The 230,686-nt window shown below is 73.2% G+C and carries 201 protein-coding genes, 1 tRNA gene, 1 other RNA gene, 4 pseudogenes and 1 riboswitch (2 of these 208 running past the window's edge); of the genes and pseudogenes, 107 read left to right on the top strand and 100 right to left on the bottom strand.

The features are described from left to right. Together ACN261_RS01560 and ACN261_RS01555 are read left to right on the top strand one after the other, a co-directional pair. Positions 1–424 carry the final stretch of a sensor histidine kinase gene (locus ACN261_RS01560; RefSeq protein ID WP_425848006.1) on the top strand. 731 nt of this gene lie to the left of the window's left edge, so the window shows 424 of its 1,155 coding nt (coding positions 732–1,155); the start codon falls outside the window, past its left edge; it ends in the stop codon at positions 422–424. Beyond that, positions 421–1,044 carry a response regulator transcription factor gene (locus ACN261_RS01555; RefSeq protein ID WP_088647048.1) on the top strand — a complete coding sequence of 208 codons (624 nt, stop codon included), beginning with the start codon at positions 421–423 and terminating at the stop codon, positions 1,042–1,044. Before ACN261_RS01560 ends, ACN261_RS01555 begins: the two co-directional genes overlap by 4 nt. A gap of 54 nt (positions 1,045–1,098) precedes the next feature. Here the strand turns inward: ACN261_RS01555 and ACN261_RS01550 are convergent, their stop codons facing one another. Next, positions 1,099–1,986, bottom strand: coding sequence for a L,D-transpeptidase (locus ACN261_RS01550; RefSeq protein WP_421483641.1), 888 nt, complete (start codon positions 1,984–1,986; stop codon positions 1,099–1,101). A 245-nt stretch (positions 1,987–2,231) separates the two neighbouring features. On the opposite strand from ACN261_RS01550, the gene ACN261_RS01545 reads away from it, so the two are divergent. The 4 genes from ACN261_RS01545 to ACN261_RS01530 are packed head-to-tail and all read left to right on the top strand — an operon-like array spanning position 2,232 to position 7,044. Continuing rightward, entirely contained in the window at positions 2,232–4,082 is a 1,851-nt protein-coding gene (locus ACN261_RS01545; RefSeq protein ID WP_421483640.1) for a hypothetical protein, read from the top strand. Continuing rightward, on the top strand, positions 4,079–5,545 hold the full coding sequence (locus ACN261_RS01540) for an NADH-ubiquinone oxidoreductase-F iron-sulfur binding region domain-containing protein (protein ID WP_421483639.1): 1,467 nt from the start codon (positions 4,079–4,081) through the stop codon (positions 5,543–5,545). The genes ACN261_RS01545 and ACN261_RS01540 overlap by 4 nt, the downstream gene beginning before the upstream one ends. 21 nt (positions 5,546–5,566) lie before the next feature. Continuing rightward, the gene (locus ACN261_RS01535; RefSeq protein WP_421483638.1) at positions 5,567–6,190 is read left to right on the top strand and encodes a TlpA family protein disulfide reductase; all 624 of its coding nucleotides are present in this window, start codon (positions 5,567–5,569) and stop codon (positions 6,188–6,190) included. Continuing rightward, positions 6,190–7,044, top strand: a complete 855-nt coding sequence (locus ACN261_RS01530; RefSeq protein WP_421483637.1) for a cytochrome c biogenesis CcdA family protein — start codon at positions 6,190–6,192, stop codon at positions 7,042–7,044. Before ACN261_RS01535 ends, ACN261_RS01530 begins: the two co-directional genes overlap by 1 nt. A 77-nt stretch (positions 7,045–7,121) precedes the next feature. Here ACN261_RS01530 and serS read toward each other — a convergent pair whose 3' ends face one another. The 5 genes from serS to ACN261_RS01505 form a co-directional block, all read right to left on the bottom strand. Then, complete coding sequence (gene serS, locus ACN261_RS01525; RefSeq protein ID WP_421483636.1) at positions 7,122–8,408, bottom strand: serine--tRNA ligase; 1,287 nt, start codon at positions 8,406–8,408, stop codon at positions 7,122–7,124. A 516-nt stretch (positions 8,409–8,924) separates the two neighbouring features. After that, a complete protein-coding gene (locus ACN261_RS01520) occupies positions 8,925–10,010 on the bottom strand; it encodes a MerR family transcriptional regulator (RefSeq protein WP_421483635.1) in 1,086 nt (361 codons plus the stop codon). 72 nt (positions 10,011–10,082) lie between these two features. Further along, positions 10,083–11,258, bottom strand: a complete 1,176-nt coding sequence (locus ACN261_RS01515) for a saccharopine dehydrogenase family protein (RefSeq protein WP_425848001.1) — start codon at positions 11,256–11,258, stop codon at positions 10,083–10,085. Positions 11,259–11,316: 58 nt separating this feature from the next. Continuing rightward, the gene (locus ACN261_RS01510) at positions 11,317–12,489 is read right to left on the bottom strand and encodes an alcohol dehydrogenase catalytic domain-containing protein (protein WP_425847999.1); all 1,173 of its coding nucleotides are present in this window, start codon (positions 12,487–12,489) and stop codon (positions 11,317–11,319) included. Beyond that, on the bottom strand, positions 12,486–12,872 hold the full coding sequence (locus ACN261_RS01505) for a hypothetical protein (RefSeq protein ID WP_421483632.1): 387 nt from the start codon (positions 12,870–12,872) through the stop codon (positions 12,486–12,488). The genes ACN261_RS01510 and ACN261_RS01505 overlap by 4 nt, the downstream gene beginning before the upstream one ends. Positions 12,873–13,034: 162 nt before the next feature. Here ACN261_RS01505 and ACN261_RS01500 point away from each other — a divergent pair, with 162 nt between their 5' ends. Next, on the top strand, positions 13,035–16,247 hold the full coding sequence (locus ACN261_RS01500; protein ID WP_425847997.1) for a LuxR C-terminal-related transcriptional regulator: 3,213 nt from the start codon (positions 13,035–13,037) through the stop codon (positions 16,245–16,247). Positions 16,248–16,571: 324 nt separating this feature from the next. Here ACN261_RS01500 and ACN261_RS01495 read toward each other — a convergent pair whose 3' ends face one another. Further along, positions 16,572–17,117: a DsbA family protein gene (locus ACN261_RS01495; protein WP_421483630.1), complete on the bottom strand. Its 546-nt coding sequence runs from the start codon at positions 17,115–17,117 to the stop codon at positions 16,572–16,574. Further along, positions 17,114–17,611, bottom strand: coding sequence for a redoxin domain-containing protein (locus ACN261_RS01490; protein WP_421483629.1), 498 nt, complete (start codon positions 17,609–17,611; stop codon positions 17,114–17,116). Before ACN261_RS01490 ends, ACN261_RS01495 begins: the two co-directional genes overlap by 4 nt. 188 nt (positions 17,612–17,799) lie before the next feature. Between ACN261_RS01490 and ACN261_RS01485 the strand changes: the two genes are divergently transcribed. Both ACN261_RS01485 and ACN261_RS01480 read left to right on the top strand, forming a co-directional pair. Beyond that, positions 17,800–19,833: a hypothetical protein gene (locus ACN261_RS01485; RefSeq protein ID WP_425847993.1), complete on the top strand. Its 2,034-nt coding sequence runs from the start codon at positions 17,800–17,802 to the stop codon at positions 19,831–19,833. A 177-nt stretch (positions 19,834–20,010) separates the two neighbouring features. Beyond that, on the top strand, positions 20,011–22,776 hold the full coding sequence (locus ACN261_RS01480; protein WP_425847991.1) for a cellulose binding domain-containing protein: 2,766 nt from the start codon (positions 20,011–20,013) through the stop codon (positions 22,774–22,776). A 221-nt stretch (positions 22,777–22,997) separates the two neighbouring features. Here ACN261_RS01480 and ACN261_RS01475 read toward each other — a convergent pair whose 3' ends face one another. Further along, the gene (locus ACN261_RS01475; protein WP_088647175.1) at positions 22,998–23,396 is read right to left on the bottom strand and encodes a hypothetical protein; all 399 of its coding nucleotides are present in this window, start codon (positions 23,394–23,396) and stop codon (positions 22,998–23,000) included. 157 nt (positions 23,397–23,553) lie between these two features. Next, a complete protein-coding gene (locus tag ACN261_RS01470; protein WP_421483626.1) occupies positions 23,554–23,697 on the bottom strand; it encodes a hypothetical protein in 144 nt (47 codons plus the stop codon). A 355-nt stretch (positions 23,698–24,052) separates the two neighbouring features. Between ACN261_RS01470 and ACN261_RS01465 the strand changes: the two genes are divergently transcribed. Next, on the top strand, positions 24,053–24,415 hold the full coding sequence (locus tag ACN261_RS01465; protein ID WP_067309377.1) for an STAS domain-containing protein: 363 nt from the start codon (positions 24,053–24,055) through the stop codon (positions 24,413–24,415). Between the two features lie 98 nt (positions 24,416–24,513). Next, positions 24,514–24,981 (top strand): SRPBCC family protein, encoded by a 468-nt coding sequence (locus tag ACN261_RS01460; protein ID WP_421483625.1) that lies wholly within the window; start codon positions 24,514–24,516, stop codon positions 24,979–24,981. Between the two features lie 107 nt (positions 24,982–25,088). On the opposite strand, the gene ACN261_RS01455 is transcribed toward ACN261_RS01460, so the two are convergent. From ACN261_RS01455 to ACN261_RS01440, 4 genes are all read right to left on the bottom strand, one after another. Next, positions 25,089–26,147 carry a coiled-coil domain-containing protein gene (locus ACN261_RS01455; protein ID WP_425847987.1) on the bottom strand — a complete coding sequence of 353 codons (1,059 nt, stop codon included), beginning with the start codon at positions 26,145–26,147 and terminating at the stop codon, positions 25,089–25,091. A 4-nt stretch (positions 26,148–26,151) separates the two neighbouring features. Then, positions 26,152–26,283: riboswitch (cyclic di-AMP (ydaO/yuaA leader) on the bottom strand. A gap of 165 nt (positions 26,284–26,448) precedes the next feature. Continuing rightward, entirely contained in the window at positions 26,449–27,363 is a 915-nt protein-coding gene (locus ACN261_RS01450; RefSeq protein ID WP_421483623.1) for a cation diffusion facilitator family transporter, read from the bottom strand. A gap of 162 nt (positions 27,364–27,525) precedes the next feature. Beyond that, the gene (locus tag ACN261_RS01445; RefSeq protein ID WP_425847984.1) at positions 27,526–29,643 is read right to left on the bottom strand and encodes a HelD family protein; all 2,118 of its coding nucleotides are present in this window, start codon (positions 29,641–29,643) and stop codon (positions 27,526–27,528) included. Between the two features lie 167 nt (positions 29,644–29,810). Next, the gene (locus ACN261_RS01440; protein WP_425847982.1) at positions 29,811–30,815 is read right to left on the bottom strand and encodes an alpha/beta fold hydrolase; all 1,005 of its coding nucleotides are present in this window, start codon (positions 30,813–30,815) and stop codon (positions 29,811–29,813) included. Positions 30,816–30,960: 145 nt separating this feature from the next. Here ACN261_RS01440 and ACN261_RS01435 point away from each other — a divergent pair, with 145 nt between their 5' ends. After that, entirely contained in the window at positions 30,961–31,629 is a 669-nt protein-coding gene (locus ACN261_RS01435; protein ID WP_425847980.1) for a carbonic anhydrase, read from the top strand. Positions 31,630–31,733: 104 nt separating this feature from the next. Here ACN261_RS01435 and ACN261_RS01430 read toward each other — a convergent pair whose 3' ends face one another. After that, positions 31,734–32,063, bottom strand: coding sequence for a hypothetical protein (locus ACN261_RS01430; protein ID WP_088647745.1), 330 nt, complete (start codon positions 32,061–32,063; stop codon positions 31,734–31,736). 354 nt (positions 32,064–32,417) lie between these two features. Here ACN261_RS01430 and ACN261_RS01425 point away from each other — a divergent pair, with 354 nt between their 5' ends. Together ACN261_RS01425 and ACN261_RS01420 are read left to right on the top strand one after the other, a co-directional pair. Further along, positions 32,418–32,906 carry a DUF3145 domain-containing protein gene (locus ACN261_RS01425; protein ID WP_088647746.1) on the top strand — a complete coding sequence of 163 codons (489 nt, stop codon included), beginning with the start codon at positions 32,418–32,420 and terminating at the stop codon, positions 32,904–32,906. Between the two features lie 518 nt (positions 32,907–33,424). Then, positions 33,425–35,149, top strand: coding sequence for a glycoside hydrolase family 3 protein (locus tag ACN261_RS01420; protein ID WP_425853548.1), 1,725 nt, complete (start codon positions 33,425–33,427; stop codon positions 35,147–35,149). A gap of 69 nt (positions 35,150–35,218) precedes the next feature. Here ACN261_RS01420 and ACN261_RS01415 read toward each other — a convergent pair whose 3' ends face one another. Next, positions 35,219–37,912, bottom strand: a complete 2,694-nt coding sequence (locus ACN261_RS01415) for a sugar-binding protein (RefSeq protein WP_425847977.1) — start codon at positions 37,910–37,912, stop codon at positions 35,219–35,221. A 416-nt stretch (positions 37,913–38,328) separates the two neighbouring features. On the opposite strand from ACN261_RS01415, the gene ACN261_RS01410 reads away from it, so the two are divergent. The 8 genes from ACN261_RS01410 (at position 38,329) to ACN261_RS01375 (ending at position 48,137) form a co-directional block, all read left to right on the top strand. Continuing rightward, positions 38,329–39,492, top strand: a complete 1,164-nt coding sequence (locus ACN261_RS01410; protein ID WP_421483618.1) for an ROK family protein — start codon at positions 38,329–38,331, stop codon at positions 39,490–39,492. A 48-nt stretch (positions 39,493–39,540) separates the two neighbouring features. After that, positions 39,541–40,584, top strand: a complete 1,044-nt coding sequence (locus ACN261_RS01405; protein ID WP_088644864.1) for an extracellular solute-binding protein — start codon at positions 39,541–39,543, stop codon at positions 40,582–40,584. Positions 40,585–40,677: 93 nt separating this feature from the next. Next, a complete protein-coding gene (locus ACN261_RS01400) occupies positions 40,678–41,751 on the top strand; it encodes an ABC transporter ATP-binding protein (protein WP_421483617.1) in 1,074 nt (357 codons plus the stop codon). Between the two features lie 114 nt (positions 41,752–41,865). Continuing rightward, the gene (locus ACN261_RS01395; protein ID WP_425847974.1) at positions 41,866–43,647 is read left to right on the top strand and encodes an ABC transporter permease; all 1,782 of its coding nucleotides are present in this window, start codon (positions 41,866–41,868) and stop codon (positions 43,645–43,647) included. Next, positions 43,644–44,651 (top strand): creatininase family protein, encoded by a 1,008-nt coding sequence (locus tag ACN261_RS01390; protein ID WP_425847971.1) that lies wholly within the window; start codon positions 43,644–43,646, stop codon positions 44,649–44,651. The genes ACN261_RS01395 and ACN261_RS01390 overlap by 4 nt, the downstream gene beginning before the upstream one ends. Next, positions 44,648–45,658 carry an amidohydrolase family protein gene (locus tag ACN261_RS01385; RefSeq protein WP_425847969.1) on the top strand — a complete coding sequence of 337 codons (1,011 nt, stop codon included), beginning with the start codon at positions 44,648–44,650 and terminating at the stop codon, positions 45,656–45,658. Before ACN261_RS01390 ends, ACN261_RS01385 begins: the two co-directional genes overlap by 4 nt. Positions 45,659–45,667: 9 nt before the next feature. Beyond that, positions 45,668–47,119 carry an argininosuccinate lyase gene (locus tag ACN261_RS01380; protein WP_425847966.1) on the top strand — a complete coding sequence of 484 codons (1,452 nt, stop codon included), beginning with the start codon at positions 45,668–45,670 and terminating at the stop codon, positions 47,117–47,119. A 64-nt stretch (positions 47,120–47,183) separates the two neighbouring features. Further along, positions 47,184–48,137, top strand: a complete 954-nt coding sequence (locus tag ACN261_RS01375) for an ROK family protein (RefSeq protein WP_425847963.1) — start codon at positions 47,184–47,186, stop codon at positions 48,135–48,137. Positions 48,138–48,227: 90 nt separating this feature from the next. Here the strand turns inward: ACN261_RS01375 and ACN261_RS01370 are convergent, their stop codons facing one another. The 9 genes from ACN261_RS01370 to ACN261_RS01330 form a co-directional block, all read right to left on the bottom strand. Continuing rightward, positions 48,228–48,854, bottom strand: a complete 627-nt coding sequence (locus ACN261_RS01370; protein WP_425847961.1) for a lipoprotein — start codon at positions 48,852–48,854, stop codon at positions 48,228–48,230. A gap of 201 nt (positions 48,855–49,055) precedes the next feature. Further along, positions 49,056–50,282 carry a beta-ketoacyl-ACP synthase II gene (gene fabF, locus ACN261_RS01365; RefSeq protein ID WP_204926395.1) on the bottom strand — a complete coding sequence of 409 codons (1,227 nt, stop codon included), beginning with the start codon at positions 50,280–50,282 and terminating at the stop codon, positions 49,056–49,058. 1 nt (position 50,283) lies between these two features. Continuing rightward, positions 50,284–50,523, bottom strand: coding sequence for an acyl carrier protein (locus ACN261_RS01360; RefSeq protein WP_067313076.1), 240 nt, complete (start codon positions 50,521–50,523; stop codon positions 50,284–50,286). A 76-nt stretch (positions 50,524–50,599) separates the two neighbouring features. Further along, entirely contained in the window at positions 50,600–51,544 is a 945-nt protein-coding gene (locus ACN261_RS01355) for a beta-ketoacyl-ACP synthase III (protein ID WP_204926396.1), read from the bottom strand. Next, positions 51,541–52,710, bottom strand: a complete 1,170-nt coding sequence (locus ACN261_RS01350) for an acyltransferase domain-containing protein (RefSeq protein ID WP_425847959.1) — start codon at positions 52,708–52,710, stop codon at positions 51,541–51,543. Before ACN261_RS01350 ends, ACN261_RS01355 begins: the two co-directional genes overlap by 4 nt. A gap of 135 nt (positions 52,711–52,845) precedes the next feature. Continuing rightward, positions 52,846–54,189, bottom strand: coding sequence for a PucR family transcriptional regulator (locus tag ACN261_RS01345; RefSeq protein WP_421486890.1), 1,344 nt, complete (start codon positions 54,187–54,189; stop codon positions 52,846–52,848). Then, the gene (locus ACN261_RS01340) at positions 54,159–55,238 is read right to left on the bottom strand and encodes a cellulose binding domain-containing protein (RefSeq protein WP_425847957.1); all 1,080 of its coding nucleotides are present in this window, start codon (positions 55,236–55,238) and stop codon (positions 54,159–54,161) included. The genes ACN261_RS01345 and ACN261_RS01340 overlap by 31 nt, the downstream gene beginning before the upstream one ends. A gap of 133 nt (positions 55,239–55,371) precedes the next feature. Further along, a complete protein-coding gene (locus tag ACN261_RS01335; RefSeq protein ID WP_421483608.1) occupies positions 55,372–56,037 on the bottom strand; it encodes a response regulator in 666 nt (221 codons plus the stop codon). Continuing rightward, complete coding sequence (locus tag ACN261_RS01330; protein WP_425847954.1) at positions 56,034–57,218, bottom strand: sensor histidine kinase; 1,185 nt, start codon at positions 57,216–57,218, stop codon at positions 56,034–56,036. Before ACN261_RS01330 ends, ACN261_RS01335 begins: the two co-directional genes overlap by 4 nt. A 188-nt stretch (positions 57,219–57,406) precedes the next feature. On the opposite strand from ACN261_RS01330, the gene ACN261_RS01325 reads away from it, so the two are divergent. From ACN261_RS01325 to ACN261_RS01315, 3 genes are all read left to right on the top strand, one after another. Further along, on the top strand, positions 57,407–57,946 hold the full coding sequence (locus ACN261_RS01325; RefSeq protein WP_425847952.1) for a hypothetical protein: 540 nt from the start codon (positions 57,407–57,409) through the stop codon (positions 57,944–57,946). Between the two features lie 102 nt (positions 57,947–58,048). Next, positions 58,049–58,405, top strand: coding sequence for a hypothetical protein (locus ACN261_RS01320; RefSeq protein ID WP_421483605.1), 357 nt, complete (start codon positions 58,049–58,051; stop codon positions 58,403–58,405). Between the two features lie 36 nt (positions 58,406–58,441). Further along, entirely contained in the window at positions 58,442–59,407 is a 966-nt protein-coding gene (locus tag ACN261_RS01315) for an NADP-dependent oxidoreductase (RefSeq protein WP_425847950.1), read from the top strand. An 85-nt stretch (positions 59,408–59,492) separates the two neighbouring features. On the opposite strand, the gene ACN261_RS01310 is transcribed toward ACN261_RS01315, so the two are convergent. Next, positions 59,493–60,161: a hypothetical protein gene (locus ACN261_RS01310; RefSeq protein ID WP_421483603.1), complete on the bottom strand. Its 669-nt coding sequence runs from the start codon at positions 60,159–60,161 to the stop codon at positions 59,493–59,495. A gap of 224 nt (positions 60,162–60,385) precedes the next feature. Here ACN261_RS01310 and ACN261_RS01305 point away from each other — a divergent pair, with 224 nt between their 5' ends. Next, the gene (locus tag ACN261_RS01305; protein ID WP_421483602.1) at positions 60,386–60,991 is read left to right on the top strand and encodes a copper resistance CopC family protein; all 606 of its coding nucleotides are present in this window, start codon (positions 60,386–60,388) and stop codon (positions 60,989–60,991) included. 63 nt (positions 60,992–61,054) lie between these two features. On the opposite strand, the gene gltX is transcribed toward ACN261_RS01305, so the two are convergent. The 3 genes from gltX to ACN261_RS01290 form a co-directional block, all read right to left on the bottom strand. After that, positions 61,055–62,464: a glutamate--tRNA ligase gene (gene gltX / locus ACN261_RS01300; protein WP_421483601.1), complete on the bottom strand. Its 1,410-nt coding sequence runs from the start codon at positions 62,462–62,464 to the stop codon at positions 61,055–61,057. A gap of 133 nt (positions 62,465–62,597) precedes the next feature. Then, positions 62,598–63,875 (bottom strand): MFS transporter, encoded by a 1,278-nt coding sequence (locus ACN261_RS01295; protein ID WP_421483600.1) that lies wholly within the window; start codon positions 63,873–63,875, stop codon positions 62,598–62,600. Continuing rightward, a complete protein-coding gene (locus ACN261_RS01290; RefSeq protein WP_421483599.1) occupies positions 63,872–65,197 on the bottom strand; it encodes a GH1 family beta-glucosidase in 1,326 nt (441 codons plus the stop codon). The genes ACN261_RS01295 and ACN261_RS01290 overlap by 4 nt, the downstream gene beginning before the upstream one ends. 183 nt (positions 65,198–65,380) lie before the next feature. On the opposite strand from ACN261_RS01290, the gene ACN261_RS01285 reads away from it, so the two are divergent. Then, positions 65,381–65,827 carry an SRPBCC family protein gene (locus ACN261_RS01285; RefSeq protein ID WP_425847946.1) on the top strand — a complete coding sequence of 149 codons (447 nt, stop codon included), beginning with the start codon at positions 65,381–65,383 and terminating at the stop codon, positions 65,825–65,827. Between the two features lie 63 nt (positions 65,828–65,890). Here the strand turns inward: ACN261_RS01285 and aceE are convergent, their stop codons facing one another. Then, positions 65,891–68,629, bottom strand: a complete 2,739-nt coding sequence (gene aceE / locus ACN261_RS01280; RefSeq protein ID WP_421483598.1) for a pyruvate dehydrogenase (acetyl-transferring), homodimeric type — start codon at positions 68,627–68,629, stop codon at positions 65,891–65,893. Between the two features lie 254 nt (positions 68,630–68,883). Here aceE and ACN261_RS01275 point away from each other — a divergent pair, with 254 nt between their 5' ends. After that, complete coding sequence (locus tag ACN261_RS01275) at positions 68,884–69,288, top strand: YjbQ family protein (protein ID WP_168222548.1); 405 nt, start codon at positions 68,884–68,886, stop codon at positions 69,286–69,288. A 74-nt stretch (positions 69,289–69,362) separates the two neighbouring features. On the opposite strand, the gene ACN261_RS01270 is transcribed toward ACN261_RS01275, so the two are convergent. Next, positions 69,363–71,021, bottom strand: a complete 1,659-nt coding sequence (locus ACN261_RS01270) for an alkaline phosphatase D family protein (protein WP_425847943.1) — start codon at positions 71,019–71,021, stop codon at positions 69,363–69,365. 266 nt (positions 71,022–71,287) lie between these two features. Between ACN261_RS01270 and ACN261_RS01265 the strand changes: the two are divergent. The 6 genes and pseudogenes from ACN261_RS01265 to ACN261_RS01240 form a co-directional block, all read left to right on the top strand. Next, a pseudogene (locus ACN261_RS01265) lies at positions 71,288–71,833 on the top strand (transketolase); the annotation flags it as partial. 180 nt (positions 71,834–72,013) lie between these two features. Next, complete coding sequence (locus tag ACN261_RS01260) at positions 72,014–74,470, top strand: thiamine pyrophosphate-dependent enzyme (protein ID WP_425853546.1); 2,457 nt, start codon at positions 72,014–72,016, stop codon at positions 74,468–74,470. Between the two features lie 113 nt (positions 74,471–74,583). After that, entirely contained in the window at positions 74,584–75,021 is a 438-nt protein-coding gene (locus ACN261_RS01255; protein WP_067315614.1) for a DUF3052 domain-containing protein, read from the top strand. A gap of 93 nt (positions 75,022–75,114) precedes the next feature. Next, the gene (locus ACN261_RS01250; protein ID WP_204926412.1) at positions 75,115–75,582 is read left to right on the top strand and encodes a peroxiredoxin; all 468 of its coding nucleotides are present in this window, start codon (positions 75,115–75,117) and stop codon (positions 75,580–75,582) included. Between the two features lie 83 nt (positions 75,583–75,665). Continuing rightward, positions 75,666–75,737: transfer RNA gene (locus tag ACN261_RS01245), tRNA-Val, on the top strand. A gap of 161 nt (positions 75,738–75,898) precedes the next feature. Further along, positions 75,899–76,687 carry an alpha/beta fold hydrolase gene (locus tag ACN261_RS01240; RefSeq protein WP_425847940.1) on the top strand — a complete coding sequence of 263 codons (789 nt, stop codon included), beginning with the start codon at positions 75,899–75,901 and terminating at the stop codon, positions 76,685–76,687. A gap of 190 nt (positions 76,688–76,877) precedes the next feature. Here ACN261_RS01240 and ACN261_RS01235 read toward each other — a convergent pair whose 3' ends face one another. After that, positions 76,878–77,825, bottom strand: coding sequence for an aminoglycoside phosphotransferase family protein (locus tag ACN261_RS01235; RefSeq protein WP_421483595.1), 948 nt, complete (start codon positions 77,823–77,825; stop codon positions 76,878–76,880). A gap of 699 nt (positions 77,826–78,524) precedes the next feature. On the opposite strand from ACN261_RS01235, the gene ACN261_RS01230 reads away from it, so the two are divergent. Next, a complete protein-coding gene (locus ACN261_RS01230) occupies positions 78,525–79,673 on the top strand; it encodes a polysaccharide pyruvyl transferase family protein (protein ID WP_363794581.1) in 1,149 nt (382 codons plus the stop codon). 235 nt (positions 79,674–79,908) lie between these two features. Here ACN261_RS01230 and ACN261_RS01225 read toward each other — a convergent pair whose 3' ends face one another. Together ACN261_RS01225 and ACN261_RS01220 are read right to left on the bottom strand one after the other, a co-directional pair. Further along, positions 79,909–80,106 carry a hypothetical protein gene (locus tag ACN261_RS01225; RefSeq protein ID WP_088644837.1) on the bottom strand — a complete coding sequence of 66 codons (198 nt, stop codon included), beginning with the start codon at positions 80,104–80,106 and terminating at the stop codon, positions 79,909–79,911. Between the two features lie 83 nt (positions 80,107–80,189). Then, entirely contained in the window at positions 80,190–81,413 is a 1,224-nt protein-coding gene (locus ACN261_RS01220; RefSeq protein ID WP_425847936.1) for an IS110 family transposase, read from the bottom strand. A gap of 254 nt (positions 81,414–81,667) precedes the next feature. On the opposite strand from ACN261_RS01220, the gene ACN261_RS01215 reads away from it, so the two are divergent. The 3 genes from ACN261_RS01215 (at position 81,668) to ACN261_RS01205 (ending at position 86,735) form a co-directional block, all read left to right on the top strand. Next, positions 81,668–82,189 (top strand): DinB family protein, encoded by a 522-nt coding sequence (locus tag ACN261_RS01215; RefSeq protein WP_421483593.1) that lies wholly within the window; start codon positions 81,668–81,670, stop codon positions 82,187–82,189. 77 nt (positions 82,190–82,266) lie between these two features. Continuing rightward, complete coding sequence (locus ACN261_RS01210) at positions 82,267–85,716, top strand: SNF2-related protein (protein WP_425847934.1); 3,450 nt, start codon at positions 82,267–82,269, stop codon at positions 85,714–85,716. Beyond that, positions 85,713–86,735: an SWIM zinc finger family protein gene (locus tag ACN261_RS01205; RefSeq protein WP_425847932.1), complete on the top strand. Its 1,023-nt coding sequence runs from the start codon at positions 85,713–85,715 to the stop codon at positions 86,733–86,735. The genes ACN261_RS01210 and ACN261_RS01205 overlap by 4 nt, the downstream gene beginning before the upstream one ends. 103 nt (positions 86,736–86,838) lie before the next feature. Here the strand turns inward: ACN261_RS01205 and ACN261_RS01200 are convergent, their stop codons facing one another. Continuing rightward, positions 86,839–87,096: a DUF3040 domain-containing protein gene (locus tag ACN261_RS01200; RefSeq protein ID WP_425847929.1), complete on the bottom strand. Its 258-nt coding sequence runs from the start codon at positions 87,094–87,096 to the stop codon at positions 86,839–86,841. Positions 87,097–87,593: 497 nt separating this feature from the next. Here ACN261_RS01200 and ACN261_RS01195 point away from each other — a divergent pair, with 497 nt between their 5' ends. The 5 genes from ACN261_RS01195 to ACN261_RS01175 are packed head-to-tail and all read left to right on the top strand — an operon-like array spanning position 87,594 to position 93,775. Then, positions 87,594–89,570, top strand: coding sequence for a DUF1800 domain-containing protein (locus ACN261_RS01195; protein WP_425847926.1), 1,977 nt, complete (start codon positions 87,594–87,596; stop codon positions 89,568–89,570). A gap of 20 nt (positions 89,571–89,590) precedes the next feature. Beyond that, positions 89,591–90,982: a DUF1501 domain-containing protein gene (locus ACN261_RS01190; RefSeq protein WP_425847923.1), complete on the top strand. Its 1,392-nt coding sequence runs from the start codon at positions 89,591–89,593 to the stop codon at positions 90,980–90,982. Further along, positions 90,979–92,400 carry a ferredoxin reductase family protein gene (locus ACN261_RS01185; protein WP_425847921.1) on the top strand — a complete coding sequence of 474 codons (1,422 nt, stop codon included), beginning with the start codon at positions 90,979–90,981 and terminating at the stop codon, positions 92,398–92,400. The genes ACN261_RS01190 and ACN261_RS01185 overlap by 4 nt, the downstream gene beginning before the upstream one ends. A gap of 13 nt (positions 92,401–92,413) precedes the next feature. Further along, complete coding sequence (locus tag ACN261_RS01180; protein WP_421483586.1) at positions 92,414–93,004, top strand: FMN-binding protein; 591 nt, start codon at positions 92,414–92,416, stop codon at positions 93,002–93,004. Positions 93,005–93,052: 48 nt separating this feature from the next. After that, positions 93,053–93,775 carry an FAD:protein FMN transferase gene (locus ACN261_RS01175; protein ID WP_421486888.1) on the top strand — a complete coding sequence of 241 codons (723 nt, stop codon included), beginning with the start codon at positions 93,053–93,055 and terminating at the stop codon, positions 93,773–93,775. Positions 93,776–93,816: 41 nt separating this feature from the next. Here ACN261_RS01175 and ACN261_RS01170 read toward each other — a convergent pair whose 3' ends face one another. Together ACN261_RS01170 and ACN261_RS01165 are read right to left on the bottom strand one after the other, a co-directional pair. Beyond that, positions 93,817–93,972: a hypothetical protein gene (locus tag ACN261_RS01170; RefSeq protein WP_421483585.1), complete on the bottom strand. Its 156-nt coding sequence runs from the start codon at positions 93,970–93,972 to the stop codon at positions 93,817–93,819. Positions 93,973–94,116: 144 nt separating this feature from the next. Then, positions 94,117–94,788, bottom strand: a complete 672-nt coding sequence (locus tag ACN261_RS01165; RefSeq protein WP_421483584.1) for a bifunctional DNA primase/polymerase — start codon at positions 94,786–94,788, stop codon at positions 94,117–94,119. Positions 94,789–95,038: 250 nt separating this feature from the next. Between ACN261_RS01165 and ACN261_RS01160 the strand changes: the two genes are divergently transcribed. From ACN261_RS01160 to mctP, 7 genes are all read left to right on the top strand, one after another. Further along, complete coding sequence (locus ACN261_RS01160) at positions 95,039–96,265, top strand: helix-turn-helix domain-containing protein (RefSeq protein ID WP_421483583.1); 1,227 nt, start codon at positions 95,039–95,041, stop codon at positions 96,263–96,265. A gap of 16 nt (positions 96,266–96,281) precedes the next feature. Then, complete coding sequence (locus ACN261_RS01155) at positions 96,282–96,863, top strand: flavoprotein (RefSeq protein WP_425847917.1); 582 nt, start codon at positions 96,282–96,284, stop codon at positions 96,861–96,863. Positions 96,864–96,917: 54 nt separating this feature from the next. Further along, entirely contained in the window at positions 96,918–97,784 is an 867-nt protein-coding gene (locus tag ACN261_RS01150) for a Nif3-like dinuclear metal center hexameric protein (protein ID WP_425847914.1), read from the top strand. After that, positions 97,781–98,518, top strand: a complete 738-nt coding sequence (locus ACN261_RS01145; protein WP_363651418.1) for a zinc ribbon domain-containing protein — start codon at positions 97,781–97,783, stop codon at positions 98,516–98,518. The genes ACN261_RS01150 and ACN261_RS01145 overlap by 4 nt, the downstream gene beginning before the upstream one ends. Positions 98,519–98,522: 4 nt before the next feature. Next, on the top strand, positions 98,523–99,734 hold the full coding sequence (locus tag ACN261_RS01140) for a bifunctional RNase H/acid phosphatase (RefSeq protein WP_421483580.1): 1,212 nt from the start codon (positions 98,523–98,525) through the stop codon (positions 99,732–99,734). A gap of 199 nt (positions 99,735–99,933) precedes the next feature. Next, positions 99,934–100,176, top strand: coding sequence for a DUF3311 domain-containing protein (locus tag ACN261_RS01135; protein ID WP_421483579.1), 243 nt, complete (start codon positions 99,934–99,936; stop codon positions 100,174–100,176). Positions 100,177–100,354: 178 nt separating this feature from the next. Beyond that, a complete protein-coding gene (gene mctP, locus ACN261_RS01130) occupies positions 100,355–102,010 on the top strand; it encodes a monocarboxylate uptake permease MctP (RefSeq protein WP_425847909.1) in 1,656 nt (551 codons plus the stop codon). A gap of 287 nt (positions 102,011–102,297) precedes the next feature. On the opposite strand, the gene ACN261_RS01125 is transcribed toward mctP, so the two are convergent. Next, positions 102,298–102,777, bottom strand: coding sequence for a MarR family winged helix-turn-helix transcriptional regulator (locus ACN261_RS01125; RefSeq protein ID WP_425847907.1), 480 nt, complete (start codon positions 102,775–102,777; stop codon positions 102,298–102,300). Positions 102,778–102,846: 69 nt separating this feature from the next. On the opposite strand from ACN261_RS01125, the gene ACN261_RS01120 reads away from it, so the two are divergent. Then, the gene (locus ACN261_RS01120) at positions 102,847–104,070 is read left to right on the top strand and encodes an MFS transporter (RefSeq protein ID WP_421483576.1); all 1,224 of its coding nucleotides are present in this window, start codon (positions 102,847–102,849) and stop codon (positions 104,068–104,070) included. Positions 104,071–104,086: 16 nt separating this feature from the next. On the opposite strand, the gene ACN261_RS01115 is transcribed toward ACN261_RS01120, so the two are convergent. Further along, entirely contained in the window at positions 104,087–104,848 is a 762-nt protein-coding gene (locus ACN261_RS01115) for a sulfite exporter TauE/SafE family protein (protein ID WP_421483575.1), read from the bottom strand. Between the two features lie 196 nt (positions 104,849–105,044). On the opposite strand from ACN261_RS01115, the gene ACN261_RS01110 reads away from it, so the two are divergent. From ACN261_RS01110 to ACN261_RS01100, 3 genes are all read left to right on the top strand, one after another. Next, the gene (locus tag ACN261_RS01110; RefSeq protein WP_425847904.1) at positions 105,045–105,866 is read left to right on the top strand and encodes a hypothetical protein; all 822 of its coding nucleotides are present in this window, start codon (positions 105,045–105,047) and stop codon (positions 105,864–105,866) included. A 53-nt stretch (positions 105,867–105,919) separates the two neighbouring features. Beyond that, positions 105,920–106,338, top strand: an RNA gene (gene rnpB, locus ACN261_RS01105) — RNase P RNA component class A. 716 nt (positions 106,339–107,054) lie between these two features. Further along, on the top strand, positions 107,055–110,129 hold the full coding sequence (locus tag ACN261_RS01100; protein ID WP_425847901.1) for an N-6 DNA methylase: 3,075 nt from the start codon (positions 107,055–107,057) through the stop codon (positions 110,127–110,129). A gap of 68 nt (positions 110,130–110,197) precedes the next feature. Here the strand turns inward: ACN261_RS01100 and ACN261_RS01095 are convergent, their stop codons facing one another. Together ACN261_RS01095 and ACN261_RS01090 are read right to left on the bottom strand one after the other, a co-directional pair. Continuing rightward, on the bottom strand, positions 110,198–110,656 hold the full coding sequence (locus tag ACN261_RS01095) for a GntR family transcriptional regulator (protein ID WP_425847900.1): 459 nt from the start codon (positions 110,654–110,656) through the stop codon (positions 110,198–110,200). A 338-nt stretch (positions 110,657–110,994) separates the two neighbouring features. Continuing rightward, complete coding sequence (locus ACN261_RS01090) at positions 110,995–111,129, bottom strand: hypothetical protein (RefSeq protein ID WP_425847898.1); 135 nt, start codon at positions 111,127–111,129, stop codon at positions 110,995–110,997. Between the two features lie 81 nt (positions 111,130–111,210). Here ACN261_RS01090 and ACN261_RS01085 point away from each other — a divergent pair, with 81 nt between their 5' ends. From ACN261_RS01085 to ACN261_RS01025, 13 genes are all read left to right on the top strand, one after another. After that, positions 111,211–111,543, top strand: a complete 333-nt coding sequence (locus tag ACN261_RS01085) for a hypothetical protein (RefSeq protein WP_425847896.1) — start codon at positions 111,211–111,213, stop codon at positions 111,541–111,543. Between the two features lie 139 nt (positions 111,544–111,682). Beyond that, entirely contained in the window at positions 111,683–111,880 is a 198-nt protein-coding gene (locus ACN261_RS01080; RefSeq protein ID WP_231932552.1) for a precorrin-4 C11-methyltransferase, read from the top strand. A 149-nt stretch (positions 111,881–112,029) separates the two neighbouring features. Next, positions 112,030–112,851: a GntR family transcriptional regulator gene (locus ACN261_RS01075; protein ID WP_281895306.1), complete on the top strand. Its 822-nt coding sequence runs from the start codon at positions 112,030–112,032 to the stop codon at positions 112,849–112,851. Next, a complete protein-coding gene (locus ACN261_RS01070; RefSeq protein ID WP_425847893.1) occupies positions 112,839–113,615 on the top strand; it encodes a glycosyltransferase family 2 protein in 777 nt (258 codons plus the stop codon). Before ACN261_RS01075 ends, ACN261_RS01070 begins: the two co-directional genes overlap by 13 nt. 983 nt (positions 113,616–114,598) lie before the next feature. Beyond that, entirely contained in the window at positions 114,599–114,994 is a 396-nt protein-coding gene (locus tag ACN261_RS01065; RefSeq protein WP_104113758.1) for a transcriptional regulator, read from the top strand. A gap of 306 nt (positions 114,995–115,300) precedes the next feature. Next, entirely contained in the window at positions 115,301–116,890 is a 1,590-nt protein-coding gene (locus ACN261_RS01060) for an FtsK/SpoIIIE domain-containing protein (RefSeq protein ID WP_425853545.1), read from the top strand. Next, positions 116,887–117,138 (top strand): hypothetical protein, encoded by a 252-nt coding sequence (locus ACN261_RS01055; protein ID WP_208565251.1) that lies wholly within the window; start codon positions 116,887–116,889, stop codon positions 117,136–117,138. The genes ACN261_RS01060 and ACN261_RS01055 overlap by 4 nt, the downstream gene beginning before the upstream one ends. A gap of 5 nt (positions 117,139–117,143) precedes the next feature. Continuing rightward, entirely contained in the window at positions 117,144–117,335 is a 192-nt protein-coding gene (locus ACN261_RS01050) for a hypothetical protein (protein WP_145921118.1), read from the top strand. Next, entirely contained in the window at positions 117,332–117,910 is a 579-nt protein-coding gene (locus tag ACN261_RS01045; protein WP_425847888.1) for a DUF2637 domain-containing protein, read from the top strand. Before ACN261_RS01050 ends, ACN261_RS01045 begins: the two co-directional genes overlap by 4 nt. Beyond that, positions 117,907–119,661 (top strand): replication initiator, encoded by a 1,755-nt coding sequence (locus tag ACN261_RS01040; RefSeq protein ID WP_425847885.1) that lies wholly within the window; start codon positions 117,907–117,909, stop codon positions 119,659–119,661. Before ACN261_RS01045 ends, ACN261_RS01040 begins: the two co-directional genes overlap by 4 nt. Beyond that, positions 119,658–119,843: a helix-turn-helix transcriptional regulator gene (locus ACN261_RS01035; RefSeq protein WP_364310734.1), complete on the top strand. Its 186-nt coding sequence runs from the start codon at positions 119,658–119,660 to the stop codon at positions 119,841–119,843. The genes ACN261_RS01040 and ACN261_RS01035 overlap by 4 nt, the downstream gene beginning before the upstream one ends. Beyond that, positions 119,843–121,036 (top strand): tyrosine-type recombinase/integrase, encoded by a 1,194-nt coding sequence (locus ACN261_RS01030; RefSeq protein WP_425847882.1) that lies wholly within the window; start codon positions 119,843–119,845, stop codon positions 121,034–121,036. The genes ACN261_RS01035 and ACN261_RS01030 overlap by 1 nt, the downstream gene beginning before the upstream one ends. Positions 121,037–121,169: 133 nt before the next feature. Beyond that, complete coding sequence (locus ACN261_RS01025) at positions 121,170–122,225, top strand: hypothetical protein (RefSeq protein WP_425847880.1); 1,056 nt, start codon at positions 121,170–121,172, stop codon at positions 122,223–122,225. Positions 122,226–122,566: 341 nt separating this feature from the next. Here the strand turns inward: ACN261_RS01025 and ACN261_RS01020 are convergent, their stop codons facing one another. The 7 genes from ACN261_RS01020 to ACN261_RS00990 form a co-directional block, all read right to left on the bottom strand. Continuing rightward, the gene (locus tag ACN261_RS01020) at positions 122,567–122,938 is read right to left on the bottom strand and encodes a hypothetical protein (RefSeq protein ID WP_421483573.1); all 372 of its coding nucleotides are present in this window, start codon (positions 122,936–122,938) and stop codon (positions 122,567–122,569) included. 800 nt (positions 122,939–123,738) lie between these two features. Then, positions 123,739–124,077 carry a hypothetical protein gene (locus ACN261_RS01015; protein ID WP_425847878.1) on the bottom strand — a complete coding sequence of 113 codons (339 nt, stop codon included), beginning with the start codon at positions 124,075–124,077 and terminating at the stop codon, positions 123,739–123,741. A 267-nt stretch (positions 124,078–124,344) separates the two neighbouring features. Then, entirely contained in the window at positions 124,345–124,845 is a 501-nt protein-coding gene (locus ACN261_RS01010) for a hypothetical protein (RefSeq protein WP_425847877.1), read from the bottom strand. Between the two features lie 203 nt (positions 124,846–125,048). Then, complete coding sequence (locus ACN261_RS01005; protein ID WP_425847875.1) at positions 125,049–126,599, bottom strand: hypothetical protein; 1,551 nt, start codon at positions 126,597–126,599, stop codon at positions 125,049–125,051. A 309-nt stretch (positions 126,600–126,908) separates the two neighbouring features. Beyond that, positions 126,909–127,415, bottom strand: coding sequence for a roadblock/LC7 domain-containing protein (locus ACN261_RS01000; RefSeq protein WP_425847873.1), 507 nt, complete (start codon positions 127,413–127,415; stop codon positions 126,909–126,911). Further along, positions 127,412–127,783, bottom strand: a complete 372-nt coding sequence (locus ACN261_RS00995) for a hypothetical protein (RefSeq protein WP_088644871.1) — start codon at positions 127,781–127,783, stop codon at positions 127,412–127,414. Before ACN261_RS00995 ends, ACN261_RS01000 begins: the two co-directional genes overlap by 4 nt. A gap of 406 nt (positions 127,784–128,189) precedes the next feature. Then, entirely contained in the window at positions 128,190–129,773 is a 1,584-nt protein-coding gene (locus ACN261_RS00990; RefSeq protein ID WP_425847870.1) for a hypothetical protein, read from the bottom strand. A gap of 73 nt (positions 129,774–129,846) precedes the next feature. Between ACN261_RS00990 and ACN261_RS00985 the strand changes: the two genes are divergently transcribed. Both ACN261_RS00985 and npdG read left to right on the top strand, forming a co-directional pair. Further along, positions 129,847–131,277, top strand: a complete 1,431-nt coding sequence (locus tag ACN261_RS00985) for an RNB domain-containing ribonuclease (RefSeq protein WP_425847867.1) — start codon at positions 129,847–129,849, stop codon at positions 131,275–131,277. Positions 131,278–131,389: 112 nt separating this feature from the next. Next, a complete protein-coding gene (gene npdG, locus ACN261_RS00980) occupies positions 131,390–132,088 on the top strand; it encodes an NADPH-dependent F420 reductase (RefSeq protein ID WP_421483566.1) in 699 nt (232 codons plus the stop codon). A gap of 97 nt (positions 132,089–132,185) precedes the next feature. Here the strand turns inward: npdG and ACN261_RS00975 are convergent, their stop codons facing one another. From ACN261_RS00975 to ACN261_RS00965, 3 genes are all read right to left on the bottom strand, one after another. Beyond that, positions 132,186–132,698, bottom strand: a complete 513-nt coding sequence (locus ACN261_RS00975) for a hypothetical protein (protein ID WP_425847865.1) — start codon at positions 132,696–132,698, stop codon at positions 132,186–132,188. A 113-nt stretch (positions 132,699–132,811) separates the two neighbouring features. Next, complete coding sequence (gene panB / locus ACN261_RS00970) at positions 132,812–133,657, bottom strand: 3-methyl-2-oxobutanoate hydroxymethyltransferase (protein ID WP_421483564.1); 846 nt, start codon at positions 133,655–133,657, stop codon at positions 132,812–132,814. Positions 133,658–133,901: 244 nt separating this feature from the next. After that, positions 133,902–135,662: an NAD+ synthase gene (locus ACN261_RS00965; protein ID WP_421483563.1), complete on the bottom strand. Its 1,761-nt coding sequence runs from the start codon at positions 135,660–135,662 to the stop codon at positions 133,902–133,904. 245 nt (positions 135,663–135,907) lie between these two features. Here ACN261_RS00965 and glnA (ACN261_RS00960) point away from each other — a divergent pair, with 245 nt between their 5' ends. From glnA (ACN261_RS00960) to ACN261_RS00945, 4 genes are all read left to right on the top strand, one after another. Continuing rightward, positions 135,908–137,257 carry a type I glutamate--ammonia ligase gene (gene glnA / locus ACN261_RS00960; protein WP_088644813.1) on the top strand — a complete coding sequence of 450 codons (1,350 nt, stop codon included), beginning with the start codon at positions 135,908–135,910 and terminating at the stop codon, positions 137,255–137,257. A 168-nt stretch (positions 137,258–137,425) separates the two neighbouring features. Further along, positions 137,426–137,851: a DUF350 domain-containing protein gene (locus ACN261_RS00955; RefSeq protein ID WP_421483562.1), complete on the top strand. Its 426-nt coding sequence runs from the start codon at positions 137,426–137,428 to the stop codon at positions 137,849–137,851. A 70-nt stretch (positions 137,852–137,921) separates the two neighbouring features. Further along, positions 137,922–138,614, top strand: coding sequence for a helix-turn-helix transcriptional regulator (locus ACN261_RS00950; protein ID WP_421483561.1), 693 nt, complete (start codon positions 137,922–137,924; stop codon positions 138,612–138,614). Positions 138,615–138,809: 195 nt separating this feature from the next. Continuing rightward, positions 138,810–139,184 (top strand): VOC family protein, encoded by a 375-nt coding sequence (locus ACN261_RS00945; protein WP_425847862.1) that lies wholly within the window; start codon positions 138,810–138,812, stop codon positions 139,182–139,184. 139 nt (positions 139,185–139,323) lie between these two features. On the opposite strand, the gene ACN261_RS00940 is transcribed toward ACN261_RS00945, so the two are convergent. Continuing rightward, on the bottom strand, positions 139,324–139,800 hold the full coding sequence (locus tag ACN261_RS00940) for a hypothetical protein (protein WP_425847859.1): 477 nt from the start codon (positions 139,798–139,800) through the stop codon (positions 139,324–139,326). Between the two features lie 252 nt (positions 139,801–140,052). Continuing rightward, positions 140,053–140,988 (bottom strand): S66 peptidase family protein, encoded by a 936-nt coding sequence (locus ACN261_RS00935; protein WP_425847856.1) that lies wholly within the window; start codon positions 140,986–140,988, stop codon positions 140,053–140,055. A 79-nt stretch (positions 140,989–141,067) separates the two neighbouring features. On the opposite strand from ACN261_RS00935, the gene ACN261_RS00930 reads away from it, so the two are divergent. Both ACN261_RS00930 and ACN261_RS00925 read left to right on the top strand, forming a co-directional pair. Next, entirely contained in the window at positions 141,068–141,832 is a 765-nt protein-coding gene (locus tag ACN261_RS00930) for a type 1 glutamine amidotransferase (RefSeq protein ID WP_421483557.1), read from the top strand. Between the two features lies 1 nt (position 141,833). Then, a complete protein-coding gene (locus ACN261_RS00925; protein WP_425847854.1) occupies positions 141,834–144,854 on the top strand; it encodes a bifunctional [glutamine synthetase] adenylyltransferase/[glutamine synthetase]-adenylyl-L-tyrosine phosphorylase in 3,021 nt (1,006 codons plus the stop codon). Positions 144,855–144,989: 135 nt separating this feature from the next. Here ACN261_RS00925 and ACN261_RS00920 read toward each other — a convergent pair whose 3' ends face one another. The 3 genes and pseudogenes from ACN261_RS00920 to ACN261_RS00910 all read right to left on the bottom strand — a co-directional run. Next, on the bottom strand, positions 144,990–145,379 hold the full coding sequence (locus tag ACN261_RS00920; RefSeq protein WP_204926465.1) for a peptidase inhibitor family I36 protein: 390 nt from the start codon (positions 145,377–145,379) through the stop codon (positions 144,990–144,992). A 314-nt stretch (positions 145,380–145,693) separates the two neighbouring features. Then, positions 145,694–146,374 carry a class I SAM-dependent methyltransferase gene (locus ACN261_RS00915; protein WP_425853544.1) on the bottom strand — a complete coding sequence of 227 codons (681 nt, stop codon included), beginning with the start codon at positions 146,372–146,374 and terminating at the stop codon, positions 145,694–145,696. Positions 146,375–146,527: 153 nt separating this feature from the next. Continuing rightward, positions 146,528–147,574: pseudogene (locus ACN261_RS00910) on the bottom strand (NAD(P)/FAD-dependent oxidoreductase); the annotation flags it as partial. Positions 147,575–147,797: 223 nt separating this feature from the next. Between ACN261_RS00910 and ACN261_RS00905 the strand changes: the two are divergent. Next, entirely contained in the window at positions 147,798–148,430 is a 633-nt protein-coding gene (locus ACN261_RS00905) for a helix-turn-helix domain-containing protein (RefSeq protein ID WP_421483554.1), read from the top strand. Between the two features lie 186 nt (positions 148,431–148,616). Here the strand turns inward: ACN261_RS00905 and ACN261_RS00900 are convergent. After that, positions 148,617–149,798: pseudogene (locus ACN261_RS00900) on the bottom strand (hypothetical protein); the annotation flags it as partial. A 144-nt stretch (positions 149,799–149,942) separates the two neighbouring features. Further along, positions 149,943–150,377 (bottom strand): annotated as a pseudogene (locus tag ACN261_RS00895) (hypothetical protein); the annotation flags it as partial. Positions 150,378–150,412: 35 nt separating this feature from the next. Between ACN261_RS00895 and mptB (ACN261_RS00890) the strand changes: the two are divergent. Next, the gene (gene mptB / locus ACN261_RS00890) at positions 150,413–151,855 is read left to right on the top strand and encodes a polyprenol phosphomannose-dependent alpha 1,6 mannosyltransferase MptB (protein ID WP_425847850.1); all 1,443 of its coding nucleotides are present in this window, start codon (positions 150,413–150,415) and stop codon (positions 151,853–151,855) included. 13 nt (positions 151,856–151,868) lie between these two features. Next, a complete protein-coding gene (gene mptB / locus ACN261_RS00885) occupies positions 151,869–153,365 on the top strand; it encodes a polyprenol phosphomannose-dependent alpha 1,6 mannosyltransferase MptB (RefSeq protein ID WP_421483552.1) in 1,497 nt (498 codons plus the stop codon). 16 nt (positions 153,366–153,381) lie between these two features. Here mptB (ACN261_RS00885) and glnA (ACN261_RS00880) read toward each other — a convergent pair whose 3' ends face one another. Continuing rightward, positions 153,382–154,806: a type I glutamate--ammonia ligase gene (glnA, locus tag ACN261_RS00880; RefSeq protein WP_088644628.1), complete on the bottom strand. Its 1,425-nt coding sequence runs from the start codon at positions 154,804–154,806 to the stop codon at positions 153,382–153,384. Between the two features lie 320 nt (positions 154,807–155,126). Between glnA (ACN261_RS00880) and ACN261_RS00875 the strand changes: the two genes are divergently transcribed. Next, positions 155,127–155,537, top strand: a complete 411-nt coding sequence (locus ACN261_RS00875; RefSeq protein WP_425847847.1) for an RDD family protein — start codon at positions 155,127–155,129, stop codon at positions 155,535–155,537. Between the two features lie 100 nt (positions 155,538–155,637). Here the strand turns inward: ACN261_RS00875 and ACN261_RS00870 are convergent, their stop codons facing one another. From ACN261_RS00870 to lipA, 3 genes are all read right to left on the bottom strand, one after another. Continuing rightward, a complete protein-coding gene (locus ACN261_RS00870; RefSeq protein ID WP_421483550.1) occupies positions 155,638–156,327 on the bottom strand; it encodes a DUF4191 domain-containing protein in 690 nt (229 codons plus the stop codon). A 77-nt stretch (positions 156,328–156,404) separates the two neighbouring features. Further along, positions 156,405–157,928 (bottom strand): NAD(P)/FAD-dependent oxidoreductase, encoded by a 1,524-nt coding sequence (locus ACN261_RS00865; RefSeq protein ID WP_425847844.1) that lies wholly within the window; start codon positions 157,926–157,928, stop codon positions 156,405–156,407. A gap of 215 nt (positions 157,929–158,143) precedes the next feature. Next, the gene (gene lipA / locus ACN261_RS00860) at positions 158,144–159,193 is read right to left on the bottom strand and encodes a lipoyl synthase (protein WP_425847843.1); all 1,050 of its coding nucleotides are present in this window, start codon (positions 159,191–159,193) and stop codon (positions 158,144–158,146) included. A 358-nt stretch (positions 159,194–159,551) separates the two neighbouring features. On the opposite strand from lipA, the gene aspS reads away from it, so the two are divergent. Beyond that, positions 159,552–160,838 carry an aspartate--tRNA(Asn) ligase gene (gene aspS / locus ACN261_RS00855; protein ID WP_425847840.1) on the top strand — a complete coding sequence of 429 codons (1,287 nt, stop codon included), beginning with the start codon at positions 159,552–159,554 and terminating at the stop codon, positions 160,836–160,838. A 265-nt stretch (positions 160,839–161,103) separates the two neighbouring features. Here the strand turns inward: aspS and lipB are convergent, their stop codons facing one another. The 4 genes from lipB to ACN261_RS00835 form a co-directional block, all read right to left on the bottom strand. Beyond that, positions 161,104–161,742, bottom strand: coding sequence for a lipoyl(octanoyl) transferase LipB (gene lipB / locus ACN261_RS00850; RefSeq protein WP_421483545.1), 639 nt, complete (start codon positions 161,740–161,742; stop codon positions 161,104–161,106). A gap of 87 nt (positions 161,743–161,829) precedes the next feature. Next, a complete protein-coding gene (locus ACN261_RS00845) occupies positions 161,830–163,653 on the bottom strand; it encodes a DUF2079 domain-containing protein (protein ID WP_425847837.1) in 1,824 nt (607 codons plus the stop codon). Between the two features lie 64 nt (positions 163,654–163,717). Further along, positions 163,718–164,617, bottom strand: coding sequence for a TIGR01777 family oxidoreductase (locus ACN261_RS00840; RefSeq protein WP_425847834.1), 900 nt, complete (start codon positions 164,615–164,617; stop codon positions 163,718–163,720). Positions 164,618–164,891: 274 nt separating this feature from the next. Further along, complete coding sequence (locus ACN261_RS00835; protein WP_425847831.1) at positions 164,892–165,905, bottom strand: aldo/keto reductase; 1,014 nt, start codon at positions 165,903–165,905, stop codon at positions 164,892–164,894. Between the two features lie 55 nt (positions 165,906–165,960). On the opposite strand from ACN261_RS00835, the gene ACN261_RS00830 reads away from it, so the two are divergent. Next, positions 165,961–166,332 carry a MerR family transcriptional regulator gene (locus tag ACN261_RS00830; protein ID WP_421483541.1) on the top strand — a complete coding sequence of 124 codons (372 nt, stop codon included), beginning with the start codon at positions 165,961–165,963 and terminating at the stop codon, positions 166,330–166,332. A 7-nt stretch (positions 166,333–166,339) separates the two neighbouring features. Here ACN261_RS00830 and ACN261_RS00825 read toward each other — a convergent pair whose 3' ends face one another. From ACN261_RS00825 to ACN261_RS00815, 3 genes are all read right to left on the bottom strand, one after another. Next, the gene (locus tag ACN261_RS00825) at positions 166,340–167,296 is read right to left on the bottom strand and encodes an LLM class flavin-dependent oxidoreductase (protein ID WP_425847828.1); all 957 of its coding nucleotides are present in this window, start codon (positions 167,294–167,296) and stop codon (positions 166,340–166,342) included. A gap of 146 nt (positions 167,297–167,442) precedes the next feature. Continuing rightward, positions 167,443–167,961: a hemerythrin domain-containing protein gene (locus ACN261_RS00820; protein WP_425847825.1), complete on the bottom strand. Its 519-nt coding sequence runs from the start codon at positions 167,959–167,961 to the stop codon at positions 167,443–167,445. 122 nt (positions 167,962–168,083) lie between these two features. Next, positions 168,084–168,761 carry a TetR/AcrR family transcriptional regulator gene (locus ACN261_RS00815; RefSeq protein ID WP_425847823.1) on the bottom strand — a complete coding sequence of 226 codons (678 nt, stop codon included), beginning with the start codon at positions 168,759–168,761 and terminating at the stop codon, positions 168,084–168,086. A 225-nt stretch (positions 168,762–168,986) separates the two neighbouring features. On the opposite strand from ACN261_RS00815, the gene ACN261_RS00810 reads away from it, so the two are divergent. Beyond that, positions 168,987–169,931 (top strand): SDR family NAD(P)-dependent oxidoreductase, encoded by a 945-nt coding sequence (locus tag ACN261_RS00810; RefSeq protein ID WP_421483537.1) that lies wholly within the window; start codon positions 168,987–168,989, stop codon positions 169,929–169,931. Between the two features lie 103 nt (positions 169,932–170,034). On the opposite strand, the gene sucB is transcribed toward ACN261_RS00810, so the two are convergent. Both sucB and lpdA read right to left on the bottom strand, forming a co-directional pair. Continuing rightward, positions 170,035–171,873 carry a 2-oxoglutarate dehydrogenase, E2 component, dihydrolipoamide succinyltransferase gene (gene sucB, locus ACN261_RS00805; RefSeq protein WP_425847820.1) on the bottom strand — a complete coding sequence of 613 codons (1,839 nt, stop codon included), beginning with the start codon at positions 171,871–171,873 and terminating at the stop codon, positions 170,035–170,037. A gap of 71 nt (positions 171,874–171,944) precedes the next feature. After that, entirely contained in the window at positions 171,945–173,372 is a 1,428-nt protein-coding gene (lpdA, locus tag ACN261_RS00800; RefSeq protein ID WP_421483535.1) for a dihydrolipoyl dehydrogenase, read from the bottom strand. Between the two features lie 142 nt (positions 173,373–173,514). Between lpdA and ACN261_RS00795 the strand changes: the two genes are divergently transcribed. After that, a complete protein-coding gene (locus ACN261_RS00795; protein WP_421483534.1) occupies positions 173,515–173,844 on the top strand; it encodes a hypothetical protein in 330 nt (109 codons plus the stop codon). A gap of 73 nt (positions 173,845–173,917) precedes the next feature. On the opposite strand, the gene ACN261_RS00790 is transcribed toward ACN261_RS00795, so the two are convergent. Then, positions 173,918–175,489, bottom strand: coding sequence for a leucyl aminopeptidase (locus ACN261_RS00790; protein WP_421483533.1), 1,572 nt, complete (start codon positions 175,487–175,489; stop codon positions 173,918–173,920). 161 nt (positions 175,490–175,650) lie between these two features. On the opposite strand from ACN261_RS00790, the gene gcvT reads away from it, so the two are divergent. Beyond that, positions 175,651–176,781 (top strand): glycine cleavage system aminomethyltransferase GcvT, encoded by a 1,131-nt coding sequence (gcvT, locus tag ACN261_RS00785; protein ID WP_421483532.1) that lies wholly within the window; start codon positions 175,651–175,653, stop codon positions 176,779–176,781. A gap of 152 nt (positions 176,782–176,933) precedes the next feature. Here gcvT and ACN261_RS00780 read toward each other — a convergent pair whose 3' ends face one another. From ACN261_RS00780 to ACN261_RS00770, 3 genes are all read right to left on the bottom strand, one after another. Continuing rightward, positions 176,934–178,229: a DUF2314 domain-containing protein gene (locus tag ACN261_RS00780; protein ID WP_421483531.1), complete on the bottom strand. Its 1,296-nt coding sequence runs from the start codon at positions 178,227–178,229 to the stop codon at positions 176,934–176,936. Positions 178,230–178,294: 65 nt separating this feature from the next. Beyond that, positions 178,295–179,068: an adenosylcobinamide-GDP ribazoletransferase gene (cobS, locus tag ACN261_RS00775; RefSeq protein WP_421483530.1), complete on the bottom strand. Its 774-nt coding sequence runs from the start codon at positions 179,066–179,068 to the stop codon at positions 178,295–178,297. Further along, the gene (locus ACN261_RS00770; protein ID WP_421483529.1) at positions 179,058–181,052 is read right to left on the bottom strand and encodes a bifunctional adenosylcobinamide kinase/adenosylcobinamide-phosphate guanylyltransferase; all 1,995 of its coding nucleotides are present in this window, start codon (positions 181,050–181,052) and stop codon (positions 179,058–179,060) included. The genes cobS and ACN261_RS00770 overlap by 11 nt, the downstream gene beginning before the upstream one ends. A 168-nt stretch (positions 181,053–181,220) precedes the next feature. On the opposite strand from ACN261_RS00770, the gene ACN261_RS00765 reads away from it, so the two are divergent. Beyond that, positions 181,221–181,421 carry a hypothetical protein gene (locus ACN261_RS00765; protein ID WP_088644650.1) on the top strand — a complete coding sequence of 67 codons (201 nt, stop codon included), beginning with the start codon at positions 181,221–181,223 and terminating at the stop codon, positions 181,419–181,421. Then, complete coding sequence (locus ACN261_RS00760; protein WP_357932328.1) at positions 181,421–182,218, top strand: site-2 protease family protein; 798 nt, start codon at positions 181,421–181,423, stop codon at positions 182,216–182,218. The genes ACN261_RS00765 and ACN261_RS00760 overlap by 1 nt, the downstream gene beginning before the upstream one ends. Before the next feature lie 48 nt (positions 182,219–182,266). Here the strand turns inward: ACN261_RS00760 and ACN261_RS00755 are convergent, their stop codons facing one another. After that, on the bottom strand, positions 182,267–183,265 hold the full coding sequence (locus ACN261_RS00755; RefSeq protein ID WP_421483528.1) for an aldo/keto reductase family protein: 999 nt from the start codon (positions 183,263–183,265) through the stop codon (positions 182,267–182,269). A 51-nt stretch (positions 183,266–183,316) separates the two neighbouring features. Continuing rightward, positions 183,317–188,047 carry a WG repeat-containing protein gene (locus ACN261_RS00750; protein ID WP_425847813.1) on the bottom strand — a complete coding sequence of 1,577 codons (4,731 nt, stop codon included), beginning with the start codon at positions 188,045–188,047 and terminating at the stop codon, positions 183,317–183,319. Positions 188,048–188,208: 161 nt separating this feature from the next. On the opposite strand from ACN261_RS00750, the gene ACN261_RS00745 reads away from it, so the two are divergent. The 3 genes from ACN261_RS00745 to ACN261_RS00735 are packed head-to-tail and all read left to right on the top strand — an operon-like array spanning position 188,209 to position 190,875. Then, positions 188,209–189,057: an ABC transporter permease gene (locus ACN261_RS00745; protein WP_425847811.1), complete on the top strand. Its 849-nt coding sequence runs from the start codon at positions 188,209–188,211 to the stop codon at positions 189,055–189,057. Between the two features lie 13 nt (positions 189,058–189,070). Further along, positions 189,071–189,898 (top strand): ABC transporter permease, encoded by an 828-nt coding sequence (locus ACN261_RS00740; protein WP_425847809.1) that lies wholly within the window; start codon positions 189,071–189,073, stop codon positions 189,896–189,898. Continuing rightward, complete coding sequence (locus ACN261_RS00735; protein ID WP_425847806.1) at positions 189,895–190,875, top strand: ABC transporter ATP-binding protein; 981 nt, start codon at positions 189,895–189,897, stop codon at positions 190,873–190,875. The genes ACN261_RS00740 and ACN261_RS00735 overlap by 4 nt, the downstream gene beginning before the upstream one ends. Positions 190,876–190,882: 7 nt before the next feature. Here ACN261_RS00735 and ACN261_RS00730 read toward each other — a convergent pair whose 3' ends face one another. The 3 genes from ACN261_RS00730 to nadA all read right to left on the bottom strand — a co-directional run bounded on the left by ACN261_RS00730 (position 190,883) and on the right by nadA (position 194,402). Next, entirely contained in the window at positions 190,883–191,506 is a 624-nt protein-coding gene (locus tag ACN261_RS00730) for a DUF3043 domain-containing protein (RefSeq protein WP_204927851.1), read from the bottom strand. Positions 191,507–191,607: 101 nt separating this feature from the next. Beyond that, positions 191,608–192,963, bottom strand: coding sequence for a UDP-N-acetylglucosamine 1-carboxyvinyltransferase (gene murA, locus ACN261_RS00725; RefSeq protein ID WP_421483523.1), 1,356 nt, complete (start codon positions 192,961–192,963; stop codon positions 191,608–191,610). A 239-nt stretch (positions 192,964–193,202) separates the two neighbouring features. Further along, the gene (gene nadA, locus ACN261_RS00720) at positions 193,203–194,402 is read right to left on the bottom strand and encodes a quinolinate synthase NadA (RefSeq protein ID WP_204927849.1); all 1,200 of its coding nucleotides are present in this window, start codon (positions 194,400–194,402) and stop codon (positions 193,203–193,205) included. Between the two features lie 95 nt (positions 194,403–194,497). Here nadA and ACN261_RS00715 point away from each other — a divergent pair, with 95 nt between their 5' ends. From ACN261_RS00715 to ACN261_RS00700, 4 genes are all read left to right on the top strand, one after another. Next, entirely contained in the window at positions 194,498–195,634 is a 1,137-nt protein-coding gene (locus tag ACN261_RS00715; protein ID WP_421483522.1) for a glycerate kinase, read from the top strand. A 190-nt stretch (positions 195,635–195,824) separates the two neighbouring features. Beyond that, positions 195,825–196,193, top strand: coding sequence for an iron-sulfur cluster insertion protein ErpA (gene erpA / locus ACN261_RS00710; RefSeq protein WP_204959360.1), 369 nt, complete (start codon positions 195,825–195,827; stop codon positions 196,191–196,193). Positions 196,194–196,299: 106 nt separating this feature from the next. Next, on the top strand, positions 196,300–197,277 hold the full coding sequence (locus tag ACN261_RS00705) for a carbohydrate kinase family protein (protein WP_421483521.1): 978 nt from the start codon (positions 196,300–196,302) through the stop codon (positions 197,275–197,277). After that, positions 197,274–197,774, top strand: a complete 501-nt coding sequence (locus ACN261_RS00700) for an AAA family ATPase (RefSeq protein ID WP_425847801.1) — start codon at positions 197,274–197,276, stop codon at positions 197,772–197,774. Before ACN261_RS00705 ends, ACN261_RS00700 begins: the two co-directional genes overlap by 4 nt. 164 nt (positions 197,775–197,938) lie before the next feature. Here the strand turns inward: ACN261_RS00700 and ACN261_RS00695 are convergent, their stop codons facing one another. Together ACN261_RS00695 and ACN261_RS00690 are read right to left on the bottom strand one after the other, a co-directional pair. Next, positions 197,939–198,148 carry a DUF397 domain-containing protein gene (locus ACN261_RS00695; RefSeq protein ID WP_363651516.1) on the bottom strand — a complete coding sequence of 70 codons (210 nt, stop codon included), beginning with the start codon at positions 198,146–198,148 and terminating at the stop codon, positions 197,939–197,941. Between the two features lie 18 nt (positions 198,149–198,166). After that, on the bottom strand, positions 198,167–199,015 hold the full coding sequence (locus ACN261_RS00690) for a helix-turn-helix domain-containing protein (RefSeq protein ID WP_421483519.1): 849 nt from the start codon (positions 199,013–199,015) through the stop codon (positions 198,167–198,169). Between the two features lie 103 nt (positions 199,016–199,118). Between ACN261_RS00690 and ACN261_RS00685 the strand changes: the two genes are divergently transcribed. Beyond that, a complete protein-coding gene (locus ACN261_RS00685) occupies positions 199,119–199,451 on the top strand; it encodes a hypothetical protein (protein WP_421483518.1) in 333 nt (110 codons plus the stop codon). Positions 199,452–199,549: 98 nt separating this feature from the next. Here ACN261_RS00685 and ACN261_RS00680 read toward each other — a convergent pair whose 3' ends face one another. Both ACN261_RS00680 and ACN261_RS00675 read right to left on the bottom strand, forming a co-directional pair. Next, positions 199,550–199,765, bottom strand: a complete 216-nt coding sequence (locus tag ACN261_RS00680) for a sulfurtransferase TusA family protein (RefSeq protein WP_364311364.1) — start codon at positions 199,763–199,765, stop codon at positions 199,550–199,552. Between the two features lie 143 nt (positions 199,766–199,908). Continuing rightward, complete coding sequence (locus tag ACN261_RS00675; RefSeq protein ID WP_425847798.1) at positions 199,909–201,060, bottom strand: cysteine desulfurase family protein; 1,152 nt, start codon at positions 201,058–201,060, stop codon at positions 199,909–199,911. Between the two features lie 171 nt (positions 201,061–201,231). Here ACN261_RS00675 and coxB point away from each other — a divergent pair, with 171 nt between their 5' ends. Together coxB and ACN261_RS00665 are read left to right on the top strand one after the other, a co-directional pair. Beyond that, on the top strand, positions 201,232–202,203 hold the full coding sequence (coxB, locus tag ACN261_RS00670) for an aa3-type cytochrome oxidase subunit II (RefSeq protein WP_088644664.1): 972 nt from the start codon (positions 201,232–201,234) through the stop codon (positions 202,201–202,203). A gap of 10 nt (positions 202,204–202,213) precedes the next feature. Next, positions 202,214–202,642: a cytochrome c oxidase subunit 4 gene (locus tag ACN261_RS00665; RefSeq protein WP_421483516.1), complete on the top strand. Its 429-nt coding sequence runs from the start codon at positions 202,214–202,216 to the stop codon at positions 202,640–202,642. 147 nt (positions 202,643–202,789) lie between these two features. On the opposite strand, the gene ACN261_RS00660 is transcribed toward ACN261_RS00665, so the two are convergent. From ACN261_RS00660 to ACN261_RS00640, 5 genes are all read right to left on the bottom strand, one after another. Next, positions 202,790–203,200, bottom strand: a complete 411-nt coding sequence (locus ACN261_RS00660) for a VOC family protein (RefSeq protein WP_425847796.1) — start codon at positions 203,198–203,200, stop codon at positions 202,790–202,792. 72 nt (positions 203,201–203,272) lie between these two features. Next, complete coding sequence (locus ACN261_RS00655) at positions 203,273–203,479, bottom strand: hypothetical protein (RefSeq protein ID WP_421483514.1); 207 nt, start codon at positions 203,477–203,479, stop codon at positions 203,273–203,275. A 255-nt stretch (positions 203,480–203,734) separates the two neighbouring features. Further along, positions 203,735–204,781, bottom strand: coding sequence for an anthranilate phosphoribosyltransferase (gene trpD, locus ACN261_RS00650; protein ID WP_425847793.1), 1,047 nt, complete (start codon positions 204,779–204,781; stop codon positions 203,735–203,737). Between the two features lie 87 nt (positions 204,782–204,868). Beyond that, positions 204,869–205,264, bottom strand: coding sequence for a hypothetical protein (locus tag ACN261_RS00645; protein WP_088644669.1), 396 nt, complete (start codon positions 205,262–205,264; stop codon positions 204,869–204,871). 176 nt (positions 205,265–205,440) lie between these two features. Continuing rightward, positions 205,441–206,490 carry a cytochrome c oxidase assembly protein gene (locus ACN261_RS00640; protein WP_421483512.1) on the bottom strand — a complete coding sequence of 350 codons (1,050 nt, stop codon included), beginning with the start codon at positions 206,488–206,490 and terminating at the stop codon, positions 205,441–205,443. Between the two features lie 108 nt (positions 206,491–206,598). Between ACN261_RS00640 and ACN261_RS00635 the strand changes: the two genes are divergently transcribed. The 5 genes from ACN261_RS00635 (at position 206,599) to ACN261_RS00615 (ending at position 211,738) form a co-directional block, all read left to right on the top strand. Next, positions 206,599–207,198: an aa3-type cytochrome oxidase subunit III gene (locus ACN261_RS00635; protein ID WP_088644671.1), complete on the top strand. Its 600-nt coding sequence runs from the start codon at positions 206,599–206,601 to the stop codon at positions 207,196–207,198. A gap of 72 nt (positions 207,199–207,270) precedes the next feature. Next, on the top strand, positions 207,271–208,104 hold the full coding sequence (locus ACN261_RS00630; protein ID WP_088644672.1) for a cytochrome bc1 complex diheme cytochrome c subunit: 834 nt from the start codon (positions 207,271–207,273) through the stop codon (positions 208,102–208,104). 67 nt (positions 208,105–208,171) lie between these two features. Further along, entirely contained in the window at positions 208,172–209,257 is a 1,086-nt protein-coding gene (locus ACN261_RS00625) for a cytochrome bc1 complex Rieske iron-sulfur subunit (RefSeq protein ID WP_421483511.1), read from the top strand. Further along, positions 209,254–210,879 carry a cytochrome bc1 complex cytochrome b subunit gene (locus tag ACN261_RS00620; protein ID WP_421483510.1) on the top strand — a complete coding sequence of 542 codons (1,626 nt, stop codon included), beginning with the start codon at positions 209,254–209,256 and terminating at the stop codon, positions 210,877–210,879. The genes ACN261_RS00625 and ACN261_RS00620 overlap by 4 nt, the downstream gene beginning before the upstream one ends. Before the next feature lie 181 nt (positions 210,880–211,060). Further along, positions 211,061–211,738, top strand: coding sequence for a DUF4142 domain-containing protein (locus ACN261_RS00615; RefSeq protein ID WP_425847787.1), 678 nt, complete (start codon positions 211,061–211,063; stop codon positions 211,736–211,738). A gap of 69 nt (positions 211,739–211,807) precedes the next feature. Here ACN261_RS00615 and ACN261_RS00610 read toward each other — a convergent pair whose 3' ends face one another. The 6 genes from ACN261_RS00610 to ACN261_RS00585 form a co-directional block, all read right to left on the bottom strand. Then, on the bottom strand, positions 211,808–212,095 hold the full coding sequence (locus tag ACN261_RS00610) for an Lrp/AsnC family transcriptional regulator (RefSeq protein ID WP_088644676.1): 288 nt from the start codon (positions 212,093–212,095) through the stop codon (positions 211,808–211,810). Between the two features lie 77 nt (positions 212,096–212,172). After that, positions 212,173–212,787, bottom strand: coding sequence for a hypothetical protein (locus ACN261_RS00605; protein ID WP_421483508.1), 615 nt, complete (start codon positions 212,785–212,787; stop codon positions 212,173–212,175). Positions 212,788–212,810: 23 nt separating this feature from the next. Next, a complete protein-coding gene (locus tag ACN261_RS00600; RefSeq protein ID WP_421483507.1) occupies positions 212,811–213,671 on the bottom strand; it encodes a sugar phosphate nucleotidyltransferase in 861 nt (286 codons plus the stop codon). Further along, on the bottom strand, positions 213,668–214,189 hold the full coding sequence (locus ACN261_RS00595) for an NUDIX hydrolase (protein WP_421483505.1): 522 nt from the start codon (positions 214,187–214,189) through the stop codon (positions 213,668–213,670). The genes ACN261_RS00600 and ACN261_RS00595 overlap by 4 nt, the downstream gene beginning before the upstream one ends. Before the next feature lie 67 nt (positions 214,190–214,256). Then, entirely contained in the window at positions 214,257–216,044 is a 1,788-nt protein-coding gene (locus tag ACN261_RS00590) for a RelA/SpoT family protein (protein ID WP_425853543.1), read from the bottom strand. Between the two features lie 128 nt (positions 216,045–216,172). Further along, positions 216,173–217,930 carry a DEDD exonuclease domain-containing protein gene (locus ACN261_RS00585; protein ID WP_425847783.1) on the bottom strand — a complete coding sequence of 586 codons (1,758 nt, stop codon included), beginning with the start codon at positions 217,928–217,930 and terminating at the stop codon, positions 216,173–216,175. A gap of 127 nt (positions 217,931–218,057) precedes the next feature. Between ACN261_RS00585 and ACN261_RS00580 the strand changes: the two genes are divergently transcribed. The 4 genes from ACN261_RS00580 to ACN261_RS00565 all read left to right on the top strand — a co-directional run bounded on the left by ACN261_RS00580 (position 218,058) and on the right by ACN261_RS00565 (position 222,441). Beyond that, the gene (locus tag ACN261_RS00580) at positions 218,058–219,569 is read left to right on the top strand and encodes an NYN domain-containing protein (protein ID WP_425847781.1); all 1,512 of its coding nucleotides are present in this window, start codon (positions 218,058–218,060) and stop codon (positions 219,567–219,569) included. 119 nt (positions 219,570–219,688) lie between these two features. Beyond that, positions 219,689–219,898: a hypothetical protein gene (locus ACN261_RS00575; protein WP_363651542.1), complete on the top strand. Its 210-nt coding sequence runs from the start codon at positions 219,689–219,691 to the stop codon at positions 219,896–219,898. A gap of 147 nt (positions 219,899–220,045) precedes the next feature. Then, positions 220,046–221,305 carry a M48 family metallopeptidase gene (locus ACN261_RS00570; RefSeq protein WP_421483502.1) on the top strand — a complete coding sequence of 420 codons (1,260 nt, stop codon included), beginning with the start codon at positions 220,046–220,048 and terminating at the stop codon, positions 221,303–221,305. Further along, a complete protein-coding gene (locus tag ACN261_RS00565; protein WP_425847778.1) occupies positions 221,302–222,441 on the top strand; it encodes a glycosyltransferase family 4 protein in 1,140 nt (379 codons plus the stop codon). Before ACN261_RS00570 ends, ACN261_RS00565 begins: the two co-directional genes overlap by 4 nt. Before the next feature lie 84 nt (positions 222,442–222,525). Here the strand turns inward: ACN261_RS00565 and ACN261_RS00560 are convergent, their stop codons facing one another. From ACN261_RS00560 to ACN261_RS00540, 5 genes are all read right to left on the bottom strand, one after another. After that, the gene (locus ACN261_RS00560) at positions 222,526–224,286 is read right to left on the bottom strand and encodes a putative bifunctional diguanylate cyclase/phosphodiesterase (protein WP_421483500.1); all 1,761 of its coding nucleotides are present in this window, start codon (positions 224,284–224,286) and stop codon (positions 222,526–222,528) included. Beyond that, positions 224,279–225,088 (bottom strand): SAM-dependent methyltransferase, encoded by an 810-nt coding sequence (locus tag ACN261_RS00555; protein WP_204927823.1) that lies wholly within the window; start codon positions 225,086–225,088, stop codon positions 224,279–224,281. Before ACN261_RS00555 ends, ACN261_RS00560 begins: the two co-directional genes overlap by 8 nt. Positions 225,089–225,293: 205 nt before the next feature. After that, positions 225,294–225,962, bottom strand: coding sequence for a response regulator transcription factor (locus ACN261_RS00550; RefSeq protein ID WP_007072219.1), 669 nt, complete (start codon positions 225,960–225,962; stop codon positions 225,294–225,296). Positions 225,963–225,969: 7 nt separating this feature from the next. Further along, positions 225,970–227,661, bottom strand: a complete 1,692-nt coding sequence (locus ACN261_RS00545) for a GAF domain-containing sensor histidine kinase (RefSeq protein ID WP_425847774.1) — start codon at positions 227,659–227,661, stop codon at positions 225,970–225,972. Positions 227,662–227,675: 14 nt separating this feature from the next. Continuing rightward, entirely contained in the window at positions 227,676–229,475 is a 1,800-nt protein-coding gene (locus tag ACN261_RS00540) for an AMP-dependent synthetase/ligase (protein ID WP_425847771.1), read from the bottom strand. Positions 229,476–229,631: 156 nt separating this feature from the next. Here ACN261_RS00540 and ACN261_RS00535 point away from each other — a divergent pair, with 156 nt between their 5' ends. Beyond that, complete coding sequence (locus ACN261_RS00535; RefSeq protein ID WP_204927820.1) at positions 229,632–230,084, top strand: SRPBCC family protein; 453 nt, start codon at positions 229,632–229,634, stop codon at positions 230,082–230,084. Positions 230,085–230,121: 37 nt separating this feature from the next. Further along, positions 230,122–230,686 carry the 5' portion of a hypothetical protein gene (locus ACN261_RS00530; protein ID WP_421483497.1) on the top strand. It continues 110 nt past the right edge of the window, so the window shows 565 of its 675 coding nt (coding positions 1–565); it begins with the start codon at positions 230,122–230,124; its stop codon lies off the right edge, out of view.

Below are 230,686 nucleotides of genomic sequence, written 5' to 3'. Positions count from 1 at the left end.
CGTACGGCGTACCGTCGGGGCGTACCGGGAGATCAGCCTGAGCGGCGAGCTGGCCGGCGCCCGGACGGCGCTGGCGGCGGCGGGCATCGACGGTGACCTGCCCGACGACCTGCCGGCGCTGCCGGCGGCGCGGGAGGAACTGTTCGGCTGGGCGGTCCGGGAGGGAGTGACCAACGTGGTGCGGCACAGCGGCGCGCGGCGGTGCGTGATCCGGGTGCACCCGGACCGGGTGGAGATCGCCGACGACGGGTGCGGCCCGGCCGGCGACGGTGGGGCCGGCCCGCAGCCGGCCGGCGACGGCGGGCACGGGCTGCTCGGCCTGCGGGAACGCGTCCGACGGCTCGACGGCACCGTGACGGTCGGCCGGCGGCCGGACGGCACCGGGTTCCTGCTGCGGGTCACCGTGCCGGTGGAGCAGCGGTGAGCGACCCGATCCGGCTGCTGCTCGCCGACGACCAGGCGCTGGTCCGGGGTGCGCTCGCCGCGCTGCTGTCGCTGGAACCGGATCTCGACGTGGTGGCCGAGGTGGGTCGGGGCGACGAGGTGGTGGACGCGGCCCGCCGTACCGGCCCGGACGTGGCGCTGCTCGACGTGGAGATGCCGGGGCTGGACGGGATCGCCGCGACCGCCGCGCTGCGGGCCGCGCTGCCCGGCTGCCGGGTGCTGGTGGTGACCACCTTCGGCCGGCCCGGCTACCTGCGACGGGCGATGGAGGCCGGGGCGGGCGGCTTCGTGGTCAAGGACACCCCGGCCCGGCAACTCGCCGACGCGGTCCGCCGGGTGCACGCCGGGCTGCGGGTGGTCGACCCGGCGCTGGCGGCGGAGACCCTCGCGGCGGGGACGAGCCCGTTGACCGAACGGGAGACGGCGGTGCTGCGGGCGGCCCGGGGCGGTGGCACGGTGGCCGACCTGGCGGCGGCGCTGCACCTGTCCGAGGGGACGGTCCGCAACCACCTGTCGGCGGCGATCGGCAAGACCGGCGCCCGCAACCGGGCCACCGCCGTCCGGCTCGCCGAACAGAACGGCTGGCTGCTCGGCGACTGAACCGGCGTCGCGGTGCCGGGCGGTCGCGGTGGTGGCGGTGCGGGGCGACCGGGCTCAGGACGTGGTCAGGGCGTCGACGACGACGAGTTCGGTGCCGGGGCGTACCTCGTCGAGGAGGGTCCGCTGGGCGCTGCGGGTCAGCCGGATGCAGCCGTTGGTGACGTCCTCGCCGAGGGTGTCGTCGTCCTGCCAGCTGTGCAGGCCGATGTGCGCGCCCCGCAGCCCGGTGGGTACCGCCTCCGGGTCGTCGGGGACGGCGCCGAGGGCGAAGACGTCCACCCCGCCGTAGACCGGTTCGGGGGGTGGCGTGGTGCCGAGGATGAAGGTGCGGCCGAGGGGGGTCTCCTGGCCGGGCTGGCCGAGGCTGACCGGCCAGGTGTGCACCGGCCGGCCGTGCCGGTACCAGGTGAGCTGGTGGGTGCGCCGCTGCACCACGATCTGGTCGCGCAGGACGACCGGACTCCAGCCCCCGTCGGGCAGCCAGGCCAGTCGACGGCTCGCCGAGGGCAGCAGGACCGCCGTCCAGCCGGTACGCCGCTGCACCACCGGCATGGTCAGCTCCACCCCGCTGATGGTGGGGGCGAGCAGGGCGCGGGGGCGTCCGCCCGGTGCGTCGTACGCGGCGATGTTCCGGGTCGGGGTGACGCCCTCGGTCAACGGGGTGACGTCGAGCGGCTGCGGGTCGGCCGGGAAACCGGCGGGGGCCGGGTCGTAGTCGATCACGGGTAGGCCGGGCGGGGCCGGCGCGGCGGGCGGCACGGTCTCGTCCTCGTGCGGGACGGCCACGGTCGGTGGCGGGGCCGCCGCCCGGCGGGTCGGGGCGGGTGCGTCGGAGCGCAGCGCCACCCCGACGAGCAGGGCCGTCACCAGCAGGGCCGGTACGCCGACGACGGCGACGAGCGGCCCCCGGCCCCACCGATCGATCATCCGGTCAAAAGCCACGAAACCACTCTAAGGGGCAGGTAGCTCCACCCGGTGCGAATCGTCCCGACGGGCCCCCGATCCCCGGCCGTCCACGCGCCGGGACGTCGTACGCCGAGCCTTACACGCGTCCCGGACCGGGGTGGTTCGACGATCCGCCGAGAATTTTCGGCGGCGGCACTGATCCGTACGCGCCGGAGGTCCGTACTGGAGGTGGGAGCAGGGTCGGCCGGTGGTGGCGCCGCCGTTAGACGATCGAGGAGCAGATGGCCCGGGCACAGCAGAACGAGAAGGCGGCGACCGTCCGGACCTCCACCAGCAGCCGTGGTGTCCGGACAGTGTCGAAGGGCACGATGGCGCTGATGGTGGCGTCCGCGCTGGGGCTGCTGTGGGCCGGGGTCGAGATGACCGGCAACGGCGCGGCGATGTACGCGTACGGCTTCTTCTTCACCGAGTTCTTCGCCGGGGTGGTCGCCCTGGTGTCGCTCAGCCTCACCGTGATGATGGGCCTGCTCGCCACCGACCGGCTGGTCCTCATGATCCGGCACCGGGTGCTCCTGCAGTCCGCGCACCGGGCCACCGGCATCCTCGGCGTCGTCGGCCTGGTCTTCCACGTCATCACCAAGATCGCCATCGGTCGGGCCGGACCCACCGACGCCGTGGTGCCGTTCATCGGTGGCAGCGGGCTCTACGTCGGGCTCGGCACGGTGGCCGCCTTCCTCATGGTGAGCGTGCTGTGGACCGGCATCGTCCGGGTCCGCTTCGCCGGGGTCGGGCCCAAGTGGTTCTGGCGCAGCCTGCACTCCCTGGCGTACCTGTCCTGGCCGTTCGCCCTGTTCCACGGCCTCAACGCCGGACGCGCCGCCAAGTCCTGGGTGGTGCTGAGCTACCTGGCCTGCGTCCTGCTGGTGGTGGTGGCGCTGATGGTGCGGCTGTCGGTCTACCTCGGCAAGCGCAGCCGCGAACAGCAGCAGGCCGCCGCGCTGAACAAGGCCATGACCGGCAAGGGCGTCGACGAGGGCAAGGGCCGGACGCTGCTCACCGGGCTCGGCCGCAAGAAGGAGGAGGAGAAGGAGACCCGGAGCAGTTGGGCCGAGGCCGCCCTCGCCCCGTCCTGGAACGCGCCGACCGGCAGCGCCCGGCGTCGGGACCCCGAGCGGTTCACCGTCCCGGTCGTCCCCGAACCGGGCACCCTGCGTGAACCCGTCCGGGGCGGCCGGGGTCGTACCAGCCAGGAGACCGCGCCGGCACCCCGCCGCGAGCGCGACCTGGAACCGGCCGCGCGCCGCCGGACCGTCGAGCGGGACGACCGCGACGAGCGGCCCCGCCGCCGCGACGAGGACGTCGCCCCGGTGTCCGGTGGTCGCCGGTCCCGGTACGAGGAGGACGTGGCCCCCGTCTCCGGTGGTCGCCGGTCCCGCTACGAGGAGGACGTCGCGCCGGTGTCGGGCGGTCGGCGTGCCCGGTACGAGGAGGACGTGGCCCCCGTCTCCGGTGGTCGCCGGTCCCGCTACGACGAGGACGTCGCGCCGGTCTCCGGCAGTCGCCGCCGCGACCGCGACGAGGACGTCGCCCCCGTCTCCGGTGGCCGGCGTACCCGCTACGAGGAGGACGTGGCCCCGGTGTCGGGTGGTCGGCGTGCCCGGTACGAGGAGGACGTGGCCCCGGTGTCGGGCGGTCGCCGGTCCCGGTACGAGGAGGACATCGCCCCCGTCTCCACCGGTCGCCGGGTCCGGCGCGACGACGACGTGGCCGCCCGCTACTCGGCCCCGCCCCGGCGGCGCACCGAGGAGCCGGAGGAGCCGTGGGACAGCCCGCGCCGCTGGGAGGACGCCAGCCGGCCCGTCTCGGCCGAGCCCATCTCCGCCGCCCCGCGCAGCGGCTCCGGCCGGCACAGCGTCGAGGCCGACGTGCCGGAGGAGCCGGACTACTGGCGTCCGCCGGCCCGCTACGTCGCCGACGACATCCCCGTCGACGACACCCCGACCCTGGTCGACCTGGCCTCCCGGCGGGCCCGCAAGGCCACCGGCGACAGCCGCAGCCGGCGCAAGGGCAAGGCCAACGCGGACGCCGTCGACGGGGCGTACTGGGCCGGGCTGCGCGGTGAGGCCAAGTGATGCGCACGAAGGTCCCACCGGTCGCCTGCATCGGCGAGCCCCGGCTCACCGCCGGCTTCGCCGAGTTCGGCCGGCTCGACCTGATGGCCCACGAGATGGAACACGGGCCGATCGGCCCGATGGAACCGGCCAACCTGCTCCGGCTGGCCGAGGCCATCCAGCTCAAGGGCAAGGGCGGGGCGGGTTTCCCGTTCTACCGCAAGTTCAAGGCGGTGCTGGAGTCCTGCGAGCGGCAGGACCTGCCCGCCGTGGTGGTGGTCAACGCCACCGAGGGGGAACCGGCGAGCTGGAAGGACAAGGTGCTGCTCACCCGGGCCCCGCACCTCATCCTCGACGGCGCCGCCCTGGCCGCGTACGCGCTGGACGCCGAGGAGATCGTGCTCTGCGTCGCCGACGACCTGATCGGCCGGGACTCGCTCACCGACGCCCTCGCCGAACGCCGGATGCCGGTGCCCACCACCATCGTCACCGTGCCGCACCGGTTCATCTCCGGCGAGGGCGGTGCGCTGGTCAACGGGATCAACGGACTGCCGCACATCCCGCCGGGCACCAAGAAACGGTCCAGCGACTCGGGCGTCCGCAACCTGCCCACCCTGCTGTCCAACGCCGAGACGTACGCCCAGGTGGCGATCGCCGCCCGGCTCGGCCCGTACGAGTACGCCGCGCTCGGCACCGACGACGAGCCCGGCACCGTGCTGCTCACCGTCACCGGCCAGGCCAAGCGCGCCGCCGTGGTGGAGTGCGCCGCCGGCACCCCGCTGCGGGACATCCTCGACCTGTGCGAGGTGCCGGAGGGGCCGGGCATCCTCATGGGCGGCTACCACGGCCGCTGGATCACCTGGGAGGCGGCACAGCGGGCCGAGATCACCCGCAAGAGCCTCACCAGCGTCGGCGGCACCCTCGGCGCCGGCATCATCATCCCGCTCGGCCGGGACACCTGCCCGCTGGGCGAGGCCGCCCAGGTGGTCCGCTACCTGGCCGGGGAGTCCGCCGGCCAGTGCGGGCCGTGCAAGCGCGGCCTGCCCGACCTGGCCCGCGCCGTCGACCTGGCGGTCTCCGGCAGCGCGCCGGTGGAGGTGGTCCGGGCCGCCGCCGGTGACGTGAAGGGCCGGGGCGCGTGCAGCCACCCCGACGGCACCTCCCGCTTCGCCCTCTCCGCGATGGAGGTGTTCGCCGACGACCTGCGGCAACACACCACCGGTGAGGGGTGCGGCAAGCGGGTCAAGGGCGTGATGGGGCTGCCCGGAGCGCCCGACGCCAACCCCCGCAAGCTCACCCTGGACTGGTCCCGCTGTGACGGGCACGGGCTGTGCGCCCACGTCGTACCGGACTTCATCCGGCTCGACGGCAACGGTTACCCCGCCTTCCCGTCCACCCCTGTGCCGACCTGGCTGAAGGAAGGTGCGATGAAGGCGGTCAAGGTCTGTCCCGAACTCGCGCTGCGGCTGGTCGAGGCCGAGTAGCACCACCGAGAGGAGCACCGGATGCGGTCGTCGTCGTCACCCAGCAACGGGCCGGAGGGTCGACCGGCCGCCCGACTCGCCCTCGCCGCCACCCTGGCCGGCACCCTGCTGGCCGCCTCGGCCTGCGCCGTCGGGCCGACGTCGACGCAGCCGGCCGCCGAGGTGGCCGTCCCGGTCGCCGCACCGTCGTCCGTAGCGCCGTCGTCCGCCGCGCCCGCCCCGACCGGCGCACCCGCCGTGGTGCCCGACGCGCTGCGCTTCACCGCCAGGACCCTCGACGGTACGGCGTTCTCCGCCGCCGGGCTGGCCGGCCGCCCGGTGGTGCTGTGGTTCTGGGCACCCTGGTGCGCCACCTGCGCCAGCCAGGCGTGGACGGTCGCCGAGATCGCCCCGAAGTACCGGGACACCGTGCCGATCGTCGGGGTCGCCGGCCTCGGCGAGCAGAAGGCGATGCGCAGCTTCGTCACCGAGTTCGAACTCGGCGGCACCACCCAGATCGACGACCGGGCCGGCGCGCTGTGGCGGCGCTTCGAGATCGTCGAACAGAGCACCTTCCTGATCATCGACCGGGAGGGGAAGGTCGTCCACCAGGGCTTCCTCGACGGCGAGGACCTCACCCGCCGGGTCGCCGCCCTGGCCGGCTGATGACCGGCCCGCTGCTGCTCGCGCTGACCGCCGGGATGCTCGGCGCGGTCAACCCGTGCGGCTTCGCGATGCTGCCGGCGTACCTGTCGCTGCTGGTCGCCGGGCCGGCGGACGGTCGGGGCGCGGTCGGCCGGGCACTCACCGCTGCGGCCGGCCTGACCTGCGGGTACGTCGTGGTGTTCGGGGCCTTCGGGCTGGCCGTCGCACCGTTGGCGGACTGGCTGCGCCCCCGGCTGCCCTGGCTGACCGTGGCCCTCGGGCTGGGCCTGCTGGCGCTCGGGTTGTGGCTGCTCGCCGGTCGCCGGCTGCCCACCCCGCGCCCGTCGGCCCGCGCCCCCCGGCTGACCCGTTCGCTGCCGTCCATGGCGCTGTTCGGCATGGCGTACGCGCTGGCGTCGCTGAGCTGCTCCATCGCCCCGTTCCTGGCGATCGTGGTGACCAGCCTCCAGGCCGGCTCGACCCTGCGCGGGCTGGCGCTGTTCGTCGCGTACGCGATCGGGATGGGCCTGGTGGTGGCGGTGGCGGCGCTCGGCGTGGCGCTGCTGCGCGGCCGGGTGGTGCGTGGGCTGCGCGGCGTCGGCGCGTGGGTGCCCCGGCTCAGCGGCCTGGTGCTGCTCGTCGCCGGCGGCTACGTCGCCTGGTACGGCTGGTACGAGGTCCGCCTCGCCCAGGGTCGCCACGACGCCTTCGGTGACCCGGTGGTGGTCGGCGCGGCCCGGATCCAACGGATGCTGGTGACGGCGCTGGACACGGCCGGCCCGGCGGTGCTCGCCGGGCTGCTCATCGTGCTGCTGGGGGTGGCGGCGCTGCTGCACCGCAGCCGCACCCGGGCCGGTGACACCGAACGGGTGTGACCGTGAGGCCGGTCGTCGCCGGGTGGTGGGTGCGGTGAGGGGCGGGAGCCCGCAGGCCCCGCCCCTCACCGGACGTCTCAGCGCAGCGGGGTGAGCCGGTCGGTGCCGAGCCGGTCGCGGAGCACCTCGGGCACCAGCACCGAACCGTCGGGCTGCTGGAACTGCTCCAGGATGGCCGGGAAGAGCCGGCTGGTGGCCAGCGCCGAACCGTTGAGCGTGTGCACGAAGCGGGTCTGCTTGCCGCCCGGCTCGCGGTACCGGATGGCGGCCCGGCGGGCCTGGTAGTCACCGGCCCAGGAGACCGACGACACCTCCTTGTACTTGCCGGTGCTCGGCATCCACACCTCGATGTCGAGGGTCTTCTTCATCGAGGCGCTGGCGTCACCGGCGGACAACAGGCTGCGCTGGTAGTGCAGGCCCAGCTTCTCGACCAGGCTCTCCGCGTGGGCGAGCATCTCCTCCAGCGCCGCGTCGGCCTGCTCGGGCAGGGTGAACTGGAAGATCTCCACCTTGTTGAACTGGTGCCCGCGTACGGTGCCGCGCTCGTCGGAGTGCGAACCGGCCGCCTCCCGCCGGTAGCAGGGGGTGTACGCGAACGCCTTCAGCGGCAGCTTCGACGTCTCCAGGATCTCGTCCTGGTAGGCGCCGAGGATCGCCGTCTCCGAGGTGGGCAGCAGGAACTGCCCGCGCGGGGCGGACTCCCGGTCCAGGTGGTAGACGTCGTCGTAGAACTTGGGGAACTGGCCGGCGGCGAAACCGGCGGTGTCGAGCAGCAGGTGCGGCGGGAGCAGGAACTCGTAGCCGGCCCGCACGTGCTCGTCGATGAACCAGTTGATCAGCGCCCACTCCAGCCGGGCACCCAGGCCGGTGTACATCCAGAAGCCCGAACCGCCGAGCTTGACGCCCCGCTCGTGGTCGACCAAGCCGAGCGCCCGGCTCAGCTCCACGTGGTCGCGGATCTTCTCGATGGCCGGTGGCGCACCGAAGGTCTTCACCACCCGGTTGGCCTCCTTGCCGCCGGGCACCACGTCGTCGGCGGGCAGGTTGGGCAGCTCGCTCATCGTGCCGCGCAGCCGGGACTGCACCTCGTCGAGCTGGGACTCCAGCTCGGCGAGCTGCTTACGCTCGACCTCCGGCGCGACGGACTCCGGCGTGGTGCCGGCCCGCTTCGCCTGCGCGTACGCCCGGGCCTCGGCCTTGCGGCGCTGCCGCTCGGCGTCGATCTCCGTGATCAGTGCGCGGCGTTCCTGGTCGAGTCGCTGGATGTCGTCCAGGACCCGGTTGACCTCGGCGGGATCCAGTCGCTTCGCGAGCGCGGTGGCCACCGCCTCGCGATCCTTCCGGATCAACTCCATGTCGAGCATGCTGCTCCGTACGCTCCGTCCAGGCGGTCAGGGTGGGACCCTCCGATGCTACCGTCGCGCCCGCCGGCCCCCGGGCCCCGGTCTGAGCCTGCGAACGCGCCGCCGCACCCCGGGCCCGGCCCGGCCGAGTGCTGCCACCTCTGTCGTTACCCAAGGTGATGGGGCTGGTTCAACTCCTGTTCTCACTCTCGGTGACCGGTATCGGGGCCGTTTTCCTGCCCTGAGCGGGGTCGCCCTCGTGCTGGCGCTTATGAGCAGGGAAAACTTCTCAGGGAGCGGCGCCCCCTGGATAACCTCCTTCGCACGCTTTGCTCTGCTGCTCTCGACGCGACGGTCACCTGCCGTGGTTGTCGCGGTCATGGCAGCAGAGCAAAGCGTGCGAAACACTAATGGCGGGGAGCAGGAGTGGTCACCATGTGTGACCGCACGGCGAGCAGCATTGCCCGGCGCGCCCGCACGGGAGGCAGCGCACCCGAGCGGTCAGAACAGGCGTCCACCGTCCCGAAAGGCCGGAGGTCAGAGCCGGATCGGCATCAGGATCGAGAAGGTGTCCTCGTCGTCGGGCCGGCGCACGGCCAGCGGGGCGATCGGTCCGTCGAGTTCCAGCACCAGCTGCGGGCCACCGGCGGCGTCCAGCGCGTCGAGCAGGAAGTCCCCGTTCACCCCGACCAGCAGGTCGGCCGGGTCCGGCCCGGCCAGTTCGGCGGCGTCGACCAGGCGCAGCCCGTCGCGGTCGTCGACCCCCAGCACCGTCACCGGCAGCGTCACCCCCTCGTGCTCCCGGGTCACCGTGGGGGCGGCCGACCGTAGCGCGCTGCGCAGGGTCGCCACGTCGACCGGAACCCGCCGGGCCGTGGCGTCCGCCGGGCGGCGCAGCAGCCGCCGGTAGTCGGTGAACTCGTACGGCAGCACCGCCGAGCGCGCCTCGACCCCGGCGACGGCGACCGTGACCTCCCCGTCGGCGACGGTCAGCCGCACCTGTCCACCGGTGTCCAGCAGCGCCCGGAACTCGTCGACGGCCGCCGCCGGCAGCAGCGCCCGCACCGGCGGGCCGTCCACCCGGCCGTCGGCGCGGGCCAGCGCCATCCGGTACCGGTCGGTCGCCACCAGCCGTACGCCGTCGGACTCGACGTCCAGCAGCACCCCACCGAGCACCGGCAGGTCGGGGTCGGTGCCGACGGCGAACCGGACGGCGTCGACGGCGGCGGCCAGGGCGGCGGGGGACAGGGTGATTCGGGTGGTCATCCAAGACTCCTCGGGATCGATCAGGGCACGGACCCGGGAGAGTTCGCGGCGGGCGTCGGCGAGACCGTCCTCCAACCGGCGCAGGTGCGCGTCGAGCAGCCGCCCGACCCGCACCGGATCGTCGCGCAGCCGCAGCGCGGCGGTGATCCCGGCCAGCGGCATGCCGACCCGGCGCAGGCCGGCCACCAGCCGGGCCGGCGTCACCTGCGCGGCGGTGTACCAGCGGTACCCGTTCACCGGGTCGACGAGCGTCGGGGTCAGCACCCCGCACCTGTCGTAGAACCGCAGCGCGCTGACCGTCAGGCCACTGGCCCGGGCCAGCTCGCCGATGCTCAGCAGCTCGCTCTCCACGCCCATGATGCTGTCGCCTCAACCAGGTCGAGGGTCAAGCCCGCACCGGCCACCGACCCCGCGACCCGGCGGTCGTCCTCACTGCGGAAGCACCCGGAACGTGATCCCCGCCCGGGCCAACCGGTCCAGCAGCGCGTCACCCATCGCCGCCACCGGGGTGAGCTGCCCGGACGCGGCGGGCAACTCGTCGTACGCCAGGCAGAGGGCCGACTCGGCGAGCATCTTGGCGGTCTCGTCGTACCCGGGATCGCCGCCGGCCACCTCGGTGCGGACGGTCCGGCCGCCGCCCTCGCCGACGAACCGCACCCGGAACCACGACCGGGCCCGCTGCTGCGCGCTCGGCCCCTGCCCGGAGGCGACCCGGCCGAGCAGCCAGCGTCGGGTCGGCGGCAGCTTCACCAGCCCGACCAGCCCGGCCATCCCCACCCCGGCCAGCAGCACCGTCGGCAACCGCTTGACGGCGGCGAAGTGCCGGTAACGGAAGTCCGGGCCGTACTCCGGGCGGGCGGCGGCGGACCGGCGCACCACCTGCGGGTCGATGGTGGGCAGCGGCACCGCCCACATGCCGACCGCCGCCGACCGGCCCAGCTTCCCGGCCACCGCCCGGACCCGGCGTCCGTCCGGTCGGGGCTCGACCGACCGCCGGGCCCGCGCCGCCCGCTGCGCCTGCGCGGTACGCGAGAACGCGGTGAGCGCCGAATGATACGTCCCGGCGGAGAACCTCCCCCCGGCCCGGACGAACCCGTCGACGCTGACCGGCCCGTCCGCCGCCAACTGCCGGACGGTGTACCAGACGCCCAGGTCGTGCGGGACCGAGTCGAAACCGCAGGCGTGCACCAGCCGGGCCCCGGTGCGCACCGCCTCGGCGTGGTGCCGCACGTACATCAGGTCCACGAACTCCGGCTCGCCGGTGATGTCGAGATAGTCGGTGCCGGCGGCGGCACACGCGGCGACCAGCGGTTCCCCGTGGTGCACGTACGGCCCGACGGTGGTGGCGAGCACCCGGGTGCCCGCCACCACCGGACGCAGCGACCCGGCGTCGGTGACGTCGGCGGTCAACAGCGGCAGGGTGGCCAGGGCCGGGTCGATGGCGGCGAGCCGGTCGCGTACGGCCGACAGCTTCGCCGGGTTGCGGCCGGCCAGCGCCCAGCGCAGCCCCGCCGGGGCGTGCCGGGCCAGGTACTCGGCGGTCAGCCCGCCGGTGAACCCGGTCGCGCCGAACAGGACGAGGTCGTACGGGCGGTCGGGGCGCATCCGCCGAGTGTGCCACCCGGGCCCGACCCGCACCGGCTGGGCGGGCCACCCGGCGGGCTCAGCCGTGCGGGGTGAACACCGCCCGGACACAGCCGTCGGCGCGGTCCCGGAACAGCGCGTACCCGGTCGGGCCCCCGTCCAGGTCGAACCGGTGCGTCGCCAGGTGCTCGGTCCGCAGCTCGTCGCGGGCCATCCGGTCCAGCAGCATCGGAATCCACCGTTGGCCGTGCTGCCGGGCGCTGCGCACGGTGAGCCCCTTGTGCATCACCGCGCCCAGCGGGAAGGCGTCCACGAACCCGCCGAAGGTGCCCGAGACGAAGACGGTGCCGCCCTTACGGCAGGCGTGCACCGCCTCCCGCACCGCCAACGGGTCCTCGACCGGGCCGCCCCGGCCGGTGAACCGGTCGGCCAGCGACGGTGGACGGCCACCGCCGTCGGCCGTCCCGACCGCCTCCACGCACACGTCGGGACCCCGCCCCCCGCTGCGTTCCCGCAGCTCGGCGGGGACGTCGGTGTGCTCGTAGTGCAGCGTCTCGGCACCGGTGTGCCGTTCGGCCATCCGCAGCCGCTCCGGATACCTGTCGATCACGATTACCCGGTCCGCGCCGAGCACCGTCGCCGCCTGCGCGGTGAGCTGACCCACCGCACCCGCCCCCCACACCGCCACCACGTCACCGGGGCGGACCGCACCCAGCTCGGCGCCCATCCACCCGGCGGGAGCGGCGTCCGAGGCGAAGACCGCCCGGTCGTCGCTGACCGGGTCGGGCACGGTGAACGCCCCCACGTCGGCGTACGGCACCCGGACGTACTCGGCGTGGCTGCCGGCGAACCCGCCCGCCGTACGGGGATGGCCGTAGCAGCCGCCCGTGGGTTGCCCCCAGGCCGCCTCGGTGACCGCCGTGCCGGTCGCGCCGTTGTCGCAGCAGGAGTACAACCCCTGCCGGCAGTACCAGCACCTCCCGCAGGCCACGGCGGCGCAGACCACCACCCGGTCGCCGACGCGGTGCCGGCGTACCGCCGGGCCGACCTCGGCCACCTCGCCCAGGAACTCGTGCCCGAGCACGTCACCGGCGGCCAGGCCCGGTACCCGACCGGCGAGCAACGGCAGGTCGGTCCCGCAGGTGGCGCTGCGCCGTACCCGCACGATCATGTCGTGGGCGTTGCGCAACTCCGGGTCGGGCACCTGGCGCACCGCGAGCCGGTCGACGCCCTCCCAGCACAGCGCCCTCATCCGGGCACCACCGGCCGGTCGGGGGCGGCCCGCTCGACGGCCGGCCGGTCGGCGCGCAGCACCTCACCGGTCTCGACGAGCTGCCGTACCGCGCGCAACACCTGCCGCAGGTAGCCGTCGGGGTCGTCGCCGACCAGGTGGGCGGCCATCCCGGGCAGGGCGGCGAGCCCGCCGAGCGGCCGGACGGCCAGTTCGGTGCCGCGTCCGCCGGGGGCCGGCCGCAGCTCCAGCTCCACGGCACCGGCCAGCGGCCGCAGCGGCTCCGGCCACCGCCCGTCGGGCAGCAGTTCCGCCGCCGGGACGCCGACCGTCACCACCTGCCAACGCCCCGACCCGACCGCCGTGGCGGCGAGGATGACCGCGCCCCGGGTCAGCCGTCCCATCCGTACCACCCGCCTCTCCTGCCGGGACCGGACCACGCCGTCCGGTGCGCCCATCGTCGGCGCGTCCCGGGTGAACCGGGCTCGTCCCGAAGGGGTGAACCGGGCCGTGCCGGGTAACCGCCGCCGACCGGGGAGGAACGCGCCGAGTGGGGGTGGGGTGCAATGCCGCAGCAGCCCGTACGGGCGGTCGACCCGACACCCCACCCCGGCGACGCCGCGAGTACCCCGGCGTCCGTCGAGCCGCCGCTGCTGGCCTCCCGGCTCGCCCCGCCCGCCCCGCCCGAGCCGATGCTGCTGCGGCCCCGGCTGCTGGCCCGTCTCGACGACGGGGTCGCCGGCATCCTCACCGTGGTCCGCGCGCCCGCCGGCTGGGGGAAGACGACACTGCTCACCGCCGGGGCGCGGGCCGCGGCGTCGACCGGGGACCCGGTGGCCTGGGTGCAGGTCGAGGCCGGCGACAGCGGACAGCGCCTGTGGGCGTACCTCACCCGGGCCCTGTGCGGTGCGCTGCGGGCCGGACCGGACGAGCCGACGCACGCCCCGGCCGGTCCGTGGCGGCCCGACGGGCTGGAGGCGCTGGCCGCCGCACTGGCCGCCCGGGAACGCCCCGTCCGGCTGGTCCTCGACGACCTGCACCGGGTGACCGATCCGGACGTCCTCACCGGGCTGGAGTTCCTGCTCCGGCACGCCGACGGGCGGCTGCGCCTCGTCGCCGCCGGCCGGACCGGCCTGCCGCCGGCCCTGCACCGGCTGCGGTTGGCCGGGGAACCGACCGAGATCGGCCCCGACGACCTGGCCTTCACCACCGACGAGGTGGCCGACCTGCTGGTGGCACACGGGGTGCCGGTGCCGGCGGCGGCGGTCGACCGGCTCCGGGAACACACCGGCGGCTGGCCGGCGGGTCTGCGCTTCGCCGCGCTGGCCGCCCGGGGCCAGGCCGATCCGCAACGCTGGGTACGACGGTTCGGCGGCGACCACCCGGACGTCGCCGCCTACCTGCGCGCCGAGGTGCTCACCCCGTTGCCGGGGCCGGCCCGGGAGGTGCTGCGCCGGTGCGCCGTCGGCGGGGCGGTCCGCGCCGACCTGGCCGACGCGTTGACCGGACGTCCCGACGCCGGTCAGCTCCTGGCCGGACTGGCCCGCGACGGCGGTTTCCTGCACCGCGACGACAGCGACCCACCCTGGTACCGGCCACACCCCATGCTCGCCGACCTGCTGCGCGAGGAACTCGCCGGCCTCGACGGGCGGGAACGCGACGAACTGCACCGGCGGGCCGCCGACTGGCACGCCGACCACGGCCGGCCGGCCGACGCGCTGCACCACGCCCTGACCGCCGCGCAGTGGGACCGCGCCACCGAACTGCTGCTGGCCCACTGGCCGGAGTTGGTCCCGTACGAGCGGGAGCCGCCGCCCCTGCCGCCGCCCCCGCCGCCGCCCGCCGGGGCGGTGCGCCGTGACCCGGAGCTGGCGCTGGCCGCCGGCACCGAGCGGGCGTACGCCGGGGACGTGGCGGCGGCGACCGCCCGGCTGCGGGACGCGGTGCAGGCCGCCCACACGCTGCCGGTGCCGCGCCGGGACCGGTTCCGGCGGCTCGCCGTGGCGTTGGAACTCACCCTGGCCCGGCTGGCCGGCGACCCCGCGACGGTACGCGCTGCCGCCGCCCGCCTGCTCGCCACCGCCCCGGCCCCGCCTGCGGATTCGGCGCTGTCTGCCGGTGCCGGGCTGCCTGCGGATGCGGGGCTGCCTGCGGGTGCCGGGCTGTCTGCCGGTTCGGCGGTGCCGACCGGCTCGGCGGTGCCCGCCGGTCCTGGGTCAGTCGCCCAGGTTCCTGCTGAACCGCCGGCCGGCACCGCTGCGTTCGACGCGCCGGCCGGTGTCGACCCGGCAGCCGGCGATGGTGCGGTGACCGGCGACGACCCCGTGACCGGCGACGATCCCCGGACCGGGAGGGACGACGCCGATGTCCGGGCGGTGGCCGGCACCGCGCTCGGCCTGGCCGACCTGGCCGAGGGGGAACTGGGACGGGCCGGAGAGTCATTCCGGGCTGCGCTGGCGGCGGCCCGGCGGGCCGGCCGCCCCCGGACCGTGCTGGTCGGCGCGAGCCGGGCCGCCCTGCTGCTCGCCCTCGCCGGTGAGCTGACGCCGGCCGAGGAGACCGCGCGGGTGGCCCTGGCCATGCCGGCCTGCCAGGGATGGTCGGGCCGGGACGACTGCGGTCACGCACACCTGGCGCTGGCACTGGTGGCGGTGCACCGGGACCAGCCCGCCGAGGCGACCGCCGAGCTGGCGGCGGCGGGTGCGGTCACCGGGACGGCCCTGGCCGGGGCGGTGGCGGCGCTGTGCCGGGCCGCCCTGCTCCGCGACGCGGGCGAGCCGGCGGCGGCGATGACGGCGGTGCTGAACGCCCGCGACGAGCTGACCGTCGGCAGGTCGACGTCCCCAGGCGACCCGACGTCCCCAGGTGACCCGACGTCCCCCGGCGACCCGACGTCGCCCGGTGGTGCGGATGCGCCGGGAGCGTCTGGAGTCTTCGGCAATGCGGTGGTGGCCGGCAGTGCTGTGGGGTTGCGCGGTGCGGTGGGGTGCGACGGTGCGACGGTGGCTGGCGGTGCGGTGGGCTTCGGCGGTGCGAGGGTGGCCGGTGGTGCCGGGGAGGTGGCCGACCGGTTGCTGGCCCTGGAAGCGGACCTGCGGGGCGAGCAGGGTGACGTGGACACGGCCCGGCGGTTGCTCGGTGAGCGGGCCCTCGGGCCGGAACCGGTGCCGGTGCTGGCATTGGCGCTGGCCCGGGTGGAGTTGCGGGCCGGTGACCTACGGGCCGCCCGACACGCCCTGCCCGGCTGGGACGCCCCGGGCGCGGCCGACTGGCCGTTGCCGGTACGGCTCGCCGCCGGGGTCCTGGACGCGCTGCTGACCCGACGGGCCGGTGACGAGCGCCGGGCCGGGCGGCTGCTGGAACGGGTGCTGGACCTGGCCGGGCGGCACGGCTACCGACGGGTCTTCACCCGGGCTGAGCCGGAGGTTCGGGAACTGCTCGCGGCCCACCTGGACTCCGGTACGGCGTACTGGCCGCAGGTCAGCGACCTGGTGCGGGACGCCGCGCCGCCGCCCGGCCGGGGGGCGTACGGCACCCGGGGCGGACCGGCCGACTCCCGGCAGGGCGACCCGGAGCGACCCCTGGACGAGCCGCTCACCGAGCGGGAGCTGACCATCCTGCGCTACCTGCAGAGCATCCTGTCCAACGTGGAGATCGCCAGCGAACTGTCCCTGTCGGTCAACACCGTCAAGACCCACGTCCGCAACATCTACCGCAAGCTCGACGCCACCCGCCGCCGCGAAGCCGTCCGCCGAGCCCGCGACCTCCACCTCCTCTGACACCCCCCGCCGTCACCCACCCCACCCCGGCTCGCCCCGCCCCACCCTCGCCCCGCCCCCCTCGCCCCGCCCACCCTCGCCCCCGCCCCGCCCCGGTCTGCCCCCCGCCCCGGTGATCAAGAGGTTTGCGTCAAAGTTGATCTTCAATTTGACTCGAACCTCTTGATCAACTGACGCAAACCTCTTGATCACCGGGGCGGCGCCGGGCGGGGCCGGGCCGGGTGGGGCGGCGTCGGGCGGGGCCGGGTGGGGCGGGGTCGGGTGGGGCGGCGTCGGGCGGGGCAGCGCCGGGCGGGGTGGGGCAGTGCGGCCGGGCGGCCGGGGTCAGGTGGTGGCGGCGTCCACGGTGGCGAGGAGGGTGGGGAGGTCGAGTGGGCCGTCGTGGCGGTCGTCGCCCACGAAGAGCGTGGGGGTGCCGTTGACGCCGCTGCGGATGCCGCCGGTGAAGTCGTGCCGTACCCGGTCGGCGTGCACGTGCCGGTCGACCTCGGCGTCGATCTCGTCCGGCGGGAGCCCCACCTGCGCCATGCCGAGCGACAGGTGCACCGGGTCCAGTTGGTCCTGGTGCTCGTAGAGCCAGTCGTGCATCTCCCAGAACCGGTCCCGGTGGGCGGCCGCCTCGGCCACCTCGGCGGCCCGCTCGGCGTACGGGTGCAGGTTGGTGATCGGGAAGTGCCGGTAGACCAGCCGGACGGTGTCCCGCCGCTGTCGCAGCACCTCGGCCAGGTTCGGGTACGCCGCCCCACAGTACGGGCACTGGAAGTCGCCGTACTGCACGAGGGTGACCGGGGCGTCGAACGGCCCACGGATATGGTCGGTATCGGTCACCGGCGTCCGGAGCCGGGCGGTGACCTGCAACGGGGTGCTCATCGGGTCGTCACCTGCCGTCCGGTGCCGAGCTGCTCCAACGCGTCGAGGACGCCGTCGGCACCCGGGTTGACCTCGGCGGGGGACAGGTAGCTCCAGACCACCGTCCCGGCCGGGTCGAGCACCACCAGGGCCCGGCCGGCCTGCCCCTGCGGGGTGTACGCCCCGTAGCCCCGGGCCACCTCGCCCTTGGGTTCGAAGTCGGACAGCAGCGGGAACCGGACGCCCCTCGCCTCGGCGAACGCCCGGTGCGACCAGAGGCTGTCCACCGAGACGCCCAGCACCATCGCGTCGTACCGCTCGAACTCCGGCATCGCGGCCTGGTAGAGCGCCATCTGGTCGCCGCAGACCGGGGACCAGTCGGCGGGGTAGAAGGCGAGCACCACCGGCCGGCCCCGGAACTGCGCGGGTCCGGTCCGTCGCCCGTCCGGGGTGGCCGGCAGGGTGAATTCGGGGGCCGGCGTCCCGGGTCGGATCAGCCCGTCGGATCCAGTCATGTCGCCCACCGTCCCCCCGGGTCGGGTGAGGGCGGCTCACCCGGGCCGGGTGGTCCTGTCCCGCCCGCGCCGCCAGATCGGATTCGGACCGTCGGAGGGGAGCCGGTGGCGAAATTCGGGCGTTCACGGTGTCGACAACCGGATCGGACTCGGGCAGTCTGACGGACGGCGAAGGACGGGGTGGAGAGATGGACGTCGATCAGATGCGGGTCTTCGGTCGCCGGCTGGCGGGCGTGTCGTGGCGGGTGGCCCGGCACGAGTGGACCCTGGCGGCGCTCGGCGCGCTGCTGCTGGCCGTGGTGCTGACCTGGCCGACCCTGCGCGATCCGGCGAGCACCATCCCGCAGGACACCGGCGACCCGACGTTGCAGGCGTGGCAGGTGGCCTGGGGCGGGCACGCCCTGCTGACCAACCCGTTGCAGGTCTGGCACTCCAACACGTTCTATCCCGAGCCGTACACCTACGCCTACTCGGACACCCTGCTCGGGTACGCCCCGTTCGGCATGATCGGGGACGGTCCGGTGGCCGCCGTGATCCGCTACAACCTGCTCTACCTGCTGACCCACGCCCTCGCCCTGTTCGGGGCGTACGCGCTGGCCCGGCAGGTGGGGGCCGGCCGGGCCGGTTCGGCGGTGGCCGGGGTGGCCTTCGCGTACGCCCCGTGGAAGCTCGCCCAGGCCGGGCACCTGCACGTGCTCAGCATCGGCGGGATCGCCCTGGCGCTTGCCATGCTGGCCCGGGGGCACGGCTGGTCGCTGCGGCACGGTCACCGCCCCGACCGGGTCCGTCCGGGGTGGGTGGTCGCCGGGTGGGCGGTCGCCGCCTGGCAGGTCACCCTCGGCTTCGGCATCGGCCTGCCCTTCGCGTACGTGCTGGGGCTGCTCTGCCTCGGCGCGGTGGTCACGTACGGCGTGGTGTGGCTGCGGCGGCGGACCCGGCCGGTGGTGCCGCGCCGCCTGCTCCTGGCCGACCTGGCCGGCGGGATCGGGTTCGCCGGGGTGACCCTGGCGATGGCCGCGCCGTACTTCGAGGTGGTGGCCCGCAACCCGTCCGGCCGGCGGACGGTGGCCCAGATCGAGATGTTCTCCCCGCCGTGGCGGGGGTTCGTCACCGCGCCGCCGGAGTCCTGGTTGTGGGGGGAGCGGCACGAGGCCGCCCGCGCCACGCTCGGTTTCCCGGGCGAGATGACCCTGCTGCCCGGGGTGGTGCTGCTGTCGCTGGCGGTGGCGGGGCTGTTCTTCTCCGTGTGGCGGCTGCGGCACCGGTTGATGCTGGCCGGCGCGGCGCTGGTCAGCGTGGCGCTCGCGGCGGGCACCACGTTCGGTGGCGACGGCAACCCCGGGTACGTGACGCTCGTCGAGCACGCCCCGGGCTGGGACGGGGTGCGCACCCCGGGCCGGCTGGTGCTGTGGACGACCCTGCTGCTCGGCCTGCTCGCCGCCGGGGCGTTGACGGTGCGCGAGCCGGCGCGGGAGGCCGCCCCCGGCGCGGAGCCGACCCCGGACGCGGAACCCGGGTCGGGGCCGGTCGGGGACCAGTCGCCGGGGCCGGACGCGGAACCCGGGACGGTGCCGGTAGGGGAGCAGCCGGCGGGGCCGGACACGGAGCACGGGGCGGGGCCGGCAGTGCCGGCGCTGCGACCGGCGGGAGCGCCCGTGCTGGTGGAGGCGTCCGTACCGGCGCAGGCGGCTGCGGGACCACGGCCGGCGCTGCGGTCGGCGGCGTGGTCCGGGTCGGCGGCCGAGCAGGCGGCCCCCCGGGAGCCGGCCCCGAAGCGGGTCGGCCGGCAGTGGCGGCTGGCCCGGTTGGCGCTGCTGGTGCCGCTGCTGCTGGTCGGCGTGGAGGGGATCAACCGCACCCCGCACGTGCCCGCGCCGGAGCAGCCGGCCGTGCTGCGCGGGCTGACCGGCCCGGCGCTGGTGCTGCCCAGCGACGGCATCCGGGAACTGCACGTGATGCTCTGGTCGACCGACGGCTTCCCCAAGGTGGTCAACGGGCTCGCCTCGTTCACCCCGCAGTCCCAGGAGCGGATCAGGGCGGCGAGCATGACCTTCCCGGACGCCACCTCGGTGGCGTACCTGCGGCAGGTCGGGGTGCGCACGGTGGTGCTGCTGCCCGGCTGGGCGGCCGGCACGCCGTGGGCGGACGTGGCCGCCCGACCGGTGGACGGGCTGGGCATCAGTCGGGAAATGGTCGGCGAGGACGTCATCTACCGGCTCTGATGGCCGAGTTAGTTGGGAGCGCTTCCTAATTCGGCGGCGTACCGGTTACTGTTGGGTTCTTCTTCGGCAGCGGGAGCCAAGCGTGCCGGCGGGGAGCCAGGGCAGCTCTTCGCACCCGTCGACGTCCCCCTACGGGGCCGTCGCACCCTGACCCTGGCATCCCGAGAGGAACCGCAGATGCGGAGAAGTCTCGTCGGCGCGGTCACCACCGTGCTGGCCGCCGCGACAGCCGTCGTGGCCGTACAGTTCACCGTCGCACCCTCCACACCGGCCGCCGCGGCGGCGGCCGAGCCGTACAGCTGGAAGAACGTCCGGATCGACGGCGGTGGCTTCGTCCCCGGCATCATCTTCAACCAGACCGAGAAGAACCTGATCTACGCGCGCACCGACATCGGCGGCGCGTACCGCTGGGAGCAGGCCAGCCAGTCCTGGACGCCGCTGCTCGACTGGGTCGGCGCGGACAAGTGGGGCTACAACGGCGTGGTCAGCCTGGCCACCGACCCGGTGCAGACCAACCGGGTGTACGCGGCCGTCGGCATGTACACCAACGACTGGGACCCGAACAACGGCGCGATCCTGCGCTCGTCGGACAAGGGTGCCACCTGGCAGGCCACCGCGCTGCCGTTCAAGAACGGCGGCAACATGCCCGGCCGGGGCATGGGGGAGCGGCTCGCCGTCGACCCCAACAAGAACAGCATCCTCTACTACGGTGCCGAGGGCGGCAACGGCCTGTGGCGCAGCACCGACTACGGGGTCACCTGGGCCAAGGTGGCGAACTTCCCCAACGTCGGCAACTACCGGGCCGACCCCAACGACACCACCGGCTACCAGAGCCAGAACCAGGGCCTGACCTGGGTCACCTTCGACAAGGGCACCGGTACGGCGGGCAACGCCACGCAGACCATCTACGTCGGCGTGGCGGACAAGGCGAACCCGGTGTACCGCTCGACGAACGGCGGCACGAGCTGGGAGCGGATCGCCGGGCAGCCCACCGGCTACCTGGCACACAAGGGCGTGGTCGACCCGGTCGGCGGCTTCCTCTACATCGCCACCAGCGACACCGGCGGCCCGTACGACGGGGGCAAGGGTGACGTGTGGAAGTTCAACCGGGCCACCGGCGCGTGGACGCAGATCAGCCCGATCCCGTCGTCCAGCAGCGACGCCTACTTCGGCTACTCGGGATTGACCATCGACCGGCAGAAGCCGAACACCCTGATGGTCGCCACCCAGATCTCCTGGTGGCCGGACGCGATCTTCTGGCGCAGCACCGACGGCGGCGCGACCTGGAGCCGGATCTGGGAGTTCGGCAGCTACCCGGAGCGCACCAAGAAGTTCAAGATGGACATCAGCTCGGTGCCGTGGCTGACCTTCGGGGCCAACCCGGCCCCGCCGGAGGAGACCCCGAAGCTGGGCTGGATGAACGAGTCGGTGGAGATCGACCCGTTCGACTCGAACCGCTTCATGTACGGCACCGGCGCGACCATCTACGGCAGCACCGACCTCACCAAGTGGGACACCGGCGGCCAGCTCACCATCAAGCCGATGGTCAAGGGCCTGGAGGAGACCGCCGTGCAGGACCTGATCAGCCCGCCCACCGGGGCGCCGCTGATCAGCGGGCTCGGTGACATCGGCGGGTTCCGGCACACCGACCTCGACGCGGTGCCGCCGATGCTGTTCACCCAGCCGGTCTTCACCACCACCACGAGCCTCGACTACGCCGAGGCGAACCCGGCGACGATGGTCCGGGCCGGCAACTTCACCGACGCCGACCGCCCCAACGACAGCCACATCGCGTTCTCCACCGACGGCGGGGCGAACTGGTTCCAGGGCAGCGAGCCGGGCGGGGTCAACAACGGCGGCACGGTCGCCGCCGCCGCCGACGGCAGCCAGTTCGTCTGGGCTCCCGGTGACGCCGGGCAGCAGGTGATCCGTTCGGTCGGCTTCGGCAACTCGTGGACCGCCGCCACCGGCATCCCGGCCAACGCCGTGGTCGAGTCCGACCGGGTCAACAAGAACAAGTTCTACGGCTTCAGCGCCGGCAAGTTCTACGTCAGCACCAACGGTGGGGCCAGCTTCACCGCCTCCGCCGCCACCGGCCTGCCGGCCACCGGGAACGTCAAGTTCAAGGCGGTCCCCGGCAAGGAGGGCGACATCTGGCTGGCCGGTGAGGGCGGGCTGTGGCGCTCCACCGACTCCGGGGCCAGCTTCACCAAGCTGGCCGGGGTGTCGGCGGCGGTGAACGTCGGCTTCGGCAAGGCCGCCCCCGGGCAGACGTACCCGGCGGTGTTCACCTTCGGCACCGTCGACGGCAAGAGCGGCGTCTACCGCTCCGACAACTCCGGCGCGGCCTGGGTGCGGATCAACGACGACCAGCACCAGTACGGCAACGCGGGCGAGGCGCTGACCGGTGACCCCCGGGTCTACGGCCGGGTCTACCTGGGCACCAACGGCCGGGGCATCCTGGTCGCCGACCGGCTCGGCGGCACTCCCACCCCGACGCCGACCACCCCCGGCCCGACCACGCCGCCGCCGACCACCCCGCCCCCCACGACGCCTCCGCCGACCACCCCGCCCCCCACCACCCCGCCCCCCACGACGCCGCCGCCGACCACGCCGCCGCCGACGACTCCGCCGCCCACCGGTGGGTGCGCGGCGACGTACAAGGTGACCGGGTCGTGGCCGGGTGGCTTCCAGGGTGAGGTGACCGTGCGTAACACCGGCGTCAACGGGATCTCCGGCTGGACGGTGAACTGGACGTTCGCCAACGGTCAGACGGTCAACTCGCTCTGGGGTGGCACCTTCACCCAGACCGGGGCGAACGTCTCGGTGCGCGACGCCGGGTGGAACGGTGCGCTCGGGGGTGGCGCGAGCACCAGCATCGGCTTCACCGCCAACGTCACCGGCACCAACGCCGTTCCGGCGGTGACCTGCACCAGCCGCTGACAACTATCAACTATCCGACACTCGCCGGCTCCGCTCCCCGATCGGGGAGCGGAGCCGGCGGCACGTCCGGGCTGAGAGTGATCGACTCGGTGGTGGCGACGTTGCGGCATCAACCTGGGGTCTTTATCGCAACATTGCCCCAACGGGGGTGGATCGAAGACGGCGCAGGCCCCGGTCGACGCCGAGGAGCGTGACCGGGGCCTGCGCGTGCCGTGGAGCGGTCAGTCGTCCAGCCCGACGGGGGAGTTCGGCCGGTCCACGTCGACGAACTCGATGTCGTCGACGGCCCGGTCACCCCGGCTGCCGGCGGCCCGCGCGGCGGTGCCGGCGGCCCAGCCGATCGCCGCGCCGACCAGCGCCGCGCCGATCAGCAGGGTCCAGGGCAGGGCCGGCCGCCGGCCGGCGAGCGCGTCGAAGGCGAGCGTCGCCCGCCGACGGGCCTCGTCGGCGGTCGAGCCGACCAGGTCGCCGGCGTCGGCCAGCCCCGAGTCCCGGACCGACCGGGCGGCGTCCCGGACGCTGTCCCCGGCCGAGTCCACCGCCGAGAGCAGGTGGTGCCAGGCCTGGTCGGCGATCCGCTCGGGCTTGCTGCGGCGCTCCAGAAGGTTGCTGCCGATCATCGTGTTACCTCCTCGAATGCCGAAGTCTGCGGCCAGTTCGGATGTCGTCTCCGTGCCGCGGGACGGTCCTCGCCCCGGCCGGTCACCCGGCCGGTGTCCGAGCAGTGCCCCGCCCGCCCGGGTCGCAAACCCGGTACGCCCCGGTGACCCTCGCCGCTCAGCGCACCGAGACCACGGAGGTGGCGCGGGCGAAATCGTCCCCGTCGTCGTCATCGTCGTCGTCCCCGCCGCCGAAGCCGCAGGCCAGGACGAGAGCGAGTAGCGCGCCGACCCCGGCCAGGCCGAGCAGTCTCCTGAGCATCGATCCGTCTCCTCGATCGTGGTGACCCATCTCTCGCCCACGGTAGGCACCCGGCACAACCTGCACCGGGGGAGCCGGCGGGCCGCGAAGGGGAGCCGGCGGGGCTCGCCCGGCGTACCGCATCCGGGTGTCGGTGGACCGGGGCGGCTACTCTGGGACGGTTGGAACGGCCGAGCTGTGCCGTTCGTCTGAGGTGAACAGGACCAGCAACGGTGCGGAGAGGGACGGTCCGGTCCGTCCGGATCCGCGAATTGCTCATCCCGAGGGGTGGCGACCGAGGCCATCGGAGGAATACTCTCGGTCGCGGCCCGCGTACTGATGAGGCGCCCGGGGACGGGCGAGTGGAGGTGCTCGCGTGAGCCTGTCGATCGTGAAGTCGGTCCTGCCGGCCGGTGTCATCGAAATCGCCCCCCGTGGTGAGATCGACGTCGACACCGCCTACGAGGTACGTGAGGCGATCGCCGAGGTGCTGGCCAAGGGCCGGCCCGCGCGGATCGAGCTGAACATGCGACTCGTCACCTTCATCGACTCCGTCGGGATCAGCGCCATGGTCGCCGGCTTCCAGACCGCCGAGGTCAGCGGCGTCAAACTGATCGTCACCGAGCCGAGCCGGTTCGTGCACCGACAGCTCTGGGTCACCGGCCTGCTCGGGCTCTTCGGCGCCCCGGAGCCGTACTTCGCCGGTGCCGCCACCCCGGAGGTCCTGCCCGGCGCCTGACCGGGCCACCTGTCGGTGTCGACGCCACTGACCAGGGACGTTGCCAGTCCGTCTCCGGTACGGCACGATCGTGCGACCGACGACGGTCAGGAGGCCCGGTGGTCCGGCGGGAGAGCTTCAGCTACACGGTGCAGGCGCACTGCTCACCGGCCGACGCGATGGCGCTGCTGAGCGACCTGTCCCGGCAGGAGGAGTTGCATCCCCTGATCGTCCGGGTGCGCCGGCTGCCCGCCCGGCCGGGTGCCCTGGCCAGCTACGCGATCACCGACCGGCTGGAGCTGGGCCCGCTGCGGTTCCCCGTCACCTACCAGGCCGACGTGCTGCTGGCCGGCGACGACGAGATCGTGACGGTGGCCCGCCAGCAGCCCGGCACCACCGTGCGTAACCACACGCGGTTGCGGATGGAGGGTGACCTGCTGCGGATCGACGTGGAGATCACCCTCGCCGCGCCGGCCCCGCTGTTCGGCTACGCCTTCCGGCAGGCCCGCGCCGCCCACCTGGGGTTGGCCAGCCGACTCGGCGCGGTCCTGGACGGCCGGGCCGGCGACCCGCCACCCGCCGGCTGACCACCGCCGGCACCTGGGCCGCCCGGCCCGGTCGGCACCCGACCCGCCTGTTGCGGCCGGGCCGTGGTCCGGTGGTCCGCCCGCGTCGGACGGACCACCGGGTCGGCTCAGATCATCGACAGGTGTACGTGGTTGGTGTGGTCGCTGGACGGGTCCCCGTTGCCCCCGCTGTACGCCTTCCACCCGCTGCTCGGCAGCCAGATCCGCTTGAACCAGATCACGTAGAGCACACCGAGCCGGTCGGCGTTGCGGATGAAGTACGCGGCGAGGTTGTTGCCGTACGTCCGGTCGCCGCCACTGGCCACCCCGCCGAAGCCGCCCTTCTGGGCGGCGAAGTCGCACGCCCGGCCCTTGGGGTGCTCGCCGGAGCCGCTGGGTCGGTAGCAGGAGACGTACCTGGTGAAACCGGCGGCCTTGGCCTGGTTGAGGGCGTTGAGCGTGCGCGGGGTGATACAGCCGTTGGCCGGCGTCGGGTCGTTGACGCTGCACGACTCGGACGGCCAGGAGCCGTCGGAGTTGCGGGGCGCCCCCTTGGCGTTGCTGGTGGACGTGCCGTCGGAGCTGCCGGAGTCGCGGGAGGTGGAGGTCGGCTTGTCGGCGGCGGCCACCGCCAACGCCCGCTCGGCCTGCTCCCTGCGCTTGCCCATGGTGGCGACCTGCTTGCGCTGTTCGGTGATCTCCCGGGTGACCGCCGCCCGGGTCCGGGTGGCCTGGTCCCGGGTCTCGATCATCGTGCGCAGTTCCTGGTCCTCCCGGGTGGCGACCGTCTCCAGCGCCGCCGCGCGGTCCAGGAAACCGCTCGGGGTGTTGCTGTTGAGCAGGGCGGACATCGGCCCGAGCCGGCCGGTGCGGTAGGCCGCTCCGGCGATCTCGCCGACCTTGGCGGTCTGCGTGACCAGTTGCCCCTCGATGGTCTTGAGCTGCGCGTCGAGTTCCTGCTGGCGCTTGGTGGAGCGCTCCAGGGCGGCCTTGGCCTCCAGCCAGCCCTTGCTGGCCGCGTCGAGCTGGTCGCGCAGCGCCGGGGTGCCGCCCTCGTCGTCGTCGCCGGGGGCGGCGAGCCGGGTGGTGGGCGCGGCGGCGGCCGGGGTGAACGGCGCGGCCGACACGCCCAGGGCCAGGGCCGTGACGACTGCGGCCAGCAGCCGTGTGGTGGTGCGTACGTGCATGCGGATGTCCTTCCGTCAGCCGCCGACCGGGTTAGCTGACGGGTTCGGGACGGAAGATCCCTACCGCTTGCGCGGATGCACCCCAGGAACGTGGTTCCCCGGTTCGCCCGGGCGGGCGATTAGGCGGCGGCCTCTGCCTGGCGGAGACCGGGGCCGAGCCTACCGGTACGCGTGTGACGCCTGCCTACCTCGTGACTGAGGGTACGAGAGTGAATACTCTCAAATGGTTCAAACGACGCAAATTTCCGTGATCTCTGTGCGGGAGTACCCGGCGGGGCTGACTGTCCGGCCCAGGGTGGGGTCACCAGTGGGCGGGGCCGCACGCGCCGGGGCTCGCTCCGGGCTCGACCTGGAGGGTGGCGTGCTCGATGTGGAAATCCTCCCGCAGGGCGCCCCGGGCGGCCGCCAGCACCGTGCCGACCTCGGCGTCACCGGCCAGGGTGAGGTGGGCCGAGGCGACGTCCATGCCGGAGGTGAGCGTCCAGACGTGCAGGTCGTGCACCTCGGCGACCCCGGGCACGGCGGTCAGCCGGTCGTGCACGGCGGTCACCGGCAGGTGCTCCGGAGCGGCCTGGACCAGGATGCGCACCGCCGCCCGGCCGAGCCGCCAGGTGCGGGGCAGGATGAACACGCCGATCGCCACGGCGACCAGCGGGTCGGCCCACCACCAGCCGGTGCCGGCGATCAGCAGCGCCGCCACGATCACTCCGACCGAGCCGAGCAGGTCACCGAGCACCTCCAGGTACGCCCCGCGCAGGTTGATGCTCTCCTTGGCACCCTCCCGCAGCAGGCCGAACGCGACGATGTTGGCGAGCAGGCCGAGCACCGCCACCACCAGCATCGGGCCGGCCAGCACCTCGGGTGGCTCGCCGAACCGACGGACCGCCTCGATCAGCACGTAGACCGCCACCCCGCTGAGCAGGACGGCGTTGGCCAGGGCGGCGAGCACCTCCAGCCGGTAGAGGCCGAAGGTGCGCTGCGGGTCCCGGGCGGCCCGCCGGGTGGCGGTGATCGCGGCCAGCGCCATCCCGATGCCGAGCACGTCGGTGAACATGTGCCCCGCGTCGGAGAGCAGGGCCAGCGAACCGGTGCCGAAGGCGGCCACCGCCTCGACCACCATGAGCACGGCGAGCAGCCCGAACGCCGCCCAGAGCCGGCCCCGGTGCCGGTGCGCGGCGTTGCTCACCGTCGCGCTGTGGTCATGACCTGCGCCCACGTCCACACCTTCCGTCGCCGTCGGGACCACCGTCGCCGTCGGGACCACCGTCGCCGTCGGGACCACCGTCGCCGTCGCGGACCCGCTCCAATCTATGCTCACATCGCTATGTGTGCAAGTGACGGTCGGACGTCCGGCCAGGTGGGCCGGGGTGCCGGTCGGTCAGCCGGTCGGTTCGACGGTGGTGAGGCGCTGGGTCGCCCGGGACAACGCCACGTAGAGCGTCCGTACCCCGGAGCCCGGATCGGCCCGGATCTCGCCGGGGCAGACCAGTACCACCCCGTCGTACTCCATGCCCTTGGCCTGGAGGCTGGTCACCACCTGCAGGCGCGCCCCGCCCCGGTCGCCCAACCAGCCGGCGACCTCGTCCCGGCGGGGCACCGGGGTGATCACGCCGACCGTCCCCGCCACCTCGGCCAGCAACGCGTCCACCGCGTCGGCCGTCGTCCGGGCCAGCTCCGCCGCCGGCACGTGCAGCGCCACCGGGTCCACCCCGGTGGAGCGCACCGCGCTCGGCAACTCCAGGTCCGGATAGAGCCGGCGGATCTCCGCCGCCGCCACCGCGAAGATCTCCGCCGAGTTGCGGTAGTTGGTGGACAGCGTGAACCGGTGCCGCCGCCGTCGGCCCAGCGCCTGGTCCCGGGCCCGGTCCAGCTCCGCCTGGTCACCCGTCCAGGCGGTCTGCGCCGGATCACCCACCACCGTCCAGGAGGCGAGCCGACCGCGCCGGCCGATCATCCGCCACTGCATCGGCGAGACGTCCTGCGACTCGTCGACCACCACGTGCGCGTAGTCCCGGTAGTCCTCGGGCCGCTCCCGGGCCGCCGCCCGCGCGGCACGCTGCCGCTCCCCGAAGGTGCTCAGCTCCCGGACGCCGCCGGCGAGCTGGAACGGGTCCCGCCGGGCCTTCTTCGGGCGGACCGGCTGACCCAGCAGCGCGTCCAGCTCGTCGAGGAGGGCGATGTCGGCCACCGTCAGCCCCTCGGTGTCCAGCGACCGGTACGCCTGCACCAGCAACCCGACCTCCGCCCGGGACAGGACGCCGGCCGCGTACCGGCGCAGCCGCTCCGGCCGGGCCAACCAGCCCAGCACGTGCCGGGGATGCAGCCGGGGCCACCACGCCTTGAGGAACTCCCGGAACTCCGGCCGCTCGATGATCTCGTCCTCGAAGGCGGGCTGCTCGGGCAGGCCGGCGACGGCCGACCGCCGGGCCTGTGCGTACAACGCGGCGAGCACCCCGTCGAAGCCGACCCGGCGGACCTCGTTGCGGCGGGCCCCCCGGTGCAGCGCCCGGTCCCGGATGCCGTCCAGCTCGCGCCGCTCCAGGCGCAGCAACGCACCCCGGTAGAGCAGCCGCAACTCCTGCGGGCCGTCCGGCACCGCGTCCCGGGCCGCCCGCTCCAGCACCCGACGCATCCGCAGCGAACCCTTCACCGCCGCCACCTCGGGCCCGTCCGTGCGGGTCGCCGACAGGCCGGGGAACAGCGAACCCAGCGAGTGCAGGGTGGCGGTCTCCTCGCCCAGCGACGGCAGCACCGAGGCGATGTACTCCACGAAGACCGCCGACGGGCCGACCACCAGGATGCCGCCGCCGGCGTACCGGCTGCGGTCGGCGTAGAGCAGGTACGCCGCCCGGTGCAGGGCCACCGCCGTCTTCCCGGTGCCCGGCCCGCCGGAGACGATGGTGACCCCCGAACCGGGGGAGCGGATCGCCTCGTCCTGCTCCCGCTGGATGGTGGCGATGATGTCCCGCATCCCCCGGCCGGTCGCCCGGGACAGGGTCGCCAGCAGCGCCCCGTCACCCACCACCGGCATGTCCGGCGGGGCGGCCTCCGGGTCGAGCAGGTCGTCCTCGATCCGGGTGACCTTCTCGTCCGACGAGCTGATCGTGCGCCGCCGCACCACCCCCAGCGGCTCCGCCGGGGTGGCCCGGTAGAAGGCGGCGGCGGCCGGGGCCCGCCAGTCGACCACCAGCGTCTCGGCGTCCTCGCCCCGCACGCCGAGCCGGCCGACGTGCAGCACCTGACGGTCGCGCAGGTCGAGCCGGCCGAAGACCAGCCCCTCGTGTTCGGCGTCGAGCAGGTGCCGGCGCTGGGCGGCGTGGAAGACCATCGCGTCGCGCTCCACCAGCGCGCCGAAGGTACCGACCCCGGCCAGCCGGTAGCCGTCCCGCTCGGCGCGGGCGGCCGAGCGGCGCAGTTCGGCGAGCCGGGCGTACACCCGGTCGAGATGCCGTTGCTCGGCGGCGATCTCCTGCTCCAGGGTGGTCTGGTCGGTCAACGTACCGGCTCCTGTGCGACGGCGACGCCGGACGCGGGTGCACGCCAGGCGGAATGAGGGTACGGGCAGCCGCCCACCCACCGGCGGGCCGATACCCGTACCGCGACCTCCACCACCACCGCGCGGCCCGCCCGGGGCGCGGCGGCGCGGGGCGACGGCGGATCGGCTCAGCGCGTCGTCCGCCCGGCGGACGCGGGGTCGCCCGGGACGTCGGCGCCCGCCCGGCCGGACGGGGCGTCGACGGGACGACGGGGCCCCGGTGGCGTAGCCCCGGCGGCGGACAGCACCCGGTCGAGCACCCCGGCGACGGCGGCGTTCACCTCGTCCGGACGCTCCATCATCAGCATGTGCCCGGCACCGGGGCAGACGGTCAGCTCGGTGGCCGGCAGCGCCGCCGCGATCGATTCCGCACACGGCGGCGGGGTCAGCCGGTCCCGGTCCCCGACCAGCGCCGCCGCCGGCAGGTGCGCCAACGCGGCGAGCGTCGCCAGCCGGTGCTGGGCGCCGATCGAGGCGCGGAAACCCCCGATCGACCGCAGCGAGGCGCGGGCCACCGCCGAGGTGACCAGCCGGATGTCGGCGCCGGAGCAGCGGTCGCCGAAGAGCATCCACCTGATGCTCGGGGCCAGGGCGCGCAGCAGCGGAGGGGGTGGCCGCCAGGAGCCGCACCGGGCCAGTACCCCGGCCCCGGTGGTCTCGGCGAGCCGGATCAGCCGGGCGATCCGCGGCGACAGGCCGTACACCGTGTGGGTGTGGCCTTCGGCGGTGGTGGAGACGAAAACCAGCCCGGCCGTACGGGCGGCGAAGTGGGACGGGTGCCGGTGGGCGTACTCCATCACGCTCATCCCGCCCATCGAGTGCCCGACGAGCAGCACCGGCCCGGCCGGGGCGACCTCGTCCAGCACCGCCGCGAGGTCGTCGCCGAGCTGGGCCAGGGTCGCCGTGCGCAGCGCCATGCAGCTGGACCGGCCGTGCCCCCGGGCGTCGTAGGTGACCACCCGGACCCGGTCGCCGAAGCGGCTGCGCAGGTCGGCGAGCTGCCGGTGCCAGGCCCGACCGTCGAGCGTCCAGCCGTGCAGCAGGACCACGGTCACCTCGGCCTCGACCGGCCCGGTCACCTCGACATGCAGGCGTACCCCGTCGGGCAGCCGCAACTCCCGTTGCTCCGGCATCGCCACCTCCCAGGCACCCGGGACACATTCACCGGCGTAACCCGGCGGTAACACCGGCTACCCGACATCAGACCACGCCAACCGTGTCGGTGAGAAGATTCCCGACCCGCCCGCACGGGGCCGGCCGGGCGGTCAGTCTGGAGCCATGCCGAGACCGCCCACCGGGGCCGCCCGGACCCCCGACGGGCCGCCCGTCGACGCCGGGCCGCCCCGGGCCGCGCGTACCCCCCGGGCGGCGCTGGCCGAGCTGCTCACCGGCAACCGGCGATTCGTCAGCGGCCGACCGGTCCACGGGCACGACGTGACCGCCGCCGCGGCCGTGGCCTCCGGCGACCAGCAGCCGTACGCGGTGCTGCTCGGCTGCATCGACTCACGGGTGCCGCTGGAGGCGATCTTCGACCAGACCTTCGGGTCGATCTGCGTGATCCGGACCGGGGGACACGTGCTCGACCGGGCCGTGCGGGGCTCGATCGAGTACGTGGTGGCGCAGCTCGGGGTGACCCTGGTGATGGTGCTGGGGCACGAACGGTGCGGCGCGGTCGCCGCGACGGTGGACAGCGTGCGGAGGGGCCGGCGTCCGGACGGTGACCTGGGCTACCTGGTCGAGCGGATCACCCCGGCCGTGACCGAGGCGGGGCCGCACGACCCGGGCGTGCACCCGCTGGCCGTACGCCGGCACGTCCGCCGTACGGTGCGGGCGCTGCGCACCGACGACATGCTGGCGGGCCCGGTCGCGGCGGGTGGGGTGGACGTCGTCGGCGCCCTGTACGACCTGGACACCGGCGAGGTCACCCTGCTCGACGACGGAGCCTGACCCGCCGGAGCAGACGTGGTGAGCGCAGACGTGGCGGGCGCGGACACGGAACCGCCCGCCGGGGTGACCCGACGGGCGGTTCCGGTCGTGCTGGGGGAGGGGGCTCAGCCCTCGAAGACGCCGGCCTCGACGAGACGCTTCTCGGTCTTGTCCCACCCGTGGTCGGGGTGGGTGGCGGCGAGGTTGCTGATCTCGGCGCGGATCTTGGCGGCGTGACCGGCGGTGGCCAGCGTCCGGATCTCCTCGACGAAGGCGTCGGAGTCGGTACGCAGGTGCGCGGTCTTGCCGTTGGTCAGGTTCCGCACGTAGGCGTGCTTGCCGCCGTTGAGCGGGATGAGGTACTTGAACTCGCCCAGCACGCTGAGGGCGCCACCCTGGCCAGCCTGGCCGGCCCGGACTGACGCGCGCGCGGTCTTCGAGGTGTTGCTCGCCACGGAGATGCTCCTTGCAAGACGTACGGGAGGACGGGGAACGTCCGGGGGCTGTAGCGGGTGACGGCCGGTGGTCGTCTGACGCTCGGTGGTCGTCGGACGCCCGGGTGGGTCGTCGGCCCGCGAAGTGGTGCGACGGCACAGAACCGCCCAGAGAAATATACACGACCACGGTGCCTGGCAGCTCACCGTGCCCGTCGGAGTGCACAACCCCGGTCACCGGTCCGGGTATTTCCCGCCGGCGAATTTTCCGATTCCCTGGCGCACCATCCGTCACAGCAGTCATCATGTGTGGCAACAGCCACTCGGGTGTCGAGGTCGTAGGGGAAGACGCACCTCGCCCTCCGGGAGGTCACCGTGCCAACGCGTGGCGTCGTATACGTCCACTCGACCCCGCTCGCCGTGTGCTCGCACGTCGAGTGGGCGATCGCGCGCGTCCTCGCCGCGCCGGTCAACCTGCACTGGACGGCTCAGCCCGTCGATCCCGGCGCCCGCCGGGCCGAGTGCGGATGGACCGGTCGGCCGGGGACGGGTGCCGAGCTGGCTGCTGCCCTGAGGCAGTGGCCCATGATCCGTTTCGAGGTGACCGAGGAACCCAGCACCGGCGCGGACGGCGAACGCTTCATGCACGTGCCCGGCCGGGGCCTGTTCCGGGCCGCGGTGGGCGCGGCCGGCGACATCCAGCTCGGCGAGGACCGGCTGCGCAGCATCATGGCGTCGGTACGCCCGGAGGCCCTGGCGCACGCCCTGGACAAGGCGATGGGCACCGCCTGGGACGCCGAGCTGGAGCCCTACCGCTACGCCGGGGACGGCGCGCCGGTGACCCTGCTGACCCGGGTCGGCTGACCGCAGCCTGCCCGCGCGCCCTCGCATGTGCCGATGCTGTCGGCGTGGCTGTCCGGGTGTCGGCACCGCCCGCCGCGGCCACCGACACCGCCGAGACCTGCCGGCCCGTCTCCGTGCGATGCCTGCCGCCCACCGGTCTCGTCCGCGGGCACCCGTGCCGACCACCCCCGGGTCGGCTGCTCCCGGAGCCACGTCCCGGGGAGAGCTGTATGCCTGTCCGTCATAAGTATGACGGACAGGCATACAGCTCTCGGAGAAGTCGTTCTCACCCGAGGCGCACACTTGCCCGGACCGGCCGACGGCCGTGCCCGTTTTGGCTGGGTTGTCGCGTCGGGCGGCCAGCCAGGGGTAGCCGCCCGACGGGTGGTGGCGCCTGGTGAATCCGCTCACCCGGATCGGCCGCGTCCCGCCCGGGACACGCCCGGGAGCCGGACACCGGGCCGGGGACGGGTACGCCGCACCCACCGTCTGACCTGGCCGGGTTGCCGCTGATCTCCGGCGCGGGTTGGATGGGCCGGGTGCCGATCTCCCCGCGACGTGCCGGCGTCGCCGTCACCGCCCTGACCGCGCTGCTCGCCTCCGGATGTGCGGGGGAGGGGCAGGCTCCCGCGCCGGTCCGCCCCGAAGCCACCCCGACGGCCACCGCGACCGTCGCCGCGTCCGCCGCCGCCGACGACCCGGCCGGCCGGGCCGCCGCGCTGGTCGGCACGCTCGGCGACGAGGACCTGGTGGGCCAGGTGCTGATGCCGTACGCGTACGGCAGTTCGGCGACGACGGTGACCCCCGGCTCGGCCGCCGGCAACCAGGCCCTCGCCGGGGTCGACACCCCCGCCGAGATGATCGCGAAGTACCGGCTCGGTGGGCTGATCCTGGTCGGGTTCAGCGCCGACGACCCCACCTCCGGCAACCAGTCCACCACCAACGTCGACAATCCGGCCCAGGTGAAGAAGCTGACCGCCGGGCTGCGCGAGGCCGCCGGGAAGTTGGCCGCCGGCCCGGCACCCTTCCTGGTCGGCACCGACCAGGAGTACGGGGTGGTCACCCGGATCACCGACGGGGTGACCACGCTGCCCAGCGCGCTGGCCGCCGGGGCGGCCGACGACCCGGCCCGGACCGAGGCCGCCTGGAAGGCCGCCGGCACCGAACTGGCCGCGATGGGGGTGAACCTGGACTTCGCCCCGGTCGCCGACGTCCTCGCCACCCGCAGCACGGTGATCGGCTCGCGGTCCTTCGGCGCGGACCCGAAGCGGGCCGCCGCACAGGTCGCGGGCGCGGTCCAGGGGTTGCAGAGCGCCGGGGTGGCGGCCAGCGTCAAGCACTTCCCCGGGCACGGGCTCAGCGCCGCCGACTCGCACCAGGAGGTCCCGGTGGTCGGCCAGCCCCGGGCCGAGCTGGACGCCACCGCCTTCCCGCCGTTCCGGGCCGGCATCGACGCCGGGGCGATGGCGGTGATGTCGGCGCACCTCGACGTCACCGCCGTGGACCCGGGCACCCCGGCCACCTTCTCCCGCAAGCTGCTCACCGACGTGCTGCGGGGCGAGCTGGGCTTCCAGGGGGTGGTGATCACCGACGGGATGAACATGCCGCCGGCCAAGCGCTACCCGCCGGGCGAGGCGGCGGTGAAGGCCCTGCTCGCCGGCAACGACCTGATCCTGATGACCCCGAACGTCGGCCAGGCGTACGACGGGTTGCTGGCCGCGCTGCGCGACGGCTCGCTGCCCCGGGACCGGCTGGTGGCGGCGGTCACCCGGGTGTTGACCATGAAGTTCCGGCTCGCCGACCGGCCGACGCCGGCGATGTCCACGCTCGACAGCGCCCCGCACCGGGCCGCCGCCACCGCGCTGGCCGCCGCGGCGGTCACCCAGCTGCGCGGGAAGTGCGGCGTCGCGGTGTCCGGCCCGGTCACCGTCACCACCTCCGACGGGCGGGACAAGACCCGGGCGACGCTCACCGCGGCGTTGACCGCTGCGGGCGTACGGGTGGTGGCCAAGGGCGGCACCCGGGTGCACCTGGTCGGCTACGGCGACGGCCCGAAGGATCTTGCCGCCGACGCGGCGGTCACCGTGGCGATGGACACCCCGTACGTGCTGGAGAAGGCGACCTCGCCGACCCTGCTGGCGACCTATTCGTCCAGCCGGGCCTCGATGACGGCGCTCGCCGGGGTGCTGGCCGGCAAGGCCCGCCCGACAGGTCGTTCCCCGGTGCCGCTGACCGGGCTGCCCGCCACGAGCTGCCCGGGCTGACCCCCTGACACCGGCGTGGCCGGCCGCCGACGGAAGTCGACGACCGGCCACGGGTACCGCGGTGCCGGATCAGTTCAGCGGGACCTGCTGGGCCACTGCCGCGCCACCGGACTCGAAGGCGGCCAGCAGCGACGTCGGGGTGCCCCCGCTGGTCGGGACCGTCACGGTGACCCGGTCACCGGCGGCCAGTCGTACGGTGTGCTCGCCCCGGGCCGTGTCGCCGTCCCAGGCGTACAGGTAGGCGGTTCCGGCCCGGTCGGCACGCATGGTGACCTGCACGCCGTCGGTGACCCGCTGGGCCGAGGTCAGCCGCAGCGCCGAGTTCTTCAGCCTCGGCACGGCGGCCGGGGCCACCCCGTCGACGGCCGACTGGGCGATGGTCTGCGGGCTGTGCACGCTGCGCGCCGAGGTGTCCGGGAACACCGGCGTGCTGGGCTGCCGGGCCGCCGGCTGGTAGCCGGGCAGGGTGGCCAGACCGTAGCGGTACGGGTCGGCCCGGACGCCGGTGAAGGTGGACCAGCCCAGCCGGGACTGCGAGCTGAGGTCCTGGGTGTCCGAGTCGTAGACCAGCACGTTGAAGCCCATCCGGGCCGGGTCCACCGCGTCGGGCAGCACCGCGAACGGGATCATCGTCTCGATGGTGTACCCGGTGTACGGGGAGCTGACCTTGCTGACCACGGTCATCCCGGGTGCGGTGGTCGCCCCCGGACCCTGCCGGTTGTCGGCGTCGCGCTGCCAGCACGGCGGGTTGCCGTTGGCCGGGTCGTCGGTGATCGGGAAGATACCGGCCTTGAACACGGTGGAGGTGTCCGTCGAGTTCCCCTTCGGGTCGACGATGATCTCCACACTGTCGGTGCGGCGCTGCCGCTTGCAGTCCTGCGGGACCACCTTCTTGCCCAGCACGTCGTCGGTGACCTGGACGATCACCTTCAGCCCGTCGGCGGTCCAGGCGATCCGACCGGTCGCCGAGGCGTCCTGCGGGGTGGTGGCCTGACCCTCCCAGATGCGGGAGAAGTCCAGCTCCGGGCCGGGGTACTCGCCGGGCGAGGCGACCCCGTCGACGGTGCCGTCGCCGGCGCGCGGAACCTCGGTGGTCGGGACGATCTCCAGTGCGCCGGTCTCCACGGTGCTGCCGGCGGCGCTGGTGGTGGTGATGGTGATGCCGTAGTCGCCGTCCGTGCCGCCCTCGTTGGCGGTCGGCAGGGTGGCGTCGGTGTTGGTGACGGTGAAGGTGACCGCCCCGGTCGCGCCGGGGGCCAGCGCGGGATAGCTCTTGGTGGCCGCGTCGGCGGTGAAGCCGGCCGGCAGGCCGAGGGTGACGGTGCCGCTGCGGCTGACCCGGCCGTGGTTGCGCAGGTCGATCCGGACCGACCGCTGCTGTCCGGAGCCGATGGTGAGCACCGGCTTGATCAGGGTGTCCAGCTGCGGGTATCCGCCCTCACCGGCCCAGGTGCGGAACGTGCCGACCTCGGGCAGCGGCTCCAGGGTGCCCCGGACGTCGGCGACCACCCGGACGGCCCGGTCGGTGCGCCCGGCACCCTGGCGGGTGGTCAGGGTGGCCCCGATGAGCTGCTGCTGGTTGGTGGCGGCGTCGGCCGGGACGGTGACGGTGAACTTCCGGGTCCGCTCCTTGCCCGACGGCACGTCGTTGGCGAGCACGCCGGAGCCCTTGGCCTTCCAGCCCGCCGGCAGCCGCAGGTCGATCCGGGGCTTGACCAGGGCGCGGTTCTGCGGGGCGCGCAGGTGCGCGGTGACCTCGACGGTCGCGCCGGGGGCCAGGTCGAACCGGTCGGTGGTGAGGTACAGCTCGGTGCCCTTGGGCAGGCCACCGGTCACCGGCGGCAGCACCGAGCCGCGCAGGATCGCCTCCGGGGAGGTGTCCGCCGGGTCGTACGGGACGCGGCTGTCGATCAGGGTGTAGAAGTCGCACCGGATCTTCGTCGGGTCGGTGGGGGCGGCGGCGGTGCCGGCCCAGCCCTGGGTGACGTACTCCCGGCGGGCGTCGACCTCGATCTCGGCCCAGGTCTTCCCGCTGGCGCTGGGAGTGCCCTCCCAGACGCCGAAGACCTGGTCGGTCGGGACGGTGGGGGTGAAGCTGGTCGCGCACTGCGGCCCGGCGGCGGAGCTGCCGGTGCCGCCGCTGCGCAGGAACTTCGCGGCCCGGAACGGGCTGAGGCCCTCGGCGCTGAGCTGCTCGGGGAAGGCGTTCGGGTCGGCGGCGGCGGCGAACGCCTCGGCGGCGAACCGGGCGGCCTGCTGGTGGTTGCCGTGGTTGCCCGGGGTCGGCGACGGGTTCATCGTCATGATGATCTCGGGACGGGTGGTCCGGATGACCCGGACGATCTGACCCAGGGTGTCGTCGTGGCCCCAGATCTGCTCGGACAGCGGGGCGGACGCGGTGTACCAGAAGTCGACCCGGTCGAGGTTGTAGAGGTTCTCCACACCGGCCTTGCCGATCGCGGTGCGCTCCTCGCGTTCGCGGATGATGCCCAGCGGCGGCCCCTCCTCCAGGCCGACGGCGTTGCCGCCGCCCTCACCGCGGGTGATGGTGACGACGCCGGCCTTGGCGCCGTACTTCTCCTTCCACTGGCCGAGGGTGGCGAGGCTGCCGGCCTCGTCGTCGGGGTGGGCGCTGACGAAGAGCACGTCGAGGTCGACGGCCTTGGCGGGGCGCACGTCGGCCGGGGCGGCGACGGCGGTGGCGGGCGCCCCGGCCACGGCCAGGGCGAGTGCGGTGGGTAGCAGGAAACCCTTGATGCGCATGCGGATCCTTCCGGGACCACGGTGTCCGGGCAGCGACCGTCCGCGTCGGACGCGGCGCGTCCGACGCGGGGTCGTGGATGGACGGTGAGGCGGCGGGAACGGGAACGGTGGGCGTCGTCGGACGCGGTGCACCGGGTACGGCAGCGGTACGGGTTCCGTACACACTGGAAGGCCTTCGCCCGGTGACGCTAGGGACCAGCGCAGCGGCACGTCAATGCTTTGGAAGGTATTTCTTTCTTTGCAGAAGAAATAAAGAGGGCGATGTCCGGGATGTCTTGCGATGCGCCGGAAGGGTGCCCCGAACCCGCCCATCGCTTCCAATTGCGGACGTTTTCGCTGCTCCGGTGGTCCGAGGTGAGCCAGCTGAGACGGACTTGTTACTTGACTCTTTAATTCGTTCGCCGTAGGAAGGAAGTGTGACAGACGTGGTGACGCCACCAACGAGCCCGGTGAGCCGGGAGCGGTCGAAGGAGATCAAGCGGCTTTCCGTGATCTCCACCGCCCGCCAGGTCCGGGTGCTCTCCCGGGCCGAGCTGACCGAGCTCACCGGCCTGAGCCCTGCCACGCTCACCCCGCTGGTGCGGGACCTGATCGCCGAGGGTTACCTGATCGAACGCGGTCCGGGCGCCTCCCGGGCCGGTCGGCCCCGGGCGATGCTGGAATTCAACCCCCGCGCCGAACTGGTCGCCGCCGTCTCGCTGGAGCCGTCCCGGATCAGTTGCGAGATCGCCGACAGCGACGGCGCGGTGGTCGCCCACCGCACGGTCCGGCTGACCGGCGACATCGTCGACACCATCTGCCGGTCGGTGCCCGAACTGGCCGGCGACGGGCTGCCGGCGCTGCGCGGGGTGGCCATCGCCGCGCCCGGCGTCATCTCCGGCGGCGCGGTCCGGCTCGCCCCCTCGGTCGGCCAGATCGAGGGCCGCCCGATAGGGGAGTCGGTCCAGCGGACGCTCGGCGTACCCGTGGTGGTGGACAACGACGTCAACCTGATGGCCGCCGGCGAACACGCCGCCGGTGCCGGCACCGACGTCGCCGACCTGCTGCTGCTGCACGTCGCCGACGGCATCGGCGCCGGCCTGGTGCTCGACGGCCAGGTCCGGCGGGGAGCCCGGGGCGCGGCCGGCGAGGTCGGTTTCCTGCCGCTGGACCCGGCCGGCCGGGGACACGACGGGATCGGCCCGTTCGAGGCCCGCTGGTCGGAGAACGCGATCGCCGAACAGGTGGTCGCACTGGCCCCCGGCCGCCGCCCCGACTCGCCGGTACGCGCGCTGGTCGAGCTGGCCGCCGACGACCCGCGCGCCGCCGGCTACCTCGACGAACTCCTGAACGCCTGGTCCCGGCTCATCGTCTCGTGCGTCTGCGTGATCGACCCGGGGCGGGTGCTGCTCAGCGGGGCCGCCGCCGACCTCGACGACGACGCCATCGGCCGGCTCCAGGACCTGGTCGCCGCCGCCGCGCCCAGCGCCACCGAGGTACGCCGGGCCGTGCTCGGTGACCGCGCGGTGCTGCACGGCGCGGTCAGCTACGCCCTCTCGGCCGCCGCCGCCGGGCTGCCCACCCTGTTACCGGCCCCTTGACCTGCTCGAACCGCTGATTCTTCCGCCCACACCCCTCGGAGGTACCCCATGAGACGTCGACTTCTGCTCGCCGGAGCGCTCGCCACCGTCCTCGCCGCCGGCACCGCCTGCGGCGGCGGCTCGGACGACACCGCCGCCGGTGAGACGGAGAAGCTGACGATCTACACCGCCCGCGACAAGAAGGTCTCCACCTTCGTCGTGGACAAGTTCACCGCCAAGTACCCCGAGTACAAGGGGAAGGTGGAGATCCTCAACCTGGGTGCCCAGGAGATCCTGGAGCGGGTTCGGGCCGAGAAGGCCAACCCGCAGGCCGACGTCTGGTGGGGCGGCACCCAGCAGGGGCTGGCCGCCGGTGCCGGCGAGGACCTGCTCGCCGCCTGGCAGCCCGCGTTCGCCGGCAAGATGGACGCCAAGTACAAGGACGCCGAGGGCCGCTGGTTCGGGGAGATCCTGCTGCCCGAGGTCATCATGTACAACAACAAGGCGCTCACCCCGGAGCAGGCCCCGAAGGACTGGGACGACCTGCTGAAGCCGGAGTGGAAGGACAAGATCGTCATCCGTGACGTGGCCGCCTCGGGCACCATGCGGTCGATCTACGCCGCGATGATCATGCGGCAGTCGCCGGACGGCAGCAACCCGCAGCCCGGCTACGACTGGCTCAAGAAGCTCGACGCCAACACGGGCGCGTACGCGGCCAACCCGGCCGACCTCTACCTCAAGCTCTCCCGCCAGCAGGGCACGCTGAGCGCCTGGAACCTGCAGGACATCCTGCTGCAGGCCAACCAGTCCAACATGCCGTTCGGCTACGTGATGCCGGCCTCCGGCGCCCCGGTGCTGGTCGACGGCCTGGCCGCGGTCAAGGGCGGCAACAGCGCCGGCGCGCAGAAGTTCATCGAGTTCCTCTTCGACGACACGCTGCGCGCCGACCTGGCCAAGGACTACTACCAGATCCCGGCCGTGGAGATCGCCCAGCAGCCGGAGTGGCTGGCCCAGCTCAACCTCAAGCCGCTCGATGTCAACTGGGACATCATCGGCAAGAACGAGACCGAGTGGATCAACCACTGGAACAGCCAGATCAAGAACAAGGGCTGACCGTACGGGTGCCGGGGGCCGTCCCGCCCCCGGCACCGCCCGTCCCGCCACACCGCCCGGCCAGGTCCGGTACCGCATGAAGGAGAAGACATCATGATCGATGTCACGCTGGAGTCGGTGAGCAAGCGCTTCGCGCGTGCCGGCGACACCGCTGCCGTCGACGACGTCGACATCAGCATCGCCGCCGGGGAGTTCTTCACCCTGCTCGGGCCGAGCGGCTGCGGCAAGACCACCACCCTGCGGATGGTGGCCGGGTTCTACTTCCCCACCTCGGGGCGGATCAGGTTCGGCACGGAGGACGTCACCCACCGGCCGCCGAACAAGCGCGACACCGGGATGGTGTTCCAGAACTACGCCCTCTTCCCGCACATGTCCGTCGCGCAGAACGTCGCGTACGGGCTGAAGATCCGCAAGGTGGGGCGGGCCGAGTCCGCCCGGCGGATCACCGAGGCCCTCGGCCAGGTGCACCTCGCCGGTTACGGCGACCGCCGGATCGACCAGCTCTCCGGCGGCCAGCAGCAGCGGGTGGCGCTGGCCCGCGCGCTGGTCATCCGGCCGCGTACCCTGCTGCTCGACGAGCCGCTGTCCAACCTCGACGCCAAGCTGCGCGAGGAGACCCGGGTGGAGATCCGGCGCATCCAGCAGGAGGCCGGAACCACCGCCATCTACGTCACCCACGACCAGTCCGAGGCGATGGCGATGTCCGACCGGATCGCCGTGATGGAGTCCGGCCGGGTCCGCCAGATCGGTGCCCCGCAGGAGATCTACCACCGGCCGGCGACCGCCTTCGTGGCCCGGTTCATCGGCCGCAGCAACGTGCTCAGCCTGCCGGTGGTCACCGCCGCCGCCGACACGGTCACCGTGGGCCTGCCCGACGGCAGCGAGACCGCCGTCGCCGCCCCCGCCGACCACGGCCTGCGCGCCGGGGACACCGCCCTGGTCTCGGTACGCCCCGAGCACCTCGGCCTCACCTCGACCACCGAGGCCGGCGCGCTGCCCGGCCGGGTGACCGAGGTGGAGTTCACCGGCATGGCCACCAACCTCGTGGTCGAGGTGGCCGGCGAGCCGGTGCAGGTCGCCGCGATCGACGTCCCGGACGGCATCGCCGTCGGCGACCAGGTCGGCCTGCGCCTCAACCGCCAGCGCATGTGGGTGGTGCGCCCGTGAGCGCGAGGAGTGAGCCGGTTTTGCGAGCCCCGCAGTCGCGAACTGAGGTGACCCCGTGAGCGCGAGGAGTGAGCCGGTTTTGCGAGCCCCGCAGTCGCGAACTGAGGTGACCCCGTGAGTACCATTCCCGCCACGCCGAGCCCGGCCACCGTGCCGCCGGTCACCCAGGACCCCGTCCCGCCGCCGGCAGCCCGGCCCCGGCGCGGCCTCAACGCCAACTCGCCGTGGTTCCCGTACCTGCTGGTCTTCCCGCTGGCGCTGATCCTCTTCGGCTACGTGGTGCAGCCGATGTTCGCCACCTTCGCCGAGAGCGTCGGGGTGGACGGGGTGGCCAACTACACCGAGTTCGTCACCGGCAGCGGGGTCGCCCGGTCGGCGTTGCTCACCTCGCTGGGGATCTCGGCGGCCAGCGTGCTGCTCTGCGGGATCGTCGGGGTGGCGATGGCGTTCCTGCTCAAGCGGTTCTCGTTTCCCGGCCGGCGGCTGATCGAGGCGATCATCCTGGTGCCGGCGGCGCTGCCGCCGCTGATCGGGGCGATCTCGTTCCAGCTGCTCTACAGCGAGACCGGCATCCTGCCGCGCGGTCTGCAACAGCTGTTCGGCACCGAGAACCCGGTGCTGCCGTTCACCGGCATCGCCGGGGTGCTGGTGGTGCACACCTTCACCATGTACCCGTTCTTCTACCTCGCCGCCTCCGCCGCCCTGGTGGGGATGGACCCGTCGGTGGAGGAGGCGGCCTACAACCTGGGCGCGAGCCGGGTCCGGGTGTGGCGCACCGTGCTGCTGCCGATGCTCACCCCGGCGCTGGTCTCGGCGTCGCTGCTGGTCTTCATGACGTCGCTGGCGTCGTACACCGCGCCGTTGCTGTTCGGGGTGGACCGGACGATGACCATGCAGATCTACATCAACCGCACCAACGGCGACCTGCCGATGGCCTCGACCTACGCGTCGGTGCTGGCGGTGGCGTCGGTGCTGTTCCTGCTCGGGATGCGCTGGTACGAGGGGCGGCGCAGCTACCGTTCCCACTCCAAGGGCGTCGCCTCGCACCGCCGGGAGATCACCAACCCGTTCGGCAAGTGGCTGGCGCTGCTGGCCTCGGTGCTGGCCACCATGGTGCTGCTCGCCCCGGTGGCGACGATCGCCCTGGTCGCCTTCTCCCGGGACGGCTCGTGGACCACCGAGGTGATCCCGTCGGAGTACACCACCGCGAACTTCGTGACGATCTTCTCGGACCCGGGGGCGTACCGGCCGATCCTCAACTCGTTGCAGATGAGCCTGCTCGCCACGGTCGGCTGCGTGGTGGTCGGTGTGCTGATCGCGTACGCGGTGCGCCGGCTCGACTTCCGGGGCCGGGGGCTGCTCGACGTGGCGGTCATGCTGGCCTGGGCGCTGCCCGGCACGGTGGTGGCGATCAACCTGATCTCGGCGTTCAGCACGGGCAACGCGTTCAGTTTCGGCCAGGTGCTGATCGGCACGTTCTGGATCATGCCGCTGGCGTACTTCGTGCGGTTCCTGCCGCTGGTGTTCCGGTCGAGTTCGGCGACGCTGGCCCAGATCGACCCGTCGCTGGAGGAGGCCGCCCGTAACCTCGGCGCGCCCTGGTGGCGGGCGTTCGGCACGGTCACCCTGCGGCTGATGCTGCCCGGTGTGCTGGCCGGCGCGCTGCTCGCGTTCGTCAACGGGGTGGGTGAGTTCGTCGCCTCGGTGCTGATCTACACCTCGGAGACGGCACCCATCTCGGTCGAGATCAACAACCGGATGTACTCGTTCGAGGTCGGCACCGCCGCCGCGTACGGCATGCTCCAGGTGGTGTTGATCTTCGTGGTGATGGTGTTCTCCGGCCGCCTGCAGAACGGCGGCCGGGCCACCCGGGAGGCGGCGAAGTGGACGGCGTGACCTGGCCGGCAGGTGGCGGGCTGCTGCCCGCCACCCGGATTCCCGGCGGTGAGCTGGCCGCCGTAGCGGCGGCGGCCGACTACGCGGTGCTGCCCGTCGGCGCCGTCGAGTGGCACGGCCCGCACCTGCCGCTCGGCACCGACCTGATCCTCGCCGAGGGCTTCGCCGCCGAGGCCGGCGGCTCGTCGGGCGGGGTCGCCGAGGCCGGCGGCTCGTCGGGCGGGGTCGCCGAGGCCGGCGGCGCTGTCGACCCGGCCGCCGGGTCCGCGTCGGCCGCCGGCTCCCCGGGGGATACGACCACCGGCTTCCCCGGGCCGCGCGGGGTGCTCTTCCCGGCGGTGCCGTACGCGGCCTGCCCGGGGCAGACCCGGCCCTGGCCGGGCACGGTGTCGATCCGGCCGGAGATCGCCGTCGGCTACCTGGCCGACGTGATCGAGGGGATCGTCGCCGCCGGTTTCCCCCGGCTGCTGATCGTCAATGGCCACGACGCCAACATGTCCACCGTGCGGGCCGCGATGGAGTGGGTCTCCGGCCGGCGCACCGCCAGCCTGCTGCTGGTCAACTGGTTCCAGCTGGTCACCCCGGCGGAGACCACCGAGCTGTACGGGCCGCTGACCGCCCGTGGGCACGGCGGCGCGTACGAGACCTCCGGGGTGCTGGGCTTCGATCCCGGCGCGGTCCGCCTCGACGCCGTGGCGGACCTGCCGCCGAAGCCGAAGCTGCCGGTGGGCCACCCGTACGTGCTGGTCGAGTCCCGGCCGGACCCGTGGCAGGGCTGGTCGGGGCACATCTCGCTGGCCTCCGAGGCGGCCGGCCGGCAGGTGCGGGCCACTGCGGGCGCGCGGCTGCGGGAGATCGTCGCCGCCTGGGTGGCCGCCCCACCGCCCGCCCCACCCACCGCCGACCCGCTGCCGACGCCCGACGGCCCGGCCCCGGCGGCCGGCGACCCGGCGGTCGGGCCGACCCCGACGGCGGCGGACGGGGCGACCGGGGGAGACCGATGAGCGTGGACCGGGGACTCGACATCGTCGACTTCCACCTGCACTTCCGGATCGGCACCGACGAGACGATCCACGCCTGCGAGGACGCCGCCGGGATGCACCCGGGCGGGGAACACGAGCGGGCCGTCCGGGCCGCCGGCTCCGCCCCGTACGCGAAGGCCTGGCGGCAGGCGTGGAGCTTCCCCGACCCCGAGCCGCCCGCGCCGCGCTGGCAGGACGAGGCCGACCGGTGGGCCGACGAGCTGCGGGCGGTCGGGGTGCGGCGGGCGGTCTTCGTCACCGGCGGCGGCAACGACACCGTCGCCGACGTGGTCGACCGGCACCCGGACCTGCTGCTCGGCTTCGCCCACCACGACCCGTACTCGCCGGGTGCCGCCGCCGAGCTGGAGCGGGCGGTGACCGGACGGGGCCTGCGCGGGCTGAAGCTGTTCGCCCCGCTGCTGCGCGGCCCGCTGGACCACGCCGACCTGGACCCGCTCTGGTCCACCGCCCAGCGTCTCGGCGTGCCGGTGCTGATCCACATCGGCCACTACGGCAGCGCCGGTGGCCTCTCCTTCGGCAGGTACGGCGGCCCCGACGAGCTGGCCCGGATGGCCCGCCGCTTCCCCGAGCTGGCCGTCGTGGTGCCGCACTTCGGCGTCCAGCACGTGCAGGACCTGCTCTTCGCCGCCTGGGGCTGCCCCAACATCCACGTCGACACGTCCGGCTCCAACCAGTGGGTGCGCTGGATGCCGTACAGGCTGACGCTGGAGGACCTGTTCCGCCGCTGCTACGAGACGATCGGCCCGCAGCGCATCGTGTACGGCAGCGACTCGTCGTGGTTCCCGCGCGGCTACGTCACCCGCTACCTCGACGACCAGCTGCGGGTCTGCCGTGAGCTGGGGATGCCCGACGACCACCTCCGCACGATCTTCGCCGGTAACGCCGAACGGCTGCTGGGCCTGACCGACCGACCAGCCGAGAACCCGGGACCCGGCCCCCACACCGCGTCCCGGCCCGGAAGGAAGTAAGGAACCGCCATGAGCGAGCTGACCACCTACCAGCGGCACCACCTGGCCCCGACCTACGAGCACCACGTCGGCCACCTGTACCCGGCGATGGTGCGCGCCAGCCAGGCGCACGTGGTGATGCTGACCGAGCAGGGCCTCATCCCGGCCGAGCGGGGGGCCCGGCTGCTGCGCGGGCTGGCCACGCTGCGCGCCGACGGCAAGCCCGCCCCGGCGTTCGACGGCAGCTTCGAGGACACCTACTACCTGCTGGAGAAGACCCTCGCGCAGGCGTGCGGCCTGCCCGCGTCCGAACTGGACGTGCAGATGGCGCGCAGCCGCAACGACCTGGACGCCGGGGTGTTCCGGATGCTCCTGCGCGACCAGCTGCTCGGGGTGCTGGAGAGGGTGCTGGCCACCGGAACGACCGCGCTGGACGTCGCCGACCGGTACGCCGACGTGGTGATCACCGGTTACACCCACCGCCGGCCCGCCCAGCCCACCACCATCGGGCACGCGCTGGCCGGTTACGCCGAGGCGCTGGCCGGTGAGGCCGTCGCGTACGCCGACGTGATCGACCAGCTCAACGTCTCGCCGCTGGGCTCCTGCGCGTTCGCCGGCACCGACCTGGACATCGCCCCGGCCCGGGTGGCCGAGCTGCTCGGCTTCGACGGCCTGGTGACCAACTCCTACGAGGCGGTCGCCGGGGCCGACCACCTGGTCCGGGTGGGCACCCTCAACGCGCAGGCCCTGGCCACCGGCGCCCGGCTCGCCCGAACCCTGATGGACTGGCTGACCTGGCAGTGGGTGGCCACCCCCGGCGACTTCACCCAGGGCAGCAGCATCATGCCGCAGAAGCGCAACCCGGTGGTGCTGGAGCACCTGGTGTCGATGGCCGGCGCGAGCGCCGCCGACGCCGCGTCGGTGCTCAACAACGTCGGGGCGGCCTGGTGGGAGGACTCCAACAACGCCACCACCGACGTGCAGGTCCGGCTCTGGGACAGCAACGACCGGGCGGAACGGTTCTTCGCCCTGGTCGGCGGCTTCCTCGCCGAGCTGGAGCCGCTGCACCCGCCGACCCGGGAGGAGATCGTCGCGTCCGGCGCGACCACCACCGCGGCGGCCGACGCGCTGACCCGGCACGGGGTGCCGTTCCGGGCCGCCCACTCGGTCGTCGGCCGGCTGGTACGCGCGGGCGCGCCGGACAGCTGGACCGCCGACGGGGTCCGGACCGCCGCCACCGGGTTGGTCGACGGGCTCACCGACGACGCCGTGGCCGACCTGATCGCCGCCGCCGTCGACCCCGAGCTGGTGCTCGCCCGGGCGCAGGTGGACGGGCCGGGTGCCGCCGCCGTCCGTGCCCAGGTCGGCATCCTGCGGGGCACGTTCGACGGCGTCGCCGACCGGCTCGCCGCGACCCGGGACCGGCTGGCCCGCGCCGACGAGGCGCTGGACACGGTCGCCGCCGAGGTGGCCGGCCGGTGAGCGCGTCGATCCGACGATCCGGTTCCGGTCCGGCCCGGCTGTGCGGCGGGGCACCGTCGCGACCGTGGTCGACGGTGGTGACCGGGCGGTGGACCAGGTGAGCATGCGACTGGCCGGCCGGGCCGTCGCCGGCACCCGCACCGACGAACTGCTGCTGGGCATCGACTTCGGCGGAACGAAGATGGCCGTCGGGGTGGCCGACGGCACCGGCCGGTTGCTGGCCCACCGGCGGATCGCCACGCACGCCGAGCGGGGTGCCCCGCAGGCGTTGGACCGGGCGCTGGAACTGGCGGCCACGCTGGTCGCCGAGGTCGGCGGGCCGCTGGTGGCGGCCGGGGTGGCCTCGCCCGGGGTGGTCCGCCCCGACGGCATCGACCTGGCCCCGAACGTACCCGGCTGGGAACGGTTGCGCCTGGCCGACGCCGTCTCCGACGCCCTCGGGGTGACCCGGGTGGCGGTGGACAACGACCTGAACGCCGCCGCCCTGGCCGAGCTGCGGCTCGGTGCGCTGCGCGACGCCGACCCCGGCCTGGTGGTGGGGATCGGCACCGGCGTGGCGGCGGCGGTCACCGTCGGCGGCCGGGTCCTCGCCGGGCACCGGGGCGCGGCCGGCGAGATCGGGTACGCGGTGGCCGGCGGCCCGTGGCCCGGCACCATGCTGGAGCTGGACTTCTCCGGCCGGGCGCTGGACCGGTTGGCCGACGAGCTGGGGGTGGCCGGGCAGGCGGCCGGGCTGGCCGCCGCGGCCGAGCTGCCCGGTGCGGCCCGTGACGCGCTCACCGCCCGGGTCGACGAGCTGGCCCGGCACCTGGTCACCTGCTGCCTGCTGCTCGATCCGCAGCGGGTGGTGCTGGTGGGCGGGGTGGCCGGCAGCGCGCTGATCCGGGGACTGCTGGTCGACCGGCTGGCCGAGGTGCTCCCGCACCGTCCCGACGTGGTGCTGTCCCGGTTCGCCGACGACGCGGCGCTGCTGGGCGCGGTCACCCTCGCCCGGGAAGCGGTGCCGGCACCCCGCTGACCTGACGATCCGTGCGTCCGGGCCGTGAGGGGCGGACCGGTCGGCCCAGGTGTCCGGCCCGCGAAGGGGGCGGGCCGGACACCCGGTGCGTCACTCCGGCAGGTTGGCGCTCGACTTCGCCAGCTGGTACGCCGGCAGCATCGCCTCGAACTCCTCGGTGTCCAGGCCGTCGAGGGTGATCATCAACCTGCCGTACAGGGTGGACACCAGGATCGCCCGGTTGGGTTCGCCGTCCTCGGTCCAGGTGGCCTCGAAGGCGTCCAGCGGGCCGGCCTTGGTCCGCCGGTACTGCTGCTCCTTCGGACCGTCGAACGCGGCGAGATACTTGTCCACCGTGTCCTGCGGGTTCAGCGGTGTGCCCCCGGTGATCTGCCAGACCCGCAGGAAGCCGATGTTCCCGGCCGGCTTCGCGTCGATCTCGCACAGCGGCACCGCCGGGCCGAGTTGGAAGTCGGCCCCGCCCTTCACCGCCTTGGCCTTCCACTTCGCCGGCACCGAGAAGGTCATCGACAGCGTGCAGGCGCTGCCCTTCGGGCCGACCGTGGTGGCGGCGGCGGCCGGGGCGACGTCGTCGTACCACGGTGGGCCGGCGACGACCGGCGAGGCGGTGGGGCTGCTCGACGGCGCGGGCGTCGTCGCCCGCTCCGTGGTGTCACCGGCGCAGCCGGCGGTGAGGGTGAGGGTGAGCGCGGCCAGTGCGGTCGTACGTCGGATCATCGTCCCGTTTCCCCGTTGGAGTTCCCGCCGTCGGTTGCGGCGGCCGACGGATGCTAGCCGACGGGTGGCCGGCCCTGCTGACCGTTTGCGGCGACCAAGCCCATGATCTCCGCGGTTCCGCCGGCTGCTCGCAGCCCGACCACGCTGGACGCCGACGGCCCGGCACCCCGAGGGGGCCGGGCCGTCAGGCTGCTGCTGCCGTCAGGGGCGGGTGAAGACCAGGGCGACGTTGTGACCGCCGAAGCCGAACGAGTTGTTCAGCGCGGCGGGCACGTCCAGGTGGCGGACCTTGTTCGCGGCCACGTCCATGTCGAGACCGTCGTCCGGGTCGTCCAGGTTGATCGTCGGCGGGATGACGCCGTCGCGGATGGTCAGGATGGTGGCGATCGACTCCAACGCGCCGGCCGCGCCGAGCAGGTGCCCGGTCATCGACTTGGTGGCGGTCAGCACCGGGTGGTCGCCGAGCGCCCGGTGCAGCGCCTTGATCTCGGCGAGGTCACCCACCGGGGTCGAGGTGGCGTGGGCGTTGACGTGCACGATGTCGGCCTTGGCCACGTCCGCGTCGGCGATGGCCTTGGCGATGGCCCGGATCGCGCCGGCCCCCTCCGGGTGCGGCTGCACGATGTCGTACCCGTCGGAGGTGATGCCGGCGCCGGCGAGTCGGGCGTAGACGTGCGCACCCCGGGCGGCGGCGTGGTCGGCCCGTTCCAGCACCAGGATGCCGGCGCCCTCGCCGAGGACGAAGCCGTCGCGGCCCTTGTCCCACGGGCGGGAGGCCTGTTCCGGCTCGTCGTTGCGGGTCGACATGGCCCGCATGGAGCTGAACCCGGCGATCGGCAGCGGGTGGATGACCGCCTCGGTGCCGCCGGCCACCACCACGTCGGCCCGCCCGGACCGGATCATGTCCAGGCCGAGTGCGATCGCCTCCGCGCCGGTCGCGCAGGCGCTCGCCACCGAGTGCACCCCGGCCTGCGCGCCCAGCTCCAGCCCCACCCAGGCGGCGGGACCGTTGGGCATCAGCATCGGGATGGTGTGCGGGGAGACCCGGCGCGGGCCGGACGCCTCCAGGATGTCGTCCTGCGCGAGCAGGGTCAGGGCGCCACCGATGCCGGAGCCGACGCTGGCACCCAACCGCTCCGGGTCCAGCCCGGAGTCGGCGAGCCCCGAGTCCGCCCAGGCCTGCTGGGCCGCGATCAGCGCGATCGCCTCGGAACGGTCCAGCCGGCGCAGCTTGACCCGGTCCAACACCTCGCTCGGTTCGACCGCGAGCTGGGCGGCGATCCGGACCGGGAGCTGGCCGGCCCACTCCTGGGTGAGCGGACCCACCCCGGAGTGGCCGGCGAGCATGGCGTCCCAGGTCGACGCGACGTCCCCGCCCAGCGGGGTGGTCGCGCCGAGCCCGGTGACGACGACGTCGACGTGACTCATCTCAGGACTGCGCCTCGATGAAGCTGACGGCGTCCCCGACGGTCTTCAGGTTCTGCACCTCGTTGTCCGGGATCTTGACGCCGAACTTCTCCTCGGCGGCGACCACGACCTCCACCATGGAGAGCGAGTCGACGTCGAGGTCGTCGGTGAAGGACTTCCCCTCGGCCACGTCGTCCGGGTTCACCCCGGCGACCTCTTCGAGGATCTCGGCGAGGCCGGAGGTGATCTCGTCACGGGTCATTACGGTGGGTTCCTCTCATCGGGGTTGGTTCTCCGCCGGATGGCGGCGCGCCGCGGTCGCCGACCGCGTCGGGTCTTCAGGGGCAGCGGACGACCTGACCGGCGTAGGTCAGCCCGCCGCCGAAGCCGAACAGCAGCACCGGCGCGCCCGAGGGCACCTCCCGGCGCTCGACCAGCTTGGACAGGGCCAGCGGCACGCTCGCCGCCGAGGTGTTGCCGGATTCGACGATGTCCTTGGCGATGATCGCCTGCGGGATGTTGAGCCGCTTGGCGATGCCGTCGATGATCCGCGAGTTGGCCTGGTGCGGCACGAACGCGGCCAGCTCGGACGGGTCGACACCGGCCTTCTCGCACGCCTGCAGCGCCAGCGGGGCCAGCGCGGTGGTGGCCCAGCGGAACACCGACTGCCCCTCCTGCGCGATGTACGGCCGCCAGCCCTCGATGCGTACCGCGTCGCTCTTGTCCGGCGCGGAACCCCACACCACCGGACCGATCCCGGTCGGCTCGTCGCCGGTGGTGGCGGTGACCACCGCCGCGCCCGCGCCGTCGGCGAAGATGATGCAGGTCGAACGGTCGGTCCAGTCGGTGAAGTCGGAGAGCTTCTCGGCGCCGATGACCAGCGCGTTGCGGGACGCGCCGGCCCGGATGGCGTGGTCGACGGTGCCCAGCGCGTACGCGAAGCCGGAGCAGGCTGTGTTCAGGTCGAACGCGCCCGGGGCGGTGATGCCCAGCTTGGCGGCGACCCGGCAGGCCACGTTCGGGCTGCGGTCGATCGAGGTGCAGGTGGCCACGACGACGAGGTCGATGTCGGCGGCGGTGAGGCCCGAGTTGGCAAGGGCCTTGTCGGCGGCGGCGGTGGCCATGTCGGCGACCGTCTCGCCGTCGGCGATGCGCCGGCTGGCGATGCCGACCCGGTCCCTGATCCACTCGTCGTTGGTGTCGACGAACTGGGCGATGTCGTTGTTGGTCACCACCCGGGAGGGTTGGTAGTGCCCGAGGGCGACGATCCGACTGCCGCTCATACCTGGCCTCCGATGCGGGCGATGGGTCGGCCCGGCGCGACCGGGTCGGCGGGGTGGGCGAGCCACTCGGTGAGCGGGCCGCTGTCGTGGGCGGTGACCTCGACCGGTCCCTGCCGGGTGGTCACCTGGCCGAGCACCTGACCGGCGCTCAGTTCGGCGCCCTCGGCGAGGCCCTCGGCGGGGGTGAAGGTGCCGACGGCGGGGGCGACGACCACCCGGGCGCGGGGGGTCGGGCGGTGACCGGGCGGGCCGCTGTGCCGGGCGATGAGGTCGCGGGCGGCGGGCAGGTCGGCGGGGGTGTTCAGGGTGACGATCTCCGGCACGCCGGTGGCCTTGAGTTCCCGCTTGACCAGCCCGGCGAGGGTGCCGGCCGGGGGGAGTTCGAGCACTCCGGTGACCCCCAGCTCGACGAGCGTCCGCATGCACAGGTCCCAGCGCACCGGGGCGGTGACCTGCCGGACCAGCCGGTGCACCAGCTCCCGGCCATGCGCCACCGCGGCGCCGTCGAGGTCGGAGAGCAGGAGCCGGGCCGGGGTGGACGGGGTGATCCCGGCGGCGACGGCGGCCAGCGCCTGCTCGGCGGGGCCCATGTACGGGGTGTGGAACGCCCCGGCGACCTGGAGCCGGACGATCCGGGCCTTCGCCGGCGGTTCGGCGGCGAGCTTGTCCAGGGCGTCGAGCGTGCCGGCGGCGACCACCTGACCGCCACCGTTGCGGTTGGCCGGGTGCAGCCCGTGGGTCTCCAGGGCGGCGAGCACCTCGTCCGGGTCGCCGCCGAGCACGGCGGCCATCCCGGTGGGGGCGAGCGCGCAGGCGGCGGCCATCTCCCGGCCGCGTACCCCGGCGAGGGTGATCGCGGTCTCGGCGGAGAACACCCCGGCCAGCGCGGCGGCGGCCAGTTCGCCGACGCTGTGCCCGGCGACCAGGTTCACGTCGTGCAGGGGAAGCTGCTCGGCCGCGATCAGGGCCGAGGCCACCAGCAGCGGCTGGGTGCGGGCCGTGTCCCTGATCTCGTCGGCGTCGGCCTCGGTGCCGAGCCGGACCAGGTCGACCCCGGCCGGCACGGACCACCAGCGCAGCCGTGACTCGACGCCGGGCAGGGCGAGCCACGGTGTCAGGAAGCCGGGCTTCTGGGAACCCTGGCCTGGAGAGAGGACGGCGAGCACGTCTATGACTCTTCCCGATACCCCGGGGTAAGCGCTGTGCGGGCTGACACCAAACCGCACTAGAACTCTTGGAGGGTTCCTACAAACATCGGCGATGATCGTCGCCTAGCCGCCCTGCTCACCGGTCACCCGGTGTCATTTCTGGCTCGGGCCGGGCGCACCCGCCGGGACGATCGGGTCCAGCCGGCCGACCGTCAGCGCCACCTGGAGCGCGAACGCGTCCCGGGGGGTCAGCGGGGAGAAACCGGTCACCTCGGCGATCCGACGCAGTCGGTAACGCACCGTGTTGGGGTGGACGAACAGGGCACGGGCGGCGCTCTCCAGCGTCCCCCCGGCGGCGAAGAAGGCGTCCAACGTCTCCAGCAGCTCTCCGCCCGCGCGGACCAGGGCGGCGTACACGTCGTGGCGCAGCCTTCGGCGGGCCTCGGCGTCACCGGCGAGGGCCCGTTCGGGCAGCAGGTCGGCCGCCGGCACCGGCCGGGGCGCGGTCGGCCAGGCCGGCGCCGCCCGGTAGCCGGCCAGCGCCGCCCGCGCCGAGTCCGTCGCCTCGTCCAGGCTGGGTACGGCGGGACCGACCACCACCGGACCGTCGCCGAACCCGGGGAGCAGCTTCTCGGTGGCGGCCATCGGGTCGGCCGCGCCGCCGAGCACGATGACCAGCCGGTCGCCGTGCACGCCGCCGATCACCTCCACCCCGATCCGGCGGGCGTACCGGTAGACGGTGTGCAGCACGGCGGACACCTCGCCGCCGGGGGAGCGGCCCACCGCCACCGCCACCGGTGGGGCGTCCGCCCAGCCCAGCGCGGCGGCCCGGCTGGCCAGCACGTCGGGGGAGTCCCCGCGCAGCAGGGCGTCGACCAGCAGCGCCTGCAACCGGGCGTCCCAGGAGCCCCGGGACTCGGCGGCGCGGGCGTACACCCGGGCGGCGGCGAAGGCGATCTCCCGGGAGAACCGCAGCACCGCCTCGCGGAGCTGCTGCTCCTCGCCGGGCGCGGCCAGGTGCGACACCTGCTCCTCGACCACGTCGATGGTCACCTTGATCAGCGCCACCGTCTGCTGGAGGCTGATCGACCGGGCCAGGGCCAGCGGCGCGGTGGCGAAGACCTCGTCGGACACCTCCTGGGTGCTGTCGGTGGTGCCACCGCCGGAACCCAGCCACTCGACCAGCGACCGGGCCCCGGCCTGCGCCACCAGCATCACCCAGGAGCGCTGCTCGGCCGGCAGCTCACGGAACCAGGGTAGGCTCTCGTCCATCCGGGCCACGCTGGCCGTGGCCAGCGCCCCCGCCGCCCGTTCGATCCGGCGCAGGGTGGCCGTCAGTTCCCTCCCGTCCGGTTCGCTCACGGCTCCAGCGTGACATGCCCTGAGCAGGGGCTCGACGTCGGCACCCGACGGCCCGCCAGGGGCGGGCCGTCGGGCGTCGGGGCGCAGGTCGGCGGGTGTGCCGGTCAGTTGGTGACGGTGACGTGCACCACCCAGCGCACCTGGGGGGACGGGCAGGGGGTCGGCTGGTGCCGGCAGAGGTTGTCGGTGATGGTGGAGACGTCGACCCGGCCGGGTGCGGTCGCCACGTACCGGGCGATGAGCGGCTGGCCGCTCGGGTAGCCGCCGGTCACCTCGGCCGGCACCACGACCCCGGCGGGGGAGAGCGTCGGGGGCACGTAGTTGCTGGCCAGGCTCACCACGAGCGTGTCACCGACGCGCAGCGTGAGGTCACGCTGGTTGTCGGGCGCGGAGACGACCACCGTCTGCCCGGCGTCGGTCGGCGGCAGCTCGATGACCGCGACCTGCACCTTCCACAGCACGCTCGGCAGGGTGCACGGCGGGGTGGCGTGCTGGCAGGCGTGGTCGGTGCGGGTGGTCAGCTCGGCGGTGCCCGGGGTCACGGCCCGCAGCGTCGCCACGAGCGGCTGCCCGGTCGGGAAGCCGCCGCTGCTCGACACGGGGGTCAGCGCGTTCCCGGTGGTGCTGACCGGCAGGTAGTCGGCCGCCAGGGTCACGCCCAGCGTCTGCCCGACGTACAGGGTCACGGTGCGCTGGTTGTCGACCTCGCGGACGGTGACGTCGGCCCCGGGCGGCGGGCTGGTGGTGGTCGGCGGGACGGCGTCGTTGGTGCAGCTCGGCGTGGGTGCGGTGGTGGGGCCGGCGAGCTGGACGCCGAAGGTGGTCGACGCGCCAGGCGTCAGCACCCCGTTGTACGGCGCGTTGGTCGCGGTCACGGTGCCACCCGCCGCGCTGACCGAGGTGTTCCAGGACGACACGATCCGCTGGCCGTCGGTGAGCGGCCAGGTGACCGTCCACCGGTTGGCGGTCACCGACGCGGTGTTGGCGACGGTGAAGGTGACGATCTGGCCGCCGCCCGCGCCGCTGCCCCAGTGGGAGTCGACCCGGACCGTGGCGGTGCACCCGCCGGCCGGGGTGGCGGTGGCGGGTGCGCCACCGGCGACCGTGGTCATGCCGAGGGCGACGACGGTGGTGGCGGCGAGGACGCCGCCGGCCGTCAGGACGGACCGCCTGGACGCGATCATGACGATTCCTCCGATCCCCGTCGGAGCTCCGGTCGGGGGCGGCGTCGGGCCGGCCGCCGGCCTGCGAGCCCATGGTTCCGCTCGCACCCTACGACCGCGCAGGGGTCGCGGTCAATATAGACATAAATCTATGTCATGGTGGCGGTGCGGGCAGTGCCAGCTCCTGCGCCAGGATCGCCGCCTGCACCCGGCTGCGCAGCGCCAACTTCGCCAGCACCCGGCTCACGTGGGTCTTGGCGGTGCTCTCCGCCACCGCCAGCCGGTCGGCGATCTCCCGGTTGGACAGGCCCACCCCCAGGCAGGCCAGCACGTCACGCTCCCTGGGGGTCAGCGCGGCCACGGCGGCGCGGTCGGCCGCGTCGACGCCCGGCGCGGTCGCCGCGAACGCCGCGATCAGCCGCCGGGTCAGCGTCGGGGCGATCACCCCCTCGCCCCGGGCCACCGTGCGCACCGCCGTCACCAGACCGGCCGCGTCGGTGTCCTTGAGCAGGAAACCGGCCGCCCCGGCACGCAGCGCGCCGAAGACGTACTCGTCGAGGTCGAAGGTGGTCAGCACCAGCACGTCGGCGGTGCCGGCGGCGACGATCTCCCGGGTCGCCGACACCCCGTCCAGCCGGGGCATCCGGATGTCCAGCACCGCCACGTCGGGGCGCAGCTCCCGGCACAGCCGTACCGCCGTCTCCCCGTCGGCCGCCTCGCCCACCACCTCGATCTCCGGCGCGCCGGCCAGGATCAGCACCAGACCCGCCCGGACCGCCGCCTGGTCGTCGGCCAGCACGACCCGGACCGGAGCGGTCACGTCCGCTCCCCGGCCGGCAGCGTCGCCCGCACCCGCCAGCAGCCGTCCCGGGGGCCGGCGGTGAACCCGCCGTCGAGCAGGGCGACCCGCTCCCGCATCCCGATCAGGCCCGCGCCCCCGGCCGGCAGTGCCGCGCCGTCGGCCGGCCCGCCGGAGCGGACCGGATTCTCCACCGTCACCGCCACCTCCGTCGGCAGGTACGCCACGGTCAGCTCCGCCGTGCCCGTACCGTGGCGCAACGCGTTGGTCAACGACTCCTGCACGATCCGGTACGCCGCCAGGTCGACCCCCACCGGCAGCTCCCGGGGCGACCCCCGCACCGTCGTGCGGACCCGCAGCCCGGCGTCGGCCATCCGGGCCAGCAGCCGGTCCAGCTCGTCCAGCCGGACCCGGGTGGCCTCCTGCACCGGGTCCACGGACGGCTCCCGTAGCAGCCCGACGAGCTGCCGCATCTCGGCCATGCCCTGCACGCTGCTCTCCCGGATCACCCGCAGTGCCGCGTCGATGCGCGGCCGGTCCAGCCCGGGGGCGGCGAGCAGGGCGGTGGCGTGCAGGGCCACCGCGCTGAGCTGGTTCGCCACCACGTCGTGCAGCTCCCGGGCCATCCGGGCCCGCTCGGCCAGCACCGCCTGCCGCCGGTCCAGCTCGACCAGCCGGGCGGTCTGCTCGGCGCGGGCCCGTTCGGTCGCCGCCTGGTCGCGGTACTGCCGCACGCTGATCCCGGTGACCACCGGCAGCACCCCGAGCAGCGCGAACGGCATCCCGACGGCGGCACCCCGCCAGCCCCACCAGAGCAGGCCCACCACCGTGCCGCCGACGCTGAGCCCGACGGTGACCCGCAACAGCCAGCGCCACCACCGGGACGGGCCGTACACGCACGTGTCGTACAACACCTGGGTGTAGACCACCGTGACGCCCACCGACACGCCGAGCGCGGCGTCGGCGAGCACCGCCACCGTGCCCACCACCAGGCCGGTCCGGGTGGCCACCCGGCGCAGCCCGACCGCCACGCTCACCGCCAGCAGCGGCAGCAGGAAGGACACCCGCGGCACGTCCGGCGCCCAGGGGAACTGGGGTTGCAGGCCGACGCCGTAGGCCGCCAGGCCGCCGACCAGGGACAGCCCGGCCAGCGCCAGGTCGCGTCCCGGCCGGCCGGAGCCGACCCAGCCCGGCATCCGCATGGTCCCGATCCCACCACACCCCGGGCCGGTGCCCCTCCCACCTGCGGAGGAGGCCGCCCGGTCGGCCGTCCGCCGAAGGGGGTACGCCGGGCCGCGACTCCGCCGAAGGAGGGACCCGGAAGTCGTCCCCGCCGGTGAGGTGACCACCGGCCCGCCCCGGCACGCTGGACCGGAACGGGGAGGTGGACATGCTGCTGGCGGTCATCGTCGGGTGCGAGATCGGATTCTGGGTGCTGCTCGTGGCCGGGCTGGTCGCCCGGTACCCGCTGCGCCGGCCCCGGCTGGGGGCGGCGCTGCTGGTCTGCGTGCCCCTGGTCGACCTGGTGCTGCTGGCCGCGGCGGCGACGGACCTGCGCCGGGGCGCCACCGCGGACGCCACCCACGGGCTGGCCGCCGTCTACCTCGGGTTCTCGGTGGCGTTCGGGCACTCCATGATCCGGTGGGCCGACCAGCGCTTCGCGCACCGTTTCGCGGGCGGCCCGCCGCCGGTGAAACCACCCAGGTACGGCTGGGCGCGGGCCCGCCACGAGTGGCGGGAGTGGGGCAAGGCACTGCTCGGCTGGGCGGTCGCCTGCGCCCTGCTGGCCGCCGCGATCGTCATCGTCGGTGACGCCGAGCGCACCCGGGAGCTGGCGAACTGGATCCGCAGCCTCACCGTCGCGTTGCTGATCTGGCTGGTCGCGTTCCCGGTCTGGGAGACGATCTTCCCGCGTCGCCCGAAGTCCTGACCCCGGGGGTACGCGCTGCACGGCGCGTCGGTGCCGGCCAGTACGGTGGCACTGCCGCGCCGGGGTGTCGTCCCGGCGGGCACGCGAGTGTGAGGAGACCGGATGGCGCACGGGGAGGCCGACCACGGCTGCGCCCAGGGCGAGCCCTGCCGGCCGGGCCACCACGACCAGTCCGGGGCGGCCCGACCGCACCGCCGGCTGGCGACGGAGCAGGTCTGTCGGGCGGCCGAACGGGCCGACGACGAGCTGGCGCTGCCCCGCCAACGGGGCGTCGAGACGGTCGACGGCGCGACATCCCGACCGGCGGCGGTGGAACCCGGTCCGACCGGCCAGCCGGACCCGCCGGCCCGCGCCTGCCGCAGCGACCTGGCCGGGTGGGCCGGCGCGCACCGGCACGGCCCGGTCCGCCCCGGCCGGCGTCGGCAGCGCGTCCAACGCCCGCCACACCGTTGGTGCTGATCACCTGACGGCCCGTCGGCCGTTAGCGTGGGTGACGTGCAGGCGATCGCGATCGACGGGTGGGGCACGGCCGACCGGCTGACCCTGCGGGAACTGCCCGACCCCCCGGTGGGGCCGGACACGGTGCTGGTGCGGGTACGCGCCGCCGGGGTGAACCCGGTCGACGCGAAGATCCGCGACGGGCTGCTGGCCGACGCGATCCCCGCGCACTTCCCCCTGGTGCCCGGCTGGGACGCGGCGGGCGTGGTGGTGGCGGCCGGACCGGCGGTGACCGGGTTCGCCGTCGGCGACGAGGTGATCGGGTACGTCCGCCGCGACCACCTCCAGTACGGCAGCTACGCCGAACTGGTCCCCGCCCCGCAACGCTGCCTGGCGATCCGGCCGTCCCAGGCGTCCTGGGTCGAGGCGGCCGGCCTGCCGCTGGCCGGGTTGACCGCCTACCAGGCGTTGCGTCGGGCCGGCACCGGCGCGGGGGACACCGTGCTGGTGCACGGGGCGTCGGGCGGGGTGGGGCACCTCGCGGTGCAGGTGGCGCGGGCGCTGGGGGCGACCCGGGTGATCGGCACGGCGGGACCGGCCAATCACGACTTCGTCAGGTCGTTGGGTGCCGAACCGGTCGCCCACGGCGACGGCCTGGCCGACCGGCTCCGCGCGCTCGCGCCCGACGGGGTGGACGTGGCGATCGACCTGTTCGGCGGCGCGGCGCTGGACGTCTCGGCGGCGTTGTTGTCCCGGCCGTCCCGGCTGGTCTCCGTCGCCGACCCGGAGCACGTCACCCGGCTCGGCGGCAGCTACCTGTTCGTGGAGCCGTCCACGGCGGATCTGGGGCTGCTGGCCGCGCTGGTCGACGCGGGCCGGCTCACCGTCCACATCGAGCGGGTGCTCCCGCTGGCCCAGGCTGCGGACGCGCACCGCCTGGTCGAGGCCGGGCACGTCCGGGGCAAGGTGGTGCTGGCGGTGTGGTCGGCGGCGGGTACGGCGGTCGACCGGGCACCGGCCTGACCGGTGCCGGTCGGCCCGGCACCGGGGCGCGGTGCACCGGGCCGGACCGGCGGGGCGGAGGCCGGTACCGGTGGGCGGCCCGTGGTCAGCGGGTGCGGCGGCGGACCAGCAGGGCGATGCCCGCCAGGCCGAGCGTGATCACCAACATCACGCCCACGTTGAGCAGCAGCAACCGCTGGAGTTCGGCGAGCGCGTCGTCGATGTCCCGACCCGGGTTGAGGGCGTCGTCGGCGAGGGCCCGCTCCTCGCCGCCACCCACGCCGCCGCTGACCGTGTCGAGCTGCCGCTCCAGCGGCACCCCGGCGGCGCGCAGCGTCTCGGACATGGTGAGCCGGCCGAGGAACCAGCCGGCGGTGGTCTTGCGCGCGTCGGGCTGCTTGGCCGGCCGGAAGGCCCGGGGGCCGCCCTTGGCCAACGGGTAGAGGTCGAACGTCTGCGTGGGGGCGTCCCCGGCGAGGACCACGATGGTGTACTTCGGACCGAGGTCGGCGGCCTTGGGGCCCTTGGCCTGACCGGTGCGGCCGAACCAACTGACCTGGTCGATGACCGCGACCACGAGGGTCGGGGCGGTGTCGCTGCGCAGCCGTAGCGGTTCGGTCAGTCCCACCCCGGTGATGTCCACCCCGGCGGGTGGCGTCTTCGGTGCGGCCCGGTGCGCCCCGGCCGCCTGCGCCGCCGGCCCGGTGCCGAGCACCACCGCCGCCGCCACGCCCACCGCGACCACTGCCAGCAGCCGCCTCACCCTGTCGACCATCGCCGCCTCCTCGCCCCGTTCGATGGATGGCTGTGCTGCGGGTCACGCGCGGGTCGGTCGGTATCGGTGCGTGACCGGGCAGCGCCGGCCCCACCGCACAGACTTCCTGGAACATCGCTCGGATGCAGCTCTGGGAACAATATGTGGAACTATCTGCGATCCTGGAACGACCAATTTCTCAGCCGCGTGATCAGCGGGCGGATCGTACCTTTGCGGAGGGCTTCATGGGGGGCAGGGTCCCACGGCTGGTGCGGGCGGTGCCAGTGCTCGTCGGCGTGGCGCTCGGCGTGGCGTTGTTGCCGGCGTCGCCGGCGCTGGCACACAACTCGCTGACCGGGAGCAATCCGGCCAACGGGGCCAAGGTCGCCACCGCGCCGGCCGCGGTCGAGCTGCGCTTCCTGGCCAAACTCGATCCTGGCAGGACGAAGATCACAGTGACCGGGCCGGACAACATCCCGGCCGCCGGTGGCGAGCCGACCTTCTCCGGCAGCCGGGTCAGGGTGCCGTTCGCCCCGGGCGCGGCCGGTCTCTATATCGTCGACTATCAATTGCCGTCCAGTGACGGCCATCCCGTCAAGGGGGAGGTGCGGTTCACCCTCACCACCGGCACCGCCGCCGCGCCCCCGTCGCCGTCGGTCACCCCGTCGGTCAGTCCCACCCCGTCGCCGACGCCGAGCAGCGCGGCACCCGGCTCCCCGTCGACCACCCCGGTCGCCGCCGGTGCCGACGACAACGGCCGGGGCTGGCTCTGGGCGGCGGCCGGTGGCCTGGTGCTGCTCGCCGCGCTCGCCGCCGGCCTGTTCCTGCGCCGCCGCTCCACCCGGACCTGACCGGACACCGACGCGGGGCCCGCCGGTCACCGGCGGGCCCCGCGTCGATGTCGTGGTAGGTAGCTAGACCAGGCGGAGCCGGGCGGCGCGCAGCCGGGTCAGGGTGCGCTCCCGACCGAGCACCTCCAGCGACTCGAACAGCGGCAACCCGACGGTACGGCCGGTGACCGCCACCCGGACCGGGGCCTGCGCCTTGCCCAGCTTGAGGCCGCGCTCCGCGCCGACCGCCTCCAGTGTCGACTTCAGCGACTCCGCGTCCCAGGACTCCAGCGCCGTGTAGCCGGCGACGGCCGCGTCGAGCAGGTCGGCCGCCCCCTCCTTCATCGCCTTGGCCCAGGCCGCCTCGTCGATCGACGGCTCGGCGAGGAAGAGGAAGTCGACGTTGGGCACGATCTCGCTGAGCACCGCGATCCGGGTCTGCGCCAGCGGCGCCACCGCGGCGAACGCGTCGGCGTCGAACTCCTCCGGCAGCCACGGCGGCGGGGCGATGGTGCCGGTGCCGGTCAGCCACGGCTGGCAGGCGGCCACGAACTCGTCGACCGGCAGCGCCCGGATGTACTCGCCGTTGAACGCGCGCAGCTTCTTCTCGTCGAAGAAGGCGGGGGAGGGGTTGACCTCGGTCAGCCGGAACTCCTCCTCGATCACCGACCAGGGCACGATCTCCCGGTCGCCCGAGGGCGCCCAGCCGAGCAGCATCAGGTAGTTGCGCATCGCGGCGGCGAGGTAACCCTCGTCCCGGTACGCCTCCAGGGCCACCTTGTCGCGGCGCTTGGAGAGCTTCTGCCGCTTCTCGTTGACCACCACCGGCACGTGCGCCCAGACCGGCGGCTTGACCCCCAGGGCGTCCCAGAGGAGCTGCTGCTTCGGGGTGTTCGGCAGGTGCTCCTCGGCCCGGATCACGTGGGTGATGCCCATCGTCATGTCGTCCACGACGTTGGCGAGCAGGAACACCGCGGAGCCGTCGCCGCGGGCGATGACGAAGTCCTCGATCAGCTTGTTCTCGAACGTCGGCTCGCCCCGGATCAGGTCGACCACCACGGTCGCCCCCTCGTCGGGGGTACGGAAGCGCAGCGCCCGCCCCTCACCCGGCGGCAGGCCCCGGTCCCGGCAGAAGCCGTCGTAGCCCTGGTACTGCGAGCCGGTACGGGCCTGCACCGCCTCCCGGGTGCAGTCGCAGTAGTAGGCCCGGCCGGCGTCGTGCAGCCGCTGGGCGGCGGCCCGGTGCTCACCGGCGTACGCCGACTGGAAGTAGGGGCCCTCGTAGGTGTCGCGGGCGATGCCGATCCAGTCCAGCGCGGACAGGATGCCCTCGGTCCACTCGGGCTTGTTGCGGGCGGCGTCGGTGTCCTCGACGCGCAGCACGAACACCCCACCCTGCTGCCTGGCGAAGATCCAGTTCTGCAGCGCCGAGCGGGCGCCGCCGACGTGGAACATACCGGTCGGGGAGGGGGCGAAGCGCACACGTACCGTCACGCCGTCCAGCCTACGGCCGGCCGCGACCGGGTTCGCCAGGGGGCCGGGACGCCGCCAGCCGGCCCACCGCCGACGGGCGTTGCCGACCTGTGGGCGGCGACCCGGCCCGGACCGCCCGGGTCGCCGCCGGGGGTCAGCGCACGCCCCGGATCTTGAGGACCAGGGCGCTGCCGAGCAGGGTCACCACGGCGGTCACCGCGTACAGCGTGGGATAGCCGCCCAGGTGGACCACGATCGGGGCGGAGAGCGCCGGGCCGAGCACCTGGGGTGCCGAGTTCGCGATGTTGATCACGCCGAGGTCCTTGGCCCGGTCGGTGGCGCGCGGCAGCACCTCGGTGATCAGCGCCGCGTCGACCGACAGGTAGACGCCGTAGCCGGCACCGAGCAGCACGGCCGCGACCAGCGCCATCGGCCAGGTCGGCGCGACCGCCAGCAGCAGCGCGGCCACCGCCATCACCACCCCGGAGACGATCACGTAGACCTTGCGCCGACCGGACCGGTCGGACATCATCCCGGCGACCACGGCGGTGAGCATCATGCCGAGGGTGTAGAGCAGGATCAGCACCAGCAGCCCGCCCTCGGGGTCGGGGTAGCGCACCCCGTCGGTGAGGAAGTACAGCAGGTAGAGGGTGCCCAGGGCGTTGCCGATCTGCACCAGGAACCGGGTGATCCAGGCCCAGGCGAAGTCCGGGTGCCGGCGCGGGTCGATCCACATCGAGGCGACCAGCGCGCGTAGCCGCAGCGGCGGGCGGTGCTGCCGGGGCAGCGGGTCGTCGGGGGTGAGGAGGGCGAACGGCAACGACAGCAGCAGCACCGCCAACGCCATCGCGGTGTAGCCGGGCACGGTGCCGCTGACCAGGGCGGTGACCAGCACCGCGCCGAGCACCAGGCCGAGCGCCTGCGGGATGCCCACCCAGCCGGAGACCCCGCCGCGCTGCACCACCGGCACCCGGTCGGGGATGCCGGCGGTGAGGCTGGCCAGCATCGCGTTGAAGCAGACCTGGGCGGCGACCCAGCCCAGCGCGACCCCGGCGATGGTCTGCTGCCGGGCCAGCAGCACCAGCGCCAACGCGCCGAGCACCGCGCCGCCGGCCGTCCAGACGTGCCGGCGGCCGAACTCCCGCCCGCCGATGCGCAGGCAGGTGCGGTCCGACAGCGCCCCGGCGAGCGGGTTGGCCAGCACCGCCGCGAGCGCGCCCAGCCCGGTGACGACGGCCAGCATCGCCTCCTTGTGGTCCGGCGAGATCCGTTCCACCTGTTGGGGCAGCAGCACCTGGATGGGGGTGAAGAAGGCCATCCACACCCCGAGGTTGGCCGCGAAGATCAACGCGATCCAGCTCCGCCGGACCGGGACGACCGGGTCGGCGAGCGCCGCCGGCAGCGAGGCCGGCGTCGGGTCGACGGTGGTCACCCCCGGCCGGCCTGGGCCCGGTACCAGGCGTACGAGGACTTGGGCGTGCGGGTCCCGGTGGCGAAGTCGACGTGCACCAGGCCGAAGCGCTTGGTGAAGCCCTCCGCCCACTCCCAGTTGTCCAGCAGCGACCAGACGAAGTACCCGGTCACGTCGACGCCCTCGTCGATGGCGGCCCGCAGGGCGCGCAGGTGCCCGTCGAGGTAGCCGATCCGGTCCGGGTCGTGCACCAGACCGTCGGCGTCCGGGACGTCGTCGAAGGCGCAGCCGCCCTCGGTGATCTGGATCGGCGGCAGCGCGTCGCCGTACCTGTCGCGCAGGCCGACGAGCAGGGTACGCAGCCCGTCCGGGACCACCGGCCAGTCGAACGCGGTACGCGGGTAGCCCTCCAGCGGGACCAGTTCGAACGGCAGCGGGGAGTCCTCCTCGGGGGCGCGTACCCCGGTCGGGTTGTAGTAGTTGACCCCGAGCACGTCCAGCGGTGCGGCGATCACCGCCAGGTCGCCGTCGCGGACCACGCCCGGGTCGAAGCCGTCCGGGTAGCCCCGGCCCAGTAGCGGGTCGGTGAACAGGTGGTTGTGCAGGGCGTCGTACGCCGCCGCGGCGGCATGGTCGGCGTCGGTGTCGCCGTGCCGGAGGACAGGCGAGTAGTTGTTGGCGATGGCCACCGGGGAGCTGCTGCGGGCGCGCAGCGCGGCGACGGCCAGCCCGTGCCCGAGCAGTTGGTGGTGGGCGGCGGGGAAGGAGTCGAAGAGCAGGGTCTGGCCGGGGGCGTGTTCCCCGGTGCCGTGGCCGAGGCTCAGGTGGATGAACGGCTCGTTGAGGGTGATCCAGAGTTTCACCCGGTCGCCGAGGCGTTCGGCGGTCACGTCGGCGTACTCGGCGAAGTGGGCGGCGGTGTCCCGGTTCAGCCAGCCGCCGGCGTCCTGGAGCGGCTGCGGCAGGTCCCAGTGGAACAGGGTGGCGACCGGGTCGATGCCGGCGGCCAGCAGGTCGTCGACGAGCCGGTCGTAGAAGTCCAGGCCGGCGGCGTTGACCGGGCCGGTGCCGCCGGGCCGCACCCGGGGCCAGGCGATCGAGAACCGGTACGCCGACACCCCGAGCCCGGCCAGCAGCGCGACGTCCTCCCGGTGCCGGTGGTAGTGGTCGCAGGTCACGTCGCCGGTGCTGCCGTCGATGATCCGGCCGGGGGTGTGCGCGAAGGTGTCCCAGATGGACGGTCCCCGGCCGTCGGCGGTGGCGCCCCCCTCGATCTGGTACGCCGAGGTGGACACCCCCCAACGGAAACCGGCGGGGAAACCGGGGATCGGTGCGGTCGTCATCCACCCTCCCAGAACGCGAAACGTGTTCGCACTCTAGGGCGCGAAGTCCGCGAGCGCCATAGGTGCGAGGCAATGCGGGCGCAAGGGTTTTCGGCGTGTCTTTTTCCGAACACGTCCCAGTAAGTCCGATTTAGCGCATAGAGTGCGGAATATCGCGGATGTCCTCAGTGGGGGAAGAACAGAATGATCCTCGTCGAACGCAGTGCGCACGTGACGGCGCCGGTGGAAGCGGTCTGGGAAGTCGTCCAGCGGGCCGAGCAGTTGCCCGCCTGGTTGGCCGGGGTCCGGGCCGCCGAGGTCCTCTCGGGGGAGGGCTTCGGCCGTCGACAACTCGTCCAGGCCGGGCGCGGCTCGGCGCACGAGGCCGAGGTGATCGCCTACCAGGAACCCACCCTGATCGGCTGGCGGGAACGCGCCCGGGGCGCCGGGGCCCGCGCCGAGGCGCGCACCGAGATCTACGTGCAGCTCACCGCCGACGAGGAGGAGTGCGGCACCATCGTCCGGCTGATCGTGGTCCGCTGGCCGGCCGGCCCGGTCAAGGGTGCCCTGCTGCGCCTCGGGCTGCGCCGGGTCGGTGCCGACCTGGAGGAGTCGCTGGCCCGCCTCACCGACCTGGCCGCCGTCGGCTGACCCGACCCGGCGACGCGAAAGGGCCCGGCGCACCGCGCCGGGCCCTGCGTCGTACCCCGGGGACTAGCTGTCCCCGCCGGTCTCGCCGACCGGGGCGGCGTTGACGTCGTCGATCGCGTACTTCTTGGCGGCCTCGGCCGGCACGCCGGCCGGCACCGCGCCGCGCATGGCGAGCTGCCGCAGCGTCGCCACCGCCACCGACTCGGCGTCGACGTGGAAGTGCCGCCGCAACGCGTGCCGGGTGTCCGACATGCCGAAACCGTCGGTGCCGAGCGAGGTGTAGTCGCCAGGTACCCAGCGGGCGATCAGGTCCGGCACCGCGCGCATCCAGTCGCTGACCGCGACCTTCGGCCCGTCGGCGTCGGCCAGCTTCTGCGCGATGTACGGCACCCGCTGCTCCGCGCCCGGGTTGAGCAGGTTGTGCTCCTCGCAGAGCACCGCGTCACGGCGCAGCTCCGTCCACGAGGTCACCGACCAGACGTCGGCGGCCACCCCCCAGTCCTGGGCGAGGAGCTGCTGCGCCTTGAGCGCCCACTGCATGCCGGTCCCGGAGGCCAGGATGTTCGCCTTCGGGCCGTCGACCTGCGGGGCCGGCGCGTAGCGGTAGATGCCCTTGAGCAGCCCGTCGACGTCCACGTCGGCCGGCTCCACCGGCTGGTGGATCGGCTCGTTGTAGATGGTGAGGTAGTAGAAGATGTTCTCCTGCTCCTCGCCGTACATCCGGTGCAGGCCGTTCTCCACGATGTGCGCCAGCTCGAAGGCGAACGCCGCGTCGTAGGCGACCACCGCCGGGTTGGTGGCGGCCAGCAGCAGCGAGTGGCCGTCCTCGTGCTGGAGGCCCTCACCGTTGAGCGTGGTCCGCCCGGCGGTCGCGCCGAGGACGAAGCCCCGGGCCATCTGGTCGGCCGCCGCCCAGAAGCCGTCACCGGTGCGCTGGAACCCGAACATCGAGTAGAAGATGTACATCGGGATCATCGGCTCGTCGTGGGTGGCGTACGCGGTGCCGGCGGCGGTGAACGAGGCGACCGAACCGGCCTCGTTGATCCCCTCGTGCAGGATCTGCCCGGTGGTCGACTCCTTGTAGGACAGGAAGAGGTCCCGGTCGACCGAGGTGTACCGCTGGCCGTGCGGCGAGTAGATCTTCGCGGTCGGGAAGATCGAGTCGAGGCCGAAGGTGCGCGCCTCGTCCGGGATGATCGGCACCCAGCGCTTGCCGAACTCCTTGTCCTTCATGATGTCCTTGAGCAGGCGGACGAAGGCCATCGTGGTGGCCACCTTCTGCTTGCCCGAGCCGCGCTTGACGTCGGCGAACCGCTCCGGCCCCGGGATCGCCAGCTTCTTGTGGCTGGTCCGCCGGGACGGCAGGTAACCGCCGAGCTGCTCGCGCCGCTCCCGCAGGTACGCCAGCTCGTCCGAGGACTCGCCCGGGGTGTAGTACGGCGGCAGGTAGGGGTTGTCCTCCAGCGCCTTGTCCGGGATGTCCAGGTAGAGGCGGTCGCGGAACAGCTTGAGGTCGTCAAGCGTCAGCTTCTTCATCTGGTGCGTGGCGTTGCGGCCCTCGAAGTGCGAGCCCAGCGTCCAGCCCTTGATGGTCTTGGCCAGGATGACGGTCGGCTGCCCGGTGTGCTCGGTGGCCGCCTTGTAGGCCGCGTAGAGCTTGCGGTAGTCGTGCCCGCCCCGCTTGAGGTTCCAGATCTCGTCGTCCGACAGGTGCTCGACCATCTTGCGGGTCCGCTGGTCGCGGCCGAAGAAGTGCTCCCGTACGTACGCCCCGGACTCCGCCTTGTAGGTCTGGTAGTCGCCGTCGGGGGTGGTGTTCATCAGGTTGACCAGCGCGCCGTCGGTGTCCGCGGCGAGCAGCGGGTCCCACTCCCGGCCCCAGACCACCTTGATCACGTTCCAGCCGGCACCCCGGAAGAACGCCTCCAGCTCCTGCATCACCTTGCCGTTGCCCCGGACCGGACCGTCCAGCCGCTGGAGGTTGCAGTTGATCACGAAGGTGAGGTTGTCCAGCTCCTCGCGGGCGGCCACGCCGATCGCGCCGAGCGACTCGACCTCGTCCATCTCACCGTCGCCGAGGAACGCCCAGACGTGCTGCTGGGAGGTGTCCTTGATGCCCCGGTGGTGCAGGTAGCGGTTGAACCGGGCCTGGTAGATCGCGTTCAGCGGGCCCAGACCCATCGAGACCGTGGGGAACTCCCAGAAGTCAGGCATCAGCCGCGGGTGCGGGTACGACGGCAGCCCGCCGCCCGGGTGCGACAGCTCCTGCCGGAACCCGTCGAGCTGGTCCTCGCTGAGCCGGCCCTCCAGGAACGCCCGCCCGTACATGCCGGGGGAGGCGTGGCCCTGGTAGAAGATGTGGTCGCCACCGCCCGGGTGGTTCTTGCCCCGGAAGAAGTGGTTGAAGCCCACCTCGTAGAGGGAGGCGGAGCTGGCGAAGGTCGAGATGTGCCCACCGACGCCGATCTCCGGCCGCTGCGCCCGGTGCACCAGCATCGCCGCGTTCCACCTGACGTACGCCCGGATCCGCCGCTCGATGTGCTCGTCGCCCGGGAACCAGGGTTCCTGCTCCGGGGCGATGGTGTTGATGTAGTCGGTGGTGGTCAGGGACGGAACCCCGACCTGCCGCTCGCGGGCCCGCTCCAGCAGGCTCAGCATGACGTACCGGGCGCGCTTGGTTCCGCGCTCGTCGATGACACCGTCGAGCGACTCGACCCATTCGCCGGTCTCTTCAGGGTCGATGTCCGGAAGCTGGCTCGGCAGACCAGCGGTGATCACCGGGCGCTTGCGTTCCGTAGCCACAGGCGTTCCCTCGGTTGTGTGTGGGATAGGTCTCTAGCGCCATCCTGCCCTCTGGTGGCACCCGTCGTCACGTCTTGCTCCCCCAGACGCGACGCTGAACACAGGTACCCGCCGGTAACTTTGCGTGGGTGACCGCCCGGCCGCACCCCCGGGCCGCCCGGACGCCGGCACCGCCCGGCCGTGCCCGGCATCCGGCCGGCGTCACCCCTCCCGGCCGGCGGCGGTCGCGCGACGGATCCGGCAGAATGCGCCGTATGCGCAGTGAGGTGATCACCGTCCGGACCGGTTCCCGTCCCACCGTCGCCGACATCACGGCAGAGGCGGAACGGTTCGTCGCCGGGCAGGGCGACGGCCTGCTGCACGTCTTCGTGCCGCACGCCACCGCCGGGGTGGCGATCATCGAGACCGGTGCCGGCTCCGACGACGACCTGCTGCGGGCCCTCGACGACCTGCTGCCCACCGACGACCGCTGGCGGCACCGGCACGGCTCGCCCGGCCACGGCCGCGACCACGTGCTGCCCGCCTTCGTCCCGCCGTACGCGACGCTGCCGGTGCTGGGCGGCCGGCTCCAGCTCGGCACCTGGCAGTCGGTCTGCCTGGTCGACCCCAACGGCGACAACCCGTCACGTCAGGTCCGCTTCTCCTTCCTCCCCGGCTGAACCGCACCTCCCCGGCTGACCCGCATCCGGCTGACCCGCACCCCGGCCCCCGGCCCGACCCGGACGCGGGCCGTTCAGCGCAGCCCGGTCTCCGTCTCGACCGTGTAGCGGTCCCGGTCCACCGGCCGGGTGCGGGCGGTGGACGGCGGCCGGTCGTACGTCTGGTGCAGGCCGGGCACCCGGTCCTCGACCACGAACGACGCCCGGGGGTACGCCGGCGCGCCCGCCCGGCTCACGTACGGCAGCACCATGAAGTCCGCGCTGAGCTGGGCCGGGGTGATCGTGGTCCGGACGAAACCGCGCAGGTCGTTCTGGAACCGCAGGTGCGGGTTGGTACGCAGCCAGGGGTGCGAGCCGCTGGCCGAGTCGAAACCGTCCCCGCCCGAGGTGACCGAGGAGCAGACCAGCTCGGTGCCGACCGTCCGCGCCGCCGGGTCGAGGTAGTCCAGCTTCAGGTCGGCCGCCCAGTGCGCGTGCACGTCGCCGGTGAGCACCACCGGGTTGCGGACCCCGGCGGCGACCCAGCCCCGGGTGATCCGGTCCCGGGAGGCCAGGTAGCCGTCCCAGGCGTCCATGCTGGTCAGCCGGGTCGGGCCAGGGTCACGGTCGCGGGCGGCGAAGAACACCTGCTGGGCGAGCAGGTCCCAGCGGGTGTCGGAGCGGCGGAACCCGTCCAGCAGCCACTGCTCCTGGGTCGTCCCGGTGATGGTGCGCCCCGGGTCGGCCGCCGCCGGGCAGTCCCGGTAACCGTCCCCGCACGCCTGGTCGTCGCGGAACTGCCGGGTGTCGAGCAGGTGGAAGGTGGCCAGCCGTCCCCAGCGCAACCGCCGGTACAGCGCGATGTCCGGACCGCGCGGCACCGACGCCCGCCGCAACGGCATGTTCTCGTGGTACGCCTGGAAGGCGGCGGCCCGTCGGGTCAGGAAGTCCGGGTCCGGCTCCTCCGGCACCGCGCCGGCCCAGTTGTTCTCCACCTCGTGGTCGTCGAAGACCACCGCCCAGGGGGCCACCGCGTGCGCCGCCTGCAGGTCCGGATCGGTCTTGTACTGGGCGTGCCGCTGCCGGTAGTTGGCAAGCGTCCGGGTCTCCGGCCCCTCGTGCCCGCGCGGCCGGTCCGGGCCGTACTCCCGGGCGTACTCGTACTGGTAGTCGCCGAGGTGCAGGATCAGCTCCGGGGCGCTCTCGGCCAGCCGCCGGTAGGCGGTGAAGTAGCCCTGCTCGTAGTGGGAGCAGGAGACGAAACCCATCGCCAGCGCGGTGGGCAGGGACGCCGGGTCGGGTGCGGTGCGGGTGCGCGCGGTGGGGGAGAGGTGCCCCTCGGCCCGGAACCGGTAGAAGTACTCCCGTCCCGGCAGCAGCCCGGTCAGTTCGACGTGCACGCTGTGCGCCGACTCGGGCCGGGCGGTCGCCGTGCCCCGCTGGACGACGTGCCGGAACAGTTCGTCGGCGGCCACCTCCCACTGCACCTCGACCGTCCGGCCGGGCATGCCGCCCAGGCCGTCCCCGGCCAGCGGCTGCGGCGCCAGCCGGGTCCACAGCACGACCCCCTGGTGGTCGGGGTCGCCGGAGGCCACCCCGAGGGTGAACGGCCAGACCAGCGGCCGGTGCCGGGCGGGGACCACCGGCCGGGCGGGACGCCCGTCGGCGTCGGCGGGCGTGGACCGGCCGGCGGTGGCGCCGGCCGCGCCCAGCGCCGCGCCGGAGAGCAGGACGGTACGTCGGGACAGTGCCATGGGAGCCTCCCCGGGGTCCGGTGCGTTCCTGACCCCGGCAGCGTCGCGACCCACGGTGGCCGTCAGGTGACCACCGGAGACCGTCGCCGCCTCCGGCAGCCGAACAGCGCCCGGCGAACGGGTGCCCGGGAGCCGACGCCGCTGCGGGAACCGGCCGGGTCGGTGTCCTGCCGGGACCGTCCGCCACGGGGTGCGGCGGACCGTCGTATCCCGGTCGGGTCGTGTCTGAGTGGGCGAGCGTGGCCTCCGTCGGTAATGCTGATCGCGTGACCACCCCGCAAGATCTCGACGACCGGTTCCGGGAGACCCTGGGCGCGTTGCCCGAGCCCGAGCGGCGGCGTGACCCCGGGCTACCCGTGCGGCCCGGTGCCGCGCTGACCGGGCGGCAGCTGCTCGCCCTGTTCGACGCGCAGGTGACCAGCCGCCAGCTCGACCTGGCCGCGCGGTGGCTGCGCAGCTTCGACGAGGGCTTCTACACGATCGGCTCGGCCGGGCACGAGGCCAACGCGGCGGTGGCCGCCGCACTGCGCCCCACCGACCCGGCCCTGCTGCACTACCGCTCCGGCGCGTTCTACTGCCTGCGTGCCGCCCAGGCCGCAGGCGACTTCCCCGGCGGCGACGTCGGGGCCGGCGGGGATCCTGCGGCGGTGACCGGTCAGCCGGACGCCGACGACCACCCGCCGGCCGGTGACCCCGACGGCGTCCATGATCCGGCCGGCACCCCTGACGGCGACAGTCGGCCGGCCGCCGCCGCCACCGACGGCGGCCGCCCGGCGGTCGACGACGTCCCCGCGCCCGTCGGGGCGCACCACAGCAGCCCGTCCGCCGCAGGTCCGGACACCGGCTCCCGGCCCGGTCACCCGGACGCGCCCGGCTCATCGGCCGCGGCGTCGCACGCCGTCGCCGCGCCGCCCGGAGCCCCGGACGCCGGCGGCCTGTCGACCGGCCTGCCGGACGCCGTGGCCGGGTCGCCGGGAACCCCGGACGCCGGCCTGCCGGACGCCGTGGCCGCGCCGCACCAGGCCCCGGACGCCGCCGGTCTGCCGCCCACGGCCCCGGACGCCGCCGGTCCGCCGCCCACGGCCCCGGACGCCGCCGGTCCGCCGGGCGGGAGCGTGGACGCCGGTCCGCCGGTCGGGTCGGCCGCCGGTGCCGGGTGGGGCGGGGCGACCGGCCCCGGCTCCCCGGCCCACGACCCGCACCCCGCGTCGGTGCGCCCGGCGGACGCGGTCGACGGCCTCGCCGTGCCGCCGTCCCCGGCCGGAGCGGTCGCCTACCGGGTGGGTGCCGACGGCACCGCCGAGCCGGTGCCCCGCCAGCGGCCCGCCGCCCCGGTAGCCGTCCCCGCCGGTCAGGCCGTCACGGCTGCCGGTTCCGCCGGTGGGCCCGGCCCGACGGGAGACCCGGCCGACGCCGGACCCGTCGTACCCGCCGGCCCCCGCCCGGAGCCGGCGGTGGACGATCCGGCGGGCCCGGACCTGGACGGGTGGCAGGGGGCGTACGCCGAGGCGGCCCGGGACGTGCTGCGGGGCATCGTCGCCTCGACCCGGGACCCCATCGCCGGGGGCCGGCACAAGGTGTTCGGCCGCGTCGACCTGGCCGTCGTGCCGACCACCTCGACCATCGCCTCGCACCTGCCCCGGGCGGTCGGGCTGGGGCTGGCCGTGGAGCGGCTGCGCCGGATGGACACCGCCGGCCGGCGCGACGACCCGGACGGCCCACCGCGCTCGCCGTGGCCCCGGGACGCCATCGTGGTCTGCTCGTTCGGCGACGCCTCGGTCAACCACGCCAGCGCCACCGCCGCCCTCAACACCGCCGGCTGGTACGACCACACCGGCCTGCGGATCCCGGTGCTGTTCGTCTGCGAGGACAACGGCCTGGGCATCAGCGTCCGGTCGCCGGAGGGCTGGGTGGAGCGGACCCTGCGGGCCCGGCCGGGGGTGCGGTACTTCGCCGCCGACGGCACCGATCCGGTGGCCGTGCACGCGGTGGCCGCCGAGGCCGCCGGCTGGGTGCGTCGGCACCGTCGCCCGGCGGTGCTGCACCTGCGTACCGTGCGGCTGTTGGGCCACGCCGGTGCCGACGCCGAGCAGGCGTACCGCAGCACCGCCGAGATCGCCGCCGACGAGGCACGCGATCCGGTGCTGGCCACCGCCCGGCTGCTCGTCGAGGCCGGGGTGGCCACCGGGGAGGAGTTGCTGGCCCGCTACGACGAGCGGGGCTGGCAGGTGCGCCGGACCGCCGAGGAGGTGCTCGACGAGCCGAAGCTGTCGGCCGTGGCCGAGGTGGTGGCCCCGCTGTCGCCCCGCCGGCCGTCGCGGGTCGCCGCCGCCGTGGCACAGTCCGCCCAGCGGGCCGCCGGCCCGGACGCGGCCGGCCGGGTGGAGGCGTTCGGGGGCAGGCCGCCGGAGCAGGCCGGCCCGCTGACCCTCGCGCAGAGCATCAACGCGGCGCTCGCCGACGGGATGCTCAGCCATCCGCAGCTGGCCGTGTTCGGCGAGGACGTCGCCGCCAAGGGCGGGGTGTACGGGGTCACCAAGGGGCTGCGGGAGCGGTTCGGGGCGGCCCGGGTCTTCGACACCCTGCTGGACGAGACGTCGGTGCTGGGGTTGGGGCTGGGCGCGGGGCTGGCCGGGATGCTGCCGGTGCCGGAGATCCAGTACCTGGCGTACCTGCACAACGCCGAGGACCAGTTGCGGGGTGAGGCGGCCACCCTGCAGTTCTTCTCCCAGGGGGCGTTCCGCAACCCGATGGTGGTGCGGGTGCCGGGGCTCGCGTACCAGGAGGGGTTCGGGGGGCACTTCCACAACGACAACTCGGTGGCCGTACTGCGGGACGTGCCCGGTCTGGTGGTCGCGGTGCCGGCGCGGCCGGACGACGCCGGCCCGCTGCTGCGGACCTGCCTGGCCGCCGCGGTCGTGGACGGCACGGTCTCGGTCTTCCTGGAGCCGATCGCGCTCTACCACACCCGGGACCTGTACGAGCCCGGTGACGGTGAGTGGCTGGGATCTTACGCCGAGCCGTCCGCCTGGGCCGCCGGCCACGCGCCGATCGGCCAGGCCCGGGTGTACGGCGTCGGCTCCGCCGAGGACGTCACGATCGTCACGTTCGGTAACGGGGTGCGGATGTCGCTGCGGGCGGCGTCGACCCTGGCCGACGAGGGGATCGGCTGCCGGGTGGTGGACCTGCGGTGGCTGGCCCCGCTGCCGGTGGCGGACCTGATCCGGGAGGCGTCGGCGACCGGACGGGTGCTGGTGGTCGACGAGACGAGGCGCTCCGGCGGGGTGGGGGAGGGCATTCTCGCGGCGCTGGTCGACGCCGGATACGTGGGGGCGGCGCGGCGGGTGGCGGCAGTTGACTCGTTTGTACCATTAGGTCCGGCTGCCCGTCAGGTGCTGGTCTCCGAGGATGCCATTACCCAGGGTGCCCGTACGCTGCTGGCACGGTAAATTCCGTTCCACCCGGTGCGCCACTTGCGCGACGGACCACAACTGTGTGGACTCTGCCTGACGGCGTCACCGCGACGCCGCCGGGCAGGGACGAGATGAGGAGGCACGCGACAGTGAGCGCGACCGCTGGTCAGGCCGCCGACGGGGTACGTCTCCTGGCGGACCGGTTCGGGATCGAACCGGGCATGGTCGTCATGGAGATGGGGTACGACGAGGACGTCGACCAGGATCTCCGGGACGCCCTGACCGACCGCTGTGGAGAACTGGTCGACGAGGACACCGACGAGGTGGTCGACGCGGTGCTCGTCTGGTACCGCGACGGTGACGGCGACCTCTTCGAGCTCCTCGTCGACGCCCTCGGTCCGCTGGCCGACGCCGGAGTCGTGTGGCTGTTGACCCCGAAGGCCGGCCGCGACGGCCACGTCGAGCCGAGCGAGGTCGCCGAGTCGGCGCAGACCGCCGGGCTCCAGCAGACCTCGACCCTCAACGCCGGCAAGGACTGGAGCGGCGCCCGGCTGGTGCTGCGCCGCGGGTCCAAGGGCCGCAAGTAGGCCGTACGCGACTGAGTAGTCCCACACCCCGGGCGTCGCCCGCGGGTGTGGCAGGCTGAACCCACCTCAGACTCGACCCACCAAGGAGTTCGCATGCCGATCGAGGTTGGTGCCGAGGCACCCGACTTCCTGCTGAAGGACCAGAACAACCAGGAGGTACGGCTCTCGGACTACCGGGGCAACCGCACCGTGCTGCTGGTCTTCTACCCGCTCGCCTTCACCGGCATCTGCCAGGGTGAGCTGTGCGAGGTGCGGGACAACCTCAACGACTACGTCAACGACGACGTGCAGGTGCTCACCGTCAGCGTCGACTCGGTCTACGCCCACAAGATCTGGGCCGAGAAGGAGGGCTACCAGTTCCCGCTGCTGTCCGACTTCTGGCCGCACGGGGCGGTCGCCCAGGCGTACGGCGTCTTCAACGACCTCGCCGGCATCGCCAACCGGGGCACCTTCGTCATCGACAAGGCCGGCATCGTCCGGTTCGCCGAGATGAACATGCCGGGTGAGGCGCGCGACCAGCAGGGCTGGCGCAAGGCCCTCGCCGACACGGTCGCCGCCTGACCGGTCTCCGGGCACACCGTTGCGACGGGCCGGCGGCCGGCAGGTAAGCTTGCCAGCCACCGGCCCGCTCGCAGGGGCGTTCCGGGCGCGTAGCTCAGTGGGAGAGCACTCGCCTTACAAGCGAGGGGTCGCAGGTTCGAAACCTGCCGCGCCCACCCTCCGACCAGCAACGACAACGGCCGTCGACCATCGGCGGCCGGATCGTTGAGCCGATGGGACGCCGCCGGCAGGTCTGCCGGGGGCATCGCCGTGGCGGCTCCCGGCGGCCCGTGGTCCGACCCCCGGGAGCATCCCGACGCCGGTCGGAGGTGACATCGTGAGCTACGCGCACGTCAACGGGCTGCGGCTCTGGTACGAGGAACACGGCGACGGCCCACCGCTGGTGCTGCTGCACGGCGGCTACGGCGCGGCGGAGATGTTCGCCCCGATCCTGCCGGCGCTGGCCCGCCGCCGCCGGGTGATCGCAGTCGACCTCCAGGGCCACGGTCGCACCGCCGACGTGGCTCGTCCACTGCGCTACGAGTCGATGGCCGACGACGTCGCCGCGCTGCTACGGCACCTCGACCTGCCCGGGGCGCAGCTGCTGGGGTACTCCCTCGGCGGCGGGGTGGCGCTGCGGACGGCCATCCAGCATCCGGACCTGGTACGCCGGCTGGTGCTGGTCTCCACCCCGTTCCGGCGGCGGGGTTGGTATCCCGAGGTGCTGGCCGCCATGTCCAACCAGGACGAGCGGACCGGCGAGCGGATGCGCGGCACGCCCCCGCACCAGCTCTACACACGGATCGCCCCCCGACCGCAGGACTGGCCGGTGCTGTGGGCCAAGACCGGTGACCTGCTCCGCCGCGAGTACGACTGGACGCCGCAGGTGGCGGCGCTCGCCGTACCGACCCTGCTGGTCTACGCCGACGCGGACGCGATCCCGGTCGCCCACATGGCCGAGTTCTACGGGCTGCTCGGCGGCGGCCACCGCGACCCGGGCGGCGACGGCACGGCCCGCCCGACCTCCCGCCTCGCGATCCTCCCCGGCCTCACCCACCAGGACATCCCCACCACCCCCCTGTTACCTCACGTGAGCCTCCCCTTCCTCACCCACCAACTCCACTGACCCGCGCACTGTTCTCTCCCCTCGCCGTCCCGTCTCCCGCCCGCCCCGCGCCCCGCCCGCCCCGCGCCCCGCCCGCCCCGCGCCCCGCCCGCCCCGCGCCCCGCCCGCCCCGCGCCCCGCCCGGTTGATCAAGAGGTTCGCGTCACGGAATCCGCTGCCGGTGACGCGAACCTCTTGATCAACCGGCGCTCTACGGGTGGTCGAGGCGGTGGCGCAGCCAGGGCAGCAGAGCGTCGGCCTGGGCCTGCTGGAAGGCGCGTACGGTGGGAATGTTGGGCGGCGGCGGGCGGCGCGCGCTGTCGGTGAAGAAGCCGGCCAACCCGGCGTAGAAGCCGGTCAGGGCGGCCGGGTCGGCCCCGGCGGTGAGCGGCAGCCGGCGCAGCAGCGCCTCGGTGTCGTGCCCGCCGTGCAACCGTACGTTGACCAGCAGCAGCGCCGTGTCCAGCCAGGCGGGCCCCCGGCAGGCCCACGGCCAGTCCACCACGGTGACCGTGCCGTCCCGGCCGATCAGCAGGTTGTCGGCCCGCACGTCCAGGTGGCACAGGGTGTCCCCGGTCAGCCCGGTCAGCCCCCGGTCGGCCGCCGCGCACAGCTCGTCCAGGTGCCCGGCGACCCACGGGTCGAGCCGGGGCGGCGGGTCGGCGGCGATCCGCCGCCAGCCGCCGAAATCGTGGGCCAACCGTTCGGCCGCGGTCGGCGTGTCCGGCACCGGGTTCGGCGTGAGCGTCCCGGCCAGGGTTTCCAGCGCACGCAGCGTCGCGTCGAGTTCGGCGTCCCGCCAGGGGGTGTACGGGTGCCGTCCGTCGACGTCGGTCAGCACGAGCGCCACCCACTCGCCGTCGTCGTGGCAGCCGAGCAGCCGGGGCGTCGGCGCCGACGGGGGCAGTGCGGCGGTGTGCCGGGCCTCGGCGCGGTGCATCCGGGGAGTGTCCGGGTTCTGCGCCGGGCTGACCGCCTTGACGAACGCCCGTCGACCACCGGTGGTCCGCACCCGGTCGGCGGTGCCCGGGGAGTACCCGCCACTCTGGGAGACCGCCTCGACCACCCGGTCCCCGATGATCCGCTCCACCGCCTGCCGGACATGCCCAGGCAGCTCGTCCCACCCGATCCTGCCCCCACCCGCGCTCACACCGGCCATCCCCCCACCCTGGCGAGCCCCCACACCCCGGGCAACCCGATTACCCCACCCACCCCACGCCGCGCCCCGCCCCTCCCGCACCCGCTCCTGCCCCGGCTCCTGCTCCTGCCCCGGCTCCTGCTCCTGCCCCGGCTCCTGCTCCTGCCCCGGCTCCTGCTCCTGCCCCGGCTCCTGCTCCTGCCCCGGCTCCCGCTCCGGTGATCAAGAGCTTTGCGTCAACAGCCCGGCCCAACCCGACGCGAACCTCTTGGTCACCCCTCCGCCCCCGTCGATGTCCCTGTTGACCTAGAGGTTTGCGTCAGCCAGGCGGGGTGGCCTGACGCAAACCTCTTGATCACCGCCCCACCTCACCGCTGTGCCTGTTGACCAAGAGGTTTGGGCCAGCAAGACGGGGGTGGGTTGACGCAAACCTCTTGATCACCACCCCGCTCCCGTAGGTGTCCCCGGTGACCAAGAGGTTTGGGTCGGGAAGAGCGGGGTGCGGTGACGCAAAGCTCTTGATCACCGGGTCGTGAGCCGGGCGTACCGGGGCGGAAGCGGGGCGCACCGGGGCGGGAGCCGGGCGGGCGGGGCGGGCCGGGTGGGAGGCGGAGGCGGGGCGAGTGCGGGCGGAGAGGGAGGTGAGAGGGGCGGAGGCGGGGGCATGGGTGGGGTGGGAGGGGGAATGCGCGCCGGGACGGTCCTGGGGAGGAGTGACGGATGAGGGGTCCCACCGGATTGACCATCGGTGTGCTCGGCTCGTACGGCGGTCGGAACCTGGGAGACGAGGCGATCCTCACCGGTCTGCTGGCCGACCTGCGGGAGCAGGAGCCGAACGCACGGATCATCGTGTTCTCCCGCAATCCGGCGCACACCGCGCTCGCCCATCCCGACGTCGAGGCGGTGCCCTGGGAGGGCGTCAGCCGGGTCGACTCCGCCGAGGTGCTCGGCCAGCTCGACCTGCTCATCCTCGGTGGCGGCGGCATCCTGTACGACAAGGAGGCCCGCCGCTACCTGCGGGTCGTACGGGTCGCCCAGGAACGCGGCCTGCCCCTGCTGACGTACGCGGTGGGTGTCGGGCCGCTCAGCGACGGGGTGGACACCGGCATGGTCCGGGAGACGCTGGCCGGGGCGACCGAGGTGACCGTCCGCGACCAGGAGTCCCGGATGGTGCTGGAGGAGGCCGGGCTGCTCAACCCGATCACCGTCACCGCCGACCCGGCGTTCCTGCTGGAACCGGAGGACTTCCCGGCCCGGCTGCTGCGCGAGGAGGGGGTGCCCGCCGGCAAGCGCCTGGTCGGGCTGAGTGTCCGGGAGCCGGGGCGGGCGGCCGAACGGCTCGACGTCGACGGGTACCACCGGTTGCTCGCCCAGATCGGTGACTTCCTGGTGCAGCGGATCGACGCGCACGTGCTGTTCGTGCCGATGGAACGCGACGACATCCGGCACTCGCACGGGGTGCTGTCCCACATGATCGCCGCCGACCGGGGGCGCATCCTGCACGGCGACTACTCGCCCCGGCAGGTGCTCGGCCTGATGAAGCACTTCGACCTGGCGGTCGGCATGCGGCTGCACTTCCTGATCTTCGCGGCGATGGTCGGCACCCCGTTCCTGCCGCTGCCGTACGCGGGCAAGGTCTTCGACCTGGCCCAGCGGCTCGGGGTGCCGGCGCTGCGCGGCGTGGAACGCGAGGTGGAGGGTCCGCTGCTGGCGGAGGTCGACCGGCTCTGGGACGAACGGGATTCCCGCCGCGAGGCCACCGCCCGCCGGGTGGCCGAGGTGTGCGACCAGGCCCGGGGCACCTCCCAGGTCACCCGCGCCGTGCTGGACGGCCTGCGCTCGCGCACCCTGGCCCGGATGGCCGCCTGACCGGCGGCCCGACGGCCGGGGTCGCCACGACGCTGGCGGCCCGACGGCCGGGGTCGCCACGACGCTGGCGGCCCGACGGCCGGGGTCGCCACGACGGCGGCAGCCCGACGGCCGGGTCGCCACCACCGGCGACCCACCCGACCGGCGACCCACCCGACCGGATGTGGTCGTGCCGGCCCCGGCCGTCGGGTCGGCACCACCGCCCACCCGACCGGAAGCGGTCGTGCCGGCCGGGTCAGACGGCCGGGCCGCGCCAGCGGTAGCGCCACTGGTCGCCGGCGGACTCCAGCTCGTAGATCTGGGCGTCGACCAGACCCTGCGGGCCGAGGTGGTGGTGGGTCAGCGGGGGACGCTCGTTGCTGTCCAGCTCGACGTCGACCGCCTCGCCGTCAGCCGGGCCGTCCGCCAAGGGAATCCGTACCGTCGCAGCCATGCGCCCATCCTGCCAAGCCGGCCGCCGGAGCGCAGGGTTTGCCGGCGACAGCGGGCCCGCGGGGGGTGTCCCTATGGGTTTCGTCAAGCGGTGGCGGGGCTGGTGGGGCGGGGTTGGTAGGGGATCTTGTCGCGGAGCATGGCGTGGAGGACGTCGCAGCGGCGTCGGGCGAGGCAGATGAGGGCGGCGTTGTGGCGTTTGCCTTCGGCTCTTTTGCGGTCGTAGTAGGCCCGGCTGACCGGGTCGGCGAGGGACGCGAAGGCGGCGAGGAAGAACGCGCGTTTGAGGTGTTTGTTGCCGCCTCGGGGTGGGTGTTCGCCGCGGATGCTGCTGCCGGAGCGTCGGGTGACGGGGGCGAGTCCGGCGTAGGCGGCGAGGTGTCCGGGGGTGGTGAAGCTGCTGCCGTCGCCGACTTCGAGCAGGATCCGGGCGGCGGTCCTGACGCCGATGCCGGGCATCGAGGTCAGGACCGGGGCAAGAGGGTGCGCATCAAGCATCCTCTCGACCTCTTTCGCGACCTGGTCACGTTGTCGCAGAACGTCGCGGAGGCTGTCGGCGAGACGGGGCAGGATCGTCTCCGCCGCCTGGGTGCCGGGGACGGTGACGGTCTGCTCGTCGAGGGCAGTCATGATCTGCTCGACCAGGCGTTCGCCCATCCGGGGGGCGTGGACGGCGGCGATCGCGGTCAGTTTGCGGCGGCCTGCTTTGCGGAGCCCGGCCGGGCCGCCGCAGCGTGACAGCAGCTCTAGCACGGCCTTGTGGTGCGCTTTCGGGCCGAGGACCCGTTCCAGGGCGGGGTGGATCTGGGTGAGCAGCCCACGGATCCGGTTAGAGATGCGGGTGGCCTCGCCGGCGAGGTCGTCGTCGAAGCCGACCAGGACTTCCAGTTCGGCTAGGGCCTCGTCGCCGACGTCGACCCGGCGCAGTGTGTGCGGCAGCGTGCGGGCGGCATCGGCGATGACGTAGGCGTCGCGGGCGTCGGTCTTCGCCGAGCCGGGATGCAGGTCAGCGATTCGGCGCATCGCCAGGCCGGGCAGGTAAGCAACCTGATGCCCGGCCGCCCGCGCGACCGCCACCGGCAGGGCGCCGATCGAGGCGGGCTGGTCGACCACCACCAGCACCCGGCCATGACGAGCCAACTTGTCGAACAGCTCCCGCAGCCGGGCCTCGGTGTTCGGCAACGCCGCGTCGTGCAGCCGCTTGCCGTCCGGGGCCAGCCCGACCGCGTGATGCTCACCTTTGCCGACGTCCAAGCCGAGGTAGACGCCGTATCCGTCGTGCACCACACCCGCCTCCACGCATCGCATCGTGGCCTCGGCCGCAGTCAGGGCGTCGGACTGCCGGCAGCCACGTTACGAAGAGACCTACCCCGAACACCGGGTGGCCGTGTCCCTATCAGCGGTCCGCCGACGCCACCCGACCCGGCGACAACACCCCCCGGATCATCCGAACGACAGGGGCAGAAAGTCATACCGGGCCGGGCGACCGAGGGTCCCCGGCTGGGGACGATCAAAAAGGTAACGGGACAGCGGGACGACACGGTCGCCGCTACCGTCCGGTGATGGCGGAAATCCGGATCGATCCGACGCTCGCCCCGGTGCTGGCGCGCACCGGCGACGAGCGGGCGGTGCTCGACGCGTTCCTCGACTTCCACCGGGCGACCGTGCTGCGCAAGGCACGGGGCCTGAGCGACGCCGAGGCGACCCGTCGGCTGGTGCCGTCGGCCACCACCCTGGCGGGCATCCTGCAGCATCTCGCCCTGGTCGAGCGGAACTGGTTCCCCTTCCTGCTCGATCCGACCCCCGACGACGTCTTCCCGACCTCCGAGGAGGACGCGGCGGCCAGCTTCGCCCTGGCCGAGGGGGTGACCCTCGACCAGCTCGCCGACGCCTACGAGCGGGCCTGCGCCCGGTCCCGCGAGCTGGCCGCCCGGTTCCCGCTGGACCATGTCGTGGCGCAGCCGCAGCTCGGCGAGGTGTCCCTGCGTTGGATCATGGTGCACATGATCGAGGAGACCGCCCGGCACGCCGGCCACGCCGACATCCTCCGTGAGCTGACCGACGGCAGCACCGGCGCGGTCTGAGCGGCGGCGCGGTCTGAGCGGCACGGTCCAACCCTCGCCGCCTATCCTGACCCCTGGGCGTCGACGAGGGGGAACGAGTGCTGGTCGTCCACGGGGTGTGGCTGGTGGGGGCCGGTCTGGCGGTGTGGGCGGAGGATTCGACCCGGCCGACGCGGGTGCCGCGCCGTCCCGGCCGGGCCCCGCGCGAACGCCCCCACCCCTTCGCCGCCGCCCCGGACACCCTGGCCGCGCTGCTCGGTGACCGCCCCGCCGGCACCGTGCCGCTCACCCTCCCCACCAGGGCGGGCGCGCCGCTGCACTCGCCGGAGCTGGTTCCGGCCACCGTCGCGGAACCGGCCCGTGGCCCGGTCACCCTCGCCGCCTGGCGCACCCCCGTCCTGCGGTACGCCCCGGACGACGCGTTCGACCTGCTGCGTACCCTCGACGGGCTCGACGCCGTGGTGGGGGCCGGCCTGCGGCATCTCGCCGAGCTGGCGGGTTTCGCGGTCGACCTGGTGGCCCGGGGGCGGCTGCTGCCCGGTGTGGCCGACCACCCGCCCGGGGACGCGCCAGCGGACCGGCGCCCGACCGACCGCCCGGCAGAGGATGGGCCGTCGGACCGGAGGCCGGAAGCGGATGGGCCGTCGGACCGGAGGCCGGAAGCGGACGGGCCGCCGGACCGGAGGCCGGCAGAGGACGGGCCGCCGGACCGGAGGCCGGCAGAGGACGGGCCGGGGGACCGGAGACCGGACGGCGACGCGCCGGTGGACCGGCGCTCGGGCGGCCGGTCGACGGGGAAGGCGGTCGGGTGGGCGGTGTGGCGGCCCCTGCTCACCGGCGCGGACGCCGCCTGGGCCCGGTCGCTGGCCCTCGCCCTGCCCCCGGCGGTCCGGGCCGCCGTCGACCCCGGATCGCCCCCCGCCCGCCCGCGTCCCGGTGCCGGCCGGACGGCCGGGAAGCGGACCGGCCCCGAGGGGGCGCCCGCCTCGGCGCAGCGCGAGGGAGACGCACCGCCCGCCGGTGCCGGCCCGGCCGGTCGACCCGGCGTGCCCACCGGCGTCGACGGGGTCAGCGGGCTGGTCGCGGACGTGCTGGACCTGCTCACCGATGCCGCCGCCCGCCGGGCGCTGACCGACCTCGACCTGGCCCGGGGCGGTCGGCGCGACGGGGTGACCGCCGGGTGGCTGGCGGCGCTGACCGGCCCGCAACGACGGTTCACCGCCGAACCGGACGGGTTGGCCACCCTTCGCGCCGAGCTGCACGCCTGGCAGCGCGATGCCGTCGGCGGCCCGGTTCGGGCGAGTTTCCGGCTGGTGGAACCGGCCGACGACGAGATCGTCGACGCCCTGACCGTGGTGCCGGCCGACCCGTCGACGGTCATCGGGCAGGGGGGCCGGTGGCGCGTCGAGTTCGGTCTCCAGGCCGCCGACGAGCCGGGCCTGCACGTCGCTGCCGGTGACGTCTGGCGGCACCCGGAGCGGCTACCGGCGCTCGCCGGCCGCTGCGGTGACCCGCAGGAGACCCTGCTGGCCGAGCTGGGCCGGGCCGGGCGGCTCTGGCCGGAGCTGGACGGCGCGCTGCGCACCCCCGCCCCGGAGCAGCTCGAGCTGGATGTCGAGGGGGCGCACCGGTTCCTGCGCGAGGGCGCGCCGGTGCTGCACGCCGCCGGGTTCGGGGTGCTGCTGCCGTCCTGGTGGCGGCGGCCGGCGGCGCGGCTCGGCGCCCGGTTGCAGGCCCGCAGCCGGACCGCCCCGGGCACGGTCGCCGCGACCGGGGCGCTCGGGCTGGACGCGCTCGTCGACTACCGCTGGGAGGTGGCGCTCGGCGACGAGACGGTCGACGCCGACGCGTTGGCCGCCCTGGCCGCGTTGAAGACCCCACTGGTGCGGCTGCGCGGCCGGTGGGTGGAGTTGGACCCGAAACGGCTGGCCGCCGGTCTGCGGCTGCTGCGCGACTCCGGCGAGCTGACCGTCGCCGACCTGCTGCGGATGGGGTTGGCCGGAGCGGAGACGCCGGACGCCCTGCCGGTGCTTGCGGTGACCGCCGACGGCCCGCTCGGTGACCTGCTGGCCGGGCAGGCCGAACGGCGACTCGTCCCGCTGGACCCGCCGCCGGCCTTCAAGGGCACCCTGCGGCCCTACCAGCGACGCGGCCTGGCGTGGCTGGTGTTCCTCCAGTCGCTCGGGCTCGGCGGGGTGCTCGCCGACGACATGGGGTTGGGCAAGACCGTGCAGTTGCTGGCCCTGCTCGCCGGGGACCCGCCGGACGCCGGGCCGACCCTGTTGGTCTGTCCGATGTCGCTGGTCGGCAACTGGCAGCGGGAGGCGGCCCGGTTCACCCCCGGGCTGCGGGTGCACGTGCACCACGGCGCGGACCGGGCCCGGGACGACACGTTCGAACAGGCCGTGCACGCGGCCGACCTGGTGCTCACCACCTACGCGGTGGCCGCGCGGGACGCGGTCGCGCTGGCGTCGGTCGGCTGGCACCGGGTGGTGGTCGACGAGGCCCAGGCGATCAAGAACGCGGCCACCCGGCAGGCCGAGGCGGTCCGGGCGCTGCCCGCCCGGCACCGGATCGCCGTCACCGGTACGCCTGTGGAGAACCGGCTGGCCGACCTGTGGTCGATCATGCAGTTCGCCAATCCCGGCCTGCTCGGCCCGGCCAGCAGCTTCCGGCAGTCGTACGCGGTGCCGATCGAGCGGCACGGTGACGCCGAGGCGGCGGCCCGGCTGCGCCGGGTCACCGGCCCGTTCGTGCTGCGGCGGCTCAAGACCGACTCCTCGATCATCAGCGACCTGCCGGAGAAGCTGGAGATGGAGGTGGTCTGCAACCTCACCGCCGAGCAGGCGTCGCTCTACCGGGCGATCGTCGACGAGATGCTGGCGAGGATCGAGTCGAGCGACGGGATGGAGCGCCGGGGCCTGGTGCTGGCCACGATGACCCGGCTCAAGCAGGTCTGCAACCACCCCGCCCAACTGCTGCACGACTCCTCGCCGCTGGCCGGCCGCTCCGGCAAGCTGCAACGGCTGGAGGAGATCGTCGACGAGGTGCTCGCGGCCGGCGAGAAGGCCCTGCTGTTCACCCAGTACGCCGAGTTCGGCGCGCTGCTGCGCGGCCACCTGTCGGCGCGCTTCGGCCGGGAGGTGCTCTACCTGCACGGCGGCGTCGGCAAGGCCGACCGGGACGACCTGGTCACCCGGTTCCAGTCCCCGGACGGCCCGGCGCTGTTCGTGCTCTCCCTCAAGGCCGGCGGCACCGGGCTGACCCTGACCGCCGCCAACCACGTGGTGCACGTCGACAGGTGGTGGAACCCGGCGGTGGAGGACCAGGCCACCGACCGGGCGTTCCGGATCGGCCAGCGACGGCGGGTGCAGGTCCGCAAGTTCGTCTGCGCCGGCACCGTGGAGGAGAAGGTGGCCGCGATGATCGCCGACAAGCGGGGGCTGGCCGCGTCCGTGGTGGGCAGCGGCGAGCAGTGGGTGACCGAGCTGTCCACCGGGCAGCTGCGGGAGCTGTTCTCCCTGGACGCCGGGGCGGTGGTCGAGTGAGCCCCCGGGATGCCGGGGCGGAGGGCCCGTTCGCCGGGTTCGGACCGCCGCGCCGGGTCGACGGCGGGCTGAGGGCGCGCAGCACCCGGGGCGCGATCGGGGTCTCGTGGTGGTCCCGGCGTTTCCTGGAGGTGCTGGAGTCGTTCGCGCTGGGCACCCGGCTCACCCGGGGTCGGGCGTACGCGCGCCGGGGTCAGGTGCTCCGGCTCGACGTGTCACCCGGCCGGGTCGAGGCGAGCGTGCAGGGGTCCCGGCCCCGGCCCTACCCGGTGACCATCGCCCTGCCACCGTTCCCGGACGCGCTCTGGGACCGGGTCGAACGGGAGCTGGCCGGGCAGGCGTTCTTCAGCGCCCGGCTGCTCGCCGGTGACCTGCCGGCCGAGCTGGAGGAGCTGTTCGCCGCCGCGGGCGCGCCGCTGTTCCCCCGGTCGGTGGGGGAGCTGACCCAGCGCTGCGGCTGCCCCGACGTCGCGGTGCCGTGCAAGCATCTCGCGGCGACGTTCTACCTGCTCGCCGAGGCGTTCGACGCCGACCCGTTCCAGTTGCTGCACTGGCGGGGCCGCAGCCGCGACGCGTTGCTGGGCCGGTTGCGCATCCTGCGCGCCGACGCGGTCGGGTCGACGCACGACGACCGTACGCCGGCCGGCGGATCCTCCGCCGTCGGCCCGGTCACCGGGCCACCCTCCGCCGTCGGGCCGGTCACCGGGCCACCCTCCGCCGTCGGGCCGGTCACCGGGCCGTCCGACCGGACACCGGCGGGCGTACCGTCGGGCGTGGACGGTGCGCAAGCCGTTGCGGCGGGGGCGGGCCGGGTGCTCGCCGACCTGCCCGACGTGCCGCTCACCGGGGCGGTGGACCGGTTCTGGGTGTCGCCGGTGCCGCTGCCGGACCGGCCGCACGTCCTGGCCACCGGCCCCGAGCTGCTGCTGCGGCAGCTCGGCTCACCCGCGGCGGCGATCGGCGGCCCCGGCCTGCTGGAACGCCTACGCCGGGCCTACCGGGCGTTCGACCCGGGCTGAGCCGGCGCGTGGGTCATGATCGACACCAGTGGGGCGATGTCGGGGTGTCCCGTCGCTGCGATGCCGCACCATCGCGCCCCTGGTGTCGATCATGGCCGTGCGGTCAGCGCCAGCGGTGCCGGAAGTGCCACATCAGGCCGGTGTTGGCCACCAGGACGACGACGCACGCCGCACCGGCCGTCCGTCCGGCCAGGACGGTCATCGCGGGCAGCGACGCCCACAGGATGACGGTCAGCAGCATCAGCCAGCGCCCGCGTCGGGCCCGGATCCGATGGTCGAGTCGCGCGAAGAACTTCGGGTCGCTCTCCCGGAGCTGCCGGGTGATCTGTTCGAACCTGCGCTGATCCTCTTTGCTGAGCATGGCGGTGCCTTCCCCTCAGGCTTCAGCGGTTCGGCGGCTTACCCGCTGCGACGGCCGGTCACGCCCTGCTCCTGCTGCTACTTTCGCCCCCGGGCGCAGCCTGCGGGGCGGGGCCGGGAGCAGCCGGGGACGGGCCGCCCAAACCGGGCCGGGCGGGCGCGGAGCACCTCAGCGTCGGCTTACCGGGGGCTTAAGTTTCGCTGTGCCGGTGAACGCCGCGCGCCGGGACACGTACCGCCAAAACGTTACGGCGGGGGCGCGGCCGGACACGTCGTCCCTGCTGGGGACGGTGCGGCCCGGCCGGGGCGGAACCACCCGGCCGGCACCGCCGCACAGCGGCGCCTTAAGTGCCCCCGCCGACGGCCGTGACCAGCCTTGTCGGCAGCTCAGCCCTTGGCTACCTTCCCGTGGCAACTCCTCCGGCAGCCGCCGCCGCACCCCTCCGCCCCGCCCCGGTCGCAGCGGTACGGCGCATCGAAAGAAAACGGGACCGGTACATGGCCGACCAGAATGTGCCACCGCATCGACCGCACACCCCCGGCGGGCACACCCCGGGGTACGAGGTCCCGGCCGCGCCGTACGGGCCGCCACCGGTGTCCCGGGGCCCACAGTGGGTGGGACCCGAGGGGTTGGGCCGGCAGGCGTTCCACCAGCCGGCCGGCACCGGACTGCCCCACCTGGACGACGACGGCGACGACCGCGACCGGGTCGGCCGGCGGCGCGCCCTGGTCGCGCTGGGCGGCACCGCCGCCGTGGTGGCCGGCGGCGCGGCGCTGGCGATGAGCCCCCAGGTGCGCGGCCTGTTCTTCGACGACGCCGCCGGGGACGCCACCGGCGCGACCACCACCGACGGCACGCCGGCCCGGCCCAGCGGCCAGCAGCCCAGCACGGTACGCACCTACACCGAGCAGAACGAGAGCTACATGGGCTCCCGGGCCGGTGCGGCGCTGAAGAAGAACTCGCCCAGCGGCGGGCGTACCTTCTCCGGCCCGGCCGACGCGGCGGCGCGGACCCCGGTGACGGTCAGGACGGTGCTGGCCAAGGACCCCGTCCGGCACCTGGCCAGCCGGGCCACCTTCGGGGCCACCCCGAAGGTGCTCGCCGACATCAGGCGGATGGGCATCGACGCCTGGGTGCGTCAGCAGCTCGACCCGGAGAAGATCGCGCCGAGCGCCGCCGAGCTGAAGCTCGCCGAGCTGCCCACCCTCGCCCTCACCTCCCAGCAGGTACGCGACCAGCGGGAGCAGCTCAACGAGCGGGGCGCGCAGCCGGAGAAGGAGATGGTCGACGGCACGCTGGCCCGGCAGATCTGGTCGCAGCGACAGCTCTACGAGGTGATGGTCGACTTCTGGAACGACTTCCTGCACGTCGCGGCGGACTTCGACGGCGGTGAGGCGTACCGGAACTCGTTCGACCGGGACGTGGTCCGCAAGCACGCCATGGGCAGCTACCCGGACATGCTGGTGGCGGCGAACAGGCACCCGGCGCTGCTGCTCTACCTCAACCAGAACGACTCCCGGGCCGACGCGGTCAACGAGAACCTGGCCCGGGAGAACCTGGAGCTGTACTCGGTCGGGGTCGACGGCGGCTACACCGAGAAGGACGTCCGGCAGGCCGCCCTGCTGCAGACCGGCCGGGGCGTCGACGACGGCAGGTACGTCTTCCGCCACGACCGGCACTACCGGGGCAAGGTGAAGATCCTCGGCTTCAGCCACCCCAACGACTCGACCGACCCGAAGAAGGCCGACCAGGTCATCGACGCCTACATCACCTACCTCGCGCTGCACCCGTCGACCGCCCGGTACGTGGCCCGCAGCCTGGCCACCCGGTTCGTCTCGGACACCCCGCCGAAGTCCCTGGTGGACCGGCTCACCCAGATCTACATCGTCAACAAGGGCTCGGTGAAGCCGCTGCTGATGTCGCTGTTCAGCTCCTCGGAGTTCTGGGCGGCGGTCGGGCAGAAGGTGCGCCGGCCGATGGAGTACCTGGTCGCCACCTACCGGACGCTGGGCGTCGCGCCGCAGGCCGGGCCGGGCTTCCGGCAGGGCGACAGCAAACGCACCGCGTTCGCCCAGGGGCTGCGCCAGATCCACGACAAGCTGCGCGAGCTGGGCCAGTACCCGATGGGCCAGCCCACCCCCGACGGCTACCCGGACGTCTACGTCGCCTGGACCTCGGCCGGCACGATGGTCAACGGCTGGAACGAGGCCGCCGACCTGATCGCCGGAAACCGTACCCAGTTCACCTACACCAGGCCGGAGAAGCTGGTGGCCAAGCCGCCGACCACCGCCGGGGCGTACGTGGACGCGTTGGCCCAGCGGCTGGTGCACCAGAAGCTGTCGACGCGGGAGCGGAACCTGATCCTCGGGGTGGCCGGCATGTCCGCCACCGCCCGGGTCGACGCCACGTTCAACGGGGCGATCGCCGCCGTCGCGCGGGCGATCCTCGCGTCCCCCCAGCACCACCTGCGGTGAGGCAGACGATGGAGAAGCCGGTGACGCACCCGATGGAGAAGACCGTGCCCGCGTTCCCCCTGCACCCCGAGTGCCCCGACCTGCGCCGGCTCGCCGACGACCCGGCGCAGGCGCTGCTGCGCGCCGAGGCCGACGTCGTGGCCGCCGAGAACGCCGCCGAGGCCGACCGGTACCGCCGGCTGGAGGACCTGGAGGAGGCGCAGCAGGACGGGCGCGGGGTGACCCGGCGGACGTTCGTCGCCGGTGCCGCCGCCACCGCCACCGCGCTGGCCACCGCCCAGTTCGTCACCACCTCCGCGTCGTTCGCGGCGACGAGGACCGGCACCCTGATCCACGTCTTCCTCTACGGCGGACTGGACGGGCTGAGCCTGGTCGCCCCCGCCGACGACCCGGTGCTCGCCAAGGCCCGCCCCGACCTGCTGCTCGGCGGCGACTCGCTGGCCCTGGGCCGGGGCTTCGCGCTGACCAGCGCGTTCGCCCCGCTGGAGAAGTGGCTCAAGGCGGGTCAGCTCGGGTTCGTCCCGGCGGTCTCCGACGAGCGGCTGTCCCGCAGCCACTTCCAGGCCGCCGACGCCTGCAACCTCGGCGGTCTGCCCAGCGAGACCGGCGGCCGGGGCTGGCTGGACAGCCTCGTCGACTCCCTCGGCAAGGGCACCGCGTTCCGCAGCGTCGGTATCGGCAGCACCCTGCCCCGCTCGCTGGTCGGCACCAACGGCGCGTTGTCGCTCAACAGCGTCGGCTCGCTGCGGCTCAACGGCGACGACCGCTACCGGGCGGCCACCGAGAAGGCGATCCGGGGTCTGTTCACCGGCATCAACCACCCCGTCGAGGAGGCGGTGATCGAGGGGATGGGCGCGCTGTCCACCGCCCAGCAGCTCGCCGCGAAGCCGTACCAGCCGGCGCAGGGCGTCACGTACGAGGGCGTCGGGTACGCCTTCGGGCAGCTCGCCCAGCTCATCAAGGGCGGGGCGAACGTCCGGGTCGCCACGGTCGGGATGGGCGGCTACGACACCCACGAGAACCAGGGCACCCGCCCCGGCGGCCAGCTCCACCGCCGGCTCGGCGAGCTGGCGAAGGCGATGGCGGCCTTCTTCACCGACCTGGGCGACCGGGCCGCCGACGTCACCGTCATGGTGTCCAGCGAGTTCGGCCGTCGGGTCGCCTCCAACGGCGGCGGCACCGACCACGGCCACGGCGGGGTGGTCACCATCCTGTCCGGCCGTAAGCTCGCCGGTTCGCTGCTGGGCCGCTGGGACGGGCTGAGCGACCTGGACTCGGGGGACGTCCCCGAGTACAACAACATGTTCGACGTCTACGGCGCGGTGGCGCAGGGCCGGTTCGGGCTGACCACCGCCCAGGTCGACAAGATCTTCCCGCGTCGGAAGTACACCCCGATGAAGCTCTACGCGTGACCTTTCAGGACCTGCCCGCCGCCGGTCGTCGTACCCGAGGTCCGTCGGGGTACGCCGGCCGGCCGGCTGCGTCCGTACCCCCGCCGCCGGCCCGGCCCCGGCGCGGGTCCGCCGGCCGGCGGGTGCTGTCCGCGCTGTTCTGGGCCGGCCTGGTGGCCGCGGTGCTGCCGTGGTGGCTCGACACCCCGGCCGGTTCGCTGACCGGCACCGCCGACGTGCTCACCGCCGCCGGCCGGGTCACCGGGCTGGTCGCCGGCTACCTGCTGCTGGTGCAGGTGCTGATGATGAGCCGCCTCGGCGTGCTGGAACGCGGGGCCGGCGGCGAGCGGCTGTCCCGGGTGCACCGGGACCTCGGCGCGACCCTGCTGGTGGCGGTGCTGGCGCACCTGTCGCTGCTGGTGGTCGGCTACGCGCGCACCCGGGGCAACCCGGTCACCGCCCAGGTGGGGGTGCTGCTGCGCGACTTCGACGACATGGTGTCCGCCTTCGCCGCGGCCGGCATCCTGGTGCTCGTCGGCGGCACCGGCATCCGGGCGGTCCGCCGGGCGATGCCCTACGAACTCTGGTACCACCTGCACCTGACCAGCTACCTGGCGCTGCTGCTCGGCTTCGGCCACCAGTTCAGCAACGGCGCGCAGCTCTTCCCGCCCGGCCCGGTGCGCACCGGCTGGACCGCCGCGTATCTGCTGGTCGCCGCCGCCCTGGTATGGGGTCGGCTGGTCGCGCCGCTGCTGCTCAACCTGCGGCACCGGCTGCGGGTGGCCGACGTGGTGGCCGAGAGCCCGGACACCGTCTCGATCTACCTCACCGGCCGCCGGCTGCACCAGCTCGACCCGCTCGGCGGGCAGTACCTGCGCTGGCGGTTCCTGGCCCGGGGCTGCTGGTGGCAGTCGCACCCGTTCTCGCTGTCCGCCGCCGCGAACGGCCGCTGGCTGCGGCTGACCGTGAAGGTGGTCGGCGGGCACACCCGGGACCTGCGTGACCTCGACCCGGGCACCCGGGTCTGGGTGGAGGGGCCGTCCGGCACGTTCACCGCCGCGCACCGCACCCGGGAGCGGGCCCTGCTGATCGCCGGTGGCAGCGGCATCGGCCCACTGCGGGCGATGCTTGAGGAACTGCCCGCCGGAGCGGCCCTGATCTACCGGGCCCGCACCCCGGCCGACGTGCTGTTGCAGCACGAGCTGGACTGGCTGGCCCAGGCCCGGCAGACCTCCGTCTGGTACGTCATCGGCTCCCGCGACGACGCTGGCCCCCGCCAGGTGATGAGCCCCGACGGGTTGCGCCGGCTGGTGCCCGACCTGACCCGCCGCGACGTCTACCTGTGCGGTCCGCAGGGGCTGGTCGACTCCTCGGTGCGGGTGCTCCGGCAGGCCGGCGTGCCCCGCCGGCAGATCCACCTCGCCCCGTTCGAGCTGTAGGAGGGCACCTGACATGCGTCGCGCGTTGCTCGCGATCACCGGGCTGGCCGCCGGCACCACCGCCCTGGTGGTGCTCAAGGGCGCACCGCAGGACCGCCAGGTCGCCGTGGACCTGCCACCTGGCGTACCGGTCGGCACGCCGGACCGTACCGAACCCGCCACCCCCCGCGCGACGCCGCAGCGGACCGCCGCGACGCCCCGACCGACCGGCCGGCCCGACCCGACCGCCGGCCGCACCCCGGCCGCACGGCGGACCACCCCCGACGGGGACACCGGCACCCGCCGCACCCCGGCCGCCGGCCGGACCACCGCGCCGAAGTCCACCACCCGCACGGTCACCGGCCCGGTGGTCTCCACCGAGTTCGGCAACGTGCAGGTGCGGATCACCGTCGCCGGCACGCGGATCGTCGACGCGGTGGCCCTGGAACTGCCCCAGGGCGGCCAGTCCGACCTGCGCAGCGACCGGGTCGACGCCGCCTACAGCGGCACCACCGGCGACGTGGTGCGCCAGCAGGGCGCGAACCTGGACACGGTCTCCCAGGCGACCGCCACCAGCGACGGCTACCGGCGGTCGTTGCAGGCCGCCCTCGACCAGGCCCGCTAGGTGGGCGCGGCGTCGACCCGGCCCGGCCTGCGCCGGGTCGAGCAGGTCATGGGTACGGCGATCAGCCTGGACCTCGCCACTGACCTGCCCGCCGCCGTCCTGCGTACGCTCGCCGACGACACGTTCCGCTGGCTGCGCGAGGTCGACGCCCGGTTCACCACCTACCGCGAGGACAGCGAGGTGCGCCGCCTCGACCGGGGGGAACTGCCGCCGGCCGGGGCGTCGGCGGACCTGCGCGCCGTGCTGGCCCGCTGCGCCGACCTGTGGGGCGACACCGACGGCTTCTTCGACGCGTACGCCACCGGCCGGCTGGACCCCTCCGGCTACGTGAAGGGCTGGGCCGCCCAGGTCGCCTCGGACCGGCTGGTGGCGGCCGGGGCGGTCGACCACTGCCTCAACGCCGGCGGCGACGTCCGGGTACGCGGGCACTCGTCGTCGGGGCGGCCGTGGCGGATCGGCGTCCGGCACCCGTGGGACGCGGACGCCACCTGCCTGGTGCTCACCGGCACCGACCTGGCCGTCGCCACCTCCGGCGTCTACGAACGGGGGCACCACGTGCTCGACCCGCGCCGGGGCGTACCGGCCCGGGGGTTGCGCTCGGTCACCGTGGTCGGCCCGGACCTGGGTGTCGCCGACGCGTACGCCACGGCGGCGGTGGCGATGGGCGTGGCCGGCGTCGGCTGGCTCGACCGGCTCCCCGGCCACCTGCACGCGGTGGTCACCGACGACGGTCGGCTGCTGCGTTCCACCGCCCTGCCGCTGGCCGACTGAGGCGTCCACGTGGTGGCGGGGTCACCTGCCGGTGGGGGAGTTCACCGGGCCGTGCGGTGGGTGCCGGCCGGTCGGGAGCCGGTCGGCCGGGGGCGACCGGGTCGGGAGCCGGCCGGCCGGGTGTCCGACCAGCGGCGGGGCCGTCGCCGGTACGGCGGTTCGGTGCCGCCGGTGTGCCGCATCTCGTCGCTGGCCATGTCGTACCCCCGCTCCGGTGGCGCGTGCGCGCCGTCGTGGTGTGCAACGAGTCCGGCGGCGGCGGGGACGCTGGCGGGAACCCGACCCGGCCCCGTCCCGCCGCTGCCGGCCGGTCGGTGCCCGGCCGGTCGGTGCCCGGCCGGTCAGTGGCCGCGTCGGGGCAGCGGGAGCTGGCCGGGCAGCAGCTCCGGGGTCAACGTCACCCCGTCGGCCCGCAACGTCTCGATCAGGGTGTTCTGCAGCAGGTACGAGTCGGGCAGCCGCCAGCGGGCCTGCTCCGGGGCGACCGCCCAGCGCACCGCGCCCTCGGGCAGCCGGGTGGGGGGTGCCGGAATCCACGAGCCGGTACCGTGCCGGACGACGTGGAAGCAGTGTTCCAGCTCGGGGCGCAGCGGGTCGCCGGGGCGGACCAGGAACATCCACCGTCCGGTCGGGGTCACCACCACCGGCCCCCGGACGCCCGGACCGGCGGGGTGCCCGGGGACGGCGTCGAGCAGTCGCCGGCCCAGGTGCGCCGACACCTCCAGCACGTCGAAGGCGCGGCCGGTGGGCAGCAGCACCCCGTGCGGGCGGCTGCGCCACCAGGTGGCCACCCGGGCCGGGTCGGTGCTCGCCCCCCGCTCCCAGTTCTCCAGCGCGGGATGGCAGCCGACGGTGGGACAACCGGCCCGGCCGCACACGAACCGGCTGCGTGCCAGGCAGGCGCCGGGGGTCACCTCCCAGCCGTGCACCGCGTACCGCACGGCGATCCGGCGCAGCCGGACCCGTTCGATCGGGGCCAGCTGGGCGACCCGTGGCCCGACGTTCCCCCACATGTCCCGTGCTCTCCTCTGGCCTCGACCGGTCACCGCCACCCCTCACGTCGAGCGCCGTCACTGTCGTGATCCGGGCTCGTTGACACCTGACGAACGACTCGTGCAACTTGCACGAAGCTATGAGAACTGGCTGTACGTGTGACGTACACGCTGTGCGACCAGCGACAACCTGGGCGGACGGATCGAAGGCGCCCGGTGTGGTCGGCCGGAGCCCGGCCGGACGGCCCGGCAGGGGGAGGAACAGGAGACGATGGACGAGCTTCCGATCGGGCGACGGGTGGCCTACTGGCGCGGGCGACGCAAGATGTCCCAGCAGGTCTTCGCCGACCGACTCGGCAAGTCCAAGAGTTGGGTCGACAAGGTCGAACGCGGGGTCCGCCGGCTGGACAAGTTCTCCGTGCTGTACGAGATCGCCGTGATCCTGCGGATCGACGTGCAACTGCTGCTCGGCAAGGACCCGGAACGGCGTACCGACGCGTTGAGCTGCATCGACCAGTTCGAGGTGCAGGAGATCCGGGCCGCCCTGGAGCAGTACTCCTCGATGACCGCGTACTTCGACGGGGTGTCGTACCCACCGCCCCTGGCCGACCTGCGCAAGGCCGTCACCCACGCCTGGCTCACCTACCAGTACGGCCGCTACGCGATGCTCACCCGGGCGCTGCCGAAACTGCTGCGCGACGCCCAGGCCGCCGACGCCGGCTACGGCGGCGAGTCGGGGCGGGAGGCCGCCCACCTGCTCGGGCAGGTCTACCAGATCGCCTCCTCGGTGCTGCGCAAGCTGGGCGAGTGCGAGCTGGCCTGGCTGGCCGCCGACCGGTCGATGGCGGTCGCCCAACGGGCCGACGACCAGCTGCTGGCCGGTGTCGCCACGGCCCGGGTCTGCAACGCCCTGGTGGCGATGGGCCGGGCCCGACCCGCCCTGGAGCTGAACCTCAGCATCGCCAACCAGCTCGCCCCCGGCGGCCTGAACGACAGCACCCCGGACCGGCTCTCCGTCTACGGCATGCTGCTGTTGCAGGGGGCGATGGCCGCCGCCCGGTTCGGCGACTCCGACGCCGTCGAGGATCTGCTGTACGGGGCGAGCGAGGCGGCGCTGATGCTCGGCAGCGACCAGAACCACTACTGGACCTCGTTCGGCCCGACCAACCTGGAACTGCACCGGGCCGCCGCCGCCGTGGAGTTGGGCGACGGCGGGCGGGCGGTGGAGATCCACCAGCGCATCCCCGAGCCGAGCTTCAACGGGCTGCTGCCCGAGCGGCGGGCCCACCACCTGCTCGACCTGGCCCGGGGCTACTCCCAGCTCGGTGACGTCGCGATGGCGGGGGAGATGCTGCTGCGCGGCGACCGGCTCGCCCCGTCCGAGATCCGCTGCCGACCCATCGCCCACGAAGTGATGACCGACGTGCTGCGTCGCACACGGGGTGCGTTGCCCGCGCCGATTGCGGAGTTGGCTGAGCAGATGGGAGTCGGAGTATGAACACGGCGGCGGCCGGATGAGCGGCAGCCCCCACCAGAGCAGTGAGCACCGCGGAGTGCTCTACGTCATCGCCTGCGGCTCGCCGCTGGCCCGTCACCTCGATCGACTCGTCGGCCTGGCCCAGGACGACGGCTGGGAGGTCTGCGTCGTCACCACGCCCGACGGGGCGAAGTTCGTCGACCGGGCCGCGTTGGCCCGGCAGAGCGGGCATCCGGTGCGTACCCACTACAAGAACCCCGGCGACCCGGACCTGCTGCCCCCGGCCGACGCGATGCTGGTCTGCCCGGCCACCGTCAACACGGTCAACAAGTGGGCGGCCGGGATCACCGACACGCTGGCGCTGGGCCTGCTCGTCGAGGGGCAGGGCCGGGGCGTGCCGGTGGTGGTGGTGCCGTTCACCAACGTGGCGATGGCCGCGCACCCGGCCTTCCAGACCGGCCTGCGACGGCTGGGCGAGTGGGGTGCCACGGTGCTCTTCGGCGACGACGTCTATCCGCTGCACCCACCCGGTACGGGGGAACGGCACCTGCACGCCTTCCCCTGGGAGGCGGCGGTGGCGGCCCTGCCCGGCCGCTCCCGGGCCACCTCGGCCGCCTGACCCGTCGACGGGCGTGGGCGTGACCGCCACCGTGCGCCGGTAAGCTGACCGGCCGTGAGCACAACCGCGTCCCCGCCGTCCGTCGCCGATGTGGTTGCCGAGCTGGATCGGCGTTACCCGCCCGCCTGGGCCGAGGAGTGGGACCGGGTCGGTCTGGTGCTCGGCGAGCCCACCGACCCGGTCCGCCGCGTCTACGGCACGGTGGACGTCGTCCCCGAGACGGTCGCCGAGGCGCTCGCCGCCGGTGCCGACCTGATCGTCGCGCACCACCCGCTGCTGCTGCGCGGCGTCTCCTCGGTCGCCCCGACCACCTGGAAGGGTCGGATCGTGCACGACCTGATCCGCGCCGGGGTGGCCCTGTACGTGGCGCACACCAACGCCGACGTCGCCGCGCCGGGCGTCTCCGACGCGTTGGCCGCCCGGTTCGGGTTGACCGGCCTGCGCCCGCTGCAACCCTCCGCGCCGGGCTCGGCGTCGGCCGGCGGTGGCCGGGGCATCGGCCGGGTCGGTGAGCTGCCCGCCCCGCTGACGCTCGCCGCGTTGACCGAGCGTGCCTCCGCCGTCCTGCCCGCCACCGTCTGGGGGGTTCGCGCCGGGGGCGACCCCGCGCGTATCGTGCGTACCCTCGCGGTCAGCGGCGGCTCCGGCGACGGCTTCCTGGCCGCGGCGACCGCCGCCGGTGCGGACGCGTTCCTCACCTCCGACCTGCGGCACCATCCCGCCGGTGAGCACCTCGCCGCCGGCGGGCCCGCCCTGCTGGACGCCGCACACTGGGCGACCGAACGACCCTGGCTGGACGACGTGGCCGCCCACCTGCGGGCCGGCTTCGGCGTCGAGACCGTGGTGTCCGACCTGGACACCGACCCGTGGACCGTGCACGCCGCCGCACCCACGACGGACGACAAGGAGCCCCGACCGTGAAGGCTGAACCCCAGGTCCAGCGCCGCCTGCTCGACCTCCAGGCGATCGACACCACCCTCGCCCAGCTCGCCCACCGCCGCCGGTCGCTGCCCGAGCGGGCCGAGCTGGAGGGCCTGGCCCGGGAGCTGTCCGCCCTGGAGGACGAGCGGGTCCGCGCCCAGGTCGCCGTGGACGACCTGGACCGGGACATCGCCCGGCTGGAGAAGGACATCGACCAGGTACGGGCCCGCAAGAGCAAGGACGAGGCCCGGTTGGCCAGCGGCAGCGGGCCGGCCCGGGAACTGGAGGCGCTCCAGCACGAACTGGTCTCGCTCAACCGCCGCCAGGGTGACCTGGAGGACGCCGAGCTGGAGCTGATGGAGCAGCGGGAGACGGCGCAGGCGACCCTCGACGGGATCGAGGCCCGCATCGCCGAGGCCCGGGACCGGCGGGCCGCCGTCGAGCAGCGCCGTGACGAGAACCTGGCCGCGATCGCCAAGGAAGAGGAGTTCAAGCAGGGCGCGCGCAAGCCGCTCGCCGCCGACCTCCCCGCCGACCTGGTCACCCTCTACGACAAGATCCGCGAGGACACCGGCCTCGGTGCGGCGCTGCTCACCGCGGGCCGCTGCGGCGGCTGCCGGTTGGAACTGTCCGGCGCCGACCTGGCCCGGATCCGCCGCTCGGACCCGGACGAGGTGGTCCGCTGCGAGGACTGCCGCCGGATCATGGTGCGTACCAACGAGTCGGGTCTGTAGCCCGGTGGCGGTGCGCGCGGTCGTCATCGAGGCCGACGGCGGGTCCCGGGGCAACCCCGGCCCGGCCGGTTACGGTGCCGTGGTCCGGGACCCGGCCACCGGCGAGGTGCTGGCCGAACGGGCCGAGTCGATCGGGACGGCCACCAACAACGTCGCCGAGTACCGGGGTCTCATCGCCGGCCTGGAGGCCGCCGCCGAGCTGGGCGCGGCCGAGGTCGACGCCCGGATGGACTCGAAGCTGGTGGTCGAGCAGATGTGCGGCCGGTGGCAGATCAAGCACCCGGGGCTGCGCCCGCTCGCCGCACGGGCCGCCGCGCTGGTCGACCGCTTCGAGTCGGTCCGGTTCAGTTGGATCCCCCGGGACCGCAACCGGCACGCCGACGCCCTCGCCAACGCCGCGATGGACACCGCCGCCGGTAGGCCCTCCCGGTCGGCGGCGGGTTCGGCCGGCGGTGAACCGCCCCGGGAAGTGGCCGGTGCCGACTCGCCCGGCCGGGCGCAGGCCCGCGAGGTGGCCGCCCGTGCCGCCACCCGGTCCACCGGCACCGACCCGGCGACCGCCAAGGCGTCCTGGGAGCCGAGGCCGAGCTTCACCGCCACCCGGCTGATCCTGGTCCGGCACGGGGAGACCGAGTGGACCGTGCAGCACCGCTACGCCGGCCGCGCCGACGTGCCGCTGTCCGAGTCCGGTCAGGCCCAGGCACGGGCCACCGCCACCCGGGTGGCCGCGCTGGCCCCGTCCGTCGCGGCCGTGCTCAGCTCCCCGCTGTCCCGGTGTACGGCCACCGCCGAGGCGATCGCCGCCGCGCTCGGTGATCTGCCGGTACGCCCGCAGGACGACTGGATCGAGTGCGACTTCGGGGACTGGGACGGGCACACCTTCGCCGAGGTCCGCGACCGGTGGCCCGGCGAACTGGACGCCTGGCTCGCCTCGACCCGGGTCGCCCCGCCGGGGGGTGAGTCGTTCACCGAGGTCGGGCAGCGGGTCGACCGGGCGATGGTGGCGCTGCGGGAGGCGTACCCGGGGGAGACCGTGGTGGTCGTCTCGCACGTCTCGCCGATCAAGCTGGCCCTGCGCGACGCCCTCGCGGCCGGCGACGCCCTCCTGCACCGGCTCTACCTGGACGCCGCCGGCATCTCGGTGATCGACATGTGGCCCGACGGGGGCGTCGCGGTCCGTTCCGTCAACGACACCGCCCACCTCCCGGTCCGCTGATTGCGGATCGTCCCCCGAACCGGCCCGGGATTCCCGGGCCGGTTCGTCGTCGGTCGATGCGTTCCGCCGTTCGTCGTGCCGTTCGGCGCAGCCGGAACGCCGTTCGGCGCATCGTCAAGCGCCAATTGATCGTGCTTGGCCGCACCGGGTCGTAGCGTCCGGCCGTTACTGGCCGGAACGACGACCGGAGGTGGGTCAGATGACCGCTGGCGAACCGGAGACGCCGCGTGCGGCGTCGTCCAGGGCGAAGGACCACAGCCCCTGGAACTGGTTGCTCTTCATACCGATCGTGGTGCCGCTGATCCCGGCGCTGTTCAACGCGGACTCGCCCCGGATCTTCGGCTTCCCGCGCTTCTACTGGCTGCAACTGGTCTGGATCCTGCTCGGGGTGGCCACCACCACGCTGGTCTACCAGATGACCAAGAAGCGGGGGGCCCGGTGAGCGCGAGGAGTGAGCCGGGTTTGCGAGCCCCGCAGTCGCGAACGGAGGGAGCTGCGGTGAGCGCGAGGAGTGAGCCGGGTTTGCGAGCCCCGCAGTCGCGAACGGAGGGAGCTGCGGTGAGCGCGAGGAGTGAGCCGGGTTTGCGAGCCCCGCAGTCGCGAACGGAGGTGGTCTGCTGATGTGGCGTGATCATCTGACCGAGATCATCGTATTCTCGGCGCTCTTTCTGCTGGTCAGTGCGATGGGTTTCGTGGCGGCCCGGTGGCGGGCGCCGAAGGACATGGCGCACCTCGACGAGTGGGGGCTGGGCGGGCGCAGCTTCGGCGGCTGGATCACCTGGTTCCTGGTCGGCGGTGACCTCTACACGGCGTACACGTTCGTGGCGGTGCCGGCGCTGATGTTCGGGGCGGGCGCGGCCGGCTTCTTCGCCGTGCCGTACACGATCGTCATCTATCCGCTGGTGTTCCTGGTGCTCTGCCGGCTCTGGTCGGTGTCGCACCGGCACGGGTTCGTCACCCCGGCCGACTTCGTCCGCCGCCGGTTCGACTCGCCGGTGCTGGCCCTGCTGATCGCGATCACCGGCATCGTGGCGACCATGCCGTACATCGCGTTGCAGCTGGTGGGCATCGAGGCGGTGCTCAAGACGATGGGGGTCACCGGGGACAGCGCGCTGGCGCGGCACCTGCCGATCATCATCGCCTTCGCGATCCTGGCCGCCTATACCTACCAGTCCGGGTTGCGCGCCCCGGCGCTGATCGCGTTCGTCAAGGACAGCCTGATCTACATCGTGATCCTGGTGGCGGTGATCTACCTGCCGTACAAGCTGGGGGGTTGGGGTTCGATCTTCGACGCGGCGGACGCGAAGTTCGCCGCCTCGCCGAACCCGAACGACGGCATCCTGCTCAACGCCAACAACCAGCTCCAGTACGTCACCCTGGCGTTCGGTTCGGCGCTGGCGCTGTTCCTCTACCCGCACAGCATCACCGGCGTGCTGGCCAGCCGGAACCGGGACGTGATCAAGCGGAACATGTCGGCGCTGCCGGCGTACAGCCTGCTGCTCGGCCTGATCGCGCTGCTCGGCTTCATGGCCATCGCGGCCGGGGTGAAGCCGCTGCCCGGGGCGAAGGAGGGCACCGTCGACAGCAACACGGTGGTGCCGGTGCTGTTCGACCAGCAGTTCCCGGACTGGTTCGCCGGAGTGGCGTACGCGGCGATCGGCATCGGCGCGCTGGTGCCGGCGGCGATCATGTCGATCGCGGCGGCGAACCTGTTCACCCGCAACATCTACAAGGAGTACCTGAAGCGGGACGCCAGCCCGGCGCAGGAGGCGAACGTCTCGAAGATCACCTCGCTGGTGGTCAAGGTCGGCGCGGTGGCCTGCATCGTCTTCCTCGACCCGCAGTTCTCCATCGACCTCCAGCTCATCGGCGGCGTGATCATCCTGCAGACGCTGCCGGCGGTGGCGCTGGGCCTCTACACCCGCTGGTTCCACCGGGGCGCGCTGATCGCCGGCTGGGCGGCCGGCATGGGGCTGGGCATGTGGATGCTGTACCAGATCCCCAACCCGGCGTCGAAGCGCGCGCACTTCGGCGGGTCGGCGTTCCCGCTGTCCGACTTCGGGTTCGACACCAAGAAGACGATCTATGTTGGCATCGTCGCCGTGCTGGTGAACCTGGTGGTGGCGGCGCTGGTCACGCTGGTGCTGCGGGCGGCGAAGGTGGCCGAGGGCGTGGACGGCACCAACCCCGACGACTACTTCGCCGACGAGGGCGACCCCCGCGTCACCCCCGGCCCCGACCGCGACGCCGACTCGGCCCGCGAACCGGTCGCCTGACCCCGCCGTCCCCTCCCGCCGCCTCCCTGCCCCTCGCCCATTCCGTTACTCCCGCCCCGCCCCCGTCCGCCCCGCCCCCGTCCGACCCCGGTGATCAAGAGCTTTGCGTCAACATCCCGCCGAAAACTGACGCGAACCTCTTGATCACGCGACCGACCCGGCCGTCAGGCCACCCGCCGGCCGGTGGGAGTCGGCGGGAGTGGTGATCAAGAGGTTCGCGTCACCCATCGCGGGTGCAGGTGACGCAAACCTCTTGATCACCGGGGCGGGGCGGGGAGGGGGCGGGGTCAGCGGCGGCGGGTGCGGGAGTCGAGTGCCTGGTTGAGCCGGCCCAGCAGGGTGGCCAGGGTGTCCCGGTCGGTGGGGGACCAGTCGGCCAGGATGTCGCCGTAGAGTCGGGTCCGGGCGGCCTGGACGGCGGCCATCCGGTGCAGGCCGGCGGGGGTGGGGGAGATCACCGTTCCCCGCCCGTCCGCCGGGTCGGGGGCGCGGGCGATCAGGCCGTCGCGTTGCAGCGCCGAGACCTGCCGGGTGACCGTGGAGCCGTCGAGGTTGAGCCGGGCGGCCAGCGCCGAGACGTTCTGCGGGCCGGTGGCGTCGAGGTGCCGCAGGATCACGTACGCCGCCCGGTCGAGGACCCGGTGCTCGGCGCTGCCGGTGGCCCGCCGGGTGGCCTCGCCCAGTCGCATCAACAGGGCGACCTCGGTCTCGATCCGGCCGAGGGTGGCCTCGTCCGACTCCGCTCGCTGCGCCTGGTAGTCGCTCATAGCTGTATGATACAACAGAATTACATGTACGATACAGCTATATGCGGCTTCGGCCCGACAGGAGGCGGAGTGGACCGGCGAACCGAGCCCCACCGCAGTGCCATCTACGCCACCACGCTGGTGGCCTTCCTCGCCATCGCCGGCATCGCCGTGGTGGACCCCATCCTGCCCGCCATCGGCACCGCGATCGGCGTCACCGCCTGGCAGGTCGAACTGCTGTTCACCGCGTACATCGCGGTGATGGCCGTCGGGATGATCCCGGCGACCCTGGCCAGCGGACGCTTCGGCTTCAAACCGGTGCTCGTCACCGGCGTCTCGGTGGTCGGGCTGGCCGCCATCGCCGCCTCGTTCAGCGACGACATCGTGCAACTGTCGGTGCTGCGCGGCGTGTGGGGGCTGGGCAACGCGATGTTCTTCGCCACCGCCATGGTGGTCCTGGTCAACCTCGCCAACGACCGGGAATGGGTGGTCGGCCTCTTCGAGACCGCGCTCGGCCTCGGCTTCGCCGTCGGACCGCTGATCGGTGGCCTGCTCGGCGAGGTCAGCTGGCGACTGCCGTTCTTCGTCTGTGGCGTGTTCATGGTGTTCGCCCTGCTGGTGGCCGCCCGCAAGCTCCGTGAGCCGACCCACCGGCAGCCGCCCGTACGGCTGGGGCAGATCTTCGCCACCTACCGCCGGCCGGCGTTCATCACCCTCTGCGTGGTCACCGCCGCCTACAACTTCGTCTTCTTCGTGGTGCTCGGCTACACGCCGCTCTTCCTCGGCCTCGACGTCATCCCCCTCGGCCTCGCCTTCACCGGCTGGGGGCTCGGCCTGGCCGCCGGCATCCTGCTCATCGGCCACCGGCTCGCCCACCGGATCGGCGCGGTACAGACCGTCGGGGTGGCGCTGGTCGGCCTGCTGGCCTGCATGGTCCTCTTCGCCACCTCGGCCGGCACCGTCGAGTCGCTGGTGGTGCTCGTCGTCGCCGGCCTGTGCATGGGAATGGCCAACGCCAACCTCACCGACCTGGCCCTCGGCCTCGGCTCCGCCGACCGGCGGGTCGCCACCGGCGCGTTCAACCTGGTCCGCTGGGGTGCCGCCGCACCCGCCCCGATCCTCGCCGGCAAGCTCGCCGAACACGGGCTGGCGCTGCCGTTCTGGGTCGGCGCCGGAGTGCTCGCCGCCGGCCTGCTGGTCTACCTGGCCTGCGCGCACCTGATGGCCGCCGGCTACGGGGAACGGCTGCTCTGGTCCCGCTGGAACCGGGCCGCCCGGCAGGCCGAGCACGAACCCGTCGGGGAGGCGTACTGAGCGGCCCCGGGGCCGCTCAGCCCAACGCCCGCCAGAGCAGGTAGAGGCCGATCGCCGTGCCGAAGCAGACGATCAGCGTCCGGAGCACCACCGGTGGCAGGCGGCGGGTCACCCGCGCCCCCACGTACCCGCCGAGCATCGTGGCCGGCGCGACCACCGCGACCGCAGCCCAGTTGACCGGCCCGAACAGGGCGAACACCACGAGCGTGGTCAACCCCACCACGGCCGACAGCAGGTTCTTCACCGCCGACACCCGGGCCAGCGTCGCATCGAGCACCAGGGCCAGGCCGGCCACCAGCATCACCCCGAGCGCCGCGCCGAAGTAGCCGCCGTACACCGTGCCGACCGCGACCATCGCCTGCACCGTGAGGGTGCGGCGGCGCGGGCCCAACTCGGCCGGATGCCCGACCAGCCGACGCAGCGGCCCCTGGAAGGCCAGGACCGCCGTCGCCCCGAGCACCAGGAACGGCACCACCAGGTCGAACGCCCGCGCCGGGGTGGCCAGCAGGAGCAGGCAGCCGACCCCCGTGCCGAGCACCGCCGTCGGCAGCAACGGCCACAGCGTCCGGCGGGGCGGCAGATCCATCCGGCTGCCCGCCACACTCGCCGCGTAGCCGGGGAAGACCGACACCGAGTTGCTGACGTTCGCCGCCACGGGCGGGATGCCCACCGCGATCATCGCCGGGAAGGTGATCAGCGAACCACCGCCGGCCGCCGCGTTCACCGTGCCCGCGGCGAGACCGGCGATGACCAGCAGAAAAACGTCCGAGAGCCCCATGGTGCCCAGAGGCTAGTACCACGGCCGTACGGCGGGAGCAGGCGGACCGCCGCCCACCGTCCCGTGGGATCCGACGCAGGCCCGTGCGGTCATCTGTCAAGGATCAGGCAGTTCGTGGTGCCGGCAGTCGGCAGAGCCTAATGTCGATGCCCCCCGGGGCGGTCGCGCCGGCCGGACAGCAGCTGCGGAGGGAACCTTGCTCGGGAGATTCATCGCGTTGGCCGGCGCCGTCGTCAAGAACGCCATGCTCTACATCCTCATCGCGGGCCTGTGCCTCTACGTCCTGGGTATGTTCCTCTGGCGCGAACTCGGCGCCCTGCAGAAGTACCAGGTGCCGTTCCTGGCCACCACGCTCTTCTTCATCCTCGTCTTCGTGGTGGCGCAGACGGCGGTGCTGGACCGCCACCGCCAGTCGCTGGCCTCGATCGAGCTGAACGTGTCCGGTTTGGCCCTGCTCGCCGAGCAGGCCGGTCGCGCCGTCGACGTGCAGGTGTACGAGGACGACCAGGTCTACGAGGCCACCCGGCAGGCCGTGCAGAACGCCCGCGAGCGGGTCTGCGTCAGCTACCTGCGCAGCCACGGGCCGAACCCGGTGGGCGCGGCGGCCCGCCACATCCAGGCATGCCGGGAGTGGGCGCTCAGCTCGCCGCACCACCGCTTCCGCCGGGTCATCCTGCACAGCGACGAGGAGGCCATGGCCGAATTCCTGGCCACCGAACTCGCGGCCGTGCGGGCGGCCAAAGCCAAGGGCCACCGGTACGGGGTCAAACTGCTGACCGAGTCCCGGCACGCGGCGGAGGCGTTCAGCATCGGCATCTACGACGACGATCTGGTCATCATCACGTACTCCACCGACTCCCACCGGCACGTCGCCTTCAGTATCCGCAGCCGGGACGTGGTGAACCGCTGTTTCCGCTTCTACTTTGAAAGTCTCTGGGGGTCCGCCACCGACATCGAGAAGTGCATCGGTACCCCCGCCGCAGCCGAGCTGCCCGCCCCAGCCGAGATCGACCGGTAGCCACCGCTACGACGCGTCCCGCCGGCACCTCGTTAGGATGGGAGCGCGACGGACGAGTCGACCGGGCGGTCGCGTCGGCGGGCTGCGGCCCGCCGCCGAGGAACGTCCGGACTCCACAGGGCAGGGTGGTTGCTAACGGCAACCCGGGGCGACCCGCGGGACAGTGCCACAGAAAACAGACCGCCGACCCCACTCGGGGACGGTAAGGGTGAAACGGTGGGGTAAGAGCCCACCAGCACCCCGGGTGACCGGGGTGGCTCGGTAAACCCCACCCGGAGCAAGGCCAAGCAAGGGCCGTCACCGCAAGCTGACGACCCGGCGCAGACGCTTGAGGGCTGCCCGCCCGATGTCTGCGGGTAGGCCGCAGGAGCCTGTCGGCGACGGCAGGCCGAGATGGATGGCCGCCGCCGGTGCGGGCCCCGCGAGGGGTACGCGCCGCGCACAGAATCCGGCGTACAGGTCGACTCGTCCGTCGCCCACCAGCTCAGAGCCGTGATCAAGGCTCTGAGCTGGTTCTATGTTCGGGCGTCGATGGTCGTTCTTGGTCATCGTTAGGTGGCGTTTGACGGCCCGGTGACGGCCCAGACGGCCCAGAGACGGCCCAGGATTCCTTGACTCCCGGGTCAGTTGGAGCCGCCTGCGGTGGCCTGCCGGGGCTCGGTGGCGGCCTGGTCCTCGTCGACGGCGGACGGCGTGCGGGATGCGGCCGGGTACGTCCTGGCGGTCGAGTTGCTGGCGTGACCCGGATACCCGGTGGCAAGCCAGTCCCGGGGTTGGACTGGTGCGGCAGCCGGAAGCCCCGACCACACGACCAGGCCGACCCGCCGGCTTCCGTCACGGCCTCGCTGGCCCTGGTGCCTCTGGTTGGTGGGGGGCGGTGTCCCGGCGGCCGTCGGCGGCTTACCGCCCCGGTGCCGTAGGCGTCCGGGGCGGCTTGCCGCCGGCCGGGCTTGCCGCCCCGCACCGCGCGGAGCGCGGTGCCTTGAATCCAGAACAGAACAAATCGGCAATGGCACCAGACCACAGACCAGACCACAGGAACCGTCCGCGTCGCCGATGACCGAGCACGGAGGACTCTGGTTGAGCGGAGGCGATACAAGTTGCTACTCGGCGTGGCACTGGGCCGCGATACCCGGAGGTTCCTCGTAGGGCGTAGGCTGCCGGGAACTTCTCAGCAGGAGGAAGCCGGTGCCATCAGGTGTGGTTCTCGAAGCCGTTGCGAGGCTGGCTGGACGGGACACTACTCGGACCGAGGCGGACTTACAGGCGGATATTTATCTCGTACTGACTTCGGGAAACTTGAAGCTAGATCCAACTCAGGTTGCTCGGCTGGAAGTCTCGACCGGAGATGGAACACGCCGACGGCTCGATGTTGAGATTGGGCATTGTGTTATCGAGGTAAAGCGAGACTTGCGAAATGTGAATGTTCGGCTTGATGCTGAGCGGCAGTTAGCTGGTTACGTTGCCGCTCAAAGTCGCCGTCTAGGAATGCGATACGTCGGAGTTTTAACAGACGGTACAGACTGGTATCTGTATCACCTCATGCCGTCAGGCCTGACGCATATCGCATCCTTGTCAGTGAATAATGCGAGTGTCGATGCTGAGCGACTTCTGGTGTGGCTCGAACAAATTCTAGCCACTCATGTGGCAGTGAAGCCCACCCCGGAGGCTATTAGGCTTCGCCTGGGTGCTTCTTCTCCGGCTCACCTCTTGGAGCACGCTTCATTAGCGGCTCTCTACGAGCGGGCAAGGTTAATTCCGGAGGTCGATCTTAAACGCCAACTTTGGTCTAAACTGCTTCGCACGGCATTCGGCAAAGCCTTCACCGATGATCAAAATCTGTTTGTTGACCATACACTTCTCGTGCTTACTGCTGAAATTATCGCGCACGCTGTAGTCGGCTTTGATATCTCGGCTGCCGGTGACTTGACGCCTTCTGGCCTCGCGCAGGGTGTTGTATTTTCAGGGGCACAGATTCACGGTGCGGTCGAGGCGGATTTCTTTGACTGGGTTTTACATGTCGACGGTGGTCCAGAATTTGTGCGGCAGTTGGCTGATCGAATCGCGCGGTTCGACTGGGGTCATGTTGAACATGATGTTCTTAAGGTCCTATACGAAGAAGTTATTCCTCAAGAGGATCGAGCTAGTCTCGGCGAGTACTATACGCCTGATTGGCTTGCTGACAGGGTGATCGCGTCTGCTGTGACCGATCCACTTAATCAAAGAGTCTTGGATCCGGCCTGCGGGTCGGGTACGTTCCTATTTCACTCCGTTAGGCGCTACCTAGCGGCTTGTGACTCTGCTGGAATCTCCCACGCCGCAGCCGTCGATGGCGTTGCACGTAAGGTGTTCGGTATCGATATTCATCCCGTAGCGGTTACCTTGGCTCGGGTTACTTACTTGCTTGCGATCGGGAGGGCGCGACTCTCCGATCCGGATCGCAAAGCGCTTTCAATTCCAGTCTATCTTGGTGATTCGGTACAGTGGGAGCAGCGGCAGGATCTCTTGGGCGGAATCGACCAAGTGAGAATATCCACCACTGGTGACGAGTTGGTTGAGGGCGGTGGTGGGTTGCTATTCGGTGACGATCTTGTGTTTCCTAGAAGGGTTCTTCGCGACGCCGGGAATTTCGATAGACTCGTCAATTCGATGGCCGAAAAAGTGCTTTCGCCTTCGACTAGGAAAAACGCTGATCTCATTGCGCCCGTATTGCGTCAATTCGGAGTGCATCCAGATGACGCCCCAGTTCTTTCCACTACTTTTGATACTATGCGTCGCTTGCATGCGCTCGGCAGGAACCATATCTGGGGATACTATGCGCGAAATCTGATTCGACCACTTTGGTTGTCCGAGTTCGATCAGCAAGTTGACGTGCTTGTTGGTAACCCGCCATGGCTCCGTTATTCGAAGATGACGGCAGGCATGCAGGAGAGGTACAAGGATCTATCGCGAGAGCGAGGGCTGCTGACGGGAAGGCTTGGCGGATCCGGCCGCGATTTATCTACCCTTTTTGTAGTAAGAGCTGTCGAGCTCTATTTGAGGCCGGGCGGTCAGTTCGCTTTCGTGATGCCACACGGCACGCTTACAAGAAGGCCTCATGATGGATTCCGGTCTGGCAGGTGGGGCGGTGACGTAGCGGTTCAATTCGCGGAACCATGGGATCTGACAAGAGCCCCGACAGGATTTCCAATGGTGTCGTGCGTTATCCGTGGTCAGTCTCGCCCGAACACGCCTCGTCGAATGCCAGCTAAAGTTTTGGCGTGGTCGTCTCGTAGCCGTAACCCGAATATGACCTGGGAAGTGGCAAAAGAGGGTTTCACTACTGTACCTATCGTCCTTTCGGTGCTTGGGGACGACGGCCTTCCGCCCGCCTCTCCCTATAAACGTCGTTTCCGTCAAGGGGCAGTCCTCGCACCGCGGGCGTTGCTATTCGTCGAAGAGGCGAGCTCTAGTCCGATTGGTTTCGGAGCGGGCCGTATAGCCGTCCGTTCACGTAGAACCCCCTTCGAGAAAGCGCCCTGGAAGGACGTGCGAACCCTTCAACATACGGTGGAACGCGCTTTCGTTAGGTCGGTCCATCTTGGCGAAACCTTGGTTCCCTTTCGAATGCTTGAACCGCTGCGTGCGGTGCTTCCACTTGATGCAAAAGGTGTCATGGATGCTCGAATGATTGAGGATTACCCAGGCCTGGAGTCATGGTGGAGTGAGGCGGAAGAAACTTGGCGAGCGCACAAGGTTGAAAGCGATGACTCTAGCCTGCTTCAGCGGATCAACTTTCATGGCCAGATCGCTGCTCAGGTGCCCACGGGAAGCCACCGAGTGGTTTACAGCAAAGCAGGGAACACTATTGCTGCTGCTCGTTTGGATGAATCACAGTCGATCATTGACCATAAGCTGTACTGGGCGGCCGTCAGTGGGATTGAGGAAGCCTGTTTCCTAGTGGCTATTCTGAATTCATCTACCGTTCTAGAGCGTGTTCGACCCTTGCAGGCCCTCGGCCTCTTTGGCGGACGAGACATCGACAAAAACGTTTTTGCTGTTCCAATTCCCGTATATGATGCTGAGGATGGGAACCATCAAGAGTTGGTTAGTCTTTCCCACGAGGCCGAAACCTTCGCCGCCGAGGTTGATCTTAGCCAGGTTGCAGACTTTAAGCGCGCGAGACGCATCTTGCGGCAAGAACTTACACGCTCCAATCTAGCGCAACGCATCGATGACGTGGTAGCGCGAGTAATTCCCGCGATGGAGAACGATGGAGAATAGTCGTTCGAGACGATCTGTGCTTCAGGTGATGCGGGCTGCTTTTGGCGGAACTATTGCATTTATTTGGGTCATGGAGGGTTCGAATTATCGCTTGTGGATGCATTGCTGGCGGGTTTGATCGCGGCTGGTGAAGCAGGCCGATAAACTCTGACAACGGAATCTACTCTGTCGTTCGCTAGCGTAACGCTCTCGTGTTCAACCAGGATGGTTCCAATATCTACATTTAGCAATCCTGCTAGGCGTGCGTCGGCTGGAATCTTCTGCTGTGTAGCGTGGTGGCTATTGGAGACGGGGTTGGTGCGGCGAACGGCAAAGCTCCCCCTGCCGTGCTCGGTGGCGACTAGTCCTTCTTCTCGTAGGACACCGATTGCCTGGCGGATTGTGCCGCGACTCGCCTGGAACTCTGCGGTCAGAGTCGCTTCAGGCGGTAAGAGAGTTCCAGGCCGAATGGCTTCGGTCTTGATGCGTTTTCGCAGCTCGTCGGCGATGGTGCGGTAGCGGGGTTGTCCGTAGTGCGGGGTGGGCACCTGTTCACCGTACCTGGCACTTGTTGTGCCAAGTGCCAAGCAAGCGACGTGTTTCGACGTCTAGACAACTCGTCCACTTGTAGATACGTTTCCTGGTGTGCGGCCGGGGTGACGGCTCGTGTCAGGGGTGGTCGCGGTGTCGGCCCTGGCCGCACCTATGCGCGGCGTCCTGTGGGACCGGTTGCGGTAGCCGCGTAGACAAGTTGGCTCGGCAATACCCGACCCGTCCGGCGTCGGACGGTGCGCCGTGCCTTCATCCGGGCCGGCGGTCGGCCACATCCAAGCTCGTGGTCGGCCGCCGGTTCCTCGTCTACCTGTGGAGGTGCGATGTCCGGCTCTCATCGTCGACGCGGTTGGTTGTCGTCCTGGTGGCCCCGCCGACGTACACCGATCCCGACCACCAGCAGCGACACGCCGTCGGCGTCGTCCGGCGGATCGTCCGGCCCTGCGCCCTGGTGGTCGGTCGACGTCACGCGGGAACTGCCCGTGCTGCGGTATGCGCCGTTGATGACGGTGGCTCAGGCGCACCGGGGCCACGGCGGGCGGTGGACACGATGACCCGCCCGAGCAAGCCGGCCCCGGTCACGAGTCACCCGGACTGGTGCACGCCGGAGCGGTGCGGCTATTTGGTGCCGCCGGTCATGGCGCACATGGCCCGTCGTCATCGCGGCCACATGCTCCGGGTCGGTGAAAAACGGGCGAGTGGCCTCGTCGTCACGTACCTCATCAGCGCCGAGACTCCCGGTGCTCCGCTGGTGTGCGTGCACGCGTCGTGTCGGGCGGGGAACGCCTGGGCGGAGTTGTCGCTGCCGGAAGCGGCCGAACTGGTGGAGCAGTTGCGCGGGTTGCTGGCGCAGACCGGCGGGCAGGGGGCCGGCGATGAGTGACGGCTTTCCGATGATGAACCGGCGGCTGCCGGCGTCGCCTCGGCCGGTGGTGTGTCCGCCGTGGTGTCGGGGTTGTGGGCCGAACGATCCGATGCACCGGGGGTACCTGGCCACGATCGGGCGGGAGGGGACCGGGTGGGTGAGTCTGCAACTACTCATCGACCGGTTCACCCGCCGCGACCCGGCGATCAAGCTCGACGCGACCCACTACGGCACCACGCAAACCGTGCTCCTGACGCTCACCCACGTCGACCGGCTCATCGAGGAACTGACCCACGCCCGACACGCCATGCAGGCACAGGCCGGGCGACACGGGCGGACGGGAGAGACACGGTGAACGCCAACAGCCGGCGGGGCGCTGGGGCGCGTGGTCCTGGTGGGCGTCGTGGGCAGCCCCCGCGAGCAGGGGCGGTGGTGGTGCCGGCGGTGCCGGAGCGGCCGGCTGGGGGGACCACCTGGCAGACGTTGGAACGTCTAGGGGGTACGGTGACCGGTGTGCATGGCCGGGACTGGCGCCCTCGCTACCTGCAACTCGCCGAAGAGTTGCGGGCGAAGATCATGAGCGGGGAGCTTGCCCCCGGCACGCTGATGCCCAGCGAAACCGAGCTGGCCGAGTCGTCCGGGCTGTCCCGCACGAGCGTCCGCAACGCCATCCGGCAGCTCCGCGAATGGGGCCTGGTCCGCGCGGAGCAGGGGCGCGGCACCTACGTGCGGGCACCCCGCCAGCGGGTACGCCGACGCAACACCGAGCGGTACCAGTGGGAGAAGGACCGGGTCCTGCTCGACGAGGACGAACGGTTGAAGACCGGCGCGACCGAGCACGACACCGGCCTGACCGTCGATGACCTCAAGTTCCACGCTGAGTACACCCGCGTGGACGCCGATGAGGAGATGGCGGCGGCCTTGCAGGTCGAGCCGGGTGCGCCGCTGCTGCGTCGGGTCTACTGGACGTCGTCGCGGCACGAGAACGCGCCGCTGACCGTGTCGTACTCCTACCTGCCCTACGACCTGGTCGCCGCGAACCCGGACCTGCTCGACGCCAGCAAGGAACCCTGGCCCGGCGGCACACAACACCAGCTCTACACCCTCGGCATCGAGCTGGACCGCATCGACGACGAGATCCGCGCCCGGCCACCGTCGCCGGATGAGGCCGAACTGTTGGACATCGACCCGGGCGTCTCCGTGCTCACCGTGCGCAAGACCTCCGTCGACACCACCGGCCGGGTGGTCGAGGTGGCTGACGTGGTGATGCCGGGGGACCGGACCGAGCTTGTCTACTCCCACAAACTCCAGCGGTGGAAAACTTGACGCAGCTCGTCTCGGTCATCACCCCGGTCCACGCGCCCAGCATCGAGTACCTGGCTGGCGCGTACGCATCGCTGGCCAAACAGGAGATGCCGCCGGGGTGGGACTGGCAATGGCTCGTCCAGGAAGACGGACAGACCGGAGCCTTGGCCGACGTCCTGCCCGACGACCCCCGGATCAGCCTCGGCACCGGGCGTCCCGGTGGGCCTGGTGTTGCCCGGACCCTTGCGTTGTCCCGTGTTGACGGTGACCTCATCAAGGTTCTTGACGCTGACGACCAGTTGACCCCCGGCGCGCTTGCTCGGGACATCGCCGCGTTCGACGCGCACCCGCAGATCGGGTGGACCACCTCGCGGGTACTCGACCTGCTTCCCGACGGATCGACCGCCGGATGGGACAAAGACCCGGCCGGCGGGGTCATCGAACGGGGCGCGGTCCTGGCGTTCTGGCAGGCCAACGACTATCGGGCATCCGTCCACCCGGCCACACTGTGCCTACGCCGGGATCTCGTCTTCGCTCTCGGCGGCTGGATGGCCCTACCCGCCTCCGAAGACACCGGCCTGCTCCTGGCCGCGAACGCCGTCAGCGCGGGCTACTTCACCCGCGAATACGGCCTGCTGTACCGCAAGTGGCCCGGCCAGGTCACCAGCCAAGCCGCACACCGCGAACCCGCCGAGTACCAAGCCCGCATGAAGATCATCGAGGCCAGAGCCAACGCCCTGACCTCGATGATCCCCAACGGCTTCGACGGCGAAGCTGAGGCATAGCCCTCGTGCCCCGGGCGTCCCTGGGCATCAGCCTCCTCCAACTCCGTCGCATAGATGTCTCGGCGATTCACGCTTTCAATGCGAATTGAATTCGCCTAACACCCGTCCTTGCCTCTCGCGGCGTAGTCCGTCGCAGCCACAATCCTTCTCGTCGTCCGCGCGTCTTGCGGGCCATCGCCAACTCCTCGGTACGATCATCCTGGCATTTCATCGACCGACCCTGGGCGGAAGTCGTCTTCACGCCCCTCAGGAGGCGAAAGTCGTCCCCCGGAGAAAGAAAGGTCGGTGGAATGCCAAAGAGGGATTGCCAGGTCTGCGGTTGTCGCAGTGTTGGCAGGCACCGGAAGTCCGACAGGGTGTGTCTTGGCAGCCTACTAGAGCTCATGGCTCTCCTCTTCAGGCTGCTGGTGCCGCTCGCGGTCGGGCTAGGTGCAGTCCTTAAGCAAGATGAGCCCGCCTAATAAGACGGGCTCACCCAGCGGGGTAGCCCTCGCCTCTCGCGACCACGGGCGGGCGGGGGCTTCCTCCATGCCGACCGAGTTCGGACGGCAGTCCGGTTGATGCCTTGCAGGGCTTGGCGATGGCTGCTCGCTAAACGTTGAGCGCACCTAACGTTCCTAACCTTACCTTCGGCTCTTGCTCCAAGTTACACACCGCCATAGTGGATGGACTGCCATACGCGCCGTTATGGCAGTTATTAATCGCTCACGTATGAGGTGTAGGTGTGTAGCTCGCCGTCATGTGTGACTCGCCCAGCCGGGTGGCAGGCAGTCGAGGCGCGGGCGGCCTGAGGGGCAACAGTAGACAGAGGTCAGTCAAGGTCACCTCCATCAAGCTCGGTCAGGCTAGTCCTGCTCATCAGCAGAGCCAGGCCGTCTAGAGCCTCGCCGACTTTCACGGTTTACTTGTTGACTTGTCTGCCAAGTGGGCTCTACCTTGGAGTCTCCACTTGGCAGACATGCCAACAACATGGAGGTTGAGCGATGGCTCTGCGTGGCGGTACGAGGTTCGCCGTGCGTTGTGAGGACGTCTTCCCGGCGGGGTGCGCCCTGGTCCCTGAGTCGCTGGGTGAGGTCGAGGACTACGACGAGAAGACCGGGCGGCGTAGCCCGGCGAAGGACAAGCTGACCGGTCAGCGGGTGTGGCAGGTGCGGGTGATGGACCTTGACCCGGAGCTTGGCAAGCGGTCCCGGGAGACGACGGTCAAGATCTCCGCCGACTACCAGCCGGTGCCGCCGACGGGTGCGCCGTTCGAGGCGGTGGAGTTCGAGGGCATGACGGTCACGCCGTACGTGACCAACAACAACCGGATGGCGTACTCGCTGCGGGCGACCGGGATGCGTGCCCCGGCGGGTGTGGCGAAGAAGGCGGCGGCGTAGCCGCTGAAGGTTGGGGGCGGGGCTGTCTGGTCTTGGCGGACGGCAGCCCCGCCCCCTTGGTGTCTCTTTCCCCTGCTCTGTCGAGAGAGGTAGTGACGTGTCCAAGCGTAGGCGTTCGGCTGCCCCGGCTTCGCCTCGGTGCGAGGTGTGTCAGTCCCGGTTCGACCCGGCCACCGGTGCCGACGGTCGGTGTGCCGGCTGTGTCGGGCAGCTCGTTCTTCCGTTTCCTCCGGTCCGGGATGCGTCGGGCCGGTTCGTGTCGCTGCGGGGTGCGCGATGATGCGCCGGCCGCGTGGCGGGGTGGTGATGGTGACCGCCGGGGATCTGATGGTGGTCCGGCCGAAGCGGTTCGTCCTGCCGATGTGGCTGGTCGTGCTCGGCCTGTTGCTGCGCTGGGCCGCCCGGTTCTGCTGGTGGTGCCTGCGTCACCCGGTCACCGTGGGCCTGGCCGTGGCCGCCGTCGTCCTCTACGTCGAGCACGGCTGGCCGGGCCTGGTGGTGCCGCTGGTGCTGGCGTCGGCGGTGTCGGCGTTGTGGCGGTGGCGTGATGAGGCGTCCTGGTGGCGGTGGTGCGCCGGGCCGCTGCTTGGCCGGTTCCGTCAGGTCTTCGTCTACCGGCGGGCCTGGGACGAGGCGATGACCCTGTGCGGCCTGGCCGCAACGTATGACCACCTGCCGGTCCTGCCGCAGTTGCTGCGGGTGCGCTCGGATCAGGCCCTGGACGTGCTGACCGTGCGCATGGTCCGGGGGCAGACCCCGGCCGACTTCCAACAGGTCACCGCGAACCTCGCGTACGCCTTCGGCCGGCGGCACGCCCGGGTCTACTCCGAGCGGCCCGACACCCCGCCGACCCGTACCGGCTACTGGGCGCTGCCGCTCGGCTGGGTCGACCGGCTGCGGTTCCGTGACCGGCCCACGCTGGTCTACCTGGTGCTCGTCCGCACGGATGCGCTGCGGCCGGTGGTGCCGCCGTTCGACACCCCGGCAGTCCCCGACTTCACGGCGCTCCCGTTGGCGCGGCGGGAGGACCTGGGCACATGGTCGCTGCACCTGCTCGCCACCCATGTGCTGATCGGTGGGGCTACCCGGTCCGGGAAGGGCTCGGTGCTGTGGTCGCTGGTGCGGTCGCTGGCCGGTGGCATCACGTCGGACCTGGTGCGGCTGTGGGTGATCGACCCCAAGGGCGGGATGGAGTTCGCCATGGGCCGGCCGCTGTTCGCCCGGTTCGCGTGCAAGTCGTTCGAGGCCATGGCCGATCTTCTCGACGAGGCCGTGACGGTGATGCGGGAGCGTCAGACCCGGCTCGCCGGCACGGTGCGGGTGCACACGCCGACCGAGGCTGACCCCTTGGTCGTGGTCGTCATCGACGAGATGGCCGCGCTGACGGCGTACCTGCAAGACGTCGACCTGCGTAAGCGCATCGCCGGCTCGTTGGGGTTGCTGCTGTCGCAGGGTGCCGGGGTCGGGGTGCTGGTGGTGGCGGCGTTGCAGGACCCGCGTAAGGAGGTGTTGCCGTTCCGGGACCTGTTCCCGACCCGCATCGCCCTCGGCCTCACCGAGGCCGCTCAGGTTGATCTCGTGTTGGGTGACGGTGCCCGCAACCGGGGCGCCCTCGCCGACCAGATGCCCCGATGGGCCAAAGGCGTCGGTTACGTGATCCTCGACGGCACCCCGGAACCAATGCGGGTCCGGTTCTCCTACGTCACCGACGACGACATCCGCGACCTGGCCCACCGGTACCCGGCCCCGGCCAACGCGGCGGACATCCTCGCCCAGGTCGGCCGGGAATCGACCCCGGAACCGGCCCGGCCGGCGCTGCCCCGGCCCCGACGCGGGCCACTGCTGCCCGACGCGCTACGCACCATCCTCGACGCCGACCAGGGCGAACCCCGATGACCGGCACCGACGGCCGGCGCTTCTACCGGCTGCGTACCCCCGAACCGGTCACCGCCGTGTCCGTCCGCGTCGACCCCGACCGACCCGACCCGTACCCCGTCTATCTGGCGGTCGGTGCGGGCCGGCGGCGGATGTCCCTGACCCCCGATGAGGCATGGGCGCTGTGGCGCTGCCTCTCCGAAGCCGTCGCCACCCTCGGCACCCCTCCCGACTACATCCGCACTGACATCCGACCGGCCCGGAGGTAACCGCCATGACCACCCTTGCCCGCGTCATCAACCGGCTCCGGCGTCCGCTGCGCATCCGGCTCGTCGGCCCCGCCGACCAGACCGCCGCCGCCCTGCACGGCCTCGCGCACATGGTCAACCGCCGCCCCGACATGGCCGACCGGCGCATCCGCATCGACCTCACCATCCGCGAGAAGCCGATGCAGGAGTGGCGATGACCGCACGCACCGAAACCGCCGTACGCCTGGTGATCCTGCTCGCCATCGGCACCATGGCCGGTGCTGCCGCCTTCACCCACGTCCACGACCTGTCCGTCGCCCACGGCCAACCTGACTGGATCGGCTGGGCCAACGCCGTAGCCGTCGAGCTGATGGCGATCTACCTCGGCCTGGAACTCCGCGCTCGTCGTCGTGCGGGTCGGCCCGTCGGCCTGGTCGGCTCGCTCCTGGTGGCGTTCGCCCTGCTGTCCCTCGCCGCCCAGGTCGCCGAAGCCGAACCCTCCGTCTGGGGCTGGACCGTGGCGGCCGTGCCGTCGCTGGCGTTCCTCGCCCTGGTCAAGGTCGTCCTGTCCAACGCCCCCGCCGTGCCGCCGGCTCCCGAACCGGACCAACCCCCGGGCGACTGGTACAAGGTGCCCGAGCAGACCACCACCGACCCGGCACCCGAGCGTCCGGCCGACCCCGTCCCGCCGGCTGTCCCGGCTCCGGCTGCCATCTCCGCCCCGGCGGCCGTGCTGCCACCGCGTGGTGTCGTCCCCTCGAACCGGCCGCACGTCGTCGGGATCATCCGATGACCGCCCCCACCCTGCCGGGCCCCGAACCCGCCGCCCCGACCCCGGTTGCTGTTCCTCGGCCGGGGTCGCGGGCGGCCCGCATGGCGCTACCTCGCTCAGTCGACGTCCTCAAGGAAATCGCCGCCGAGTACGGCGTCTGCGTGCGCCCCCTCGCCATGCGCCGCACCGACCTCGACACCGGCCTGACCGAAGTCATCGACCTGCCCTGTGGTGCCACCCGGGAAGACAAGTGCGCCCCGTGCGCCAAGAAGAACCGCCGGCTGCGGCAGGCCCAAATCCGGGAGGGCTGGCACCGCGATGACGAGCCGTTGCCGCCGCCGGAACCGGCGACCGAGGAACAGAAGGCGCTGATCCTGCTGCGCGGGCATCTGGAGTTCTCCCGTGACGAGGCGTCCCGGGCGTGCCAGTGGTACCAGGTTGAAGACCTCGACGAGGCTATCCGGGAGGTGGAAGAGGCGATTGCGGCCGAAGGGCTCCGGGGACGGGTCGCCCCGCCGCACGTGACCGGCGACGACGACCAGGGCGACGACGACACCGGCCCGCGTCGGAAGCGGTCGACCCGGCGGCGGCAGGATGCTCCCGAGATGCCCCGCCGGAAGGTTGAGCGGCGCACGGTCGGCAGGACGTACACCGCTGCGGACGGCACCACCTACCGGCCGTCGATGTGGCTGACCCTCACCCTCGACTCCTACGGTCCGGTCCGCCCCGACGGCACCCCGGTCAACCCCGACCGGTACGACTACCGCCGCGCAGCCTGGGACGCCGTGCACTTCCCCCGCCTGCTCGATCGGTTCTGGCAGAACCTGCGGCGGTGTGAGGGCTGGAACGTCCAGTACGCCGGCTGCGTCGAGCCGCAACGCCGCTTGGCTCCACACGGGCACTTCGCCATCCGGGGCACCATCCCCCGCGACACCTTGCGCACCGTTGCCGCCGCGACCTATCACCAGGTGTGGTGGCCGGCGGTCGACGTCCAGCAGTACACCGCCGACCGGCCTCCGGTATGGGACGAGCAGGCGGCGGCGTGGGTTGACCCGGTCACCCGGTGCCCGTTGACCACCTGGACGGAAGCCCTCGACGCCATCGACGACGACCCGCACGCGGAACCGGTGCACGTCGTGCGCTTCGGTACCCAGGTCGACGCTCGGGGCGTCATGCCCGGCACCACCGACGCGGAACGGACCATCCGGTACGTCACGAAGTACATCACCAAGCACACCGGCGACGTGCACAAGGCGACCACCGACCGGCAACGCAAACACCTGGACCGGCTGTGGCGGGAACTGCGCGTGACGCCCTGCACCGACCGGTGCGCGAACTGGCTGCTCTATGGCGTCCAACCGAAGAAGGCGAACGCGAAGCTCAAGCCGGGCCGCTGCAAGGGGAAGGTTCACCAGCGGGACACCCTCGGCATCGGCGGCCGGCGCATCCTCATCTCCCGCGACTGGTCCGGCAAGACGCTCAGCGACCACAAGCACGATGTCCGGGCCTGGGTGCGATCGCTGCTCGGTGTCACGGTCGGCTTGGACGGGCTCGACGACCAGGGCGCCACCGTCGAACCGGTCCGGCACGCCTGGGAACTCGCCCGGCCCGATGACCCCGACGTGCCGGCCATGGCTCATCGGCTGCTGCGGTCGATCAGCGAGCGTGCCCGCTGGCGCTCCGAACTGCTCGCCGCCAAGGACCGCGCCGCGCAACTCCCCGACGACGGATCAGCAACGGGAACGGGCGACACAACGGGGGAGGAGCTATGACGGTGGTGAACGATGGGCTCTGGACGGTGCGGGAGGTGGCGGCCTACCTGCGGGTGCCGCAGGAAACGCTGTACCGCTGGCGCAAGGTTAAGTACGGTCCGCCGGCGGCCCGGGTCGGTCGACACCTGCGGTACGAACCGGAATCGGTCCGGGCCTGGGTACGCGCGCAGGCGGCGGCCTGATGGGGCACGTGGAAGATCGCTGGTACAAGGTGATCCGGCACCCTGGCGGCCGGAAGGAACGGATCAAGTCGGATCTGTTCGGCAAGGGGATGCGCTACCGGGTGCGGTACATCGGCCCGGACGGTCGGGAACGCAGCCAGTCCTTCCCCGACCGGGCCAAGCGCGATGCTGACGCCTTCCTCGTCTCCACCGAGACGGACAAGCTCCGGGGCTCCTACGTCGACCCGTCCGCCGGCCGGATCACCTTCGCTGAGTACGCCGAGAACTGGTTGCGGACCCGTGCCTTCGACGAGTCGACCCGGGAGAGCACCGAGTTCCGGGTACGCAAGCACCTGGTGCCCTTCTTCGGCTCTCGGCAACTGGCCGCGATCAAGCCGGGCCATGTCCGGGAGTGGGACGCCGGGATGGTCGGCAAGCTGGCTCCAGCGACCCGGGCCGTGGTGTTCGCCCACCTGCGGACCATCCTCGGCGCGGCTGTCGATGACGAGCGGATCGCCAAGAACCCATGTTCGGCTGCGTCGGTCAAACCGCCTCGACCGGTGCAACGTCGCGTCGTTCCCTGGCGGGCCGACGAGGTTTCGGCAATCCGCGGTGGCCTCGCTGAGCGTTACCGCCCGATGGTCGACCTGGGGGCTGGCTGCGGGATGCGGCAGGGCGAGATCTTCGGCCTGGGCGTTGATGACGTCGATCTCGTCTCGGGCTGGGTGCACATCGTCCGTCAGGTCAAGGTGGTTCGCTCCCGGCTGGTCTTCGGCCTGCCCAAGAACGACCGGGACCGCCGGGTGCCGCTGCCGGACTCGGTAGCCCAGTCACTCAAGGCCCATGCCCAGAAGTACGACCCGCTTTCGATCACCCTGCCGTGGGAGGACCCGTTCAGCGACGAGCGGGTGACGGTGCCGCTGATCTTCACCACCACGCGCCGGGGTGCGATCAAGCGGGCCACCTTCGACGGCAAGAGTTGGCGACCAGCGGTGGAAGCGGCCGGCATCGTCCCGACCCGGGCGACCGGGATGCATGCGCTTCGCCACTTCTACGCCTCGGCGCTGCTCGACGCAGGGGAGAGCATCAAGGCCCTTGCCTCGTACCTGGGGCACTCCGACCCCGGCTTCACGCTCCGCGTCTACACCCACCTGATGCCCGCCAGCGAGGAACGCACCCGCAATGTGATCGACGATCTCTTCATGGTGAAGTAAACAGCCTCTTCGTTTTTTGTCAATTTCGCGACAGGAGGAATGTGGTCACAAGGTGCTGAACTGCAGCCTTTGGGTGTACGAGGCGACACTGCTTGCCTGTCTATGGCCGCTTTGATCGTTTACAGTGGGTAACGTGGCCGGATCTCTGACTATCGGTGTGCAGCCAGTCCACATCTATCAACGCAGGTTCGACTCGCAAGACCTGGCTGTTGCCCTCCGCAACTCTCACCTCTACTTAATATCGCGACGCCCTCGGGTTCGCCTGGATGGCGAAACCGCCACCTGGAATCGCTCTGGTGTCAAAGTGGTGGCGTTCGGTCGCCATGAGGGTAGGGAATCGGTTTGGAGTGAGGAGATCCATCTTTATCCGCCCGAGGGTGGCTCTATCGAGGATTTCCGCGTCCATGCCGATGGCAGTTATTTCTCGCTTCGGGTTGCAGGGCGAGCGATACACGGAGACGCGTGGGCTCTTGCTAGCTTCCACTCGAACGCGGCGGAACATATTGCGGGGCAAGAGGTCGTGTACGCTGGGAAGGCGTACGGCCGCGATGGCTCTAGCAATGCTTGGGAGCGGACGCAGAAGCACGTCAAGCTGCAAAGAATATACGAGGATCACCTGGCTGACGGATGGGATGTTTTCCTTTCCCCGCTAGAGGTTGAGTATATGAAAATGGGATCGGATGATCATATCGATGATTCCGATGATGGTCCAGATTTGATGGGCGGCTATTATGGTGTCTACATGGATCTTCCTAATAGGATTCTCGCTCCCACTATCGATCTCGCGGAGCACGGTCTGATCTCATACTTCGTCCCGCACTACAATGAGAATTTGCTTGAGTGGTGTGCGGCGGAGCCCACCAAAGATATGCGGTTGATGCGTTCAGGCGGATTCAGGCTGTTGCAAATCCATTTCAATGGCTGGAATGGCCTCTCGCGGTTCTATTCGCGGCAAGAGCCCGCGAGGGTTCGAAGTCATCTCATATCACATGACCTTCCTCCTCGGCCAGATAAGACAATTCGTCGAGGAATAGGTGTTAAGGACCTTACAAGCTGGAGGGCGAAAGCTAGCCTGGTGCCGCATGGTCATAATATATTTGCGCAACATGCGGAGCAGGCCGGCGTCATCCTGCGGGCCTTCGGTGATGCCGCACCGGAAGTGCGTCGTCCACCCGAAGTTGTCTTCTGATTTGACTTAACGCTGGGTGGCTTCCTCTCCTTCGGTGTTCCCGTGTGTTCCTCGTTCCCCGCAAAGAAAGGTGTCGGGACGGCCTGATGACGGCCTGCGGCGTCTGTAGCTAGATTCCGCCCCTGATCAGAGGTTTGCAGTGGTCTTAATCCGGCGTACAGGTCGACTCGTCCGTCGCCCACCAGCTCAGAGCCGTGATCAAGGCTCTGAGCTGGTGCTATGTTCGGGCGTCGATGGTCGTCGTTGGTCAACTTTGGCCGGCGTTTGAAACCCCCCCCATGACGCCCTGAGCGAGCGCTCAGCGGACTCGGTCTGGCCTACGCCCTGCCTTGTGGCGCCGACTACTGGCCGAAGGTGTATCGCAGGTCGGCGTTGATCAGTTGGTTGAGCCGCTTGCGCAGGTGGCCGAGGAGCGAGGCGTCGGGCAATGGTTCGGTGACCAGCAGACGCCAGCGCACCAGGCTGCCAGACCGGCCATCGGAGGCCAGCTCGAACCGCACCTGGGCGTCCGGCCGGCGGGGCCAGAGGGACGACCAGACGACTAGGTCCGGGTAAGCGGCCTCCAGCACCCGGGGCGGCTGCTCGTCGTCGAGCAGCAGGAGCCAGGGGCGGGTGGGGTCCCGCGGGTGGGTGAGCGCCTCGAACACGATCGCGGGCGGCGGCGGTTGCGCACGTTCGCGGTTACCCACCTCATGCCGGGCCAGCTCGGTCACGACGGCTGTCTCCCTGTCCCGATGTCTGCGCCATCATTGGACCACGCAATCCCTGGGCGGGCGCTGAGGACAGGCGCCGGGGCACGCGTCTGGTCGCGATGGTCAAGATTGACGGGGAGCGGGAGCGCAAGCCCTAGACCGTGTTGGTCTTGAGTCAGCGGCTTCCTGGTGCGGCGATCAGGGTCGACGGCCACAGCCTTGAGTTCTGCCTACGCCAAATGGTCGCCGCGCTTCATGAGCACTTCCCGGACGAACTCGCGTTGGCCTGAGCTCTGCCGACGTGGGGGCGGTGGCCCGGTGGCTGTCGGCGGCTTGCCGCAGGCGCTACGCCACTCCTACGCCCCGGTGCCGTGCAGTGACCGGTGAAGCGGTAGTTGATCTGCCAGCGCAGCCAGCGGCCCCGGGCGAGGCGTACGGCCGGCGGGCGACGGTGTCGGCGGGGCATGCCCCGGGCCGACGGGATCACCTCGACGCGGATGTGGTCCCCGTCGTGACGGAGCTGGACGGCATCGCGGGCTGGCACGCCGTCGTGCAGGCGGGCATGCGGTTGAAACCCGTCCCGCTCGTGCATGGTGACTTCATGGCCACGATGTCCACCCGATCGATCCTGCCTGCTCCCTGGTCGCCGGACAATCCGATACCGCTCCCGTGGGCGTGCAGGTAGCGACGCATGGGCTCGCTGGTCGCGAGGTTGCCGACGGTGTGACAAGTCTGAGCCGTATTCGGACTCGGCTCAGACTTGTCACACCGGTGCCCCGCCCATCCTTAAATGCGATTCCGGGACAGCCGTCGGAGAATGGTCAGCTGCGTGCCTCCAGCCAGCGGTAGCTCAGGATGACACCGATGGCGGGGCATTCCCTGCGGGAGATGCGGGTCGCCGACGTTCCCGTGTTCTTCCATTCCCCGTAGTAGTCCTGGCCGTTCGAGCAGTGGATGCCCACCCGATGTGTTCCGGTGCCCGACGTGCACTTCGTCGTGCCACCGATCCCCACGCCGTCCTCGTAGATGGTCGCGACCTCGCAGTTGCTCGGGAACGCGTGTGCCGGCGTTGCTCCCACCAGCCCGGCCGCACCGACCATGACGACCACCGCGACCCGGCCGAGTTGACGGCGGACGCCATGAGTCACCAAACTCTTCATTTGCTTTCTCCTCGCCTGCGGGAAAGGACTCGGCGGACGCCGAGGTTCCACATTGAGGATCCCCGTGTATCGTCGTACGACTGCCTGTGACCTTAGCAATCGATGCGGTTTGCGGCCAGGCCCGGGCGCGCACAATTCTTGTCGGATCGTCGCGACAGCGTTTCTGGCGCTGAAAGACAACGCAGAATGGCATGCACGGACAACGCCGGCCGTTGACTGCGGGACTTTCGTGCCATTCCGACCTGCCGCACCGCCAGCACGTCCGTGTCAGTCGTGGTCACGGCAGCCGAGCTGGTCGCCGATCTCCTTCGGGATGCCGTACGGGCTGCACTCCAGCGCGCTGCCCTCGCCGATCTTCTTCCACCCGCCCGCCGAGTGCTCGAACAGCAGCACCCCGTCCCCCTGCTGCGACGGGTCGACGGCGAGGACCCCGGCGGTCGCCCACTGCCGGGCGCATGTGATGTGGTCGGGGTCGATCCGGTGGGTCTTCCTGTCCAGCCCGGACACCTGCTGGAGGGTCGCTGCACCCACCGGGCAGGCCGCTCGGGTGGCCGCCGGGGTGGCGGACGCCGTGCCGCGCGTCGGCGGCGGGCTGCCGGCGGACGAGGGGACGGCGGTGCCGCCGGGCGGGAGCGACGCGGCGTCCGAACCGGCCACCGGGCCGGGGGAACCGGAGCCGGCCACCGGACCGGCCGGCGCGGGGTCGCAGGCGGCCAGTGCCGCCAGCAGAGCCAGGGGTACGAGGGCGCGCAGGGTGTTCAGGAACATCGTTCCTCCAGATCGGATGTCGCCGGGACTCTGTGGAGTACACCCCTGGGCGTTGGTGCGGGTTGACCGCTGTCGGGCATCCGATCGGGCGTGTGGTCGCGGTGCAACGAGTCGTGTGGCAACGAGTCGTGTGGCAACGAGTCGTAGTGCGACGACAGGAGCGTCCGGGCGTCGACGACGCCCGGACCACCCGTCTGTTCAGCTCAGGTGGTGCACACGCGACCCCCGTCGGCGGCCAGGCTGGCGAGGGAGCACACCTTCAGCAGCGGATAGTGCGGCCCCATCACGGTGGCGGCCGTCTCCGCCGTGCTGTCCACCGGCACGTTCTGGGTGGCGTGCGGGAATCCGGCCACCGGCAGCAGGTTCCGCAGCAGCACCATGTGCGGGGCCACCGGGTACGAGACGGAGAACGGCAGGAAGGTCGCGTCGGCCACCGCCTCGATGGCCGCCCGCTGCTGCTCCCGACCGAGCACGTACGTGTAGTAGCCGTGCCGGTCGAGGCGGGTGTCGTCGTCGTAGCGGCAGCCCAGACTGGCCGGCGCGTCGGCGAACCGGTTGATCACGACGGGCTTGACCTGGCCGCCGAGGTTGGTGCACATCGAGAAGTAGCGCAGGTCGGCGTGTCGGCGCGGCCAGACGCCCGGATGGTTGCCGGCGACCGCCCGCGGTGCCCGACCCCGGATCACCAGCACCTGGTCCGCCGCAGGCGGGGTGACCCAGGTCCCGAGGTAGGCGTTGTCCGGGTTGGGGGCGAGGTTCTCCACCTCCGACGTCCGGGTGAAGAGCTTCTGCCCGGTCTCCTCCGGATGCCCCGGCCCACCCGGATGCCCCGGCCCACCTGGCCCACCTGGCCCACCTGGCCCACCTGGCCCACCGGGTCCACCGGGTCCACCTGGCCCGCCGGGTCCACCTGGCCCGCCGGGTCCACCTGGCCCGCCGGGTCCACCTGGCCCACCGGGTCCACCGGGCCCGCCGGGTCCACCCGGGCCGCCGGGATGACCAGGACCGCCGGGGCCGGGGCCGCCGGGATGGCCGGGCCCGCCCGGTCCACCGGGGTGGTGTCCCGGTCCGTCCGGTCCGCCGGGATGCCCCGGCCCGTCACCGGGGCCGCCTGCCCCGGACAGCCCCGCCTCGCGGGCGTTCGGAGTCGCCGGGGTGGTGGTGGGGGTGCCGCCGCCTCCCGGGGGGCAGGGCGGCAGGGTCTGCGACACCCCGTCGAGGGTGAGGGTCATGGTGGGCAGGACGACGGTCGCGTCGCCACCGGCCGGCAGGTAGACCCGGAAGATGACCGATGCCTTCGCGCCGGGCAGGGCGTCCTCCCGGGCCAGGGGCATCCGGTTGGTCTGCCCGAAGGTCACGTCGTGGGTGATGGTGAGGGTGAACTTTCCACCCGGCGCGGCACCGGTCTGCCACGGATTCCTGCTGCCCGCGTCCGGCGTGATGAGGTAATCCGGCATGCTGGAGCTGACACCATTGCGGGTGAAGTAGGTGGGCTTGTCGTCGTACACGTTGAAAGATGCGTACCTGGCGTCGGGGAAGGTTCCGGAAAGGGTGATTTCCAGGCCCGGCGTGACCGGATAGATGGTCGACCAGTAGGTGGCGGCGGTGTCCGGCCAGTAGGCGTTCAGGCTCGTCGCCCCGTACTTCGACGACCAGGCGCAGGTGGGCATGGTGACGCCGGAGCCGACGGCGCGTTCTGCCTCGGCGGGGGCGGCTACCAGGGGGGCGGTCAGCGCGAGTAGCCCTGACAGCAACAGAAACCGCCGACGCGTGGCCCGCGTCGCAGGTGCGGATACGGAGAGTGGCATGCGTCGACTTGATCAGAAACATGTGTCGACATAGTTACTTTCACGGTCAATTATCGTTGCTGGGGCGCGCGTTTTCGGCCAATCTGTGATTACTATTTCCCGGCAGTGGAGATTATTTCGGAAAAGCCAGTTCCAGGGGGTCTGGTCGGCTGCTGCGGTGGAGTGTGGACAGAGGTCGGGATTCACCCGCTAATCGGGTCTTCCGTCCCGTACGGCGGAGGCCCGGCCCGCACGGCCGCGCCCCCGCCGTACGGGTCAGGCCTCCGTCGGAACCGGGGTCAGCAGCGCCGCGATCCGGCCGGCCACCCCCGGCGCGTGCAGGTGCAGCCGGGCGACGTTGACGGTGTCCGTGCCGATCACGGCGAGCAGGGCCTGCTCGCTGACCGCGTAGACGCTCAGGTAGCCGCCCTGGTTGCGGACCGTCGACTGTTGGAAGTCGCCCTGGTCGAGCCGCATGCCCACCTGCCGCCCGAGGCCGAAGGTGGTCGCGGCGAGCGCGGCCAGGTCGTTCGGGTCCACCTCGTTCTGCAGGTTGTGCGTGATGAGCAGGCCGTCGACGCCACCCAGGACGCAGCCCTGCACCCCGGGGATCTCGTGCCTGAGCTCCGCCAGCTCACGACTGATCGCCGGGTACGGCAGCGAGCGGTCCCCGGCCAGCGACGGCGGGAGCGGCCGGGCGGCAGGCGGGGCGGCGAGGCGGGACGCGCGGGCGGCGCGGGCCGAGCGGCGGGGCAGGGCGGTCTCGGTCTTGTCTGCGGTCACAGTTCCAGGCTCTCCTCGATGGTGCGCAGCTGGTGCCGGGCCATCGCCAGGTTGGCCCGGCTCTTGCTCACCATCAGGTAGAGGAAGAGGCCCTTGCCGGTGCGGCCGGTCAGCGGGCGGATCAGATGGTACTGGCTGCCGAGGGTGATCAGGATGTCCTCGATCTCGTCCTCGATCTTGAGCATCTCCAGGGTGCGCATCTTGGCGCGGACGACGTCGGTGTTGCCGGCGGCGGCGACGGTCAGATCTATCTCGCCGGTGCCGCCGGCCACGCCGAGGGTCATGCCGCTGCTGTAGTCGACGAGCGCCACCCCGATCGCTCCGTCGATATTCATCGCGTTCTTCAGGGCGACGTCCAGGCTAGCCACGGTGGTGTTCTCCCGGTTCGGCAGGGCGGCGCCGTCGACATCGTCGTCGTCCCGCCCAGGTGGCGGGCGATGGCAGCGCCGCAAGAGGTCTGACGAGGCTCGCACACACCCCGGGTCGGTCGCATCCGGGGCCGCCGCATCGGGGCTGTCCGGGCGACCCGGGCCGGCCAGCGGTCCCGCCGGGGGGACCGGGTGAGGGATGGTCCATCTCGGGGGTGAGCTGATACCAGGTACCTCATCCGGATGGTAGGGCCGGAAGTCCCCGACCCGTCGGCCACCGCGCGCCGCGGCCCGGCGGCTGTCCCGCAACGCCGTCCAGGTGCCACGCGCGGTGCGGGCACCCGGGCATCGCCCCCCCGGAGGGACACCGTCGCCGTGGCGCAGCGCGGACACGTCGCCGCTATGATCACGACGTTCGATTCCGCCGGAGGCGTCCGGCGTCGTACCACCGGCTTTTCGGCCCACCCCGCGCGGCGTCGCGTCGGCCCCGCAAGCCGGGCCGACGCGGTCTCGCGCGGGGCCGGTTCCGGCGACGTCCGGGCAGGTCGGGAGCAATTTCGCGGTTTCGCCTCCGGGACCGTCGAGCACGTCTACTGTGGATGTGGTCGCGACCAATTGCGGCGATCCGGTGGCGGTCGGGCTGCGCCCGGTGCACAGTGATCTCATGAACGACAGCGGAAGTGGTGGGCACTACTACTGGTGCACCCGACACCACCGGGTCGAGACCGATGCCGACGTGTGCCCTGCCAAGCACGTTCTCGGACCGTATCCCTCGGCTGCCGACGCGGAGAACGCCCTGCAGAAGGTGCAGGAGCGCAACGAGGCGTGGGAGGCCGAAGACGCCCGCTGGGCCGGGGAGGGCAACTGAACGGCGCGGGACGGCCCGCGTCGAGGACTCCGTGCCTCCGTGAGGAGGCACGCGGGAGCATGTCCCCAAGGAGGGAACCGAGATGGCCGAAGCAGCACAGGCCACCACCCGCCCGGCCGCGACGAAGACCGCCGCCGCGCAACGGACCGCAGGCGCGACCCGGAGCACCGCGGCCCGCCGCTCGACCACGACCACGGCTGCGGCCCGCAAGGCGTCGGCCGGCCGGGCCACGGCGAGCGCGGCGGGCGCCGGCTCGGGCCGGACCCCGTCCACCGGCACCGCCAGGAAGACGGCCGGCACGGCGACGAAGGCCCCGGCCGCCAGGAGCACCGCGTCGAAGGCTCCCGCCTCGAAGTCGACGGCCAAGAAGGCCCCTGCGGCCCGCAGCGCCGCGTCGAAGGCCCCCGCCTCGAAGTCGACGGCGAAGAAGGCCCCGGCGAAGAAGGCCCCGGCGAAGAAGGCCGCCAGCAAGACCACCGCCGCCGCCCGGAAGACCGTCGGGGCGGCCAAGAAGACCACGGCCGCCGCCCGGAGCACCGCGGCGAAGAAGACCACCACGGCGAAGCGGACCACCGCTGCGGCGGCGAAGAAGACCACCGCGACCGCCCGGACCGCGGCCAAGAAGGCCACGGCCGGGAAGACGACATCGCCCGCCAGGAAGACGACATCGCCCGCCAGGAAGGTGACACCCGCCAGGAAGACGTCACCCGCCGCGAAGAGCACGGCTGCCAGCAGAGCCACGGCCGTGAAGAAGACGTCACCTGCCAAGAAGACGACGCCCGCGAAGAAGACGGCGGCCCGCAGGACCACGGCGGCGACGAAGAGCATGCCCGCGAAGACGACGACGACGGCGAAGCGGACCACGACCGCGAAGAAGACCACCGCGGCCACGAAGGCCCCGGCCCGCAAGTCGACCGCCAAGACCGCACCCGCGTCGAAGTCGACCGCGAAGGCGGCGCCGGCCCGTAAGACGAGCGCGTCGGCCACCCGCAAGGCGGCGGCGACGAAGACCACGGCCACGACCGCCCGCAAGGCCACCGCCCGCAAGGCCACCGCCGGTAAGGCGTCCGCGCGGACGGCGGCGGCGCGGGCCACCGTACCGGCGCGCGCCCGCAGGACCACCGGCTGACCGTACGGAGCCTGTGGCCCGATCGCCGACGAGCGGATCACGCGGCACGCTGCCAGGATTGACCCCGTGGTCATCCGACGTGTGCTCGCGCCCCGCATCGACTTCGGCGCGCTGCGCCGTGAGCTGGGACTGCCTGACGGCTTCCCGGCCGCGGCGCAGCGCGAGGCGGACCAGGCGGCCGAGGCCCCACCGCCCGTCGTGACCGACCGTACCGACGTCCCGTTCGTCACGGTCGACCCCGCCACCTCCCGCGACCTGGACCAGGCGATGCACCTCAGTCGTCGGCCCGGCGGCTACCGGGTGCGGTACGCCATCGCCGACGTCGCCACCCACGTACGCCCCGGTGGGCCGCTGGAGGAGGAGACCTGGCGGCGTGGGCAGACCGTCTACCTGCCCGACGGCAACGTGCCGCTGCACCCGCACACCCTCAGCGAGGGGGCCGCCAGTCTGCTGCCCGACGTCGACCGGGCGGCCGTGCTGTGGACCATCGACCTCGACGCCGACGGGGCCACCGTCGCCGTCGGGCTGGAACGCGCCCTGGTACGCAGCCGCGCCAAGCTGGACTACCCGGGCGTGCAGGTGGCCGCCGACGCCGGCCGGCTGCCCGACCCGATCGCGTTGCTGCCCGAGATCGGTACCCTGCTCACCGCCCGTGGCCTGCGTCGGGGCGCGATCAACCTGCCCCTGCCCGAGCAGGATGTCGAGCCCGACGGGGACGGGTGGCGGCTGGTGCTGCGCGGTCCCGGCCCGATGGAGGACCACAACGCCCAGATCTCCCTGCTCACCGGGATGGCGGCGGCGGACATCATGCTGGCCGGCCGGATCGGGCTGCTGCGTACCATGCCGGCCCCGAAACCGGAGGCAGTGGCCCGGCTGCGCGCGGCGGCGGTCCCGTTGGGCGTGCACTGGCCCGACGGGGTACGGGTCGGCGAGGTGCTGGCCGGGTTGGACGCCTCCCAGCCCCGGGCCGCCGCCTTCGTCGACCAGGCGGCCGAGCTGATGCGCGGCGCGGCGTACACGGCGTTCGACGGTGAGCTGCCGGAGCAGCCGGAACACGGCGGGGTGGCCGCCGCGTACGCCCACGTCACCGCCCCGCTGCGCCGGTTGGCCGACAGGTACGCCACGGAGGTGTGCCTGGCCCTGCACGAGGGCCGCGAGGTGCCGCAGTGGGCCCGGTCGGCGCTGCCCCGGCTGCCGGAGGTGATGGCCTCGACCGACCGGACGGCGGGGGCGGCCACCCGGGGCGCGATCGACCTGGCCGAGGCGGTGCTGCTGGAGCACCGGGTGGGGGAGACGTTCTCGGCGGCGGTGCTGGACACCGACGCGCCCCCGAACGGCCCGACGAAGCCCGGCCGGGTCCCCGGCGGGACGGTGGCGTTGGACGATCCGCCGGTACGGGCCCGCTGCACCGGGGAGCTGCCGCGGGGTGAGCGGGTCACCGTACGCCTGGTCACCGCCGACCCGGTCGGCCGCAAGGTGCTCTTCGAACGGGCCTGAACCCGGTCCCGGCGGGTCCGGTCGCCGGCCCGGGGCGGTGCCGCACGGCGGGGCGGTCAGCGTCACAGCGCCTTGCGCTGCTGGTGGCGTGGCGGTTTGCGAGGATGACGCCATGGCATACGACGCGAGCACCCTCCCCGACGTGTCCGGGCTGACCGTCGGCATCATCGGCGGCACCGGCGACCAGGGACGGGGGCTGGCCTACCGGTTCGCCCGCGCCGGCCAGCGGGTGCTGATCGGGTCCCGCTCCGCCGACCGGGCGGCCGAGGCGGCGGCCGAGATCGCCGCGCTGCCCCGGCTGCCCGCCGGGGTCGACGTGACCGGCGCGGACAACGACGAGGTGGCCCGCCGTAGCGACGTGGTGGTCGTCGCGGTGCCGTGGGACGGGCACGCGGCCACCGTCGGCGCGCTGGCCGGGCCACTGGCCGGCAAGATCGTCGTGGACTGCGTGAATCCGCTCGGCTTCGACAAGCAGGGCCCGTACGCGCTGCCGGTCGCCGAGGGCAGCGCGGTGCAGCAGGCGGCGGCCCTGCTGCCCGACTCCCGGGTCTGCGCGGCGTTCAACCACGTCAGCGCGCCGCTGCTGGCCGACCCGGAGATCGACCGGATCGACCTCGACGTGCTGATCTGCACCGAGGAACGGGAACTGGTCGACATCGTCGGCGCGTTGGCCGCCCGGATCCCCGGCATGCGCGGCATCTACGCCGGCCGGCTGCGCAACGCCCACCAGATCGAGGCGTTCACCGCCAACCTGATCGCCATCAACAAGCGCTACAAGGCCCACGCCGGCATCCGGGTCACCGACCTCTGATCCACCACCCGCCGCGATCCTGGAGGGGAAGTGCCCCCGGCGGGGCCGGCTCCCTCCACGATCGCGGCGGGTGCGGTCGTGCGGTGGGGCGCGGTGGTCAGAAGTTGGTGTCGACGCCGGCCTTCCTGCAGGCGGAGTTCGCCATCGCGCTGGTCTTCTGGAACTCGGGGGCGTCGGCGGCGGTGTCCAGGTTCGCCGCGGTCGCTGCCCGGCCGGACGCGACCCCGAACGCGGCCAGCGCGGTGACCGCCTCGCTGGCGGGGGCGCCGGCGGTGGCCTTCGCCAACTTCTGCGCCATCTCCGTGTAGGCCTTGCGGATGGTCGGCGTGAGGTCGCCACCGGACGTCGCGGCCTTCATCACGTCGACCTTCATGGTGTCGGCGATCTTCTTGGCCGTCGTGCAGAGCTTCTTGTCGGCCGCCGGGTCGGCGGCGGCGGTCGGGCCGCCGGTGCTCGGGTCGGTGGTGGTCGGGTCGGTGGCGGCCGACGGGGCGGCACTGGTGGCAGACGCGTCGGCGGACGTCGACGGTGCGGCAGTGGTCGACGGTTCCGCCTCGCTGCACGCCGCGAGGGCCAGCACGGAGACACAGGTCAGGACGACTGTTGACAAGCGAACATGATCCACGGGCGGAACCCTAGCCGTTCCCGCCGCACCAGGGGACCCCCGCCCACGGTGGCTCGTTCCAGGACGGTGGGGCGGGGGCACCGCCCCACCGCCCGTACTCAGAAGGTGTGCTCGGTGGCGGGGAACTCGCCGCCGCGTACCTCGTCGGCGAACCGGCGGGTCGCCTCGGTCAGCGCCCCGGCCAGGTCGGCGTAGCGCTTGACGAACCGGGGGGCCTTCCCGGTGCGCAGCCCGGCCATGTCCTGCCAGACCAGCACCTGGGCGTCGGTGTCCGGGCCCGCGCCGATGCCGACCGTGGGGATCGCCAGTTCGGCGGTCACCCGCTTGGCGACCTCGCCCGGCACCATCTCCAGCACCACCGCGAACGCACCCGCGTCGGCCACCGCCCGCGCGTCGGCGAGCACCTCGTCGGCGGTGTCACCGCGCCCCTGCACCCGGTAGCCGCCCAGGGTGTGCTCGCTCTGCGGGGTGAAGCCGATGTGCGCCATCACCGGGATGCCCGCCCCGGTGATCGCCGCGATCTGGTCGGCGCAGCGCCGGCCGCCCTCCAGCTTCACCGCGTGGCAGCCGCCCTCTTTCATGAACCGCACCGCCGTGCGCAACGCCTGCGTCGGACCCTCCTCGTACGAGCCGAAGGGCAGGTCGCCGACGACCAGGGTGTGCCGGGTCGCCCGGACCACGGCGCGGACCAGTGGCAACAACTCGTCGACCGTCACCGGCAGGGTGGTCTCGTAGCCGAATACGTTGTTCGCCGCCGAGTCGCCGACCAGCAGCGCGGGAATCCCCGCCTGGTCGAAGATCCCGGCCGTGTACTGGTCGTACGAGGTGAGCATGGCCCACCGGTCGCCGCGCTCCTTGGCGGCGATCAGGTCGCGGGTGCGGACCCGGCGGGTGGCCGGCCCGCCGTACAGGGCGGTCACCTCGGTCGGGGTGGACTCCACCATGACTGTCTCCTTTCCTCGAGGCCGCTGTCGCGGTCCCCGGGTTCTGCCGCGATCGTCGCACCGCGCGACTGGTCGACGGCAGGGAACAGTGCAGGATTTCACTCCGCCGGGGCGACGCCGACCGACCGTGGCCGGCCGGCGTCGGGGTGCCCGACCGACCCGGGTCGGTCGGGCTGTGCTGCTCAGCCGACCGGGTCGGTCGGTTCCGGGTGCTCAGCCGAGCGGGTCGGTCGGTTCCGGGTGCTCAGCCGTCCTCGCGCCAGCGGTTGGTGATCGGCAGCCGACGGTCGCGGCCGAACGCCTTCATCGAGATCTTGGTGCCCGGCGCGGACTGCCGACGCTTGTACTCGGCGGTGTCCACCAGCCGCAGCACCTTGTCGACCACCGCCGGGTCGTGGCCGGACTCGACCAGACCCGCCCGGCCCAGGTCGCCGTCGACGTAGCCGATCAGGATCGGGTCCAGCACGTCGTAGTCGGGCAGGCTGTCGCTGTCGAGCTGGCCGGGGCTCAGCTCGGCCGACGGGGGCTTGCCGATGGAGTTCTCCGGGATCGGCGGGGTCTCGCCCCGGCGGGCCGCGTCGGCGTTGCGCCACTTCGCCAGCCGCCAGATCAGCGTCTTCCAGACGTCCTTGACCGGGTTGAACCCGCCGACCGAGTCGCCGTAGAGGGTCGAGTAGCCGACCGCCAGCTCGCTCTTGTTGCCGGTGGTGAGGACCAGGTGGCCCTCCTGGTTCGACAGTGCCATCAGGATCACCCCGCGCACCCGGGCCTGGAGGTTCTCCACCGCCACCCCGGACAGCGAGATGTTCGCCAGGAAGGTGTCCACCATCGGCTGGATCGGCTCGACCCGGTAGTCCAGGCCGGTGCGCTTGGCGAGGTCCTCCGCGTCGGCCCGGGAGTGCTCCGAGGAGTGCTGGCTGGGCAGTGACACCCCGACCACCCGCTGCGGCCCGAGCGCGTCGACGGCCAGCGCGGCCACCACCGCCGAGTCGATGCCGCCGGACAGGCCCAGCACCACCGAGGGGAACCGGTTCTTGTTGACGTAGTCGCGCAGGCCCAGCACCAGCGCCTGCCACACCTCGGCCTCGTCGGCCACCGGGGCCAGCGTGCCGCCGTCGGCCGCCGGCCCGGTCGGGGCCGCCGGCACCACCTCGACGGTACGGCGGACCACCCGCATCCCGTCGGCGAGATCCTCGGTGTCGGCGGCGTGCGGGCCCGCCCCGGCCAGCTCCACGTCGTGCACGAGCAGGTGCTCGACGAACTGCGGCGCGCGGGTGAGCAGCTCGCCGTCGGGGGTGACGATCATCGAGTCACCCTCGAAGACCAGCTCGTCCTGGCCGCCGACCATGTTGACGTACGCGATGGGCGCACCGGCCTCGGCGGCCCGGCGGCGCACCAGCGGCAGCCGGACGTCGTCCTTGTTCAGCTCGTACGGCGAGCCGTTGATGTTGACCACCAGGCCGACGCCGGCCTGCCGGGCCACCGCGAACGGGCCGCCGGCCTGCCACAGGTCCTCGCAGATGGTCAACGCCACGTCCACCCCGCCCACCCGGACCACGGTCAGGGTGTCGCCGGGCACGAAGTAGCGGTCCTCGTCGAAGACGCCGTAGTTGGGCAGGTGGTGCTTGAAGTAGGTCGCGACCACCTCGCCCCGGTGCAGCAGCGCGGCGGCGTTGCGGGCCCCCCGGCCCGGCTGGGCGTCCCCGCTGACCTGCGGCGGACCGTCGGCGTCCAGGTAGCCGACCACGACCGGCAGGTCGCCGAGACCGTCGGCGGCCAGGTCGGCGGCGAGCTGCCGCAGCGCGGCCTGCGAGGCGGCGACGAAGGAACGACGGAAGACCAGGTCCTCGACCGGGTAGCCGGTGAGCACCATCTCCGGGAAGGCGACCAGTTGGGCGCCGGTGTCGGCGGCCCGCCGGGTCCAGGCGCGGATCAGCTCGGCGTTGCCGGCCGTGTCGCCGACGGTCGGGTTGACCTGGCACAGGGCCAGACGCAGGGTGGGCATGCCCTCATCTTGCCCCAGCCGCGGCCGGTCGACCCGGCGGCTGCGGCGAGACGCCGGCCACCCTTTCGTCGCGCCCGGCCGGCCCGCCCCTGGTGGCGGGGCCGCCCGGCGATCCGGCCGTCGGGACACCGCAGGACGGGCGGCGGCAGGTCGCGTAACGTCTGCTTAACCAGGCCGGTGAAGACTGGGCGGTCAGGACGGACCGGCCGACCGGTGCCGGACGTACGTGGCGAGGGGTTGGGGAAGTGGACCGTCAGCAGGAGTTCGTCCTCCGTACGCTGGAAGAGCGGGACATCCGGTTCGTCCGGCTGTGGTTCACCGATGTGCTGGGCACGCTCAAGAGCGTCTCCGTCGCCCCGGCGGAGCTGGAGGCGGCCTTCGAGGAGGGCATCGGGTTCGACGGCTCGGCCATCGAGGGCTTCGCCCGGGTCTTCGAGTCCGACATGGTCGCCATGCCGGACCCGACGACCTTCCAGGTGTTCCCGTTCGAGGGCGGGGTCAGCGGCGAGAGCGCCCGGATGTTCTGCGACATCCTGCTGCCCGACGGCGGCCCGTCCTGGGCCGACCCACGGCACGTGCTGCGCCGGATGCTGTCCAAGGCGGCCGAGAAGGGCTTCACCTTCTACACCCACCCGGAGATCGAGTTCTTCCTGCTGGAGAACGGCCCGCAGGACGGCTCGGTGCCCACCGCCGTGGACACCGGCGGCTACTTCGAGCACACCACGCACGCCGTGGCGCGGGACTTCCGCCGCCAGGCCGTGCTCGCGCTGGAGCGGATCGGCATCTCGGTGGAGTTCAGCCACCACGAGGTCGCCCCCGGCCAGCAGGAGATCGACCTGCGGTACGCCGACGCGCTGACCACCGCCGACAACATCATGACCTTCCGGCACGTGGTCAAGGAGGTGGCGCTCTCCACCGGCGTGCAGGCCAGCTTCATGCCGAAGCCGTTCACCGACCAGCCGGGCAGCGGCATGCACACCCACCTGTCGCTGTTCGAGGGGGAGCGCAACGCGTTCCACGACTCCGGCGACCCGATGAAACTGTCGAAGGTGGCGAAGTCGTTCATCGCCGGCCTGCTGATGCACGCCCGGGAGTACACCGCCGTCACCAACCAGTGGGTCAACTCGTACAAGCGGCTGTTCCCGCAGGCGTTGCCGGACCGGATCACCGAGAGCCCGGCGTACGTCTGCTGGGGGCACCTGAACCGGTCCGCGCTGGTGCGGGTGCCGGCGTACGGCAAGCCGAACTCGGCCCGGGTGGAGGTCCGGTCGCTGGACTCGGCGACCAACCCGTACCTGGCGTTCGCCGTCATGCTCGGCGCCGGCCTCAAGGGCATCGAGGAGGGCTACGAGCTGCCGCCCGGCGCGGAGGACGACGTATGGTCGCTGAGCAGCGCCGAGCGGCGGGCGATGGGCTACGAGGCGCTGCCGGAGAACCTGTCCGAGGCGATCGACGTGATGGCCGGCTCCGAACTGGTCGCCGAGGTGCTCGGCGAGCACGTGTTCGACTTCTTCCTGCGCAACAAGCGGGCCGAGTGGGAGCAGTACCGCCGCGAGGTCACCCCGTACGAGCGGCAGCGCTACCTGTCGCTGTAGCGCGTACCGCCGTCGGCCGGGTCGTCCGCACCCGGCCGGCGGTGGCCCGGCTGCACCGACGGCCCGCGTATCCGCCGCTGCGGGGGTGTCGGGGGTTGCGTGGTGCCGCTATCGTCTCGATCACCGTGCCGGCACCTCCGCCGGGCGCAGGAGGTCGGGAGGCCGTCGGTGCTGGAAGATCTGCTCACCGGAGCATGGCAGAGCGTGGTGTTCGGTGTCGTCGGGGTGGCGCTGATGGCGGCCGGCTTCGTGCTGGTCGACGTGCTCACCCCGGGCAAGCTGCGCGAGCTGATCTGGGTGCAGCGCAACGGCAACGCGGGGCTGCTGCTGGCCGCCAACCAGCTCGGTGTCGCCGGCATCGTCTTCACCGCCATCGTCACCAGCTACGACGACTTCGCCAAGGGGCTCGCCTCGACGGTGGTCTTCGGACTGATCGGGCTGGCCGTCATGGCGCTCGCCTTCGGTGTGCTGGACATGCTCACCCCGGGCAAGCTCGGCGAGGTCATCTGCTCGGACCAGCCGCACCCGGCGGCCCGGGTCAGCGCCGCCACCCACTTCGGCGCGGCCCTGATTGTCTGCGCCTGCATCGCCTGAACCGGGGGCCCGTACCGGCCCTCGTGCGCCCCTGCCGGGGGGTGTCGTACCCCCGTCGTAGCGTGCGGGGGTGAACCGGACGGATCGTCTCTATGCCCTGGTGGAGGAGCTGCGGGCGGTGTCGCCCCGGCCGCGCAGCGCCCGTTGGCTGGCCGACCGGTTCGAGGTGAGCACCCGTACCGTCGAACGCGACATCGCCGCCCTCCAGGGTTCCGGCGTGCCGATCTGGGCCGAGCCCGGCCGCACCGGCGGTTACGTGGTCGACCGGTCGCACACCCTGCCGCCGGTCAACCTGACCGCCACCGAGGCGGTGGCGATGGCGGTGGCCCTGCACCGGCTCGCCGGCACCCCGTTCGCCGTGGCCGGTGGCACGGCGCTGCGCAAACTGCTCGCGGTGCTGCCGGCCGCCGATGCCGCCGACGCACGCCTGCTCGCCGGGCGGGTGCTGCTGGTCGGCTCCGGGCCGGCCACGTCCGTCCCGGCCGTCGTCGCCGACGCGGTCGCCGCCCGCCGGGTGCTGCGCCTGCGGTACGCCGACCGCTGCGACGTGCCCTCGTCGCGCGAGGTCGAGCCGCTGGGCTACCTCGGCAACGACCGGCACTGGTACCTGCTCGCCTGGTGCCGGCTGCGTGCCGGGCTGCGTTGCTTCCGTACCGACCGGATCGTCGGGGTCGAGGCGTTGCCGGAGCGGGTGACCCGGGAGTTCTCCCCGGCCGACCTGGACGTCCCGGCCGAGCGGGTGCGCCGGCTGACCCTGGTCTGATCCGGCGTGGGTCGGCCGCCCGGGCCGGTCGGCGTGGGTCGCCCAGGCTGGCCGGCGCGCGGGCTGTCCGGTCGGATCGGCGCGTGGGCCGGGTGGACCGGGCGGTAAACACCGACAGGACGGTGTCGCGGACACCCGGGAGGCTGGCTGCCGAGCCCGCCGGCCGCCCGGTCGGCGGGGGACAGGAGGCAACGCGTGACCAGTACACCCGTCACCTGGTTCGAGATCGGCACCGACCGGCCGGACGAGGCGCAGAGCTTCTACGCGGAGTTGTTCGGCTGGACCTTCACCGAGGAGGGCACGGCCGAGGGCGGTTCCTACCGGACGACCCCAGCGGGGGAGTCGACCGGCATCGGCGGCGGCATCCGGGCTCTCGCCGAGGGCGCGCCCGGCTACGCGATCCTCTACGCCGAGGTGGCCGACGTGGCGCAGACCTGCGGGCGGGCCGAGGCGGCGGGCGGCACGGTGCTGACGCCGCCCCGGACCACGCCGAGCGGCCTGACCCTCGCCCTGGTGCGCGACCCGGTGGGCACCCACCTCGGTCTCTTCTCCTCGGACGGCTCCGCCTGACGCCAGGGGGCCGACGTTGCGGTGTCCCAGTGCGTCGGACACCGCAACGTCGGCCCTGGCGTGTCGATCTTCAGCGCTGGCGTGTCGATCGTCGGCCCGCCGGGTCGGGCGGGCCTCCGGTCGGGCGGGCCTCAGCGGGTCACTTGTCGGGCGTACCCTCCGGGCCGCCGTGGTGGCCGCGACCGGCCGGGCCCGGGAAGACCCCGGCCTCGACGGCCTTGGTGATCGCGTCGGCCTGCTCCTGGGTGAGCTTGCCGTCCTTGACCGCCTGGGCCAGCCGCTCCGCCAGCTTCTCCTGCCGGTCCTGCGGCGACGGACGCTCCGGCCGGTCATCCTTGGGCCGGTCCTTGTGCTGCTCGCGCACCTTCTCCAGGGCGGCGGTCACCTTGTCGGTGTCCACCCCCAGCTCCTTGGCGAGCGCCTCGGCGAACTCGTTCTGCCGGTCGGCGCGCTGCTGCTGCCGGTCGGTGCCCGGGTCGGCCTCGCTGCTGACGCCAGCGGTCGGGGTGGCCGACTCCTCGGCGAAGGCCACCGTCGGAGCGGCGATCCCCACCCCGAGCACGCCGGCGGCGGCGAGGCCGACCAGCAGCTGCTTCTTCGACATCGTGCGGGACATCGGTCCTCCATAGGTCGGCGGTGCTGTTGACGTCACCGACAGTGACCACTGAACCTGAAAAACCCCCGTCCCGACCCTGTCCGCCAGCTGAAAGTTCCACCCCCTGACCCCGGTGATCAAGAGATTTCGGTCAGGAATGCGCTTTCCTCTGACGCGAACCTCTTGATCACCGGGGCGAGACGGGCGAGGCGGCGCGGCGGGGCGCGGGGCGCGGCAGGGCGGGCCGGGCCGGATTCAGGCGGGTGGGGCGGGTTACCGGACGGCTGGGGTGACGGTCAGGGTGCCGGCGGTGGCGTCGAGGGTGGCGCTGGTGCCCACGGGGACGGAGAGCTGGCCGGGGCCGTGGCCGATCGGCAGGCCGCCGAGGACCGGCACGCCGAGGTCACCCAGCCGGTCGGTGAGCACGTCCACGACGGTGGTGTCCCAGCCGTCCGCGCAGTCGGTGAACTGGCCCACCGCCACCCCGGCCAGGCCGTCGAGCACCCCGGCACGGCGCAGGTGGGTGAGCATCCGGTCGACCTTGTACGGCGGCTCCTGCACCTCCTCGACCAGCAGCACCGCCCCGGTCAGGTCCGGCATGTCCGGGGTGCCGAGGGTGGCGGTGATCAGGCAGAGGTTCCCGCCGAGCAGCCGGCCCACCGCCCGGCCGGGGACCCGGACCGGATACGTCTCCTCCCCGGGCACCGCCTCGACGGTGACCGGCGCGGTGGTCATCAGCGCGGTGTGCAGCGACTCGGCGGACCGCAGCGGGGTCCGCTCGTCCACCCACGCCGCCCCGGGGCCGTGCACCCCGGCCAGCCGGGCACCCCGCCAGAGCGCGAACTGCAGGGCGGTGATGTCGGAGAACCCGGCCACCACCTTCGGGTCCCGTCGCACGGCGGCCATGTCGATCAGGTCCACCACCCGCTGCGCGCCGTACCCGCCCCGGGTGCAGATCACCCCGCGCACCCGCGGGTCGGCGAAGGCGGCGTTCAGGTCCGCGGCGCGCAGCGCGTCGTCACCGGCGAGGTAACCCCGCCTGGCGTACGCGTTCGGTGCCACCTGCGGGCGCAGCCCCCAACCGGTCAGCAGCTCGATGCCCCGGGCCACCCGCTCCGGCCTGGTCGGCCCGGACGGCGAGACCAGCAGCACCGTGTCCCCCTCCCGCAGCACGGGTGGGCGCAGGACGGACGGGTCGTCGGCGGTCACAGCGGCCGAGCATAGCCGCCCCGCCGGGCGGACCGAGGCGTTCCCGGTGGCGGTCGACGCACCCGCTAGCCTCGACGGCGTGGGAACCGCACTGGTGATCGAGAACGACCCGACCGACGACCCCCGACGGCTGGGGGAGTGGCTGGTGGAAGGGGGCCTTGAGCTGCGGGTGCTGCGTCCGCACGCCGGCGACGAGCTCCCCGACGACCTCGACGGGTACGTGGCGCTGGTGGTGCTCGGCGGTGACCAGCACGCCTACCCGGCCCCCGACGGAACCCCCGGCGCACCCTGGTTCCCGAAGCTCGAAGGGTTGCTGCGCAAGGCCGTGCGGCACCGGGTACCGACCCTCGGCGTCTGCCTCGGCGCGCAACTGCTCGCCACCGCGCACGCCGGCCTGGTCGAGCGCAGCCCGTCCGGCCCCGAGGTGGGCCCGGGGGTGGTCGGCCGGCGCGACGCCGCCGAGAGCGACCTGCTGTTCCGGTACGTGCCGCTGATCCCGGACGTGCTCCAGTGGCACACCGACGAGATCACCGAGCTGCCCCGGGCCGCCACCCTGCTGGCCGCCTCGACCCGCTACCCGCACCAGGCGTTCCGGCTCGGCGACCGGGCCTGGGGCCTGCAGTTCCACATCGAGTGCGACACCGCCATGATCGCCGAATGGGCGCACGGCTCCGCACTGCTCGCCGAGCTGGGCTACGACGAGGACCTGGTGGTGGCCGCCTGCGACCGGGTGATGGCCGACGTCGAGGAGGTGTGGCAGCCGTTCGCCGTCCGGTTCGCCGCCCTCGCCCTCGGTGAGCTGGACGACGACACCCGCCGCAGCCTGCCCCTGCTCGGGCACTGAGATGAGCAGACCGACGAGGGGACGGCTGGCCCGCTACGGGTTCGCCGAGGGTGACGGTGGGGTCCGCGCCGCCGATCTGCTCGGCGCGGACGGGCTCGGGCTGTGGCAGGCCGACGAGCAGGAACCCACCGACAGGTCGGCGGCCGACCTGCTGGCCGCGCTCTCCCGGGCCGCCGACCCGGATCTGGCGCTGCGCCAACTGCACCGGATGGTGGAGACCGAACGGCGCACCGCCGACGACGCGACCGGGTCGGAGCTGCTGGCCGCGCTCGCCGCCGACCCGGGGCTGCGCCGCCGGCTGGTCGCCGTGCTCGGCGCGTCCGCCGCCCTGGGCGACCACCTGGTCGCCAACCCCGGGCAGTGGACGGTGCTCGGCACCGCCCCGGACGGGCTGGCCCCCACCGCCGACGGGCGGCTCGACCTGGCGCTCGCCGGGCGGCTGACGACCGCCACCGCGCCGGTGGCGGTGCTGCGGCAGGCGTACCGGCTGGCGTTGCTGCGGATCGCGGCGGCCGACCTGACCGGCGGACGCGGCCTGGAGCAGGTGATGGCGGCGCTGTCCGCGCTGGCCGACGCCACCCTCGCGGCGGCGTACGAGATCGCGGTGGGTGAGCTGCCGGCGGGCACGGCCCGGCCCCGGCTGGCCGTGGTGGCGATGGGCAAGTGCGGCGGCGACGAGCTGAACTACGTCTCCGACGTCGACGTGATCTTCGTGGCCGCCACCGACGAGGACCTGCCCGCCGCGACCACCGTCGCCGCCCGGCTGATCCACGTCTGTGGGCTGGTCGCCTGGCCGGTGGACGCCGCGCTGCGCCCCGAGGGCAACCGGGGGCCGCTGGTGCGCACCCTCGCCAGCCACCTCGCCTACTACCAGCGGTGGGCCCGCACCTGGGAGTTCCAGGCGCTGCTCAAGGCCCGCCCGGCCGCCGGTGACCTGGCGTTGGCCGGCGAGTGGATCGACGCGCTCGCCCCGCTGGTCTGGCGGGCGTCCGAGCGTCCCGAGGCGGTCTCCGACGTACGCGCCATGCGCCGCCGGATCATCGACAACATCCCGCCGAAGGAGTTGGAGCGCGAGATCAAGCGGGGTCCGGGCGGGCTGCGGGACATCGAGTTCGCCGTCCAACTGCTGCAACTGGTGCACGGCCGGGGTGACGAGTCGCTGCGGGTGCCGGGCACCGTGCCGGCGCTGCGCGCGCTGGTGACCGGCGGCTACGTCGGGCGGGCCGACGGCGAGGCGCTGCTGCGCGGATACCGCTTCCTGCGCGGTGTCGAGCACCGGCTCCAGCTCCAGGCGCTGCGGCGGACCCACACCGTGCCGACCGAGCCGGCCGCGCTGCGCTGGCTGGCCGCCGCGCTCGGCTACGCCGCCATCCCCGGCCGCAGCGCCGTGGAGAGCTTCCGGGCCGACTGGGTCGCCCACGCCACCGAGGTACGCCGGCTGCACGCCAAGCTGCTCTACCGGCCGCTGCTGGAGTCGGTGGCCCGGGTGCCCGCCGACGGGCTGCGGCTCACCCCGGAGGCGGCCCGGCACCGGCTGGAGGTGCTCGGCTTCGCCGACCCGGCCGGGGCGCTGCGGCACCTCCAGGCCCTCACCGGCGGGGTGAGCCGGACGGCGGCGATCCAGCGCACCCTGCTGCCGGTGCTGCTCAGCGAGTTCGCCGACGCACCCGAACCGGACCGGGGGCTGCTCAACTACCGCCAGGTCTCCGACAAGCTCGGCAGCACCCCGTGGTACCTGCGGCTGCTGCGCGACTCCGGCCCGGTGGCCCGCCGGCTGGCCCGGGTGCTGTCCTCCTCCCGGTACGCGGCCGACCTGCTCGCCCGCGAACCGGAGGCGCTGCGGCTGCTGGCCGAGGAGAACGAACTGACCCCCCGGCCCCGGGAGGTGCTCTGCGACGGGTTCGCCGCCGCCGCGGCCCGGCACGCCGACCCGGTCGAGGCCACCCGGGCGGTACGCGCGCTGCGCCGCCGGGAACTCGTCCGGATCGCCTGCGCCGACGTGCTCAGCCGGGCCGACGGGCTGGCCCCGCGACCCGAGCGCGGAGCGCCGGCCGGCCCGCTGGCCGACGTCACCCGGGTCGGCACCGGCCTGTCGTACGTCACCGACGCCACCCTGTCCGCCGCGCTGCGCGCCGTCCGGGCCGCCCAGCCGGAGCTGCCCGGCCTGCGGTTCGCGGTGATCGGCGTCGGCCGCCTCGGCGGGTACGAGTCGAACTACCTCTCCGACGCCGACGTGCTCTTCGTCTACGACCCGCCGGCCGGGACGGCGGAGAGCGCGGCCAGCGCCGCCGCGCACGCGATCGCCGAGGAGCTGCGACGGCTGCTCGGTGCGCCCGCCCCCGACCCGGCGCTCGGCGTCGACGCCGACCTGCGCCCCGAGGGACGGCAGGGGCCGCTGGTGCGCAGCCTCGCCGCGTACGCCCAGTACTACGCCCGCTGGTCGCGGGTGTGGGAGGCGCAGGCGCTGCTGCGGGCCCGGTTCGTCTGCGGCGACGCCGACCTGGGCACCGAGTTCGAGACGATGATCGACCCGGTCCGCTACCCGGCCGACGGGTTGACCCGGGAACAGGTGGTCGAGATCCGCCGGATCAAGGCCCGGGTGGAGAACGAACGGCTGCCCCGGGGCGCCGACCCGGCCACCCACACCAAGCTCGGCCGGGGTGGCCTCGCCGACGTCGAGTGGGCGGTGCAGCTGCTCCAGCTCCGGTACGCCGGGGCGTACCCGCAACTGCGCGGCACGCGTACCCTCGACGCGCTCGCGGCGGCCCGGGACGCCAAGCTGGTCGACCCGGCGGACGCCGTCGCGATGACCGCCGGGTGGACCCTCGCCGCGCAGGTCCGCAACGCGTTGATGCTGGTCCGGGGACGCGCCGGTGACCAGCTTCCCCGGCACGGGGTGGAGTTGGCCGGGGTGGTGCGGCTGCTCGGCGCGGACGACCCGGGGGAGTTCCTCGACGACTACCTGCGCACCGCCCGGCGGTCCCGGGCGGCGATGCAACGCGTCCTCGACGCCGGGGTCTGAGCCCCGGCGTCGAGGACGCTGATGGTACGCCGAATGGACGCGTCAGCCGACGGTGACGGCTCGGTGAATGGTTGTGGGACGCTTTATCCGCGCTATTTTCAAGCTACGGAGAAAGGCGTTCCGATTGGCTCGGGGTCAGCACCAGATTTGCGCGTAGCTGATCGAGTCGTTCCACTGTAGACCCCAGAACGTCCCGAGGTTGGAGATCTCGGTGCGCGGGCCGACGGTGATGGGGCTGTCGGAACGGTCGCCGTTGCGGTAGAGCTTGTAGGCGCAGTTGCCCCGGTTGCGGACCGAGGTGACCGCGTTGTCGGCGTTGGTGTTGACCAGGCTGGCGCTGCCGTTGAGCACGTCCAGGATGTTGAGGAAGCCGGCATCCTTGTAGAGGCAGAGCGCGCCGGTGGAGGGGCAGCTCAGGGCCAGTGCGTCCGTCGCGGAGGGCGCCGCGGCCTGGGCCGGGGCGCCGGCGAGGACGGTGGTGCCGACGAGGGCGAGGCCCGCGAGTGCGGTCCCGATGTGTCGCATGGTTTCCTCCCGTGAAGTGGTGGCGGGGGGCATGGCGCGACGCGGCACGTGGCCGGTCAGCGAGCGACCTTCGACCGAGACGTCGACTGTCGATGCTGAGAATTGCGGGTACCCGCATGTGCGGCGGCAGGCGTGCCTGCGCCGTCGTTCAACAGTTCTCCCAGAGGCCCCCGTGGCCTGTTGTCGGTCCTTAACCTACGTGAAGGGAAATGGGGCGTCAATACTTCTCGATTTCTTTGGTGGTCGTCCGGTGATTCCTTCAACCATGCGGATCCCCGGTCGGCAACTCCATAGTGGACGGAAATCGGGCCGACCTACCGGCGGCGTGCCAGCACCAGATGGTCGATCAGGGTGCCGGTCTGGCCGTCGGGGCCGGTCGCCTGCCGCTGCGGGGCGTCCAGCCGTTCGACCTCCCAGCCGTCCGGGTCGAGGTCGAGGTCGGCCAGGGTCTCCTGCGGGGTGGGGAACCGGGTGTGGTGGTGCGCGGCGTTGCCCCACGGCGGCACCGCCCCGTGCTCGACCACCAGCAGCCGGCCACCCGGGGCGACCGCCCGCGCCGCCGCCCGCAGCACCTCGGCCCGGGGGAACTCCAGCGGCGACTGGAGGAACTGCGCGGAGACCAGGTCGAACTCCCCGGCCGGGAAGGTCCGGGCCAGGTCGTGCCGCTGGAAGTCGACGAGGGCCGCCACCCCGGCGGTGGTCACGGCGGCGGCCGATCGCTCCAGCGCGGCGGTGGAGACGTCGACGGCCGTCACCCGCCAGCCCTGCCGGGCCAGCCACACCGCGTCGCCGCCCTCGCCGCAGCCCAGGTCCAGCGCGGTGCCCGGCGGCAGCGTGCCGGCCACGTCCACCAGGTGCAGATTGGGTCGCCCGCTCCAGTACCGCTCCCGACCCCGGTACAGCTCGTCCCAGTGCCGGGCGGTCGCCGCGTCCACCGCCCCGGCCGGCCCGCCGTCCGCTCCGGGCTGCCCGGTCTGCCCGGTCTGCCCGACCATGGCCCCGACCTGGTCGTGTCCGGCCCCGACCTGGTCGTGTCCGGCCCCGACCTGGTCGTGTCCGGCCCCGACCTGGTCGTGTCCGGCCCCGACCTGGTCGTGTCCGGCCCCTGCCTGGTCGTCCACCGTCCCGGTCCGCTCGGACGCGGGACCGGTCTGCCCGGGTGCGGCCGTGCGTCGTGCGGCGACGGCCCGGTCGGTGTCCTCGGCGATCAGGTCGGCGTTGAGGGCGGCGGCGGCCTTCAGCCCCGCCGCCGCGGCGGCGATGACGGTGGCCTGCGGATCCGTGACGTTGCCGGCCACCCAGACCCCGGGCACCTCGGTCGCGCCGGAGGCGTCGGCGGCGACCCGGTCACCGAAGGCGTGCCCGCCGACGACGAAGTCCTCCGGGGTCAACCCGAGCCCGGCGAGGAAGGCGGCCCGTGCGGCGAACCGGGGCGCGACCACCAGCGCCTCCCGGGGGACCACCAGCCCGGACCGCAGCCGTACGCCGGTGAGCCGGTCGGCGGTGAGCTCCAGCTCGGCCACCTCGCCGTCGACCACGGTGACCCCCCGGGCGGCCAGCCGCTCCGCGTCGTCGGCGGGCAACGGCCCGGTGGTGTGGGTGAAGACCACCACGTCGTCGGTGAGCTGCCGGAACAGCAGCGCCTGGTGGGCGGCCATCGGGCCGGTGGCGAGCACCCCGACGGCCTGGTCGCGCACCTCCCACCCGTGGCAGTACGGGCAGTGCAGCACGTCACGACCCCACCGCCCGGCCAGCCCCGGCACGTCGGGCAGGTCGTCGACCAGGCCGGTGGTGACCAGCAGCCGGCGGGCGTGCAGCACCCGACCGTCGGCCAGCGTCACCGCGAACCGCGCCGGCCCGGCGCTGTCGGCCGGGTTGCTCTCCCCTGCGCCGCCGGTCGGGTTCGCGCCGGTGGTCCCGGGTACGCCGTCGAGCGGGTGGGCGGCGGTGACGGTGGCGTCGAGCAGGGTCACGCCGTACCGGGCCACCTCGGCCCGGCCCGTCGCATACAGGGCGGCGGGTGGGACACCCTCGTTGGTCAGGAAGTTGTGCACGTGGTCGGCCGGGGCGTTGCGCGGGGCACCGCCGTCGACCACCACCACGTCGCGGCGGAACCGGCCCAGGGCGAGCGCACCGCTGAGCCCGGCCGCGCCGCCGCCCACCACCACCACGTCGTGCACCACCGGGTACGTCATGACCACTGCCTCCCTATGGCGGGTACGTCCCGCCGGTGCTCCGGATCGTCCGCCTGACTCGCCGTACTGCCAAATATCGTTGCCGGAATGGCAAACTGGTGCGGTGACCGGCGACCAGCGGGACCAGAGGGCGGCATCCCGACGTGCTGCCGGCCCACCCCCGGCCCACGGCGCTCCCGGGCGGGCCGCAGCGGGGCAGGGGCCCGGACAAGGACAGTGGGCGGTGCCTGGCGACACCGGCGTCACCACCGAGGACGAGGTGCTCACCACCGTCGGGCCGCGGCTGCGGGCATTACGGCAGCAGCGCGGCGTGACGCTGAGTCAGCTCGGCGCGGCCACCGGGATCTCGGTCAGCACCCTGTCCCGGCTGGAGTCCGGCGGCCGGCGGCCCACCCTGGAACTCCTGCTCGCCCTGGCCCGCTTCCACCGGGTGCCGCTGGACGACCTGGTCGGTACGCCGATGATCGGGGATCCCCGGGTCCACCGCCGTGCGGTCGTCCGGCACGGCGTCACCATCGTGCCGCTGACCCGCCGCCCGGGTGGCGTCCAGGCGTACAAGATGATGTATCCGCCGCAGGTGCCGGCGGGGGAGCCGACCCCGCAGGTGCACGAGGGGTACGAGTGGCTCTACGTGCTCTCCGGCCGGATCCGGCTGCTGCTCGGCGGGCACGACCTCACCCTCGACGCAGGTGAGGTCGCCGAGTTCGACACCCGCACCCCGCACTGGTTCGGCAACCCGTTCGACGCGCCGGCCGAGATCCTCAGCCTCTTCGGCCCCCAGGGCGAGCGCCTGCACGTCCGCGCCCGCCCCACCGCCCCCTCCGCCACCCCCACCTCCGCCACCCGACCGAGTTGACCAAGAGGTTTGCGTCAGGTGAACCGCGACGGATGACGCAAACCTCTTGATCACTCGACCCGGACGGGGTGGTCTGCGGTGATCAAGAGGTTTGCGTCAATCCCAGGCGGCGGGGTGACGCGAACCTCTTGATCAACCCGAGCAGGTGCGGGAGGGGGCGGGGCGAGGGGGCGAGGGGGGTGTGGGTCAGGTGTGGAGGGTCCAGGTGCCGGCGTGGGGGACGGTGACCAGGGTCCAGGGGCCGTCGGACGTGACGGTGGCACCGGGGGAGACGGTCAGCCAGCGGGAGTGGCGGACCCGGACCGGCACCTGTCCGGCGGCGGTGGTCCGGAACGTCAGCGTGGCGGCGTCCTGCCCGACCAGCACCCCGGGCGCGGCGACCAGGGGCGTCGGGTCGGTCACCGCGTACAACCGCCAGTGCCGGTCCGACCAGACCTCGGTCAGGTACGGTAACCCCGCCCCGACCAGGTCCGCCTCGGCCCGGCCCACCCAGGACAGCGGCGCGTCGGCGACGGCGACGTACTGCACGGCGTACTCGTCCAGCCAGGCCCGGTAGCTGTCGGCGGTCAACGGCACACCGGTGCCACCGGCCCCCGGGACGGTGGTGAAGAACAGCGGGTTGCGGCCGATGTCGACCTGGCGCAGCCAGCCCCGGGCCAGCGGCACCTCGCCGAGCTGCGCGGCCTCCCAGTAGTTGCGGGTCGGCGGCACCTCCACCCGCCCGGTGAGCCCGCGCCGGCCCAGCTCGGCGGCGAGCGGTGCGAAGTAGCTCCGGTCGGCGGTCGGATCGTCGGCGCTGCGGACGTCGGCGGCGACCACCGGCGGCAGCCACCAGCACACCATCGCCAGCAGCACGGCCAACGCCACCGCGCCGGTCCCGGCGGACAGACCGACCGGCGGGACCGGTCGGGTGGCCCCGCCGGACCCCGGGGCGGCCCGCCAGCGGGGCAGTCGGGCGGTGAGCCGGGCGGGTGGGCGGGCGGCGGCGGCCAGCACCGGCAGCGCGAACATCGTCACCAGGCGGGTCGCGTTCAGCCCGACCGGGGTGTGGACCAACGCCGCCGCCAGCACCCCGCCCGCCGACAGCAACGCCCCCACCCGCACCGACCGGTACGCCACCAACGCCGCCACCAGCACGCTGACCGTGACCGACCGCAGGGTGTCGGAGCCGCTGATGTTCATCCAGCCGCCCTCGCCGAACAGCAGCCCGGTGACCGCCAGCGGCACCGCCGCCGCGACCCCGAGCAGCAGGCCGTCGGCCCACCGGCGGGTGGCCAGCAGCGCCACTCCGACCAGACCGACGAACAGACCCGCCACCGGGCTGCTCGCCGACGCCAGCGCCGCGCCGGCCACCGCCAGGACCGGCCGGCCCCAACGCCCGCCCCGGACCCAGCGCCCACCCCAGCCGCCCGCCCCGCCCCGGCTGCCCGCCCCGCCTGGTCCGCCCCGGCTGCCCGGCGCGAAACCCGGTCCGCCCCCGCTGCCCGGCGCGAAACCCGGCCCGTCCGGGCCGCGCCGGTCGGTCGGCAGGGTCAGGGCGAGCAGGGCGGCCAGCCCGAACGTCACCCCGAGGGCGTAGGTGACCCGGCCGGAGACCAGGTTGCCGGTGATCGTCAGCACCCCGACCAGGCTGCCGAGCAGCGGCCGGGGCACCCGGGTACGCACCAGCAGGGCGGCGAACGCGGCGGCCGAGCCGACCAGCGCCAACGCCCCGGTCAGGCGTACCCCGAGGGTCGCCATCAGCGGCGGCGAGACCAGGCTGTAGCCGAGCGGCGTGATGCCGGCGTACCAGCGCAGGTCGACCAGGGCCCAGCCGTGCCCGGCGAAGAAGTCGGCGCGGGCCACCTGGGCCGACAGGTCCGACCCGAGCGGGGGCAACACCAGCCACACCCCGGCGAGCACGGCGGCGACCACGGTGGCCGACCCCACCACCCTGCTGCCCCGCATGCCCACCTCCGGTCCGCGCCCACGCTACTGGCAGCATGACGGACGTGCCTCACCACCTGTCCCGCTGGCTCGGTCTGTCCGGTTCGGTGCTGCTCGCCGTCGCCGCGTACCTCGGGGGCGCGCTGCCGGGGTCGGAGCTGCGGCCCACCCCGGTCAGCATCTGGCAGAGCCGGCACGGGCCACTGGTCATCGTGCTCTGGCTGGTCGGCACCGGGCTGCTGGCCTGGGCGTGGTGGACGCTGCGCGACCGGGTGCCGTCGGCGCGGTGGGCGCTGGTCACCGCCGGGCTGTGGGTGCTGCCGCTGCTGGTCGCGCCGCCGCTGGCCAGCCGCGACGTGTACGCGTACTCCTGCCAGGGCGCGAGTTACGCGGCCGGGATCAACCCGTACGAGCAGGGGGTGTCGGCGCTGCCCTGCCCGTGGATCGACACCATCTCCTACATCTGGCGGGACACCCCCGCCCCGTACGGGCCGCTGTTCGTGATGATCGCCGGGGCGGTGGTGCGGCTCACCGGCGGCCTCGACCCGGACACCGCGCTGGCCGTCAACATCGCCCTGTTCCGGCTGCTCGCCGTGGCCGGGGTGGCGCTGACCGCCGCCTGCCTGCCGACGCTGGCCCGGCGCTGCGGCGTACCGGTGCCCCGGGCGTTGTGGCTGGCGCTGGCCTCGCCGCTGGTCGGCGTACACCTGGTCTCGGGGGCGCACAACGACGCGCTGATGATCGGCCTGCTGGTCGCCGGCCTGGCCGTGGTGGCGGCCAACCCGGGCCGGCGCTGGCCGCTGCTGGCCGGCGGGGTGCTGCTCGGGCTGGCCGGCGCGGTGAAGGTGACCGCGCTGGTGGTGGTGCCGTTCGCGGTGCTGGCCGCGCTGGTCGGGTCGTACCGGATCAGGGCGCTGCTGCGCGACGGCCTGCCGGTCGCCGTCGGCGCGCTGGTCGCGGTGGCCGGCGCGACCCTGGCGGCGGGCCTGGACTTCGGGTGGATCGCCGGCCTGGAACAGGGCGGCCTGGTGATCGCCTGGACGTCGCCGCCGACCGCCGTCGGGCAGACCGCCGGCTACGTCGCGGCACTGTTCGGCGCGGACGTCGACGCGCTGCCGGTGACCCGGACGATCGGCATGCTGGTGCTGGCGGTGCTGCTGGTCTGGCTGTGGTGGCGGGCCCGCACCCGCGACCCGCTGTGGCACGCCGGCCTGGCGCTGGCCGCGACGGTGGCCCTCGCGCCGCTGTTCCACCCCTGGTACTGGCTGTGGCCGATGGCCGTGCTCGCCGCGACGACCCACCTGTCGACCCGGTGGTTCGCGCTGGTGGCGTTGGTCTCGTCGTTCCTGGTGCTGCCGGACGGCACCGGGCTGCCCCGGTTCACCAAGATGCCCGGCGCTCCGCTGATGACGCTGTTGGTGATCGTGGTGGCCGTGCGGTTGGTACGGTCGGCTCGGGCGGGACGGCGACCCGCCACCGTGGATTCGCCCGCCGACTGAGGAGAGATGGCCGGTGACCGAGGCCGGCGCACCGACCGGGCGGGCCCGCGCGGCACGTCACCTCGGGCTGACCGGGGCGGTGCTGCTCGCCGTGGCCGGTTGGCTGGGCGGGGTGCTGCCCGAGGTGCCGCCGACCGGCCCGTGGCGCGCGCCGCACGGCCCGGCCGCGGTGAGCTGCTGGCTGGTCGGTACGGCGCTGATGGTGGGCGCCTGGTGGGCGTTGCGTGCCGGTGCCCCGTCGACCGGGTGGGCGTACCGCACCGCCGGGCTGTGGTCGCTGCCGCTGCTGCTCACCCCGCCCCTGGCCAGCCGGGACGTCTACTCGTACGCCTGCCAGGGCTGGTCGTACGCGGCCGGGCACGACCCGTACCGGGTGGGGGTGGCGGCGGCCGGCTGCCCGTGGGTGGACGCGGTCGCGCCGATCTGGCGGGACACCCCGGCCCCGTACGGCCCGGTCTTCGTGCTGTTGGCCGCCCTGGCCGCCGGGGTCGGCGGTTCCCTGCTCGGCACCCTGGTGGTGCTGCGGCTGTACGCGGTGGCCGGGGTGCTGCTGGCGGCGCTCTGCCTGCCCGGCCTGGCCCGTGCCGCCGGGGTGCCTACCCGCCGGGCGGCCTGGCTGGGGCTGGCCTCGCCGCTGGTCGGGGTGCACCTGGTGGCCGGCGCGCACAACGACGCGGTGCTGCTCGGCCTGCTCCTGCTGGGCCTGCTGGTGCTGGTGCGTGCGCCCGGCCGGACCCGGGGGCTGCTCGTCGCCGGGGTGCTGCTCGGGCTGGCGGTGGCGGTGAAGGCGACCGCGCTGGTGGTGCTGCCGTTCGCGGCGTTGACGGCGGTGCACGGCCGCTACACCCTGCGGGCCCTGCTGCGCGACGGCGGCCGGCTCGCCGGGGCGGTCCTGGCCACCCTGGCGGCGGTGTCGGCGCTGTCCGGGTTGGGGCTGGGCTGGGTCGCCGGGCTGGCCCGCAGCGGGGACTCGCAGCAGTGGACGTCACCGCCGACGGCGGTCGGCTTCGTCGTCGACTACGTCGGCGAGCTGGCCGGTCGGCGGCCGGACGCGGTGCCGGTGACGAGGGCGGTGGGTCTGCTGGTGCTGGTGGTGCTGCTCGCGGTGCTGTGGTGGCGGGCGTGGACGGCGCTGCGCCGGCTCAACGACGTCCGGCAGCGGGTGCACCGCCTGGCGGCGGCCCGACCCCGGGTCACCCTGGGCGCGGCGGGGGTGGCGCTGGCCGCGACGGTGCTGCTCGCCCCGGTCCTGCACCCGTGGTACGTGACCTGGCCGCTGCTGCTGCTCGCGGTGTCGGCGACCCGGACCACCTGGTTCGTGGTGCCGGCGGCGGTGGCGGCCTTCCTCACCCTGCCCGACGGCACCACTGTCGCCCGCTACACCAAGGCCCCCGGTGCGATCGCGATGACCGCGCTGCTGGTGGTGCTGCTGGTCGGTGTGCTGCGGGGGCGGCGTGACGCAGCGGGCCGGCCCCGCGAACGCGGAGCCGGCCCGGCCGGTGGAACGTGACAGTCGAGGGGGAACCTCAGCAGTCGAAGTACATCGCGAACTCGTGCGGGGTCGGGCGCAGGCGCACCGGGTCGACCTCGTTGGCCCGCTTCCACCCGATCCAGGTGGAGATCAGGTCGGGGGTGAAGACACCGCCGTCGAGCAGGTAGTCGTGGTCGGCCTCCAGGGCGTCGAGCACCTCCGGCAGCGAGCCCGGCACCTGCTTGACGTCGCCCCACTCCTCCGGCGGGAGGTCGTAGAGGTCCTTGTCGATCGGGGCCGGCGGCTCCATCTTGCTCTTGATGCCGTCCAGGCCGGCCATCATCATGGCCGAGAAGGCGAGGTACGGGTTGCTGGACGGGTCCGGCACCCGGAACTCGACCCGCTTGGCCTTGGCGTTGCTGCCGGTGACCGGGATGCGGGTGCAGGCGGAGCGGTTGCGCTGCGAGTAGACCAGGTTGACCGGGGCCTCGTAGCCGGGCACCAGCCGACGGTACGAGTTGACCGTCGGGTTGGTGAACGCGAGCAGCGACGGGGCGTGGTGCAGCAGACCACCGATGTACCAGCGGGCGGTGTCCGACAGGCCGGCGTAGCCGGTCTCGTCGTAGAACAGCGGCTCGCCGTTGAGCCAGAGGCTCTGGTGGGTGTGCATGCCGGAGCCGTTGTCGCCGAAGAGCGGCTTGGGCATGAAGGTGGCCGTCTTGCCGTTGGCCCAGGCCTCGTTCTTCACGATGTACTTGAAGAGCTGGAGCTGGTCACCGGCGTGCAGCAGGGTGGAGAACTTGTAGTTGATCTCCGACTGGCCGGCGGTGCCGACCTCGTGGTGCGAACGCTCCACGGTGAAACCGCCGTCGACCAGCCGACGCACGATCGAGTCGCGCAGGTCGGCGTAGTGGTCCACCGGCGGCACCGGGAAGTAGCCGCCCTTGTACGCGGTCTTGTAGCCGCGGTTGCCGCCGGCCTCCTCACGCCCCGTGTTCCACGCGCCCTCGACCGAGTCGATGTAGTAGAACGACTGGTGCGCCGAGGTCTCGTGGCGGATCGAGTCGAAGATGTAGAACTCCGCCTCGGCACCGAAGTACGCGGTGTCGGCGATGCCGCTGGCGGCGAGGTAGGCCTCGGCCTTCTTGGCCACGTTGCGCGGGTCCCGGGAGTAGGCCTCACGGGTGAACGGGTCGTGGATGAAGAAGTTGAGCGCGAGGGTCTTCTGCGCGCGGAACGGGTCGATGAAGGCGGTCGCGACGTCCGGGAGCAGGAGCATGTCCGACTCGTGGATCGCCTGGAAACCGCGGATCGACGAACCGTCGAACGCGAGACCGTCGGTGAAGACGCTGTCGTCGAAGGACTCCACCGGCAGGTTGAAGTGCTGCATCACGCCGGGCAGGTCACAAAAACGTACGTCGACGAACTTTACGTCCTCGTTCTTGAGGTATCGCAGGAGTTCCTCGGGATTGGCAAACACACGTCCTCCTGGCACGTCCACTCCGGTGGCTGGGCTCTGGCGACGCTATGACCGCGGGGTTGCTCGCCCGTGTCTCCAATGTTTCTGCCGTGTTACGCCGCTCGCGGAGCGTCATCTGCGCCGCTCAGTACCCGCCGGGTTGTCCGTTCGGACGATACCGGCTGAAGCACTGTATCGCTTTTCAGGGTGATAAGACCGAATTTGCACAGACTGCGGGAACGCCCCCGGAGTCCACCTGCTGGTCCGCCTCCCGAGCCGCCCCGGGGCCGACGGTGGGCTGCGGGGCGGCCCCGGGGCGGTGCTGACTACCCTGGACCACCGTGACGAGTCCGCCCGCCGCGGCACCGGTGCCGCCCGCCACCGACCCCACCTTCGACCCGCCGGGCCTCGGCCGACGGTTCGGTGCCCTGGTGATCGACTGGGTGCTCTGCCTGCTGGTGTCGAACTTCTTCGCCGACCCGGTCCGCGACGGCTGGGCCCCGGTGGTGGTGCTCATCGTCGAGTACGGCTTCTTCCTCGGCCTCTTCGCCCAGACCCCCGGCATGTGGATCACCCGGCTGCGCTGCCTCGACTGGTCCGACGGCGGGCGGCTCGGGATCCCCCGGGCGCTCCTGCGTGGCCTGCTCCTGGCGTTGGTGGTGCCGCCCCTGGTCATGGACGCCCAGCGTCGCGGCCTGCACGACCGGCTCACCGGAGCGGTGGTGGCCGACGCTCCCCGCGCCGCCCGCTGACCCCGGCTCGCCCGCTGACCTGACACTGCCGCCGACCCCGGACACGCCGCGAGCCGGGCCCGAACGGACGGGCCCGGCTCGCGGGGCGTACCAGCAGGGGTCAGCGGCCCCGGGTCTGGCGGAACGCGCGGCCCGGCGGCCGCATGTTCTTGGGAATCGCGCCCTTGGGCATCTGCGGGCGGGCGGTGAGCGCCTTGAGCCGCTTGTCGAGGGAGTTGACGTCCTTGCCGTTGAGCGTGCGCGGCAGCCGCATCAGGGTCATCCGCAGCTTGCGGATCGGCAGCTCACCCTCGCCCTGGCCGATCACGTAGTCGTGCAGCGGCGCCGAGCCGATCACCTTGGCCAGCCGGCGCTTCTCCTGGCCCAGCAGGCCCCGGACCCGCTGCGGGTGCCCCTCGGCCAGCAGGATCACGCCGGGCCGGCCGATCACCAGGTGCACCATGTCCATCTGGGTGGTGGAGCTGACCGCCGGGGTGACCCGCCAGTCACCACGCATGCTCTCCATGATCTGCGCCGCCGCGCCGGGCTGCCCCTCGGCCGCGTTCATCATCGCCTTGTTGGACCGCAGGTTGAGCACGACCAGCAGGGCGAGCAGGGCGAACAGGATGCCGATCGGTAGCCAGAGCCAGCCCCAGAGGATCACCGCGACCACGGTGAGCGCGAGCGGGATCAGCACCGCCCCGGCGGCCAGTGGCGCGAACCACCGGTCCTGCTTGGCGGTGAACTTGAACACCATCCCGATCTGCTTCAGCCGTTGGCCGAACGAGACCTTCTCCTGGGGCTTTGCCATGCCGCCGAGTCTAGTGGTCCCCGCCAGGACTGATGATCCCCGGCCGGTGGTCGGCCGGGGCCCGTGCGTGGTGCCGGTCATCCGGTGGGCGAACGGTCCCCGACCGGCGCGGTACGGGGACGGGGCACCACCGGGGCGGCGCGACCGGTGCCGGCCTCGCCGCGACCGGCGGGGGCGCCGCTGTCGCTGCCACCCTCCTCGTGGTAGTCCTCCTCGACGTTGACCGCCCAGACGTCGTGGTCGGTGCCGTCGAGGATGTTCTCCGCGGCCAGCATCGCGGTGAGCATGGAGTGGTCCTGGTTGTTGTACCGGTGCATGCCGTTGCGACCCACCGGGTGCACGTTAGGCACCGCCTCGGCCAGCCAGCGGCGGATCACCTCGACGGCCTCGGCGTAGCCCTCGTCGTAGACCGGGTAGGCCTTCGGCATCCGCACCACGTACCCGGTGGTGACCGAGCCGGGGCGGACCAGGCCGAGCCGCTCCAGTTCGGCGGTGCCGAAGGCGACCAGCTCCGGGTCGGGGGTCGACCACAGCTCGTCGCCCTCGTTGACGAAGTACTCCAGGCCCAGGCAGGTGCCGCCGGCCCGGACCATCTCCGGCGACCAGGCGCCGTAGTTCTGGATCCGCCCGACCTGCACCCCGGGGGTGTGCACGTAGATCCAGTTGTCGGGGAAACCGGCCTCGGCCGGCACCACCAGCGCCACGGTCAGGAAGTCCCGGTGCCGCAGCGCGTCGGCGGCCTCGCGTACCTCGGTCGGCGCGGGCGGGTCCATCGCCCGGACCAGGGCCGAGATCGGCATGCTGGAGACCACGTGGTCGGCGGCGATCCGCCGCTCACCGGACGGGCCGTCGACGGTCACCGCGACCGCCCGGCCGTCCTCGCGGTGCACGGTGCGTACCGCCGTCTCCAGCTCGACCGTCCCGCCGCCCTTGACCACCAGCTCGGCGCAGCGTTCCCACATCATCCCCGGGCCGAGCCGGGGGTAGCGGAACTCCTCGATCAGGCTGGTCACCTCGGTGCCGCCACGCTGGGGCAGCAGCGCGCCCCGGATCGCCGCGCCGAGGGAGAGGTTGCGGATGCGCTGGGCCGCCCAGTCCGCCTGCAGCTCCGTCGCGGGGATGCCCCAGACCTTCTCGGTGTACGTCTTGAAGAACATCCGGTACAGCCGGGCCCCGAACCGGGCGGACACCCAGCCCTCGAAGTGGCTCTGGTCGGCCGGCGGACGCACCCGCGCCCACAGGTACGACCCGACGCACCGGCACGCCTCCCACACGCCGAGGTTGCGCAGCGCGTTGCCGGCCCGCAGCGGGTAGTCGAAGAGCCGGCCCTGGTAGTGGATGCGGCTCATCCGGGGGCGCAGCAGGAAGTCGTCGTCGGAGAGCAGCTCGTGCCAGAAGGCCTCGACCCGGGACACCTTGGTGAAGAACCGGTGCCCGCCGATGTCGAACCGCCAGCCCTCCCGCTCCACGGTGCGGCTGATCCCGCCCACCACGTCGTCGGCCTCCACCACGTCGACCGGGGCGTGTCGCCGGGTCAACTCGTACGCGGCTGTGAGGCCGGCAGGGCCGGCGCCGATGACAACCGTGTGCGGCTGCGCCATCAAAGACACCACCATCGATGAGTTGCGGGTCAGGGCTGGCGGAATCTAACACGATCCCGCCGTGCCCGGACAGCGTCGCCGAATCGACGCCGAGCTGCGGCCGGACACCCCTTGCGGGTGCCGCCGAGGTCTGGGAAGATCGACACACTCGAATGCCCGGCGGTCGTCGCCGCGACCGGTGGTATTCCGCAGGCGGGCCCGGTGGCGTCCGGGGGTCAGCCGACGGTGACCGAGGCGTCCCGGCGGGCCGTCAACGCCTGCTGGTAGAGCCGCCCCGCCCGGTACGACGAACGCACCAGCGGCCCGCTCATCACCCCGGCGAAGCCGATCTCCTCGGCCTCCTCGCGCAGCTCGACGAACTCCTCCGGCTTGACCCAGCGGGTCACCGGGTGGTGCCGGGGGGTGGGCCGCAGGTACTGGGTGATGGTGATCAGCTCGCAGCCGGCCTCATGCAGGTCGCGCAGCGCCTGGGAGATCTCGGCCCGCTCCTCGCCCATGCCCAGGATCAAATTGCTCTTGGTGACCAGCCCGGCGGCACGGGCCTGCCGGATCACGTCGAGCGAACGCTCGTAGCGGAACGCCGGACGGATCCGCTTGAAGATCCGCGGCACCGTCTCGACGTTGTGCGCCAGCACCTCGGGCCGGGCGCCGAACACCTCGGCGAGCTGCTCGGGGACGGCGTTGAAGTCGGGGATCAGCAGCTCGACGCCGCAGCCGGAGCGCAGCGCGTGGATCTGCCGGACCGTCTCGGCGTAGAGCCACGCGCCGCCGTCGGGCAGGTCGTCACGGGCCACCCCGGTGACGGTGGCGTAGCGCAGGCCCATCGTGGCCACCGACTCGGCCACCCGGCGCGGCTCGTCGGCGTCGAACTCGGCCGGCTTGCCGGTGTCGATCTGGCAGAAGTCGCAGCGCCTGGTGCACTGGTCGCCACCGATGAGGAAGGTGGCCTCCCGGTCCTCCCAGCACTCGTAGATGTTGGGGCAGCCGGCTTCCTGGCAGACGGTGTGCAACCCCTCGCGCGAGACCAGCCCGCGCAGCTCGGTGTACTCCGGCCCCATCTTGGCCTTGACCTTGATCCACGGCGGTTTGCGCTCGATCGGCGTCTCGGCGTTGCGCGCCTCGATCCGCAGCATCCGTCGCCCCTCGGGGGCGACCGTCGCGGAGCGCGCTGCCTGCTGGGTCGTCGGCGCGGAGTGCTCGATCGTCACAAAACCGAGCCTACGCCCGACGGCGGCGATCGATGCACGTCGGGCGACCGGCGTCACGTCACCGGTCTTGTGACACCGGCCACCCGGCGACCCGAAAAGCCCGTTACAGCCCGGTGGGACGGGTGCTAGCGTGCCGGCAGAGCTGTGACGGAGCCGAGTAACGCCCCGATCCGCCAGTGCAGAGAGCCGCCGGTTGCTGGAAGGCGGTCTGACGCCGGGGCGCGAAGACCCTCCCGAGCCGCGGGAAGAACGGCGCGTCCGCGCGCCCAGTAGAGCCCGCCCGGCTGGCCCCGGTGAAAAGGCGACGAATGAGGCTCCCGCCACGGCGGGGGCGAAGGTGTGGTGGCACCGCGAGGTTCCCGCTCGCCCACACCTCCCGGGGATCGCGTTGCGATTGATCGAGGAGGTAACCGCCGTGCAACGCATCCTTTCCGCCCACCTGCCCACCCGTACCGGCACGACCGTGCGGATCGCCGGCTGGGTGCACCGCCGCCGCCTGCTCAAGTCGGTGGCCTTCCTGATCGTCCGGGACGTCACCGGCCTGACCCAGGTGGTGGTCACCGACCCGGACGTGCGGGCCGCCGTGACGGCGTTGCCCGAGGAGACGGTGGTCGAGGTGGTCGGCACGGTCACCGCGAACGGCACCGCGCCCGCCGGGGTCGAGCTGACCCACCCGACCGTACGACCGCTCGGCCCGCCCGCCGTGCCGCCCCCGTTCGACCTCTACCGGCCGGCGCTCACCGCGACCCTGCCCACCCAGCTCGACCACGCGCCGGTGGCGCTGCGGCACCCGACCCGCGCGGCGGCCCTGCGGATCGCGGCGGCGGCGGTGGCCGGCTTCCGGGCCACCCTGGACGCCCGCGACTTCGTGGAGGTGCACACCCCGAAGGTGGTGGCCACGTCCACCGAGAGCGGGGCGAACGTCTTCACCCTCGACTGGTTCGGCCGGCCGGCGTACCTGGCCCAGTCACCGCAGTTCTACAAGCAGCTGATGGTGGGCGTCTTCGAACGGGTCTACGAGGTGGGGCCGGTGTTCCGGGCCGAACCGCACGACACCGTCCGGCACCTGGCCCAGTACACCTCGCTCGACGTCGAGCTGGGCTTCGTCGACGACCACCGGGACGTGATGGCGGTGCTGCGGGACACCCTCGCCGGGATGCTCGCCGAGGTGGCCCGGCGGGCCGGTGGCGCGGTGGCGACCCTGGGACTGACCCTGCCCGAGGTGCCGGCCGAGATCCCCGCCGTGCACTTCACCGAGGCGCTGCGGATCGCCGGCGCGCCCGCCGACGAACCCGACCTGGCCCCCGCCCACGAACGGGCGCTGGGGGAGTGGGCCCGCGCCACCCACGGGTCGGACCTCCTCTTCGTCACCGGGTACCCGATGGCGAAGCGGCCCTTCTACACCCACCCCGACCCGGCCCGGCCCGCGTACTCGAACGGTTTCGACCTGCTCTTCCGGGGTCTGGAGCTGGTCACCGGCGGGCAGCGGCTGCACCGCCACGCCGACTACCTGGCGGCCCTCGCGGCGCGCGGCGAGCCGGTCGAGCCCTACGCCGGGTACGTCGACGCGTTCCGGCACGGGATGCCGCCGCACGGCGGCTTCGCGATCGGCCTGGAACGGTTCGTGGCCCGGCTGGTCGGCGCGGCCAACGTCCGGGAGGTGACCGCCTTCCCCCGCGACCTGCACCGGCTGACCCCCTGAACCGTCAAGGGTGCGTGCGATCGGGCTCGGCCCGGCCGGACCGTGCCGGGCTGGCCCGGGGGCTGGTAGGGCAGACCGGGTCGGGTCGGGCGGCCGTGCCGAGGATGCTGGCGGGTGTCGGCAGGCTGGCGTGCGTCGGCCGGCCGTGGCCGCCCGCCGCCCGCCGGCCTGCGGGGCCTGCACTCTGGGTAGTGGTCTCGCCGGTGTGGCCGTTGCTCTGCTGCCATCGATGCGACGGTCACTGTCCGCAGGCGGTGCCTCCGGCTCAGCCGAGCAGGGTGGGCAGGTGCCGTTCCACCACGGGCAGTACCTCGGCCACCGTCACCGGGCGGCCCAGTTCGGCGGTGAGCGAGGTGGTGCCGGCGTCGGCGATGCCGCACGGCACGATCCGGTCGTAGTACGACAGGTCGCAGTCGCAGTTGATCGCGAAGCCGTGCTGGGTGACGCCCCGGGCGACCCGGATGCCGATGGCGGCCACCTTGCGGGCCGGGCCCCGGTCGTCGTCGGGCACCCAGACGCCGCTGCGTCCCTCGACCCGGCCGGCGGTCAGCCCGAACTCGGCGCAGACGTCGATCAGCAGCTGCTCGGTGCGGCGGACGTAGGCGACCACGTCGACCGGGTCGGGCAGCCGGACGATCGGGTAGCCGACGAGCTGCCCCGGACCGTGCCAGGTGATCTTGCCACCCCGGTCGACGTCGACGACGGGGGTGCCGTCCATCGGCCGGTCCCAGGGCTCGGTGCGCTTGCCGGCGGTGTAGACGCTCGGGTGTTCCAGCAGCAGCACGGTGTCGCCGCGCTCGCCGGCCACCACCGCCTCGTGCAGCCGCCGTTGCTCGTCCCACGCGGCCGGGTAGTCGACCACACCCGCCCGGACGGCGGTCACCCCGGAAGTCGTCACGCTCACCCTGCCACCCTAGCCCCGCCCGCCTCCGCCGTGCCCCGTGAGCCTCGTCGCGCCACCCTGCGTGACCCCCCACAGGTGGCGGACCGGTCAGGTGGCGGGGACCGTCCAGAGCCACACGTCGTCCACCCGGCGGGGCTCGCCGAGCAGGGCGGTGGCGGTGCGGCGCAGGGCGTCCTCGTCGAGGTCGTACTTGGCGCCGTGCACCTCGTCGGGCAGGACGACCGCCTCGACCCCCCAGTACCGCAGGTCCGCCCGGGACAGCCGGATGCTGCCCTCGGTGACGATCGGCACCAGCCCGGTCCGCCCGGCCTGGTCCATCAGCGTGTCGAAGGTGCGCGGCGGCGGCCCGATCCGGCCCCGCCCGTCCGGGCCGCCGGGGCCGAGGAAGAAGCCGGCGGGCAACCGGAACTCGCCCTGCCGGTGGGACAGGGCGTACGCCTGCCAGCGTTGCCCGTCGGGGGTGACGTCCAGGGTCAGCGGGATCGGGGTGAGCACCCCGCCCGGTGAGACGTACTCCCGCCAGGTGCCGGCGGTGACGAACTCCGGCACCGGCGGGCGGACGCTGGTCAGCAGCGGGATCGGCAGCAGCGGCAGCAGCGCCGCCACGAACCCCGCCCGCCAGGCCCAGGCCGCCGGGCGACCCGGCGGCGTCGCCCGCAGCCGGTCGACGGTGTACGCCAGCAGCACCCCGATCACCGGCGCCACCACCAGGGCCAGCCGGGACGGCAGGGCGGCGTTGACCACCGGCAGGTCGTCCAGCACCCCGAAGGGCAGCAGTTGGCCGGTACGGCTCCCGTTCCACTTCGCCAGCGGCCCCCAGGACAGCACCGCGAAGACCACGGCGGTCACCCCGAGCGCGGTCAGCGTGGCCCGCCGGCCGGGGCTGGCCCGACGCCACAACCACCCGAAGCAGACCACGGTGAGCAGCAGCAGCGGCACCCCGAAGAAGCTGTTCTCCTCGGTCGGGTTGGGCGCCAGCGTGGTGTCCCAGCCCAGCGCGCCGGCCACCGACCGGCTCGGGTACGCCCCGAACGCGGCGATGTCCTCGGCGTGGATGACCGGGTCGAAGCCGGTGCCGTGGAACCGTTGCGGCCCGGCGAAGTGCAACCACAGCGGGTACGCCAGCAGCACCCCGGCGACCAGCGCGGTCACCGCCAGCCCGCGCAGGAAGTCCGGCAGCGCGGCGCGGGCCTGCGCCCGGCGGGCCGGGTGCAGCGCCCACCCGGCGAGGAAGACGGCGACCGCCAGCGCGGTGAAGAACAACCCCTCGGCGGCGACCGAGAAGGCCACCGCGACCAGCACCCCGAGCACCAGCCCGCCGCGCAACCAGCGGCCCGGCCGGCGCAGCGCGAACACCCCGGCCACCAGCAGCGGCACCAACCAGCCGGCGGTCCAGTTCAGGTGGGCGTTGGCGTGCGCGACCATGCCGGGGGAGAAGGCCACGAACAGCGCCCCGACACCCGCCGCGAGCCGACTGGCGACCAGGTGCCGGGAGAGCAGCCAGTACCAGGCCAGCGCGGTGGCGGCGAGGTTGAGGGTGAGGATCACCAGGAACGTGGCCGGCGGCCCGATCAGGTACGTCAACGGGGCGAAGACCACCGCGTACACGGTGATCGAGGTGTTGACGGCGAGGTTCACCCCGTCCGGCACGTTGAGCAGGTGGGTGAAGAGCGGGTTCTCCCCGTGGGTGACCGCGTGCCCGCCGAAGGCGAGCAGCCACTCGAAGAGCGCCTGGTCGCTGGAGTTCACGGTGACCGCCCGCTGGTTCGGGTCGCGCCACAGCCCGCTGGTCACCCAGACCGCCAGCGCCACCGCGACGACCAGCACGATCAGGTCGGCCCGCCGACCCCGGGCGGCGTCCGGGGCGGCGGTGGGCGGCGGGTCGGCGGCCAGGGTCGGGGAAGTCGGCACGGAGCGGACGTTACCAACCGGAACTGGACCGACCGGTCGGACCCGCGACCCCGACCACGGCGGGTCAGTCGTGCAGGGCGGCGTGCAGCGCGGCGGGCAGCTCGGGGTGGGTCCAGGAGAAACCGGCCCGGGTGAGCACGGCGGGCAGGACCCGGGTGCTGGTCAGCGCCTCCTGGGCGAAGCCGCCCAGGGCGACCTTCAGGGCGACCGCGGGGATCGGGACGATCGCCGGCCGGTGCAGTTGACGGGCGAACTCCCGGGTGAACTCGGCGTTGGTGACCGGGTTCGGGCCGACCACGTTGACCGCGCCGGCGACCTCCCCGGCGGTCAGCAGGAACACCGTCGCGTCCAGCCAGTCCCGCAGTGAGATCCACGGTAGCCACTGCCGCCCACTGCCGAGCCGACCGGCGACGCCCAGCTTGAACGGCAGCAGCTGCGGCTTGAGCAGCCCCCCGTCGCGGTGCAACGGCAGACCCGTCCGCAGCCGTACCACCCGGACCCCGGCGTCCTCGGCGGGTCGGGTCGCCGCCTCCCAGACCCGGCACACGTCGGCGAGGAACCCCTCACCCGCCGGGGCGTCCTCCTCGACCACCCGGTCGCCGGTGTTGCCGTACCAGCCGACCGCCGAGGAGTTGAGCAGCACCGGGGGACGGTCCGCCGCCGGCATCCCGGCGATCGTGACCGCCAGCGTGGTGGTGGTGTCCACCCGGCTGGACCGGATCACCCGGCGGTAGTCGTCGGTCCACCGCCTGTCGCCCACCCCGGCCCCGGCCAGGTTGACCACCGCGTCGGCCCCGGCCACCACGGCCGGGTCGAGCTGCCCGGCGGTCGGGTCCCACCGCTGCTCGTCTGGGGTACGCGGCGACCGCCGGACCAGCCGGACGACCTGGTGCCCCTCGTCGGTGAGACGATCGACCAACCGGGTGCCGAGAAAACCGGACGCGCCGCCCATCAGGATCCGCATACCCCTATCTTCGGGCACGCGCCCCCGATCGGATGCGCCGACCACCAACCCCCACCCGACCCCACCCCCCGACGTCCACCCCCGGCCGGCTCGTCCCGGTGATCAAGAGGTACGCGTCAGGTTGAAGATCAATCTTGACGCGAACCTCTTGATCAACTGACTCGAACCTCTTGATCAGCGGGGACGGGGCGGCCATCCGCCGAGGCGGGGCGGGGGAGTCGGGGGTGAGTGGTCGGGCGGGAGGCGGGAGGGCGGGGGCCCGTGGTGGCGGGGCCTACCGGGCGGCCGGGTCGCCGGCCGGGGTCGGGCGCAGGTCGGCCAGGAGGCGCTCCACCTCGGCGAACGCGTCCTCCGGGAGTGGGCCGAGGGTGAGGGCGGCGAAGTTCTCCCGGGCCTGCGCCACCCTCCGGCAGCCGGGGATCGGCAGCGTACGGGGGCTGCGGGCCAACAGCCAGCCCAGCGCCCCCTGGGCGAGGGTACGGCCGTCCGCGGTCAATGCCGCCCGGATCGCCGCCACCCGGGCCGACCACTCGGGGGTGGGCCGGCCGTCGCGGAACCAGACCAGCCACTCCGGCGCCCGGCCCCGCACGTCGTCCGCGCCCGGCGTGCGGGTGGCCCCGGTGAGCAGGCCCATCGCCAGTGGCCCCCGGTTGAGGCTGGCCAGGTCGAAGGCGTCGCAGACGGCGAGCACGTCCGGGTTGTCGTTCAGCACCGACTCGTCGTGCTCGACGGCGATGCAGTGCGGCCCCGCCCCGGCGAACGCCCGCGCCGAGTCCGGGTCGTCGGTGCTCCAGCCGTACCCCCGGATCTTGCCCTGGGTGACCAGGCCCTCCAGGGTGTCGACCAGGTCGAGCGCGGCGGACGCCGGCAGGTCGTTGAGGTGCAGCAGGTAGAGGTCGACGTGGTCGGTGCCGAGCCGGCGCAGCGATCCCTCCAGGCTGGCCACCGCGTACGCCGGGCTGGCGTCCACGCCCAGCGCCCGTCGGGTCGCCTCGTCGCTGCGGTTGCCGAACTTGGTGACGATCACCGCCCGGTCCCGCCGGCCGGCGAGCGCCCGGCCGAGCACCCGCTCGCTGTGCCCGGCCCCGTAGTTGCTGGCCGTGTCGAAGAGGGTGACGCCCAGGTCGAGGGCCTGGTGGATGGTGGCGACCGACTCGTCGTCGTCCACCTCACCCCAGCCGTACGGCTGACCGTCGTCGCCCCACAGCGGACCGCCGATCGCCCAGCACCCCATGCCGATCGCGCCGACCTCGATTCCGCTGTGGCCCAGAGTCCGTGTCGTCGTCATGCCGACCAGTGTTCAACCTGGAGTGCGCTCCAGGTCAAGCGGTAGCATCCGCCCCATGTACCCGCCCTCGGAGGCCGCCCGGCGCAGTGGGTTCAGCCTCGACACCCTCCGCTACTACGAGAAGATCGGCCTGCTCAGCGGCGTCGGCCGCACCTCGGGTGGCCGTCGGGTCTTCACCGACGACGACCTGAGCTGGCTGGTGATCTTCCGCTGCCTGCGCGACACCGGCATGCCGATCGCCGAGATGTGCCGCTACGCCGAGCTGTCCCGGGAGGGGGAACACACCGTCGCCGCCCGGCAGGAGCTGCTGGAACAGCACGCCGCCCGGGTCGAGGAACAGTTGACCCTGCTCCAGCGCCAGTACGCCCACCTGCGCGAGAAGATCCGCTTCTACCAGGGCATCACCGGGGCGACCCCCGCCCCCTGAGCGCCCATCACGCTCGGGTGGACCCCGCCCCGTCCGGAGCCGGTGGGGCACCGGGCAGCCGGGCCAGCACCGGGACGAGCGGTTCGAGGGCGTCCCGGCGTACCACGAAGCGGGTGACACCCCAGCGACGCCGGTGGGCCGCGACCGCCGCGACGATCTCGTCCACCGTGCCGATCAGCACGAACGGGGTGGCCAGCAGCTCGGTGACGGTCAGACCGATCCGTTCGGCCTGCTCGGCGGCGGCGGCCCCGGCGTCGTCGGTGACCACGACCGTCTGCACCAGCGCCTCCAGCGCGGGCGGGGTGTCCCGGCCGGCCGCCCCGGCGGCCACGTGCGCGAGCTGCGCCTCGATCTGGTCGACCCGCCAACGCGCCTCGTGCCGGTGCCCGTCGGCGAGGGTACGCCCGAAACCGGTCAACCCGACCACGTCGGCGTGCGCGCCGGCCCAACGCAGCAACGTCGAGTTGGCGGTGCCCATGGTCAACGGGATGCGGTCCCGCACCGGCCGGGGCGAGGTCAGCCGGGCCTCCCGCGGCACCAGGTCGGGGGAGTCGACCGTCACCGGGGAGCCGTCGAGCAGGGCGCGGACCGCCTCGGCGACGGCCACGCAGCGGCGTACCCGACCGGCCACGTCGGGGCGTACCCGGCCGACGGCGGCCCACTCGGCGGGGGTGTGGCCGGCACCGACACCGAGCCGGGCCCGTCCACCGGAGACCAGGTCGAGGGTGGCCACGTCGGCGGCGAGCAGGATCGGTTCCCGCACCCCCAGATTCGACACGTACGAGCCGAGCCCGATCGTGGTGGTCACCGACGCGGCGGCGGCGAGCGCGACGAACGGGGACGTCACGTCGCCCGGGTGGTCGGCGGCGAGCAGGGCGTCGAAGCCGACCGACTCCGCCCGGCGGGCGAGGTCGACCCAGCCCGCCGCGTCGGTCGGGGTGGCCTGGAGCGAGAAGACGGTCACCGGCCCAGCTTCGCCGTCGCGGGTCGTCCCGGCCATCCCGCAGGCCCGGATTCTGCCGACCGGAGAATCGCCCGCCCCCGCCCCGGGCTCTGCCGGGGCCGGCGTGGAACCGTCGGTGCGGGAGGCGCGGAACCCGGCGGCCCGGCTCACCAGTCCGGCGGTGGGGTCACCCCGAGCAGTGCCGTGGTGTCGCCGGCCCGGTGGCCGAGCGCGTCGAGGGCGGCGGTGAGGGTGCGTTCCTCGTAGCGGAAGTGCGAGGCGAGGATCGCGGACAGGCCCTCCAGCTCGACGCGGACCCGGTCGACGGCCGCCGGGTCGTCCGCCGGTGGATCGGTGACCAGCGCCTCGATCCGGCGGACGATCCAGTCGACCATGCGGTGGTCCCGGCTGAGCTTGTCGAGCACCGGCCGCAGCTCGGGCACCTCGTCGGCGAGCACCCGGAAGGCACCGGCGTCCTCGCCGGTGTGGTGCCGGGTGAGCGCCGAGCAGAAACTGAGGCAGTGGGTACGCAGACCGCGCAACCGCGCCGCGCCGGGTGACCCGTGGGAACCGGCGGCGAGGCCGGCCCGGAGCTGGTCGAGCTCGTCGAGCAGCCAGAGGTGGATCTCTACCAGTTGGTGGCCGAGTGCGGTCAGGCGGTCGGCGGGGGTGGAATCGGGGTGCACAGGTGTCCCTGCTGTCCGGCGCCTCCGTGCCCTCGGCGGTCTGTGTGCCGGGTACACCGCGACGCTGACGACGATCCTACGATCCCCGTCGGCGGCGCGACGGCCACACCTGGCGGGTCGGGTCAGGCTCGGCGCAGCCCCGCCATGAGCAGGTCGAGCAGGCGGCCGGCGAGGTCCCGTTGCTCCGGCCCCTGCGCCGCCAGCGACATCCCGCCCAGCCCGGCCAGCACGTCGCCCGGGTCGACGTCCGGGCGGATCGTGCCGGCGGCGACACCGGCCGCGAGCAGCCGGGTCAGCGCGGCGACCAGCAGGTCACGGCTCTGCGCGTACGGGTTGGTGCCGGCGGCGATCACCAGGCGCAGGGCGTCGGCCATGCCCTGCTTGGTGGCGAGGTAGTCGACGAAGCGGTCCATCCAGGCCCGGGTCGCCTCGGCGGGCGGCAGGCGGGTCAGCAGCTCGTCGGCGGCGTCGCAGAGTTTGGCCAGCTCGTTGCGGTAGGCGGCCTCCACCAGCGCCTCCCGGGTGGGGAAGTGCCGGTAGAGGGTGCCGATGCCGACCCCGGCCTCCCGGGCGATCGACTCCAGGGTCACCTCCGGCCCCTGCCGGGAGAACGCCCGGACGGCGGTGTCGAGCAGTCGCTGGCGGTTGCGCAGCGCGTCGGCGCGCAGCGGCCGGGCACCGGACTGCGGCGCGTCGCGGCCCGGACCGGTCTGTCGCGCGGCGCGGTTCGGGCGGGTCTGCGGCACGTCGCCGTGGGGACTGGTGGGTGGCGCGTCGCCGTCGGGGCTGGTGGGCGGCACGTCGCCTCCTGACATCGGGTGCGGCGGGGCCACCGCACGGGTGCGGGTCGGCTGCGGTCGGCCGCCCGTTGCGGTGACGACGGCCACCCGGAGCGGACCGGTCCGGCGACCGGTTGGCAAACGGAGGAACCTCCGGTTAGTCTCGGAGACCGTAACGGAGGGCCCTCCACTTCTCATCGTACCGGCCGGGCCGCCCGGCCCGCGCCGCACCGACAAGGATGGATCATGACCACCGACACACCGGTCCACACCCCCTTCGACGCCCGCAGCACCGCCCTGGAGGTGGTCCGCGACGTCGACCTCACCGGTCGACGCGCCGTGGTCACCGGCGGCGCCTCGGGCATCGGCGTGGAGACCGCCCGCGCCCTCGCCGCCGCCGGAGCCGACGTCACCCTGGCCGTACGCGACCTCGACGCCGGTCGGCGCGCCGCGACGGACATCACCGACAGCACCGGCAACGACCGGCTGCTGGTCGCCCCGCTCGACCTCGCCGACCGGGCGTCGGTGGCCGCCTTCGTGGCCACCTGGGACGGGCCGCTGCACCTGCTGGTGAACAACGCCGGCATCATGGCCTCGCCCGAACGGCGTACCCCCGAGGGCTGGGAGTTGCAGTTCGCCACCAACCACCTCGGGCACTTCGCCCTCGCCACCGGGCTGCACCGCGCCCTCGCCGCCGCCGAGGGGGCCCGCGTCGTCGCGGTCAGCTCCGCCGCGCACCTGCGCTCCCCGGTGGTCTTCGACGACATCCACTTCCGGCAGCGCCCGTACGACCCGTGGGAGGCGTACGGGCAGTCGAAGACCGCGAACGTGCTGTTCGCCGTCGAGGCGACCCGGCGCTGGGCCGACGACGGCATCGTCAGCAACGCGCTGATGCCCGGCGCGATCCACACCAACCTCCAGCGGTACGTCAGCGCCGAGGAACTGGAGCGGATGCGGGCCGCCAGCGGGGGCGGCGCGGCCACCTGGAAGACCGTCGAGCAGGGTGCCGCCACCTCGGTGCTGGTCGCCACCTCGCCGCTGCTCGACGGGATCGGCGGCCGGTACTTCGAGGACTGCCAGCAGGCCGCCCCGAACCAGCCCGGCACCCGCACCGGCGTCGCCGCGTACGCCCTCGACCCGGCCGCCGCCGAGCGGCTCTGGACGGTCTCCGAGCAGACCCTGCGCGGCTGAGCCGCCGGTCCGCCGGGAGGTGCCGTGCCGGCGTGTCCGGCGGTCCCGTGACGACGAAGGGCGCCCCGGTCGACGACCGGGGCGCCCTTCGCGCAGGCGGGTGTTACAGGCCCAGCTCGGCCTCGAAGTTGCCGCCCTCCAGCCGCTCCTTGACCGCGACCAGGAACCGGGCCGCGTCGGCGCCGTCGATCAGCCGGTGGTCGTAGGACAGGGCCAGGTAGACCATCGACCGCACCGCGATGACCTCGCCCAGGTCCGGGTCGTTGACCACGACGGGACGCTTCACCACGGCACCCGTGCCGAGCATCGCCGACTGGGGCGACGGCACGATCGGGGTGTCGAACAGCGCGCCCCGGCTGCCGGTGTTGGTCAGCGTGAAGGTGGCCCCGGCGATCTCGTCCGGGCTGATCTTGTTGGTCCGGGTGCGCTCGGCCAGGTCGGCGACGCGCTTGGCGATGCCGCCCAGGTTGAGGTCACCGGCGTTGTGGATGACCGGCGTCAGCAGGCCCCGCTCGGTGTCCACCGCGATGCCGAGGTTCTCGGCGTCCGGGTAGGTGATGGTGCCCGCGTCGAGGTCCATCCGGGCGTTCACGATCGGGTACGTCTGCAGGGCCTCGATGGCGGCCAGCGCGAAGAACGGCAGGAACGACAGCTTCACGCCGTGCCGCTGCTGGAACGAGTCCTTCGCCTGCGCCCGCAGCTTGGCGATCCGGGTGACGTCCACCTCGATCACCGTGGTGAGCTGCGCCATCTCGTGCAGCGACTCCTGCAGGCGGTTGGCGATGGCCTTGCGGATGCGGGTCAGCTTCTCGGTGGTGCCCCGCTTGCCGCTCGGCTGCGGCTTCGCCGCCGGTGCGGCCGGGGTCGCCGCGGCGGCCGGCTGCGCGGCGGGGGCCGGAGCCGCCTTGGCCGCCTTCGCCTTCTCCGCCGCCTCCAGCACGTCCTGCTTGCGGATCCGGCCACCCACGCCGGTGCCGTTGACCGAGGCCAGGTCGACACCGTGCTCGCCGGCCAGCTTGCGGACCAGCGGGGTCACGTAGCCGGGGGCGTCGCCGCCGCCCTGGGCGGGTGCGGCCGGTGCCGCCGGGGCGGCCGGCTGGGCGGCCCGCTCGGCCTGCACCGGCTGGGCCGCCGACTCGGTCTCGGCGGCCGGCTCGCCGTAGCCCGCGCCCGGCGTCGGCTCGGTGACCTTCGGCTCCGGCTTCGCCTCGGCCTTGGGCTGCTCCGCCTTCGGGGCCTGCGCCTTCGGGGCCTCCGCCTTCGGCTCCGGCTTCGTCTCGGCCGGGGCCGCGCCCGCCGCACCGATGATCGCCAGGTCCGCGCCGACGGCGGCGGTCTCGTCCTCGGAGACCTTGATCTCCAGGACGGTGCCGGCGACGGGCGACGGGATCTCGGTGTCGACCTTGTCGGTGGAGACCTCCAGCAGCGGCTCGTCGACCTCGACGGTCTCGCCGACCTGCTTGAGCCAGCGGGTGACCGTACCCTCGGTGACGCTCTCACCCAGGGCCGGCATCTTCACCGGGGTACCCTCGCCCGACGACGCCGGGGCGGCCTGTGCCGCCGGCTGCTCCCGGGCCGGCTCGTCCTGCTCCGGCTCCGGGCCGGTGCCCTCGGCGGCGGCCGTCGGCTCGGGGGCCGGCGCGGCCTGCTCCGGCTCGTCGGCCTCACCGTCGGCCTGCGGGGCGTCCCCGCCGGCCGACTCGCCCTCACCCGAGATGACGGCCAGTTCGCTGCCCACCTCGGCGGTCTCGTCCTCGCCGACCACGATCCGGCTCAGCACCCCCGCGGCGGGGGAGGGGATCTCGGTGTCGACCTTGTCGGTGGAGACCTCCAGCAGCGGCTCGTCGACCTCGACGGTCTCGCCCTCCTGCTTGAGCCAGCGGGTGACGGTGCCCTCGGTGACGCTCTCGCCGAGCCGAGGCATGGTGACCGATACCGGCATGTTCTGAAACTCCTTCGTGGCCTGGTGCGATCCTCGCCCGCTTGCCGCCGGCGTCGCGGAATGAGTGTGGGTCAGGCGTGCGCGTGCAGCGGCTTGCCGGCCAGGGCCAGGTGCGCCTCGCCCAGCGCCTCGTTCTGGGTCGGGTGGGCGTGCACGAGCTGCGCCACCTCCGCCGGGTAGGCCTCCCAGTTGTAGATGAGCTGCGCCTCGCCGATCAGCTCACCGACCCGGGCACCGACCATGTGGACGCCGACCACCGGGCCGTCCTCGACCCGGACCAGCTTCACGAAACCGGCGGTCTTGAGGATCTGGCTCTTGCCGTTGCCGCCGAGGTTGTAGTTGTAGACCTTGACCTTGTCGCCGTACTGCTCCTTGGCCTTAGCCTCGGTCAGGCCCACCGACGCAAGCTCCGGGTCGGAGTAGGTGACGCGCGGGATGCCGGCCTCGTCGATCACGGCCGGGTTCAGGCCGGCGATCTCCTCGGCGACGAAGATGCCCTGGGCGAAACCCCGGTGGGCGAGCTGGAGGCCGGGCACGATGTCGCCGACCGCGTAGACGTTCGGTACGCCGGTGCGCAGCCGCTCGTCGGTCAGCACGTACCCCCGGTCGAGCTTGACGCCCTGCTCCTCGTAGCCGAGGTCGGCGGTGTTCGGGCCCCGGCCGACGGCGACCAGCAGCAGCTCGGCCTCGACGGTCTCGCCGCCGGCGATGGTCAGCTTCACGCCGTTCTCGGTCTTCTCGACCTTCTCGAACGGCTTGCCGACCTTGAAGTTGATCTTCCGCTTGCGGAACGCCCGCTCCAGCGCCTTCGACGACTCCTCGTCCTCGGCGGCCACCAGCCGGGGCAGCGCCTCGACGATGGTCACGTCCACCCCGAAGGACTTCCACACGCTGGCGAACTCGACGCCGATCACGCCGCCACCCAGCACGATCACCGACGCCGGCACCCGGTCCAGGGTCAGCGCGTGGTCGCTGGTGATGATCCGCTCGCCGTCGACCTCCAGGCCGGGCAGGCTCTTCGCGTACGAGCCGGAGGCCAGGATCACGTTGCGGCCGGTGTACCGCTTGCCGTCCACCTCGACGACGTTCCTGCCGACCAGCTTGCCGGCGCCCGCCACGAAGGTGATGTTCTTGTTGCCGCCGACCAGCCCCTGCAGGCCCTTGTACAGCCGGGAGATCACCCCGTCCTTGTACGAGTTCACCCCGGCCATGTCGATGCCGACCAGCTCGGCCTTGACGCCGAACTGCGCCGACTCGCGGGTCTGGTCGGCGATCTCCGCCGCGTGCAGCAGCGCCTTGGTCGGGATGCAGCCGTTGTGCAGGCAGGTGCCGCCGAGCTTGCCCTTCTCGATCAGCGCGACGGAGAGATCAAGCTGGGCGGCACGCAGCGCCGCCGCGTAGCCGCCGCTGCCACCTCCGAGAATGACGATGTCGAAGGTTGCGTCGTTCGGCTCGCTCACGTCCAACTCCCTGGTCGCTTCGCTGCATCGGGGGGTCACGGTGGGGCGCCACGGGCAGACCCCACCTCGGTCATCTTGTCACTAGCGCGTCCGCAGCGCGTACCGAGGTGCCCAACGACACGTCCCCGACACGTACTCTTGGCACCGGTTCCCGACGACGGACGGGGGAGAGGAGTGCCCGGTGGCGCTGTTCCGGCGACGCAAACCGCCGACCCCGGCCAACCGTGACCGGCCGGCCGACCGGGCCGACCTGGATCACCTGGCCAACTTCGCCCGCACCCGCCGGGGGGTCGAGGCGTTCGTCGAACCCCGGACCACGATGACCGACACCACCGTCATCATGATCGCCGACGACGGCGAGTGGACCCGCCGACGCATCGACGGCCCGGACGCCGCCCGTCGTTTCGCCCATGCCCTGGGCATCCCGATCTACGACGTCCGGCTGATGGGCTACCCCCAGCGGATGCGTGACTACAACGAACGCCGCAAGCGCCGCCCCGAACTGTTCTGACTGCCCCCGGCGGGCCACCCGGGAAACGCGGACGGGACGCCCGCAGGCGTCCCGTCGTGGTGTCGCGAATCCGTCAGCCGTTGGCGGCGACGTCCTCGACCAGCTGCAGCAGGGTACGCACCGGCACCCCGGTGCCGCCCTTGGTCCAGTAGCCGGTCGGCTCACCCGAGTGGTAGCTCGGACCGGCGATGTCGATGTGCGCCCACGCCACGTCGTCGGTGACGAACTCGCGCAGGAACACCCCGCCCTGCAGCATGTGGCCGGCCCGGTCCATGCCCGCGTTGACCTGCGAGATGTCCGCGACGTCGGAGTCCATGCCCTTGCGGACGTCGTCCGGCAGCGGCATCGGCCAGGCCGGCTCGCCGACCGTGTCACCGGCCACCTTCACCCGCTCGCACAGCTCGGGGGTGCCCATCACCCCCGAGATCCGCTTGCCCAGCGCGATCACCTGCCCGCCGGTGAGGGTGGACGTCTCGAACAGGTAGTCGGTGCCGTCGGCGCAGGCACGGGCCATCGCGTCGCCGAGGATCATCCGGCCCTCGGCGTCGGTGTTGAGCACCTCGACCCGCTTGCCGTTGAACATGGTGACCACGTCACCCGGCCGGTAGCTGGTGCCCGACGGCATGTTCTCGGCCATCGGCAGGTAGCCGGTCACCGCCACGGCCGGCTTGAGCGCCGCGATCGCCAGCATCGCCGCGCCGACCGCCGCCGCGCCGGCCATGTCGGACTTCATCTCCCACATGCCCTGGGCCGGCTTGATCGAGATGCCGCCGGTGTCGAAGGTGATGCCCTTGCCGACCAGCGCCACCCGCTTGCCGTTCGTCTGGCCCTGCGGGGTCCAGGTCAGCTTGACCAGCCGCGGCGGGGCCTCCGACCCCTGCCCGACGGCGGTGATCCCGCCGTACCCGCCGGCCCGCAGCTGCTCCTCGTCGAGCACCTCGACGTCGAGCCCGGCGGCCCGGGCGGCGGTGGCGACGGCCTCGGCGAAGGCCGGCGGACGCAGCTCGTTCGGCGCGGTGTTGACCCAGTCGCGGCTGGTCCGCACCGCACCGGCCACGGTGGTGGCCCGGTCGACCTCGGCCCGCGCGGTCGCGTCGGCGGCGTCCGGCACGGCGATCAGCACCTCGGCCACCGGCTCCCGCCGGGACGGCTGCGGCTTGGTCTTGTAACCGGCGAACCGGTAGCCGCCGAGCAGCGCCCCCTCGGCCACCGCGCGCAGCGCGGCCGGGGCGTCGGCGTCGTCGGGCAGCGGCAGGCTCAGCGCCACCCGGGGCGCCCCGGCCAGCGCCCGGACCGCCGCGCCGGCGGCCCGGCGCAGGGTCTCCGGGGCGGGGGCGGCACCGGTCGGCTCCGGACCCAACCCGACCGCCACGACCAGCGGGGCGGTGACCGTGCCCAGCGTGGCCAGCTTGATCACCTCACCGGGGCCACCGGTCGCGCCGAGCAGGGCCAGCGTCGCGGTCAGCTTGCCGTCGAAGGCGGCGGCGATACTCTCCGCGCCGTCGGCGAGCAGCAGGGTGCCGGCGGGACCGCTCGTGGCGTCCGGGCCGGTGGTCTGGCTGTGCACGCCGATCACGATCGCGTCGACCGTGAGCTCGGCGGGGTCGGTGTCGACCAGGCTGAGGGTGGTGCTGGACGATGTCACTGAAGCTACTCCGGGCGGGCCGGGCCGGCCGCGGCGTCGCGTACCGGCGGTGATGGTCTCCGGCGGCAACCTACCCGCCGGAGCGCGGGTGCGTCCCGCCGAAGTGCCGACGGGTCCCGCCGATGCTAACCAGCGGGACACCCGGCGGTAAGTTGCCACCCATGACGGACGTGACCTCCGACGCCGCCGCGACCCGGCTGCGCCGTTCCCCGCTGCACGCGCGACACGCCGCGCTCGGTGCCAAGTTCGCCCCCTTCGGGGGTTGGGAGATGCCCCTGGAGTACGCCGGTGGTGGCGTGCTCAGGGAACACGCGGCGGTCCGCACGGCGGTCGGCGTCTTCGACGTCTCGCACCTGGGCAAGGCGCGGGTCACCGGCCCCGGCGCCGCCCGGTTCGTCAACTCCTGCCTGACCAACGACCTGGACCGGATCGGTGCGGGCAAGGCGCAGTACACGCTCTGCTGCGACGACGCCACCGGCGGGGTGGTCGACGACATCATCGCCTACCGGTACGCCGACGACCACGTCTTCCTCATCCCCAACGCGGCGAACACCGCCGAGGTGGTCCGCCGGCTGCGCGCCGCCGCCCCGGCCGACGTCGAGGTCACCGACGAGCACGACCGGTACGCCGTGCTGGCCGTGCAGGGCCCCCGCTCGGCCGAACTGCTCGACGCGCTGGGCCTGCCCACCGGGCACGAGTACATGAGCTTCTCCCCGGCGACGCTGGCCGGGGCCGAACTGACCGTCTGCCGTACCGGCTACACCGGCGAGCTGGGCTACGAGCTGGTGGTGCCGGCAGCGGACGCCGTCGCCGTCTGGGACGCGCTGTTCGCCGCCGGGGAGCGGGTCGAGCTGCGGGCCTGCGGGCTGGGTGCCCGGGACACCCTGCGCACCGAGATGGGGTACCCGCTGCACGGGCAGGACCTCTCCCTGGACATCACCCCCGTGCAGGGGCGCTCCGGTTGGGCCGTGGGCTGGGACAAGCCGGCGTTCTGGGGCCGCGACGCGCTGCGCGCCGAGAAGGCCGCCGGCCCCCGCCGGACGCTGCGTGGCCTGGAGGCCGTCGACCGGGCCATCCCGCGCGCCGGGATGACCGTGTACGCCGGTGACGCCCCGGTCGGCACGGTCACCAGCGGTACCTTCAGCCCCACCCGCAAGCAGGGCATCGCCCTCGCCCTGCTGGACACCGACCCGAAACTCGCCGACGGCGACCTCGTCGAGGTCGACATCCGGGGCCGCCGCGCCCAGATGCGGGTCACCCGTCCCCCCTTCGTCACCCCCTCCGTCCGCTGACCCTCTCCGCAGCTCGCCCCGGCCCGCAGCTCGCCCCGGTGATCAAGAGGTTTGCGTCACCCCGCCCCTGGATTTCTGACGCAAACCTCTTGATCACGCGGGCGGGTGAGTGCCCGGGCGGGTGAGTGCCGGGGGTGGGGAAGAGGACGGGGTCAGTGGGTGGGGTGGGGGCGTTCGCCGGCGTCGAGGACGGCCTGGGTCCAGCCGCCCTCGATGACGCCGGTGCCGTCCAGGACCGCCCAGTCGACGACCTCGGCGACCGCCACCACGACCGGGGAGCCGATCCGCACGCTGGGGTCGGTGTTGGCGTCGCTGGCGCTGGCCCCGACGATCCGCTCCGGGGCGTCCCACGAGCTGACCCCGGCCCACACGTACTCGGGGCCGTCGTCGCCGGGCAGGCCGTACTTGACCACCAGTTGCGCCTCCGGTGGCAGCCCGTCGGCGAGGAACCGGGCCCGGATGCCGTCCAGCCCGGCGCGGGCGGTGGCGACGGCCCGGCTCATCGCGTCACCGGACCGGGCGTACCGGACGTCCGGCTCGATGCCGGAGAAGAGGGTCGCGCAGGCCGCCGCGAAGTAGCGGCCGTCCGGCCCGGGGTGACCGGGCGGCGGGCGCAGGCTCAGGAACGAGTCGGCCTCCGGGTCGGTCGCCGGGTCCAGTTCCAGCCGCAGCAGCACCGGGGCCGTCGCGCCGTGCTGCTCCGGATTGCCGTACGCCACCGCGATGTCGTGCCCGGTCACCGTGGCCAGCACCGGTAGCTGCACGAACGCCGGCACCTCCTCGCCGGCCAGCCCGTCGGTCCAGTCCCGCAGCAGTCGGCGGGCGGCACCGGTCAGCACCGCCCCCCAGGCCCGGGTGAGATGGTCGGGCACCCCCTGGGTCTGCAACTCCAGCAGCCCGAAGCGGCGCAGCCCCTTGGTGGTGAACCACAACCCCTCGGTGTCCGAGGAGTACGGCACGAGCACCCAGTCGACAAGCCGGATCCGGCCCTGCGCGTCCGGCAGCGACTTCAACGCCGTCGCCGGGTCGAGGAACTGCAACCCGAACACGTCCACCACGTCACCGCCGACGGACTCGGCAACCGCGGCGGCCACCGCGCGGGCCGCCCACTCGTGCGCCGGTGGCCAACCCGGCCGGTACTCGGCCTGCACCACCACCAGGTGACTGGCGGCGGCGAGCCGGCCCAGCTGGGCCTCGGTCGCGCCGAACGCGGTGAGCAGATCCGGCGGCAGTTGCGGGAACTCGTCGATCGACCGGGTGTCCACCGACATCAGCGGACTGTCCAGCATCTGCGTGGCCAGGCCGTACACCGGGTCGGCGAGGCGGCCGGCGAGACCCCGTACCGCCGTTTTCGGGCTCACCGGTGGCAACCCCGCCACCGGTACCAGGTAGGTCGCGCTGAGCGACTCCGGGACCGGTACGGGCAGGAAGTCGTCCGTGATGAGCAAGTCGTCCCCCGGAAGGCCGTGCCGGTGCTGTCGGGGCAAACGCTACCCGGCGCGCCGCGTCGTCCTCAGCCGGACAGCACCAAGCCCAGGTAGACCAGCGTGGTCACCACCTCCACGACGGCCCCCAGCACGTCGCCGGTGATGCCGCCGAGCCGGCGTACCAGATGGCGCAGCAGGCCGGTGGCGACGGCGAGCGCGGCGAGCACGGCCAGCGGCCCCTGCCACGGCCGGCCCGGCACGGCCGGCACCGCCACCAGCGCGACGGTGACCGCGCCGACGACCGGCGCGACGGGCCCGACCGTCCCGGCGACCAGCGCGCCCAGCCCGTCGGGGCGGGCGGCCGGCACCCCCCGGCGGCAGGCCAGGGTCACCCCGAGCCGGCCGGCGGCGGTGCCGGCCAGCACCCCCGCGAGCACCGCCGGCCAGGACCGCCCGGCCAGCTCGGCCAGCGTCGCGGTCTGCAGCAGCAGGACGACCACCAGCGCGGCCACGCCGAACGGGCCGACGTCCGGCTTCTTCATGATCTCCAGTGCTGCCGTGCCCCGCCGGTAGGAGCCCAACGCGTCCACGGTGTCGGCCAGCCCGTCCAGGTGCAGCCCCCGGGTGAGCAGGGCTGCCGCCGCGACGGTCACCCCGGCGGCGACCAGGGGCGGGGCGAGCGCGGCCAGGCCGAGCAGCAGCGCGCCCAGCACCGCCCCGAGCAGCAGCCCGACCAGGGGCGCGAGCGCCATCGCGGTGCCCGCCGTCGCCCGGTCGATCCGGCCGGCCCGGACCGGGACGGTGGTGAGGGTGGTCAGCGCCAGCCGGAGCCCGTCGCCGCGCCCCGACTCAGCCGGCACGCCGGCCGGACGGGTCGGCCTCCGGCTCGGCGTCGGTGGGTGCGGTGGTGGTCGGCCCCGGTCCGGCCGGCGTCGGCTCGGCGAACTCCGGGGTGACGTCGGCCTGCGCCGCCTCGCCCCCGGCGGCCTCCGGCGTGGTGGGCTCCGGCGCGGCGACAATCGGTTCGGCGGCCACCGGCGTGCCGGGCTCCGGTTCGGCGTCGGGGGTGGTCGCGGCGGTACCGGTGGCCTCGTCGTCGGGGCCGCCGTGGTGCGGGTGCGCCGGCAGCGACCCGGCCAGCGCCAGCACCGAGCGCAGCAGCGGCAGGGCGGCCAACGCGTTCGCCCCCTCGCCCAGGTCGAGCCGCAGGTCCAGCAGCGGGGTCAGGCCGAGCACGTCGGCGGCGAGCCGCACCGCCGGGTGACCGCCGTGGTCGACCAGCAGGCACCAGTGCCGGGCCTGGCCGGCCAGATCCCGGGCGACCATGCCGGCGGCCAGCCCGACCGGTCCGTCGAGCAGCACCGGCACCCGGCGGGCGGTCGCCCCGAGCAGCACACCGCAGGCCACCGCCATGTCACCGCCGCCCAACTCGGCCAGGATGTCCTTGGCGTCGCGGGGGGAGCGCCGGGTGCGGTGCAGCGCGTCGCGGACCGTCGCGCACCGCACCATCCAGGCCGCGTCGTCGATCTCGCCGTCGGCGGTGTGCACCCGGCCGAGCACCGTCGGGGCCTCCGCGCCGGCCGTCGCGACCAGCACCGCCGCGGCGGCGGCCTCCGCGCCCGCGCCGCACGCCCCCAGCACCAGCAGCCGTACGCCCGCCTCGGCGGCCTCCTCGGCCAACCGCCAGCCGTAGCGCAGCGCCGACTCGACGGTGTCGGCGTCCAGCGCCGGCCCGTGCTCGATCGGCGCGGCCGGCGGGGCGTCCACCACCTGCAGGCCGGCCCCGTTCTCGGCGGCCAGCCGGGCCAGCGCCCCCCGGCCGGCGCGGGCCTGCCGGGCCAGCCGGGTCGACTCGCCGACCGGTGCCCCGGCCGCCACGCCACCGGCGTGGTCGCCGTGCAGCAGCAGCACCCGGACGTCCGTCCACGGCGTCGGGGTGGGGGTGCCCTGGGTGGCGGCGGCGAACTCGACCACCCGTTCCAGCACGCCCAGCCCGGCCCCCGGCAGGTCCAGGGTGCCGAGCCGCTGCACCGCCTGCGGGCCGGCGTACTCGTCGGGCATCGGCAGTTCCATGCCGGGCTGGATGACCAGGCCCGTGGCGACCACCGGCAGCGCCATGGTCGGCGTGGTCCAGGTCGTGCCGGCCGGGGTCTGCGCAGCCGGCGGCACCGTGGGGGTGAGCACCTCCGGCAGCGGCCCGTCGGCCGGGACCGTGGCGACGGAGGCCGGGGCGCTGGCGTCCAGCCCGTCCGCCGGGGCGGCGGCCCGGGTGGGTACGCCGACCGGCGGGACCGGTGCCGACGGCTTCAGCCAGGCCGGCTGGCCGGCGACCACCAGCGCGACCGCGTCGCAGGCGTCCGCGACGGCCCGGTTGGCGGCGCCCAGCGCGTCGGCGAACGCCCGCCCCAGCGGGGTGGTCGGCACCAGCGACAGCCCCACCTCGGGGCTGACCAGCACGATCCGTGCCTCGCTGGCGCGTACCGCGTCGGCCAGTTCGGTGATGGTGGCGACGTCGTCGGCCGGCTGGTGGGCCGGGTCGAGCAGCACGGTCACCCAACCGCCCAGGTCGTCCACGAGCAGCGTCTCGTTCGGCCCGGCCGAGGCGAGCACGTCGGCCAGCCGGCGCGGGTCGTCGGCGGTCTCCTCGGTGGTCCAGCTGCCCGGCCGGCGGGCCCGGTGGGCGGCCAGCCGGGCGGCCCACTCGGTGTCGTCCGGGTCGGCGGCGGCCGAGGTCGCCACATAACGCACCGTGGGCGCGTCGGCCACCAGGGACTCGGCGAACTCCGACTTGCCCGAACGGATACCGCCGAGCACCAGGACCGTGTTCCACCCCTCAACCGACATGCCCGTACCTTAAAGCCGCCCGACCCGGCCCCGCCCGCCGGCCCGGACCCGTCACGCTGGGCGGAACCCGGGCGCGGGGACGTGCGTGCGGTGCGCGGCGGTGCCGGCCGACTACGCTTGCGGGGGTCCGTCCCCCGGGGACGGTTGAGCGGCGAGGGGAGACGCGGCATGGCGTGGAGCTGGCGGTACGAGGGCACGGACGGCGCAGCGGTCGACGGGCCGGCGGAGACGTTCAGCAGCCAGGCGGACGCCGAGTCCTGGATCGGCCAGACCTGGCGGGAGCTCGCGTCGTCCGGCGTCACCGCGGTCACGCTCGTCGAGGACGACCGGGTGGACTACCGGATGAGCCTGCTGCCGACGGCGGAGTGATGGCGGGCGACCGCCCGGGGGGCGAGCCGCTGGTGCTCGGTGTGCCCCGGGCGGCGTTCCGGCCCAGCCCGGTCTTCCTGGCCCTGGTCGCGCTCTTCGTCACCAGTGGCGTGCTCACCTGGAACGGGGTGGGCAACGTCCGGTTCGACGTGTTCCTCTTCGTCGTCTCCGGCTGGCTGGTCTCGCTGTGCCTGCACGAGTACGCGCACGCCGTGGTCGCCTACCGGGCCGGCGACCGGGACATCGCCCACCGGGGCTACCTGACGTTGAACCCGCTGAAGTACACCCACCCGCTGCTGTCGATCGTGCTGCCGGTGGTGGTGGTGCTGCTCGGCGGCATCGGCCTGCCCGGCGGGGCGGTCTGGGTGGACCGGCACGCCATCCCGGGCCGGCTGCGGCACACCCTGGTCAGCCTCGCCGGCCCGGCCACCAACGTGCTGTTCACCCTGCTGCTGGTGGTGGTGCTGCGGGTGGGCATCGACGCGGGCGGCCCGGTCGAGTTCTGGGCCGGGGTGGCGCTGCTGGGGTTCCTCCAGCTCACCGCGAGCGTACTGAACCTGCTGCCGGTGCCCGGCCTGGACGGCGGCAACATGATCCAGCCGTGGCTCAGCCCGCAGTACCGCCGGATGTACGACATCTTCGCGCCGTTCGGGTTCATCCTGCTGTTCGCGCTGCTGTGGAACCCGCGTATCGGCGGCTGGTTCTTCAGCGCCGTGTTCTGGCTCAGCGACCTGCTCGGGCTGCCGCCGTGGCTCTACGGCACCGCGCTGTCCCTGATCCGGTTCTGGCAGAGCTGACCGCACCCCACCCCGCGACGATCCGGGGTGGGGTGCGGCCGGTGCCGGTCAGGGCCGCTTGGCCGGGCTCTCCGTCTTGGCCGGGTCGCGCTCGGTGACCGGGGCGACGATGTCGTCGATGGCCTTGAGCAGGTCGGCCTCCAGGGTCACCCCGGCGGCCTTGACGTTGTCGTGCACCTGCTCCGGGCGGGACGCGCCGATGATCGCCGAGGCGACGTTGGGGTTCTGCAACACCCAGGCGACGGCGAGCTGCGGCATGGTCAGCCCGGCCTGCTCGGCGAGCGGCTTGAGCTGCTGTACCCGGGTCAGCACCTCGTCGTTGAGCCACTGCGCGATGAAGTTCGCGCCGGACTTCTCGTCGGTGGCCCGGGAACCGGCGGGCGGCGGCTGACCCGGCAGGTACTTGCCGGACAACACCCCCTGCGCCATCGGTGACCAGACGATCTGCGAGATGCCCAGCTCCTCGCTGGCCGGCACCACCTCGGCCTCGATGACCCGCCACAGCATCGAGTACTGCGGCTGGTTGGACACCAGCGGGATGCGCAGCTCCCGGGCGAGGGCGTGCGCCTCGCGTAGCTGCGACGCCTTCCACTCCGAGACGCCGATGTAGTGCGCCTTGCCGGCGTGCACGACGTCGGCGAACGCCTCCATCGTCTCCTCCAGCGGCGTGCTGTAGTCGTACCGGTGGGCCTGGTAGAGGTCGACGTGGTCGGTCTGGAGGCGACGCAGCGAGCCGTCGATCGACTCCATGATGTGCTTGCGGGACAGGCCCCGGTCGTTGCGGCCGGGACCGGTCGGCCAGAAGACCTTCGTGAAGATCTCCAGCCCCTCCCGGCGCTCCCCGGCCAGCGCCTTGCCGAGCACCGTCTCGGCCCGCGTACCGGCATAGACGTCGGCGGTGTCGAAGGTGGTGATGCCGGTGTCCAGGGCGGCCCGGACACACGCCAGCGCCGCCTCCTCCTCGACCTGCGAACCGTGGGTGATCCAGTTGCCGTACGAGATCTCACTGACCATGAGGCCCGAGCGGCCAAGGTGTCGGAATTCCATGCTCCGACCCTAGCCCCGTCCGGTGCCGGGCACCCGTCGGCGCAACCGGCGTCAGAGCACGGGGTGGGTGTCGGCGAGCAGCCGGTCGATCTCCGCCACCACCGTGTCCCAGTCGGCGTGCACCGGGGGGATCAGCGGTTCGCCCCGCCGGTCCAGCGCTCCCCAGTGGTTCATCCCGTCACCGACCAGGAACGCCACCGGGTGCACCACCAGTGCCGGGTGCACCGGCCGGACCAGCACGGCACCGGTGCGGTCGAGCACCCCACGCCGGCCGGCCAGCTCCACCACGGCCAGCCCCTCGTCGGTGAACCCGTCGAGCCGACGACCGTCGGACAGCGTCGTGTCGATGCCGTGGTAACGCGGCGGGACGACCAGTCGACCGTGCCGGTCCACCGCCCCCCAGCCGCCCCGGCGCACCGCCGCCACCCCGGCCCGGAACGGCCTGACCTCCTCGAACCCCGCCGGCACCACCACCGTCCCGTCCGGCTCGATCGCCGACCAGTCCGCGTCGCCGCCCTGCGACACCCAGGCCAGGCCGTCGGAGAAGGCCAGCACCCGGGCGTACGCGGGACCGAGCAGGGTGCCGCCCGTCTCGTCGATCAGCTCCCACCCGGCCTGGTCGGGGCGGCGTACCCAGGCCATCCGCTCGTGGAACGGCTGCGCCTCGACGTACCGGTAGTCGACGACCAGCTCACCGTCGGTGTCGGCGTACCCCCAGCGGCCCCGGCCGTCGTGGGTGGGGCGCGGGGACCGGCGGCCGTGCCGCACCTCGTCGCGACTACGCGGGTACGGCCCGAAGCCGCCCCGGGCCGCCGCGCGGGCGTGCACCGCGTCCAGGCACACCGCGATCCGGTCGGTCAGCTCCGCGTCCTCGGCCCGGTACAGGTCCAGGGCCCGTTCGAAGTGTCCACACGCCTCGATCAAGCGGCCCTGGTCGTAGCAGGACCGGCCGGCGTGCTCGTGCAGCGCCGAGCGCAGCCGGTCCGGCAGTTCCGTCGAGTTGGCCTCGGTGAACAGCCGGTCGGCCTCGGTGAACTCGCCCTTCCAGCGCAGCGCCTCGGCCAGCCGCGCCCGGGCCAGCGCGGTACGCCGCAGCTCGCCTGTCGCCTCCGCGTAGGTCAACGCGAGCCGGCCGTCGGCCACCGCGTCGTCCAGGTCGTCGACCAGCCGGGACAGCACCGCCCGCAGGCTGAGCAGCCGGGCGCGGGCCCGGTTGTCCAGGGCCGAGGCGAGCTTCTCGGTCAACCGGCGGCGGATGCTGCGTAGCTCCGCCGGGTCCTCGGCCACCTCGCGCAGGGTCTCCGGGTCCAGCCGCCACCGGTAGCCGGCGAGCACCTGCTCCGGGTCGGCCTGCCGGACCGCCGTCGCGGCGTCCCCGGACGCGGGGGTGGCCACGGGCGGGCCCGCAGTGGTGGCCCGGTCCCCGTGCTGCCTGATGCTGGCGTGGTCCCCGCCGGCCCCCTGTTCCGTGGTGCCGGCCCGGTCCGGGTCTGCCGGCCGGTCCGCGAGGGTGGCCTGGCCGTCGGGCGCGGTCCGGTCCGGGGCGGTGGCCCGGTCGGTGCCTGCCGGGCCGTCCGTGGTGCCGGTCCGGTCCCCGGTCGCCAGCGGATCGACGCTGGTGGGTCGGTCCGGGGTCGCCAGCTGCTGCGTAGTCGTGGCCGGGCTCACCGGGACGGTCCGGTCCGGCGACGCGGGTCCGTGCGGATCGCCGACCGTCACCGGGGCCGCCGGATCGCCACCGCCCGTCCCGGTGCCGCCGGTCAGAGCGCTGTCCGGGCCGGTGCCGACGGCTACGGTGCTGTCCGGTCCGGTGCCGACGGCCATGGTGCTGTCCGGCCCGGTGCCGACGGCCACGGTGCTGTCCGGGCCGGTGCCGACCTGAAAGGTGCGGCGCGGTTCGTCGTCTCCGGTGCCGGTGCCGGTGCCGGTGCCGGCCGGACGGGTGTCGGCCGGACCGGTGCGGGCCGCTGCGTCGTCCTTCGTGGTGGTGCCGCCTCCGGGGTCCGTCGGCCGGGTGCGGTCCAGGTCGTCGCGTCCCACGGCGGTGCCGGCCGGACCGGCAGCGGCGGTGCCTGCCGGTGGGGCCGTGGTGATGCCGGTCGGTGCGCTGCCGGTGAGGGCGGCGTCAGGCAGGGCGGCGTCAGGCAGGACGGCATCGGGCAGGACGGCGTCGGGCGTGGCGGGGTCGACCGGACCGGTGACGGTGCTGTCGGTATCGGTGGCGGTGGCGGGGGACACCGGGGCGATGCGGTCGGGGACGACCGCCGGGACGGCGTGGTCGCCGTCCGGGTCGCGGCCGGTGGTGGCGACCGGAGTGGACTCCCGCGTCGGTCCGGCGTCGACGTCCGCCGCGCCGGACCGGTTCTCCGGGTCGTCCCTGCCCGGCACGTCCGGCGGGGTGGCCGGGTCCGGTGTCGCGGGAGGACTCCCGGCGGTTCGACGGGTCGCGCCGACCGGATCGGGAGCGTCGGGCAGGGCGGCGGGGGTCGCCGGGACGGGGTGCCCGGCACCGGGCTGCCGGGCGGCGGCTTCGACGTCGGCCGGGCCGTTCACGGGGTGCGCCCCGGTTGCGGCGGAGGCCCGGACACCGGGGTCGGCGGGGCCACCGGCCGGGGCGGTCGACCGACCCGGGTCGCCGGTGGTCGGGAGGAGCGGGCCCGGGTCGGTGGGGTGCGACGGGGGTGCCGGCGAGCGGGGCACGGGAACGTCCGTGCCACCGGTCGGTGCCCCGTCGGGCGGGTCCGGGCGGCCGGTCGTGGCCGGGGCCGGCGCGGCATCGCCCGTCGGTCGGCCGGCCGCCGTCGTACCGTCGGGCGGGGTGGTCGGCGTGGGGGTCGACCGGCCGGGCCGGAACCAGGCCGCCGAGCCTCCCGGCGTGGTCGGGGCGGCGCTGACGGGACGGCCGGTGCCGCCGGGCTCCGGTGCCGGCGGAACGTACCGGCGGGGCCGGTCGGGGGTGATCTCCAGGGCGGGGACGTCGGTGGCGGGGGCCGCCGGGGGGCGTCCAGCGGTACCCGGGTCGGTGGGCCGTGTGGTCCCGGTGTCGGGTGCGGCGGAGGAGTGCCGGAAGTCACCCGGGTCGGTGGGCCGTGTGGTCCCGGAGTCGGGTGCGGCGGAGGAGCGCCGGAAGCCATCCGGGCCGGTGGGCCGGTCGGTCCCGGAACCGACGGCGGGTGCGGCCGAGGGGGGCCGGGCAGCACCCGGGTCGGTGGGTCGGTCGGTCCCGGGTGCGGTCGGGGAGTGTCCGGCGGGCCGGTCGACCGGTGGCGCGTTCTCCGACGGCCGGCGGAACTCGACGTGCAACCGGCCGGCCGGCGACGCGGAGACCGGGGCGGCCTGGTCCGGGGCGGGGATGGGCGGCCGGCCGGCGGCGTGACGCCTGCGGGTGGGCAGCTCGGTGGGGGACGCGGGGGCGTCCGGTGGTTGGGGGGTCGGCCGGTGGGCCGTCGGTGCCGGTGCGTCGGAGCCACCCGGCCGGGCGCCGGCCGGCGGTGGGGGAGGACCGGGCCGGGGACCCCACGGACCGGTCGCGGGTCGGCCCGCCGTGGTCGTGCCGGGTGGCGACGACGCCGGGGCCGGCGACATCGGGGTCGACGACGACGAGGCCGACGACGCCGGGGCCGGTGACACCGGCAGCCCGGAGACCGGTGCGCCGGACACCGGACGGCCGGGCGACGGGTCGAGGAGCGGCGTACCGCCGCCGGCACGACCGTCGCCGGGCTGCCCCGGCGTGGCCCAGGCCGCCGGACGGCCCTCGTGGCGGGTGGGCGGCTCGTGCCTGGTGGGGTACGCCGGTCGCCCGTCGCGGCCGTGGTCCGGTTCCCGGGTCGGGCGGGGCCCGGTGGGGCCGGTACGACCCCACGGCTCGCGGTACGGCTCGTCCTGCGGACGCAGGTCGGGGTACGCCACGTGGCGGGCCGCCGGCTCGTACGGCTGAGCAGGCAGGCGCTCGTCGCGGCTCCGCGGATGCTGCCACCGCTCCTCGGGGATGGCAGGCGTCGTGCCCCGGCCGTCGTGGCGTGGTGGGCGGCCGGGCGGGATGTCGTCGCGGGGGCGGACCGGCGGGGTGTCGTGGAGCGGGCGCTGCCACCGGTCCGCGTGCCCGTGGGCGGCGGGCCGCCGGTCGGCGTCCCGACGGGGCGGGTCGTCCTCCCGGAACCGGGCCGGCAGGTCCCCGCCCGGTGCGGGTCCGGCCGGGTACGGGTCGTACCGGTCGGCGGCGCGGTGGTGTGGCTCGTCGTCGCCCCGGTGACCGGGCATGACGGTGGGGCGTTCGCCGGTGGTCCGCCGCCGGGGCGGGCCCTCGTCGGGGTCGCGCCGCCGGTCCGACCAGCTGATCCGGTCGGCCGGCCGGTCGTCGTGCCGCTCGGCTGCGGGCTGCCGGCGTTCCCGCTGCCAGACCGGCTCGTCCGACGGCCGCCGGTACGCCTCGTCGGCGGGCCGTCGGTACGCCTCGTCGGTGGGCCCCCGGTACGTCTCGTCGGCCAGCCGGCGGTACGGGTCGTGGGCGTGCCGCTCGTCGCGGGGGTCGTCCCGGCGGGGCGGCCCGTCGTCCAGGTCGGACCAGGACCGGCCGAGGTACGTGCCGTCGGAGCGGGTCGGGGCGAGCGGGGGCACCTCGGCGCGGCCGGAGGCGGTGACCCGTCCCCGGGGGTCGGCGTACTGGGAGCCGAGGTCGCCGGGATAGCGCTGCCCGGGGAACTGCGGGTGCCACTCGCCGGTCGGCTCGATCACCCAGGACGGTTCCGCGGGGGCGTCCCAGCGGTCGGACCAGCCCGTCACCTGGGGGCTCCGGGTCCACGCGTGCGGCGCGGCCCGATGCCCGGCTCGCGTCGCTCGCTCACGGCGGTGTCACCTCGTTGCAAATTGTCGTGCAGGGCGCCCCGGGATGCCGGTAGAGTCCCCCGGCCGGCACGGCGGGGCTGCGGAAGGAGGGTAACGGCGTGGGCTCGGTCACCGCCACTGCGGCTCCGTCCACGAGCGCAAACGTTACCCGATGGTTCCGGACATTCGGGGCTTTATCCCGGGCCGGCTTCCGTCGCTACTCCACCTACCGGCAGGCGGCCGTGGCCGGTGCCGTGACCAACACCGTGTTCGGCTTCCTGCACTGCGCGGTGCTGCTGGCCGCGGCCGGTTCCGGGACCGTCGGCGGGTACGACCGGGCCCAGCTCGCGACCTTCGTCTGGATGGGTCAGGGGCTGCTCGCCGTCGTGCTGCTCTGGGGCTGGAGCGACCTCGCCGACCGGATCCGCACCGGCGACGTGGCCGCCGACCTGCTCCGCCCGGTCCATCCGGTGACCAGCTACCTCGCCACCGACCTGGGTCGGGCCGGGTACGCGGCACTGGCCCGGCTGCTGCCGCCGGTCCTGGTCGGGCCGATCTTCTTCGACGTCTACCTGCCGTCGCGGTGGCCCACCGTCGGGCTCTTCGTGGTCTCCGTGGTGACCGCCGTGGTGCTCTGCTTCGGTTGCCGGTTCCTGGTCAACGCCGCCGCCTACTGGTGGCAGGACGCGCGGGGTCCGCTGCTGCTGTGGACCCTCGGCTCGGGGGTGCTGGCCGGGCTCTACTTCCCGCTGCGGTTCCTGCCGCAGTGGCTGCAACTGCTGCTGTGGTGTGGCACCCCGTTCCCGAGCCTGATGCAGACCCCGCTCGACGTCCTGGTGGAGCGGGACCCGCCGGCGGTCCAGGTCGGCCTGGTCGCGCTCCAGCTCGGCTGGGCGGTGCTGGTGCTGGCCGCCTGCCGGCTGGTGCAGCGGCGGGCCGAACGTCGCCTGGTGGTGCAGGGTGGTTGAGTACCGGGCGACGGTGACCGAGGAACGTCCCGCCCGGCCGGGTGGGACGTTCGGGGCGTACCGGGCGTTGCTCGGGGCACAGGCCCGCGCGCAGACCACCTACCGGGCGTCGTTCCTGCTGGACCTGGTGGGCAACGTGGGGGCCACCGTGTTCGACGTGGTCACCGTCCTGGTGATCTACGGGGTGACCCGGGAGCTGGGCGGGTTCACGCTGCGCGAGACGCTGGTGATGGTGGGGCTGTCGTCCAGCGCCTTCGCGGTGGCGGACCTGCTGGTCGGCAACATCGAGCGGCTACCCACCCACGTGCGGACCGGCCTGTTCGACGCGGTGCTGCTGCGCCCGCTCGGTGCGCTGCCCCAACTGCTGCTGATGAACCTGCCGCTGCGCAAGGTGTCGCGGGGCGTGTTCGGGGTGGGCGTGCTGGCGGTGGCGCTGACCTCGGCCGGGATCGACTGGACACCGGCCCGGGTGGCGTTGGCGGTGGTCGCCCCGCTGGCCGGGGTGGTGTTCTTCGGGTCGCTCTTCGTGGCGACCGCCACCGTGTCGTTCTGGTGGGTGGACTCCGGTGAGCTGGCCAACTCGGTCACCTACGGCGGGCGGGACTTCACCACGTACCCGGTGACCGTCTTCGAGGGGTGGTTCCGGGCCGCCTTCGCGTACGGCCTGGGGTTCGCCTTCGTCAGTTACCAGCCGGCGCTGGCGCTGCTGGGCCGCGCCGACCCGCTCGGCCTGCCGTCGTGGGCCGGCTGGGCGGCGCCGGGGGTGGCGCTGGTCGCCGTCGCCGTCGCGGCGGCGGCCTGGCGCACCGGCATCCGCCACTACCGGAGTACGGGGTCATGAGCGTCATCGAGCTGGACGGGCTGCGCAAGGAGTTCACGGTACGGGTGAAGGCGGGCCGGCTGCGTCGACAGAAGCGGACCGTCACCGCCGTGGACGGCATCGACCTGCGGGTGGAGCGCGGCGAGATGCTCGGCTACATCGGCCCGAACGGGGCGGGCAAGTCGACCACCCTGAAGATGCTCACCGGGGTGCTGAGCCCGTCGGCGGGTCAGGCCCGGGTGTGCGGGCTGCGCCCGGTCGCCGACCGGACCCGGCTGGCGCTGCGGATCGGGGTGGTCTTCGGCCAGCGTTCCCAGCTCTGGTGGGACCTGCCGCTGGCCGACTCGTTCGACCTGCTGCGGCACCTCTACCGGGTGCCGGCCGCCGCGCACGCCGCCCGGCTGCGCCGCTGCCGCGACCTGCTCGACCTGGACGACTTCCTGGTCACCCCGGTCCGCCAGCTCTCGCTGGGGCAGCGGATGCGGGGCGAGTTGACCGCCGCGCTGCTGCACGACCCGCAGGTGCTCTTCCTCGACGAACCGACCATCGGGCTGGACGTGGTGAGCAAGCAGGCCGTCCGGGGCTTCCTCGCCGAGCTGGGCCGTACCGGCGACACCACCCTGGTGCTCACCACGCACGACCTGGCCGACATCGAGCGGCTCTGCGCCCGGCTGGTGGTGGTCGACCACGGTCGGGTGGTGCACGACGGGACGATCGCCGCCCTGCACGCCCGGTACGGCTCCCGCCGGCTCGTCGTCGCCGACCTGGACGCCCCGCTGGCGGTCCCGCCGCGACCGGCGGGGGCGGCGCTGCACCGGGTCGAGGCGGACGGCCACCGGCTGGTCTACGCGTTGGAGTCGGCGGGGGTGGCGGAGGTGGTCGCCGCGCTGGCCGGGTTGGCCGCGCTGCGTGACCTCTCGATCGTCGAACCGGACATCGAGGACGTGGTGGCCCGGCTCTACCGCAGCCCGGCCCCCGACCCGCGCCACCCGTCCTGACCGCCTGTCAGATCGGGTCGCCGATGTTCACCCGGGGGGCCGGGGCGCGCATCCGGCGGAAGGTGATCGACCGCATGATCGCGTAGAGGTAGAGCGACCCCATCCGCTCGCCGCTGTTGGGGTGGCGTTCCCGCACCAGCTTCTTGATCCGCCGGGAGATCAGCACCGAGTCGATCACCACGCCGAGCGCGAGCGCCCCCCACACCACGTTGGAGGCGAGCCGGATCACCTGCGGCATCGCCGCGTTCGAGCCGATCAGCACGATCAACGCGCCGCCGAAGAACCAGGTGCCGATGGTCCGCCGGGAGTCGACCACGTTGCGGGCGAGCAGCCGTTCCGGCCCCCGGTCCCGGGGGCCACCCTCGCGGCGGAACTCGGCGGCGGCCTCGGTGCGCGCCTTGCGACGCTGCTCCCGGGCCTCCTCCTTGGTCAGCGGCCGGGTCGGGCCGGCCGGCCGGCGGCCGGCGACCGGCCGCTTCGGGGTCTCGACGCCCAGTTCCTTCTTGCTCGGGGTGTAGCCCCGGGGGCGCGCGGCGGGTGGCTCCTCGGTCACCACCGGGGCGGTGGCGGAGGAGTCGGAGTCGGCGGACTTGCGGCGAAACAGCGACGGCACGAGGTGAAGGGTAGCCATACGACGGCGCCCGGTGCACATCACGGGTGCACCGGGCGCTCGGTGGAGCGGGTCGGCCGGGCCGACGGCAGGGGTCGGGGCCGGCCGGGGGACGCGGCTGGTTACGGCCGCTCGACGTGCGCGCCGAGGCTGGCCAGCTTCGCCTCGAAGTCCTCGTAGCCCCGGTTGATCAGGTCGACGCCGTACACCCGGGAGGTGCCCTCGGCGGCGAGCGCGGCGATCAGGTGGCTGAACCCGGCCCGCAGGTCCGGGATGACCAGGTCGGCGGCGTGCAGCTTGCTCGGCCCGGCGATCACCGCGGAGTGCTTGAAGTTGCGCCTGCCGAACCGGCACGGGGTGCCGCCGAGGCAGTCCCGGTAGACCTGGATGTTGGCGCCCATCGTGTTCAGCGCCTCGGTGTAGCCCAGCCGCTGCTCGTAGACCGTCTCGTGGACGATCGACAGCCCCCGGGCCTGGGTCAGCGCCACCACGAGGGGCTGCTGCCAGTCGGTCATGAAGCCGGGATGCACGTCGGTCTCCAGCGCCACCGCGTTCAGTTCGCCGCCCGGGTGCCAGAACCGGATACCGCCCTCCTGGCCCGGGTCACCGAGCTTCGGCGGGCGGGCGTCGGTGACCTCGTACTCGCCGCCGACGGAGCGGAAGATGTTCAGGAAGGTCATCATGTCGGCCTGCTGCGCGCCGAGCACCTCGACGTCACCCCGGGTGGCCAGTGCCGCCGCCGCCCAGCTCGCCGCCTCGATCCGGTCGGGGATCGGCCGGTGGGTGTAGCCGTGCAGCTTCTTGACGCCCTGGATCTCGATCACCCGGTCGGTGTGCACCTTGATGATCGCGCCCATCTTCTGCAGGATGCAGATCAGGTCGATGATCTCGGGCTCGACGGCGGCGTTGCGCAGCTCGGTGACGCCCTCGGCCATCACCGCGGTCAGCAGCACCTGCTCGGTCGCGCCGACGCTCGGGTACGGCAGGGCGAACTTGGTGCCGTGCAGCCCGTTCGGCGCGGACAGGTGCAGACCCTCGGGGGTCTTGTCGACAGTCGCGCCGAACTCGCGCAGCGCCTGCAGGTGGAAGTCGATCGGGCGCGGGCCGATGTGGCAGCCGCCCAGGTCGGGGATGAAGGCGTGGCCGAGGCGGTGCAGCAGCGGGCCGCAGAACAGGATCGGGATCCGGCTGGACCCGGCGTGCACGTTGATCTGGTCGGTGCTGGCGCTCTCGACGTTGGACGGGTCGAAGACCAGCTCGCCGTCCTCGGTGCCGTCGGTCACCTTCACGCCGTGCAGGCCGAGCAGCCCGCGGACCACCTCGACGTCACGGATCTTGGGGACGTCGAACAGCCGGCTGGGCGAGTCGCCCAGCAGGGCCGCGACCATCGCCTTGGAGACCAGGTTCTTCGCGCCGCGCACGCGGATCCGCCCTTCGAGCGGGGTACCTCCGTGTACGACCAGGACGTCGTCCGTCAACGCAAACCTCCAGCGCGCGTCGGGTGGTGCGGGGTGAGTCGATGATGGGGCATGCTGTCCAGCTGTCCGGTACGAGCTGTCCAGCTACCCGGAGCGGGGCCGGCCCAAAACGGTCCCCGCGGTACGTCGCCCCGGCAGCATAGCCCTCCGTGACGAAATGCAAATTGGTCACCGCGCCGGGACGGGAACGAACCGGGGAATCCGGTACGTTCCCGTACCTCGGTGGTGACTTCGGGTAATCAGGCGGTGGCGGGTGGCGGGGTGTCGGCCCCCGGCAGGGCGAGCATCTGGTCCAGCGCCACCCGGGCGTGGTGCGCGGTGTCCGCGTCGACCGTGATCTGGTTGACCACCCGGCCGGCGACCAGCTCCTCCAGCGCCCAGACCAGGTGCGGCAGGTCGATCCGGTTCATCGTGGAGCAGTAGCAGACCGCCTTGTCCAGGAACATGATCTGCTTGTCCGGGTGGGCCAGCGCCAGCCGGCGTACCAGGTTCAGCTCGGTGCCGACCGCCCACGCCGAGCCGGCCGGGGCCGCCTCGATCGCCTTGATGATGTATTCCGTCGAACCGACCTGGTCGGCGGCGGTGACCACCTCGTGCCGGCACTCCGGGTGCACCAGCACGGTGACCCCGGGCACCCGGGCCCGGACGTCCTGCACGCTGTCCAGGGTGAACCGGCCGTGCACCGAGCAGTGCCCCCGCCAGAGGATCATCTTCGCGTCGCGGACCTGCTCGGCGGTGAGCCCGCCGTTCGGCTTGTGCGGGTCGTAGAGCACACAGTCGTCGAGCGAGTAGCCCAGCTCCAGCACGGCGGTGTTGCGGCCGAGGTGCTGGTCGGGCAGGAACAGCACCTTCGAACCCTGCGCGTACGCCCAGTCCAGCGCCCGCTTCGCGTTCGACGAGGTGCAGACCACGCCGCCGTTACGGCCGACGAAGCCCTTGATGTCGGCCGAGGAGTTCATGTACGTCACCGGCACGGTGTCCGCCGCGACGCCCAGGTCGGTCAGCACCTCCCAGGCCCGCTCGACCTGCGACAGCACCGCCATGTCGGCCATCGAACAACCGGCCGCCAGGTCGGGCAGGATGACCCGCTGCGCATCGGTGGTGAGGATGTCGGCGCTCTCGGCCATGAAGTGCACGCCGCAGAAGACGATGTACTCCGCGTCGGGCCGGGCCGCGGCCTCCCGGGCCAGCTTGAACGAGTCGCCTGTGACGTCGGCGAACTGGATCACCTCGTCGCGCTGGTAGTGGTGGCCGAGGACGAACACCTTCGTGCCCAGCGCGGCCTTCGCCGCCGTCGCCCGGGCTACCAGGTCGGGGTCGCTCGGCGCCGGCAGGTCTCCCGGACACTCCACGCCACGCTCGGTGGCGGGGTCGCTGCCACGGCCGAGGAGCAGCAGCGCGGTCGCCGTGTTGGAGGGTTCCACCCAGGTCGAAGTCACGTCCTCATGGTCCCACAACGGGGCGTTCGCACGACCGCTGCCGGTGTGGGCTGCCACACTGCCGCCGCGCCGATGTGGCCTGCCACACTCGGGGCATGCGCGTGCTGCTCTGCCCGGACAAGTTCGCCGGCACCCTGGAGGCCCCGGAGGTGGCCGCCGCCGTCGCCGCCGGCTGGCGTGAGGTGGACGACGCCGTCGAGCTGCTCATCCGTCCCCTCGCCGACGGTGGACCGGGCTTCGTCACGGTGCTCGCGGGCGCGCTCGACGGCCGCCGGGTGCCGGTGCCGACGGTCGACCCGCTGGGCCGGCCCGTCACCGGTGAGATCCTGCTCACCGCCGACGGGGTCGGCTACCTGGAGAGCGCCCAGGCGTGCGGGCTGCACCTGCTGTCCGCCGCCGAACGCGACCCGAAGGCCACCACCTCGTACGGTCTCGGCGCGCTGGTCGCCGCCGCCGTCGAGCACGGGGCCCGGACGGTGGTGGTCGGGTTGGGCGGTTCCGGCACCAACGACGGCGGGGCCGGCCTGTTCGCCGCGCTCGGCGCGACCCCCCTCGACGACGCGGGCCGGGCCCTGCCGTACGGCGGGGCGGCGCTGGGGGCCGTCGCGGCCCTCGACGGGACGCCCCGGTTGCGCGACGCCACCCTGGTCGCCGCCACCGACGTGGACAACCCGCTGCTCGGCCTGCACGGCGCGAGCAGTGTCTACGGGCCGCAGAAGGGCGCCGACCGGGCCGACGTGCTGCTGCTCGACGCCGCACTGGAGCGCTGGGCGGCGGTGCTGGAACGGGACCTGCCCGGCTGCCCGCCCGGCCTGGGCACGCTGCCCGGGGGCGGCGCGGCCGGCGGCCTCGGCGCGGCGATCCTCGCCCTCGGCGGGCGCTGCGAATCCGGCATCGACCTGGTCGGTCGGGCGATCGGCCTGGACGCCGCCCTCGACGACTGCGACCTGGTGATCACCGGGGAGGGCTCGTTCGACCACCAGTCGCTGCGCGGCAAGGTGGTCGCCGGGGTGGCCGGGGCGGCCCGCGACCGAGGGGTGCCCTGCGTGGTGCTGGCGGGGCGGGTGAGCACCGGCCGGCGGGAGGCCGCCTCCGCCGGGGTGACCGAGGCGTACAGCCTGGTGGAGCACTTCGGCGGCGAGGAACGCGGCGGGGTGGCGGCGGCGATGGGCCGGCCCGCCGAGGGGCTGCGGGCGCTCGGCGCGCGGCTGGCCCGGCAGTGGAGCCGCTGAGCTGCCGGGGCCGGTCCGGCGGTGGCCCGGTGACCGGGCCACCGGGAGCGGGCCGTGGCGGCGATCGCGCCGGCCGGGTGGGCTCCGCCGGGGCGGCGTACCATCGGAGCTGGACCACACCGGGAATCACTGGGCGACGCGTGCTGTTGGCCAGGGTGTCCGGACCCATACCGCGCAGGGAGATTTCCACGTGACCACGCCAGCGCAGACCGACCCGACCGAGGCCCAGGCCCCCACTTCCGTCGTCCTCACCGACGTCGCGGCGCAGAAGGTCAAGGCCCTGATCGAGCAGGAGGGCCGCGACGACCTGCGGCTGCGGGTCGCGGTGCAGCCGGGTGGCTGCTCCGGCCTGCGATACCAGCTCTTCTTCGACGAGCGTTCGCTCGACGGTGACGTCGTCACCGACTTCGACGGGGTCGAGGTCGTCGTCGACCGGATGAGCGCCCCCTACCTGGCCGGGGCGACCATCGACTTCGCCGACCGGATCGACGCCCAGGGCTTCACCATCGACAACCCGAACGCGGGCAGCTCCTGCGCCTGCGGCGACTCGTTCAGCTGAGTCCCGGTCCGTCCGAGGGGGCCGTCCCGCGCCGGGACGGCCCCCTCGTCGTCCCGCCCGGACCGGTAGGCTGACCCGCGCCGTGCTCCCGACCCCGAGGGTTGACATGAAGATCGCCGTGACCGGCTCGATCGCGACCGACCACCTGATGAGCTTCCCGGGTCGCTTCGCCGACCAGCTCATCGCCGACCAGCTGCACAAGGTGTCGCTCTCCTTCCTGGTGGACGACCTGGTGCTGCGCCGGGGCGGGGTGGCCGCCAACATCGCCTTCGGCATGGGGCAGCTCGGGCTGCGTCCGATCCTGCTCGGCGCGGTCGGCGCCGACTTCGCCGACTACCGCTCCTGGCTGGAGCGGCACGGCGTCGACTGCGACTCGGTGCACGTCAGTGAGGTGGCGCACACCGCCCGCTTCGTCTGCACCACCGACACCGACATGTGCCAGATCGCCTCGTTCTACGCGGGCGCGATGAGCGAGGCCCGCAACATCGAGCTGGGCCCCGTCGCGGACCGGCTCGGCGGCCTCGACCTGGTCCTGGTCAGCGCCAACGACCCGGAGGCGATGATCCGGCACTCGGCCGAGTGCCGGGACCGGGGCTACGCCTTCGTCGCCGACCCGTCCCAGCAGCTCGCCCGGATGGACGGCGCGGACGTGGTCTCGCTGATCGACGGTGCCGAGTACCTGATGACCAACGACTACGAGAAGTCGCTGCTGCAGAGCAAGGCCGGCCTCACCGACGCCCAGCTCCTGGAGCGGGTGAAGATCCGGGTCACCACCCTCGGCAAGGACGGCGTCGAGATCGCCACCCGGGACGGGGAGTCGTTGCGGGTGCCGATCGTCCGGGACGCGCGGGCCGTCGACCCGACCGGGGTCGGCGACGGCTTCCGGGCCGGTTTCTTCGCCGCCCTGTCCTGGGGTCTCGGCCTGGAACGCGCCGCCCAGGTCGGCTCGCTGCTGGCCGCCCTGGTGCTGGAGACCGTCGGCACCCAGGAGTACGACGTGCGCCGCGACGTGTTCGTCAAGCGGCTGGCCAACTCGTACGGTGACGCCGCCGCCGAGGACGTTCGGTCGCACCTGGTGCCATGACGCAGCTCCTGGTCGTCTTCGCCGGCCTGCCGGGCGTGGGCAAGAGCACCCTCGCCGGGCAGGTCGGCGTGGCGCTGGGCGCGGCGGTGCTGACGGTCGACCCGATCGAGCGGGCGCTGGCCCGGCACGGGCTGACCGGCCCCGGTTCGGGCCAGGCCGGCTACGACGCGCTGGCCGGGCTGGCCGAGGTGCAGCTGGGGCTGGGCACCAGCGTGGTGATCGACGCGGCCAACCCGGCGGCCGGCACCCGGGGGCTCTGGTTCGAGCTGGCCGAGCGGGCCGGGGTGCCGCTGCGGCTGATCGAGGTGTACTGCGGCGATGAGGCGGAACTGCGCCGCCGGGTCGAGGCCCGGCACACCGCCGACCCGCTCGCCCCGACCTGGGAGCAGACCCGGCAGCGCGGCACCGGGTACGAACCGCTGATCGGCCCCCGCCTGGTGGTCGACACCACCATCCCGATCGACCCCCTCCCGGCGATCCTCCGCTACCTCACCTGATCCCGGCCCGACTGGCTGCCCTGGTCCGGGCACCTGGCTGTCCTGGTCCGGGCACCTGGCTGCCCTGGTTCGGGCACCTGGCGGTCCCCGGTCTCCGGGCACCTGGCGTGCGGCCGGTTCGGCTGGCGGCTTGCTTCGGGGAAGGCGGCCCGCGTCGGGCGAGGTCAGCCGGCCTGACCGGGGGAGCGGGCCGGGGTGGCGGCGACGAACGCCGCCCACTGACGGGCGGGGAAGATCAGCACCGGGCCGGACCGGTCCTTGCTGTCCCGCACCGCCACCCCGTCGGGCAGGACGGCACACTCGACGCAGTCGCCGTTGTTGGTGCTGCGGCTGCTGGTGAACCAGCGGGCGGTGGTGAGGTCGGGGGTGCGCACGGTGGCCTCCGAGGGGCGCTAGGCCGCGCCGGCCAACTCCCTGATCAACGCGCGCGACTCGGCGGGTGAGAGGGCGACCTGGCGCAGGTTGTCTGCCACCATGCTATAGGTGCGGACACCGTCCGGGTCCTGCACGTACATCGCCCCGTCGAGCACCTCGGTGTAGGCGATCGGGCGGACGTTGGCGAAGTCCAGCAGGACGAATTTGCCGATCGCACCGGCGGCGTGCGGGCCGTCCTCGGGGCGGAGCACCTGGACGGTGACGTTCGGCAGTTCGGACATGGTGGCCAGGTGGGCGAGCTGGGCCCGCCGGGTCTCGTCGCCGTTGACCCGTAGCCGCAGCGCCGCCTCGCCGATCACCGCGTGCAGGGTGAGCGGGTCGTCGTCGGTGAGCCGCCGGGCCCGGGTCTGCCGGAACGACACGAAACGCTCGGCGTGGTCGGGGCGGACGAATCCGGTGCCCAGGGTCAGCGCCTGGGCGTACTCCTCGGTCTGGAGCAGACCGGGGATGACCATCGACTCGAACACGAACGCCCCGTCGGCCAGCCCTTCCAGCCCGACGTACGTCTTGAACCAGTCCGGCATCACCGCGGCCCAGGGTGCCCACCAGGTCTTGGCGTCGGAGCGGCCGGACAGGGTGGTCAGCCGGTCGATCGCGGGCTGGTCGGCCCCGCAGGCGCGGAGCACGGCCGCGATGTCCTCGGGAAACTGCTGGTAACGGCCGGTCTCCATGTGGCCGAGCTTCGGCTTGCCGATGCCGGTGCTGGCCGACAGTTCGGTCAGCGTCATCGGTGCCTCGCGGCGATACCGACCCAGCTCGGCACCGATCAGCCAGCGCAGCGCCGAAGGATCTGTTCGCCTGCCCATGTATCGCCTCCACCACGTGTACCGACGAGAACATCATGCCGTCGAGTCTTCCAAAGAGCAAGGATAGGGGCTATACGTATAGCAACGACTCTTGGAGGTGGTCATGCCCGACCCCGCGCCGCTCGGCACGCCCGAGGAGTTCCACCTGATGCTCGTCGACCTCGCGAACGAGTTCGCCCCACGCCGGTTCGCGCTCTGCGAGGAGTACGGCGACCGCCTCGACGGCGCGGTCTTCGCCTGGGGCCTGGCCTTCCCCGACAGCGCCCTGCTGCGCCACGACGGAAGAACGTCGACCGGGCACTTCGCCACCGCCGAGAGCGCGTTGCGCCTCTTCACCCGCACCGGCCGCCGCCTCCGCCTGATCTGGATCGACACCCCCACCCCCACCCCCACTCCTGTCGATCATGGAGTTGTGGTGCCTTCGAACCGGCAGTAATGCCGCAGATCGGCCACCACAACTCCATGATCGACGGAGCGGAGCGGGGCGGGGCGGGGCGGGGCGGGGCGGGGCGGGGCGGGGTGGGGTGGGGTGGGTCAGTGGGTGCGGCGTACTTCGTAGCCTGGGCCCTCGGGGGTGGTGGTGACGAACTCCTGGGCGCGCATCCGGCACCAGGCGGGGATGTCGACGGCGGCGGCCGGGTCGTCGGCGAGCACCCGAAGGACCGTGCCGACGGGCAGCTCGGGCAGCCGGCGGGCCAGCGCGATCACCGGCAGCGGGCAGCGCTGCCCCCGACAGTCCAGCACCTCCACCGGCCCGGTCCCGTCGCCGCCCGCTCTCGCCCCGTCGCCGCCCGCTCTCGCCCCGTCGCCGCCCGGCCCGGTCGGGAGACCGCCCGGCCCGGTCGGGAGGTCGTCCGCGCCGGTTCGGCGGCCGTCCGGGCCGGTCGGGGTGGTCACAGGCCCACCACGCCGGCGTCGGCGCGCAGCTCGGCGACGATCCCGGGCAGCTCGGCGAGGAACCGCCGTACGTCCGCCTCGGTGGTCTCCCGGTGCAGCGACACCCGGACGTTGCCGTGCGACAGCACCCCCATCGCCTCCAGCACGTGCGACGGACGCAGCGTGGACGAGGTGCAGGAGGAGCCGGAGGAGACGGCGAAGCCGCGCCGGTCCAGCGCGTGCAGCAGCACCTCGCCGTCGACGTACAGGCAGGAGAACGTCACCAGGTGGGGGAGCCGGTCGACCGGGTCGCCGACCACCTCCACGTCCGGCACGTCGGCGGCGACCCGGGACCGGATCAGGTCCACCAGGGGCGTCAGCCGGGCCGCCTCGGCCGCCGCGTCGGCCGCCGCCGCGCGCAGGCTCGCCGCCGCCGCCACCACCGCCGGCAGGTTCACCACCCCGGGGGTACGCCCGAACTCCCGCTCGTCGGCCGGCCACGGCGACTCCCACCGGGTGCCCTTGCGGACCACCAGCAGCCCGACGCCGGGCGGACCGCCCCACTTGTGTGCGCTGGCGGTCAGCACCGACCAGCCGGTGGGCACCGGCACCCGGCCGACGAGCTGGGCCGCGTCGACGTACAGCGGCACCCCGACGGCGGCGCAGGCGTCGGCCGCCCCGGTGACCGGCTGCACGGTGCCCACCTCGTGACTGGCCCCGATCAGCGTCGCCAGCGCCACCCCGGGGGAGCGCACCGCCGCCGACCAGGCATCGAGGTCGAGGCGTCCGAGCCGGTCCACCGGTACGGAGGTGGCGGTCCCACCGGCCGCCACGTGCCGCTGCGCGGCGTGCAGCACCGCCGAGTGCTCGATCGCCGAGTGCACCAGCGTCGCCCCGGCCCGCTGCCGGCCGACCAGGCCACCGAGCACGGCGGAGTGCGCGGCGTGCGTACCGCTGGGGGTGAAGGAGACCTCGTCGGGGCGGACGCCGAGGGTGGCGGCGGTGGCCTCCCGGGCGGCGTCGAGGAGTTGCCCGGCGCGGCGGGCCCGGCTGTAGAGGCGGGCGGGGTCGGCCCAGCCGTCGTCGAGGGCGGCCAGCAGCGCCTGCCGGGCCACCGGGTGCAGCGGCGCGGCGGTGGCCGCGTCCAGGTAGACCGGGTGGGCACTCACGACCGCAGACGCTATCGCGTCGAAGACCGACGGCACCCCCCGATGGGGGCGGACACTGACCCCAAGACCGTCGAGCCCGCCATGGTCGAGTAATCTGCGACCGTCGGTGACGCCTTTGCCGTCGGTGCTGATGGAATACCCCACCGCGGCGCGCTAGGGAGGCAGGACCAGGTGGTCGCAAGGAGTTCGGAGGTACGGCCGTCGGCCGTACGGCACGGTGCTTCCCCCGGAGCCGGTGTGCGTCGGCGGCGTGGTGCTGGCCGGCTCGCCGGGCTCGGTCTCGGCGGAGCTGCGCTGCTGGTTCTGCTCACCGGGTGTGACGTCGGCCGCTCGGTCGACGGCTTCGGCTGGCCGCAGGGCGGCATCACTCCCGAGTCGCACCGGATGTACGACCTGTGGATCGCCTCCTGCATCGCCGCCCTGGCGGTCGGTGTCTTCGTCTGGGGCCTGATCTTCTGGTGCGTCGTGCGCTACCGCAAGCGCGGCAACGAACTGCCGGTGCAGACCCGCTACAACCTGCCGATGGAGTTCCTCTACACCATCGCGCCGATCCTGATCGTCTCCGTGCTCTTCTACTACACGGCCGTGGTCCAGACCGACGTGGTGCGCACGACGAAGAACCCCGACGTCACCGTCGAGGTCGTCGCCTTCAAGTGGAACTGGCAGTTCAACTACCGCGACGGCCAGGGCACCGAGGCCAACACGGTGGCGTCGGTGCTGGGCACCAGCGAGGTCATCCCGGTGCTGGTGCTGCCGACCAACCGGTCCATCCGGTTCGAGGAGACCAGCCGCGACGTCATCCACTCCTTCTGGGTGCCGGAGCTGCTGTTCAAGCGCGACGTGATGCCCGGCAAGATCCGTAACGTGTTCGAGGTCTCCAAGCTGGAGTCCGAGGGTGCGTACGTGGGCCGCTGCGCCGAGCTGTGCGGCAGCTACCACGCCTTCATGAACTTCGAACTGCGGGTGGTCTCCCCGGAGGCGTACGACCAGTTCCTCGCGGCCAAGCGGGACGGCAAGTCGACGCAGGAGGCGCTGACCGCCATCGGTCAGGACCCGTACGCGAAGACCACGCAGCCGTTCGACACCCGTCGTACGAAGGACAACTTCAACCCGGACGACGCGTCCGCGAGCGCGGGAAACTGAGGTATCCGGCATGAAGACCGAGTGGCGAATCTTCCTGATCATCGCCGGGTTCCTGTTCGGCGCGACGGTCCTCTACGGCGCGTGGACGTACGGCGACTCCGGCGGCCAGGTCGAGTGGGTCGGCACGGTGGCCCTGCTGCTGTCCTTCCTGCTCTGCGCGATGTGCGGCGGCTTCTTCTGGTTCGTCTCCCGCCGCATCGACCTGCGCCCGGAGGACCGGCCGGACGGTGAGATCGCCGACGGCGCGGGCGAGATCGGCTTCTTCAGCCCGGGCAGCTACTGGCCGTTCGGGCTGGCGCTGGCCGCCGCGGTCGCCGGTCTCGGCCTGGTGTTCTGGCAGTTCTGGCTGCTCGGCCTGGGCCTGGTGATGGTCATCTTCGCCGCCTGCGGCCTGCTCTTCGAGTACTACTCCGGCACCCGGCGTACCGCCGAGCACTGATCCGACGCCGACGGGCCCGCCTCCTCACCCGGGAGGCGGGCCCGTCGACGTCGGGTGACCGACTCCAGGGGACCGAAGTGGCGGTATCGCCGCGACCTGATACCGCTGTTTCGGCTCAATGGTGTGGATCACGTGGGCCGGGGGGGATCAGGCTGGCTCGGGCCAGACGGGTCCCTGGTCGGTCCAGGTGACACCCCGGTTGCGGCAGAGGCAGAAGGGGTGGCCGACGGGGTCGGTGTAGACCCGCCATCCGTAGCCTTCGGGGCCGACGAAGTCCTGCGCCAGGGTCGCGCCGAGGGTCAGGACGCGGTGCTGTTCGGCCTCGATGTCGTCGACTTCGAAGTCGAGGTGGAACTGCTTGGGGTGCTCGCCGTCGGGCCACCGCGGGGCGCGGTACTCCGCCACCCTGATGAAGGCCAGCTCGATCTCGCCGAACCGGATGCCGGCCCACTCCTCGTCGCTGCCCTGCTTGACCGGGCGACCCGTCACCTCGGCGTAGAAGGCCGCCAGCCGCATCGTGTCCGGGCAGTCGATGATGAAATCCGTGAGTCGGAGCATCAGGTGATCCTGTCATGCCGCTCAGCAGACCGGACTCCGCGACCGGACCCCCCGGGCGGCGTCCCGCAGGGGTCAGGCCGCGTGACGGCCGGCTGACGGGCGGCGGCGACGGTCGGCCAGGCGGGTGGGCTGGAAGGCGAAGGTGGCGATCAGCACCGCCGCGCCGCAGCCGGTGCAGAGCAGCTCGGGGCAGTCGGCACCGTGGCCGTCGGCGCACGGTGGCACCTCGAACGGCTGAACGCCCTCGCAGGTGTCGCAGTAGAGCTCGCGGTCCGACACGGGCGTCTCCTCTCGCTCCGGAACCCGCCGATGGACATCGCCGCCATCGTCGGAAACGGAAGAACTACTCCCGTGTAGTTTCCCACGCCCCTCCGACACTTCCCCGCCAGCCCAGGCCCGGCACGCCAGCCCAGCCAGCCCGCGCCCGGCAGCCCGCCCCCGCCCCCGGGTCCGGCGCCGCCCGGCAGCCCGCCCCCGGGTCCGGCACCGCCCGGCCCGGGGGAGCGGGTCGGGCGGTGCCGGCGGAACGGCGGGTCAGAGGGAGCGGGCGACGTCGACCCAGCGGTCCAGGACGGCCGCCGCCGCCCCCGAGTCGACGGACTCGGCGGCCCGGGCCATGCCGGCGCGGACCGCCTCGGTGAGGTCACCGTCCAGCGGGGTCTGGGTGGCCAGCGCGACGGCCGCGTTGACCAGGACCGCGTCGCGGACCGGACCGGCCTCGCCGGCCAGCAGTCGCCGGGCCACGGCGGCGTTGTGCGCCGCGTCGCCGCCCCGCAGGTCGGCCAGGGTGGACCGGGGTACCCCGAGGTCGGCCGCGTCCAGCAGCGCTTCCCGTACGGTGCCGTGCTGGGCCACCCAGACCCGGGTCGGCGCGGCGGTGGTGAACTCGTCCAGGCCGTCCTCGCCGCGCATCACGATCACCGAGTCGCCCCGGCGGGCGAACACCTCGGCCATCACCGGGGCCATCCGGGCATCGAAGCAGCCGACCGCCCCGGCGTGCGGCCGGGCCGGGTTGGTCAGCGGGCCGAGGAAGTTGAACGCGGTCGGCACGCCGATCTCCCGGCGGACCGGGCCGGCGTGGCGCATCCCGGGGTGGAACCGGGCGGCGAAGCAGAAGCCGATCCCCGCCTCGGCCACGCACCGGGTCACCTGCTCCGGGCCGAGGTCCAGCGGCACACCGAAGAACTCCAGCAGGTCGGCGGTGCCGCACAGCGACGAGGCGGCCCGGTTGCCGTGCTTGACCACCCGGACGCCGGCGCCGGCCACCACCAGCGCGGTCATCGTCGAGATGTTGACCGTGTGGGCGAGGTCACCGCCGGTGCCCACCACGTCGACCGAGGTGCGCCGCAGCTCCTCCGGCAGGGTCACCGGCACCGCGTTGCCGAGCATCGCCTCGACCAGGCCGGCCAGTTCGGCGGGCGTCTCGCCCTTGGCCCGCAGCGCGATCGCGAACCCGGCGATCTGCGCCGGTACGGCGGCACCCGCCATGATCTCGTTCATCGCCCAGGCGGTGTCGGCGGTGGACAGCTCGTCGCCGCGCAGCAGCGCGTTGAGCAGGTGCGGCCAGGTCCGATCGCCCATGGTGGGCCTCCCGAGGCGGGCGTGGGGTGCGGGTGGACGGGTGCGCCCGTCACCCCGGGCGCCTGGGCGCCGCCGAGTGTCTGCGACTCAGGCGGCGGCGTGCGTACGCAGCAGCTCGGCGACCGTGGTGCCGGTGGTCACCGGGTCGAGCGGGTGCATCAGCACGCCGTCGACCTGCGCGTACGAGGCGAGCCATCGGTCGGCGGCCCGGGCGATGACCACGCACGTCGGCGGGGCGTCGTCCCGGTCGTCCTTGATCTGGCGGGCGATGCCGAGGCCGCCGCCGGGGCTGGCCTCGCCGTCGAGCAGCATCAGATCGATCTCGTAGTCGTCGACCAGCCGGACGCAGCCGGCGTAGTCGGACGCCTCGACGAACTCGATCTGGATGCCCGGCGCGGGACGGGTGCCGACGGCCAGCCGCATCCGGTCCCGGACCTGCTGGTCGTCGCTGTAGAGCAGGACGGTGCAAAGACGCTCGCTCATGCCGGCACTCCGCTTCGCTCCGTGCCGTGATGAGGCACCGTCGCACTGAGCCTGACTCGCTCGCTGCGCTCACTCATGGGCTGTACTCCTCGTTGCTGCCCGTTGATCGTACCGGGCGGTGTGGCGTACCCGACATCCCGCCTGCCGGCCCCCGGCGGACCGGGTGTCGCGGCAGCTCAGGACGGGGTTCCGGGGGCCGCGGCGGGGGTGGCAGGCGGACCTGCGGGGGCGGTGGTCGCGGCGTCGGACGTGGCGGTGGCCACGGCGGGGACTGCGGCGGCCCCGGCGGCACGGTCGCGGGCCTCCTGCCGGTCCAGCTCGCGGTCGACCCGGCGGGCCTCCCGCTCGGACTGCTTGATCCACTGCACCACCAGCACCGCGATCATCGTCACGCTGACGAACTCGCCGCCGGCCCACAGGATGCCGCCGGCGACCACCTGGTCGTTCCACGGGTCGGACCAGGCCAGGTTGAGCGAGGGGTACCAGTCGCCGCCGAACAGCGTGGTGCTCTGCATGATGGTGAGCCCGAGCACGGTGTGGAACGGCACCGACAGCAGCATCAGCAGCGCCCGCGCCGGGTACGGCCAGCGGCCGGGCAGCGGGTCGAGCCCGAGCAGCGGCCAGAAGAACACGCAGCCGGTCATGATGAAGTGCGCGTGCACGAGCTCGTGCGCCCAGGCGTGTTCGAGGGTGTAGCGGTACAGGTCGGTGAAGTAGAGCGCGAACGGGTTGACCACGAAGATGGCGAACGCCACCAGCGGGAAGCCGTAGATCCGGGCGATCCGGCTGTGCACGACCGCCAGCAGCCGCTTGCGCGGGCCGACCGGCAGGGTGCGCAGCGCCAGGGTGACCGGCGCGCCCAGGGCCAGGAAGATCGGGGAGATCATCGACAGCACCATGTGCTGCACCATGTGCACCGAGAGCAGGGCGGTGTCGTAGGCGTGCAGGCCGCTGACCGTGACCGCGGCGATGCCGCCCAGGCCCGGCCCGAGGAAGCAGACGGTACGGATCACCGGCCAGCGGTCCCCGCGCAGCCGCAGCCGGTGGACCCCGTAGAGGTAGAGGCCGGCGGCGAGGACCAGGCCCAGGGCGAGCCAGCTGTCCAGCCGGGTCTCGGTGAAGACCCGGGTGATGTCGAACGGCGGCGGTACCTCGACGCCGCCGGCCGCCAGGCCGGTGGGCGGGGCCCCCGAGGTGGCGGTGAAGATCGAATCGACGTGCAGCACGCTTTTCAGGCTAGGCCAGGCGAACCGGACCGCCACGATCGGGCCATCCCCGCCCCGGGTTTGGCACCCCGCTGATCGCCCGCCCCGGTCAAGGGCAATAATGACCGCGTGACTGCGGCCCCAGCCATTGACAAGAGCCGGATCCACTCTCTGACGCGGCCCAACATGGTCAGCGTCGGGACGATCGTGTGGCTCTCCAGCGAACTCATGTTCTTCGCGGCGCTGTTCGCGATGTACTTCTCGATCCGCGCGGCGGCGCCGGAGCAGTGGGAGAAGCACACCGAGGTCCTCAACATCCCCTATGCGACCACCTTCACGGTGATCCTGGTGCTGTCCTCGGTGACCTGCCAGCTCGGTGTGTTCGCGGCCGAGAAGGGTGACGTCCACGCCCTGCGGCGCTGGTTCACGATCACCTTCGTGATGGGCCTGATCTTCGTGCTCGGCCAGGCGAACGAGTACCTGACCCTGGTGCACGAGGGCGTGAAGATCAACGAAGACGGTTACGGGTCGATGTTCTACCTGACCACCGGCTTCCACGGCCTGCACGTGACCGGCGGTCTCATCGCCTTCATCATCTTCATGATCCGCACCACCATGGGCCGGTTCACCCCGGCCCAGGCCACGTCGGCGATCGTCGTGTCGTACTACTGGCACTTCGTCGACGTCGTGTGGATCGGGCTGTACGGCATGATCTACTGGCTTCAGTGATCTTGGCGTGTCAGGTTCCGCGCCGCTGCTCCGTCCCCTGAGACAAGGTCCAACCGGTTAAGGACACAGGTCATGACTTCTGACAACGACCGCCGACGCGGTCTGCTCGCGCGCCTGCGCGGGCGGCCCGCGGCGCGCAGCAGGGGCCGCCGCCGGCTGGGCGCGGCGTTCCGGCTGATCGCCGCGTTGACGCTGGCCGGCGGCGCCTACACCGTCTTCGCCCCCGGCGTGCAGGCGCAGGAAAACCCGCCGCTCACCGGCGCCGCGGCCGAGGGCAGGGCGCTGTTCGACGTGAGCTGCGTGACCTGCCACGGCCGCAACGCCCAGGGTGTCGAGGGTCGTGGCCCGAGCCTGATCGGGGTGGGCTCCGCGTCGGTCGAGTTCCAGGTCGGCAGCGGTCGGATGCCGATGGCCCGGCAGGAGGCGCAGGCCATGCGCAAGCCGCCGGTCTTCACCGACGAGCAGGTGCGCCAGCTCGGCCAGTACATCCAGGAGCTCGGTGGGGGCCCGCAGGTCCCGCAGGGCAACCTCCGCGAGGGTGCCAACCTCGCCACCGGTGGCGAGCTGTTCCGGATCAACTGCTCGCAGTGCCACGCCTTCGGCGGTGGCGGCGGCGCGCTCTCCTCCGGCAAGTACGCCCCGAGCCTGAACCCGGCCAGCGACGCGCAGATCTACGCCGCGATGCTCAGTGGCCCGCAGAACATGCCGGTGTTCGGCGACAACCAGATCACCCCGGAGCAGAAGGCGGACATCATCGCCTACATCCAGGAGACCCTGAAGGCCGACCAGGACCAGGGCGGCTTCAACCTCGGCCGGTACGGCCCGTCCACCGAGGGCCTGGCGATCTTCCTGGTGGGCATCGTCGCGCTGGTCTTCGCGAGCCTGTGGATTGCGGGCAAGTCGTGACCGGGCGGATCGTCAACACCATTGCCGTGGTGCCGTGCGCCGGCACCGCCCGTAGCGAGGTGACGGCATGAGCACCACGACCGAGCAGCACGCCCCGCAGGACCGGGAGCCGCTCGACGTCCACGACCCCCGGCTCTCCCGGTTCGACATCGTCACCGAGGGTGCCCGCCGCGACGACATCGAGATCGTCCACTACGAGGAGCAGGTCGTCCCGGGCAGCAAGGCCGAGCGCCGGCTGACCCGTACGGTCGCGGCGATGTTCCTGCTCACCGGCCTGGCCGCCACCGCGTTCCTGGTCGTCTACATCTGGTGGCCCTGGGAGTACGAGCCGGGTCGCGGCGGCGACAAGTGGTACACCCCGCTGCTGGGCCTCACCCTGGGCATCGCCCTGCTCGGCATCGGCTTCGGCATCCTCACCTGGGGCAAGAAGCTGCTGCCCAAGGAGGTCTCGATCCAGGACCGGCACGACGGTCCCGGTTCGGCGGAGGACCGGAAGATCACCGGCGAGACCATGCTCTACCTCGCCGACGAGATGGGGGTGCGGCGTCGTCCGCTGCTCGGCGTCTCGCTGGTCGCCGGCCTGCTGCCGGTCGGCGCGGTCGCCGCGGCCCCGCTGGTCGGCGGGCTGATCTCCAACCCGCACAAGAACAACCAGATGTTCACCACCGGCTTCGCCCCGCAGGACGGGAAGAAGGTCCGGCTGGTCCGCGAGGACGGCCGGCCGATCCGCCCGGCCGACGTCAGCGCCGGCGGCCAGCTCACCGTGTTCCCGGGCATCGAGCACGGGGTGAGCAACAAGCACGCCGACTCGCCGACCCTGCTGATCCACCTGCGGGAGACCGACGCGGAGAAGTCCCGGCAGGCCAACTCGCGGGTCGGTCACGGTGACTACATGTGGGGCAACTACGCGGCGTACTCCAAGATCTGCACGCACGCCGGCTGCCCGGCGAGCCTGTACGAGCAGCAGACCAACCGGCTGCTCTGCCCGTGTCACCAGAGCCAGTTCCTGATCACCGACAACGCCCGGCCGGTCTTCGGCCCGGCGAGCCGGCGGCTGCCCCAGCTGCCGATCGAGGTGGACGAGGACGGCTTCTTCGTGGCGAAGTCCGACTACACCGAAACCGTCGGCCCCGACTTCTGGGAGCGGCCATGAAGCGCCGAAAGTTTGACGTAGCAGCGGTGCCGGGCAAGGCCGCCGGGGGAGTGGACGACCGCTTCCAGGTCGCCACCCCGCTGCGCAAGCTGCTCAACAAGGTCTTCCCGGACCACTGGTCGTTCCTGCTCGGCGAGATCGCGCTCTTCTCGTTCGTCGTGCTGCTGCTCACCGGGGTCTTCCTGACCTTCTTCTACGAGCCGGCGATGACCGAGGTGGTCTACAACGGCAGCTACGCCCCGCTGCGGGGCACCCCGATGTCCGCCGCGTACGCCTCCAGCCTGGACATCTCGTTCGATGTCCGGGGTGGCCTGATCATGCGGCAGATGCACCACTGGTCCGCGCTGCTGTTCATGGCCGCGATCGTGGTGCACATGATGCGGGTCTTCTTCACCGGCGCGTTCCGCAAGCCGCGGGAGACCAACTGGATCATCGGCTCGCTGCTGTTCTGGGTCGGCTTCCTGGCCGGCTTCACCGGCTACTCGCTGCCGGACGACGGCCTGTCCGGCACCGGTCTGCGGATCGCCTCCGGCATCATGCTGTCGATCCCGGTGATCGGCTCCTGGGTCACCTCGTCGGTCTTCGGCGGCGAGTTCCCCGGCGAGATCATCATCAGCCGGTTCTTCATCGCCCACGTGCTGCTGATCCCGGGCCTGCTGGTCGCGCTGATCAGCGCCCACCTGGGCCTGGTGTTCAAGCAGAAGCACACCCAGTGGCCCGGCCCCGGCCGGACCAACGACAACGTGGTCGGCGAGCGGATGTTCCCGCGCTACGCGCTCAAGCAGGGCGGCTTCTTCATGGTCGTCTTCGGCGTGATCGCGCTGATGGGCGGCCTGTTCCAGATCAACCCGATCTGGTACTTCGGCCCGTACGAGGCGTGGGTGGTCTCGGCGGCCAGCCAGCCCGACTGGTACGTCATGTTCCTCGACGGCTCGACCCGCCTGATGCCCGCCTGGGAGATCAACATCCCGATCGGCAACGGGTACGTCATCCCGCCGCTGTTCTGGCCGACGGTCGTGCTGCCGGGCATCCTGGTCGGTCTCTCCACGCTCTACCCGTTCGTGGAGGCCCGGCAGCTCAAGGACTACCGGCACCACAACCTGCTGCAGCGTCCCCGGGACGTCCCGGCCCGCACCGCGGTGGGCGCGATGGCCGTCGCCTTCTACATCGTGCTGACCCTCTCCGGCGCCAACGACGTGATCGCCGACAAGTTCCACATCAGCCTGAACGCGATGACCTGGGCGGGCCGGATCGGGCTGCTGTTCATCCCGCCGCTGGCCTACTACGTCACCTACCGGATCTGCCTGGGTCTGCAGCAGCACGACCGGGAGGTGCTGGCCCACGGCGTGGAGACCGGCATCATCAGGCGGCTGCCCGACGGCCGGTTCGAGGAGGTCCACCAGCCGCTCAGCGCCGGTGACGGCCACGGGCACGGCGAACTGGACTACGTCGGCTGGGTGGTGCCGAAGAAGATGAACCGGCTCGGGGCGCTCGGCCCGGCGATCCGGGGCTTCTTCTACCCGATCGAGAAGCCGGTCGAGGCGCCGGTCTCGCCGGGGCACCCGCCGGTGGAACCCCGCCCCGAGCGGGAGGAGATCGGCAGCGGGGATTCCCGCCGCTGACCTGCCCGTACCACTGCGCCGAAGCGCCCGCCGGAGTCCTCCGGCGGGCGCTTCGTCCGTTCCGGCGGCCGTCCGCCGGGCGGCCGGTGGGCGGCGTGACCGGCCCCCAACGGGTGGAAAGCACAGGAATAACCCGCGCCAGCCGGGTATCCGTGCGGTCCAACGAAAACGGGGAGGGAACATGTTGGGTATCAAACGCCTGGGACTGCTGGCCACGCTGGCGGTGGTCGGCCTGGCCCCCGCGGCTGCCGCGCAGGCCGCCGCGCAGCCGTCGGCGCAGGACACCCAGTACCTGCAGGCGGTGCACCAGGTCAACCTGGCGGAGATCGTCACCGGGAACCTGGCCCAGAAGAAGGGGCAGAACGAGCAGGTCAAGCAGTTGGGACAGCAGTTCGTCACCGATCACACCCAGCTCGACCAGACGGTGAAGAGCACCGCCCAGCAGCTGAACGTGACCCTGCCGAACGCGCCGACGGCCGACCAGCAGAAGGTGATCGACAAGCTCAACGGTCTCAACGGCGCCGCGTTCGACAAGGCGTGGGTGACCGCTGAGCTGGCCGGTCACGTGCAGGCCATCCAGGCCACCCAGACCGAGATCTCGCAGGGCTCCGAGCAGTCGGTGGTCCAGCTCGCGCAGGACGCGCTGCCGGTGTTGCAGGCGCACTACGACGCGCTGGTCGCCCTGGCCCAGGAGTTGGGCATCCCGGTCCCGCAGACCAGCGCCAGCGGTACCGCGAGCCCGGGTGGCAACGGTACGCCGGCTCCGGGTGGCACGACCGAGTCCCCGGCCCCGGGCGGCACCACGGAGTCGCCGGAACCGGGTGGTACCACCGAGACGCCGGCTCCGGGTAACAGCTGACGTCCCGTACCACCTGACGGTGGCCGGTCCCCGACGGGGCCGGCCACCGTCGCCTGTCCGGCGCGGCGGTCAGTCGGCGCTGGCCAGGCCGATCGCGAACGCCTCCTCCAGGTCGTGCTGCGAGTAGGCGCGGAAGGCGATGTGCGACTCGGTGTTGAGCACGCCGGGGACCTTGGAGATGCTGCCGGCGATGACCTTGGCGATCTGCTCGAACTCCCGGACCCGGACGATGGCGATCAGGTCGACGTGCCCGGCCACCGAGTAGACCTCGCTGACCCCGGGCAGGTTGGCCAGGTTCTCGGCCACCTCGGGGATCGAGTCGGTGGCGCAGTCGATCAGGACGATCGCGGTGATCACTGACGATTCTCCGTTCGTCGTGCCGGGCGCGACGCCGGCCTGGCGTCGCTGACCATGCTAGTGCCGCACGACGCGGGTCAGAGCAGCATGGTGCGCGGGTCGGCGGCCATGGCGCGCAGCCAGGCGGCCGCCTCCGGGGCCCCCGGGCAGCGGGCGGTGTCCAGCGCGGCGGCCAGGGCGTACATCTCGGGCGGCGGGATGAGCAGGCTCTCCTTGCTGCGCAGCCCCAGCTTGACCGTGCCGGTGTCGGTGGTGACGGTGAGCACCGGGGTGCGGGTGACCGCGCCGGTGGCGACCACCGAGCCGTCGCTGGCGACGCCGGTGTGCGCGACGGCCGTGGCCTGCAACGTCACCGACCGGGCGGCCCGCAGGTCGACGCTCTTCGTGGTGAGCCTGACGACGGTGAGCCGGGAGCCCTCCAACCAGGCGTTCGTCCGCACGATGCTCGTGACCAGCAGACCGACGAAGACGATGACCAGCCCGGCCGACAGGAGCGCGACGAGTGCCGGCACCGCCCCGCTGCCCGAGGTGCCCGCACCGACCGACGCGTTCAGGACGGTCCCGAGGATGGCACCGACACAGCCGCAGGTCACCGTGAGCAGGACACCCAGCACCACCAACGAGACGACCCGACCGGTACGGCTCGACCGGTAGCCGATCGACAGGGGGATCCGGGGCACGGAGGGCTGCATGCCGGTGATTCTGACACCGACGATCAACGTCCGCCCGGTACGGCCGCCACGGTGAGCCCGTCCGCGGCCCGGATCACGTCGCGGAGCCGTTCGTGGCGGCCGACCGTCGCGCCGGGCCAGACCACCACGCGCTCCACGTCGCCGCGGACCACCGCGCCCGCGCCGACCACCGCGTGCCGGGCCCGACCGGTGACGGTGGCGTCCGGGGCGACCACAACGTCGTCCCCGGCGGCGTGCAGGTTGGCCGCCAGGTAGTCGGTGGGCGTGCCGGTGTCGAAGAACGTGCCCGGGTACGGCACCACGGTCAGCTCGCCGGCCGCCTCCGCCGGCCGCCACACCGTGCGGACCAGGTCACCGAAGCTCGCCGGCAGCTCCCGCACCCGATGCCAGGGCAGCAGCGAGAAGCCGGTGAAGACGTGCCCGTCGAAGGTGCCGGGGGCGCGCGGGTCGGGTGCCGGCCGACCCAGCAGGCGTACGGACCGGAAGTCCCACCCGGCCAGCAGCGCCGCGACGTCCGGACCGGGAGCGGCGCCGGGATCGGCCAGGTACGCGTCGGCGTTGCCGACCAGCACCCCCCGCCCGGCGATCCAGTCCCGCAGGTTGCCCAGGCCGCCGGCCGTGCCCAACGGCTCACCCGGCTCCACCGACAGGTGCGCCCGGTCGCCGACGTGCGTCACCACCTGGTCGGCCAGGTAACAGGCGTTCACCGCCACCCGCTCCGGCCCGGTCAGGCCCAGCCCGGCCAGCCGGTGCAGGGCCCGGTCCAGCAGCGGCACGTTGCCGACCGGGCAGAGCGCCTTGGGCACCCGGGCGGTCAGCGGGCGCAGCCGGGTGCCCTCGCCGGCGGCGAGCACCACCGCGCACAGGCCGTCCGGGGCGGTCACGTCGTCGGCTGGCCGGCCTGCGGCCCGATGCCGTAGTGGCCGAGCAGGTTGGCGGTGGCCCGGCTCAGCCGGGGCAGGTCGTCCAGCGGGTGCCAGGCCGCCTCGAAGACCTCCGCGCCGTCCACGGCCAGCTCCGTCGTGGCGGCGGGCACCTCCGCCTCGAAGACCATGTCCACCCAGCCCCGGGTGTGCACCACCGCGTTCGGCACGGCCGGGCGGAGCTGTTCCGGGGCGAGCCGGACGCCGGACTCCTCGTACAGTTCGCGGGCCGCGCCGACGACCGGGGCCTCCCCGCGCTGGAGCAGGCCGGCAGGCAGCGTCCAACTGTGTCCGGGGGGCTGGCGCAGCAGCAGGAGCCGGCCGGCCCCGTCGGCCCCGCTGTCCCGGACCAGGGTCACCGCGCCGACGACGTACTTCGGCCCGGCGAGCCGGACCAGGCGACGACGCACCGAGACCGGCAGCCGGTAGAAGACCTTGTACGCGACGGCCCGGCCGGTGGCGCGGGAACGGAGGATCATGGTCTCCAGGCTAGGCCGTCGGTGCGCTGTCGTGGGGTGCGGGGCGACCGGTCACCCGGCCAGGGCCTCACTGTCGATGGTCGACCAGGTCGATGAGCTGGCGGACCACGGTGTCCGGTTCGACGGCCCGGTCGAAGACCGCGACCAGCAGGGTCTCCAGGTCGGGATAGCCGAGTTCCTCCGACAGCCGCAGCAGCGGCAGGTCGCTGGCCAGGCCCCGGTCGTGCTTGCGCAGCGCCAGGCCGATGGTGGCCCGCCCGAGGCGGACCTTGTCGGCGATGGAGATGCCGGGCTCGGTGTGCTCGGTGAACCAGCGGCTGATCTGCATCTGCGCGTGCGGCGACTTGACGAAGTCGAGCCACTCGCGGCGGGGCCCACGGGGGGCGACGTCCGCCTCGAAGCCGCTCTCCGCGTCGCTCTCGGTGTAGATCTCCACCACGTCGCCCTCGTCCAGTTCGGACGCCAGCGGCGCGAGCCGGCCGTTGATCCGTGCCGCGAGACAGTGGTCGCCCCGCTCGGTGCCCAGCTCGTAGGCGAGGTCGACCGGGGTGGCCCCGGCCGGGAGCACCACCTGCCGGCCGTCGGCGACCACCTGGATCTGCGCCTCGGCGAGGTCGCACCGCAGCGACTGGAGGAACTGGGCCGGGTCGGGGGCCTCCTGCTCCCAGTCGAGCACCCGGCGCAGCCAGGAGAGCTGGTCGGTATTGCTGGACCCGGTGGCGGCCCGGGGGAACCGGAAGTCGGCGGCCACCCCGTACTCGGCGCAGCGGTGCATCTCCCGGGTGCGGATCAGCACCTCGACCGTGCGTTCCTGCGGGCCGCAGACGCTGGTGTGCAGGGAACGGTAGAGGTTGTTCTTGGGGGAGGCGATGAAGTCCTTGAACCGGCCGGGGACCGGCCGCCAACGGCCGTGCACCGCGCCGAGGGCGGCGTAACAGTCGGTGGCCGGGCCGTCCACCACGATCACGATCCGGGGCAGGTCGTACGGCACGGCGTGCCCGCCGGCCACGGTGTCCTTCCAGATCGAGTAGAGGTGTCGGGGGCGGACGCTCACCTCGGCGTCGACCCGGCTGCGGCGCAGCGCCACCCTGGCCTGGGCCACCACGTCGTCGAGGTAGGCGTCCCAGCCGGGCCGGTCGTGCACGTGCCGGGCCAGCCGGGCGTGCTCGTCGGGCTCCAGGTGCAGCAGCACCACGTCGTCCAGGTCGCGCTTGAGGGTCTGGATGCCGAGCCGGTCGCAGAGCGGGACCAGCACCTCCTGGGTCTTGCGGGCGATCCGCTCCCGGGAGGCGGCCGAGCGGACCCCGAGGGTACGCATGTTGTGCAGCCGGTCGGCCAGCTTGATGATCAGCACCCGGACGTCCTTGCCGGCCGCGATGATCATCTTGCGGATCGTCTCCGCCTCGGCGGCCTTGCCGTAGAACGCCTTGTCGAACTTCGTCACCCCGTCGACCAGGTGCGCCACCTCGGGCCCGAAGTCCTCGCTGAGCGCCTGGAGGGTGTAGCGGGTGTCCTCCACCGTGTCGTGCAGCAGCGCCGCGACCAGGGTGGTGGTGTCCATCCCGAGGTCGGCGCAGATCTGGGCCACCGCCAGCGGGTGGGTGATGTACGGCTCGCCGCTCTTGCGGAACTGACCGCGGTGCATGTTCTCGGCGATCGTGTACGCCCGGCGCAGCACCGAGGCGTCCGCGCTCGAATGGATGCCGCGGTGGGTGCGGACGAGCTGGGTCACCGGGTCGGCGTCGTTGGCCGGCCAGCTCAACAGGGACCGGAGCCGCCGGGTCAGGGGCAACTCACCCGGCTGGGCCGGGAGCGCACCCCCCAGGGCGGCGCCGTGTCCGGCGTCGACGTCCACGAGGGACACCTCCTCACCCCGGCTCCACGGTCACCGTCGCCGGCAACCGGAAGCAGGCCCACGAAACGGGCAGGACTGCACTCCCTTAACAGACTAAGCGAGGCGGGGTCGTCCGATCGGACACTTGCTCATGAGCGTTCGGTCGAGAGTTGGTGGGACCCGCCGTCCTCGGCCTTCGCCAGCAGGTCACGGAACCGTCCCGCGCCGGCCACCGGGGACGACCAACCGGAGGTCATCTCCACCAGCCGGGTCTCCGGTCGTTCCAACCAGGACAGGATGCGTTCGGTCTCCTCGGCGGTGGCCCGGGGCACCGGCCCGTGCCCGCCCGGCTCCACCGTCTCGGCGGTGGCTCGGATCGCGGTGATCGTCGGTCGGGGGTGGACGCCCGGCGGGGACACCCCGGCCCCGGCGAGCCGCCCGTACCGGACCAGCGCCAGCTCCCAGCCGCCCCCGGCGGCGGGCCGGGCGGCGGCCAGCTCGGCGATCCGGGTCAGACCGGCCAGCCGCTGCATCCGGACGGTGGCCCGCAGCACCGCCGCCAGCCGGGAGCGCACCACCGCCGCCTCCTCGTAGCGTTGCGCGGCCGCCAACGCCTCGATCCGGGCCAGCAGGGCGTCCACCACCACCTGCGGGTCGCTGGTGGTGGCGGTGCGGAACGGGGCGACCGCGCGGTCGTCGTACTCCTGCGGGGTGATCCGGTGCTCGCAGGGCGCCGGGCAGCGGCCCAGCTCGGCCAGCGCGCAGGCCGGCGTGACCGTGCGCAGCGACAACCGGTGGGTGCACTGGCGCAGCGGCACCGCGTCGTGGAACCCGGCGGCGGCCAGCTCGGCGGCCCGGGTGGAACGGAACGGGCCGAGGTAGGCGGTGTCACCGGGGGCCAGGCCGCGCACCACCGACAACCGGGGGTACGGCCCGCCGGTGAGCTTGAGCCACACCATCCGTTCCGGATACTTCGACCGCCTGTTGTACGGCGGCGCGTGCGCGGCGATCAACCGCAGCTCCCGGACCTCCGCCTCCAGCGGGTGGGCGCATTCCACCGCCTCCACCCGCTCGGCGGCGGCCAGCATCTCCGACATCCGGGCCCGCTTCTCGGCGGCGGTGAAGTAGCTGCGGACCCGGGTGGCGATGTCGCCGGAGGTGCCCACGTAGAGCGGCCGGTCGTCGGCGGCCCGGAAGATGTAGACCCCGGGCCCCCGGGGCAGCCCGTCGGCGAGGTGCCGCTTGCGCCGCTGGGTGGGGCTGACCGCGCGGGCGAACTCGATCGCCTCGCCCACGGTGTCGACCCGGTGCCCGCCGAGCCGGGCGATCAGGCCGTGCAGCACGTCCACCGTGGCCTTGGCGTCGTCGAGCGCCCGGTGGGTGGGCTGGGTGGTGGTGCGGAAGTAGGCGGCCAGGGTGCCCAGCTTGCGGTTGGGCACCTCGTCGCGGGTGAGCACCCGCCGGGCCAGCGCCGCCGTGTCCAGCACCCGGGGGTTGGGCCAGCGGTAGCCGTGCTTCGCGCAGGCGGCCTTGAGGAAACCCACGTCGTAGGGCGCGTTGTGGGCCACCAGCACGGCGTCGGCGACGAACTCCAGGAAGCTCGGCAGCACCTGCTCGATCGGCGGGGCGGGCAGCAGCATGGCCTGGGTGATGCCGGTCAGCACGGTGATGAACGGCGGGACCGGCACCCCCGGGTTGACCAGGGTGGCGAGCACCCCCAGCTCCTCGCCGCCGCGCACCTTCACCGCGCCGATCTCGGTGATGCCCCCGCCGTCGGGTGAGCCGCCGGTGGTCTCCAGGTCGACCACCACGAACGTCGTCGCGTACAGCGGCAGGGCCGGATCGACACCGCCGGCCGACCGGTCCAGACCGGCCAGGGTCTGCTGGACGTACTCCCCAGGTGCCACGGGCGGCAGGCTAACCGTTCGGTCCGACACTCCCGTCACCGCAGCCCCAGGGGCCCCTGGCGGCGTAGGATGAGAGATCGGCTCACTCATCCGGCGGTGGGCCCGGTCGCGGTGGGAGACTTGCCCCATGCCCCTCACCGACCCGCACGACGACCACCTCCCGCTGGGGGGGTCGTCCACCGCCGCGCCCGGGGCCGGCGGGGACCCGGGTGCGGGGGCGCCCGAGCCCGGGGCCACCCTGCCCGAGCCGGAGTCCGAGCCCGGCCTGCCCGAGCCCATCCCTCCCACGCCCGACGGATCCGACGCCGGTGAGCCGGTGGACGGGCCGCCGGAGCCGGAGCCCGTCCTGCCCGAGCCGGTCCGGCAGCGGATCGTGGCGCTCACCGCGGCGGTCCTGCCCGGCCTGCCCGCCGACGAGGTGCCGGTGCCGCTGCGCCGGGTGGCGAAGTTCGCCCCCAACCGGCGGGCCCGGCTGGGTGGTTCGGTGATCGCCGCCCAGCTCACCGCCGACCCGCTGTTCCGGCAGCGGGTCACCGCCCGGGTGCTGACCGACGCCGGTGACCTCGGCGCGGCCGTGGTCGAGGGCACCGCGCCGGCCGCCGCCGACCCGGTCGAGGTGGCCGCCCTGGCCTACCTGGTCCGCCCGAAGGGCTGGCGGGAGCTGATCGACGCCAGCGGCGCGGCGGTCCGTGCCGAGGTGGACAGCGCGGTCGTCGCCGAGCTGGTCCGCGAGGCCGAGCAGCGGGCCACCCGGGCCGAGCACGACCGGGCGGTGGCCCGGGTCGAGGCGGACAAGCTCCGCGACGAGCTGGCCCGCGTCCGCGAGGAACTCGGCCAGCTCCGGGAGGAGAACCGCCAGCTCCAGCGCGGCCTGCGGGAGACCCAGGCCCGGGAACGCCGGGCCACCGAGCTGCTCGCCACCGAGCGTGGCCGGGCCGCCCGCGCCGCCGCCGACAGCGACGCCGAGCTGCGTCGGGCGCGGGCCCGGCTGGCCGAGGCCGAGGCGGCGGCCGGCGTGGCCAAGGCCAGCGCCAAGGAGGCCCGTTCGGTCGACGACGCCCGGCTGTGGCTGCTGCTGGAGACGATCGGTCAGGCCGCCGTGGGGTTGCGCCGCGAACTGGCCCTGGACCCGGTGGACAAGCTCCCCGCCGACTTCGTGGCCGACGCCTTCACCGATGCCCCGGCCGCCGCCCAGGGCGGGCCGGCCGCCCGCGCCCGGGACACCGACGACCCGGCCCGGCTGGACCAGCTCCTCGCCCTGCCGAGGGCGCACCTGGTGGTGGACGGCTACAACGTCACCAAGCGCGGATTCGGTGAGATGTCCCTGGAACAGCAGCGCAAGCGGTTGATCACCGGGCTGGGTGGGATCGCCGCGCAGACCGGCGACGAGGTGACCGTGGTCTTCGACGGGGCGGAACGGATGCACGGCCTGCCGCCCGCCCCGCGCGGGGTGCGGGTGCTCTTCTCCCGCAAGGGCGAGACCGCCGACGAGCTGATCCGCCGGCTGGTCCGGGCCGAGCCGCCCGGCCGCCCGGTGGTGGTGGTCTCCTCCGACCGGGAGGTCGCCGACGGGGTGCGCCGGCACGGGGCGTACCCGCTGGGGGCAGACTCGCTGCTGCGCCGGCTGGCCCGCTCCTGACGTGTTGATCACCGGTTGTCCGGTTGTGTCGTACCCGATGGTTAGTGTCCGACCTGACCGACGGTGCTCGGGTGGTGACGAGGGTTTCCGCCCGACGCCGCACTGCGTCAGGAGGCACGATGCTCATCGACTGCGACGGCTGCCGGGTCCGGGGCGCGGGCTGCGCCGGCTGCCTGGTGACGGCCCTGCTCGACACCGACTCCCCGGCGGCCGGCCTGGGTGCCGCCGAGCACCGGGCGATCGAGGTGCTCACCCGCTCCGGGTTCGAGGTGGAGGTGCTGGCCCACGAGACCCGCCCGGCCCGGTCGACCCGCCGCCGGGTCGCCTGACCCCCGCCCCGCTCCGGCGGGGGCCCGGGGTGGACACCACGGCGGAGCCGCGTCGGCGGGCCATAGGATGGGCGCTCACGGCGGGAGGAGCGGCGGCATGACACGGGTACGACGCCACGCCCGCGGACCCGTACCCGGGGTGCCCCGGTGAGCCCGCGCGGCTGGGCGGTGCTCACCCTGGCGGCGCTGGTGCTGGCCCTGGTCGTCCTCGGTGCCCTGCTGGTCCCGTGGAGCCGGCCCCCGGCCCCCCGCGCCGACCAGCTCGCCGCCCTGCGTGACCTGCCCGCCGACCAGGTGGCCCGGGGGCGCGCGTTGCAGGCGGCCCTGCGTCCCGGCCGCTACACCGGGCTCGCCGTCGGCCTGCTGGTGGCCCTGCTGCTCGGGCTGACCCCGCTCGGGGCGAGGCTGGTCGAGCTGGCCGGCCGGCCGTTCGGCGACCACTGGATCGCCCGCGCGGTGCTCGGCGGGATCGCCGTGGTGCTCGTCGCCGACCTGCTCACCCTCCCGTTCGCCGCCTGGCGGCAGTCGGTGCTGACCCGGTACGGGCTCGCCACCCAGGGCTGGGGCGGCTGGACGGTCGACCTGCTCAAGTCGTACGCGCTCAGCGCGGTGCTCGCCGCGACCGTGCTGCTCGGCTTCTACACCGTCACCCGGCTCGCCCCGCGCTGGTGGTGGGCGTTCGGGGCGGCCGGCGCGGCCGGGCTGGTGGTGCTGCTGTCCTTCGTGCTGCCGGTGCTGGTGGAGCCGGTGTTCAACCGGTTCACCCCGATGGAGCAGGGGCCGCTGCGCACCGAACTGACCGCCCTGGCGGCGCGGGACGGCGTACCGGTGCGGGACGTGCTGGTCGCCGACGCCTCCCGCCGCACCCGGGCGGTCAACGCGTACGTCTCCGGTCTGGGGCCGACCCGGCGGGTGGTGGTCTACGACACCCTGCTGCGCGAGGCCACCCCGGCCGAGGTGACCAGCGTGGTGGCGCACGAGCTGGGCCACGCCAGGGACCGTGACGTCTGGACCGGCACGCTGACCGGTGCGCTCGGGGCCGCCGCCGCGGTCGTCGCGCTCTACCTGGTCGGCTCCTGGGCGCCGCTGCTGCGCCGGGCCGGCGTCGACTCGATCGCCGAGCCCCGGGCGTTCGCGCTGCTGATCGCCCTGGTGACGGTCGCCGGGCTGGTCGCCGGCCCGGTGCAGGCGCTGGTGTCACGCCGGATCGAGGCGCGGGCCGACGCGCACGCCCTGGCGCTCACCGGTGACCCGGCCACCTTCGAGGCGATGCAACGGCGGCTCGCCGGGGTCAACCTGGCCGATCCCGACCCGCCCCGGGCGGAGTACCTCTGGTTCGCCTCGCACCCGTCCACGGTGGAGCGGATGGCCGCCGCCCGCGCGTACGCCCGGGAGGCCGGCCGGTGACCCGGACCCTGTTGATCACCAACGACTTCCCGCCCCGCCCCGGCGGCATCCAGTCGTTCGTGCACCACCTGGCGGTCCGCCAGCCGCCCGGCTCGGTGGTGGTCTACGCCTCCAGTTGGCGCGACACCGCCGGGTTCGACGCCGCGCAGCCCTTCCCGGTGGTGCGGGACGCGACCCGGGTGCTGTTGCCCACCCCGCGGGTCGCCCGCCGGGCCGCCCGGCTGGCCCGGGAGCACGGCTGCGACACGGTGTGGTTCGGTGCCGCCGCGCCCCTGGGCCTGCTCGCCGGCGGACTGCGCCGGAAGGCCGGCATCCGCCGCGCGGTGGCGCTGACCCACGGTCACGAGGCCGGCTGGGCGACCCTGCCGGGGGCCCGCGCCGCGCTGCGCCGGATCGGCCGGGACACCGACGTGGTCACCTACCTCGGCGACTACACCCGCATACGGCTGGAGCGCGCCCTGCGCGGCGTCACCGAGCTGCACCGGCTCGCCCCCGGGGTCGACGTGGACACCTACCACCCCGGGGTGGACGGCGCGCCGGTGCGGGCCCGGCTCGGGCTGGCCGACCGGCCGGTGGTGGTCTGCGTCTCCCGGCTGGTCGCGCGCAAGGGCCAGGACATGCTGATCCGGGCCCTGCCGGCGATCCGCCGCCGGGTGCCCGACGCGGCGCTGCTGGTGGTCGGGGGCGGGCCCTACCGGGCGACCCTGGAGAAGCTGGCCCGGTCCACCGGCGTGGAACGTGACGTGGTGTTCACCGGCTCGGTGCCGTGGGAGGCGCTGCCCGCCCACTACGCGGCCGGTGACGTCTACGCGATGCCCTGCCGTACCCGCAACCGGGGGCTTGACGTCGAAGGGCTCGGCATCGTCTACCTGGAGGCGTCGGCGACCGGGCTGCCGGTGGTGGCCGGTGACTCCGGCGGCGCACCGGACGCGGTCCGCGAGGGCGAGACCGGGTACGTCGTCCCGGGGCGTGACGTCGCCGTGCTCGCCGACCGGGTGGCCACCCTGCTCGCCGACCGGGACCTCGCCCGGCAGCTCGGCGCGGCAGGGCGGGCCTGGGTGGAGAAGGAGTGGCGCTGGGAGACCCAGGCCCGCCGCCTGACGGACCTGCTCACCGGCACCGCCGCCCCCGGCTGAACCGCCGACCGACCCTCCGGCCGACCCGCCCACCGGTCGGTCCGGCGCGGAACAGGGCGGCGGGGTGGGCCGCAGGCGGGTGGGTCAGCGGATCTGTTCGAGGATGCGGGCGGCGGGGGCGGGCTTGCCGAAATGCCAGCCCTGACCGGTGTCGCAGCCGATGGAGCGCAGCAGGTCGGCCTGGTCGGCGGTCTCCACCCCCTCGGCGGTGACCGTCAGGTCCAGCGCGTGGGCCAGCGACACCAGCGAGGCCAGGATCTGCTCGTCGTTGCGGCTGGCCGGGTCGACCTGCGGGCTGCGCAACCTGGTCACGAACTCGCCGGCCACCTTCAGCTCGGTGACCGGCAGGTCCCGCAGGTAGACCAGGTTGCTGTAGCCGGTGCCGAAGTCGTCGATGGCGATCCGGACACCCAGGTCGTTGAGCATCCGCAGGGCCCGGACCGGGTCCTCCCCGCCGGTGCTCATCATGGTGCTCTCGGTGATCTCCAACTGGAGCCGCTGCGGCGGCAGGCCGGTCTGCGCCAACAGCCCGCGCACCTCCTGCACCAGGCCGGGGCGGTGGACCTGCCGGACGGCGAGGTTGACGCTGACGAACGGGGCCGGCCCGCCGCCGGCCGCCCAGCTCTCCGCCTCCCGGCACGCCTCGGCGAGCACCCAACCACCGAGCCGGACGATCAGCCCGGTCTCCTCGGCCAGCCCGATGAAGCTGTCCGGACCCAGCACCCCCAGCTCGGGGTGCCGCCAACGGACCAGCGCCTCCACCCCGACCACGGTGCCGTCCCGCAGCGACGTCAGCGGCTGGTAGTCCAGGAAGAACTCGCCCCGGTCCAGGGCGGCGGGGATGGCCGCCGACAGGGCGTACCGGGCCAGCTCGGTGCGGTGCCGGGCCGGGTCGAACAGCGCCCAGCGGGCGCCGCCGGCCGCCTTGGCCCAGTGCAGGGTGCTGTCGGCGGCCCGCATCAACTCGCCCGGGGTGGTGCCGGCCACCGGTCGTTCCACGATGCCGGCGCTGGCGGTGACGGTCAGCTCGTGCCCCTCGACCAGGGCCGGCTCGGCGACCGCGGCGAGCGCCGCCTCCGCCACCTTCACCACGTCGTCGGTGCCGTCGGTGCGCTCGACGAGGACGACGAACTCGTCGCCGCCGAGGCGGGCCACCAGGTGCTCGCCGAGGGCCCGGCTCAGCCGCTGCGCCACCTGCACCAGCAGGGCGTCGCCTAGCTGGTGACCGAGGGAGTCGTTGACCACCTTGAACCGGTCGAGGTCGAGGAAACACACCCCCACCCGGGCCGAACCCCGCCCCGGGGCGGTGAGGGCGGTGGCGAGCCGTTCGGTGAACAGGGTGCGGTTGGGCAGGTCGGTGAGCGGGTCGTGGGTCGCCTGGTGACGGAAGCGGGACTCACTGTCGCGCAGCGCCCGTTCGGCCTGGGCGCGGGCCACCATCGCCGCCCGCCGGATGGACTCCTGCTCGTCGAGGGTCCGGTCGCGCAGCGCGCGGGCGTACCCGGTGGTGATGGTGGCGAGCAACCGGGCCAGCCGGTCGGAGATGTCGTCGCCGACCAGGCCGAGGTCGCGCAGCAGGCGGAGCTGGACGACCTCCACGGTCCGCCCCAGCCCCTCCGCCGAGGCGATGTGCGCGGCCACCAGCTCCGCGCCCACCTGGTGACCGACCCGCGGGTCGAACGGTTCGGCCCGCAGCGCGGCCGCCAGTCGTACGGTGAGCCGTTGCAGCAGCTCCTCCAACTGGGCCTGGGTCATCGGCAGGTAGCTGGTGCCGGAGACCGCCTTGGCCCAGGCACGGGCGAACGTACCCGGGCAGGACGCCCGGGGGCCCGTCGGCTCACCCATCGAGACGCCCGACGCCGCCGAGGAAGACGGCCTGCTCGGCGTTCTCGGCGCTCTCCGGCGTCTCGGGCCGCCACTGCGGCACCCAGACCACCCCGGGGTCGACGATCGTGAAGCCGTCGAAGAACGCGGTCAGCTCGGCCCGGCTGCGGATGCACAGCGGGTTGTCGGTACGCCGGTAGACCCGTTCCGCCTCGGTCCGCTCGGCCCCGCCCCGGGTGTCGTCGCTGGCCTGGGAGAGGACCAGGTAACTGCCCGGGGCGAGCGCCGCGCGCAACGTCCGCAGGATGTCCTCGGGATGGTCTGCGTGCGGGATGAAGTGCAGCACCGCCACGATCATCACGGCCACCGGCTGGGAGAAGTCGATCAGCCGGGTCACCTCGGGGTGCGCCAGGATCGCCTCGGGCCGGCGCAGGTCCTCCTGCACGACGGCGGCGGCGGGGTTGCCGGCGAGGATCTCCTGGCTGTGCGCGACGGCGACCGGGTCGACGTCGACGTAGACCACCCGGGCGCGCGGGTCGGCCCGCTGGGCGATCTCGTGCACGTTGCCGACGGTGGGGATGCCGGAACCGATGTCGAGGAACTGGCGGATGCCGGAGTCGACCAGGTGCTGCACCACCCGGCGCAGGAAGGCACGGTTGGCCTGGGCCATCAGCGGCGCGTCGGGAACCGCCTCCACCATCGCGCGGGCGGCGACCCGGTCGGCGGCGAAGTTGTGCGAGCCGCCGAGGTAGTAGTCGTACATGCGGGCGACGCTGGGGCGTTCGATGTCGATGTCGTCGGGTGCCCAGTTCGGTCGCTGCATCCCCAACCCCTTTGTCGAGTACCACCGCAAACATGGTCGACCGTGCGGTTCACCCGGGTATTCTGCCTGCCCACCGCCCAGGTGCAAAGACCGCGATCAGTGCGCGACCGGTCGCTCACCGGGCGCAGTCGAACCGGTGGCGTGCCGACGGCAGGCCCGGGTCCGGGTGGACCCGGGCCTGCCGGCCCGGCGGGGTGGCCCCGCCTCAGAACTTCGGGGCGTCCGGCGCCTCGAGCAGACCCAGCCGCAGGGCGGTCATCAGCGCCTGCGCCCGGTTGGCCGCGCCCAGCTTCTCGTAGAGCTTCGAGATGTGGGTCTTGGCGGTGGACTCGCTGACGAACAGCTGCTTGGCGATGCCGGCCACGCTCATGCCGTCGGCGAGCAGCCGCAGCACCTGACCCTCGCGGGGGGAGAGCTGCGGGCCGGACGGAGCCAGCCGGCGCTTCATCGCCTCGGCCAGGTCGGCGGCGGTGAACGCGCTGGGCGAGGAGGCGGCGTGCCGGGCGGCCGCCACCACCTCGTCGGCCGGGGCGGTCTTGGGCACGAAGGCGCTCGCCCCCGCCTCCAACGCGCCGAAGAGCTGGTCGTCACCGGCGTACATGGTGAGCACCACGATGCCCATCGACGCGCTGGACTTGCGCAGCGCCCGGGTGGCCTCCAGGCCGCTGCCGTCGGGAAGCCGCAGATCCATGATCACGACGTCCGGTTGCAGCGCGCCGGCCTGGCGCACGCCCTCCGCCGCCGTGGCGGCCTCGCCGACGACCTCGAACTGACGGTCCCGCTCGAAGGCGTGCCGCAGCCCCTTGCGGATCAGATCGTGATCGTCGACAAGGAGGACCTTGGTACGGGTGGCCGGTGTCGGGCTTGTGGTCATCCTCGAATTACTCCACTTCTGCTGCTGCGCTGCCACGCACGTTATCGCGCCGGGGCGACGAACCCACCACCACCGCCACGGTCGTACCACTGGGTTGCCGGGGACTGATCTCCAACCGGCCCCGGATACGTTCCGCCCTCTCCGCCATGATCGCAAGGCCGTAGTGACCGTCGGTGCGCTGGTCACCGATGCCGTGACCGTCATCCGACACTTCAATTTGCGCGTACGGGGGGTCCACCTCGCAGGTGACCCAGAGATTCGACGCCCCGGCGTGCTTGCGGGCGTTGGTCACCGCCTCCTGGGCGATGCGCAGCAACTCGGCCTCGGTGGCGGCCGGCAGCCGGGCGGTCGACTCGTCGAGCGACAGGTGCACCCGCAGGCCCCCCGACGCGCCGACGGTGCGGGCGTACTCGGCGATCGCCGCCGCCAGACCGCCGTGCCGGTCGACCTCGCTGCGCAGCTCGAACAGGCTCAGCCGCAGCTCGGTGATCACCCGGGTCACCTCACCGCGCAGGGTGCGCAGCGCCTCGGCGGTCTCCTTCGGGTCCTCGTCGACGTAGGCCAGCGCGTTGTCGATGCCGTAGCCGACCATCACCAGCTCCTGTGCCACCCCGTCGTGGATCTCCCGGGCCAGCCGCTGCCGCTCCTCGTTGGTGGCCAGCGACCGCACCTCGTCGAAGAGCAGCGCCGCCTCCAGGCGCAGCGCCGCCGGGCCGGTCAGCGCGGTCACCCGGGACACCACCGGCGGCGGGTAGGCGTGCGCCGCGTCCGCCTCCAGCACCACCAGGCCGACCGTACGGACCCCGGCGACCAGCGGCACGATCAGCGCCGAGACGTCCCCGCCGGTGTGCGAGCGGGCCTGCGACCGGGCCGAGGTCTGCGGCTGCTGACTGGCCCAGGCGTCGGCGATCGCCGAGTCGGCGTCCAACGTCGTCTCCCAGTCGACCCGGTCGACGCCGACCTGGGCGAGGACCACGAGCCGCCCGCCGCCGCTGGCCGACAGCACCGCGCCCCGGTTGCCGGGGGCGACGGTACGCAGCTCCTCCAGCAGGTGTTCGGAGATGCCGCCCGGGTCGAGGGTGGCCCCGGGCAGCTGCCGGGCGACCGTACGCAGCTGGGTCAGCAGCCGGGTCGCCTCGGCGTAGGGCTGGGGCTTGCCGTCGGCCCGGACCCGCATCACCTGGTGCAGCGTGCCGGCGGCGTAGAGGCCGAGCCCGGCGAGGATCAGCCACTGCGCGCAGACCGCCAGGTAACCGGCCTGGCCGAGCTGCCGCCCACCGTCGACCACGGTGAAGGCGCCCGCCACCAGCAGGGTGGCCGCGGTGACCCCGAGCAGCACCGCGCCCTCGCGGAACTGCCGGCGCAGCGCGGTGACGGTCACCGGCACCGCCAGGTAGGGCAGCACCGCCGAGGCGCCCAGCCCGCCGACCGACGAGCCGAGGGCGGAGGAGACGGCGACCTGGCTGGCGGCCAGCCCGATCACCACCGCCTCGGCGAGCCGGCTCAGCGGGCCGATCAGCCGGTGCTCGGGGGCGAGCAGGGCGGGCGCTCCGGCGACCGCCAGCAGGGCGATCCACCAGAGCTGGGCGGGATCGCGGGTGGCGACCAGGGTCAGTACGCCGACCAGCGCGAGCATCACCGCTCGCGCGGCGGCGGCGACGGGACGCGTCTGGGGGCGGGCGGCTGTGGAGGCGGGCACGTGACGGATCGTAGTCAGCCTTGGTAGATCTCCGCGATCTCGGCCGCGTACGTCTTGTGGACGACCTGCCGCTTGACCTTGAGCGAGGGGGTCAACTCGCCGGTCGCCTCGGTGAAGTCGCGGGGCAGGATGCGGAACACCTTGATCGCCTCGGCCTTGGAGACGGCCAGGTTGGCGGTGTCCACCGCGCCCTGGATCTCGGCCCGCAGCGCGTCGTGCCCCACGAGTTGCGCGACCGGGGTGTCCTCGGGCAGGCCGTGCGCGGCCAGCCACTTCGGCAGCGCCTCCTCGTCGACGGTGACCAGGGCGGCGATGAACGGCTGCCGGTCGCCGACCACCAGGCACTGGCTGACCAGCGGATGTGCCCGGACCTGGTCCTCCAGCACCGCCGGGGCGACGTTCTTGCCGGCGGCCGTCACGATGATCTCCTTCTTGCGGCCGGTGATGCGCAGGAAGCCGTCGTCGTCGAGGTGCCCCAGGTCGCCGGTGCGGAACCAGCCGTCGGCGAGCGCCTCGGCGGTGGCCGCCTCGTTCTTCCAGTAGCCCTGGAAGACCAGGTCGCCGGCGATCAGGATCTCGCCGTCGTCGGCGATCCGGATCGTCACGCCGGGCAGCGGCCGGCCGACCGTGCCGATCTTCGTGCCGGTGGGCAGGTTGGCCGCGGCGGCGGGGGAGGTCTCGGTGAGGCCGTACCCCTCGCAGATGGTCACCCCGATGCCCCGGAAGAAGTGCCCGAGCCGGGCGCCGAGCGGGGCGCCCCCGGAGATCGCGTCCCGGCACCGGCCACCGAGGGCGGCCCGCAGCTTGCGGTAGACCAGCCGGTCGAAGACCGCGTGCTGGGCGCGCAGCGCGAACCCGGGACCGCCCGGGGTCTCCTGCGCCTCGCTCCAGGCGATGGCGACCTTCTCGGCCCGGTCGAAGATCGCGCCCTTGCCGTCGGCCTCGGCCTTCTGCCGGGCGCCGTTGTAGACCTTCTCGAAGACCCGCGGCACCGAGAGCACGAACGTCGGCCGGAACTCCTGGAGCTGGGCGACCAGGTCCCGGGTGTCGGCGCAGTGCGCCATCGTGGCCCGCGCCTGCACCACCCCGATCTGGATCAGCCGGGCGAAGGCGTGCGCCAACGGCAGGAAGAGCAGGGTCGAGGCGTCCGGCCGGAACAGGTTCGGCAGCACCGGCACCGCGTTGGCGATGTCGGCGTACATGTTGCGGTGGGTCAGCACGCAGCCCTTGGGGCGGCCGGTGGTGCCGCTGGTGTAGATGATCGTGGCGACGTCGGCGGCGCGGACCGAGGTGCGGCGGCGCTCGATCTCCTCCGGGTCGACCGAGCTGCCGGCGGCGACGATCTCCTCCACCCCGCCCAGCTCGATCTGCCAGACGTCGCGCAGCTCGGGCAGCCGGTCGCGGACCCCGGCGACCAGGGTGGCGTGGCTGTTGGTCTCCACCACCACCGCGACCGCGCCGGAGTCGGCGAGGATCCAGGCGGCCTGCTCGGCGCTGGACGTCTCGTAGATCGGGACGGTGACCGCGCCGGCCGCCCAGATGGCGTAGTCGAGCAGGGTCCACTCGTAGCGGGTGCGGCTCATCAGGGCGACCCGGTCACCGGGGGAGACCCCCGCGCCGGCCAGCCCCCGGGCCACCGCGACCACCTCGTCGCGGAACTGCCGGCAGGTGACGTCGACCCCGGCGCGGCCCTCGACGGCGGGCCGGACGAACTGGACCGCGTCCGGCGCGGCCTCGGCGTTGTCCCAGACCGGGTCGGTCAGGTTTGCCGCGTCGCCGATGGTGACGATCGGCGGGACGGAGAACTCGCGCACCTGCACTCCCTCGTGCTCGCACTGGCCGGGCCGACCACGGGCCGGCATGGTCGAAACCTACCCGGCCGGCCGGGCGGACGCCCCAGCCAGGTTGCCCGGCCCCTGCCCGGGGGGTGGAGCGGGGCATCCGTCGGACGCGCCGGGTAGCCTCCCCCCATGGCGGACTCCTCCACCCAGTCGATCGTCATCGGCGCGTCACCGGACCGGGTCGCGGCGGTCGTGTGCGACTTCGCGCGCTACCCCGAGTGGACCGAGGCGGTGCGCCGGACCGAGGTCGTCGAGGAATACGAGGACGGCTACGCAAGCCAGGTCCGGTTCACCATCGACGCCGGGGTGATGGCCGACGAGTACGTGCTGGCCTACGAGTACGCCGAGGACCTGTCCCGCATCGAGTGGCACCTGGTGTCGCCCTCGACGATGCAGAAGTCCCAGCGTGGCTCGTACGACCTGGTCGGCAACCCGGACGGCACCTGCACGGTGACCTACACGCTGGAGGTCGAGTTGTCGGTGGGCATGCTCGGCATGTTTCGCCGCAAGGCCGAGAAAATGATCATGGATACGGCGTTGAAGCAGCTCAAGCGCCGGGTAGAAGCAACCGGTGCGGCGTAGCGACGCGACGGCCGGCGACACGACGGAGGAGCCGACCATGGGCGCAACGGAACCGGGCTCGGCCCGGGAGGAAGCGGAACGGCTGGTCGCCACGCTGCTCGCGACGGCCCGGCTGGCCTCCGCCGGCTCCGGGTCGGCGTCGGGGCCGTGGGGTCCGCTCGGTGGGATCGTCTCGGGTGTCCTCGGTCACAGTGCCGGCCCGTCCCGGTCGGCCGGCGGCAGCCACCGCGCGGCGGGTTTCGCCACCGGATCGGCCGAGTGCTGCGTCTGTCCGATCTGCCGGGCGGTCGCCGCCCTGCGCGATCCCAGTCCCGAATTCGCCGAGCGGCTCGCCACCGGCGCGGGGGATCTGGCGGCCGGCGTGGCCAGCCTGATGCGCGCGTTCGCCCCGCCCGGAGCCGGGGAAGCACCCCCCGGGGATGCCGGCGACGTCGGCGCGCCGACCGGCCCGTCCGATTCCGGAGCCGATCATGTGTGGCGCGAGGCCACCCGCACCGGGCATGATTCTGCGTCGGCGCCGGAGCGGGACGTCTGGTCCGCCGCCACCCGGGCGGAGGACGCGGTCGAACCGGCCGCCGCCGCACCGCCCGTCGACGACGCCG

Source organism: Micromonospora sp. WMMD723 (genome assembly GCF_049863385.1).
Taxonomy (GTDB): domain Bacteria; phylum Actinomycetota; class Actinomycetes; order Mycobacteriales; family Micromonosporaceae; genus Micromonospora; species Micromonospora wenchangensis.
The sequence above is the reverse complement of the archived record's forward strand: the minus strand, read 5'-3'. Positions and strand labels throughout refer to the sequence as shown.

What these genes read in the sequence shown, in the direction of transcription:
- ACN261_RS01355 (WP_204926396.1), bottom strand. Translation starts at nt 51,544, where the DNA reads ATGAGCGGCAGTCGGATCGTCGCCCTCGGGCACTACCAACCCTCCCGG.
- ACN261_RS01235 (WP_421483595.1), bottom strand. Translation starts at nt 77,825, where the DNA reads ATGGCCGGTGTGAGCGCGGGTGGGGGCAGGATCGGGTGGGACGAGCTG.
- ACN261_RS00575 (WP_363651542.1), top strand. Translation starts at nt 219,689, where the DNA reads ATGCTCATCGACTGCGACGGCTGCCGGGTCCGGGGCGCGGGCTGCGCC.
- ACN261_RS00560 (WP_421483500.1), bottom strand. Translation starts at nt 224,286, where the DNA reads ATGGGTGAGCCGACGGGCCCCCGGGCGTCCTGCCCGGGTACGTTCGCC.
- ACN261_RS01230 (WP_363794581.1), top strand. Translation starts at nt 78,525, where the DNA reads ATGAGGGGTCCCACCGGATTGACCATCGGTGTGCTCGGCTCGTACGGC.
- ACN261_RS01180 (WP_421483586.1), top strand. Translation starts at nt 92,414, where the DNA reads ATGCGTCGCGCGTTGCTCGCGATCACCGGGCTGGCCGCCGGCACCACC.
- ACN261_RS01215 (WP_421483593.1), top strand. Translation starts at nt 81,668, where the DNA reads ATGGCGGAAATCCGGATCGATCCGACGCTCGCCCCGGTGCTGGCGCGC.
- ACN261_RS01530 (WP_421483637.1), top strand. Translation starts at nt 6,190, where the DNA reads ATGACCGGCCCGCTGCTGCTCGCGCTGACCGCCGGGATGCTCGGCGCG.
- ACN261_RS01040 (WP_425847885.1), top strand. Translation starts at nt 117,907, where the DNA reads ATGACCGCCCCCACCCTGCCGGGCCCCGAACCCGCCGCCCCGACCCCG.
- ACN261_RS01160 (WP_421483583.1), top strand. Translation starts at nt 95,039, where the DNA reads ATGGACGAGCTTCCGATCGGGCGACGGGTGGCCTACTGGCGCGGGCGA.
- ACN261_RS01500 (WP_425847997.1), top strand. Translation starts at nt 13,035, where the DNA reads ATGCCGCAGCAGCCCGTACGGGCGGTCGACCCGACACCCCACCCCGGC.
- ACN261_RS00730 (WP_204927851.1), bottom strand. Translation starts at nt 191,506, where the DNA reads ATGGCTACCCTTCACCTCGTGCCGTCGCTGTTTCGCCGCAAGTCCGCC.
- ACN261_RS01545 (WP_421483640.1), top strand. Translation starts at nt 2,232, where the DNA reads ATGGCCCGGGCACAGCAGAACGAGAAGGCGGCGACCGTCCGGACCTCC.
- ACN261_RS01360 (WP_067313076.1), bottom strand. Translation starts at nt 50,523, where the DNA reads ATGACCCGTGACGAGATCACCTCCGGCCTCGCCGAGATCCTCGAAGAG.
- ACN261_RS00940 (WP_425847859.1), bottom strand. Translation starts at nt 139,800, where the DNA reads ATGTCCCGCACGATGTCGAAGAAGCAGCTGCTGGTCGGCCTCGCCGCC.
- ACN261_RS00625 (WP_421483511.1), top strand. Translation starts at nt 208,172, where the DNA reads ATGAGCACCACGACCGAGCAGCACGCCCCGCAGGACCGGGAGCCGCTC.
- gcvT (WP_421483532.1), top strand. Translation starts at nt 175,651, where the DNA reads ATGACGGACGTGACCTCCGACGCCGCCGCGACCCGGCTGCGCCGTTCC.
- ACN261_RS01125 (WP_425847907.1), bottom strand. Translation starts at nt 102,777, where the DNA reads ATGAGCGACTACCAGGCGCAGCGAGCGGAGTCGGACGAGGCCACCCTC.
- ACN261_RS01470 (WP_421483626.1), bottom strand. Translation starts at nt 23,697, where the DNA reads ATGCTCAGGAGACTGCTCGGCCTGGCCGGGGTCGGCGCGCTACTCGCT.
- ACN261_RS01200 (WP_425847929.1), bottom strand. Translation starts at nt 87,096, where the DNA reads ATGCTCAGCAAAGAGGATCAGCGCAGGTTCGAACAGATCACCCGGCAG.
- ACN261_RS01195 (WP_425847926.1), top strand. Translation starts at nt 87,594, where the DNA reads ATGGCCGACCAGAATGTGCCACCGCATCGACCGCACACCCCCGGCGGG.
- ACN261_RS01050 (WP_145921118.1), top strand. Translation starts at nt 117,144, where the DNA reads ATGACCACCCTTGCCCGCGTCATCAACCGGCTCCGGCGTCCGCTGCGC.
- ACN261_RS01330 (WP_425847954.1), bottom strand. Translation starts at nt 57,218, where the DNA reads ATGCGGATGCCGGGCTGGGTCGGCTCCGGCCGGCCGGGACGCGACCTG.
- ACN261_RS01030 (WP_425847882.1), top strand. Translation starts at nt 119,843, where the DNA reads ATGGGGCACGTGGAAGATCGCTGGTACAAGGTGATCCGGCACCCTGGC.
- ACN261_RS01085 (WP_425847896.1), top strand. Translation starts at nt 111,211, where the DNA reads ATGACCCGCCCGAGCAAGCCGGCCCCGGTCACGAGTCACCCGGACTGG.
- ACN261_RS00595 (WP_421483505.1), bottom strand. Translation starts at nt 214,189, where the DNA reads ATGATCCTCCGTTCCCGCGCCACCGGCCGGGCCGTCGCGTACAAGGTC.
- ACN261_RS01290 (WP_421483599.1), bottom strand. Translation starts at nt 65,197, where the DNA reads ATGACGACCGCACCGATCCCCGGTTTCCCCGCCGGTTTCCGTTGGGGG.
- ACN261_RS01250 (WP_204926412.1), top strand. Translation starts at nt 75,115, where the DNA reads ATGCCGATCGAGGTTGGTGCCGAGGCACCCGACTTCCTGCTGAAGGAC.
- ACN261_RS01490 (WP_421483629.1), bottom strand. Translation starts at nt 17,611, where the DNA reads ATGACTGGATCCGACGGGCTGATCCGACCCGGGACGCCGGCCCCCGAA.
- ACN261_RS01065 (WP_104113758.1), top strand. Translation starts at nt 114,599, where the DNA reads ATGGCTCTGCGTGGCGGTACGAGGTTCGCCGTGCGTTGTGAGGACGTC.
- ACN261_RS00615 (WP_425847787.1), top strand. Translation starts at nt 211,061, where the DNA reads ATGTTGGGTATCAAACGCCTGGGACTGCTGGCCACGCTGGCGGTGGTC.
- ACN261_RS00870 (WP_421483550.1), bottom strand. Translation starts at nt 156,327, where the DNA reads ATGGCAAAGCCCCAGGAGAAGGTCTCGTTCGGCCAACGGCTGAAGCAG.
- ACN261_RS01115 (WP_421483575.1), bottom strand. Translation starts at nt 104,848, where the DNA reads ATGGGGCTCTCGGACGTTTTTCTGCTGGTCATCGCCGGTCTCGCCGCG.
- npdG (WP_421483566.1), top strand. Translation starts at nt 131,390, where the DNA reads ATGGCATACGACGCGAGCACCCTCCCCGACGTGTCCGGGCTGACCGTC.
- ACN261_RS00665 (WP_421483516.1), top strand. Translation starts at nt 202,214, where the DNA reads ATGAAGACCGAGTGGCGAATCTTCCTGATCATCGCCGGGTTCCTGTTC.
- ACN261_RS00700 (WP_425847801.1), top strand. Translation starts at nt 197,274, where the DNA reads ATGACGCAGCTCCTGGTCGTCTTCGCCGGCCTGCCGGGCGTGGGCAAG.
- ACN261_RS00715 (WP_421483522.1), top strand. Translation starts at nt 194,498, where the DNA reads ATGCGCGTGCTGCTCTGCCCGGACAAGTTCGCCGGCACCCTGGAGGCC.
- ACN261_RS01480 (WP_425847991.1), top strand. Translation starts at nt 20,011, where the DNA reads ATGCGGAGAAGTCTCGTCGGCGCGGTCACCACCGTGCTGGCCGCCGCG.
- panB (WP_421483564.1), bottom strand. Translation starts at nt 133,657, where the DNA reads ATGGTGGAGTCCACCCCGACCGAGGTGACCGCCCTGTACGGCGGGCCG.
- ACN261_RS01380 (WP_425847966.1), top strand. Translation starts at nt 45,668, where the DNA reads ATGAGCGAGCTGACCACCTACCAGCGGCACCACCTGGCCCCGACCTAC.
- ACN261_RS00645 (WP_088644669.1), bottom strand. Translation starts at nt 205,264, where the DNA reads ATGAGCGAGCGTCTTTGCACCGTCCTGCTCTACAGCGACGACCAGCAG.
- ACN261_RS01010 (WP_425847877.1), bottom strand. Translation starts at nt 124,845, where the DNA reads ATGTTCCTGAACACCCTGCGCGCCCTCGTACCCCTGGCTCTGCTGGCG.
- ACN261_RS00765 (WP_088644650.1), top strand. Translation starts at nt 181,221, where the DNA reads ATGGCGTGGAGCTGGCGGTACGAGGGCACGGACGGCGCAGCGGTCGAC.
- ACN261_RS01225 (WP_088644837.1), bottom strand. Translation starts at nt 80,106, where the DNA reads ATGGCTGCGACGGTACGGATTCCCTTGGCGGACGGCCCGGCTGACGGC.
- ACN261_RS00735 (WP_425847806.1), top strand. Translation starts at nt 189,895, where the DNA reads ATGAGCGTCATCGAGCTGGACGGGCTGCGCAAGGAGTTCACGGTACGG.
- ACN261_RS00865 (WP_425847844.1), bottom strand. Translation starts at nt 157,928, where the DNA reads ATGGCGCAGCCGCACACGGTTGTCATCGGCGCCGGCCCTGCCGGCCTC.
- ACN261_RS00925 (WP_425847854.1), top strand. Translation starts at nt 141,834, where the DNA reads ATGAGCAGACCGACGAGGGGACGGCTGGCCCGCTACGGGTTCGCCGAG.
- sucB (WP_425847820.1), bottom strand. Translation starts at nt 171,873, where the DNA reads ATGCCGGTATCGGTCACCATGCCTCGGCTCGGCGAGAGCGTCACCGAG.
- ACN261_RS00630 (WP_088644672.1), top strand. Translation starts at nt 207,271, where the DNA reads ATGACTTCTGACAACGACCGCCGACGCGGTCTGCTCGCGCGCCTGCGC.
- ACN261_RS01520 (WP_421483635.1), bottom strand. Translation starts at nt 10,010, where the DNA reads ATGGGCGTGGAGAGCGAGCTGCTGAGCATCGGCGAGCTGGCCCGGGCC.
- ACN261_RS00550 (WP_007072219.1), bottom strand. Translation starts at nt 225,962, where the DNA reads ATGACCACAAGCCCGACACCGGCCACCCGTACCAAGGTCCTCCTTGTC.
- ACN261_RS00760 (WP_357932328.1), top strand. Translation starts at nt 181,421, where the DNA reads ATGGCGGGCGACCGCCCGGGGGGCGAGCCGCTGGTGCTCGGTGTGCCC.
- ACN261_RS00965 (WP_421483563.1), bottom strand. Translation starts at nt 135,662, where the DNA reads ATGCCCACCCTGCGTCTGGCCCTGTGCCAGGTCAACCCGACCGTCGGC.
- ACN261_RS00620 (WP_421483510.1), top strand. Translation starts at nt 209,254, where the DNA reads ATGAAGCGCCGAAAGTTTGACGTAGCAGCGGTGCCGGGCAAGGCCGCC.
- fabF (WP_204926395.1), bottom strand. Translation starts at nt 50,282, where the DNA reads ATGAGTCACGTCGACGTCGTCGTCACCGGGCTCGGCGCGACCACCCCG.
- ACN261_RS01270 (WP_425847943.1), bottom strand. Translation starts at nt 71,021, where the DNA reads ATGGCACTGTCCCGACGTACCGTCCTGCTCTCCGGCGCGGCGCTGGGC.
- ACN261_RS01305 (WP_421483602.1), top strand. Translation starts at nt 60,386, where the DNA reads ATGGGGGGCAGGGTCCCACGGCTGGTGCGGGCGGTGCCAGTGCTCGTC.
- ACN261_RS01340 (WP_425847957.1), bottom strand. Translation starts at nt 55,238, where the DNA reads ATGATCGCGTCCAGGCGGTCCGTCCTGACGGCCGGCGGCGTCCTCGCC.
- ACN261_RS01175 (WP_421486888.1), top strand. Translation starts at nt 93,053, where the DNA reads ATGGGTACGGCGATCAGCCTGGACCTCGCCACTGACCTGCCCGCCGCC.
- ACN261_RS00605 (WP_421483508.1), bottom strand. Translation starts at nt 212,787, where the DNA reads ATGCAGCCCTCCGTGCCCCGGATCCCCCTGTCGATCGGCTACCGGTCG.
- ACN261_RS00755 (WP_421483528.1), bottom strand. Translation starts at nt 183,265, where the DNA reads ATGGAATTCCGACACCTTGGCCGCTCGGGCCTCATGGTCAGTGAGATC.
- ACN261_RS00830 (WP_421483541.1), top strand. Translation starts at nt 165,961, where the DNA reads ATGTACCCGCCCTCGGAGGCCGCCCGGCGCAGTGGGTTCAGCCTCGAC.
- ACN261_RS00555 (WP_204927823.1), bottom strand. Translation starts at nt 225,088, where the DNA reads ATGCAGCGACCGAACTGGGCACCCGACGACATCGACATCGAACGCCCC.
- ACN261_RS01370 (WP_425847961.1), bottom strand. Translation starts at nt 48,854, where the DNA reads ATGATCCGACGTACGACCGCACTGGCCGCGCTCACCCTCACCCTCACC.
- ACN261_RS01320 (WP_421483605.1), top strand. Translation starts at nt 58,049, where the DNA reads ATGGCGCACGGGGAGGCCGACCACGGCTGCGCCCAGGGCGAGCCCTGC.
- ACN261_RS01275 (WP_168222548.1), top strand. Translation starts at nt 68,884, where the DNA reads ATGCGCAGTGAGGTGATCACCGTCCGGACCGGTTCCCGTCCCACCGTC.
- ACN261_RS00660 (WP_425847796.1), bottom strand. Translation starts at nt 203,200, where the DNA reads ATGCTCCGACTCACGGATTTCATCATCGACTGCCCGGACACGATGCGG.
- ACN261_RS01170 (WP_421483585.1), bottom strand. Translation starts at nt 93,972, where the DNA reads ATGGCCAGCGACGAGATGCGGCACACCGGCGGCACCGAACCGCCGTAC.
- ACN261_RS01400 (WP_421483617.1), top strand. Translation starts at nt 40,678, where the DNA reads ATGATCGATGTCACGCTGGAGTCGGTGAGCAAGCGCTTCGCGCGTGCC.
- ACN261_RS01405 (WP_088644864.1), top strand. Translation starts at nt 39,541, where the DNA reads ATGAGACGTCGACTTCTGCTCGCCGGAGCGCTCGCCACCGTCCTCGCC.
- ACN261_RS01220 (WP_425847936.1), bottom strand. Translation starts at nt 81,413, where the DNA reads ATGCGATGCGTGGAGGCGGGTGTGGTGCACGACGGATACGGCGTCTAC.
- ACN261_RS01165 (WP_421483584.1), bottom strand. Translation starts at nt 94,788, where the DNA reads ATGTGGGGGAACGTCGGGCCACGGGTCGCCCAGCTGGCCCCGATCGAA.
- ACN261_RS01475 (WP_088647175.1), bottom strand. Translation starts at nt 23,396, where the DNA reads ATGATCGGCAGCAACCTTCTGGAGCGCCGCAGCAAGCCCGAGCGGATC.
- ACN261_RS01535 (WP_421483638.1), top strand. Translation starts at nt 5,567, where the DNA reads ATGCGGTCGTCGTCGTCACCCAGCAACGGGCCGGAGGGTCGACCGGCC.
- ACN261_RS01155 (WP_425847917.1), top strand. Translation starts at nt 96,282, where the DNA reads ATGAGCGGCAGCCCCCACCAGAGCAGTGAGCACCGCGGAGTGCTCTAC.
- ACN261_RS00835 (WP_425847831.1), bottom strand. Translation starts at nt 165,905, where the DNA reads ATGACGACGACACGGACTCTGGGCCACAGCGGAATCGAGGTCGGCGCG.
- trpD (WP_425847793.1), bottom strand. Translation starts at nt 204,781, where the DNA reads ATGGGCGATCGGACCTGGCCGCACCTGCTCAACGCGCTGCTGCGCGGC.
- ACN261_RS00705 (WP_421483521.1), top strand. Translation starts at nt 196,300, where the DNA reads ATGAAGATCGCCGTGACCGGCTCGATCGCGACCGACCACCTGATGAGC.
- ACN261_RS01495 (WP_421483630.1), bottom strand. Translation starts at nt 17,117, where the DNA reads ATGAGCACCCCGTTGCAGGTCACCGCCCGGCTCCGGACGCCGGTGACC.
- ACN261_RS00810 (WP_421483537.1), top strand. Translation starts at nt 168,987, where the DNA reads ATGACCACCGACACACCGGTCCACACCCCCTTCGACGCCCGCAGCACC.
- ACN261_RS01385 (WP_425847969.1), top strand. Translation starts at nt 44,648, where the DNA reads ATGAGCGTGGACCGGGGACTCGACATCGTCGACTTCCACCTGCACTTC.
- ACN261_RS00535 (WP_204927820.1), top strand. Translation starts at nt 229,632, where the DNA reads ATGGCGGACTCCTCCACCCAGTCGATCGTCATCGGCGCGTCACCGGAC.
- ACN261_RS01510 (WP_425847999.1), bottom strand. Translation starts at nt 12,489, where the DNA reads ATGAGGGCGCTGTGCTGGGAGGGCGTCGACCGGCTCGCGGTGCGCCAG.
- ACN261_RS01060 (WP_425853545.1), top strand. Translation starts at nt 115,301, where the DNA reads ATGGTGACCGCCGGGGATCTGATGGTGGTCCGGCCGAAGCGGTTCGTC.
- ACN261_RS00840 (WP_425847834.1), bottom strand. Translation starts at nt 164,617, where the DNA reads ATGCGGATCCTGATGGGCGGCGCGTCCGGTTTTCTCGGCACCCGGTTG.
- ACN261_RS01415 (WP_425847977.1), bottom strand. Translation starts at nt 37,912, where the DNA reads ATGCGCATCAAGGGTTTCCTGCTACCCACCGCACTCGCCCTGGCCGTG.
- ACN261_RS01440 (WP_425847982.1), bottom strand. Translation starts at nt 30,815, where the DNA reads ATGCCGGAGCAACGGGAGTTGCGGCTGCCCGACGGGGTACGCCTGCAT.
- ACN261_RS01455 (WP_425847987.1), bottom strand. Translation starts at nt 26,147, where the DNA reads ATGCACGTACGCACCACCACACGGCTGCTGGCCGCAGTCGTCACGGCC.
- ACN261_RS00685 (WP_421483518.1), top strand. Translation starts at nt 199,119, where the DNA reads ATGCCCGACCCCGCGCCGCTCGGCACGCCCGAGGAGTTCCACCTGATG.
- mptB (WP_425847850.1), top strand. Translation starts at nt 150,413, where the DNA reads ATGACGGACGTGCCTCACCACCTGTCCCGCTGGCTCGGTCTGTCCGGT.
- ACN261_RS00690 (WP_421483519.1), bottom strand. Translation starts at nt 199,015, where the DNA reads ATGGGCAGGCGAACAGATCCTTCGGCGCTGCGCTGGCTGATCGGTGCC.
- ACN261_RS01485 (WP_425847993.1), top strand. Translation starts at nt 17,800, where the DNA reads ATGGACGTCGATCAGATGCGGGTCTTCGGTCGCCGGCTGGCGGGCGTG.
- ACN261_RS00915 (WP_425853544.1), bottom strand. Translation starts at nt 146,374, where the DNA reads ATGGTCGGGCAGACCGGGCAGACCGGGCAGCCCGGAGCGGACGGCGGG.
- ACN261_RS01055 (WP_208565251.1), top strand. Translation starts at nt 116,887, where the DNA reads ATGACCGGCACCGACGGCCGGCGCTTCTACCGGCTGCGTACCCCCGAA.
- ACN261_RS01515 (WP_425848001.1), bottom strand. Translation starts at nt 11,258, where the DNA reads ATGCGCCCCGACCGCCCGTACGACCTCGTCCTGTTCGGCGCGACCGGG.
- ACN261_RS01045 (WP_425847888.1), top strand. Translation starts at nt 117,332, where the DNA reads ATGACCGCACGCACCGAAACCGCCGTACGCCTGGTGATCCTGCTCGCC.
- mctP (WP_425847909.1), top strand. Translation starts at nt 100,355, where the DNA reads ATGTGGCGTGATCATCTGACCGAGATCATCGTATTCTCGGCGCTCTTT.
- ACN261_RS01325 (WP_425847952.1), top strand. Translation starts at nt 57,407, where the DNA reads ATGCTGCTGGCGGTCATCGTCGGGTGCGAGATCGGATTCTGGGTGCTG.
- ACN261_RS01135 (WP_421483579.1), top strand. Translation starts at nt 99,934, where the DNA reads ATGACCGCTGGCGAACCGGAGACGCCGCGTGCGGCGTCGTCCAGGGCG.
- ACN261_RS01015 (WP_425847878.1), bottom strand. Translation starts at nt 124,077, where the DNA reads ATGAAGAGTTTGGTGACTCATGGCGTCCGCCGTCAACTCGGCCGGGTC.
- ACN261_RS01435 (WP_425847980.1), top strand. Translation starts at nt 30,961, where the DNA reads ATGCCGAGACCGCCCACCGGGGCCGCCCGGACCCCCGACGGGCCGCCC.
- ACN261_RS00580 (WP_425847781.1), top strand. Translation starts at nt 218,058, where the DNA reads ATGCCCCTCACCGACCCGCACGACGACCACCTCCCGCTGGGGGGGTCG.
- serS (WP_421483636.1), bottom strand. Translation starts at nt 8,408, where the DNA reads ATGCTCGACATGGAGTTGATCCGGAAGGATCGCGAGGCGGTGGCCACC.
- ACN261_RS01285 (WP_425847946.1), top strand. Translation starts at nt 65,381, where the DNA reads ATGATCCTCGTCGAACGCAGTGCGCACGTGACGGCGCCGGTGGAAGCG.
- ACN261_RS00770 (WP_421483529.1), bottom strand. Translation starts at nt 181,052, where the DNA reads ATGTCGGTTGAGGGGTGGAACACGGTCCTGGTGCTCGGCGGTATCCGT.
- ACN261_RS01035 (WP_364310734.1), top strand. Translation starts at nt 119,658, where the DNA reads ATGACGGTGGTGAACGATGGGCTCTGGACGGTGCGGGAGGTGGCGGCC.
- ACN261_RS01505 (WP_421483632.1), bottom strand. Translation starts at nt 12,872, where the DNA reads ATGGGACGGCTGACCCGGGGCGCGGTCATCCTCGCCGCCACGGCGGTC.
- ACN261_RS01310 (WP_421483603.1), bottom strand. Translation starts at nt 60,161, where the DNA reads ATGGTCGACAGGGTGAGGCGGCTGCTGGCAGTGGTCGCGGTGGGCGTG.
- ACN261_RS00920 (WP_204926465.1), bottom strand. Translation starts at nt 145,379, where the DNA reads ATGCGACACATCGGGACCGCACTCGCGGGCCTCGCCCTCGTCGGCACC.